Source organism: Bradyrhizobium sp. USDA 4486 (genome assembly GCF_054057995.1).
This window is the reverse complement of the sequence record NZ_JBSRZV010000001.1, coordinates 4970083-5200768: the sequence shown is the minus strand read 5'-3', so window position 1 is coordinate 5200768 and position 230686 is coordinate 4970083. Positions and strand designations below refer to the sequence as shown.

Below are 230686 nucleotides of genomic sequence, written 5' to 3'. Positions count from 1 at the left end.
GGCTCGTCGCAAGGAAAACCTTGACGGACTCCTCGATTTGGAGCGCGCCATCGTCGCTCTTGCACGAAGCATGGGCGTGCCGGTCGAGAAGCTCAGCCTCGAAAGGCCAATCCCGGAGGAGATTTTGCCTGCTGCAGATGATGTTCCGTTTTCTGTCGGTCACCATCGCACGATTGAGACTCTGGCGCGTCAAGGTCGGACGGTTCGCGAAATCATTAGCAGCGTTCAAGCGTTTGGCCACCGCTTACTCGTGGGTGCACCCGAGCAGATCGCGGACTCGATTGAGGCATGGTTTCGCGCCGGCGCGGTTGATGGATTCAATATCATTCCGGACGTGCTGAAAGATGGCACCTCAGCGTTTGTCGACAATGTGGTGCCCATCCTGCAGAAGCGCGGGCTCTTTCGCAAAGAATATCGAGGGCAGACGCTGCGAGAGCATTTCGGGCTTTCCATTCCTTTCGGGCCGGCATGAGGCAAAGCTAGCTCAGCGCTATGACGCTTCCTCAACATCAAATCATTTGGAGACTGGGTATGCACTTATCGAATGCGCGGTCAACGAGGCGATTCACTGGAAAGTCGAACTATCCAGCAAGAACCGTGAAGGCGATCCTTCTCGTGCTCTTGGGCCTGTCGCAACTGCCGTCAAGTATTCATGCTCAAGAAGGAGTAGCCGGCAGCGTAAAGCGAGGAGGCGTTGTTCGTTACGGGCACTTTCAAGAGCCGGCGTGCCTCTTTGGAGGATGGGTGCAGCAATGGTATCTGCAACGCCAGTACAGCGATAATCTGGTCGCCCGCAGCGAGGATGGCAAGATTGTGCCATGGCTGGCCGAGTCATGGACAATTTCCGATGACAAGAAGATATACACATTCGAGATAAAGCCGAATGTGAAGTTCACGGATGGCACTTCTCTGGATGCGCAGGCCATCGCGGACAATATCAACGGATGGCTCAGCAACGACCCTGATCTGCGTAATCCGACTGCCGCTCCGTATCTTAGCGATAGCTTCGAATCGGCAAGTGCAATCGCTCCTCTGAGGTTACAGGTAACCTTGAAGGTGCCATTTCAACCCTTGCTGAACGTGTTTGCTCAATCCTCACAAGGCATTCTCTCACCATCCGCGCTCAAACGCGGACTTGCGGTGAACTGCGAGAACCCAATCGGCTCAGGTCCATTCATTGTCGACAAATGGCGTCATGGACGGGAGGTCACCTTCCGTCGCAATCCCGACTACAACTCGGCGCCGGCCACCGCAAAACATCAAGGGCCGGCTTACATTGACGGAATCAGCTGGAAGTTCCTGCCAGATCAGACCGTCCGGTACGGCTCGTTCATCGCGGGCGAGACCGATGCCATATACGATATCCCAGCTATCGCATGGAAGGAGGCCAATTCCCGTTTTCCAGTATTGCGGCACATTACCGGCGGTACCCCTCTGCGCCTTGCGTTGTATACGGCGCGGCCCCCATTTGACGATGTGCTCGTCCGCAAGGCGTTTGCCTATTCTACGGACCGGAAGGCTGCAGTCGACACATCATTCCTTGGCTCTTTGCCATTTGAAGGCAACGGTGCGCTGAGTCAGAGCTCGCCGGAATACCTGCGCGAGCTCGGGCAGTCGTATACGTACGATATTCGGAAAGCCAATCAATTGCTTGATCAGGCGGGTTGGACCGAGCGTAATCCTAGCGGCGTTCGTGTTAAGAATGGCAACCCGCTCATCGTGCGCGTGTCCTATTCGAACGCTTTTCTGAAGCCAGATGGCGAGCAAGCCTTGCAAGTTATCCAGCAGCAGGCAAGAGCGGCAGGTTTTGACGTACGTCTTCAGCCTACCAATCCAGCTGATTTCTTCGCAGGAAAAAACCTCGGACCCGACGATTATGAGATTGTTCTCCTCTATTGGGTTGCCCCCGGCGCGGAGATATTCCGGATCTCGTGGAAGCCCGATCAGAAGGGCGAGACTAATCGCTTCAATCCCTCACGCTATCAAGATCTGACGCTTTGGGACGTCATTCAAAGGGCAGAGCAGGAACTCAATGGGGCGCAACGTACCGCCCTCTATCAGCAGGCGGAACGGAAGATCGTGGATGAGGCTCCTGTGATTGGCCTCACGGTGCTGGACGTAACGTTGGCGACCAAGGCGAACCTCAAAGACGTGTGGCTGGACCGCGGCTCGGTTGGCGAACCCGTTTTCTATGACGCTCATTTCGATGATGGGAAGTGACGCCGTGAAGATAGTAGCCCATCATCCCATTGTTTGGTTCGCGCGCCGGATATTCTCCGGTGTGGTCGTGGTGTGGGCTGCCGCAACCTTCGCGTTCTTGATTCAATGTGTGCTCCCTGGGGACCGCGCCCAGATCATCATCAATGCGACAAGCGGCAACGTCGGACTGGCGTCGTCGGCAGAACTTGCGGCGATCAATGCGAAATACGGATTTGATCAACCGCTCGCGATTCAGTACGGAAAATACATACTGCGAATTCTGCATGGAGACCTTGGCGAGTCATACCAGCAGCATCGGCCTGTCGTAGGGATCATCGCCGAACAGATTGGCCCAACCATCATTCTGGCGGTCACCGCGCTGCTGTTCGCATGGATTATCGCAATCCTGACGACCTTGTTCATCGCAGGCAGAGACAACATTTGGGCGACGTTGCTCAATGACACGCAGGTCTTTTTTGCAACCGCGCCGCCCTATTGGCTGGCCACAATTCTGCTGGTTGTTTTTGCGGTAAAGCTGCGCATTTTTCCGGTCATCGGTGGAAATTCTCCGGCCGGGCTCATTCTGCCGACACTTGCGTTGGCTCTTGAACTATCGGGCTTTTTCGGACAAGTCGTTCAGAACGAGTTCACGCGCGTGCTCGAGCAGCCGTTCGTTGCATCCGCGCGGGCCCGAGGCATGAGTGATTTCGGCGTCAGGCTTCGCCATGTCCTCCGCCATGCCGCATTGCCTGGCATTACTTTATCAGGTTGGGCGCTCGGAAAACTGCTTTCGGGCGCGATTTTGATCGAGGTGGTTTTCGCCCGTCAAGGCCTAGGTGGAGTCCTTGTTGCTGCAACGTCCTCGCGAGACGTTCCGATTGTCTCGGGAGCTGTTTTGATCTCTGCGGGGCTGTTCGTTCTTGTTAGTTTGATTGTCGATCTGACTTACCAGGTGGTCGATCCGAGGATCAAGTTGACATGAGCATGTTCGCCGAAGCCACCGCGTCTCGGTCGTTCAAAGAGGTCGTGGCAATCGTCCGCCATGTTCCGTTCCGAGTTGCCGCCTGTCTTATCATCATTGGCCTCTTTGCCCTCGCGGCTGTGGCGCCAAAGGTGCTGCAGACGCATGATCCGCTGGCTATTGATTTGAAATCGTCATTGCAGTCTCCGTCGATCGCCCATTGGTTGGGAACTGATCAATTGGGTCGAGATCTTTACTCTCGAGTAGTCGAGGGGGCAGGCCAATCCCTGGCTATTGGACTAGGCGCGACGGCGCTGAGCATGTCCATTGCGATCGTTTTCGGCGTCGCCGCCGCACTTTCTGGTGGCGTATGCGACAGCATCCTGAGCCGGATTGTCGACGTGCTCTTCGCAATTCCCACGCTCCTGCTCGCCCTTGTGTTCGTGACCGTTTTTGGGCCGTCGGTATTGACTGAGGTCATAGCTGTCGGAATCGGCACAGCGCCAGGGTATGCGCGCATGATCAGGGGCCAGATGCTTGCCATCAAGGGGACAGCGTATGTGGAGGCCGCTAAGGTGCTGGGCCATCCATTTCCCCGTATTGTCTGGAGGCATATTCTTCCCAACGCCATGAACCCGCTGACGGCGATGATGACGATCGGTGTAGGTCAGGCGATTATATGGGCTTCCGGTCTTGCTTTTCTGGGACTCGGCGTCGCTCCCCCGGCGCCTGAATGGGGCGCGCTGCTCAACGCCGGGCGCAACTATGTAATCTACGCCTGGTGGCTGGAGATCATACCCGGTCTGGCAGTTACGGCGTTTGCCCTCAGCCTCACCATCATTGGGCGTCATCTACAGGACCGTCTGGAAGGAAAAACGTGAATGTCGCAGGGCCGCCCCCAGCCTGTCCCGCAGCAGTCAGACCTCCTCACGGTCGATTCGCTGCGTGTTTCCTTCGGTTGCGCCATCGACGAGAAGGCGGTTGTGCGCAGTATATCCTTCTCCCTCCGACCGGGACGGTGTCTTGCGATTGTCGGTGAATCCGGCTCGGGCAAGAGCGTGACTGCTCGGACTCTGATAGGCCTCGCTGGTCGCTACGCCAATGTTCATGCACGCCAGCTAAGCTTCGACGGGACGGACCTGATGGGTCTTAGCGATCGTGCCTGGCGGCGCATCCGCGGCAACGAGATTGGCTTTGTATTACAGGATGCACTCGTCTCGCTTGACCCGCTTCGCCGGATCGGCAAAGAGATTGGTGAGGGCTTGCTCCTCCACGGTGCGGTATCATCGCGCGAGGAGCTCGCGCAGCGCGTCATTGCTCTCCTTAAGCTCGTCGGTGTCCCTGACCCCGAGATCAAGGCCGAGCAGCTGCCGCATCAATTATCCGGCGGCCAGCGTCAACGAGCTCTTATCGCTTCGGCACTTGCGCTCGATCCCCGCATCCTGATCGCCGACGAGCCGACGACCGCTCTCGATGTGACGGCGCAAGCCCATGTGCTGTCACTCCTTGAGGAGACCAAAACGAGGGGCAAGGCTCTGATCCTGATCAGTCACGATCTGGCAGTGGTCTCCCGCGTGGCGGATGAGATCCTCGTCATGCGAGAAGGCGAGGTCGTTGAACGCGGTAACGCCGGCCAAATATTCAAAGACCCGGAGCACCCCTATACTAAGCAGCTGCTGGACGCCGTGCCATCAGGCCGGCCGCGCGGCTCACGCCTCTCACCATCGGCTATTGTGCGTTCGCCTGCCTGGCAAACGCAGCTAGCCGTGCAATCGCCACCGAAATCTCGTCCTATCCTGCTCGAAGCGACAAGTCTGGTGAAGCGCTTCAAGGGTCCGGATGGCACTTCACGGACGGCTGTGGACGGCGTCTCCTTCGAACTGCGATCCGGCGAGACTTTGGGCATCGTAGGTGAGTCCGGATCAGGAAAGTCAACGATGGCGCGCATGGTCCTGGCGCTCGAGGAGCCTGACGAGGGAGCCGTTCAGTTTGCAGGCCGGCCTTGGACCGCGCTCGCCGAGCGCGAACGGCGGGCTCGGCGACGGTCACTATCGATCATTTACCAGGATCCTCTTGGCTCGTTTGATCCACGTTGGACGGTCGGACGCATCATATCCGACAGCCTTTCGAGCGACGTTGAGACACGGGGCAAGCGGCAGGAGCGCGTTATCGAGCTGCTCGATCTGGTCGGGCTATCCCAGGCCTTGCTGGACCGACGACCGCTCGAGCTCTCGGGCGGTCAGCGCCAGCGCGTCGCGATCGCCCGCGCAATCGCACCAAATCCTGCCGTCATCGTCTGCGATGAGCCGGTTTCGGCGCTCGACGTCTCGATCCAGGCCCAGGTCTTGGACCTGCTCGGCTATCTGAAGGACCACGTCGGCGTAAGTTATCTCTTCATCTCGCATGATCTCAGTGTTGTTCGTCACATCAGCGATCGCGTCATAGTTATGCGCCGGGGGAGAATCGTCGATAGTGGCGCCACTGAAGAGATATTTCGCAATCCACAGTCTGAATATACCAAGAGCCTTATCGCCGCCATGCCGCGTCTTGCGCGCGACCACCAGATAGATCATCCAGCTACGATCCTCGAAGAAGGCATCGCATGAACGCCTTCGAATCCAATCCTTTATGGTCTATCTCCGATCGCGGAGCATTCGCCTTTGCGCGCCGAGTTGGTCACGATTACGCGCTCGTTCACCGCTCGAACAGGATAGTCTGTGGCACGGGTTCCCGCTAGATGGACCGGTCGGCGCGGATTGCGTGCTCGCAAAGGACGGGCGGCTCTTGCGCTCCTGCAGACGAGCTCGCAATCTTCGCTTTCACGATAGCCTTGGCCATCATGGTGCGGTCCCTGACAACGAGAGAGTGTTTGTCAGGTTCAAAACATTTGGCGTCAATATTGATTTCATGACGCCTGTTCAGCCGTTAATTGCGACTGATGCGGCTGGCACGGTCATTGCTATCGGAAATGAGGTAACGCCGAATAGGAGCCTACCTCAGCCCTGTGAACGATCACGTTTCCGCCCGGAACCCGTGGGTCCATTCTGAAAAAAACAAGCAGGGCCCTGAAGTTTTCGCATTCGGTTTGATGGAGAGCGAATTGGATTTGCCTAGAAGAGCCGACGAGACAAATCGCAACGTCTGGCCATATCGGCAATGTCAAAAGACGGTTGCGTCGTCAACGTTGCCGGACTCGGTGAACAATCTGAGCGCGCGGCAGTGGGGGCGCATGACTAGAATTCGGCTGACGTGCTCAAGCGTACCGGCTGCGGAGGTCACAGACACAATAGGCGCCTCATCGAGGCATCGTGTCGTCATTTCGCCGACGAGTTCGCCACAGGTCGCATAGCTCCAAGGCGGAGCAAAAGAGGTCGATAACAGGCCCCCCGTAATCCGGGCAATACGGAATCGTCATGTCGCAAACGATCGGCCCTGATAGCGAGTGCACCGCGAATGAAGGAGCAGAGCACTGGTCAGATCCGAAACACAATCTTTCATCAGATGGCGACTTTGTTCGGTACTGGAGCCGAGCTGCCGATCGGCTGCGCGCGGTGGCTGCGGTTGGGAGGCGAACCGAAGAGGCGATCAGAAGGACCGGGATTGGCTTGCAGCTATCGTCCGAGAACTTTAACGGTCACGACTTGTCAGATTTCCCGTTGCGACGCTGTACCCTCAATCGTGCGCAGCTCTACGGAGCAAAGTTGGATCGGGCAGATCTTTCTTGTGCTAATCTTATCTGTCCGGGGCTAGAGAGGGCAAGTTTCCGCGGGGCCAAGCTCGATTTTGCGTATATGCATGCGATTGCAGCGCAGGTCTGCGACTTCGACGATGCCAGTCTGCGCAATGTAATTGATGCAACAGGCAGCCTGTTTCACGGTTGCAGCATGAAAAGGACACGCTTTGATAACGCCATGCTCAGCGGGCTTCTCGCTTACCAATGCGACGCGAGTGATGCTGTATTCGATGGCGCGGAGCTACAGGGTTCGACCATTAATGAATGTTTCCTTCCTTCCGCTTCCTTCCGCTTTGCCAAGCTGAGCCAACTCACAATCACGAAATCACATCTGGCGTCTTGCTCGTTCTTCCAGTCAAAGGGGAACTGTTTATCGATTGTGCGTCCCACCTCGATCGATGGTCTTGTCCTGGAAGGCGCTCATCTTCCGTATCTGAGACTCTCAAAAGTAAGCGGCCGCATCGCAGCGAGAGGCATGTGCGCACCATCTGCTGATATTCACTTGTCAAATCTTCCAAATGCGGAGCTTGAGCAGGCGGACCTGACCGAGGCGCGGCTTTTGTCCGTAAGCTTGTCCAACGCAAACCTCGTCGGTGCCGTGCTCAACGGTGCATCCATTCATTCCTGCGATCTCGACGGAGCGGACCTGTCTCTGGTATCAGGCGAATGCATTTCTATAACAGAGAGCACAATGCGAGCCGCCAAATTATCGGGCTTTCGTGGCCGCTCTACCTTTGTGCGCGACTGCGATCTCGAACGCGCAGACCTATCCAATGCTTACCTTTACAGGTCGATGATCACCGGTGATCCCCCGCAATCAATGGCACTGGATGAGGCAAATCTCGAAGGATCGAATCTCGTTCAGGCATATCTCGCCGCAGGAATGACGAGAACCAATCTGGAGGCATCGCGGGCCGCGTACGTTCGCATGAACCAATCGTCCCTGCGCGAGGCGAACCTGAGTGGGATGTCGCCGTTCCAGGCCAGCTTCGTAAAGGTGGACTTTTCGGGCGCTAAGATAACCACATTCGAGCCACCGTTCTTTGCAGACCGATGTCCGGGCCTACAGGCCGCTCTGAAGGAGGATCAGCCACGCGAGCCATTAAGCTATCTGACTGAATTCTCATCGTTGATCAGACGGGGTCGAGAAGGGTCTACCTGACGGCTTCGGAGACTGCAAAATCGAAGGGAATGCAGTGTCGGCGAGCTTAGGACAGCTCTGGGCGATCGTTCGAGCTGTGAGCGAGCGCTTAAGCGCTATGGGGCTTCGTGGCATCGCCGGCGGATACGAGAGGCGGGGCAGACCTTCTGTGCGATCCGACCGATGATCTCTTGGCGTTCAAAGAGACTGGAGTAGAAAATGCATTTGGCATGTCTTTCCGCAGGTAAAGCGTTCATCCGGGAGGTGGCGAGAACAGGGCAGACCATCGGGACGGTACATACTCTCGGAGCCCTGCATCTTGGGCATGCAGAATTGATCAGACGGGCGGCATCGGAAAATGACGTCGCGATCGTCACAGTCTACCCGAACAAGATCCAGCTTAGACCGGGTGGGAGCTACGACTTCAATTTGGACGAGGATATTGGACTTGCATTGCGTTCGGGAGCAACTGCCGTAATTTCCTCCAACGACACCGAAATGTTCCCGCCCGGCTATCGAACCTTTGTATCGCAAGGCGACTGTCATTTGCGTCTAGGGGGGCCCGAGGCCTATTTAAAGGAAGCCGTTACTGGGGCAATCCGCTGGATCTGCTATGCAAAGCCGACTCGCAGCTACTTCGGCCTGAAAGATATCGGTCAGGCGATCCTGGTGAAGCGCGCCGTCGCAGATCTCCTTCTGGATTGCGAGATAAGGTTTGTGCCGACCGTGAGATACAAGAACGGAGTGCCCATTTCGTCGCGTTTGAGGCGATTTAGCCGTTCCGAGCTTGATGAGCTGTCTTGCCTTTTCACGGCACTCGACCATTCGAGGAAAGAGATCGCGCAAGGGGCATCTAGTGTGAAGGATCTGGTCGCGTCCGCCACATCTAAGCTCAAGTTCCGGCACTTTAAACTCGATTTTGTTCGAATCGTCGGCGCTGACAACTTCGAAGACCTGGAGCAAGTCGAGCTCCCTTTCATAATTTTTGGGGCGGCAACGGCTCATGGTCTCAGGATCTTCGATAATATCTACGTTCCAGATCAAGATACTCTCGTGAAGGGTCCTTCGGATATCTGGATCGATCTGCCTGAACAGTCCTAGCCGGACGATTATTCATCCATGACCTTGAGAAAGCTATCCGTTCCGGCCGTATCCCAAGGCCAGCGTCACCTTATGAAGGTGTACTCGGCTTGATGTTGCCTCCAGCGCATAGCCATCTTTAACCAGCGCTGAGAGCTCTCATTGGTCCATTGAGTACATCGACTTGGAAAGTCAATGCGATCCTTACTGCCCGACATGGTAGGGCGAGGCTAGCTGCACTGTGAGGTAGCCTGGTCGAGCCTCCTGTCGCAGCCAAGCGCTGCGGCAGCTCGAAGGCGACGAATCGCACCACGCCGTAAACTCTCGAGAGCAGAATCTGCAGAGATGATCATGACAAGGCGATCGGAAGATTATAGAGCTGAGGATCCGTGTGTCATCCCGCTGAGCAAGCTGGATGTAAGCGAGGGCAAGCGCTTTCAAGACGACAGCATGTGGGCTTGCTTTGAGCGGTTGCGAAAGGAAGATCCCGTTCACTACTGTCAAGACAGCGCTCATGGTCCATATTGGTCCGTGACGAAATACCGGGATATCGTAGCGGTAGACACAAACCACAAAGCGTTCTCGTCCGAACAAGGTGTCACTATTGTCGACGTGCCTGGCGAGCACTGGACTCCGAGCTTCATCAAGATGGGGCCTCCCAAGCACGCCGAGCAGCGCAATACCGTTGACCCGATCGTCGGACCGGAAAGCTTGACGAAGCTCGAAAGCTTGATTCGGTCTCGGGTCAGAGCGATTCTCGCAGGCTTGCCGCGGAATGAGGCCTTCAACTGGGTGGACATGGTATCCATAGAGTTGACGACGCAAATGCTCGCCACGCTGTTCGACTTTCCATTTGAGGATCGGCGACTGCTGACCTATTGGTCAGACGTCGCTGTTACGGCTCCGAAAGCAGACCATGCAATCGACAGCTGGAACAAGCGAAGCACCATCTTGTCCGAGTGCCTGGAGTATTTCACCCGGCTTTGGAACGAGCGCATCAATGCCGAGCCGCGCCTCGACCTAATTTCCCTGATGGCGCATTCGCCAGCCACGCGCCAGATGGAGCCGAGCGAGTTTCTCGGAAATCTGATTCTGCTGATCGTTGGGGGAAACGACACCACGCGCAACTCAATTACCGGGGGTCTCCTGTTCATGAGTCAATACCCCTCCGAGCTGCGAAAGCTAATTGACAATCCCAAGCTGATCTCAAGCGCCGTGTCCGAGATTATCCGGTACCAGACGCCAATCGCACATATGCGCCGTACCGCCGCGATCGACAGCATCGTAGGCGGAAAACAGATCAGGAAAGGCGACAAGGTCGTCATGTGGTACATCTCCGGTAACAGGGACGAAGAGATCATTGAGAACGCCGACAACTTCATGATCGACCGCAAAAATGTGAGGCAGCATCTCTCGTTCGGATTCGGCATCCATCGCTGTCTTGGTCGACATCTTGCGGAACTGCAGTTGAGAGTCCTCTGGGAAGAGATTTTGTCTGCGCAATTGGGGTTCGAGGTTGTCGGCGAACCCGAGCGGATTGCGTCTAACTTCGTGCACGGCTATTCCGCTCTCCCCGTGCGGATTGCGGCCTAGGCCCAAATTGTTCTGCTCACGCAGGCGGCGGAGCGGGCTTGCCCTGAACCATCGTTGGTTTCTGCAAGCAGCGCAGCTGGGGTGATCGACGGAAACAAGATGCTGCATGTCGGAAGCCAATTGCCGGCCCTGCAAACGCTTGGAAGGACCTGCGAGAAGCGATAGGTGAGGCGCGCGTCTCCGCAAGCGCTTTGGCATGCCGAAAATTGAACCTCAACGGCTACTCCGATGCAGGTCTCCGGGCCACCCTCGAATAGCCGAAACCATAGAGGGCAATGACCTTGATGTTCAAAATTGTAGCTGTGGCAGCAATTTTCATTGGAGAAGCTCTTTCGATATTCGCCGAGTTAATTGCCTCAAGGCAATTCGGAAAGGCCGGTGGCGATCTGGCGATGCTTTGGCCGATGTTTCTCCTGGTATGCTTGGGTGGCATCCTCCTCGTTCTCGGATACGCGCTGGGCTACATGCATCTGAAGAATATCTGGATCATTGTCGCGATATCGGTGGGAGCGATCCTGGTCGTGGAACCGATGCTCACGGTTCTGCTCTTCAGAGACGTGCCGACCGCCGGTTCGCTGATTGGGCTGGTTCTCGGTGCGTTTGGTGTGCTCGCTGCGATGTTTCTATGAAGCTGATCTCACCGGACCCGGATGGGCGCCGCACTTTTGTGAAATGCAGCTTGAGGATCTGCGGAAGGTCGAGTCAGCCGTTAGGACGAGGAAAAGATCCATTCTGAACGACCTTCAGCATCTCGTCATCGGTGTACGGCCGCTAGATTGTTAAGCTCTTATGTCAAAGTCCTCTTACCGTTAGCAGGACGTGTGTGGTGAGCGAAGGTCTGCCAATCTATGAGCTGGCCATTTCTGCTTGACCAAAATTCGCCGATTAGGCCTCGACTTTTCTCCCGGCTACCAACGTTTGGGGACGATTTGACTCAGTCGGTGTGGACGGAGCTAACGGCAGAGGGGCGACGCGCGTAGTGGAGCGCGTCGAGGCCAGGGCACCTCAGCCGCGATTACGTCGCGGCTGCTTACACGGACGCACTTACCCGCATCCCGCTCTTCAGCGACATTGGAGGTCCGATGGAATGGAACTTCAGGTGACATTGGCTTTCTTGTGCATTCGAAAGAACGCGTTTTGGTCAGCTAGCCGTCAGTCACACGGTCTATCCAGACGGGCTGCACATTCGCGACTTTTATCGGAGACGAAGCATGACAGGCATTGGCCGAGCCAGCGCATCGGAAGTTGGGGCCGCAGGAGCTGGCAATACCGGAGATGTGAGCGGTTCGAGCGTGGAGCCCAGCCTATTCCCGGGAGGACACAGTCAATCTTTCGATGTCATCATCGAGCGGATGCGCTCTGGGCCTCCAGACAGGACCGACAACTCAAGTTCGGAGGTGGTAGCGCCCACCCGAGACGAGATAAAGGCAGCAAGGCGAAAAATGGGCGGCCTGTTTGAGGAGCTTGAAGCTAGCCGTCGAGCGGCCCCGCACGGCCAAACCTTCCAAGAGGCGCAAGAGCTGATCGATCAAGTCGTCAAAGCAGGCTCAACAGTTCTGGAGTACTACGCAGATTTGCCTGCCAATTTGGCGCGCCGCATTCTGCCCGACGATCGGGCTCGCCGGCTCCGCGATGACACGCTGAACGCGGCCGAAGAATGTAACGCAGTGGCCACCCGGATTATTTACGAGCTGGAGGACAAAAGAAAGGAAGCATTAAGCTGGCTCCCGAAGATCCAAGACACCGGTACGCCCGCCCAGGTGGCCGGCGCGTTTAAAAGCGTGGCGAAACGCTATGCAGCCTGCATGGAATGGTGGGGGAAGAAGGTGTTGCGCTCGGAGCGGATGCAGTCTGTCTGCGCGGCTACTGCCAACTTGCCAAGCAGCACGCCCGATATGCGCAAGGCCGAAGAGGCCGCACTAAGACTGCATACCGGCTGGGCTCTCAATACGAAGTGCATGTATCTGCAAGCGCGGATCGCTCTCGCGGAGCTCTTGATTGACTCGCGAGCGAGCACGCTCGACCCAGACGTGCGCGATGCCTTGATGGAGGAGAGCGGGCGGGCGCGTCTGCTCGGGACCTTCGTCGAGGATGTTTTTCCGGCATTCGTCTCCACGTGCGAGGCCGTTCTGTATCGCGATGGAGCAGTGCTTGACGCGGAGCATCGCGCCGTTCTGGAAGGAGTCATGGAGCGGCTTTCGGAATTTGCATCCGGGCTGAGCGGCATCGTTGCCAGCCTGAGGCAGATCGGAACGGGAGCTGAAGTTCCCCTGCAGTTGCTAGACGAGATCGTGGAAGGGGCGTGGGTGACCGCGAACGAGGTTATGCGGCTGCTGGCATTGCAGCCAACTACGCCAGCCACGATTGAACCCCCGGCTTTGGCTGCGCTGCCGGAAAATACTGCCGCGGTAAGCCAAGGCAATTCAGGTCGCAAAAAAGGAAAACAAAAAGGAAAAGGCAGGCGCGCAGCGGCTGCAGGCGAGGGGAGCTCAACGACCAGCTCATCCGAGCCGCACCTCGCCAGGCCCCATGCCGCTACGGCTCCGACGCGCAAGGTTATCGTGCGCTCAGATCTCGGTACCAAGAAGCTCGCCACCACCGAGGAAGCACGTGCCTCATCCGCTGCAACCGATCACCTGCAGATGTGGCAGGCGCCGCCGTCCAAGGAAGCACTGGCGGGATTACTTGAGCGATTGGACAAGCTGCTGCAGTTCGATCTGCCGGTTCAGCAGAGGGCGGTCTCGCAGGCGCGCCAGATGAAGCCCGAGGACGCCGAACACGTCTTGGACCGCGTTATCACGCACTTCCAGATGCAGGCCGCCGAGATTGAAGTCTGTGTGGCCGCGCTGCAGGAGCCCCGCCGACGTGGCTTGCTCACGCCTTCGCAAGTTCCCGAAGTGCACGATAAAATAGTCCGGCTCAATGGGATGTGGTCCGAGCTGCAGGGGCAGGCGAAATCATTGAAAGAGCGAAAGGCAGCAATCACGAGCGATTGCAGGAAGAACTACCCGTTTCCATCGCAAGAGTATCTCGAGCAGATGCGCGCGGCGGGGGAACTGGACTCGGTAGGTCCGCCGCAAGCGTTGAAGGCAGAGCCAGGTAAGCTATTCGAGATCAAGCTGCAGGCTAAGGCGCTTAGCAGCGGCGCAATGCCAAGGCCGATGTGGGTGCACATCCACACCGAGCGGCCGGTTTATGCCTGGCAATTGGCAACGCTGGGCGATCGCGCATTCGCCGCATGCCACGTGAAGTCCGACGAACAGCGCGGATACAATCAGCATTGGCAGAACGCTCGAGCCGCCGAGGGCCACGAGAACGTCGTGATCCACCGCGGCAAGCTGACGCCTGCGTTCTGCAGGTCCTTGTTGAGCACCGCCCCTGGCCAGCCGTGGCAGCCCCTTCCCGATCCCGTGCACGTTTCAACGCAGATCGCTCGAGTGGGAATCTAGTGAGCTGGTTCCCTTGCGGCGGTGAGCCGTTCGTGGCAGCGTTCATGCCTCCCGGACCGGCGCGGCGGATTGCCTGAGCAGCGCCGAGCCCATCTTACAAAAGGATGAAGCTCGGGAGAGAACTCACCTCACGGCAAGGTATCAGCCGGCGGTCCGGAGGATTGTCGGTTGTTCCACAAGCAAGCTGCCAGTCCGGGCTGTGGCGAACATCGGCGCCCATGCGAGAAGTTAGGCGCTGAATATTGCAGATGGAAAACATGTACCTGATGCCGGCGGCGATCGGCCCGGATGTAACAGGGCTTTCACCTGCCTGCCCGGGGCAAACTGGCGCGCAAACCCTCGGCAGAGCTTCAACAGATCGGGGATGCTCCGGGTGCAAGGGGGCTGAGCATTCCAGCCGCTTTGACGAATCAAACCAGGCGGTGCACAACAACGCTGCCTGTTTGCTACTCTTGCATAAGGCTATGACGGCCCCAGCATCACGCCTCCTTGGCCCCCAAAAGATGCTGGGGCTCGTCGTTCTTCCTCGAGCGCCTCAAGCCGAGTGACGGTCAGCCATGTCGCTGCTGTTCAGTCGCCGTCATGAGCGACCGACCCAACGCGCCCCGAGGGGAGAGCCGGGTTCTGAGGTTTCGCTTCGGAGTCGGAAATCGCGAAAAAAACATCTCACGACGATCCATCGAAAAGACGAAGCGGACGACCATGAAGCGCGGCTCAAGCTGGAGGGCGCCGAACGCGCTCGCTGATCCGGCGCAGCAATGATGGCGCCCAGACATTCGCACGATTCCGGTTCTCAAACGGCTATGTTGAGGGCGGCCGACTCATTCTCCTCCCTCGGATCGAGCTGATCAGGCGAGCCTCTTGTCTGGATCGAGATCCTCCTGCTCGGACCCTGAGCTGTCGATAAGCTGGCTAGTCTCATCGCTTGCGAAATTCCGAGCCCTTGCAGCTGTGCTGGCGCCTTGTTCTCACTGGCGGAGATGAATCTAGCCAAGATGCCGTCATCGTCACTGTCGCGTCTTTGGCGAGCGCAGTCCCGCCAGGTCGCTAGCATGCCGCCGCGGCCCGCCTCCGTCGAAGCCTTCTCTTGTGGCCTGCAGCGCAGCCGAAAAAAAAGTCGGTAAGCGATTTTCGCGGTCCTCTCGCTCGGTGATGAACAATCGCGCGTCCAAGCGTAACGCACGTGCGTTCGGGCAGCGCATCTTCGGCACCATGCAAGCCGCCTGTGGCCTTGCTCGCACAATAGAGCTCCGAGACATGCATCGGCCACTCCGAGCCCCGTCGAGCGTTCGATCATGAAGAGCCATACGGTGAAGTCCGAACTTATCCATTCCTTAGATAGATCTGATCAAGAAAATCAATTTTACCGTCTACAGCGTCGTCATATAGACCCGTCGAGGACGGTTGGGGCTAACCTAGGGAAGCGATTTCTCGGATGAAAAAGTCTGTGTTAGTGACGGCGAGCGCCCTCGCGCTTGCAACGGCCGCGGTGCCTCCTTTTGCTGCAAAAGTTGCCGCGCAACCAATTCCCGGCAGGGTGGAGGTAGCCGATACATCATATCCTCAGTGCGCGGACGACCCGTTGGATGGTATCTGCGACCTGTTCTTTTGTTTGACCGATCCGTCGTGCGTGCGGCACTGAGGACCGAAAATAAGTCAAACAGTGAACGAGGGTGAGCCTCGTGCGGCCGCTAGCTCCGACAGCGGCCGCCTCCTCATCGCGTACCGTTAAACTGGCAGGGCAAGCTGCGCCACCTTAATTCTCATAAGATCATCAAAGCGATTAGTCACTTTCAGCCAGTCGGTGAATACCGCCAATGGCGCAGCCGCCGCATCGGCGTAGGTTGGGTAAAACGGGAAAGTCGTTTTAATTCGCGGCGCTGTGTTCCGATGCGAGCCGCAGCTCGATCTAAAACTGGTCGAATTTTTATTGCTTTTCCATGCCACTCCCATAGCGCTCTTCGGTTCGATGGTTCGCATTTCGGACGTCATGGATGTCCATTGTTCCCGCTATACCTAGCAGGGCCGTTTTGGCGAAGGTTCGTTTGTGGTTGGGTGTGATTGAGTGGCGCCGTCTCCGGCATCATGAGCATGGCAAAGAGCCCGGCCGCGCTCGCGAAAAGCATGTACCATGCGGGCACGAGTGCGCTCCCGGTAAGGTGGATCAGCCAGGTGACGATTGGTTGAGCTGTGCCTCCGAAAATCGCTATCGCAAAAGCGTAGATCGTCGCGAAGGCGCCACCACGAATGTTCCTGGGCAACCCTTCGGCCATGCTCACGTAGAAGGCGCTATACGGAATCGTTCCGATCAGGGTGAGGGCGCCAAGACCTCCTAGAAGTGCGAAGGCACTACGGCTCTCCGCAATCCAGAAGAATACCGGATAGGTCATCAGCAATGCAGTGACCTGCGGCCATATCATGATGCGATGACGGCCTGCGCGGTCGGCGAGCAGGCCGCCCAGCAGTGCTGCAGCAATTCCGACCGCATTGCTGATGAGCGTGGTACCAAAGGCGACCGGCGCGGAAACGTGGAGAGTGTTCATCGCGTAGGTGGTCATATATCCCGTAACATAAGTAGTGATCGTGCAACTGGCCAAGATGACAAATCCCAAGCACATGATGCGGCGATCGGCACGCGATTGCTCTCCAGGCTCGGTGACTAGAACAGGCGCCTCGGGCCGGTGCAACGTTTCGGGCAGGACGCTCCGCAACCAAAGTCCAAACGGCAACGTAGCGGCACCGAGCAGCAGCGCGATCCGCCATCCGTACGCATTGAGAGCTTCGCTTGTCATGGTGAGCGACAGTATTTCTCCAACCAACGCTCCGGCGGTCGCAGCTATCTGTTGGCTCGCGGGCTGAAAGGAGACAGCAAGACCGCGGGCCTCAGCGGGGGCCGCTTCCAACAGGTAGGCGGTCGTCGGACCCACTTCACCTCCGAGGGCAAAGCCTTGCAGCAAGCGTGCGAAGACGACCAGTGACGGGGCGGCAAGTCCTATCGTCTCATACGATGGCGTGATAGCTAATAATAGGACCGCGGCACTCATCATGGCAAAGCTGGCGGTCATCGCGGGCCGTCGGCCGGCCCGATCCGAATACGAGCCGAGCACGATGGCCCCGATCGGTCTGGTTACAAAACCTGCGCCGAAGGTTGCGAGTGACAGCATGAGGCTAGCGAACGAGTCGGTTGCCGGAAAGAACGCTTGGCCTATCTGTATCGCGAAAAAGCTGTAGGTCCCGAAGTCGTAGAATTCGAGAATATTGCCGATGGTTGCGCCCAACACGGCACGGCTCGTCAAGCGTTCCTCTGCGGGATCGAGGACTGGCTCCAGCCTGTCTCGAGTAGATTGCCTCGACATCCTCGACCTAATTTGAAGCGCGATCCCGACCCAAAATTGTGGCGAGGCAGGTCGCACTGTTACATTGCACTGCTCGCTCCCGTCCCTCACGGCATTTCGCTGAAGCGTGTCACGACGAAGCTCATCGTAACGTCTGCAATAAAAATGCCTGCCTCTCCGCCACCATTTAGATCTGATCGCTGGCCCGGCCGGCAAAGACAAATATGGGCTGCATCCGTCAGGGTGGCTGCAGACCTTTGCGCTGCTGTGGCGAGTGTGCGACAAAATTGACAGGCGTCGCACACGACTGGCGACGACTCGAGCCATTCCGCCTCGGGCCAGAGGCCCTTCATCGCCTAGGCGCTTGCCGCCGCTCAGCGCGGCTGCGGCGGTTTCTCGCGGCGTGCAAGATCACCGCTTATCGGTGTCTAGTCAGGGGCCGCTCGCATCTGGCCACAATCAATGCCCAGACCGTCCGTCATCCTTGCGTTCGGCGCTGCTCGCCGTGCATCTCGGCTATCTCCGCGAGAGGGTCCCCGGAACGGGGACAAGGCGCGGCGTATTCGGGCCCGAGGCCGACGATGTCGATCTCACGTTGTTCGGTGAGCGCTGCCAAAGTTTCGAGGTCGTACATTTTGGTCAACCACTTTAGGAACTACCGCTCGTGTGCCGGGTCGCCCGCCCGCTGGCGACGCGGCCGTAGGTGGAGCACCGGGACGGCCGAGCACGCATGCGACTTACATCTCTTCGTCAACGGACCGTTGGAAGGGAATTCACTCGTGTCCCGAATAAGGTAAATCGTCGTAATTCGTGCGCGTGATGTCGAAGTGGCCGCTGAAATATCCGCTTCCTCTAAGTGCGCCCTGACACGAGCGCCATCTGCATGACGCAGAGCGTCAATAGCAGCCAAGACAAAGTTGCCTGTTCGTATCGGCTCACCTGAGAATGTAGCGTTCCGCCCGACCGATGTAGCTCCGCCTGGCAGTCCGAGGTTGCATCATGACGCGCAGGATCAGAGGCAGTGGGGACGCCGCCCAGGCTCATTACACGCAGTGCCATCCGCGTCCCGGGATCACCGGCGGCGCCGAGCCTGAATGATCGTCCCGGCTGCTTTGCGTCTGAGTGATTTCGTTCTTCATCCAATCAGGTGAGCAGTTCGCTCCGCGGTCGCCGGATCTTCATCAGGCCGCGCTCTCGTCTGTTTTCGCGCTGGCGCGCCTACGGTTAGCGGCCAGTGCATAGGCTAGCAGTGTAAGCCAGAACGACTGATCGCGAGCAGAGATCGAAATGTACGCGTTCGGTGGAAGGCTAGATCTGGCCGCGGTCCGCATCCCTCCTAACCAGCTTTACCGCCAGGTGAATGCGATACATGACGCAGACCTGCGCGCCGACTGGGAGGTCAGGCCGGAACGAGATGTGGCTGGAAGATGATCGCATCAAACGTGGCAGATGCGGCCGCGAGTTTGTCTCCCTCCTTCGACGTTTGTCAGCTTCTCGAAAGCTAGCCTCTTTAACACTCAAAGTTGGCCTCTCGTTGACGAAGCCGCCATGTCTGACACGAACTTCAGCTCACTCGCTGGGGAGATCTTCAAGAGGCCTTTGTTCTCATAGTAGAAAGGAGAGCTCTATGGATCCGAACCCGATCAACAATGCCCGTTCACCAGAATCACCAACGGCGCACGTCTGGACACAAGAAGATCATGAGTTGTTCAGTCAGATCATGAATGAAGCGGGACCATCATCATCTGCCGCACCTGAGGAAGCGGTAGATGTCTCATTCGCCGCTCCCCAGAGATTCTCACACGGTTCGCAAATCGCGCCTGACTTCATGGTCGAGAGGCTGTTCCACCAGGGTCTCTTGCCTGACTCGGACCAGCCGACAATGACCTATGAAATCCGAGGTCACCGCTACACGGCCGGTTTGGATGGGTCCAATCGCGTTCTTCTTTTTCATAACCCTGCGGACGACCAAGTGGTTGGGGTCGGCCGGGCGGGGCTACCGGAATTCGGAGCTTTCTGGACGGAGCACCGGCGCTTCGGAACGCCGCTGCCACAGCAATGGGCCACCCCTGCCCTGATGGACAAGCTGCGTGAAGAAGGTTTCATGCCGACCGAAAATAACCCGACAACAATCCAGCTTAACGGACGGGCCTACAAAGCCGAATTAGCCGAAGGAGGGTTCGTTAAGCTTACGCGGGTATGAGACGCGACCCAACGGTGAAGCAATCGCGCCGGACTGGAGCCCTGCGGTCACTTCGGTTGTCCTTACCCGGATAGATAATTGACCCTCAGCAGTGGGTTGCTCGCGCCGCCAGTGGGTTCGCATCATCGGGCCCACTGGCAGCCCACGAGATTCACGGCCATCCTGGCCATTTCGTCTGGATGGTGCCGACGTATCATCCGGGCTGCAATATTACCCCGTATTGCCTCAGCTGAGGATGTTGCTTTCCCTTGAGTGATGTAGCTACGGCTGTCGACCAGTCCGAGGTTGCAGCATGGCACGCAGGCGCGGAGGACAGGGGCCTATTACACGGCCAGCGCCATACCTTTAGCCGTGCGCGGGATGATCGTCTCGGCTGCTTTGCATCTGAGCGATCCCAACAAGCGCTGCACAATGGCGTGCTTGCGGCAGGCCGAGCTGTACGGTGTTGCTCAGCGAGGCGGAGACTTGCCAGCGCGCTCAGGCAGGGCTACTCGGCCGCCGACCAGCGCTCGATGTCGGCAGGGTTCGCGCAAATTGGATAGCGAAACCGGCGACCGTTGAGGATACTCGGAAGCGGCGTAGGCGCTGCCGGCGCGAGCCTACATAGTCTTGGTGGGCGCGGAGTATTTCTCAAGGAGGTAGAAGCAAAGTCACGCATCTGCAACGATCGTCGCAAGTGGCGGAGTCGCTTTGCGTAGTAGTGGGACTGTGCGAGCTAATCGGATCGAAATCCTGTCAATTGGCACTACCAGATCTGGGCGTTTTGTAAGCACTGCCTTCTCCGTAGGATCACAGCAAAATCGCATGCACATAGCCGTGTGCGAACAGCCTCGAACCGCGGAAAAGAACGCCATGACGAACATCAATCTCACCTCCGCATCTATTGCAGGTGCACGCGACGGACAGCCAGCCATCGCCGACAAAAAAGCCTTCAAATGGAGAGCGCTGGCCCCGAGACGTCGGGGCTTCCAGATGATACGAGGAATGAAGCCGATGGCGCGGATGGCTGTAGCAATCAGGCGCGCGCTCGCCATGTACGAACTCGACCGGTGCCGCGCGATCTGGTGGCTCTATCGTCTCCATTTCGGCGTCGCCGGCGACGTGATGTTGGGGCTCGCCCCGGTTACGGTTGCTCAGAAGAGATCCCGCGGCGGAATTTAGGAATCGTGGCGTCGAGCGCCTTCCACTCGTGCGCGGCTGCCGAACGCAGGTTACGCGTTTGGCTGGCGAACAAAGGCGTTGCCAAACGCCAATCGCCTCAAGTCTCTGCCAGCCAACAAGGCGGCAAATCACATCGAGTACCGGCGGCCTGCGCCCGGCACTGATAGTGCCGGCAAGCGCGACCAGCAGGCCGCGCAGATCGCACCTGTGCTTGCACTTCACACCACAACTTGAAACTGGTCGACCCATGATGCTGCCCATAACCGTGTTGTGAGTGACCGAGCTGCGGCGCAAGCGATTGTCGAGAATTCACGTACTGCGACGATGAGCAAGGCGGCCGCTGGCCAACATGCCGCCCCTACTAAGAACCGATTGTCAGGTTTGAGACGGACGTCCAAAAGTCGACACTTACATGGGTTGGAAACGCCTGGAGAACTCCAATTTTCAAGCGGCATGCTGTTTGCTCTGTCGAAAGCCAGCGGATGCAATTCCCGGATGCCCGCGCTTTGAAGCCGAGTGTGCATCATCCGAATGCTTCCACTCTCCTAGCAAGACGCCCACGTCCGGCTGGCTAACTTCAGGACAACTCCCATGAAAAATTCGCTTTTTCTCGCCGCGTCGCTATCCATGAGCTGTTTGATGGCTGCGGGACTGTCCCAGACGCGAGCGCCTGCGACCGGCGCCGACGATCCTTTGCTTTGGCTTGAGGAGATCGAAGGGCCGCGCGCATTGGCTTGGGCTCAGACCGAGAACGACAAGACACTCAGTGCGCTCCAATCCGATCCACGTTATCCACGCTTTTACGGGGAGGCGCTCCACGTTCTTCAGGCCAAGGACCGGATTCCGTACGTCTCATTGGGACGGCACGGTCTCGATAATTTCTGGCAGGACGAGAACCAGGTGCGCGGCGTCTTGCGGCGTACGACGCTTGAAAGCTATCGTACCCACAGCCCTAGATGGGAGACCATCCTCGACGTGGATGCTCTCGCTGACGCAGACAAGAAGAACTGGGTCCTTAAAGGGGTGAGCTGCCTTCCGCCCGAGGAGCGCCTATGCTTGCTCAACCTGTCCGAGGGCGGAAAGGACGCTGTGTTCGTTCGGGAGTTCGACGCAGTCGCCAAAACCTTCGTCACGAACGGCTTCGCACTTCCCGAGGGAAAACAGGAAGTCACTTGGGTAAATAGCGACACGGTCCTGATTACACGAGAGTGGGGCGAAGGGACCATGACTCAAGCCGGTTACCCTTTCGTTGTGAAGGAGCTCAAGCGCGCTCAGTCGCTCGCGGAAGCGCGCGAGGTCTTCCGTGGCGAGCCGACCGACGTCGGGGCCACGCCGTTCGTGCTGCGCGACAGTGAAGGCACGATCCATGCGACCGGCGCCCTGCGCGGCATCAGTTCGTTCGAGCATGAGTATGTGCTCTTTGGGCCCGAGCCCATTAAGCTCAATTTGCCAAAGAAGGCAGTCATCGGCGGCATCGCCAGTGGTCGCCTCCTGGTGACGCTCAACGAAGACTGGATGCCGCCGTCCGGAGACGCCCCTTTCTCAGCCGGCTCGGTCATCTCGTATGACCTGGCCGAATGGAAGCAGGATCCGCTGCGCGCCATACCCACGCTCGTTTTCAAGCCTGGGCCTCGACAAGCGCTCAGCAGATTCACTGCCACAAGAAACGTGTTAATCCTAACGATTCTCGACAATGTTCAGAGTAAGGCGTTCGTCTACAAGTACCATCAGGGCGCCTGGCGGGTCACGCCGATCCCGCTTCCAGAGAATGCAAGTGTCGGTCTGGCTGCAGCATCGCATGAAACGGACGAGGCGATGTTCACCGTCTCCAGCTTTCTTAGCCCGACGACGCTCTGGTACTTCGACGCTGCAACCGAACGCCTTGAGACACTGAAGGCGACACCTCCTAGGTTCGACGCCTCGAGACTTGTCGTCGAACAGTTCGAGGCAATCTCGCGCGATGGCACCCGCATTCCTTACTTTCTGCTACGACCCAAGAGCGCAAGGTTTGACGGATCAACTCCAACGCTTCTCTATGGTTATGGTGGCTTTCAGACTCCGCTCATCCCGTCTTACGTCGGCCTCACCGGACGACTCTGGCTCGAGCAGGGCAACGCGTATGTTGTCGCGAACCTGCGCGGCGGGGGCGAGTTCGGGCCCCAATGGCACCAGACTGCCCAAGGAGCAACGAAACAGCGCACATGGGATGATTATATCGCCGTCGCCGAGGACTTGATCCGGCGCAAAATCACTTCTCCCCGCCGGCTGGGCGTAGTCGGCGGTAGTCAAGGAGGCCTCCTGGTAGGGGCAGCAATCACGCAACGACCCGAGCTCTTCAATGCGGCCATCTTACAAGTTCCGCTGTTCGACATGATTCGGTTCACTAAGCTGGGCGCCGGAGCCTCGTGGATCGGCGAGTATGGCGATCCCGCCATTCCCGAACAGCGCAAGTGGCTCGAGGCCTACTCGCCCTATCAGAGGTTGGTGCCAGGCAAGACCTACCCGTCCCCCTTCATTCTCACGTCCACTAAGGACGACCGCGTGCATCCAGGGCATGGCCGCAAGGCAGCGGCGAGGCTCGCTGCGTTGGGCCAACCGTACCTCTACTATGAGAACATCGACGGGGGGCATAGCGCCGCCGCCAACCTCATTGAACAGGCACGCCGGATCTCTTTGGAATATACTTATGCATCCCGGCGGCTTGTCGATGAGTGATGTCGAGGACTAAGATCTGCTTCAATGATGACGCTTGGCGGATGACGTTATCGGCAGCGGTGTCAGCAAGCCCGTCTTTGCTCACTCTCTTCACACTGTGGTATTTCCCTAGAGATGAATCCGAGCGATCAGCAACGCCCTCGGTCTCGCCTATCAGCCGGGTAGGTCCATTCAAGGGCGATTTCTCTTGTTAATGCCCGCAAGGCATTTCGTGTGAACAGCCCCTCAGGGCAAACCGGTGAGTTAGCCTCTCGATCCCGTGATAACTTCATGGCAGTGCGGATGCGGATGGGGATAACGCCTTTCTCATCAGTTCCGCCCGATAGGCGCCAAGTCGCATCCGCGCTGCTTTCCATCTATTGCTGATCGGCCGTATGTCGCTCAATCGTGCGATGCTGTATTTCTGTTGCATCACACAGCCTACAATTTAAGTGTGCAGATCATCATCTGGTCCGCTTTTTCCTCAATCCTCAGGATCCCCCGGTTGAAGGCATACTTGAATTCCACAAATGCACTCCGACAGTCGACCGATACGCGGAGTGCGAAGAACGTGGCAGTACAATATGCACGGCGGAAGTATGGGCGGGCGCAAAGCACCGAGTTCGCAATTTGACCCCACAGCGAGACCTGCCCTCTAGCGCGTGCAGCATCTACGATGGTACGGTCCGCAACCGACAATGTGTCACTGATTGGCCGCCTGAACCTTCCGGGTGATCCTGAAGTCGTAACGGCCGACTACATGGAGAGCATGTCTGAGTGGTTGCAGGAATTTCCGTGGCAGATTGAGCGGTATTGATAGCCCACACCTACCATTGACCGACTGAGCAAAGGCCTGTCAGCTTGCGGTAAGCTATCACAGATACAGAGCCCTTTGGGGTTAACGGGATGTGGCAGGGACAGCGCTATTGCTCCAGATCGATCAGCGCCGAGTCATCTTTCCGCTAGTCTCAACGGCAGTGCGGATGTGGTAGGGACTAGTTGGCCTGGTTTCAGCCCCCGGGTCCGGTTAGCACCGCGCCGCGCCCGCACTGTTTTACATCTCGCTTCGACCGATCGCGGTGGCTAACTCGACAAGCTCCGGAGGTACTCTGGCGAAGGTCGGTACACCACCTGGGCCACGTATTCCATTTCTGTCGCGACGCGCGTGATGAGTGGCGTCGGACACTACATACCGCGACGAGAGCCGCCTGAATCGCGAGTTCGGCCGCAAGCGCGTCGGCGATGAAAGGCTGTGCCATGGAAGAGTTGGTCGCGTGGAGGCTCTGATGCTCACGCCAAGAACTAATCATTGCTTCTGGCCAGTGCAGCCCGTTTGTCCAAGAACAGGCTATATACGCTGAACTGGTTCTTGAATCAGCCCGCCGGGACTGAGCTGCGTGAGCAGGCCGTGAGCTGCAACAGAATCGATGTGAGCCTCCGTTCAGCTTGCGTAATCAAGCCCGCGGCAGAGAATCGGCGGCAAATAGCCGGACGACGCTCTACAGCTGCGCGAGAATGCATTGTTTAGGACAAATACGCCCATAAGAATGTATGGGTTGAGGATTACGCCTTGACTTCACTGGATCGGGCGAGGGCAGACTAGGTCGGGGAGTTCTGCTCGACCTATGGAGTTGCTGCGCACCTACACCGCCTCGCCCGCCGGCACGCTGGGATGTCCAAATGTTGAACGCGGCTACAACTTCGCTGTTACGGTCGGCCCTCGATGAGGTCTGCGTGAGCGTCTCCCGGTACGAGGTCACCTCGAAAATTCTAGACGCTGCTAAGTCTAGCACGAGTGAGACGAGGCTTGATCGGCTGAAACAAATCGGCCGCGAGGCGCTTTCCAATACCTCGACAGCGGCGCGCCCTCAGTATCACCGAGGCCTCCCAGAACGTCCATGATGTTGGTTGCGCGCGGTGTTCGTCACGAGGAGCTGAGCGAATGTAACGGGTTTACATTTTGCCTGCCAGCGATTCCGCACAAACATGCCGAAGCGCGCCCATAAGAGTCTTTGTGCCGGGGAAATTAGCAGAAAAGCTGCGCCAAGGTTTGACGGGACGATCGAGGACCCCTGACCGCAGGGCCGTGCCGTTCGGCCGTTCTATTGCTTGCGCCTTCGTGTACCCACGGTCGCCGTCAACTTCGCTCGCCCGCAGGCACCAGTTACGCTGAATCCTCCTTCCGTGCGAGCCGCGGAGTGACCCCGCAATCTGCCATTGACTAAGATCACAGGGTGCAATTGAGATACTATATCTTCGGGTGAACTTAACGGAGGAAAGAGGTCTCATGCGCTACCTTCTCCTTATCGGAGTGCTCGCACTTCCCATCCTCGTCGGCTCAGGATCGCGTTCGATGGCTGGTTCGCGGGCTCATTGGTACACGCCACCGGTACGCCAGGACGTCTATTGTCTGCAGGGACGCAGTTGGGGATATCCGGGCAATTGCCAGTTCTCGACCTATGACCAGTGCATGGCTACTGCATCAGGTACATACGCCTATTGCGGCATCAATCCGAGCTACGCTTTCGGGCGGCAAGGAAGACAATCGCGCTGATGTGAATCAGAATTGCTGGTACACCAAGCGGCGGATTTGAAACATTTGCCCGGGGCGGGCTCCTGTTGCCATTCGTTCGCCTCACCTTTTCTGCGCTCGTCTTTTCTCAGATGCCGGCCAAGCCCGGCGGATATCCAAAGCCCTGTGCTTCTCTGCTACAGACAAATGAGGAGAGGCGGTTGCTGAGCGGAGATTCATCAACACAGCCCTCCAAGAAGCCGAAAATTATCAGGCGATATGTCTTAACATAAGGGGCCGGCTGCGGCTGTCGATTTGGGCGGGTGGCCGTAGCAGATTGTGACGGGCCGCCCTGTGCGCTGAGCCAGGCGGCCCCGCTGCTCTGATTGGCTGCCCAGTATGGATGCACTCAGCCATTCGGCGCCAATTCCGAGCAGAAATACGGCGCCTAAGACTTTGCAATCGCCGCTATCCTGCTTGTTGCGGTGCTACATCGCCAAATATCCCTAAGGAAAACCGGCCATAGATTGGATCGCTGTATTTTGCTGTCGCGGCGGTGCTCTTTTGGGGCGCTCTCGGGTGTCTTTTCTTTTCTACTCTCTTTGGAAGTTGCCGTTCTAATCGTCGCGGGGTCTCACGCAATTTCATTCCGAATCGGTGCTCTCGCAACATTTGCGGGTATTTTCAGTCTTGCGCCGGCCCGAAGTCGCTTGCCAGGAATTGCTCGTGGGTCCATTGCTTCAGCGCATCGTCGTTGAGTACCGAGTTGACCAAGGCATTCCAATTCTCACCTGCCTCTCTCCACCTCGTTTTTCGGTCCGGAAGGTTACGCAGCAACCGAAATGCCCTCGTTGCGAACTTGCTTGCCTCTTTCCCTTCAGCAGCCTCGCGGATCATGTCTTTGAACAATTGTTCGGGAAAGGTCCACCCGGCGGCTGTGAAGCGGTCGGCAAACATGTATTCGAACGAGGCGCGAAACACGACCGCGGCTAGCGCATCCTCATATTCTGTGCCTGTGCTGCGCAGATCGAACCATTGCAGCAGTCTTCGAACGGCTGCAGCAGGCGAAAACTGGTAGTCCCCGAGCGTCAGAGATACGAACATATAGGCGATGTCTGATTGAAGTTCGTCGTCCAGAGACACGTACCAATATTTGATTGCTTCAATAGGAGTCATGTGACAATTGCTATGGAAACGCGAGAATACAGGATGCGCCCCCGATCAGGCGCGCTTGATCACGTAGCGCCACGGCTCTCAACCAGCCGACTGCCCGCAGGGGCAGTTGTCCATGAACCCCTGCTTCTCTGCTGTAAGACATCGACGATGGTGCTCGCCGCAATTCGATGGCACGTCGTGGTTGGCTGCAAAATAATGCGTTCTTAACAGAAGAGAAGTATCAAGAGTGTAGAGTGCTGTCTCGTGCAAAATGAAGGTATCTCGCTCAGTTGTCCTCACATTAGACGGTGGAATCATTCTTCAACCGAGAATGACGCGACGAGCTGTCGAGGATAGCCATGGCGCTCTGGGGCGGCGCTTGTAGAATACCGCGCCTCCGAGAAGGATTGACCAAATGCCGCAGAGTTATCGCTAATCACCGTCTCACGGAACAAGGTGCAGAAACGATTGCTAGAGTCGACGCAAAATCGCTGCGTTGGAGTTTCTGTCGGCGCATGGCTCCTTCAGCATGCGCACAGCCGTAGCTTGGAGCACCAAATTTGGTTACTCGGCTCCGAATCGAGCTGTTCAGAGTGGCAGAGGAAATCCAAGCTCCTTGTCCAGGATTGGATTTGCGCTCGCTGTGATCGCCAGGCGAGTAGGTTCGTGGTCTTAAGTTGTTGACCGCTAGACGTCCCGCAGCTGCTGCTCTCTTGAAGGTTCTTGCATCTTTAGGGCGGCGTGCAGGCGAGCCTTTTCCAGCCGTTGCCTGACTCCGCTAAGGCAACTAGCCAGCTTTGCGAAGTCCGTAGTATCGAGATAGCCGGAAACAAACTCATCGAGTTCTTCATGCTGTGCCGCGATGCTCGCAAGTTGTATGCGAGCGCTGTCGGTTAGCGACAGGTTGACGATTCGTGCATCGTTCGCGCAGCGCTTACGCAGCACAAATCGCTTATCCTCAAGCTGTTTCGAATGCCTCGTAATGAAGGCCGACTCAACCTTCATCAACTTTGCAACGACGTTTACCGGAACGCCGTCGCCCTGTTCCAAGTCGATTAACGCCATCAAGATCATCATTTGTGGTGAAGCAAGACCGAGCGCATGCGCCTGGAAAGAGCGAAGGTCGTCCAGACATACATTAATGGCTCTGATCTCCCACGTGAATCGCCTGAATACATCCTGACTCGCGGCAGGGCTCTTCCCGAGCCGTCTTTTCAATCCTGGCAGCTTGGACGGCATCAGATTTCAAGGAGCCTCCATCCTAAAACTATTCCCGAACGACAGAGCGCAGTTTGGCCGGGACTAAATATGCGCCTACTTCGAAGCGTCGAATCTCGGGTCAATAAGCAATCCAACTTGCAGACACGTCCGTGCCGAAGCTGTTTAGGTGCAAAGCAGCTTTACACACTTTCTCATGGGAAATCGCTCAAAACCACCTTTCGTGCGCAGAATTCCGGCGTCACAAACCACTTTTTCACGCGATCACAGCGTACAACGCGCTGACAAAGCAAAGTCGCCAGACTGCGGCGATAGCTCCTTATTCCACGATAAGTCACCCCCTGGATCGAAAGATAAGTAATCGCAAGTCAGTTCCTCACCAGGTTGTACGTCACGGGCTGTGAAAATTCGGCAATGATCGTCTTGATATGTGTTTGGGTGACTGCTGTGATTCATGAACCGAGCGTTGTCCGCATTGTACTCTATAACACCGTCGTTAGCCTTGTAGTCTCTCGGATAGGCGTGCTTATCAAGCAGAGCTTGAAATGTTGGGGCTAGTTTTTGGTATTGTTCGGGCGTCACCGCAATGTCAACGAGGGGGTTGTGAATCCAAACTAACGTACCTTTAGTCAAAGGAGTAGCGGAGAAAAGTCCAATGCCGCCAAACTGGTCTGGCTTCAAAATAGTTTCAACGATCAACATCGAAGTAATCTCCCAGAGCACTAACGCCCAGCAAGCTAACTGACGTGAGCTGCGGGATCTCCTGCACGAATTGGTAGGGTCGTCTATCGAGCCTCCATCACAATTTGGAGTTCCTCAACGTTCGTGTCGGCTGCCTACTGCGGATCACCATCCGCGGCACGCCATCGCGGTGATGCTGGAAGGAAGCTGCAGGTCAGTGGGATGCCGCGCGAAGATCGGCGTCGACGAAGGTAGCGAGTTCGTGTCGCGCGATCGTGACCTGTGGACTTTCATCGCGGGGGAAGCTGGACTTTGTCGCGGCCCTGCAAGCCGCCGGCAAGGGCTTCATTAAGGCCTTCAGAGCAGGTTTCGGGCCCGAATGCGTCCATGCCCACTCGTTCCTGTGCGTTGCGGATGCCCAGAAGGAAACTGGAGACATGGGCAGACATTATAGCGAGGAGCGCCGAGCGGTCGGCAGTCACCTCCCGGGTTTTCTGCACTATTACCTCGCCGCGACCAGCCCGCCAACGTGATCACGCTCTTGACAAACAAAAGGGCCATGGCTGTTCGGCTCACCAAGCAGCCGCTAAGCGATGGCGCCCGCAAGTTCATCGGGGCCGGCTGCGCTTATCCGCACCGCTCAGAACCTCACTGAGCTCGCAAGAGTCGCTGAAGCTAGCTATCGTCCATCAACAAATCCGCTATCTGAGCTATCTGGACTGGCCCCTCACGTAGGGACTGTCCCTGGTGTCTACATCTGTGGATGGTGGATGAGCCGAACGTCGTTCGGTCCTCCCGGCCCCAAGAGCGCCGTGTAACGCTCGCCGCGAATGTCGTATTGCTTCATCGGCTCCTCTGCGTCCGGCAAGAGGCCCCAGCGGCCGAGCTTTGAGATCATCGTGATTGGGGCGGGTTGTGTGCCGTGCGAAAAGCCCTCAGGAACGGCGAATGATGCGGCGTAAATCTCGCGGGCCGTCGGCCGCGTCGTCTCAGCTCTGGCGGACGCCGGAGTGGCTTGCTCCATCGTCTGTGCTAGCAGTGCTGGCGAGGGCCGATTCGCCGGCTGTACGCTCGGCTGCGAAACGCTTTCCGGTCGAGATCCGTAATGAATGGGTGCGCCAGACAGATTGAGCGGAGAGCTGCTCCTCATCGCCGCCGCGGGCACGAACAGCGCCGTGAAGCGGTCGTTATGAACTATGAAAGGAGCGGGTGGGGTGTCCTGGCTCGGCGGGACGCTGCTACCCTCATGCGCGCCTGACGTGCGCTGGTCGTCCTGCCGCGAGTTGAAGGAACGAACGGCCGCTCCTGAATCCATGGCGTGGTCATGACGCCCGGTGGTCTCGAGAGACGACGATGAGCCGGCGTTTTCCAGCATCGCCCAGAGCAGATCCTGAGCGTAGTCTTCCGCAGGAAGGATCAACGGACCGCTCGCCCGAAACGGTGTGCCAGCCTCTTCAATCAGCTCGCGAGCGGCTGAATTGCTAGGCTCGCTCGGCTGGTGCTCAATGGCATCGGCTTGCGCCTGGCTTAGTGTCCTCTGCCTCTTCGCAGGCCTCAATTGGCCGGTGTAGTCCTCACCCATCAGGGCAGCGGCGTCCTCGCGTCCGGTGACTGCGTGTTCGGGATGAGAGCCGTCGGCCCTCTGGTGCTCAAGTCCCAACATCTCGGCGAGTCTGAGGCCTTCTTCAGACAGATGAGGATAGTAGGGATCAGCAGAAACAGGATCCTCTCTGACCGCAGAGGTGCCAACTTGCGGCACTTCATCCAAGTACGGTTCAAACTCCGCTTGCTGCTGTTGTGCTTGCGGGGCCACGGCGTTGTAAGCAGCGAACTCTGGGTCGAATGGCTTGATGCTGTTAAATGGGTCCATGTTCCCCCCCTCGGCTCAAGTGTGTCACTCTCGCTCTATTAGGATCAGCTGTCGACAAGCTGACGCACTCGGAGAATTCCGTGAGCCAAATGGGCCTGCCCGACCGCCACACTTCGCTCGAAAAAAGCGCAAGATGCCGGATTGCGCTTCAAATGGCACGGTGTCCGAATGGATCGAGGCCGACCTGAACTAAAAGCAGTTGAGACCTTTGCCGGCCATAGCAGTCTTTAGGTCAAGGACCGCTACGGTTATCTGTTCAAATCGGGCGACCACAACACTCGCTGGATATGATCGCGAACAGTCTCTTTGAATCAACTTCGGACATGCCCGAAAGACGGCATCGAGGTGCTGGCCTAAGACTACGTTGAGGCCTTCGCGGAAACGTCAGGGCCTTGGCCCAGCGTACGCGCCCGCGCAATCTTTACGATGTCGTGAATCTTTGTCGAAACGCCGGCCGAGCGGACAGAGTGTTGTCTCGATCGAGCGGCGTCCCCTTAACGGGGCCATAAATAGTTGCAGGCCGACCGCCTGCCTCTTCGGGCTCATGCCTATTGTGAGGCAGAGACTTGTGGTGGCCGCCTCGCGACGTCACGACAAGAATCGAATTAGAGGCTTTCACCCGTTCTGTCGACGTAAGATAATCTGGACTTGGGCCCGCGTTTTCCCAACTGCAAGCGCGTCGAGATCAGATATATTCACTCGACCTCGTGGTATTCGGCCGGGTCGAAATCCGAGCCGAACAGCGCTGCTGCGGCGTCGTAGAGCGCGATGGTATTGACGGTTGATTGCATGGCGTACCAGGCGCGCAATGCCTCGATCGCCGATGCATGGGCTAGCAACTGTCGCGACTGGGTTTGGCAATCGAGCACCTCCAGCTTGGGCGCCTGCCGGTTCGTGCCGCTCTCGAGGATATTCCGATCGATTGTCATCTCTCTGCCTTCGCTGTGCTACTTGGTCCGCCAGATTCTATGCGCTCGCTACCAGCCTGCCAGTCAGCGCCATGTTGACGGATCATTTCGCGATGGGACCGTTTGATGAAGGCGCGCTCGACGCAAAAGCCGGCGGCGACTGAAGCGGCTAACGCTAGGCCGCAGGCGACGTAGTCATCCAGCAAACTCCAAATTATGTTACTGCCGGCGACGACGACAAAAGTGAGTCCCATGACGGTATCGCGAAATGCCTTAACCATGCTTGTTCCCCCAGCCGATCGGCGAGGGACGTTAACATTGCAACCAGGACGTTCTGCGGCGTTAGAGGGGCATGATCAGTCGTAATTCCGCTAGATCAGCTTGTGCTCGCGCGCGATGTCGCGCGCGGTTCAGCGGTGCGCCAGTTCGCGCACGGGGATCCTTCGCCGGCTTTAACTGCAGGATGGTCCCATGTAGCCGCAGGCCAGACGAACGACTTGGAAAGAACTGGTGGCCAACACGGGATGTGATCACCGGCACGAGGTCTATCGGGCCGAAGCAGCATCAGCAGCTCAGAGCAATCCACTGCAGTTGCTGTTGTTGGGGCAGTGGTTCAGCGGCTGCGACGTTGGCCGTGTCTTGGAAGACTCGTGGGAGGACCGGCTGCTCCGACGACATGTTAGGAGAGCCGCATGGTAGGGAGAAGCTTCATCAATGACAAAGCCTCCGGAACGGGGCGGCGGAATTGAACAAAACGACAGGCTAATCTGCTGAAATCCTGCAATGTGAGGCTGCTGACCAAACGATCATAGCGCGCGAATCGCGCTAATATCGTGAGAGCGATGATGTTTTCGTCCGACGCTTAGCAGTGATATCGAGGCGCGAACGAGGCGCGGGTTCCAAAGTTCCCTTGAATCATCAAGGCCGGTGATGATGCGCGAGCAACGAATCCCATTCCGAATTTTATATGACAGCGAGTGCTTCATCTGCTCTCGAACTGTGACTGGAGTCAGAAAGTTGCGTCAGACGGTTGCTGTCCCTGGGTTTGGCGTCGAGGTGGACTTGGCCGTTTATAGTGAAAACAATGCTCATCCAATCTCGAGCATGGAGAGCGCGGCGATCGTTATCGCCATGCAGATGGTTGCGCGCGGCAGCCGTGCTCGGGTTGCGCGGGGCCGCGCCGCCCCAGGCGCATAGTTGTCTTTGGCCATGCTCGGAAAGTTCGATGAGTTGCCCCTGCGCTCCCAGCCGATGGACGCATTTGACAACATGATCGCGCTGAAACGAATCGACGATCCGCTAGCGGACGTCCTATCAGGTGCACTTGAAAAGCTCAGCCTGGAATTCGCCGGTCGATCAGGAGGCGCTCCTCGATGCGTTGTATGCAGCGACTACGCCGGTGTACAAAGGACGTGCTGTGTGCGAGGTTGATAACGCGCTACCACCTGGGGGACGATAGTGGCCAACAATGACATTGCCTTTGAGATTGATAACAAGAATACCGTTCGACGCAAGGGGGCTTGGAGGGCGGCTCGGACGACCAATCCGGTTGCTTGGAATTCATTCTGTACGAAACGTCAAACTGGAGGAGGTCATCTCGAGGGTCGGCATTCCCGTGCCTATCGGCATTGTCTTCAATGACGACAAGCACATGGCAAAAAACCTTATAGACGCCATCAAGGCAGCCGTCGTCGTTCATGACGCGGCCGGGCGCCTGGTCCTGGAGCCTGCCCCAGCTCGCCGGCCTCGGCACTTCCGTGGCGACGATCGTTAGCAACTACCTCTCGCATTGGTCTACAGAGCAGACCCACGCGTTCACGGCACTATCACTAAAAGGGGTAATGCAGGCGATCGAGAATTTCGCGGGTTGCTTTCGATTCGAGCATCCAGCAGGCTCGGGTCAAAATCGCTACTATAAATCTCTTAGCCAAAGGCTTTGAGCGTGGTGTAACGCTTCGAGCTCTGCCCATCATCAAGATTGAAGGGCTTGTGTCCTCATCCGGAAGAGGAGCTGCCTGCTATGGATATAGGAGCTTCAAGTCGCGCCGACGCAGATCCTCCAAAACTTCATCCCGGAGGTCGCCGACTTCATGCTGACGCAGCTGAAGAAGAAAGCGCCCCGCCTGCTGCGCAAACACAAGGAATCCGGTGCCGGGATCCAGCGGCGGAACTACGGGCGATGGAAGAAACCGCTTGATCTTCTTGAGTTTGCTATGGGTCATCTCGGGAGAGGTCGGAGGAAAGTTCAACCGGTTCGAGCGCCCCGCAGCGGTGATGGCAAAGGGACTATCAGTTCGAAGCCTTCGTATCCCTGCACGCGCGGTCGCTGCTTATCGCCCGTGAAATCCTCTGCTTGTTGTACGGCGGGTCCGGAGCTTTCAGCCGCCGGCGCTCTTTGCATGAGCTAACGGTCACGGCCCTATTCCTGAACGAAATTTCTCACCGCTATCTAGCCAGGTTTCCGTTCGCATGTTTGCGTGCTGCCAAGCAGCTGAATGACCATGCCGTGCGCGCGAACATGACACCGTTTACCGCCCGGCACGGTGCGATGCGCTCGAAGGGCGCCTCGGAAAAGAAATGTACAACGAATATGGCCGGGCCTCGCTGGGTCGATGTGTCGTTATTCTGCAGCGAGTTTTCGTCTGTCTTGGCAGCCACTCGAGAACAAGATCGCCGCGTCTGTGACGGGCGGCGGCATCAATAGAGCATTTGAACCAGCTACTGATGCAAAAGCGCGAGCAGTTGGCCAGGATCGGCCCTTCTTTGCGCGGTGGCTTCGCGGGGCCTGAACATGCGCCATTGATCATCTCCCAGTACGGCGCTCCTGTGAAGCTGCTTGCTTAGCTTACCCAATGTTACCCAACTTCGATCTGAATGGGTGCATATGGGCGGAAAATGACGGTTTAGCGTTCCCAACACTCGCGGCCCTGGAAGAGCAGGGCACGTGAATTTGCGGGCCAATGAGCCCAGAGGAGGGACTAATGCCAAGGACGCTAGCCGCTTTGCGCGGCCATTCGGCTCATTTTGTCAAAACCGCTCTGGTTTGCTCAACTCTCTTGGCCGCTGCGGCCGCATCTTTCGCCCAGGCCAAAGCGCAGGATATCAACTGGCGCCAGTTCGAGGGCTCTTCGATTGTGTGGGCTTACGACATCCATCCGTATGCTGACGCCGTTGCAGCACAGCTGCCTGAGTTCGAGAAGCTGACAGGCATCAAGGTGACACCCGAGCTTTATCCGGACGACGCCTACTGGAATAAGCTGACCATCCAGCTGAGCACAAAGTCGCCCTCGTGGGACGTCGTCGGCACGGGGATTCAGCCGGCTTGGGATCTCGCGCCCGGTCAACTGCTCGAGCCGCTCGACCGCTATCTAAATGACCCCAAGCTCACCTCGGCAAGCTATGACTACCAGGACTTCTTCCCCGCATTGCGCGACGCGCTGACTTGGCAAGTCAAAGGCGGGCAAATCGAAGCAGGCCGGGGTCAAGTGTGGGCTATCCCGCACGGGTTCGAAAACATCCAATTATTCTACCGCAAAGACATTCTGGACAAGCACGGTATCAAGGTTCCGGAAACCCCGCCGGAAATGTCCGCGGCTTGCGAGAAGCTGAAATCTGCGGATCCGGCGATCACACCTCTGGGCGTGCGGGGAGTCCGCTTTTGGAGCAGCATCCACACGGCCGCAATCTCGATTGCCAAGTCTTACGGTGTGCACGACTTCGTCGCCAAGGACGGCAAATTAGAAACTGGCCTCGATTCGGCTGAGTCGGTCGCCTTCCACAAGGATTATGTGGAGATGATCAAGAAGTGCGCTGCTCCATCCTTTGCCAACGACAACTGGTATCAGGTGGTCGATGGCATCAATTCGGGTCGGACAGCGATGGCGATCGATTCCAACATGTTTGGGTTCTGGAACGATGTCGCCGGCAAGCCCGCTTCTGGCAAGATTGCATTCGCTCCCCCTCTGCGCGCTCCGAATAGCAAGAATTTCGAATCGAACATCTGGATCTGGTCCCTGGCCATGAATGCGGCCTCTCAGAAAAAGGGCGCAGCTTGGCTGTTCATCCAGTGGGCGACGTCAAAGCAGGTCGAGCTCAACGGTGCCGTCGCCGGGAAGCTCGTCAACTCTCCGCGCGCCTCGACCTGGAGCGACAAAGTTTGGCTCGACTACGCGGCGCAACCGGAATTCACGAACTTCGTGGATACCTTCAAAATCGTGCAGGACAGGGCTGCATTGGCCTTTACGCCGCGCGCAGGATTTGCCGAGGCAATGAACGCCTGGGCAGTCGCCATGCAGAAAATGGTCAACGGCGCGGACGTGAAGGCGACTTTGACCGACCTCGCCTCCGAGATCCGCTCCTCCATGTGACGCGGTTTGGGGGGCGGCATAAGGGTTTGCCGCCCCCAGCAGGCCCGACTATCTTTTGAGAAGTGAGCGATGGACCTTCAAGGCATCGACGCAATCGTGACGCTACAATCATCGGCAGACCAGCTGGCCTCGTCCAAAAACGAGCAGGTGCAAAAGGCCGAGCAGAATGCTCTTGACTGGTGGAGCCTTGCTGCGATTGCCCCCGCAATCATCATCCTGCTTGGTTTTCTTTTTCTGTTTTTCTATGGGGTGTTTCAATCACTCACCGATCTTAAGTTTGGCCGTCCCGTGGTTCGCTTCATTGGAGTGACCAACTATGAAGTGGCAATCAAGAGCCAAGATTTCTGGAATAGCGTGCGGGCGACTATGGCGTATGCCTGCTCCGCCGTGCTCGCCGAAGCGTTCTTTGGGCTTGCGCTCGCCAAATTGTTCGCAAGTGGGGTGTTCCTTGCCCGGCTGATGCGGCCCGTCATTCTCCTTCCTCTGGTTCTGCCGCCAATGAGCGTCGCCTTGATGTGGACCACAATGATGGATCCGCAGAATGGGATCCTGAACTATTTGCTTTCGCTCGTTGGGATCGGACGGTTCGCATGGATTTCGGACGCCAGCACGGCGATGTTCTCACTGGTTCTCATGGACATATGGACTTACACACCATTTTTTGCGCTCATCATCTTCGCCGGCTTGCAGGGCATCAACGATGAGGTCAGAGAAGCCGCACGGGTCAATGGAGCGGGGCGTTGGGCAACGTTCCTCCATATCGAACTTCCCCTCATCGCACCGTACATCCTGATCGCCGCGGTATTTCGGCTGATCGAATCCCTCAATCAGTTCGATATCATCTTCGGAACAACACAGGGCGGCCCGGGCGACAGTACCTCGGTGCTTTCGGTTCGCGCCTACATCACGGCCTTTCAAAATCTCGCCTTCGGGCGTGGTGCCGCGCTCATGGTTGTCAATTGGATGATCGTGCTTCTCGCGACCTTTGCCATAGTGAGATTGTGGCGGTTGCTCCATCAGCGCGTAAGCTAGAGGAGGCTCACATGCGTTTTAATCGCTCAACGCCTGCAAGCTTGTTCCTTAACCTGCTGATTGTCGCTTGTACACTGATCCTGACATTTCCGTTGGTCTGGATCGTGATGATGTCGCTGAAGCAGCAGGCCGAGGTCATGACCTGGCCGCCGCGCTTTATCTTCACTCCGACATTTGAAAACTTCCGCGTTTTGTTCGATGCCGCCCACGCCGGGGCAACAAGCTACGGTACCATCAAGGTTGATTTCTTGACCCCGGTCACCAATAGCGTCGTCATCTCGCTTGGTGCGGTGCTCGTATCGCTCGTTGCCGGGGTACCGGCAGGCTACGTCTTGGCGAGGCGTGATATCCCAATGAAGGAGGACATCGCATTCTTCATTCTGGGCTTCCGCTTCGCGCCGGCTCTCCTTGTCGTCATACCGCTGTTCAGCGTGTTTCAGACAGTCGGCCTTTATGACACCTATTTTGGTATGATCTGGGTCTATCAAGCGGTCACGCTGCCAATGATCATTTGGCTGAGCCGTTCATATATCGAGGACATCCCAAAAGACATTGAGGAGGCGGCCGCCATGGATGGCGCAAAGCCATTCCGGGTTGTCTGGCACATCGTTCTTCCGCTTCTAAAGCCCGGCTTGATAGGCGCCTCTTTGCTTATCTTTCTGCTCGCGTGGCACAACTTCGCGCTCGGCCTGATCCTCAGTTCGACGAAAGCGCCAGTCACGGTCGCCCTCCTCAAGCTGCTCAATCCGGGCGTTCAGTTCTATCCGGTGATGGCTGCGGGTCTGGTGGTGACCATGATTGTGCCGATCGTCCTGATTATCCTTGGCCAGCGTCATCTCGAACGTGGTCTTACCTTCGGGGCCGTGAAATGAGCCCCAGACCATTGATGTTCTTCGGAACGACCAATCTCGACCTCTGCTTCAACGTCGAGCGGCTTCCAACGCCGGGTGAAAGCCTGATGGGAAGCTTAAAGCGGAATGCGGGAGGCAAGGGCGCCAATCAGGCGGTCGCCGCCGCTCGATTGGGCCTTCGGCCGAGCTTCTACACCCGGCTTGGCGATGATGACGCCGGTCGATCGTTGCTGCAAGCGCTGCGTGAGGCAGGTGTCCGTCTCGATGCCATTGCGGTATGCCCAGGGGAGATATCGGGTTCTGCCCTCGTCCTGGTCGGCGACGACGGCTCCAACATCATTGTCATAGACCCGGGAGCCAATGCAAATGTCACACCAAGCATGGTCGAAAAGGCAGCCGAATTCATTGAGCGGGACGCAATCGTCGTTGCCGAGATGGGCATGCCCGTCCCCGCGCTCCATCACCTCTTTGCAATGAAGAGCAGCAAAGGATTCGAGCTCATTTTTAATCCGGCCCCCGTGAGGGCAGGCCTGTCCGCGGCGGCGTGGAGGAGTGTCGATTTCCTCACTCCAAACCAGACGGAAGCTTTCGAGCTCACCGGTGTCGAGGTGCACGACTTCGACAGCGCGGCTCATGCGGCCGGAAAGCTTCTCGATCTCGGGCCGAGAGCTGCCCTGATCACGCTTGGTGCGCAGGGGGCCTACTACGCCGATGCCAGCGCGTCTTTTGCGCTCAGGGCATTTCCTGTGAAGGTCGTTGATACGACCGCCGCTGGCGATGCCTTTAATGGAGCCTTCGCAGCCTCTCTTGCCCACCGGTTGCCGATACGAGAAGCGATCAAAAGGGCGCTCGCGGTTGCCGCCTTATGTGTGACGCGACGCGGCGCCCAAAGCTCGATGCCCAGCAGTGGGGCCGTCGACGAATTCTTAAATTCTCAAACGATCTTGGAGTTGGAATGACCGAACAGTTCTCAGTTGCAGACAGGACCGTGCTCGTGACCGGTGCGGGTGGGGGCATTGGCTCAGCCATCGCCAATGCTTTCCGTCAAGGCGGTGCAAACGTCCTGGCAACCGACGTAAATGTGGAAAACCTTCGGGACATTCTGACGCGCTTGCCGCACGGCAACGGCATCCTGCCGATGAGCATGGATGTGTCACAAGAAGATGATGTCGGCAGGGTGCTTGATGAGATCGCCCAGCGCTTCGGCAGGCTCGACGTCTTGATCAACAACGCCGGAATAAAATCGGCTCAGCCTCTTCTGACCGGCAATTCCGATAGAATCGAAAAGACCATACAGATCAATTCCGTCGCGGTGCTTCGCTGTGCGAAGCTAGCGATCGAGCGCTTCATGAAGAGCAAGGGCGGCCGCATCGTCAATGTCGGGTCCTCGTTGTCATCTCAAGGCGCGGTTTTCAACTACCAGGCTGGCGGCGCTGATTATTGCTTGTCAAAGGCCATTGTGCACGACGTGACAAAGCTGCTCGCCTATGAATGCGCTCCGCTCAAGATCAACGTCAACGCGATTGCACCCGGGATCATCGATACCCCCATGCACGGGCGTCCGCGGGAGGAGACCGAAGCGCGCCACAGTGGCCGAATTCCGCTGGGCCGGGTCGGATTGCCCGAGGATATCGCAGGCCTCGCCGTGTTCCTGGCCAGCCCCGCGGCCTCCTACATGACCGGGCAGATCGTCCATGTGAATGGCGGGATGCTGATGAATGGTTAGCACCGGCTCAAACGTGAACTGGCCGCCAATAGAAGGGATCATCTCGGACCTGGATGGCGTGATCTATCGCGGCAGCACCGCAATCGCGGATGCGATAGAAGCATTTACGCGATGGCAGGAAGCCGGCGTGCCGTTCTGTTTCGTGACGAACAATTCCACGCATACCCCCGAGGACGTCGTCCGCAAGCTGAGAGAATTTGGTCTTTCCATCGCACCGTCAGAGGTCGTTACAAGCGCCATCACCGCCGCAGAGCTCATTCGAGCGAATTATCCGCAGCTGACGCGAATCTATGTCATCGGCGCTCCCTCGCTTGTCACGGCCATGCGCGATGTTGGGCTGGAGGTCACTGACCGAACGCCTGAAGCCGTTGTGATGGGGCTTGACCGGGATATCACGCACGAGAAGATGCGAATTGCCGTTGAGGCGATCCTCAATGGCGCTCTCTTCATCGGAACCAATCCCGATCTTCTGCTGCCGACGGCCAGCGGCTTCGAGCCTGGGGCTGGTGCGACGATTGCAGCTGTGGCTGCCGCTACGCAAGTGCAGCCTACGATCGTCGGAAAGCCGCAAGGGCCGATGATAGAGACCGCGCTCTCACGCGTTGGTACGAACCGCGGTTCGACCATTATGATCGGCGACCAAGTTGCTACGGATATTCAAGCCGGACAGAGGGCGGGTCTTGTCACGGTGCTTGTTACAACCGGCGTGCCGACGCGTCAGGATCCGTCCTTGATGGCCCCCGACTTCATCGTATCGAGCTTGCGCGAAATTGAAGTAAGTGCTGCTCGCGCGGCCGAGGTGCGACAGAGGAGGGCATAATGGCCAATGTTCGCCTGGACGGCCTGAAGAAGGCCTATGGGACCATCGAGATCCTGCGTAATATCGACCTGACCATCGCTCACGGCGAATTTGTCGTCTTCGTTGGTCCGTCCGGGTCAGGCAAATCCACGCTTCTGCGCATGATTGGCGGGCTCGAGCCCATCAGCGGTGGGCGGCTCCTCATCGACAATGAGCTCGTCAACGACGTCGATGCGGCCGATCGCAACCTCGGCATGGTCTTTCAGAGTTACGCTCTCTATCCGCATATGACGGTGAGAGAGAACCTGGCCTTTCCCCTGCGCATGGCCAAAGCCTCGAAAGCGGAGATCGCCGCCAAGATAGCCACAACAGCGGCGCTATTGCAGATCGACCATCTATTGGATCGCAAGCCTCGACAACTTTCAGGCGGGCAACGCCAGCGCGTCGCAATCGGGCGGGCCATCATGCGAGAACCAAAAGTGTTTCTGTTCGATGAGCCCCTGTCCAACCTCGACACCGAGTTGCGCGTGCAAATGCGGGTTCAGATCGCCAAGCTGCACAAGCAGCTCGGAAATACCATGATCTATGTGACGCATGACCAGGTCGAGGCGATGACCATGGCTGACAAGATCGTCGTCCTCAAGGACGGCAACATCGAACAGGTCGGCAGCCCCCACGATCTATATCACAATCCGGCCTCGCGCTTTGTGGCAGGATTCATCGGCTCGCCGAAGATGAATTTCCTGGGCGGCAAGGTCGAGGCAGCTCACGAGCATGGCCTGGACGTCCGACTGGAGGCCGGTTCTACAATCTCCGTTCCGGTCCAGCCGGACCAAATGCTAATTGGCAAGCCGGTCACTGTCGGAATTCGCCCGGATGACTTCTCCTCACCGGCACCCGAGCAGCAGGAGATTTCTATTGGCCTCGAGGTGGATTTCGTTGAGCATCTCGGAAGTGTCACGTACATCTACGGTAACGTTGGAGACGAAACGGTCGTCGCCAGGGCACCAAAATCCGGCTCGCGCAAAGGCGCCGGAAAGCTTACCCTCACCGCCGCTCCAGCCGATTGCCACTTGTTCATGAGCAATGGAAAGGCGGTTCGGCGGTTGCAAGCGCCTGCGACTTGGAGCTAGTCTCGACGTCGAGCCGTGCGATGATGCCGGCTCCGGATGGACACGCGGACCACTGAGGTGAAGGCAGCCGGCATCAGGCAGTTCTTCCGGAATTCCCGTTCGTTTGTCCTTGGTGCGGGGATCGGATCGGGCATGACGGCCAGGGCCGCGGAGCGGGCGGGCGCCGATTTCGTGCTCGCACTCAATGCTGGCCGTTTTCGTGCCATGGGCGGGGCCTCGCCCGCCTCGATTCTTCCAATCCGCAATAGTAACGAGTTCGTAGCGGGGTTCGGACGGACCGAGATCCTGCCAAATACGAAACTGCCGGTCTTCTTCGGCACCTGTACATTCGACCCCGAGCTTGATCTGGATCGATGGCTCGACCGGATCATCAAGTGGGGATTTGCTGGCGTGACCAACTTCCCTTCGGTCATACACATCGATGATGACCGCAGGTCGTTGCTCGAGAAGTCCGGCCTTGGCTATTCCCGGGAGATCGAGCTCCTTGTGAAGGCTGCAAAACGCGGCCTGATGACGATTGCCTATACTCGCACTCAATCTGAAGCGCGTCGAATGGTCGAAGCCGGCGCCGAGGCCATTTGCATCAACTTCAATCTAAACCGCGCGGTTGAAAGCGGGTCCGATCCATCGATCAGCCTGTCTGAACTTGCAGCGCGTACGAATGCCGTTGCGCGCGTTGCTCAATCCGTCAATAAGAGCACTATCTGCTTGCTTGGGGGCGGCCCGATCACAAAGCCGGACGAGCTCCTGGACATCTGCCGCGAAACCGGAATCCAAGGGTTCATCGGAGGCTCTTCGCTGGACCGCGTGCCTCTGGAGATGTCGGTCCTCGAGGTGACGTCGGGCTTCAAGACCATCCACCTGTTGCGCGAGAAGGTGGATCTGCTCGAAAGGAAGCTGCAGTTGAGTGGCTTTAGGCACGGCGTCATCGCGCAGTCCTCGGCAATGAAGCGCGTCCTCGAGATGGCCAAACGCGTTGCGGCAACCCCCAGCCCAGTCCTCATCTGGGGCGAGACCGGCTCCGGCAAGCGTAGAATAGCAAGCCTGGTTCACGCGTTCAGCGAGCGCAGGCACGCCAAGGCGACGCTGTTTCATTGCCGACCCGGTCCGGCGATGGATACACTCGGCCCCTTTTTCGGCGCCGAGCGGCTTGAGAGTGGCAGACGCCAATTGTCGCTGCTGGAGGCATCGAGCGACGGCGCCGTCTTGCTGCTGCATGTTGACCAGCTTTCGCGCGAAGGCCAGGAGCGCCTTGCCGATTACCTGGAGACAGGCGGGTTTACCCCTCTGAACGGGGTAACTGTCATGCGCTCCCACGCCCGGATCATTGCGACCGCGACGGTGGCCCGAGGCGCTGGCCTTGAAACGGTTCTGTGCGCGCGGCTTCTCGACCTTTTTACCGGGTTGGATGTCCAGTTACCTTCGCTACCCGACAGGCTTGAAGATCTGCCGCAACTCGTTCAACACTTCACCGTCGAAGCCAAAGGAGATTCCAGCGCCCAGACGCTCACGATCGAAAACTCTGCATTCCTTGCGCTCGCCGGGCACGACTGGCCAGGCAATTTGCGCGAGTTGCGGCAGATCGTGAACCAGCTCGTGACCCTGCCATCAAGTCACATCACCGGTGAGGTGCTAAAGCCGTTGTTGCAGCCCCCTTCAGGCGCACGGCCCGCGGCCTCGCTGTCCGAGCGGGACTGGATTATCGAGGGCCTTAAGAGAAACCGGCTTCACCGCGGCAAGACTGCTCGCTCTCTCGGGCTTTCGCGCAAAACCCTCTACAACAAAATCAAGAAACTACGGATCCTCGAATAAGGCCTCATGCCCGTCGAAGCGGCTGCTTGGCCGTGGAGGCCTGCTCCAGAGAGAACTTCGGTACCGACGACGATCCATGAGAGCCAAGGCTTATGAGCCTGATGTCCGATCCAATCGGCAGTGCAAGCGCCTCGGGTCGCAGATAGACGGACCCATCCAGTTGCGAACCTAGCCGTTGCTCCGCGGCTGTTATCTTTGCCTCGTCCGCCGCGACAAACAGGACTTTGAACCCTCGGCTTGCAAACCACTCCATACGGCGAAGCTCGAGCTCGTGACCGCGATCGAGCGGCACTCCTGCCGGTGTCCGTTCAATCATGGAGGCAGGCGGAAAGTTCGTCACTCCGGTCATCCTTGCACCTTCCAACAAATCACCAAGATCTTCCCAGCATGCAAACGGGTCGATCATGACGATCGCCGCATAGCAGGAAGGGGGCACTTTGGGCCCCGCTTGCAAGTCCCGCAGGAGACAGTCGTTCCAGTCGATGACGGGAAGCGTGGCCATGACCAGCATGGCGTTCTGTGGAAGGGTCCGCAGTGACGGCGCATAGATCGTCATCTGATCACCGCGAGACGAGGAGAGACTTGCGGCAAGGCGACCTACTCTCACGGTTTCTACCCAACCCTACCCAATTGATGCTTCCGCCGATCTTACACGCCGCTTCATCCAGGTCTAGACCACGACGTTACCGGAGCAACGTCCTGTCCTTCTTTGGCGTAGGAGCCAGGTTCGGCTGGGAAGGGGTGGTCGTCGGCGCCGTTTCCTCCTGGCTGCATGACGGGGCTCTTCGCGCCCGTCCTGAGTGCCGGATGCGATTTGCTGCAGGGTACTGAGCGAGCTCCGCTCGCGGTGAAAGAGGGCCCGTGAAGCGCGTCTCGGGTAAAGAAATTTTGCGCGAACTATCTGCGCGCTACGGATCCGCTAGCAGACCGGCTCGTCTGCTTCCTCCCTGACTGGCGCCGCTGCTGGAAAACTCCAGCAGCGGCATCTTTTTGACTCGGAGCGCGCCTCGCCGCGCGCTCGGCTACTGGTGTCGCGGAATTAGACGTCCTTGCGATCATGCGGGCGGCTTAATCCATCAAAGATCCGCCAGCTACGCTTGCCCCGGTCGGTTCATGGGAGGCGGCTTCCAATCCACACGGTGGCGCTCAATCACCTCGCTTCGGAACTACTGTACCTCATCGGGCGCCTTCATCGAAACGCAGAGGGCCCCGTCAGGTCGCTCCATCGCGAGGGGTCCTTTCGATGATGCGGCAGGCCCCGGCACGCTCTTGGCTGGCTAACGACCTCGGACGCTAATATCCCCCAATGAGCCTACCATGTGTGTTAGTTCAATGGGTTATCCTAGCCATAGCCTGGGGGTGTTCGCCTAAGATCCGCACCTGGAGGTCGGTGCCAGCGGCCCAGTTTGGGCTGAAGCGGTTCGGGATGCTCGGATTGGATCCGGCGGCTCTGAAGAGACGTTCCAAGAGATGTTTCCGAATCTCGCCGAACGCAAAGAGGCACCCCTCGCCAGTCTGAAGTGGATCATTCTCTCGATTTCGGAGGCCTGGACCGGCGGCTATGCCGTACGTAGATTTCTGCTCACGGTCGAATTCGTTTCAACACCACGCCCGCGCCGATCGGCCTCTGAGGCCGAAAAGCAAATCCGAATAGCCGCTTCATTTCAAGCTGGATCGGCTGATTATGCCCTGTATCGTGTTCGCATGAGAGAAACTTATTCCCATATCCAGCGCAAGCTTGAAAAATTGTTCGACGGCTTCGTGCTTGGGAATGCGGTGCCGTCGGCAAATTGCGATCGCCTTCTTCGCAAGATCGATCCCATCGCTCCCGCTGACCCACTCGGGGTTGTCGACTTCCCGTTCGAATTCGGAAATTACCCCGGTCGGTAATTCGCATCCCTGCAGAAAATATCTAAGATACGGCTTGAAGTGAGGGTGCTCGAAGATCTCTTCACCTCTGGTGCCGTTTCTTTCGAAAAGGCTTTGCCGAGACCCCTTCAGGCGGCCTGGCTTGTACTTGGGATCCGTGAAAAAACTGACGCGATGCTGAGGTATCGCCCCACGATCGATGAGAGATTTCATCAGCGCCAAAATCGGTGCGCGATTGCTTTGGTAGACTGCGTGTGGATCGATCGCAACGGGCAAGTCATCCCGAAGATCAATCTTACTCAGAAGCTCTTGTTCTTCGGGTGTTAAAGCAATGTGGTACCTGTTCATGCGGTTGTTTTGGGGCACGCCCAACTCTCCGTTCGACTAAGGCGAATGGCTGGGATCGATATGCGCTTATCCTACTTTCCAGTCAGGTTGGCCTGCGGCTTCCAACATGGGAACCTCTAGACTGGGAATCTCCGGCATCGCCTTGCCGGCAATCGCTTGCAGGTCACCAACCATGCCGACGGTCGATTCGATCACGGCCAATATTTGCGTTTCGCGCTTGGCCCACTGCCTTCCCAAGAATTTGCGCTCCTTATCCAAATCCTCGCGCATTTCGTTAAACTTTTCGACCACGGCATCCACCCGTTGGCGGAATTTTGTGCCGGTCAGGTATTGGTAGACCTGCTCCATCTTGGTCTGCTGTCCCTGTTGAACCATGCGCGAACTGTTGACGTCGATAAGTCCCTGGCGGAGAGCCACTGCAACCGGGAGCGCACATCGCGGATGAGCAACCCAGATGCCGCCGATGAGATCGAAATGCTCTACATGCTTTGGTAGAGCCAGTGAGACGATAAGCGCCACGTCCGCGCCACAGCGGCGTTGATCATCGCGAAGTTTTGCAAGCCAGCCGTCGCTCCAGGCCTTAGTCCGCTTCGACTCCCATAGGATGATGCCGGCGGGCTGACCGATCGAGCCGTTCACCTGCTGCATCACGTCGGCACCGAGCTCACCCTTGCCGACAGGCTCAATCAGATCTGTGGGAAACCTTCCCCGGAGCAACTCCTCCAGCTCAAGTTCGAGAACCTCACCTTGCGACTGTTGCGAACCTTGCTCGGCCTTGCGCTTCAACTCTTCGATCGTGCGGGCCATGGACTCGATTGTTTGGTCCTTTTCCGCAACGCGCAAGCGCGCGGCTTCGTCGGCATCCTGCCTTGCCTTAGTCTGGATTTCCCCGAGGGATGCGTGCACGCGTTTTTCTATGGTTAAGTCGAGCTCCCGCTTTTCCTCTTCGAGCGCTCGTTGTTGTCGCATCAACTCGGCTTGTTGCTTCTGGGCCTCGGCCAGCTTGAGGTTGTTGTTAGCCAAGCTGGCCCTTAGCTCTGCAGCCTCCGCTTCCTTCGCTTGTAGCTCAGCGGCAGCCGCCTCGCGCGCCTTCCTTCCCTCGCTAGAGGCAAGTTGCGCCCTCTCTATCGCCAATCGTTGTGCGACCCGGTCTTCAAGTTGCTCGCGTTCCCTCGTAAGTTGCTCGCGTTCCAGCCGCAGCGCCTCGACTTTTCGAGCCAACTCGGCGTCCTTGCTCGCCAGCTGTTCCTGAAAGCGCTGACGCGTTTCCGCGAGCAGCGGAGCAGCCAATGATTCCGTCAGGTGGATCTCGTGATTGCAGTTGGGGCATTGCAAGGTCGGTTCAGTTGAAGCGCCGGCTGCGATTGCTTTAAAGTTCATGAACTTCCCCATTCCGACCGGTCTCGATTGAAAATCATCCAAGTGCGATTGGGCCGTCTGCGGCGGCGATGTCTACATGCTGTTTTGCCGGTCGCCGCGCTTTTCCACGCAATCCGCACTTTTGAGCCGGGCAGAAATCGCCCGCTCTTTGGCAAAGAACTGGCTTTGCCGCATTGAGCGAGGTTGAAAGGGCAGTCTTCGATGTTCCTGTTATGTACTCACGAGGCCGCCGTCAATTGGTTTCCCATCTGATGCATGTCGGGATCGGATGAGCGGGCCCATGTTGAGGCGCAAGGTGCACACGGGTAATTCTCAGCCTTCTTAGGGAAGTTTTGGCGTGTTAAGGCGCCAATATGAGACTTTGCGGTAGCTTAAGGCGCCGAGTAGTTGACATAGCCGAGGAAAGTGTTATGTTTCTCGGTGCCGTAAGGCGCCAATAAGCCTTTTAAGGGAGCCTTAAGACGCCATGCCTCCTCGCAGTCAGTTTATCAGCGCACCACCCTCTGCCGTTCAGGAAGCGATCAAGCGCTTGGGCAACAATCTCCGGACCGCGCGCCTGCGCCGCAACCTGAGCCATACAGAGCTGGCAACTAAGCTGGGCGTAGATCGGCACGTCATCGCCGATGCTGAGAACGGAAAACTGAGCACCAGTGCCGGCGTGTATCTCGGCATGCTGTGGGCAATGAATCTTCTCCCGTCTCTTGCCGACGTTGCCAACCCGAAGAACGATGAGGAGGGGCTCGCTCTAAGCGGCCTCGATGAGCGCGAGCGTGCGCGACAGGGGGGGGGACCAAGCAATGCCTTCTGAGGAATGTTTCGTCTATATCACGCTGCCAGGCCAGACAGAACCGGTTACGGCCGGGCGGTATCAGCTCGACACGACACGCCAAGGTGCCGCCGTTGGACAATTCGTCTATGGCCGCAGCTACCTCGAGCGAAAGGATCGCGTCGAGTTCGATCCGGTCGAGCTCAAGATTCAAGTTCCGCCATTCCGGACAACGAAGCTGCGGGGCAATTTTGGCGCGTTGCGCGACAGCTCTCCGGACGCCTGGGGACGCAAGCTGATCGAAACTCGTCTGGGCAATCCGTCGCCGAGCGAAATTCAATATCTGCTCAATTCACCCGACGATCGCGCCGGCGCTTTGGGTTTTGGTCTCAACGTGCAACCGCCGGCACCTGTTCGTACGTTCAACAAGACGGTGGACTTGGCGCGTTTAATCGAAGTAGCCGACCAGATCGTTGCCGCCGAGAAGGATCCAGCAGCAGCAGCACCAGCAGGTGCTGACGCTGAACAGGCAGAGGCGTTGATGCGCGCGGGCACTTCGATGGGGGGCGCGCGGCCGAAGGCTACTGTCGAGGACGAGGGTGCGCTTTGGCTCGCGAAATTCCCCCACCGCGACGATCGATGGAATAACCCTCGGGTCGAGCACGCCATGCTGACCCTTGCTCGCGGGTGCGGGATCTCGTGCGCAGAGAGCCAGATGACCACGATCGGCGATAAAGATGTCGTCCTGATTAAACGGTTCGATCGGAATAAGGCGGAGAAGGGTTACCACCGCAGCAGGATGGTGAGCGCCTTGACGCTGCTCGATGCCGATGACACGCCTGATACTGTCGATAAGCGTCGAAGATGGTCATATCTCCTGCTGGCTGACGAAATTCGGCGAGCCGCATCCGGAACTCAGTCGAAAGATCTGCCAGAGCTGTTTCGGCGGGTGTGCTTTAACGCTCTCATCTCCAATACCGACGATCATCCACGTAACCACGCCATGTTGGCAAAGGACCAAGCGTGGTCTCTATCACCGGCATACGACCTCACCCCGAACCCGATGATTGCCTTGGAGCGCCGGGACCTGGCGATGGCGTTTGGCAACTGGGGGCGTTACGCCAACCGGCTCAATTTGCTCTCGCAGAGCGAACGTTTCCTCTTATCAAAAGAAGAGGCAACGGCAATCGTAGACGGCATGAAAGCGACCATTGGGGAGTCCTGGTATAGGGTCTGCCGACAGGTTGGCGTCAGCGAGCGTGACTGCGAATTGATCCGTAGCGCGTTCGTTTACGAAGGCTTCGGTTACGATTTGGCTGATCCGACGATCGCAACCGACGACGCCGAAGAGCTGCCAACGACCCGTCCGCGTTAAAACGAACGGGAAATCTGCCGAAGCGCGATGATCGCGCGCTCACAGGCGGCCGCCACAAGGCGCCAACCGACGGTGGACAAGACATCTAGGTCGCTAGTCGTGAGCGTGGCCGGAGGAACGCCGCAGATGCCCGATAATATCTGAATAGCGGCCAGCTTTTTCGACGCGTCGGACCAACTGCGCCAGGATCGGTAGCTTGCTTCTGGCTGTTCGAAACGCCTCATAGTCGTCCGTTCTTTAATCGCGGGCACCATGTCAACCCCGATAGACACAAATGATCCGCTGCCGGGGTTCATGGTTCTTTCCGCGGTCATCTCTATGCAGGAGCGCCGCATGATGGCGTTCAAGAGGTGTGGCATCCCGATGTTAAGAGCGCGGTGCGTAAAGCCCGCAGGGACGACTTCGAGATTGCCCACACCATCGTCCCGGCAGGGACGCTTGTTCCGCCGAAGGCGGATCCGGGTTGGTTTAAGACCGGTTCATGCGGTGCGCATCTCTGCCTGGAATTCAGTGCCATCAGTCCAGATGGCATGGAGGATGACAGCCATTTTGCGAGCGACGGCAACCTTGGCCTTCTTGGTACCGATGCGTTTGGCCAGTTTGCTGCCCCAGCGCTTGAGCGCAGAACCTCGCCTGACAACGGTCAGCAGGACGTTCGCGGCCTCGAACAAATAAGTTCGCATCTGGTGGTTGCCGCGCTTGGAGATGCGGCCAGTGCGATCCATCTCACCGGATTGATAACGTCTTGGTGTCAGGCCGAGATAGGCGCCCACGTCGGCGGAATGTCTGAAGCGATTGGGGTCGTCGATGGTAACGACGAAGGACAGGGCAGTCAGGGGACCGACGCCGGGAACGGTCATCATTCGCCGAACAATTTGGTCGCCTTTTGCCACTGCCAAGAGTTGTCGATCGAACTTCTCGATTTGTTCAGTCAAACAGGACTGGGCAAGCAGCAGCGGTACGAAAATATCTTGCAAATCCGGCGCTTCAGCAAGCACGGCGTCCGCTTTGCGAGCCAGGGTGGTCGAGCCGGGCTTGCCGAGCACTATTCCTAACCCCTTGCACAGACCGCGCATTTGGTTGTCAATATCTCGCCGTAGATTCACCAGCTTGGTTCGAGCCGCCAGCATCGAACGAGTTTTCCAGCTCTCCACCCCCTTCACGGCAGCTTCCCGGTACCATCCCATGCGGGCCATTTCAGCCAACCCCTTGGCATCGTTCTGATCCGACTTGTTGATGCGCATTGATAACGCCGCGTTAGCGTGACGCGCATCAAGGCAAATCACCGGAAAGCCCAGTACCCTGAGTTGATGCCAAAGCCAATTGGATAGCGAGCCCGTTTCAAAAACGATTCGCTCAGCATTGCCTGCGTGACGCCGCAGGAGCTTAGCGATCGCCTCCGGATTGGTCGGCGCACAACCTTCGAATGTCACGCCGCCGGCCTGATCCAAAACGCAAATGCTGGTTTCTTCCATAGAGATGTCCAGACCAACGTACTGCTTCATAGCGCGGCTCCTTTTCGATTTGCTGACGCCGATCGTACCGATCCTCGTGTTCTCAAGAAGACGTCAGCCGCGATTACGCCATGTTAAGAATCTGGTTTGAGCGCGGGTATGAGAGGGAGCAGCTGCATCAAAGCGTTCAGTATTAGGTGCAGCAGAAGCTTCAGCCAGGCGAGGACGAGGCGAAGATTGTGGCCGACGGCGGTCAGGACGACATTGGCCGCATCGCCGTCGCGGCCCTTGAGATGGCAGCGGCCGAGGTGTCCGTCGGTCTTCATATGACCGGTCACGGGCTCGATGGCGGAGCGGCGTCTGAGTTCGCATTTGATCACCCCGAAGACGCCACGCTTTTGGCCGGAGATGAAGACGCGGCGCGGGTTTTCTGTTTCGTGACCGCGATAGCCCTTGTCGACATAGGCGCGCTCGATTCCGCAGCCAGTGAGCGCCTCGGTGCTGTTGATGACCTCGCCGAGCGTGTGCCCGTCATAGGGGTTACCCGGCAGCGCCTTGGCGTGCAGCACGAACTGGCCGCCCGGGGCGCGGGCATTGCTGGCGACGATCGAAGCCTTGACGCCGATCTCATAAGGCGCTGAGGCCTTGCCCTTACCGATGCATTCGACCTCGGGTGCGTGGAAGGAGTAAAGCTTGTATCCGCGCTGCCGCTGCTCCTGGGAGCGGATCTGGCCTGCGCGCGAAAGCGGTTGCTCGAACGCAGCTTCGAGTTCTGGCTGGCCGGCGATCTTGCGGCGGATGTCTCGGATCAGGCGGCCGAGCCGCGACCGCAGCAGGCGCAATTGCCGACGATGGCGCTTGAACTGTTTGGCATGCATAACGACCCGCCATCATCGCCGCCTGCTTGGCGATGCGCCGATAGGATTGCCGCAGCTCAAGGCCATGCGCGCGGGCCAGCCGGTTGACCCCCCTGATCGCCGCATGGACCAGCTTGGCATCGGTCGGGAAGGTGATGGCCTTGGGCTGCACGGTAGTGTCCACCGTCACCCGCTTGAGATCGCGCGCCCGCAACGCGCCGGTTGGCACCTACCCAATTTTACCCAGTCGCGCTCGTATCCGGCCTTATGAGCCATTTTACTTCGATCTAGACCTCCAAATGTCCAGAAACGTCTAGGAGGAAGATCGTGTCTCACCATTGCGCGGGCGACCAGAGGTCGGTCCGGGATGGTCACGCCTCCGATCTTGCGGGCAAGGTCGCGATTATCGCAACCTTGGACACAAAGGGCCGCGAAAGCACTTATCTCGCGCGCGTCATCGAACAGTGGGGCCGCAAGACTCTCACGATCGATGTAGGCACATCAAACAGAAGGTGCAGAAGCGAGGCGGATAGCAGCGATGCACGGGTGGCTGCACCCCCCGAGCTCTTACGGGAAATAGCCGCAAGCGCGCGTGAAGAAGTCAAGGAGCTCCTGCGATCTGGTGCGATCGACGCAGTCGTCGGAGTGGCGGGCGGCAAAGGCAGCGCAGTCTTCGGTGAAGTTGTATCGGATTTGCCATATGGATTCCCAAAGCTGCTGGTGAGCAGCGCGAGGCCAGCCCTCCTGGCCGAACTCGCCCTCCACAATGACATCATCCTCTATCCGACCCTGGTCGATCTCTTCGGAATCAACGCGTTCACCGAGCGCGTTCTCGACAACGCAGGGCGGGCCATTGCGGCGATGCGCTATGTGCCTGCTCGAGAGCGGCGGAAGACAAAGACTGTAGCGATCACGGCCTTTGGCGTGACGACCCCGGCGGCAAATCGCTGTGTAGCGCGGCTGGCAGAGGCAGGCGTCGACGCGATTGTCTTTCCGGCCAATGGCGCCGGGGGCCGGCAAGATGGAGCAGCTCGTGTCCGCCGGTGAGTTCGATGCGGTGATCGATTTGACCACAACCGAGCTCGCTGACGAGCTCGTCGGCGGCACCGCCAGTGCAGGTCCCGATCGGCTCAAAGCAGCTTCTCACCGGTTGATACCTCAGCTTATCGCGCCGGGAGCTGTCGACATGGTGAATTTTGGCCCTCCCTCGAGCGTGCCTGCCGAGTTCAAGGGGCGCCAATTCTATTCGCATACTCCCTTCACGACGCTCATGCGCACGACCGTCTCGGAGAACGAGCGCATAGGCAGGCTCACAGCAGAGCGTCTTTCGCAAGCAAAGGCGCCTGCCATCGTGTTGTGGCCGGCCAAGGGGGTGTCTGACTATGACCGAGACGGTGGAATCTTTCGAAACCCTGAAGCCGATAGAGCCTGGTTCGACGCTGTCAGGCAAAACCTACCGCCCTCGATTATCGCCCGCGAGCTGGATTGTCACATCAACGATCCGGAATTTGCAGACGCGGCCGCATCGTGGATCGTCGAACGATTGACACCAGGAGGGTCCTCGCGTGCGGATGTTTGATCGGGCCGAAATACTCGCAAAGATCACGGTTCAAGTTGCGGCGGGAAAGGCAGTGCTTGCCGCGGCGAGCAGTTGCGGGCTCGTCGCAAAATGCGCAGCTCTCGGCGGGGCTGATATGCTCGTGGTCTACAGTACTGGGTTATCGCGGTTGATGGGGCTGCCGACGAGCCGGATCGGCGATTCCAATGCGCGGACGCTTGAGCTAGCGGCGGAGATCCGCAATGTCGTCTCCTCCGTTCCTGTTATCGGCGGTGTCGAGGCCTGGGATCCCCTCCGGCTCGACCTCGATGACCTTCTGGACAAGTTCTGGGCTGCCGGCTTCTCCGGCGTGATCAACTACCCGACCATTTCAACAATGGGTGAGAAATGGCGTGAGCGTCGAGACCGCGTCGGGCTCGGCTTTGAGCGTGAAGTTGAGATGATCGCGGCGGCCCGCAAGAAGAACATCTTCTCGCTCGCCTATGTCGCAAGCCCGCACGACGCCAAAGCGATGGTAACGGCGGGAGCCGACTGCATCGTCCCACATGTCGGCGCAACCCGCGGCGGGCTTGTGGGGCATGAGGAGGGACAGTCGATTGAAGAGGCCATCAGGCGCATCAACGACATCAATGCTGCAGCTCAGGCCGTCCGCCCGGACGTCACCCTCCTCTGCCACGGCGGCGCAATCGCTGAGCCCCACGATACCTCGGAAGTCTACCGATCGACCGGATGTGTCGGCTTCGTTGGCGCCTCCTCCATCGAACGGATCCCGATCGAGCGGGCGGTGAAGGCTGCAGCCGAAGAATTCAAAGCCGTTCCGCTCCCGCGAGAGCGTCAGCATTCACTGCAGACTCCACACCGAGGCACGAATGAATAGCCCGATCACCGAATTGAACAATGCAGCTTCCTTCTCCAAAGCGAGCAAGCCAACGCACGATTCGCACACGGACGTGCTCGTGATCGGCAGCGGCGCCGCCGGACTGTCCGCAGCGCTCTATGCGGCAAAGGCCGGACTTCGCGTCACGGTCTGCGAGAAGTCTAACCGGCTTGGCGGCACGACCGCGCTCTCGAACGGCATGATCTGGGTTCCATGCTCAATGCAGGCCCGAGCCGCGAAAATCGATGATTCGATTACGAAAGCGAAGACCTATCTGCAACACGAACTTGGCAACTACTATCGCCCGGAGTTCGTGAACGCCTATCTTGAAGACGGCCCAACGGCGCTCGCCAGCTTGGAGAATGGGAGTGAAGTTAAGTTCACACTGGCCTCCGCTCCGGATTATCATTCGAGCCAAATCGGCGGGGTCGACAAGGGCCGGGCGCTGAGCCCAGTACCTTACGACGGACGGCTCCTTGGCAAGGATTTCGACCTGATAGGTGATCCGATTCGCGTCGTGCTCGGCGGTATGATGATTTCGTCCGGCGAGGTCAGAAGCTTCCTCAACCCCTTCCAGTCAGTTGCCTCGTTCAAACACGTCCTCGGCCGGGTCAGCCGCTACGCAGGCGACCGGCTGCGCTACAGGAGGGGGACTGAACTCAGTGGCGGCAATGCGCTGATCGCGCGGTTATTGGTAAGCCTTCGTAGATATGGCGTTGAAATCTGGCCACGTTGCCCGGCGATCGAACTCACGAGGGAAGGCGGGAGAGTTACTGGCGCAATCGTCAAGCGAGATGGCGCCGATCTCCGGGTCCGCGCCTCGCACGGAGTGATCCTGGCAACCGGCGGCTTTGCGCGCAACGGAAAATTGCGAGCTCAGCTCAGCGGAGCCCACCAGCACAATGATACGCTCGCCCACAGCGATGTCACTGGCGATGGCATTGCGCTCGCAGGCAAGCTCGGAGCTGCGATCGATAATGACGTGGCATCGAGCGGCTTCTGGACGCCCGTCTCGATCCTCAGGAACGGCCGCTCCTTGCAAGTGGTCCCGTACGGCTGGCTTGATCGTGGCCGTCCAGGCGTCATCGCGGTGGGGCCAAATGCCAAGCGCTTCGTCAATGAATCCAATTCGTATCATGATATCTGCCTTGCCATGTTCAACAACGGTTATCCGGTGGACAAGCGGTTCTATTTCATCTGCGACAAGGAATTCGTCCGCCTCAGGGGCATGGGATACCTGCTCCCCTGGCCATGGACATTGAGCATCAAGAAGTATGCGCGGTTGGGCTACATTGAGATTGGCCGGACTATTGCGGAGCTTGCGGCGGAATTGGGCCTCGACCCGACAGAGCTCGAGAAGACCGTTGAAGAACACAATGCCCACGCAGCTGAAGGACGCGATCCGCTCTTCAACCGCGGTGAATCGGCTTTCAACCGTGCGCTGGGAGATCCGGCGGTCGGAAAGAAAAACCCGAACCTTGGGGCTATCAAAAGCGGCCCATTCATTGCACTCCCAATTGTCCCGGCAACCCTTGGAACGGCTACCGGCCTCTCAACCGATGCCGAGGGACAGGTCCTGAATGGAAATGGCGCGCCGATCGCAGGTCTTTATGCCTGCGGCAATGACATGACCTCGCCGATGCGTGGAATCTACCCAGGGGCAGGCATTACGATCGGCCCGGCGATTGTGTTCGCCTACCGCGCAGTCGACAGCATCGTGCGGTCGGCGCGACAGGAGCAGCTCGCGGCGGCATCGGGAGCGTAAGCCGAATGTTCTCTCCTGTTCCCCTGCGACGACGGACCGGGGGTAAAGTCAAGGGTGTGGATGGTCCAACCAGCACCGCTTTGAACATCTTATGAACAGCCCTGCCGGGTTTCATGCAACTATGATCTCATGATTTGGAGGGCACGATGCGCCGCTCACGCAACGCCAAGATCGTCGCAACCGTTGGCCCGCATCAAAGCTCACCGGGAGGCAGTTGCGAGCCCCCCGTGATGCTGAACTGGTCGGTGAAGGAGTTCGCCGACCGAAGCGGGTTGTCATGCGCCGTCATCAGGCGGCTAGAAGAGTATAATGACACGCCTCCGGCGTCCGACGAGTTGCTTCAAACCTTGTAAAACACGTGTGCAAGGGAATTGAATCTACATTTCCGCTGATTGGCAAGGCAGGTGTTCGGCCGCGGGTGCAATGTCGGTTGCCCAGCGAACATTACTCAACATTACTCAGATCTCCCCTACGTTTCTCTAGGAAATCTCGCGCTGGGTGTCGTGAATGAAGTGTCGACAGGCGAGCCGCCCAAGTAGCTCACGTTCGCCTGCAACTCCCATTGCCGGGATGACCTTCTAGGAGCGCTCTCGTGGCAGAAGCCCTTCGCATTCCAACGAGTAGCCCACGCCGTCAAGCGGTCGGCGTGAAGAGGATGTGCTCGCAATCGCCGGGAATGTAACGCAGCAGCATGGACACGCTACCTATCGCCATCTTCGAGATCTTGAGCTTCGGCGCGATCGTTGTGCTGGTCGTGCTCGGCCTCGGGATCATTGCCAGCATGATGGGTATCTTCAACTTCGCCCAGGGCGAGTTCGTCCTGCTTGGCGCCTACGTCACTTATCTCGTGCACAGCGTCGGTTTGCCGGTCCCGCTCGGGATGCTTGCCGCGCCCGTCGTCGTCGGCGCGCTTGGTTTCATCCTGGAAAAGCTCGTGGTGCGACGGTTCTATGCCGCTCCAATCGTCGCGATGCTTGGCACCTATGCGCTCGGCCTGATCATTCGCGAAGTCGTGCGCGGCCTGATCGGCGGACTCTATCTCTCGGTGCCGGAACCAATCGGTGGCTCCATCACGATCGGAAGTCTGCACTTCGCCACCTGGCGCGGCGTCATCGTCATCGTCACTTTGCTGGTGATGGCCGCGAGCCATGTACTGCTTGCCTACACCTCGTTCGGGCTGCGAGTCCGCGCCTCGCTGGAGAACCCGTCGCTGGCGCGTGCCTCGGGCATCTCCACGGGCATGATCTACAGCCTCACCTTTGCGTTTGGTGCGGCGCTCGCGGGCCTCGCGGGCGCGCTGATCGTGCCAGTCTTTTCACTGTTCGCCGATCTCGGCATCCGCTTTCTTATCCAGGGTTTTGTTGCCGTGATGGTCGGCGGCGTCGGGTCCTTTGCGGGCCCGGTCGCTGGCGCCAGCGTCATCGGCACGTTCAGTGCCTCGCTGCCTTGGCTGATGTCACCGGTCATCGCCGACGTTCTGGTGTTCGTGCTCGCCATCATTTTTATCAAGTTCCGGCCGGAAGGCCTAGTTTCGGGAAGAGGGGTCAACCGATGATCAACGCCAGCCGTCAACCAAGCCGCCGCCGCTTTCTTGGTAGTTTTGCCCTCGCTTCGGCAGCAATCGCGGCGGGCCCGGGCAGCTGGCTGATCCGCCCGGACTGGGCAAATGCTGCAGAAGGCCCGATCAGGCTCGGCATTGCTACTGATCTTACGGGGTCGCTCGGCTTCGCCGGCAACACCGACGCCAATGTCGCTCGCATGCTGGTCAAGGAAATCAACGATTCCGGCGGCCTGTTGGGACGCCCCATCGAACTCCTGATTGAGGATACTGCCTCAGACGAATCCGTCGCCGTGGGAAATGTGCGCAAGCTGATTCAGCGAGACAAGGTCGACTTGGTGCTCGGCGGTATCTCGAGCTCGATGCGCAATGCGATCAAGGACGTCATCATCTCTCGCGGCAAGACGCTCTATATCTATCCGGAAGGTTACGAAGGTAAAGAGTGCACTCCTTATCTGTTCTGCACCGGGCCGGTACCGGCTCAGAATTGCGATCAGTTCATTCCCTGGTTGATCAAAAATGGTGGCAAACGCTTCGCGCTGCCTGGCTCCAATTATGTGTGGCCGCAAACAATCAACGCCTATGCGCGCAAGGTGATCGAGAGCAGCGGTGGTGAGGTCATATTTGAAGAATACTACCCGCTCGATCAGATCGACTTTTCCTCTACGGTAAACCGCATCATATCCAACAAAGTAGACGTGGTTTTCAACGCCATTGTCCCGCCCGGCGTTAGCCCGTTCTTCAAGCAGCTCTACCAAGCCGGCTTCTCCAAAAACGGCGGGCGGCTAGGCTGCGTCTATTACGACGAAAACTTCCTGGAAATGAACGAGGCTCACGAGATTGAAGGGCTTGCGAGCAGCCTCGACTACTACAAGGTGCTCGCGGCGGAGGATCCAGTGAGCGCCAGGATTCAATCGGCTTACGACAAACAATTCCCTGCCAAGTTCCGGTTCTCGGCAGGCAGCGCCGCGACCGGCACCTATCGTGGACTGAGACTGTGGGAGGCTGCAGTAAAGGAGGCCGGTACAATTGACCGCGACGCGGTAGCCGCCGCCCTCGACCACGCGAAGATTGCGGAAGGGCCGGGCGGGCCTGCCGAGATGGCGCCCGGCAAGCGCCACTGCAGGATGAACATGTATATTGGAGTGGCGAAAGGCGGCCAGTACGAGATTGTCTCGCGTAGCGCCGGCCTGGTCGATCCGAAGGAGTGCTGATGTCATCGACCGGCACTGGCATACAGCCCCCGCCACGGGTCATTGAAGCTGCTCATTCGCCCGTCCTGGCATCTGCCTTCGCACGGCGAAAGAAGGTGCTTCCGATTCTCGAACTGGCATTGCTGATTGCCGCTTCCATCGCACCTCTCGTGCTGCGGGATTACATCACCGTCTATGCGACACGGGTGCTCATTCTGTGCCTCTTCGCGTTGTCGTTCGACCTGGTGTGGGGCTATGCGGGCATCTTGAGCTTGGGGCAGTCGTTGTTCTTCGGCATGGCTGGCTACGGTGTGGCGCTGCTTTCACGCGATTTCGGTGTCGGATCGATTTTTGCCGTTCTTCCGGCCGGAACGCTGATAGGCTTTGTGGCGGCATTGTTGCTGGCAGGCTTCCTGCTGCTCGGCCGTCATCCCTCCAGTGTGGTCTTCGTTTCGCTTGGTACTATGACCGGAGCGTACGCAGCTGACCGGCTGGCGAGAGGTTCACAATATCTTGGCGGTCAGAACGGTATCCCTTCGATCCAACCGATGTCCATCGGCTCGCACGAAGTGAGCGAGGGACCAGGTTTTTACTACCTGGTGCTCGCCATTCTAGTTCTGATCTACCTTCTGTCGCGCTTTCTGTTGCGCTCCCAGTTCGGCCTAGCGCTGGCGGGATTGCGAGAGAACGAACAGCGGATCGCCTTCTTCGGGTACAAAGTGCAACATTTGAAGGCGATCATATTCGCCATCAGCGGCGCGATCGCTGGGACTGCCGGTAGCCTCTATGCGTTTCACGAGGGGTTTGTCTGGACCAACATGCTGGGCGTGGTCATGTCGACTCAGGTCGTGCTCTACGTGTTGTTCGGCGGCTCTGGGACATTGATCGGTGCGGTCATCGGCACCGCGATTGTCGAGGGCCTCAGCTTCTGGCTCTCCGATAATTATCGCGATATCTGGCCGATCATTCTCGGCGTTCTGCTGTTGCTCGTCATTCTGTTCCGCCCCCTCGGCTTGATCAGCCTCGTGCTGGGCGAGCGAGAACGTGTAGGTCATTTCGGCCCGAGCCTCAAGGAGAAGCGCAATGCCGCTCCTTGAAGCTGCCGGCATCTCCAAGGTCTTTGGCAAGCTCACCGCGCTGGATGGAGCGGCGCTCACGGTCGGCGAGAGAGAGTTTCATGGTCTGATCGGGCCGAACGGCTCGGGCAAGAGCACGCTGATGAAGTGTCTTGCAGGTGCGCTCGTGCCGACTCGAGGCAAAGTGACGTTCATCAATACTGACGTCACCTCGTTTACGCCGCCAGAGCGTGCGCGAGTCGGCATGAGCCTGAAATTCCAAATCACCGCCGTGCTACCGACCCTCACGCTTTACGACAACATCCTGCTCGCGCTGCAGGCACGGTCCTCACTGCTGGATCTGGCGTTCTCGCGCACCCGAGGACGACTGCACGAGGAGGTCATGACGATGCTGCTCCAGTTCCGGCTCGCCGACCGCGCCTTTGATGCTGCGGCGACCCTATCTCACGGGCAGCAGCAATGGTTGGAGATCGCGATGGCGCTCGCATGCCGACCGCGCCTGCTGCTGTTGGACGAGCCCACCGGCGGCATGAGCCTGGAAGAGCGCCGCGTCACCGGCGAATTGCTGCAGCCGATCAAACAGCACTGCTCGCTCGTCATCGTGGAGCACGACCTGGATTTCATTCGGGACATCTGCGACCGCCTGACCGTGCTCGATCAGGGCAAGGTGCTGGCGTCAGGAACGGTTGCCGAGATCCAGGCCAACAGAAACGTCCAGGAGATTTATCTGCGCCGTGCCTGAGTTCCTCAATATCAAGCATCTCGATGCCGGCTATGGACGCAGTCAGGTCCTGTTCGGCGTCAATATGGCCGTCCCGCCGCGTGGCGGTGTCGCCGTCCTCGGCCGCAACGGCGCCGGAAAGAGCACGCTCATGAAAGCGATTGTCGGCGAACTGCCGGCATGGAAGGGCGGCGTGCAGTTCAACGGCGAAGACATCGATCGCCGGCGGACCGAAGTGCGGGTGCGGGCCGGCATTGGATATGTGCCGCAAGAGCATTCAGTGTTCGCACGCCTCTCCGTGCGTGACAATCTCGCCGTCGGATCGCTTTTGCACCGCGATGGATCGGCAGTGGAGCGGGTGATGAAGATGTTTCCGAAACTCGGCCAGCGCCTCGATCAGCCGGCCGGAACGCTCTCCGGCGGCGAGCGCAAGATGCTCGCAATCGGGCGCGCGATCCTCGGAAACCCGAAACTCCTCCTGCTGGATGAGCCGACCGAGGGTGTCTGGGTCGGCGTCATCGAGGAGATCACCGAGCGCTTGGTCGAGCTAGCCAGAGAGATCGCCATCATCATCGTCGAGCAACATCTCGACCTCGCAATGCGCGTAGCGGAGCAAGCCTATGTGCTCGATCGCGGCCGTGTCGCGCTTTCGGGCCCGTCGCAGCAGCTGCGTAACGACCCGCGGCTGTTGACGTATTTAGCGCCGTAGAGGCGTTCGCCGGCGGCTATCTCCTGGCCGAAGGTGGCGCATTTGAGTTCCTTGCGATGGCTGAACGGAGAGGGGCGATGTCCGAAACCATGAGCGATTTTGTCAATGCGTGCCAAGTCGTCGATGTCCATGAACATCACATGCCCGAGGTCGCACATAGCGCGGACGTAAATCTGTTGAAACTGTTCCAACAGAGCTATGCGGCTTGGACAAGCCACGTGCTGCCATCCGAGCCTAAGGCAACGATCGAAATGATATCTATCCCTCCCGAGCCGACCACCTGGGAGGCGCTTGCGCCGTTCCTCGAGAGGAGCGGATCGAACGCATTCGTCCGTAACCTTGTCCGCGGAGTTGCCGAGCTTTACGGTGTCGCTGGCACAGGAATCACCCGCGACAACTGGGAGGCGGTAGATGTTTCAGTGCGCTCGCGCCACAAGGAGGCGACATGGCCAAGTGAGGTGATCGGGCGGGCCGCCATCGGAAGGATCGTAACGGACCCTTTTCTCGATCCCTTGATGGATCCGCGGCCGGTCCTAGGGCAAAGTTACGATGCGGTCCTGCGGATTAACGCATTCGCCCTCGGCTGGCACCCCGAATCTCGCGATCATAATGGAAATTGCGGGCATACGTTGCTGCGGCGCCTCGGCCTGGAGGTGAAAACCTTTGAAGATTATTGCGATGCAATCCGCGAGCTCGTTGCCGGCTGCTCACGGCGCAATCACATCGCGCTCAAGAACGCACTCGCCTATGACCGGGATATTAGCTTTGACGAACCGAACGAGGAATTGGCTAGGCAGGCCTGGGGACAAAGATCTCCATCGCCTGCGGCGCGCAAGGCGTTCTGCGACTTTGTCGTCGACTTGTTTTGCCAACTCGCAGGCGAGGCCGACCTGCCAGTCCAAACTCATGTTGGAACGGCAATCATAAGCGGCTCCCACCCCCTACGCATGACCGCCTTGATTGAGCGTCATCCTCGGACCCGCTTTCTGCTGATGCATTTGGCCTATCCGTGGAGCCGGGATTTGTTGGGAATGGCCTTTGTGTATCGAAATGTCTGGCTTGATTTGTGCTGGTCCTTTCTGTTGAGCCCGTCCCATTTCAAGCTCGCCCTTCATGAAGCTATTGAAGTCCTGCCGGATGAATCGCGACTGATGATCGGAGGAGATTGTCTTCACGTTGAGGAGACGTTTGCCGCGATACAGGGCGCGCGCCAGCTTATCGGCGAGGTCCTGAATGAAAAAGTCGCGAACGGTTACTTTCGGTCGAGAGATGCAGAGCGCTTGGCGATCAGGATCCTTGGTGAGAACGCGAAGGAGTTTTTCAGACTGTCCTGAACGCTGCCCTTTGTTACGCGATTTTACCCAAACGCGAGCAGAAGAGGCTGCTTGAAACCTAAAATGACGGATAGCTTTCAGGCTGCCGGGCCCCTGGAAAGAGCAGGGCAGGTGGATTTTAGGCTGTGAGCCAAGGGGGAGGTCAGTTCGATGTTGAATGATCGCCGACAACTCAGCCGCCGCCGCTTTCTCTGCAATTTCGCCTTTGCGTCGGCGGCCATTGCGGCCGGCCCGGGCAGCTGGGTGATCCGTCCTGACTGGGCCAACGCCGCCGAAGGCCCGATCAGGATAGGTATTGCCACCGACCTTACGGGGGCACTCGGCTTTGCCGGGAATACCGACGCCAATGTCGCTCGCATGGTGGTCAACGAGATCAACCAGACTGGTGGTCTACTGGGGCGCCCCATCGAGCTCCTGATCGAGGACACCGCGTCCAACGAATCTGTCGCTGTTGGCAATGTCCGCAAGCTGATTCAGCGAGACAAGGTCGCTCTGGTGCTCGGTGGCATTGCGAGCTCGATGCGCAACGCCATCAAGGACACCATCATCTTTCGTGGCAAGACGCTCTACATCTATCCGCAGGCCTACGAAGGCAAGGAGTGCACGTCCTATCTGTTCTGCACCGGCCCGGTTCCGGCGCAGAATTGCGATCGGTTCATCCCCTGGTTGATCAAGAACGGGGGCAGACGCTTCGCGCTGCCTGGCTCCAACTACGTCTGGCCGCAAACAATTAACGCCTATGCGCGCAAGGTGATCGAGAGCAGCGGCGGGGAAGTGGTGTTCGAGGAGTACTACCCCCTCGACCAAATCGATTTTTCATCGACCGTGAGCCGCATCACGTCCAACAAAGTAGACGTGGTCTTCAACAGCGTCATTCCCCCGGGTGTCGGCTCCTTTTTCAAACAGCTTTATGAAGCAGGGTTTTCCAGGAATGGGGGACAGCTGGGCTGCGTCTACTATGACGAGAACACGCTCGAAATGAATCAGGCTCACGAGATCGAGGGCCTCGCCAGCAGCCTCGACTATTACAAGGCACTGGCGGTCGAAGATCCGGCGAGCGCCACAATCCAGTCAGCCTACGAAAAGCGGTTTCCTGGCAAGTTCCGGTTCTCAGCAGGCAGCGCCGCGACCGGCACTTATCGAGGATTGAAGCTGTGGGAAGCCGCAGTCAAGGAAGCCGGTACGCTTGACCGCGAGGCGGTCGCCGCCGCGCTCGACCACGCAAAGCTTGCGGAAGGGCCTGGCGGGCCGGCGGAGATGGTGCCGGGCAAGCGCCACTGCAGGATGAACATGTATGTTGGTGTGGCAAGGGCCGGCCAATACGAAATCGTCGCCCGTAGCGCCGGCCTGGTCGACCCGAAGGAGTGTTGAAACCCCCATGTTACGCGGTCCAGCTTCGCTGGCGCCGCATGCGAGCAGATCGCGGTAGCTAGTTTCCGCGATAGTTCGGCGGCCTCTTCTCAAAGAAGGCGTTCATGCCTTCCTGCTGGTCAGCTGTGCTGAACGCAAACCGGATCGCCTGGCGTTCAAACTCGAGCCCAGCGTCCAGCGTGGTCTGAAACGCGGCGAGAACCGCAGCTTTGGCAAGTTCAGCCGAACGGGGAGGCTTTTGCGCAATCAGCTCGGCGAGTTCGACCGCACGAATCTGCGCCCTGCCGCTTTCGACAACTTCCGCCACAAGGCCGGCCTGCATCGCGATCTGCGCCGTGATGGATTGGCCGCTCAGGATCATCAGCATGGCCAGCGATTTGCCAGCCACGCGTGTCAGCCTTTGCGTCGCGCCGTCGCCGGGCAATATCCCGATGTTAATCTCAGGCTGTCCAAATACAGCCCCTTCGCCTGCTATCACGATGTCCGCGAGCAGTGCCAATTCGTGGCCGCCGCCGAAGCAAATGCCCTCGACTGCGGCAATGAGAGGCTTGGGGAAATTGGCGACATCCCGCCAGGCAGAACGTCGCGCGGAATTGTCGATTGCCTCAAAGCCGCGCTCTCGCATCTCCTTGATGTCGGCGCCGGCAGAGAAGAACGCATCGCTGCCACAAATCACGACACAACGGACATCTTCGTCAATTGCGGCATCGCGCAAGGTCGCGCCTAGATCCACAATCAGTTCGTTGCTCAAGGCGTTTCGTTTCGATGTCCTATTCAGCGTCAAAAGGCGCACGTGGGGCGCGACAGATGTCGACAGGATGAGATCGGACGTCTTGGTCATGGAGCGGTTCTCCTGAAGGAATACGAGAACCAGCGCATAAACTGAAATCGATTTCTTGGCAACGACGCTTCTAGAGGGCTGTTTTGCGGCCGAATCAGCCCCGCGCCGCTGGCGCCACTCGCTCAAGGCGGGGCTGACGGCGCCCGTGAGGCGCGCCTTAGCCTTGAAAAGCGGCTTGACTCCGCAGTTTCTTATTCTTATTGATCGTGAAATCGATTTCAATTATCGGCGTCGAAATGGCCGATAGATGCGGGAAACCGGAAGTGTGCGGCCGCCGAGAGTGGGGCGCATCTGAAGGATCTCATTGACGCTGCGGCGGTCTTTGACGCCGCGCTGTCCAACAAGAACATCAGCTTCTTCAGAAGCGCGCTTAGAGCAACAGGAGGAGGGTTAGCCATGGGAATGGCACGGAATGTCGCGCGCGCTTTATGCGAGCCGCCGCGCAAGTCGGAGGCAACGATGGACGCGTCCTGCGCCGTTGGGGGCGTGCAATGGCCGCTCCTGAGGCGAGGCCCGCAAATACGTGAAGCGAGGCGGGCTTTCCGCCGGCATCCTGGGCACCTTTTGCGCCTGCACTTGCGCGGTCCGGCCTGCTCAAGGCCGCCGCTCTCGTAGACCCCTCCGCTGCGGGGGCAGTTGAGCCGCCGACGAGCGGCTGCTCGTTCTCGCGCGACCCGCAACATTACTAACGCATCAATAGAGCCCGAGGACCCATGAACATCATTGCTCAGCCCAGCGCTGTACCCATCCAGCTTGACAAGCAAACTGCCAACAAGCGGATGACCGCCGGCCTTGGAGGAGGGGTGGCGCTGGAGTGGTACGACTGGAATGTCTACGGCGTAATGGCAGCGTTTCTCTCGCCGCATTTCTTCCCTTCCGATGATCCCACCACCTCGCTGCTAGCGGGACTGGCCGTGTACGGGGCGGGTTTTTGCGCTCGCCCGCTGGGTGCGGCTTTGCTGGGGCCGGTCGCAGATCGCATCAGCCACAAGCGCGTGATGTTGATCTCGGTTACGGCCATGGCGGTTTGCTCGCTTTTGATATCCTTGCTGCCCACCTACAAGGACCTCGGCGTCACGGCGGCCATAGCGCTGCTGATCATGCGGCTCATTCAGGGGCTTGCCACTGGCGCTGAGGCTGGTGTCGCCAACGCCATTGCAATCGAATTGGCGCCACCTGGAAAGGAGGGGCACTACCTCGGTCTGATTGGTGGCACATTCATCCAGTTGGGAAACCTTGGATCGAGCCTGGTTGCCTTCCTGGTGAGCGCCTCGGTGGCACCTGAAGCCATGCGCGAGTGGGCCTGGCGCATACCCTTTGCGGTCGGTGGCCTGCTGGGCCTTTTGATCATCTATCTGCGCACGACGGTGCCGGAAACCTTGATCAATCGAGCCATGCATCGGCAAGACGATTCTTCGCGCATTCAGGAAACGACTGGCGGTGTGTGGAAGACGCTATGGAGCGTCCGCCTTTCGCTGCTCGCCGTCATCCTGGTGATCGGCTCGGTGCAGATCGCCAACTATGCGTGGAACACCGGTCTGCCGAACATGGCCAACACGGTCTTCAAGGAGAACAGCACGTATGTGTACGGGATCATGACGCTGATGGTCGTGATCTGGATGTCAACGGCGCCCCTTGTCGGCGCTTTCGCGGATAAGGTGCGACCCTCGCGCGCGTTCACGCTGCTGCGCCTCTTCCTCATCCCATGCTTCTTCCTGACGCTGCTCTATTCGGAAAAAGGCATCGTCACGTTCTTCTTTGTCACGGTGTTCGGCGGCGCGATCGTGGGCTTCAACATGGCCCTCTATAACTTCATCGCGACAACGCTGATGCCGCGCGCCGTGCGGACCACCGGAGTGGCTCTCGGCTATGCGCTCGGCGTCTCTCTGTTTGGCGGGACGTCACCCTATCTGCTGGTCTGGTTGCAACGCGAGCACATCGCCTGGATGTTTCCCGTTTACGGATCGTTGATCGCGCTCCTGAGCGTGCTGGTCTACCAAATCGCCAGGAAGCGCGGCCGCCTCTACATCGGTGAATGAACACTCTGCCCCTGCGCTTCGCCGTGCCCGCGACAGGCGCAAAGGGTCCAAGTCAGGTGCAAAACATAACGGTTCGCGCGTATTCCTTCATGCTGGGCATGAGCATGGGATTGGCGCAAGCCTCCTTGCGCGAGCAGTCATTCACAAGACAAAGACTGCTTGCGCGGCACCAGAGTTCCTGAAGCTGGAGTTCGAAGCATGAAAACACCTTCATCGCCGCACTTCACGCCTGTGGACTTGAAACGATATTTCAACGCCAGGCGTGCAAATACCGGTGAGGGTTTCGCCAGCCGCCCGGGTGACACCGGCTGGATCGATTCGCTTCGCGGGCTCCAGACCCATCGCGGCATGCCCTTTTTGTTCGGCAGCGAAACTGGGCCGGATGTGCTGGAGCTGCGCCCCGGGGCCCCTCCTGCCGTAATTGCGTTGCCGGGGGCAATGGCGAGCTATGTGATTTTCGTGCAAGTGGCGGCAGACCGCCCCAGTGCAAGCCCCGATGGTTTCGGAGAGATCGGCCCGGCTACGCTACCTGTAGAAGGCAATCCACTCGGCGAGCGCGTGGCGACATACGGGCTCCGCTTTGCCGACGGCAGCGAGACCGACGTGCCGGTGCTGCGCCGCTTCGCGATCCAGCAGAACCACATCTCCTGGAGTGCGAGTGCGTTCGCCGCCCTGCCGCTGCGCGGCCCCATCGTGCATGCAAGCACGGGCGAGGACTTTATACTCGGCAGAGCGCCGGGGGCGAGCTTCTTCCAGGGCGAGGCCCGCACCCAATCGGGACGCATGGATCGACAAGGTGAGAACCTGTGGCTTTACGCGCTCCCGAACCCCTATCCGGACAAGGAGCTTTCGGCGCTAAGCCTGCGCGCGGAACAGGAAATCTCGCTTGTCTTTGCGGTGACCACGACAACGCTCACCCAGCACCCGCTGCGCCTCCAGGGCCGTCGCAAGCTGAAGGTGAGGCTGCCGCCCGAGGTTCATCTCAATAAGCTTGGCGAGCTCGATGTCGATGATCGAGGCGAGCAGATCGGCATGGACCTCGGCACGGTCATCTCGGCCCGCGCAGTGCTCGAGTACTCCAGAGCGGATTGGCTGGGTGCCAAAGTTGATGTGCAACCCGTGCGCTCCGCCCACGAAGTCATCGTCGAGTACTCCGCGCATCCGGACGCAAGGCTCTATCTGCGCTCCGACGATGGCCGCTTGCACATGTTCGATCTTCGATCGTTGGAAGGTTGCGGTAACGCAGGCAGCGCCTCGCTCACCGTGGCAAGAGTCGAACCGGCCACAAGGCCGGTCAAGATCCGCATCGTGGAGAAGGGCACCGGCGTGCGTGTTGCCGCGCGGCTGCATGTCCATGGTGCGCACGGAGAGTATCTGCCACCCAAGGGCCATCACCGCAAGGTCAATACCGGCAGGTTCGAGGACTTCTCGGGCGAATTTGCCAATGGGCTGAACCAGTACGTCTACGTAGACGGCAGCTGCGACGCTGACCTGCCGCTCGGGTCCGTGTTCGTAGAGATCAGCAGGGGTTTCGAGGTGCGCCCGCTGCGCACCATCGTTGAAATCACCGCAACGACGGACAATCTCACCTTTGAGCTCGAGCATGTGCTGCGCTGGCGCGAACAGGGATGGGTCAGCTCTGATACGCACGTCCATTTCCTGAGCCCGCAGACAGCGCTGCTTGAGGGCAAGGCGGAGGGTGTCAACGTCGTCAACCTGCTCGCCGCACAGTGGGGCGAGCTATTCACCAACGTCGCCGATTTCGACGGACGCACGACGATCGGGGCAAAGGATTTCGGCGGGGACGGAGAATTCCTGGTTCGGGTCGGCACGGAGAACCGGATGCAGGTTCTGGGGCACATATCGCTACTCGGCTACGAAGGTGAGATGATCAATCCGCTCTCTTGCGGCGGGTCCAACGAAGCTGCGATCGGTCATGTTCTGGAAGCGACCATGGCCGACTGGGCGGAGCGCTGCCGTCAGCAAGGGGGCCTGGTCGTGATGCCGCATGCGCCGAACCCACAGGCGGAGCGGGCGGCCGATATTGTGCTCGGCCTCGTTGACGCCATCGAAATGATGTCGTTCAACCCGCGGACCGCGCAGATCAGCGCATTTGGACTCGCCGACTGGTATCGTTATCTCAACATCGGGTACCATCTGCCGCTGGTCGCGGGCTCTGACAAGATGGACGCGGCCGCACTCCTCGGGGGCTCGCGGACCTATGTGCGGCTTGGCGAACACGACTTCACGTATCGCAACTGGATGGATGCCGTACGTAGGGGGGACACGTTCATCACTGTCGGGCCTCTGGTTGAGATGACCGTTGAAGGACGGCGCCCTGGACGAACGGTGGCGCTTCCCCATTCAGGCGGCACCCTCACGATCGACTGGCGGATCGAATCGGTCAGCGTTCCGCCAGCGCGGGTGGAGCTGATCCGCAACGGCCGCGTCGTCGAGGAGATTCGATGTGGCGGCTTGTCGTGCAAGGGACAGCTTTCGCTGCCGATCAGCGAGTCATGCTGGATCGCGCTGCGCGTTCGGGGCAGTGTCGCCGGACGCGAGGCCGACATTGCGGCGCACACCAGTGCGGTATATGTCAAAGTAGGCGAGATGCCCATCTTTGCCACCGCGGATGCAGTCTCGGTCCTTGCACAAATCGAGGGATCGATCGCCTATATGGACACGCTCGCTCCCAAGTCCGACGAAGCGCGACACTCGCGGCTGCGAGCTGCCCTGGAACTTGCGCACCATCGCCTGCATCATAGACTGCACGAACTGGGCGCCAGCCACCACCATGCGCCCGTTCACACCGTTCACGTTGAACGCGAGCATTGAGGAGCCTCTTGTGCCATTGACGATCGCGCAGGCGGCGCGTCGCATGCTCAGCCACCTCTACTTACGGCCGAATAATGTTATGGGGCGAGCAGCTTCCGTCACCGGGACTTGGGACGCGAAGGCCAGCTACGGTTCTGAATAGTTTTCAGAAACCGTGGCCCGATCAATGATTTCGACTGCGCCCGCGCCGGGCGGCACGGACGCTGGACCGCGGCGGGGCACTCGATGAGCGCACGACCAGCCGATAAGGCAACACGACACTTCTCGGGACAGGACTTCCAGCGATGGCATTGATGAGATAATCGGCGGCTCCCCGGCCGATTTCTGCTGCCGGAACACTGACCGTTGTGAGCGGCGGGTCCATTTGCGCCGCCAGCTCCACATCGTCAAATCCTGTGATGGAAAGCGTGGCAGGTACGGCCAGACCCATCTTACGAGCCTCTGCCATTGCACCGATGGCAAGCGTGTCGGTGGTGCAGATGACTGCTGTCGTGTCCGGGTGATCGGTGAGGAGTTGACGAAGGGCACTACGGCCTTGGACAAGCGAATAATCGGCCTTGACGATCTGGGTTGGCTTGAGCGGGAGGCCGGCGTCCGAGAGCGCGCGCTGAATTCCCTCAAGCCTGGCGCGGGATCTGTCGTTTGACGCAGCAACAACGTTGGCAATTGCGCCGAAACGGACGTGTCCAAGTCTTAGCAGGTACTCCGTCATCTCGCGGGTGGCGCTTTCGTTGTCGATTCCGATCGCGGGGATGCCGCCGCCGGCCTTGGCAACATAGGTGGTGATGACGGGTACGCTTGCCTGTTCGATCAGGCTCCTCAGCTCCCGTCCGTGGGAAGCTCCGACCAGCACGATTCCATCGATGCCACGTTCAATGAGACTTTGCAGTTCCTGAAGTTCACGCCGCTGGTCATATTGCGAATTCGCAATGAACAGGGTGTAGCCGCTTTCGCTGAGGCGGTTCTGAAGCGCTTCGACCCCTTCTGCAAAGATACCGAGCGCCAGCGTCGGAACGATGACGCCGACGGTCCGCATGCGTCCCGATTTTAATGCTCTGGCTGCGCTATCGCGCGTGTAGGCGAGGTCATTGATATGCCGCATGACCCTATCGCGAAGCTCCGGCCGTACGATATCGGGATGATTGAGCACCCGCGACACCGTTGCCGGCGACACATTCGCCTTCCGGGCAACGTCCTCGATCTTCACGCGTGACTGCTGGCGGCCTTTTGGCGCGATTACAGGTTTCTTATCCATTTGCGTTGGTCAACCAGGAGAAGGAGAGGGTCACCCCGTCAAAAGGGTTAAACCATCACGAGCGCCACCTTCTCAAGCCCTGTATGCGGGCCATTGGCGCTATTTCTGGCCCTCTCATGCGCACATCGAGCGGGAGGAAGCAAATCTCACTCGAAAGTTGGTTGATTCCCTTGACTCCGGTACTTGCACGACCTAATTCTGAAATCGATTTCAGGAATGCGAACCCAAGCAGCTCGAGTTCAGGCAAAACCGAAAGCAATGACGTATGGTCGATCTCTTGAAGGGCATTCGTGTCCTCAGCCTCAATCACTTTCTGATAGGTCCGGTCGGCGTGCAGTTTCTCGCCGACCTCGGTGCGGACGTGATCGCCGTGGAGCCGCCCGGAGGGGCCTTTCAGAGGAAGTGGGGCGGGGCGGACAAGCGGGTTGATGGCCAGTCAATGTTGCTTCTCACGGGCAACCGCAACAAGCGCAGCCTCACGCTCGATCTGAAAAAACCCGAAGCCGTCGTCATCGCCAGGCAACTGATCGCGAAATCGGATGTGATCGCAGAGAACTTCCGCCCGGGTGTGCTCGACAAGCTTGGTCTCGGCTACGAGGATGCAAAGAAGATCAATCCGCAGATCATCTATGCGGCTGCCTCCGGCTACGGTCCAGACGGGCCCTACGTCAACCGCCCAGGCCAGGATCTCTTGATCCAGGCCCTATCAGGACTTGCGATGATCACCGGAAGTCGCGAGCAGGGGCCGCGGGCTGTGGGCGTTTCGGCCATCGATCATCACGGCGCCGCCTTGTTTGCGGCGGGCATCCTAGCTGCCCTGGTGAGGAAAGCGCGCACGGGGCAGGGCTGCCGCGTCGATGTTAGCCTACTGTCGGCTGCGCTCGACCTGCAGATGGAATCTTTTACCTGCTACTTGAACGGCCAAAGGCCTGACGACGTCCGTCAGCCGGGTCCGGTGGCGGGCTGGTACTACGGCGCGCCCTACGGCATCTATGCGACACGCGATGGGCACATTGCGATCTCTTTGGGATCGCTGGAGGCGCTCTCAGACGCGCTTGGCCTTCCGGTCGACCAGCGAATTCCTGACGAGGAGGCGTATCGCCGGCGGGACGAGGCCTCAGCCATGATTGCGCCCAGTGTCGCCAAGCGCACAACCACCGAATGCATCGCCTTGTTCGAGGCGCGTGGAATTTGGCACGCTGCGGTGAACGATTATGCCGACGTCGTTGCGGATCCGCAGATTGCGCACAACAGAAATTTTCAGGTCGTGACCGGCGCGACCGGAACTCCCATCACCCTCGTCAGCCATCCCGTGCGCTACGATGGCGAGCAGCCGGACGTGCGTTTGCCGCCGCAAAAGCTCGGTGCGCAAACGGAAGAGATTCTGAAAGAGCTGGGCTATGACGCCGGGAAATTGAAGCATCTTTACGATACGGGCGCCATCGGGCCCGCGGACTCGCATCACTAAACGACCAAAGTGACTTCTCGAAAGTAGCGCGCTTACGTCAGGAGGGCATGGTGATCGGCATAAACTTGCGCGCGGCTTTCGCTGCGGTGTTGCTGACGAGGCGTGCTCCTCGGCAGCGATGCAACCGAGCGCACGCTTGGAAGTCTGGTGAACATTAGCCGTTCACCCCAGTCCAGGCCCTGTTGGTAAAGAGCTTTAAGTTGCCGCCAGGCCAAAGCCGCGCGGCGAGTTGTATGTTGGACCAGAAGCCATGTCGGAAAGCCAATATCTGTCCGCGCGCGAGCGTATGTTGAAGCGCATTGCCGAGACCAGGGACACTGCACGCACGGGCTTGCCGCACTGGGCGAGTGCCGCCGACGGAACATGGACGTTTACGCCCGATGGTGATTGGACCGGCGGGGCCTTTGTCGGCGAGCTTTGGCTCGCGCATCTCGCTAATCCCAGGCAGTTCCCAATCGAAGACGCGCGTGCTGCGCTAAGCCGAATGTTGCCGCGTGCCGAGCGGCTTACGGCCTTCAAGGGTTTCGGCTTCTATCATGCTGGCGCCCTCGGCAGCATCCTGTTCGAGGACGAAAACGCGCGCGAGGTGGCTCTGACAGCTGCAAGGTCGCTTCGTGATATGTTCGATCCACACCTCGGACTGATACCGTTGGGCAGGGATGCCGAGGAGGCGAGCGCAGTCGGAGCCTCCGAGAGCAGCATCGACTCGCTCCAGGCGACAGGCCTGCTCTATTGGGCCGCGGACGAGCTTTCCGATGCCCGGATGGAGGAGGTTGCCAATGCACATATGCGGCGTGTCCTGGACATCCATGTGCGGCAGGACAATTCAGTTATCCAGTCTTCCACCCTTGATCCACACACCGGCAAGGTGCTCAGAACGCACACGCACAAGGGCTATAGCGATATCAGCACCTGGGCCCGGGCGCAGGGATGGGCGATGCTCTACACCGCTCACGGCGCCATGGTCCGCCCGGACGAACCACTATGGCGCGACTACGCCGTGCGCCTTCTTGACTGGTGGATCGACCATGTCCCTGCGGATCTCATTGCCTTCTGGGATTTCGACGATCCGGCGATCCCGAACACCAGCAGGGATACTGCGGCCACTGCTATCGCTGCTGCCGCGGCGCTGCGCCTCGCATCCGCGCTTGGTCCTGAGCGGGGCGCCAAATATCGATCATTTGCGGAGCGCACAGTTACTCAGCTGAGCTCGAAATACCTGACGCCGACTGCTCCCGATGACGCGCGCCCGCCTGGAATGCTCACCGGCGGCTGCTTCACCCGAAAGGCGATTGTGCGCGATATCGATGCGGCCCAGAACGTCGAGCTGATCTTCGGAAGCTACTTCCTGTTTGAATGCCTTGCCGTCCTCACGGACCTGGTGCCGCCTGGCTGGATTTAATGAGGAGGCACGAAAGGCGTCCAACGCGAGCAAAGCCTCAAACCAATCTTGTTTGTGACGCCACGCTAGTCAATCTGTCAAAAAAGTGCGCCGGTATCGGCGCCACTCCTTAGATGTTTGCGATGGCTGCCCCGTCGACAGCAACTGACCGCCTCCTGTCTGGAATCCTCTACATGAGAAATGCGAAAACTCCCATCTATCGCGGCTTGTTTCCGGTCGCTCCGACGCCGTTTACGGAGGCTGGAGATCTTGATCTTGAAGGGCAGCGGCGCGTTATCGATTGCATGATTGATCAAGGCGTGGACGGGATCTGCATTCTAGCCAACTACTCCGAGCAGTTCCTGCTGTCGGATCAAGAACGCGACACTCTGGTCGAACTCTGTCTTTCGCATGTCGCGGGCCGCAAGCCAGTCATGGTGACCTGCAGCCATTTCAGCACCCAGATTGCGGTGCAACGCGCCCGCTATGCGGCCGAACGTGGCGCAAGCCTCCTCATGATGATGCCGCCTTATCATGGTGCAAGCCTCAAGGCGGATGACGGGGCCATGATCGGGCATTTCGGCCGGGTCGCAGACGCGGCAGGGATTCCAATCATGGTCCAGGACGCGCCGCTCTCCGGCGTTACATTGACGGTCCCGTTTCTCGTCCGCCTCGCTTGCGAGGTGCCGCTCGCCAGATATTTCAAGATCGAGGTCCCGTTTGCTGCTGCCAAGTTGCGCAGTCTGATCGAGCTCGGCGGTGAGGCCATCATTGGTCCTTTTGACGGGGAGGAGGCCGTCACCATGATGGCAGACCTCGACGCCGGTGCGACCGGAACGATGTCGAGTGCGCTGCTGCCCGATCTGCTTCGCCCGGTGCTCGATCACCACAAAGCGGGACGCAGGCAAGAAGCCGCTCTTGCCTATGCAAAGGTGCTGCCGCTCATCAATTTCGAGAACCGCCAGTGCGGCCTGCGCGCTGCCAAGAGCGTGATGGCTGAAGGTGGTGTGATCAAATGCGAAGCGGTGCGGCATCCGCTCGATGGCCTCCATCCGGCGACGAGAGCTGGATTGATCGAGCTTGCGCACGAGCTCAAGCCGCTGGCTCTTCGCTGGGGACATTGAGGCATGAACAATCCGGAACAAAGCGATGCAGACACAACCTGTGTACCCCCAGATCAAGATGTTCATTGCCGGGGAATGGACGGAAGGGGAGGCAGAGCGCTCGGAAGAGATCCTCAACCCCGCGCCCGGACAGCCCATTGGCGAAACGCCTTATGCCACCCGCGGTGATCTTGATCGTGCCCTCGCGGCCGCCGCGGACGGCTTCGAGATCTGGCGAAAGGTTTCGGCCTTCGACCGGTACAAGACCATGCGCAAGGCCGCCGAGCTCATACGCTCGCGCGCAGCCGACATCGCTGCAATCATGACCCTCGAACAGGGTAAGCCGCTGAGCGAGTCGAGTGCTGAAACGCTCCTCGCTGCCGATATCATCGACTGGCTCGCCGAAGAAGGGCGGCGCGCTTATGGGCGGATCGTGCCGGCGCGCTTTGGCAATGTTGCCCAGCTCGTGACCAAGGAGCCTGTCGGGCCGGTTGCGGCATTTACGCCCTGGAATTTTCCGATCAACCAAGCCGTGCGGAAGATCTCGGCGAGCCTTGCAGCCGGCTGCTCCATCATCGTCAAGGGACCTGAAGAGACGCCAGCGAGCTGCATGGAGTTGGTGCGTAGTTTCGCGGATGCGGGCTTGCCGGCGGGCGTGATCAATCTCGTCTTCGGGCTGCCATCCGAAGTTTCAGATCATCTCATACGCCATCCTATCGTCCGTAAAGTCTCCTTCACCGGTTCGACCGTAGTAGGAAAGCATCTCGCAGCCCTTGCCGGCGCCCATATGAAGCGCGCCACCATGGAGCTCGGCGGGCACGCGCCTGCCATCGTTTTCCCAGATGCCGATGTCGAGAAAGCCGCAAGAATCTTGTCGGCGAACAAGTTCCGCAATGCCGGCCAAGTCTGCGTCTCGCCGACGCGGTTTCTGGTGCATGAGAGTGTCTATGAAGATTTCGTCAAGAGGTTTGTTGCCGAGGCCAGCGCCATCAAGGTTGGCAATGGCCTAGAGAGAGATAGCCGCATGGGACCGCTCGCCAATTCGCGGCGGGTCGACGCAATGGAGAGCTTTGTCGCGGACGCTCTCGATTGCGGCGCCCAGTTGCGCACCGGCGGCAAGCGTATCGGCAATGGGGGGTACTTCTTCGAGCCGACGGTCCTGACCGATGTTCCACCTCAAGCGCGCATCATGAATGAAGAGCCGTTCGGCCCTGTCGCCCCGATTGCGCGGTTTAAAACCTATGACGACGTTGTCACGGAGGCCAATCGACTGCCTTACGGGCTCGCCGCCTATGCCTACACGCGATCCGCCGCAACCATGGCCGCGATCGGGGCCGATCTCCAATGCGGGATGGTATCGATCAATCATCATGGGCTTGGGCTTCCCGAAGTGCCCTTCGGAGGAACGAAGGAGTCCGGCTTCGGCTCGGAAGGTGGCCTCGAGGCAATCGAGGGCTATCTCAACACCAAATTTGTGAGCCAGGCGAGCTAGAACCGGAATACCAGGTGCCAAACCGGAGCAGAACGATTGTTCGACAGTGCCGCCGGATCGCCTCAAGCGCTTTTTCCCTTCTCCGCTGGCAGACCGGTACGTCTGCCTTCTCCCCAGACTTGAGCCGCTGTCGGAGAAATCCGGCAGCGGTTCTTTTTCTTTGCTGGACTGACACCTTATTGTTCATTCAGGCGGAAGCAGAAGTAAGATACTTTGTCCGGCAGATCGGCGCGCACGGATAACAGCTGCGTGTGCCAAAGCCCTCAAACCTCCGCGCCAATGATCGCCCGCGAGCACCACGAATATTGGCGCGGCCCAGCATGACCATCGCGTGGAATTTCTCGGCGATGACCATCTCACGCGGATAAGCGCGCAGATGCGGAGCAGGAACATCGCGGAGATCTGACAAGTCCATTTCCAGTAGACCCGGTTCGACGGCATCATCAAAGGCCATATCGCGGGCCTTGGCGAAACAATGCGTGGGCGGTGACACGCAGTCCGCCATACTCGGTTTCCTCGCGAATGCGATTGACCTTGAGGCTGTTTGGATCGAACTCCGCCCATCCTTATATGATAACGCCGCTGACTTCTTTGAAGATGCGGACCGTCTCGTCCTAATCATCGTTCTCGATGACGAGGGAGTCGAGGGGCCCCACGGACTCGTGGAAAAATGACCCGCTTGGAGCCATACCAAGCGTTTACGATAGGGCCAAATGTGGTAGGGTCAGTTCACCTTTGCCTGCGACAACTGAGAGATTGAGTTCCTGCGCGGCAGCATCCAGGACCGGCACGGAAACGGCACTCTCGCGCGCTAGGCGCACAGCACACTCGATGTCCTTTGCAGCATTTGCAATCGAGATTGCCAGTGCATCCGGTTTCTCTCCCAACAAAAAGGCGGCGAAGGCTTGGAATATTCCACTGTTCGTAGCGCCCCGACTGACCAAAGACCGTAGTGTTACAAGATCTATCTGAAGACTATCCGCGAATTGGCAGACCTCAGCGGCGACCGCAGCTATGCCCATAGTCATGCTGTTGTAAACAAGCTTGAGCTTGTGGCCGTGTCCGACATCTCCAACATGCATCACGGTCTCGCAAAACGCAGCAAGAATGCGCTCAGCGACGGGAAAGAGTGTTTTATCCGATCCAACCATCGCATTGAGAAGGCCGAGCTCGGCTTGCTCGGGGCTTCGTGTTACGGGAGCATCAATAAAGCTTAGACCTCGTCTTTGCGCCGTTTTCGCCAATGCAATAGTCGAGGCAGGATACGAGGTTGTGCAATCAATTATCAAGCCTCCTCGGCACATGTGGGCAAATAGTCCATCGTCATCAAGGCACACCGTCTCAACTTCGCGGCTGGACGGTAAGGACAACACCACCACACTTACATGATGCGCCAACTCAGCGATCGACGTATGTTCGCGGGCCCCTGCACTTATCAGGCGATCAGCACCGAACCGCTTCTTGTTGACTTTGATGTGGAGTTCGCGTTGCTGACGCAGCAGGCTGATGCCTATACCTGTTCCCATGCGCCCCGCTCCGATAAGCCCTACGCTCTGCTTGATCAGCCTGGGAGCCGCGCTCGCTGATGATCCCTTGCTCATGACTTAGCATTCCGAAAAGTAGCCACGGCTTTGCAGGATAGGCAGCAGCTCGTGATGGTTGTTGATCGTGTAATCTGGACGCGCGGCTTGCAGGCGCGAGGTCGAAACAAATCCTCCGGTAATGGATATGCTCGTCAGACCGAGATTACGCGCAATATCAGTCTCCACGGGCATATCGCCGATGATGAAGGTTGAGGCGGGCTTCAGGTCGTACCTTTGCATATAAAGCCGAAGCCGCTCTCCTTTGCTCATCGATTTGTATTGCGTGGCGCGGCTTTCAAAAGCGAGCACATCGGTGATGTAGTGATCTACTCCAAGCCTCCTCAGCTGGGACTGTAAAGGCGCGACTATGTGGTTGCTGAGGATGATGAGTGGAGCGGATTGTCGTCGCGCCATCTCGAGCACTCTGCGCGCCCCCTCACGTAGATCGGCCTTGTCCGCAAGAGGCTCGTATAAGTCGTGAAACAGTGCGCCATCGTCACGCTCAACTGCCTCAATCTCTTCGCGCGACATTCCAAGGCTAAAGTAGAGACGAGAGAGGGGAACATCACAACGATCCCGAAAGGTCTTTATATCGATGCTCGGACGACCAAAGCGGTCCAAAATGACATTGGTCGTTTCGAGCAGCGCATATGTGTCATCGAGCAGTGTTCCGTTCCAGTCAAATACGAGAGCGGGTTTCATGATCCTGACCTCAGACGGGTATTAACGGGAAGAGCGGCCAGCAACGCTTCCAAGTGTCTACGCGCGCGCTGCCGTCCAGCCGGGGTCGGCATGTCGAACGTGAACGGTGACAGATCGATACCCTCTAGCCTGTTGGCCAAAACAGATGCGAGGGCGCGGAAAGGCAAATAAGTTATCGATGCTGCTTGGATCGCCGTCGCAATGTTGCTCTCAACGATTCTGAGCGCTGGCGGCTCCATCCTGTGGAACCGAAGGCATTGGGCGCGCAATTCGGACGGCAGCCGCTTCAATGCCTGCCAGAATGCGAGCTCATCTAGCGTATCAATACCCATGCCGTAGTAGTTTGGCGCAACTATAGGGGGAGAACCTATCGCCCAATGTACGTCTTTGGCTCCAGCGGCAAGGAGCATCGTTGTGACGGCTTGGCTGGTATCGCCTCGAATGAGGGCTTCGTCGACAACTATTACGGTCCGTTCAGCTACGGCGGGTTCCGACACTCGATACTTCCGGGCAATGCGAGATTGCCGGGCGCTGGTTCTGCCGAGGAGCGTTCGCTCATGAAATTGCGTTGCCACTACGTCACTACGCTCGGCAAGCACACCCTGTTCGGCGAGAGAGTCAAATAGACCATCGGCGTACGGGCCCCCAGTATTTGGCATTGAGGACACGATTGGCGGCATCAAGAGTGGCTCTGCTTGAAGTCGCTCCGCAACAATTTTTCCCAAAGAGAGCCCGATGTTGTAACGTGTTTGGCGATGTGAATGGCCCTCGACCGACGTATTTGGACTCCCCAGATAGAGAACTTCGTACGCGCAGAGCTTGGCCTTATGTCCTCGGCAGTTCAGGGCATGGTCAACGATGGCGCCGGTCTTAGCATCCACGCGCTGTATGCTCCCAGGCAAGAGCTGGCTGATCTCACCTTCAAAGCCTGCGAAGGCACAATTTTCAGAAGCAAAGAGCAACAAGCCATTACTTGCTCGCATAGTCTCCAATGGTCGCAAACCGCTTCGACTGCGGTATGCAACAAGATCTCCGTCCTTATCTAGCAAAAGCGCACTGAGGGCACCATCGATACGATTATCAAGCTCGCGAAAGATAGCTCCGTAGTTTGCGGGCCGGCCGTGACGCCAATATTCTCGTTCGCAAGAGTGTTCAATCCACCTCAGCAAGAGCTCGGCGTCTGTGTTCGTATCTATCAGTTGGCCTCGAGCGAGTAATTCGCTCCTGAGTTCATGAGAGTTCACCAAGGCGCCGTCCAAAGCGATGGCAAAATGGCGGCCAGGAATTGACTGCACGTCGTCGCCACCCCCAGCTTCACAGGATCTGCTACGGATCTGCGCGATTGCAACATGAGGCAGAAAGCACGGATCCTGTTCGATGAAGTCAATGCGCACCGAGCCATCGTTTGATTGAAAGGCCCTTCCATGTCGGAGTCCACGCTCTTGCATAAAAGCAGAGACGACGAGACCCGCTTGCCCACGGAGTGCAAGTGTCGGGATCATTTTGGTCAGCTGATCAACGACACGCGGCGATGGTGCGCTTGAGGCGCAGAAAAACGCACCGGCGACACCGGACATATAGTCACCCACTTGTTAAGGAGTCGCTCTGGCGGGGCGCCTCGATGGCACTTCGCTTCATCCTTAAGCAAGCGTCGTACCAGCCCTTTGCATATGCTAGCTGGCATTTCCGGAGCGAGGAGGGTTGAAGACAAGCCTTTCTAGCGATCGAGGGGATATTGTGCGTCGTTTAAGCACCCACGCGGATGTTCAGGATGCTACGACCATGTGCGAAACGCGCCACACCGGAGCGAGCAGGAACGGGGCTTAAAGTCGACGAAAGCCTTCTGATCTTTCACTCTTGTCTTTTATTGTTTGCGTCCAGCCACAAAAGCGGGTCTCCAAAGACGACCAGCCTAAGAAAGGGAGCGCTAAGCAGCCAGAGAGTGCCGTTCGACGCTCGTCTGATCAACCACTAACACTGGTGATTGATCAGGACCATGAATCTTGGCCAGAACGAATCGAATCGTCTCGCTTGCGCGGAGAAACGCATGACGATGCGCCTTCAAACAGTGTGGTCAGAAACTGCAATATGTCACCTTCAACGGCTCTATCGCGGCGCGCGCGGCCAAATTATCTTGTGTGCGAAATCCTTCGAGCCCGAGGTGACTCAGGTGACGGCAAAACGCGGCTCGATCGGCGACGCTGAGATAAAAGGTGGGTAGGCGGATATACCAAGCCGCCATGATCCCGGATCCTGTACTGCCGAGCCTTAGCCGTCGATGGCATCCTCGTCGCTGTGTCTTCACGCAACACAGACGACGGTGCAACGATCAGGGGCTGTTCGCGACGTTGAGCGAGACACCACTTAAAAAGGAGCATCTGTTTGTTTTCTCAAAGTGCCGTCACTCCCAAAGCGGTGCAGACTAGCGCATAGGTGTTGCCGACACTCCCGGAACCTCGGCACATCGCACCTATGATATGCGCAGTCGCCAGGATTCATTAATGTCGTGGTAGCGCGAATGCCTAGGCGCTAACTGAATTACGAAGCGCGTTCGTTTCACGGTAAGCCATTTCGTGGCAGCGCGGCCATGATCTCGTTTAGCCGGCAGAGAGTTTAGCTGCACTCGTTCGCTCGACCTCGCAGAGGCATACGGGAGGCCTCCGGGTCGCGCGCATGGAAATTGTTGCTGTAGGCCCGAGTGCTTGGTCCGAAACCGAACACGTTCGGTGTCACGAATCGGTCAAGCAGCCTCCAATCTCGACTTTAATCAGACAATTGCCGGCGATTCCTCTGATTGGAACTGGCCCAGAGCGTGCATTGTGAAAGATGGGAGCCCATCTGAGTCTCGCGACATGAGCAGCAGTTGGGGAGAGCGTTCAAATCGAGTGTATCTGACATTAGGTTCGGAGACTGTATGCGAATTTGCGGTATCAAACTGACTCATGACGGAGCAGTCGCCCTTGTCGAGGACGGAAGGCTGGTCTTTTGTGTGGAGCAGGAGAAGCGGGACAATAATCCGCGATACCAAAAACTCCACAATCTCGATGCGGTTGTTGTCGCTTTGGCAGAACACGGTTTGGATCCGCGGGACGTTGACCGGTTCGTCATCGATGGATGGTGGGGCGAGAGTGAGTCACAATTTCAGGTTCTCAGCGGGACTGCACCCATTACCCTTAAAGGGGCACCGTATGTTGAGGGCGATGCCGACGGCCTCCTCATAGCGCACGACGGCGCTGGGCTGATGCTCAAGGGGAGCGCCTTCCCTTATAAAAGCTATCCGCATGTCACAGGTCACGTAGCTTCCGCTTTTTGTACCAGTCCTTTCGCCAAGGCCGGGCAACCCGCGTTCTGTCTGGTTTGGGACGGCGCCTCCTTTCCACGGCTCTACTATGTAGAACGCCACGCAGCCAGGTTCGTCGAGTGCCTCTTTCCGCTGATCGGGCATGCTTATGCTGCCGCAGGCTATCACTTCGGACCATACAAGCAGGCTAACCGCATCAAGTGGGACCTCGGTGTTGCGGGCAAGTTGATGGCCTACATCGCGCTCGGTTCGGCCGATGAAAGCATGGTCGAGGTGTTTCAGGAGCTCTATGAAAAGCACTTTAGTATGTTCACGGAGCCAGTCGGTCGTTGCAGCGAGGACGCCGCGCTTGAGCCTGTCCATGCGTTCTTCGATGCCTGTGTGCTACGGTTAAAGGCCAAAGCTCCCGCAGATGTGCTTGCATCCTTTCATTGCTTCCAAGAGCGTCTGCTCGTTAGCAAGCTGGCGAGTGCTATACAGAGACATTCGAGGTTTCCCGCGCGCAATCTGTGCATAGTCGGTGGCTGCGGTCTCAACATAAAATGGAATAGTGCACTACGAGCTGCCGGCTTGTTCGATGCTATCTGGGTGCCACCCTTTCCGAATGACAGTGGCTCGGCAATAGGTGCTGCTTGCTCCGCGTTGGCGGCGGACCAAGGTTTTGTACCATTGGAATGGTCCGTCTATAGTGGTCCAGCCGTGGAACGAGGCGACATGCCGCCCGGATGGGGCGGCTCACCATGCAGCATGCGTGAACTTGCAACCATTCTCGCCAGCAACAAACCCGTCATTTTTCTTGCCGGCCGCGCGGAGCTTGGACCTCGGGCTCTCGGTAGCAGAAGCATACTGGCCGCGGCGACATCGCCGCAAATGAAGGACCGTCTCAACGACATCAAACTTCGCGAGCACTTCAGGCCTGTAGCGCCAATATGCCTGGAGGATCGGGCGCCGGATATTTTTAGTCCCGGAACGCCAGACCCTTACATGCTTTTCGAGCACCTAACACGAGCAGAATGGCGGGATAAGATCCCCGCTGTTGTGCATCTCGACGGATCTGCGCGATTGCAGACCATTTGCAGGACCTCTCGGCACAAGATCGCCGAACTTCTCGTCGAATACGAAGGCCTCACAGGCATTCCACTACTATGCAACACCAGCGCCAATCACAATGGACGCGGCTTTTTCCCGAATGCGGCATCTGCCTGCCAGTGGAATCGCGTTGACCACGTGTGGTGCGACGGCATGCTGTGGACGAGACGCGAGGGCGGCGACTGAGCGCTGGTCAACGGCATCTTTCTCTCTAAGCGCGGGGCAGTGGGACCGTACGCCGAGTCATATACCTCCGCGAAAGGCCACCTAGTTTGACGAACGCGATAGCAGGCCCCCGCGGTAATCCTACGAGAAGCGGCGGCGCGGTGATCGCTAGATGAGAAGGAGCGGCTTGTTGCAGCATCGCTGCAGCTCGGTGCCAGTGTTTCCGAGGCAGCTCGCATGGCCGGCCTTCGTCTCAGCCAGCTATTCAGGTGTCGCAAGGAGCATTGCAGGCACGCTGAAGCGAGGTCGAGATTGGGTCGTCTGTGCCACTGCGGGAAGTGGCCGAAGCGCCATTGACGACGATGGCAGCGCGTCGAGGAGATTGCTGCTCAAAATGAGCAATTTGAGCAGTCCTTGAGATCAAGCATCTCAACCTTGATCCGTTGGGCACTCCGGACAAGTATCACCGATCGAGGCGTAGTATGTCGTCGATGGCAGCTATGGCCTCGTCAGGCGAGAGGCCGAAGGCCGGTTCTTCGCGCGCGATCCGACGGGCGCGATCACGCGCATGCGGATCGGCACGATCTTTCATCCAGTCATGGTCTTCGCACTCGCGAATAGCGCCCGCGTCCTGGAGGACACTACGCGCCCAACCTTCGACCCTCCGGCTCGCCTCCTCATCATCTGCATGTCGATCACTCCCGCCAGGCCGGACGAACCCGGATCGGTCGTGTCCCGTCCCGGCCGGCTAGCACAAGGCAGGGATTCGCAACCTATTCCCACCGTCTGTGGTCGGTGCGGCTACTTTTCCAGGCCGGCCTCTTCACGAAGTTGGTCAATTAGCTCGGACGCTTCGGCCTTGGTGAGCGTTTTGCCCGTCGGGTCGGGCTTATGCGCCTGCTCGCTGAGGGTCCTCAGATAGGACTGCTGGGCGCCGGTCATTGGATCATCGCCGGAAACCCAGTCCTCGGGGTCTTTTTGGGTATTGTCCGCCATTTGAACCTCCTAAGAGTTTGCCTCCCTCAACGTTTAAGTTGATTGTGTGTTCCGTTTTTGTTCTAGTGGCCTCATTCGAGGTTGAGAGGCGAGAAATGCCGAACATTGACTTCATCCGGAGTGAAATCGAGCTCATGCACGCGCAGGTGGGCCGGCAGCGCAGGGAGATCCTTCTGCTCCAGCGCGCGGCATTGCCACCTCATCAGCCAAAGCCCTGCTCAGCGCATGCACTCCAAGATCGAAAGTCTCTCCGCCCAGCGCGACGCTTTGAAGAAGCTTCAGCGGGGCCGGTCAAGGGCAAGGTGCTTGGTGGTCGGAGATGGTGATGAGTGAGCTGAAGGCCTTCACCGACAGCACCGACGGCGCGCCATTTCTCAAACCATTGGGGAAGTCAGGCGCGTCGGCGTGCTATGAGGCCGGTGCTGCATCATGCAGGGAGGCTTCGCGCGCAGTCAGAGAGTTGCCGTGCTACGGTTTTCGAAGTGCCTGATTCAGGATCATGGCGAGGCGTACCCCCGCCTTGCTCAGCTGTAGGGCGGCATCATTTGTCGCCGTTGTGACGTAATCGTCGGTCAGGCGAAAGCTTCCGCGCGGGTTCGGGGAGGGGAAGGGCGCCATAAGCGTCGTCTTTCGAAATCGCAAAAGCTTCCTTCGCCCAGTCGGCGGGCCCTCCGGTCTGCCACTGCGTCTGCTGCTGCTTGGTGATATGGCCAATCAGGTCAGAGGCGATCGTTCGCGCATCCGGACCAAGTTGGATCACGAATTCGGTGTCCCAAAAGTGATGCAGATTGCCGGCGCTCAGGCCGGCGGCCGAGACGCGCTTGTCGTTGCCGCCACGATCGTGATCGTCGGAGCTGTGAAGCGGTTGGTGCACATCGCCCACAAAGTGAAGCAGGAATTTCAGGGCCACCACGCGCTCCTCGGCATCGGTCGAGGGGTGGGCAAGTTCCGCCGAAAATTGCTCAATCTTGTCGACAACGCAGTCATCCTTGTCGCCATCTGATGCGGGCTTGCCGCTGGGCAGCGCGGGATGATTGAAGCATGCCTGATCGAGGTTCGGCGCCGAGACCTCAATGTCGACAAAATGCCATTGCCGCGTGCGCTCGCGGGAATTGTCAATATTGGCATCGCGGTACTTGTCAGCCCATGTCGCGGCCGAGGCAATGTCATGGCCGGTCAACGAGTCGGTATCCGCGGCCAACAATGCGTTCACGCGCTTTCGCACGTCAGGCTCCAGGAAAGACTGGGCAACCAGAGCGACCACTTGATGACCCTCGTCACCCCAGGCGCGGGCACTGTCGGTCTGAATGCAGTTCAGGAGCGCGCCACAGGCGAAAGCGGTAAGGCTCAGGGCAACTCGCATGGATCGAATCCTTTCGAGAAAAACAGACAGCAGTGAAAAACCGATAACGACGCATCTATTGCGCCGGAAAATCACGTCAGAAAGTACTGGGTAATGTCGCCCTTGGAACCGTCGACGTACCGCTTAAGCCAGTCATCATTCAAATCAATATGCCCCTGGAAGACCGGCTTTCCCTCGAGCTTGTTCTTCGCCTGCCAGGCGCGATACCGGTAGTGATCGTACACATCAAGAATGTGCACCGCATAGGCCTGCGCCAGTTTCTTGTCGCCCCTAATGATGAGCATGTTTTCATCATTTTCGTAGGAGGCCTTGTAGCCAAGGTTATGACTTCCCGTGACAATGGTGCAGTTGTCCGAGAGCGGGTCGATGACGACGACCTTGTCGTGGACGATGGCAGTGCCGAGCTTGAGGATCTCGGCCTCAAAATCTCCGAGTGCCGTTCCGGCGCCGAGATTGCTCGCGCGCACGATATGCGTGTGGCGCTCGTCATAGACATAAGGCTTCCGCGCCGCGGCTTCCTCCGGGGTTTCGTCCTCCTCCTCGCCGTCCTCCTCCTTCTTTGCCTGATAGCCGGGCATGGCGGTGGGATCGCTGATGGCTCCGACGACCAGAAGATTGGGATTGGTCTCGCCGGCGCGCCGTGCGGTCTCAATGATGCTGTAGAGGCCACCGCGCGAGGGCAGAAAGGCAAGAAAGAAGATGGCCTGCTCAGCATGCGTCATCAGATTGAACAGCTCATCGAGGTCTGGCGGCGCCCTCTTGATGTTCCGCGTTTTCGCTTTTGTATTCGGAGATAACCAGAGACGCGCCTGCGACGAAGTCAGGTTGGCGGCGACCGGCTTCTGATCTTCGGTGCGCAGCTCTTCACCCTGAACATTGCTCCCACCGGACGCGGAGGGTGGATCGGGGTCATCGATCTCATCATCGTGTAATCGTTGCCAATAGGCGCGGTATCCCTCCGCGATGTCGGCATTCTCGATGATAATGGAGTTGTTTGTCTGGCCGCAGAGGCCGAGCGATGTCCAGTTGGTACTGCCGGTCATAACCGCCTGAGCGTCACCATGACTGTCGAGATAGATCGCGAACTTGTTGTGGCCAATATGCCGATTGTTGAAGAGGCGGTTCTGCACTTCCACCTTGTTGGCCTTGAGCTTGGCACGCGCAGGAGCGTTCCGCTTATCCCATTCCCCGGTATCCCGATCTGCACTCGAGTTCGAGAGGATTATCCGCACGATCGCCTTATTGCGGATCAGAAGGTCGATCAGCTCGGGATCGTCCAGTTCATAGAGCGCGAGCAATACCTTGCCGCCGCTCTCAAGAGCCCGGTCGATCATGCTCTTGAGAAACGAGATCAGATCGCCGGACAGATATTCCCGTATTGCACTATGCTGATCCTCCACCTCGGCGGTCAGGACATCCTTGTTGAAGTCCTTGTTCTCTTCCTCAATGGCGTGCCTCAGCCACTGTCCGGCAATAATGCCATTGTTGAAGGCTGCCTTCACATCCCCGTAGTCGGAGGTGATGAGGATAGTGTTGGTCTCCACAGCGTCGCCGAGATAGCCTAGCGGGATGACCGGACCGTCATAGGTCTTCTTCTGTCGAGCCGGCACCGGCTCCAGCCCGTCGGCCATGCGGCCGACCGGCCGGATCTCATATTTGACCCTAACGTTGTCCGGGCGGCGCTCGGCCCGATCCCGGCGGCGGCGCAAGGTCAGATCGCGCCAGTTGGTCTTCTGAACGGGCCAGACGCCCGTATCCTGCTCTTTCCAGCCATGGTTGTGCTGCCCCTCAAAGGGCACCCAGGCAGACAGGGCCCGCCGCTCGCCCGTGTCGGGATAGACCCGGACGATGTCGAAGCCGAGACAGCCGGGGATCATTTCTTCCACGTCCCAGGCGATGAAGGCGACCTCATTATTGCAGTACGCGACTGCACGCGTGATCCTACCCACCAGCCCCTCCCGTTGCTTTGCCGAGCCAATTGTTGCTGCAGTATGTGACAATCGCAAGATGTGTCACAAAAATTATTCGCTCGCGGCGACGGGACTTCCCTCTCCAGCAGGCAAGCCCAACGTACGGCAACCAGGCTGACGCTATTGTCTTGGGCAGGCTGTCCTTCGAGGTCGCCATCACAATGGCTTGTGATACGACATCCAGCACCTGAAGCGATCGGGCTTGCTCGACCGTGCCCAGCTGTGGTCTTGGTATATAGAATCCCTCGCCATTCAACTTGACCTGAACAGCGGCGCCGGCGGACACGCCTCGCTGCACGACAAAAAGTCGACGAGGCGTGCTTACCCTCGCTCACAATGAAGAGCTGTGGCCGGTATGGCTGGACCGAGTAGTTTTGCGCTGCGATCAGCTCGCCAAGAGAATAAAGATGCCTTCGGGGCCGAAGCGGGATAATTCTTTTCCTTCAGGAGACGCAGCATTCGCAGCGTATATTGAAACTTGTTCATAGTGCAGAACACACGCGCCGAGTTGAGGGTAGTGGCGTCGTCGAAGGTCAGCCGTCGCCCCCTGCAATCCCGTCTCGCCTGCGTCCAGCTGTGTCGCTGCTGCATTTGGCTTTCGTGGTGCGGATCAACCGTTCACGCTCGGTCGGCGGCATCTGGAAGCAGGTGCACCATCTCAATCGGCCAATTGAGCTCGTGAAAATATTCGACAAGCTTCGGAATCGACCAGCTTTCGCATCGCTGTCGTGAATTTCTCATGATTGAGGTTATTGATCGTGCATTGCGAGAAGCCGCCCGCGTAGGAGACGGTTGGATTGAGCGCATAGTTGCTCGGGCCCGACGGGGAGAAATTGAATGTACCCCCGGCATTTCAGAAAAATGTGGGCTGGCGAGCACGTCGCCATAGCCGACAAACGACATCGGTGCCCATTGGCTCGCGCGCACCGCATTGAGTAGGATTTGCTTGTTGCTGGAGTCCCAGATTGCTTGGTCATAAGCGTCGGCCTTGTCCACGAGCTCGGCCCGTGTGCACGCGTTGCACGTCAGCGTCGCGAGAAAGAGCCCAGCCAGAACTGAGATAGACATGGATGCGATGACGTTCATCCCCATAGTTGGCCGCCCTGTACTTAAGATATGGAACGCGCTTAAATTGCAGCCTGAAAGTATTCATCTCGTTTCGGCGCAGTCCAACCCTTGGCGAGTTCGCTTCTCCCCGGACGCGCTCCTCTCTTCCGCGCCCACATCTATGAGCTCGATCCCAGGGCCCTGAAGCCGAGCGAGACGACGGCCTCGCGATCCCGTCCAGCGCAGCCTGCAATCGCACAGATGAAGGGGGCCTATGCCCTGAAGAGAGCCCCTCTCGAGGAATTGCAGGTCGTAAAGGCTGCCAAAAAAGCGAAAGCGACAAAAAAACAAAATCCACCGGCTTGGCCGGAGTTGCTATAAGGGCCAATCCCGACTTATGGTAGCCGTAGTCCAAGGGTGTGGAGAAAAGGCTGTGAGAGCACTCTGGCTCGCGTGGCTGATAATCGTTGCGTCCGTTTCGCAGGCTTGGCCCTGGGGACAAGAAGTGCATGCTATTGTAGCCGAAATCGCGCAGCGACGGCTCGACGTTGGTACGATCGCCAGGATCAAGACCTTGCTCGCGCTGGAAGTCCCGGCTCTTGACCCGCCGAGCATATCCCTCGCTTCCATTGCTAGTTGGGCAGACGACTACCGCGCCGATCACAAGGACACGGCTGACTGGCATTTCGTCGATATACCTGATAATCGATCGACCTATGATCCGGCCGCTGACTGCAAGGACGGAAAGTGCGTCGTCGAGCTTGTCGTTCGCTTTCGCACGATCCTCGCTGACTGCTCGAAGCTCCCAGCCGAGCGGCTTCAGACGCTGAAATTCATCGTTCATTTTGTGGGCGACGTGCATCAGCCCCTGCACGCTACGGATCGTTGGGATGCCTACAACGACAAGGATGATCAGGGCGGAAATTTCGTGCTGCCCGTCGAATGCGACAAGAGCTAACGAGGATTGCGAGGCAACATTTCCGGGACAACCAAGCACGGTGCCGCAATACGATATGAACCGAAGCCTGAAACGGCCGGGCCAGTGGCCCGGGCGGGCACAGCCCAGTCCAGGCGCTCATTTTTGATTTGGAGGGTAGGATGCTGCTCAACGTTACTGACTATCACGGCAACCTGATTGCGATCGACCCAAAAAGGGTCATCAAGTTGCGGGCTGCGTCGCTGTCCGACGAACCCACCGACACGGTTTTCATCGACTACGCATCGAACGGGACCTTCGCGCGTGGGACCCTGCCTACGATCGCCCGCCTGTTCGGCACCTACATCAAGCTGGCGGCCTTCCATGCCCCGGACGGCCAGGACATCTACGTGAACAAGGATGGCGTTGCCTCGGTCGGAGTCGATGACCGTTACGCCGGCAGCGCCGTCCTCGTCGTTGCTGTCGAATTTGAAAACATCCGCGTGCCCGCCAGAAACAAGATTGCCGTGCGCGAGAGTGTCGGGGAAGCTGAGGCTATTCTCGGCGCGGCGACCCTCGTCTGATCTAGACAACAATAGCCTCCGATTTCTACTTACTGAAAGTGCGGAGAACGTATCCCATCCGGTGTTCTACCCAAAGTTGACTGCTTACTTGTCCGCGATAAGTTGCCCCGAAATAAAGCTAGGACCTCGCCCCTCCCAATACGCTGTTCACGGCCATTGGAAATGTCCCACATCGTGTCCGGCTGGGGCAGGTGGTTCTCGCACGTTGCGGGCCACCAGCTCTTAATAGCCCCGGCGATCCATAAGGATTGCTGCCCTTCGTGACACCGACCAATGTATGTGGACCCTCGACGATGGGTTTTGGGCGCGACCTTACGCGACGAATTTCAATCGGAAAACTGGTCTACTCGAACCGCCGAATACGATCGTTAAGCTCTGATACGTCGGTACTGATCGACCTTCTGCTCAAGCTCTTCTTCGAAATGAGAGTAAACCGAAGTTTGACGTGTCGGCGCGGACACTGGCGCCCACGCGTCCGAGTGAGCCCGACGCGCTGCTTCGGAGCGCGAACCTTCTGAGGGAAGCTCAGCTCTCGGTCCGCTTGCGTTGCTTAAAGGTGGGAAACTACCATACGCGCGTGAATATGTCCGCACCCTTCAGCTTGCTAGGTTTCCCTTTGGTGTCAACGTAGAACAGCGTCCAAGATGTTGGCATCTGAGATCCTTTGATTGTACCCACCCAGCGAGTGAAGGAATTGCACTGGGCAAAAGTGACAACAAAATACAAGCCGGTTGGACTAACCGATCCCGATGCAGGATACGGTATGCCTTGGCAGGCAAATCCTTGGGCATGGTTTGTGAAGGTCCCTTGTAGTGCCCCGCCATTGGCAGACCAAACAAACAGTTCAGAGCCGCGTTCATTTTTCCAGTAAGAGGGGGCAGGAAGCCCCTGCGCCATGGCCTCGGCGGAAAGCAACACGGATTGAACGAGCAGCAAAAGTCCTAGAAGTCTCTTCATATTGAAGCTCCAAAACTGACCTGCAACACCAGATAGTCTCGTACAACCTGAAATGACGTTCGCTGCTCATATCGTGCATTCGGCAACAGAATGCGGCGCGCATGCCCCAACTTACGCTGGATGGCGGCGCACAGTTGGGCTCAGTTGAGTCTTACACGCTCTTACTTCCCACATGTTTTATGGCGATGGCTTAGCCCGCTACTCGGCTCTTTGACGTTTGCGCCGAATAATCTTTGTGATCGGGAGTTGGAGAGCGACTTTGGCCTGGACTCCTCCTCAAGGCATCGATCGCGTGTCTCTACTGCGGCTGAGTTAGGCCGAGCACTCGTCGAGGGCGAGAAGATTGTCATTCCAGACCCCATCGGCATGAGTCTGAATGAATTTCCGTCCCGAGGGGCTTTTTCGCACGGCAACCCAGGCCGTCGAATTGGCGTTTTGCGTATAGAACCGATGGTACTTGTTCTCGATAGAGTGGACGACGTTCTCCACCTTGTCCCGCCATCGTCCTCCTTCGGGCTTGGGTCCACCCACCTCAGTGATGTGTTCATGCGGGCTCATGCGGTTCGGCTTGTGAACACAATCAATACGGTAAGTGGCCATGATCTTACCTCCTTCCAAGTGTTGGACCGCGAGAATATCATCCATCGGCGCGATCAAGCCCTATGTCGCTAAGTGAGGGGCTTAGCGTGCGGGAGCTCCTGCGACTGCGTCGCGCACGTCCTTGATCGTCAATTCAGGTGACAGCGGCAATACCGAGAACGATGGCAGCTGGTGTGCCACGCAATGTTTTCAGGACTGCGTGATCCAATTTTCATTGCTAACACGACGTGATGCAGATATTCGGCGAAAATCTCTTCTGGTCGCAGCGAATCGTTATCGAACTGGCATTACGCAGCATCGCCCTAATTGCTTGCTGCGATCAGCAATGTGCGGCGGCTTGCGCGGCTTCCACGATCACCGGTATATGACGATGTTTTGCTTACAGGTGAAAACAAATGGCTGAATCTCGCATCTTTGCTGTTTGCGTCGCGGCCCTAACGGTTCTGTTTCTCTCTGCGCCCGCGCGAGGGCAGCAGGCTCAGCCGGCACAGAGTGACGGACAGAGCCCTGCGCCGTCTGGCGCTGGCGCCCCTCAGATCACGCCGAGCGATCCGCAGAAGCAATGTGTCAAGCCCGGAGAGTTCGCCGTAGAACTTCGATCTGGTCGCAATCCGGTAGGCGCCCCAATCGTGCTGGCGACGAACTTCTTGCCCAACCAGCGGGTCGATGTCGGCGTGCGCGCGCCGTTTATCGATGGTGTGCGCTATTTTCGCGGGTATCGACTACGGCGACAAACCTATCTCTTCAAGAGGCAAGACATTGTCACGCCGCCAAGCAGGGGCAGGTGATAAGCCTGGCAGAGGCGATCCCGCTCGTCGGCCAAAGCACCTACGACGCATACCGTCAAAAAGCCAGAGATGTAGCCGCCATCTTCACCGGAGCGACCGGCATCATCGTCGCTGATGCATCCCTAGAACCTCTCGTCACCTAAAGGCAGACCGACATGGCTAAGAACATCCTGGTTTTCGCGGACGGCACAGGCAACGAAGGCGGTCTCCTGCCTGACGAGAGCCGCACGAACGTCTATAAGCTCTACCGCGCAACGCGTACCGGGCCGGATTCCATCATCGACCCGAAGAGGCAATTGGCACTCTACATTCCCGGTATTGGGACGCCGGTGCCTGGACACACCAACGCCTGGAGCAGGTTCAAAGAGACTGTCCAGCAGATGTTCGGGTTCGGCATCACGAAGAAGATCATAGATTGCTACGTCGCAATCATTGGCGTCTGGGAGCCTGAAGACCGTACCTACTTGTTCGGCTTCAGCCGCGGCGCCTACACCGTGAGATGCCTCGCGCACGTGCTTGAGCTCTGCGGTATTCCGACGAAGGAGCGAAACGGCCTGCCGATCAGTCTTGATCCGGCTTCGTTGAGGAAAGTCGCCAAGGAGGCGGTATCCTCGATCTATTGGTTTGGAATGCCAAGGGCAGCCGCGGAAGCCGACAGGCGAGCGGCGCAGTTTCGCAATGCCTACGGCTCACAGGTCGGACGTGGTGCAGGGGCTTCCGCCTACTTTATCGGAATTTGGGACGCTGTCGCCGCGATCGGTTGGCAGCGTTTCTTTCCAGACTGGGCCTACGATCGACATTTTCCATCCGACATCCAGTATGCCCGGCATCTGCAATCAATCGATGAAGGCCGGAAGGACTTCAAGCGGGTTCCCTGGGGTGGAAGCGGTACCGTGAAGTGGCCGGACCGACAGGGTGAGCCCGAGCAGTTCGACCAGATCTGGTTTGCCGGCAATCACGCCGACATCGGTGGAAGCTATCCCGAGAACGAATCTCGCCTGTCAGATGTCACGCTTGCCTGGATGGTGGAATTCATCACCGAGAAGATCCCGGAGGCCGGTCGCGTCTCGGTCGATAAGGACTTGTTAAGATTATATCCGTCCGCGGACGGCATGATGCACGATGAATGCATGGTGGGTATGGGTGGCACCGCGCTCAAATGGTCAAAGGCGGTGCGACAGGTGCCCGACACGGCGCAACTTCATCCTACCGTCTATGAGCGGCTAGCGATGAAGGCGGTGCGCAATTTTACGAGCTTCGCACCGTACAGGCCCGTCGCTTTGCAGAACCATCTTCAGGCCAAGGCATACTACCAGGTCGATAGTAGCGGAGGCGGCGAAACGGCCGCAACCAGCCTCGACGAGAAACAGGGGGCTACCGCGAGTGGTACTTCGCCCACTTGATTCCTGCGCGGCTGCTACCTGCATTTCCTGATGGCGATCGAATGCAGACGCCTTAGGGATCGTCCCTGGCCAAGTGAAAGATAAAGGAAAATTGCTGTCACAGCGCAGCCGGGGTCCGATAGTCCAGCCCCACAAAGCATTCGTTCGGCGGGGACGACTTAGCTCGCCACTCGATCTCTGTGTGAGGCGACATAGTCGATCTCACCGGGGTTGACGGCGGAATCCATCAATTCCCGATCGCTCAAGCCTGACAAAGAGGCGCGCAATGTCTGGCGCTCGCGATGCGCGCGATATACGGCGCATCGGTCAATCGCGTCTTCTATCCTTGACCATAGCGGTGCTGTTTCTCGGGGCAATTTGTGGAGTGGTCGAGCGCATGAACCGCACGATCAAGGAAGCGACCGTCCAACGCTACCATTACGATCGACACGATCAGCTCGAAGCTCACCTTGCCGACTTCATCGACGCCTACAACTACGCGCGGGGCTGAAGACCCTGAAGGGCCTCACGCCTTACGAATACATCTGCAAATCTGGGAACTCCCAGCCAGAACGATTGAAACTCAATCTGCTCCAGAAAATGCTGGGACTAAACAACGTCGTCGTGTTGCTCATTATGCCCCAGCTTCCTCGTGTCTTTGGGACACAACGGCCTCATTAGTGATTCATTCGTCGCGGAGCCGATCTTTCGCCTCACGCGAATCAAATATTCCCGCATACCGCACGCCCCCGAGGTCTGCTCGAGCAATAGCCATTTGTAGGTGCTCGGGATGCTGTTTTTCGGAACAGTCGACATGACGACATAGGCCAGCGTCGCCAGAGCAAAGCCCAGCAGCTCGCAGGCAAGGAGCGATTACCCTGCTTCGACGGCCGCACTGGCTGAGCAGGCTCAAAGACGCCGCCTAAGCTCTATCGATGCTCCAGTAACGCGGAGCCCTGAACACGCGGAGCTAGGCCTTCTCAATGCAATCGTCGGATCGAGTGCCGCGCGGCAATCAGGGTGACAGTGCGCATTGCCTCGCCCTAATTGTTACCAGATGCTGAGCCGTTGCCTCACGTAAATTGCTCCCTTGGATCGGGAGCGAGGGGGGGCGAAGATGGGGTGGCTAAGCATGGCAACGCGGAAGGAACTGACGGCGGCAGCAGGCGCGCGCTATATGCGTTCGGATCGCGCGAAGAAGACGCGGATATTGGACGAGTTCGTCGACATCACCGGATTCCATCGCAAGCATGCGATGCGACTACTTCGAGGTCAGGAAGACGCGCGCCCAAGCCGAAGGGCGCGACGTCGAATGTATAATGAGGTAGAACACAACGCGCTCGTGCTCCTTTGGGAGGCGTCAGACCGGATCTGCGGGAAGCGGCTGAAGGCGTTAATGCCTGCGTTGATTGAGGCGATGGAACGGCATGGCCATCTCGACCTTACCCCCGAGATCCGCGACCAACTTTTGGCAATGAGCGCTGCGACGATCGACCGCGCATTGGTGGGGGTCCGAGAAGGATTAGGTCGCAAGCGTCGGCGGCACGCGACGCACTCGTTGCGTCGCAGTGTTCCAATAAGGACGTCGGCGGATTGGAATGATCCGGCGCCCGGATTCGTCGAGGCCGACCTTGTCGCGCATAGCGGTCCATCTGCGCGCGGCAGCTTCATCCAGACCCTCGTGCTCACCGACATTGCTACCGGCTGGACGGAGTGCGCTCCTCTGATCGTGCGCGAACAAACGCTGTTGAGCACGGTGCTGACGGAATTGCGCAAACAATTGCCGTTTGCGCTGCTCGGCTTCGATACTGACAATGATACGGTGTTCATAAACGAGACGCTGAAAGCCTACTGCGAGGCGGCCAACATCGTCTTCACGCGTTGCCGGCCCTACCGAAAAAATGACCAGGCGTTCGTCGAGCAGAAGAACGGCGCCGTCGTGCGCAGGATAGTCGGCTATCGTCGGTTCGAGGGCCTGGAAGCGGCCAAGCTGCTGGCTGAACTCTATCGATCGGCGCGGCTGTTCGTGAACTTCTTCCAACCCTCGTTCAAATTGATAGCCAAGCAGCGCGACGGTGCCCGTGTACGCAAGACATACAGCGCGCCGGCTACACCACACCAGCGCCTGGCAGCGGACGCCCGCACGCCTGACGCTGTCCGCCATCATCTCCAAGAAATCTATGCCGCTCTCGATCCAGTCGCGTTGTTGCGCGACATCCGCGACGTGCAGGAGCGCCTCGCGGCCCTCGCTGATACCCAACCAATCGGCCATCCTGCTGTGGCATCGCAACCGATCGATCGCTTCCTGGCAAGCTTGCGCACGGCCTGGAAGGACGGAGCCATGCGACCGACGGATCGGCCACTCGTGAAGGCGAAAAGAGGCCGACGTCGTCCCGACCCGCTCATCCGAGCAACGCCAGATTTGCGAAAATGGTTTGAAGCTGAGCCTTGGCGGACTGGCAGCGAACTGCTCTCGCGCTTGCAGATGGAATATCCTGGAGCCTATCCGAACAAGCTTCTTCGAAGCCTTCAACGTCGGCTGAAATCCTGGCGCAGCGAGCAAGCGAATGCGCTGCTGTTCGCTCCTAGCGAGAAAATGCCGCCAGGGTACGAGGTCACAACACCCCAATGACGTGCGAGGTACCAGCGGAGGAGGCCGGGCGCTCCGAAACCCCGGCCATCTCCGCACCCGGCCTCCTCCTCAACTCAAGCCAGGAGCAAAATATGAGGCAACCGATCGCACCCGGGAGTCATCAGTACATGAGGCAATACGGTTTCCCACCCAGATTGTCGCGCTATAGATCGAGCGAAAAGCTTTTCCCTGCGGGTGAGGGCATTCTTGCCACATTTTGCGAGACCGTTCTTCACGTCGGGGATGTCGGACAAGATCACAAGCTCAAGCTTGTTTACAACAGCATGACTATGGGGATAGCGGCGGTAGCCGCGGAGGTCTGCCAATTTTCATCCGGTGTTGACGTCGATCTCGTAACGCTCCGCTCTCTGTTAGTCGGGGTTCCACGAACAGCGGAATATTTCAAGCGTCCGTGGCCTTCTTGTTGAAGGAGAGGCCTGATGTTCTGGCAATCTCAATCGCGAATTCCGCAAAGGATATTGAGTGCACTGTGCGTCTCGCAGGCGAGAGCTTAGTGCCAGTGCCCGTCTTGGCTGCGGCCGCCCACAAATTGAATGTCTCAGTTGCTGCAGGGGAAGGTGAGCTCACATTACCTCATCTGTCCCCCTTCAGGATGATTTCCGAAGTTGGCCTTGGAGCGCCGGCTCAAACAACGACCCGGTGGGTGGCTAATCTTCTCGCGATCGCGGTAAGAGACCTGTTCCGCGCTATCGAACGCGTTGTCACTGGCGCGGTACTGCGTCACATCCTCGCCGAGCTTGCAAAGACGGCTGTCGCCGCAGCACTGGCGCAGTAGGCGACCGCTCGCTCAAATAGACCCAAGATCGAGGGCGAGACAGCTGTTTCGGCTTAGAATTCGGTTGATATCGGTTGCCTCAAAATAAGTGACACCCGCCAGGCATGAGCTGTGGCTCAGCTTTAAGTCGGCCCATAAAATGGCCAGTGACCTGGCTAAATAAGTAACATGAGTAAATGAGGTCGCGGCACGGTTCTATGGACGGCTGTTCAGCCACAAGAGCTTTTTGATAAAGGCAGCCGGCTCCGTCAAGAGTCGTCACCTACCAGCATCGTCAGTTGCCCCCGGGATGACCACCATGCGAGAGCTATGTTTAACGGCTTACATGTGGAGGGCAAGTTCATGTTTTCCGAGCTTGAGAACGAGTGCATAAACCGGGAAGTCGAAAGGCTCAATCTTCCCAACTCTCGGATCAAGCACTTCGCCCCAGTTAGCTACGCACAAGCCGGAGAAGACGTTATTTTAGAAGGAATGTTGGCTGCAAGACTCTCCAAGAGCCAAAGATCTTGGGAGAGCGTGTTCTATGTCGAGATCGGCGCTAATCACCCCATCTCCACCTCGAATACGTATCTTATGTATCAAAGAGGAGCGCAAGGTGTTCTAGTCGAACCCAATCCTGAATTGGGAGCGCTGATCCGGATAGTGCGTCCGTGCCGTCCGTTGTCCTGCCAACTTCACGAGCGTCTGCCACCCTCTTCATCGGAAACGCTCATGAGTTGTCTTCTTTGAATGAAGCGCATATCAAGAGCTTCGGAGACTTCGACGGCCTAGGAGGTGTGCGAGAGCATATCGAGGTGAGCGCTATAGCCATCAACGAGCTATTGACGCCGTATGCAAACAAGATCGATTTCTTGTCGATCGATTGCGAAGGATTAGATTACGATCTCGTCCAGGCCATTGACCACGAGCGCATCAAGCCTGCCATAATCCAGTGCGAGCCAAGTGAGCATTTTCTCGGTGGCAACACGGCTCGCATCATAGATCTGATGGAGAGCAGAGCGTACCGTCTTGCTGCCGTCACCGATCTAAACGTCATCTTCGAGAGATTGAACTGATGCAGCCACTAAAGGTAGCCCGGTGCTAGTTCTCTCCGGCGAATCCCACTGATTGATGCAGGCGCACGATCTCCTCGGCGCATTAACCGGCCCGCATGATGAGCTGCACAGCTCGAGGAGTGGGAGGGATGAACCGGAGTACCGGACCATTCCAGACGACGACAGAGTTGCACGAACTCTTCGTCGCTAAGGGTAATGTCGGAAACAGGTTGCGCCAGTCGCACCTCCCAAGCCAGGAGGCCACTCGAGCCGGCGTCAGCCAGGACTGGCTCCCCAAGCGCCACATTGTGCGAGGCACCGAGCATGGATTAGCTCTCATCTTGCTGATGAGCAGACACCAAATTTCCCGGGGCGGCCGTGCTTTAAAGCAAAGGTGTTCGTGCGTCGGCTTGTCCCAATGAACGGGATTGCGGGCAGTTACCGCGAATGGTTCTTGGGAAGGGCGGGCTGACCTTGGACGTGGTTCTGCTGCGCCAGCGATGTCAATGGCCGAATTGCCGAGGTCGGAGATCAGATGGCCCCTTTCTCCGTTTGCCGACATGAGTGTCGACGTGGGAGGAGATGGTGCTTGTATTGAGGAAGGGTAGGCGAGAGATTGCCGGCCGAGAGGGAGGTTTGGATCCCGACCGCCGCTCTCACCGGGGAGGGGGAGCGGCCAATGCTTCCCTATCACCCACGAAGCGCAAGGCGGCATCGAAGAGATCTGACCTCGGATGGTCCGTCGCGTGCCGCTGTTATGCTCTCGAACAGCTTACTTCCAAGCGTGTGTTCAACATTCACAGGCGGCGGCGACCGAGCATCGACAGCTTTTAGCAAACGGCATGGAACCGCCCTCCGCGGCATTGCCCCACCCCACTTCCCTGTCGAGTCTCGGCAAGGCTGCCAAATCAGTTCGATGGCGGCTACGGCAGGGAAGATGAGCATGTAAAAAAAGTGAGATACAGATGAAGCCCGCGACGAGGGCTCAAGCGTTGGTCCGCGTATCTTGCATCCGGGAATTCGCCTCGTAATGTCCGATCGTCAATTCTTCAAATGCCAGGCTCCGGGACAGGGGGCCTCAATCGCCGATCGCCATATTTTAGCTTCTTTGCGGCCCTGATGACTCTTTCGGGAGTTCGGTCCTAACGCCACCGCTGTCATTGAGAACTCGCTCCACGGTTGCGGTTCCGACATTCGCCTCACGCGCGATGTCTCTGATGGTCGGACCACTCAAAGGCGTGCTCCTCCGGCGTGACTTTGATCAACAAGGACGAGCGACTGTGGCTACTTACACCCTCGATTTAGCCTGTACATTCAAGGAACATTGCCGTCGAAAGGGTAGGACGTCTTCACCGTCCTATAAAACTCTTGTGCGTAGCGGCCCTGCTCGCGCGGACATGGCTGGAGCCTCTGCGGCCCCCGAACGGCACGTGGTAGTCCACGCCGGCCGTCGGCAGATTCACGATCACCATGCCGGCCTCTGCATTGCGCTTGAAGTGACTGGCGTATTTTAGACTGCTGGTGCAGATCCCCGAAGACAGGCCGAACGGGGTGTCGTTGAGCAGTTCAAGCGCCTCGTCGTGGTCTTTCGCCCGGATCACGTTAGCAAGTGGCCCGAACATCTCCTCGCGCGCGACACGCGTCTCATTGCTCACGCTGGTGAGCAGTGCGGGCGCGAGATAGAATCCGGGCAACTCCCGCTTCAGGAGCTCGCCCCCGGCAACCAGCTTTGCGCCTTCCGCCTGGCCTATGCCGATGTACTTCAGGTCCTGGTCGAGTTGGCTCTGGTCGACGACCGGGCCGATATGCGTCCCTGCTTTCAAAGCATCATCAATGACAAGCCCCTGCATCCGCTCCTGCATGGCGGCTACAAATCGATCGTGAATGCCATCTGTCACAATAAGCCGCGACGAGGACGTGCAGCGCTGACGGTGGAGAAGAAGGCGCTGTTCACGGCGCACTCCACTGCCAGCGTCAGATCGGCATCATCAAGGACGACCATGGCTTTTTTGCACCCATCTCGAGTTGAAGCTTCTTCATCGCCTCAGTGGTATGCACGTCCGGGCGATCTTGCGCCCTGTCGGCACTGAGCCTGTAAAGGAAATGGCAGAAACTTTCGAGCTGTTTAGCATCGCCTCGCCAACCACCGAGCCTCGGCCCATCACTAGGTTGAATACACCTGCCGGCACTCCGGCGCGGACGATGATCTTGGCGAGCGCATGAGGCGAACCCGGGACGAGCTCGGCAGGCTTGAACACAACGGTGTTGCCGTAAGGCGAGTGCTGGTGCGATCTTCCAGGCTGGAATCGCAATCGGGAAGTTCCAGGGCGCGATGAGCCCGATGACGCCGAGCGGCTCGCGGGTGATCTCCACACCGACTAAGGGCCGTACTGATGGCAAGCTCTCGCCCGTCATGCGGAGACACTCGCCAGCGAAAAATTGAAAGATTTGCCCCGCACGCGCGACCTCGCCGATCCCTTCTGCAAAGGTCTTGCCCTCCTCGCGCGAACTTGAGAATGTCATGCCGCCGGATGCCGGAACGCGACCAGGTCGGAAATGCGTGGTGAGCCGCGGCAATCGCGCGCTCAGTCTCTGCAACCGAGGCGTGGGCATACTCGCCCACGACATCATTGGTATTGGACGGGTTGATGTTTGGGCTGGCCTCCGAAGCCGCAAGCTATTCGCCAGCAATATAGTTATTTGTCATCGATAAGCTCTGGACTTGATTGAATGTTGGAGGTGCATGAGCTTTCGGCCTCGCACGTCAGCTCGTCAAGTAAACCACTTCAGGCAGAACCATTCAGTGGCCCCAGCGGAGGGCCAACGGGTTGACCTCGCGCGCCAGCTCAATCAGGTCGGCTTTCGTGTGGGGATGAATTTGCTCCAGCGGATGCCGCACCGCGTCAGATCTGATGACGTTGCCCTCTCTCATCACGGTCTTGGCTGCACGTAGGCCACATTGACGGTTCTCGTAATTAATCAAGGGCAGCACCTTTGCATAGGCAGCGGCCGCTTCCGTGCTGCGACCCGCCATATGATGATCGAAAACGGGCCGCAACAAATCCGGACATAACGCGCTCGACATCGTCCCCGTCGCTCCAGCTCGCAGATCTGCTATCATGGTGATGGCTTCCTCTCCGTCAAACGGACCGGCTATGGCAGCATTGCCCGCCTCGATCAGATTGCGCAGCTTCGCTGCGGCAAACGGGACTTCGATCTTGAAATAATTAACAAGCGGCACCTCCTGTGCGAGCCGAACGAGAAAGGGCACCGACAGCGTTACGCCGCTGAGCGGGGCGTCCTGAACCATGATCGGAGTTTCCGCCGCGTCGGCGACACGAGCGAAATGCTCGATCATATGCTCTTCGTCCGCCTTGAGACCTGCACCGTGATAGGGCGGCATCAGCATCAGGAGGGTTGCGCCTCGTTCGGCGGCATAGCGTGCGCGTTCCGCCGCAATCCGAGTGCTGAAATGGCTGCAAGTCACCATGACCGGCTTGCGGCCTGCGACGTGTGACAGACAGAGGTCAACCAGCAATCTGCGCTCCTCGTCTGATAACAGGAACTGCTCGGAATAGTTGGCAAGTATACAAATTCCGTCGACCTTCTGATCGATCATGCAATCCAAAACGCGGCGTTGTCCCTCGAGATCGAGATCTCCAGACTCCGTGAATGGTGTCGGCGCGACGGGAAACAGACCACGATAGGGACGGCTTTTCGGGACTTGCATGCGCTAGGATCTCTTTGCGAGGAATGAGGAGCTTAGGAAGTGCAACGGTGTGGGGATTAGTCGGGATCGCGAATGTTGCTCGCCGTGATGATGTGCCGAGGATCCACCCTGACCTCCGCCGCCAAGTACCTTGCGAACCCGGATTGTTGGCTCGGGACGCGCGGCTAACCGCTGTCGTTCGTCCTGTAAGGTTGGCTGACACTTGCGTTGCGACCAAAAAGGAGAGACGAACCTGACAACATTGCGAACTGCCATGTATTATTGGCGGTCCTTCGCGGGTGCAGTTGAGTCTCGCACGATCAAACGCGTCTCAAGCTCTACCCTTGCGTGGATGTCCAGGGAATGTTGATCTGCCAAAAAATAGTTGGCAGCCTGTTCGCCCATCAGGCGAGCCGGGACATCAACTGTCGTCAGACCTGGAGTGAGATACTCGGCGATATCGAGATTATCGAAGCCTATCATCGATATGTCTTGAGGCACGCTCAATCCAGCATCCTTGCATGCGCGCATTGCTCCGACAGCAAGTACATCGCTCCCGCAGAACATTGCTGTGACATTTTTATATTGGCTCAAAATGATTTTAGCAGCTGCTCGGCCTCGACTGAACTCGTAGGGGGATTCCACAACGACGATGCTGGAGCGGCTTATTCCTCGACGCTCAGCCATGGCGAGGAAGCCCTCAAGGCGACCAGATGCACGGTCGTTATCGCGCGTTACCCCAGCGATGACTGCAAGGTGCCTATGTCCGAGGTCTGCAAGGTAGTTTGCCGCCAAAGCCCCGCCACTCCGGTTGTCGAAACCCATGCTGGCAATCGAAACGTCGTCCGAGAGGGCGTAGGTTACAGCATATCTTACCTTGTGCTCGCGCAGCAGTTTGAGTGTTTCCTTCCTATGGCAAGAACCCACAAGAACAATGCCGTCAACGCCCTTTTCGATAAGGTTGCGCACGACGCGTGTTTCCCGGTCCAGATCGTAGCCCGTTGCAGAGTAGACCAGCGAAGCGCCGGCCGGCGCTAGCCGACTCTCCAGGCCTTCAAGCATTCGAGTGAAGATCGCGGCGTCCAGTGTCGGAACTATCAAGCCAATCAGGCGAGAACGCGAAGATCGTAGCGCGCGCGCAGATCCGTTGGGAACGTAGCCGAGTTCATCGACGATCCGGAGAATGCGTTCTCTCAGGTCGATCGCGACGGTTTCGGGCCGATTCAACACACGCGAAACTGTGGCGATAGAGCATCCGGCCCGTTTCGCTACCTCCACGACCGTGGGTGATTGCCTGCCTTGCTCAATCCGGGCCGTTTTCTCTAGCGCCATGAGCCTGCTTCTTTCCCGCGAGTTAGCCTGGAAGGCTATGAACAATCTGAAATCGTTATCATAACCCGTGTGCCGCCGCAATTGCTCAATCTACCGGTAATGACGCCAGAATGGGCAGATTACGAAACTTTTTTGCCCATGATGATCTTTTCTCTTGCGGAAGCAGTTGCGTGAATGTAAACCTTTTCATCAGCATCAGCCGAAGCTGCGCACGGTGCGGGCACCGAGCCGCAAGGCGGGTCGGCTGTGGTCAAGAGTATCGAGCCAGCATTCGGCCAGTGGAGAGCGCATGCAATCGAAAAAGAATAAGCGAACCGGCGAAGTGCCCATCATTACGGCTCGGCAAGCCGTTGCGCTGATCTCCGATGGCGATTGCGTCTATTTCGGTGGCTCGGCCGGAGTTGCGATCCCTGAGCTAATAATCGACGCGCTTCGTGATGTTCATTCCGAAGAGGGGTCCCCCAAGAACTTGAAGCTGGTGGGGACGGTAGCTATCGGCGATTGGGCTACGACAGGATTCAACAAGCTGGCAGCCCCAGGCCTGGTGCGTCGAGTGGTAGCGAGCGGCTTGAACAATTGTCCGGCGCTTGGGCGCCGTGCGCTGGATAATGAAATTGAAGCTTACACCCTCCCTCAGGGGGTCTTGGCGCAGCTCACCCGCGAAAACGCCGCGGGGCGCCCCGGGGTGATCACGAAAGTGGGCCTCCGAACTTTCGCCGACCCTCGTATTGGCGGCTGCAAGCAGAGCGAGTGCAGCAAAGAGGATATGGTTGCTGTTGTCGACATCGAGGGCGACGAGCACCTGCTCTACAAGACCTTCCCAATCCAGGTCGCGATCCTGCGAGGCAGTATCGCGGACGAGAAGGGAAATATCTCGCTCGAAGATGAGGCATATGTCGGCGAAAGCATGTCGATTGCCGCTGCCGCGCGCCGCTCTGGCGGAATAGTCATTGTCCAGGTCAAGCGGGTCGCTGCATCCAATACGCTAAACCAGCGAGAAGTGAGAATACCTGGCGTTTTGGTCGACTATCTTGTGGTTGATCCCAATCAGCGACAGACCTATGCGACGGAGTATAGCCCAGCATATGCCGGAAAAATGCGCGTGCCGGATGGGAAGATCGCGTCGCTGCCGTTCGATGTGAGAAAGGTGATCGCGCGACGCGCGGCCCTTGAGCTGACCCCGGGAGCTACCGTCAACATCGGCTATGGCATCTCCAACGGAATTGCCGTTGTGGCGGCAGAAGAGGGGATATACCGCTCAGTCACATTGACAGCTGAGCAGGGCGTCATTGGCGGCATTCCTGCCCCCGGACAGGACGCCGGCGCCGGAACGAACTACGACATGATTGCGCCGCAGCCGGATCAGTTCGATTTTTACGACGGAGGCGGGTTGGACATCGCATTCTTGTCTTCTGCTGAAGTCGATCGACACGGCAACGTCAACGTGAGCCGCTTCGGCGACAAGATCATAGGGCCTGGCGGCTTCATCAACATCAGCCAGGGTGCTCGAAAAGTCGTTTTCTCCGGCACCCTCACGGCATCGGGATTGAATGCGATCCCGGACCGCGGGACTCTCGTCCTCGTTAATGAGGGGACGGTCAAAAAGTGGGTGAAGGACGTCTACCAAATCACCTTCAGTGGCGCTTTTGCAAAGGAGCGCCAGCAAGAGGTCGTTTTCATCACTGAACGTGCCGTGTTCAAACTCACGCCCAACGGGATCATGTTGACCGAAGTCGCACCTGGCATCTCTGTCGAAAAGCACGTGCTGGCGAACATTGAATTCGACGTAATCGTCTCGCCCAACTTGAAGCTGATGGATCCAAGGATATTCAAGAATGAGCCAATGAATTTGGCTGCGCAGTTTCATGAAAACGCGGGGCGGGCGTAAGGAGCAGCTGACGTGAGGTTCGTCTCGGTCGAATGCGAAGACAAAGTCCAGGTCCTGGCGATGAATAGGCCAGAGCGACGCAACGCTCTCGGCGAAGAGATGCTGAAGGATCTGCTTGAGTCGGTGGACAAGTCAGCCGGCGACACCGCTGTGAACGTCATCCTGATCGCGGGAAACGGTCCCGGTTTCTCAGCCGGCGCAGACCTGAAGGATTTTTCGGCGGGCAATCTGAACGACACTTTTGACCTGAATCGCCGGCTGGGTGCATTTGTGCGCTCTCTTGCTCTTATCAGAAAACCTGTCGTCTGCGCGGTTGATGGGTTTGCCTTGGGCGGCGGCCTTATGTTGGCGGCGTCGTGCGATGTTGTTGTAACGGCTCGGGAAGCGCGCTGGCATCTGCCGGAAGTGTCTTTAGGCTGGCTGCCGGGGTTCGGGCTGGACACTTTGGCCGGGCGCGTCGGCCCGTTTGCGGCTCGGTCCTTGAGCTGGAGCCCGACTGCGATCGACGGCTTAGAGGCATATCGGTTGGGTCTGGCTGATATTCTGTCGTCTCCGACGGAGACTGCTCGCGAGGCGGCGCTCCGCTATGCCAAGGGCCTGGCGGCAATGCCGCCCCATGCCGTGCTGACCACGAAACAGTTTTTTTCCACTTCAGTAACCGCGAGAGCGGAAGTCATGGATGACTTGGCAAACCGCCACTTTGTTCAGGACATCCAGCATGAGACGGCGCAAGCGAATATGCAACGCTTCCTTCCGAAGAAAGCCGCCGGCGTCTAGCCTGCGCTTACATAAAAGCGCCCTTCACCGGGTTCGACTTCGAGGAATGATATGGATCAAGCCGTTCCCCCTCTGATCGTCGTCGAGCGACCTGACCCATGCGTAGTCCTGCTGCGGCTCAATCGCCCAAAGCAAAGGAATGCTCTAAGTGCGGCGCTCTTGGGGCAGCTTGCGGATGCGCTTCGTGCTGCTCGCTCGGATGAGGCCGTGCGATGCGTAGTTTTAACCGGTGACGAGCGTAGCTTCTCCGCTGGAGCCGATATCAAGGAGATGCAGCAGCACGGTTTTGAGGCGCTGAGCGATCCCGCACGGCAGCATACATGGGATTCCATCGCCGCCTTCCCCAAGCCGCTCATTGCAGCCGTTCGAGGCGTCTGCCTCGGCGGCGGCCTACAGCTCGCGATGCTGGCTGACATCCTCCTGGTCGCGGAAGACAGGGTGCTTGCGCAGCCGGAAATCACGATCGGGATCATGCCTGGAGATGGCGCTACCCAGCAGTTGACGCGGAGCATTGGCAAATCCCTCGCCATGCAGATGGTGCTGACAGGTGAGCCAATCTGCGCGGAAAGGGCGGTAGCTGCTGGGCTCGCATCCGAAATGCTCCCGGCGTCTGAGTTAGTCGAACGCGCGCTCGCAATAGCACGCGTCATCTCGAAGCGCGCGCCGATTGCTGCTCAGTTGGCGAAGGAGTCGATTCAGGCAGCTTACGAAACCCCGCTGTCGGCTGGCTTGGCGATTGAGCGACGCGCTATCCGGTACGCATTCACCACCAATGACCAAAAGGAGAGCATGGCTGCCTTCGTGGAAAAGCGGCAGCCAATATTCTCCGGACGTTGAGGGAAGACACTCAAATCGTCTCATGATCTCGCAAGTCGTAGCCGATGGGACAACCCAACGGGCGCTCCTGTCGCGAGGAAATGTAAACGTTTTCATTACAACAAGCGGAGGAAACAACATGACCACCATCGATGAGCGCATCACTTTAGCCAACCCGCAAAGCACGGCTCCGGAAGTGCCGCAACACAAACAAGTCGCAACGAAGAGCATGACCATTGCTTTGGGCGGTGGTGTAGCCTTGGAGTGGTATGACTGGACCGTCTACGGAATGATGGCTTCATTTCTGTCGCCGCTTTTCTTTCCATCTAGTGATCCGACAACATCGCTGCTCGCCGCACTCGCCGTTTACGGCGCAGGCTTCTTCGCGCGGCCGGTAGGAGCTGCGATACTCGGTCCGATCGCCGATCGCATCAGCCACAAGCGGGTAATGATGATCTCGGTCACGGCAATGGCCTTGTGCTCGCTGCTCATTTTCGTCTTGCCGGGTTATAAGGAGCTCGGGGTCGCAGCCGCTGTCATGTTGCTGGTCGTTCGGCTTATCCAAGGATTAGCTACCGGCGCTGAGGCCGGAGTGGCAAATGCCATTGCGATTGAACTTGCTCCGCCAGGCCAGGAGGGGCGGTACCTTGGCCTGATCAGCGGCACGTTCATCCAACTCGGTGTTTTCGGATCCAGTTTGGTCGCCTTTCTCGTGAGCGCCTCGGTGAGGCCGGAGATCATGCACGATTGGGCTTGGCGGTTACCTTTTGCCGTCGGCGGAGTGCTCGGCCTGCTAATCATCTATCTGCGCAGCAAGCTGCCAGAGACCTTGATCAAAGACGTCATGCATCGGGACGAATTGTCGCGTACTCAGGAGACCACCGGTGGCGTCTGGAGGACCCTCTGGAGCGTCCGCCTTTCGTTGCTTGCAGTCATCCTGGTCGTCGGGGCGGTGCAGATCGCGAATTACGCGTGGAATGCTGGTTTGCCTAATCTGGCGAACGGCGTCTTCAGGGAGAATAGCACCTGGGTGTACGGGATCACGACGCTGATGGGCGTGATCTGGATCGTTACGGCGCCATTTGTGGGGGCCTTCGCAGATAAGGTTCGAGCTTCGCGCGCGTTCACGCTGCTACGGCTCTTGCTCGTGGCGTGCTTCTTCCTGACGTTGCTCTATTCCGAGAAGAGCATTTCCACATTCTTCTTTGTAATGGTGGTCGGCGGCGCGGTCGTCGGCTTCAACATGGCTCTCTACAATTTCATCGCAACCACGCTGATGCCACGCGCGGTGCGCACAACGGGCATCGCTGTCGGCTATGCGCTTGGAGTATCACTTTTTGGCGGAACGTCACCCTATTTGTTGGTCTGGTTGCAGCACGCGAATATGGCTTGGATGTTCCCGGTTTATGCCTCTGTGGTCGCGGTGCTGAGCGTCATCGTCTATCACGCCGCCAAAAGGCGGGGGCTCGTCTACATCGGCGACTGAACCTAACGGTTCTGCTTTCCAACCAGGGCTCGGCTGGAGCCGACGTTTTCCCAGGAGAAAACATGTCGAGAAGCAACTACTTGTCCGCACGCGAACGCATGCTGGCGCGCATTGCGCAAACGAGGGAGACTGCCAAAACGGGCCTGCCGCACTGGGCTCGTACGACTGACGGCAAATGGACGTTCACGCCCGATGGTGATTGGACCGGGGGCGCCTTCGTCGGCCAGCTTTGGCTCGCGCATTTGGCCGATCCACTGCGCTTCCCGATCTCTGACGCGCGTGCCGTCCTGAGCAGAATGCTACCGCGCGCCCAACTCCGAACAGCCTTCAAAGGATTTGGCTTCTACCACGGTGCGGCGCTTGGAAGCATCCTCTTCGGAGATGAAGTGGCACGAGATGCCGCGCTCAAGGCAGCCAGATCGCTGGAGCAGATGTTCGATCCCAAGCTGGGGTTGATCCCGCTCGGCCAGGATGCCGAGGAAGCCAACGCTGTTGGTACTGCTGAAAGCAGCATCGACTCCCTTCAAACCACGGGTCTGCTTTATTGGGCGTCGGACCAGTTGGGGGAACAGCGCATGGAAGAGATCGCCAATGCCCACATGCGGAGAGTATTGGGGATCCATGTGCGATCCGATAATTCGGTGATCCAATCATCCACACTCGACCCGCAAACCGGTAAGGTGCTCAGGACACACACGCATAAGGGATACAGCGATGTGAGCACTTGGGCACGTGCGCAGGGGTGGGCGATTCTTTATACCGCTCATGCGGCAATGGTTCGTCCAAAGGAGCCGCTGTGGCGCGAGTATGCGGTGCGCGTGCTGGACTGGTGGATCGACCACGTGCCCACGGATGTGGTCGCGTATTGGGACTTTGATGATCCAGCAATTCCAAATACGAGCCGGGATACCGCCGCCACCGCTATCGCCGCGGCAGCATCCTTGAGACTTGTGTCCGCACTGGGCGCCACTGCGGGCGCCAAGTACCGAGACTTCGCGGAGCGGACAGTCGACAAACTGGTTTCGGCATATTTGACGCCCGTCGCCCCTTCCGACGAGCGGCCACCTGGAATGCTCACGGGGGGGTGTTTCACCCGAAAAGCGTCGGCGCGGGACATCGACACCGCGCACGACGCAGAACTGATATTTGGCAGTTACTTCCTATTTGAAGCTCTTGCGATCCTCACTGGTCTCGTGACCATGGGGCGGATCTGATCCTGTGTTTGCACCTGTGGTAATGAAGTTCCGTTCGCTGGTTCGCCTCTGCAAAACGGCGATTCCGGGGGACGCCTAACATCGCTTTATCCGATCGGACCCCATCAGAAATTCGAACAGCGGATTTGATTGCACGCGCCACGCGAAGAAATGGAGGCTCCAGCCTATGCGACAAGAGGCGCCGAATGCGCAACAGCTTCGATGGTTCTCACCACGGTTCAGCAAAGTGCTGCGCGATGTGCGGCGGAAAGTTCGGGCTGATCCGCTACTATTGCTGGCGGACGTCCCTTTGCTCCAAGAAATGCGTCGACCGGTTCAAAGCGCGCCGAGAGGCGTACCAGAAGTGGGCTTCGCGCGTTGCAGAGGGCTAACAAAGGGCGGTGTGAGATTGATAGTGCTCTACGACGGTGAGACGGCAACGTACTGTAATTCACTGTCGCCCGCCCCGACGACTTTCCCTTTGCGGGGGGCTCTGGCTCATCGTCCTACTTCACCGACGTCGGCAGATATTCAACGTTCTGCACCAGTGCGTTGAGTTCTTTGCAGAGACTCCAAACAGAAGCTTAGTCCTCCGGCGAAGTTGGACTGTTTTCGCACAGACAAGGCGGCGTTGCCCGCTCTCTCCTCTGCCGTGCAATCGAGGTGCGTAAATGTGCTGCCTTTGTGTCCGAGCGGTTCCTGGCCCGACAGCGGCACTGCTGTGGAACGATTTCCTGCGCCGGGAGCATGGAATCCGGCGGTGAATTTCACCTCAAGGCGGGAGTGGATTATGCGATACGATCGGGTAGACGCGCGTATCCTCGAGATAGTGCAAAAAAACAACCGCCTAACGTCCGAGGTAATCGGTGAACTGGCGGGGCTTTCGGCCACGGCATGCCAACGACGACTAAAGAGGCTCCGTTCGGAAGGCATCATCGAGTCCGATGTCTCAATCGTTTCGCCGAAGGCAGTTGGAAGACCAATCCAAATGGTTGTGTTGGTTACACTGGAGCGGGAGCGTTCGGATATAATTGATAGGCTTAAGAAGGCCATCAAATCATCAGCTGAAGTCGTCAACGGCTTCTACGTTACTGGCGATGCTGTCTTTATCTTATACGTTACCGCACGCAGCATGGAGGATTATGAGGACTTCACTAGACGCTTCTTCCATAAGAACCCGGACATCAAAGGCTTCAAGACGATGGTCGTACTGGATCGGGTAAAAGCGGGCTTTGCTGTTCCAGTTGAGACGCCTCCCTGCAATAGACTAAGCAATCGGTGACGGGTGTCTCAATCCGGCAATTCCGCTGGTGACCTTGCCCCACCGGTTAATCCAGCTTGCAGTTCGCTCTGGCCCAGACGAGGACCAGAGCATGAAGCATAGTGAGGGCAGATTATCGGAATCTTAAAGGAGCATGAGGCCGGCGTTTCGGTCGCCGATCTGGCCAAGCAGCGCGAGAGGTCAAAGAGCGCGACTACCTTAGACAAGCCGACTTGGATTATCGACCTAGTCCGGCCGCAGATCGGTCATCTTCAGATCGGCGCCATCACGTCATCAGACGTGCTGGCGGCGCAAGGAAAACTCCCTGGAGTCGATAGCGTACTCGCGGACGTCGAGCCAGACGGCAAGCAATCCAGACATCTTGGCCGGACTGGTCCACGGCATGAAGTCGATGGGGCATGGTAGACGAAAGGGGACGCATTGAAATGCTGATGTCACGATCCCTCGAAGGGACGTTCGGAACGCTCTTCGTCCTGCTGCTCTTCGCCTGCTTCATGTTCGGCTCTACATTGCTCGCGTAGGTCAGGAAGAACGGCTTAGGGCCCCGATGACCCTGAACGGACCGCGACGCCGCCGATCGTGCTGAATGCGCTGCGTGCATGGAAGCTCCAGTGCCAAGACCGAGCTCGGGCTGGTATTTCCGAGCCCGATGGTGGATGTAGAAATCATCGGCCGCGACTACATCGTCAAACGGGGCCTGTGGCCGGCGCAGATTGCCGCCGGGATCACCAGACGGCGAGCTCGAATTGCCGCCGAAGGTGGTTCAGGAGCGCCTTGCTCATTCGACCATCGCGATGACCCTGGACATCCGACAGACACCTATTTCTGCGTCATGATGACAGCGAGGAATTGGCTGCAGCGGAGCGGGCGTGGTTAATGCGGGGTTAAACCTGCTGTAGGCCCTTGAAAATGTTGGGTATCTGGAGTCAAGAATGTCGTCGATCGACGACATTTGGCGATGTCGACTAACGGCGACATTTTTGGTTGTCAGCGAATGGCGACATCTGATTATGTAAGCGAACGCCGACATTTGGATTTCCCATGCTTACACGTACCGCAGCCGATCTTGGCGCCGTCATCCGCGACCGGCGCAAACGCCTCAAGCTCGATCAGTCGACGCTGGCCAAGCAGGTTGGTGTCAGTCGCCAATGGCTCATTGAAGTAGAGCATGGACATCCGCGCGCAGAACTCGGGCTAATCCTCCGCGTCCTCGATGCTCTCGGCATTAAGCTCGATGCAGACAGCAATCCCTCCGCGGGCCGCAGCGCCCCGAAAACCGCCGTCGATCTGGACGCCATCGTGGCGAAAGCCAAAAAAGGCAAGCCTTAATGGCTGAGCTCATTGCACTCTTGGATGGCAACGAAGTCGGTCGTGTCCGAAGTGACGCACGCGGCCGCCTGACCTTTGTCTATGACAATGCATGGCGCAACCCTGAGGGAGCCTATCCTCTCTCGCTTTCGATGCCGCTTGCCGCTGAGGAGCATGGTCCAGCCGCCATTCAGGCCTTCCTGTGGGGGCTGCTTCCCGACAATGAGCAGGTGCTCGAGTGTTGGGCCAAGAAATTTCAGGTATCAGCGCGCAACGTGTTTGCTCTCATCTCGAACGTCGGTGAGGATTGCGCAGGCGCCGTTCAGTTCGTCACGCCCGATCGGCTGGAGGCTCTGATAACGGGCCGAGATGACAAGATCGAATGGCTTGACGAGCCGGAAATAGCCAACCGGCTTCAAACCTTACGGGAGGATCATGCTGCCTGGCGTCTGCCCCGCGATACGGGTCAATTCAGTCTTGCAGGCGCCCAGCCTAAAACTGCTCTTGTCCTCAAAGACAGCAAATGGGGCATTCCGTCCGGCCGCATGGCGATATGGATCGGGTGAAGGTGCGCGCTGCGCGACGCGGCGTGTATCGCGCTGAGCCTAATCGTGCACACCCGGGTCGCCGGGCTTCAGCCCCAGCAGGCGCGCGCGCGGATTTCGTTAACGTGGTCGGGGATCTGCCCAGCGATGGAGATAAGGGTGGCAGTGACCACATCCGCATCAGCCCGCGTTTCGCGCGAGAACTTCTGCCATTGACGCAAGCCAATTTGATCGAGCTTGTATTCGCCCCCGACTTTCATGGCGAGCTTGACCTTCCGCGGATCGACGCCCGAATCTTCCACCGCACTTTTCACGATCCCGACCGCGCGAAGGCTGACCGTAACCCGCGAGGGGCAGAGCAGCGCGCGGGGAACAACCGGGTCTGCTTCCTGGGCAATCGGGCTATCGTTGTTCATGCATGCAATAGTCACCGACGATATCGAACTCGCCGAGGCACGAAGCTGTGTCTACCGAGGCACGTTCACGAGCCTTGGTCCGAACACCGCTCGCGTCTAGGCTCGGCATGTATGGAAGGCATAATAATTCACATCGGTTGGGAGTATTTCCTCGGCATCTTGAGCGCGCTCATCGCGATGGCCTGGTACTCGAACGGCAGATTTACTGCTCTGGAAACGTCGATGGATTGGGTCAAGAATATGCTGGTTGATTTGAAGAGGTCGATTGATGATGCAAACGCCGGACAAGTCGAGACAAAAGATCGCGTAGCGCAAGCCGCTCAAGCAACAAATTCTTTGGTAAAGCGACCCAACTGGATCAGAGCCGGGCGCGAATTCGGCACTCCCTGGGAGAGCCAATGAGTCTTTTTCGTTGCGCTATGGCGGTATCTAGGTCGGTAAATGTAGGCCCGGGACATGGGTTGGATTCGTCGCATGCGCCCTAAACGAAACATTTGCCGCGCACCGCCATTTCGGCGATGCAAGTCTGTCCCGCCGGAGGGCTCATTTAGAGGTGAGCGCCCGCTTGGACCGCACTACTCGCGAAATTGGGGAGGGCTCCAGCTCCTAGGTTGAAATGAAGAGATCGTGGCCTCGAATTTATGTCTCAGAACAGACTCTACGGGCCGGAACTCCTTCGCGTTAAACTTATTCTGAATGGCTTGGGGCCAGGGCAGCCCTTTCGGTAAGCCGTCCCTGGTGGAGACAAGCGTATTCTCAAAGGACAACCCATTGATTACGGCGCCGACAAAGGAAGCATCTGTGAAGTTGCCACCCTTTATCTCCGTATCATTAAACCATGCGCCATCGAGATTAGCAGATTTGAAGTCAGACCCAGTGATCATTGTGCTTTCGAAATGCGCTTCAGCGAAATTAGCACCGGACGCTTTGACGTTGTCGACAACAGCATCGGTCAGGTTAGTGCCTTTCAATGTCGCTTTCTCGAGTACCGAACCGGAAAGATCACTGTTCGATAAATTTATCCTAGATAGATCAGCTTCAGTCAGATCGAACCGACGCAAATCCGCGTTTTCAAATCGTGCACCTGCTGCTGCTAGAAGCGAGAGGTTCACCTTCAGACGCGTTAGCGCCACGATAATCTGGCCGCGTTCTGGACTCAGGGGCAGCGGTATGCGCCTTGGCGCACCTGGATCTCCCAGGAAATCCAGATAGAGATACGGCACCGCGCTCGAAGTCAGCACAGCTATCCGCGTCGTGAGCGGTTTGTCGATTTTACCTTCAGTATGATCTGCCCGGGCAACCTCCTGCAAGATCGTAAACATCTCACTTACAAACGCGCCGCGCTTTTGTGAATCGGCGACCATGGTCTGTTGGTCGATCTTCTCATTTTGCTGGACCAACAAATCCAGCTGCTTATCGATCTTTTCGTTCTGCGATTTAATCATCATGTTTTGGTCGCGCAGCAACGAGTTCTGGCTAAGCAGCAATACAGCTCCGAGAACGCCTCCGAACGAGATCAAAAGGCCAAGCGCCGCTTGCGCGACAAACCGGCGAGTTGCCCCGATGGAATACCAGGCCACGCCCTCCCCTACTGCGCGTCCAAAATGCTCGACAGCTTTGGTAGAGTCACCCGCAGTGTACGCACGGCTCGACTTAGTGAGATCATCTACCATCGCGGCAAGCGTCCCCCGAGCGCTTGAAAAAATGCGCGGCACAATCAGGAGCGCCGAAACACCTGCGATAGCGAGGCAGACACCGAACGCAGCAAAGACACCAACGACGAAGGAGAACAGCAGGTCTCCAGAAAGCTCGAGATATTTCACTGCCAGAAAAAGCGCCGGACCAAGGCTGGCGCCAAGCAGCAGACCAATGATCAGCGTGTTAAGGAAAAGCGCGGACCTGCCTCGCTGCTCCTCTGACTTAACACCTTTTTCCAATTGCGCCGACATCCGTTTTCGGATCCCTCGGGCAAGTTGAACCCATGCTTGCGGTAGAAATGTATTTTAACTCCTGCTTCCTGAACAGGGCCAATGTGCCGTTCGAAATCGTTGGCTGTACGTCAGCTACGACCTATGAAGTCGCGGCTGAAACCGAGAGGCCACGCCCAGCGCGCCCCCTGTTTCGAGCTAGGAAAGTCTTGGCGACCAGACGCTGTAGCCGAGCGTATCCTGGCACATTGACGAGAAGCTTCCGGCACCGAAACTCTCACTGTAGCTAATCCAAACCGGGGGCGTCGCCGACCCTATAACTTGTCTCCCAACCACAGTTGCAATTGCTGGTGGATCGCTCCAGCCCCGGCAATCCTCAGGCTCTCGTCGGTGTGCCCGCTTCCGAGCCGCATCTTAGGCAGCGGCGACAACAATCGGTATCTCGCGGTGTTGCGGCGTAGCTTGCCATGGATCTCCCCTGATCACCTCGACACGGGCCTGTCCGGATTGAAGCGCGCGAAACAATACGTTGGTTGGCGGTCCGAACGGGCTCAGCACACGGCCGTCATCCGAGAGTACTCCGGCTGAATAAACTCCCAGCAGTTCGATGATCGCCTCGCCTTCCAGAAGATGACCGCCGCTTGCTCCAAACATCAGTACGTCTCCCACCCGCACGTGGAGCACGGGTGGGAGCTCCTGGCACGCCTGGATCTCGACGAGGCGCGGCAAAGCGTTACGGTACCAGTTCCTCGTCCACCTCCACATCTTCCGATGGCGACCATTCGTCGGCAAGACCCATTTGAGCTTGGATCGACGGTGCACCCTCGGACGAAACCTTCGGGTAGATCTGGCCCGCAAAGGCATAGTCGGTGGCGTTGATGTCCGAGCCTCCCCGGATCGGCTGACCGTCTTTAGTAATCGATCCTGGAAGTTGATAGCACATGATCGAATCTTGGTCCGGTGGGGTGGCCATGATCGAGTCCTGGCTGAGCGGTGTCAGCACCTGCTGGTCCACCATCTCACGAGACCACCCCTGTGTACGCAGGAAGAAGTCATAGGCCTTCTGCGGGTCTATGAGGTCAACGAGTTCCTCGCGCATGTGTTCATGCGGGAAGCCGAGCGTGTGCCCGGCTTCATGACGCACGACACGATGGAATTCGCTGTCCTCCGTATTCATGGTGAAACCCTGAAGGTTCAGCGTCGGCCGATTACTGGGAATGTGCAGGATGTCGGTCCCGAGATAAGACCAGTATCCGGCCTGATTCCGCGAGATGCGGACCTTCCCCACACCACGGGTCTCCACGAACGAGATCCCTGCGGTTTGGTTCCAGGCATTCATGTGCTGAATGATCCGGCGACGAAGATCGCTTGGTCCACCATCCAGGAAGCTGACCGTGAGGCGGCGCTGTTGCGGGCCCCAATACTTGCCAACCAGGACTGCAATTGCTGCCGGCGAGAGTACCAGGCCGCGTGCCACGGAGCCGATGGCACCGAAGCTAACTCGGTTCATGGGATTGATGGTCGTTGCAGTCTTCGCCGCCTTTTCGGCCAGACGGCCGGGCAGCTGCTTAATTGAACAATGCGCGTTTTTTCCACCCGCGTGATTATGTGGGCGCCGCGCCGTTTCGCCCTGTGGCTTATCGTCCTCGTCCATATACCGTCCGGTATCCGCGGCTGCCTGAGCCACCTCAGCGATTCTCATCAAAGCTTGGCGGAGTTTCTGTTCGCTGTCGCTCATGTCATTCTCCTCCCTGTGCTGGTTGCTGGGTATCGACTGCCCCACCAAAGAGGTGGCATATGCTCGATCGCGGCAGTTGTTGTCTGCTGCCGCGTTTCGTCCATCTCTTCGAACCGCCTTTACCGTCAAGGTGGTCTGCTTGCGTTTCTATTCGGTGTTGATCAGTCACGCTCTTGCGGATTACGTAGCGAACGCTGCCGTCTGGGCCGAGGATAACCGTTGAGCCGCCGAAGGCCTCACTGAACGTTCCCGAGTTCCGCTTGCACCAACGCCGCTGGGTGATCTCGGCCACAGTATCGAACGTGACTTGCCGGTCCGGGCCGACGCGCCGAAGGGATCGAATAGACCCAACAACAGCAGGATCGACGTGGTCGCCGTTCAATTGCACGTCGCCTGGTAAAGCGCAGCCGAACGCGCGTGCGTATCCTGGCCGCATGGCGTAGGACCCGAGCGCTTCCGCTTGACGGCGCAGTTCGCTCTCGTCGGCTGCTCGCCCGGGGTCGCCCGCAAAACGCAATCTTTTGAAGTGAAGCTCTTCGATCGGCTTCATATTCTCGTCAGGCGGTCGCCAGAGCAGAGAATCCTCCGCGAGATCCGGCACGCCATCGGCGTAGATGCGCCGACGGGCAAAGGAATCGATGATGGCCTCACGATACCCGAACGGGTCGTCCTGAACGAGATCGAAGTCCGCAGTGATAACCGCTCGCAGATATTCGCCAAAACGCAGGTCGAATGGCGGGCAGTAGTCGATGGCACGTATGCAAATGGAAAGGAATTGTGATGCCAATGTGCTTGCCTGGTCGGCGAGAATTTCGCAAAGCTCCGAGTCTGGAGCCTCAGCGGGAGCCAGACGAGCCAGGCGAATGAATCGCTTTGTCTTCCGCCGAAGTATCGTCGCGAATGCTTCGAAGATCGCCGTTACCAAAAGCGAACCGCGCTCGTGCGGCTCGTCCCCGGCTTGGTCATATCGTCTGACGTTGCGCTCCTTGTCTTGTCCAAGCCCCGCAGGATCGATGGCCGATCGCAATGGTCTGCACGAGCCTGTGGTATGTCCGAATTGGGTCGCGAGTGACAGAAGTACCTCATCGGGCGCGACCCCCGACCGCTCAATCGCGGCACGAACAACATCCGAATACGAGAAGTGCATCAGTATTGCCACAAGGTCGGCAAAACCCTCGTGAAAGGCTGGGACATCGGGGTGGGTCGGCAGCCGAAAGCGCGGCCGAAGACCGTCCAGCAACGCATGGGTCATCTCGTGCACAATGATGTCGTGTGAGAGACTCGTGAACACCCGGCCGCCGGGACGATTTCTTCCCTGAACACTATCATCCGCTGCGTAGTAGCCGAATTTCAGTTCCCCTGCTGATGAGTCGTAATAGGCATTGCGATCACAGAACGCCTGTGGCCGGATTCTGAGCTTCGCATCAGCTTGGCCGGGCTTCGATTGAAAGCCCCAGCACGGATCGCGTCCGAGCGCGCGTCTGAAGACATCGTACGTAGATGCGCAGACCGCGTAGACCATCTGCTGCCGGAACAGCGGGTCGGACGGCGAGGGGGCCCGCCCATTTTCTATCAAGATCCGAGGATCATCTAAGTTTACGGGCTTGTTAAGTTGCTCCGTCGTCTCGTTCCAATCGACCACCTCCAGGACGCTGCCCACGAAGCCAGAGCGCCCCGAACGCAATGGCTCAAATGGGACATTCAACACCGCCACGGCGCCATCCAGCCGACTTGCAGCTGGATCGAGCGTGTATATTCTGAGCGGTCGATAGATCGGATCCTGATGCGTCCGTTGATACGGCTGCATAGAGGCAGTCGCTAAGAAAACCGGATCCACCACGAAATAGTTGGTCGATGCCGTCAGTTCACGCTGTACCTTGCCGATTTTCGGACGAGGTACACTCGATGCGCTATCAGGCGTCATGGATTGAAGCGGCGTTTGCGCCTGAATATTCATAACCGACTCCCCAGCACAACTTAGCTAGTAGAGCGCGATCCTTTTGGCGTAGATTTGACCCGGGTGTTACCGAACATATTTTGTTCGAATGGCCACCCAAGTGTATCGACATCGCACGTCAAAAACGGCACGCAGCTATTGCAACGTCATCGATCGCCGGTGTGAGAGCTTGCTCACTCTACAAGCTTGAATAAGCCAACCGGCGTATTTCAGCAGCCTGACTCAGCTCGTTTCTTTACCAAAAATGGCGCGTCCGCCAATGTGTCCGCGAACATATTGCTAAAGGTAAAGTAGCTTGCGCAGTCAATGCACTATTATATCTGCAGCCGTGCGCCACGGTTGTCGCGTTATCTAATGGGCCGAAGGTCACTGATGCTGCCCTACGAAGGGCTTCGTAGTTTACTCCAAATCTCAACCGCCGGGTAGTTCTTGTCTCTAGGACAACTTGTCGCGCAGCGGTTGTTGCCCATGAGACGCTCGCGGCTTTGTGCCCAGAACAGTCGATGCTGAGAGCTTTCTGTCTTTCTGTCCCACGGCTGCGTAGACTGGAACTCAGAATCAAGAGGCCGTTTCGAGACCGGGCGTTGGCTTTCGGGAATTCGCATCGCACGGATGATGGTTCGAACATTAGCCGACCCTTTCAAGCACACCGCGATCTTCTTGGATCTTATTAGACATTTCGTCGTTCGGTGATGATGCGGCAGTCGGACGATCGATGGACTCGGGCACCAGGCGACCTGCGCTTAATCGGCCCTGGCGCTCTAAAACTATGTCCCGCATCTCTCGTATTACGAGCAGCATGCAGGCATCGGAAACCCGTTTGTGCCGTTGGTTTCCAGTTTTCCCAATGATCCTTTTGAACGCTCCGAAGCGATTTACGGTGGCGTTCGCGTCACGCATGATCTTAATATCAGCCTCAATCTCTTCAGATCTCTGACTTTCGCCGAAAAAATCCATTAATGTCTTGCACCACGATGAAATGCGACAATACGCATCACACCAAGTCACCTTCCTTGTCTCAAATTCGTGCACCACTTGGTGGAGTCAGAATATTCAATTTCTTCAAGAATTCGTTTCCTTCGCGTTTCATCGAAGAGATCGCGTCGGGTCCGGATGGCATTGCGGATCTGTTCGAGCTTTAGCTGGGTGTTACTCAGCTCTTCCATCCGCGCAACGAAGAACTTGGCGACGATTTGATATCAGTCGTCACGTTGCTCGAGGCGCGAGCGGATCATTCGTTTTGTCTGCTTGGTGGCGCGATACAGGTCGTCAACTTGCATAATCAGATCGCGCAACGAGGCAAGGTTAGATTCAGTTCGCACTTTGGAAGCACGCAAAGTAGACAAAACGAATGTGAAGAAGCCGCCGAAAAGAACTACAAGAATGAATTGCAGGCCGATCTCTTCGATCTTGGCTTTGGACAAATCAGGCGCCTCGATCGGCGTTGTCTGACCGACCGATATCGAGGCTGTCGCAGCAGAATCAAGCGGCTGAGAAAAACAGGTCGTCGGCGTCGCCATCAGACTGAAGCCTGATCCCGCGAGAAGCGCCAAAGACAGAACGCTCTTCCGTAGACCTAATAGAATCCAATGTAGACGAAGCATGTTGTGCATATCCGCGCCCCTCTAGGATCCGGATTGGAACACACCTGCCGAAGTTACTTACCAGGATTTATTGGTCGACAATGTAATCTGCTTCACAAAGAGAAAGGCTCCAAACCAAATGAGGTCTGAACAGGCCGGCGGTGGGTGGAGTAAGGAGCCCAGTGCATCGCCGTGAACGCACGATGCATCTACATCATCTCAACGTCGGTCGTTGTTTCGACCGCGAGATGCGCAGCGCATCACGCTGCTGCCTGAAAACCGGGGACGGAGGTCCCGATCATTTGGCCTTTCTTATTGCGACGTGTGATTAGCCGCGTTTGCGGGTGAGCGCGGACGCACGATCTATATCGGATATATATCGAGTGAACAGACTCCCTTCATCGTTACCCGAATAGTTCCAAAAGAACTAACCTTTAGGTTGCTGCACAAGGAGCAACGATTGCAGAAGGCGACGATTCTCCTTGTAAGGAAGTTAGTAGGAAGACCGCTTCGAGGGCGGTCTTTGGTTATCGCTGACCCGGTGGTGAAAAAGTTTCGAGGGTCGAAACAATCATGTCATCATTGAAGGCCGGATCGTTACACGGCCTCTGCAAGAAGTGGTCATCGATTGATTGATGCAATTGTTTTTGCGTTCGCCTTGAGTCTCGTGATTGTGTCGCTCCCTCCGTTCTGGAGAGAGTCACCGCTCCGGTCGCGCTGACCAAAAGTCCTGGCTCTGGAATGTTCCGAGAAATTGTTCGGCTACTCGTGATCAGCCGAGCGGTAAGGCAGCATCTGAACCGCTCCAAATGTACGCGGAACGCTTGAGCCGCACGCGCCGAGGCTCAAAATACCGAAAGGTATTTGTCCGCGGGGCCGTCCCAAAGCTGGATTTCAAGAAATCGTCCCCTGACATCTTTGCTAATCTGAGCAGTAGGCAGGCGTGGAGATTCGATGGCTCCAGCGCTGTAAAGGGCTAAATGCGTGACAGTTTGCTTTAGCAGTATGGCGATTTCGACCCGGGTGGCGAAATACTGCTTTTGAGCACTCAGGCAATTCGCGACTCTCTCCGCCAGCTCAAGCAACTTGCTCCTTTGCTCGCCTCGAAATCGCTGAGACAGGGCAGGATGTATCAAGAATGCGAAGACCGTCGCCTCAAAGTCCCGATATGTCCACGCTGTTCGAGTGCATCCATCGCCATCAAGGTCTTGTGTACATGCGAGAACTTGCACATTCGCGACGCGGTGGAGAACTATTTCGTTGCCGCAATAAGCGCAGGTAGTGAGGCCTGCGAAGATGTTTGCAAGATCGTTCCCTTTACGGCCGCGGTTTGCAAGATTTTGTTGGCGAGCAATCTGCGCGCGCTCGAACGTTTCTTGATCTATGACGGCTGGATAGTAACCACTCACAGGGGGGCCATTGGGGATGCCTTTCTTGTGACCGCTTGCGAAGCTTTTGGGCTGGTACTCTCCGTAGGTAGCGCGATTCCGTAACATATAGTCGATGGTGGTGTGATCCCACTTTGTAGATTGCGTGAAGGTCGGCACCTTTCTTTCATCCAGGTAATTTGCGATCGCGTAACTGCCCATTCCGCCGATAGCCAATTCGAAAATCCGCCTCACGACGTGGGCGCGCTCCGGTATAAACAAGAAGCTCAGTCGGTCTTTGCTCAGCCCTAGCCAGCTTGGTGCCGCTGAAATCTTCTTTTTCTCAGACATTTGGAATCCATCGGCTTCATAGCTTCTAAGTGATCTTCTAGTCGGCTCGATTCGGCTTTTCCACCGTCGAGCGGGCCTAGAACGAAGTGGCTGCGGGTCCCGCGCGCTTCCCCAGTTCCAGATCTCGCCTGTCCATGCGCACGCCCAGAGAGCGTGGATTGGTTATGAAAATCAGTTGGTTATAGTCGTGTGGTCGCTCTCACGGTTGCGTGATTTTTGTGCAACAGTTGCCCAGATTCGATTTGATGGAGACCATTCACCCTGTTTCGGTGGTTGCGTGTGCAAGGGTCCTCGATCATGGTGATCACGCGACGGAGGGGGGCATCCCGAGGTCGTCCCGTTTAGGTCTTTCGCTTAAGTCCCTCGCGTTCATGCGGGTGTGTCCGAAGACGCGAAGAGGTTTAGGCGTGGGTTTCAGAGGGGGTTGGGGAATTGACCGCTTGGTCAAAAAACCTTCCCTGTAGAGCAAACTTGGAGGTTTAACATGAAGTTGGTTAAGAGCCTTTTGCTCGGTTCAGCGGCGGGTTTGATCGCCGTTGGCGGAGCGCAGGCAGCCGATCTCCCCGTGAAGGCCAAGGCGGTCGAGTACGTGAAGATCTGCTCCCTGTATGGTGCCGGATTCTACTACATCCCGGGCACCGACACCTGCATCAAGCTGGGTGGTTATCTGCGCGCTGAAGTCGCGCTGAACACCAACAGCGTCTTTGACAGCCAGCGTACCTCGCCTGCTGCTGGGCGCAATCGCCTGAGCAACTACTACACCATGCGCGCTCGTGAAGACCTCAACATCGACACGCGCACCGCCACCGAGTACGGCGTGGTCCGCACCTTCTTCGACGGCGTGTTCTCCTGGACCACCGGCGGTTATCAGGGCACCGGCTCTGCGTTCGGTGGCACCGCCTATACCAGCACGCTGGCCCTCAACACCGCTGGTGCGACCCCGGCGCTGGTCGGTTCGTCGATCAATCCGACGGACGGCGGCACCTCGGGCGGTTCGCTCGGCGTGTATTATGCCTTCATCCAGTTCGCCGGCTTCACCATGGGTAAGGCCGTGTCGCAGTTCGACGCGCCCTGGACCAACTACCCGGGCAACAACTTCGACGGTCTCGTCGGCGGCTCGGGCACGGTCACCGGTGTCAACCAGTTCAGCTACACCGCCGACTTCGGTCAGGGCGTGACGGCGGCGTTCTCGGCTGAAGATAGGGCGGCCTATTACGATGCTGGCAACCTCAACCTTAGCTCCGTGGCTGCTTCTGGTGCTGCTGCTATCGCCGGTCTGACCACTGGTGCGGTTGGCGCCAACGCCATCGGCGGCACACGTTCGCCGAACCTCGTCGGTATGGTCCGCGTCGACCAGGCTTGGGGTCTGTTCCAGGCGTCGGTCGCTGCGCATGACAACCACGTTGCCTACTACGGCCCGACCGAAATCACCGGCCACCCCGACGACAAGTGGGGTTGGGCGGTTCAGCTCGCTCTGTCGATCAAGAACATCCCGACCGGTGCGGGTGACGTGATCAACATCCAGGGCGTCTACACCGACGGTGCGACCCGCTACAACTTCCAGAACCTGGCGGGCGGCTCGTACCTCATGTACGGCACGTCGAGCGTTGCCTACGGTAGCGTCGGTGCAGCTATTGCTCCCGACACTGTGTTTGTGAACGGCAGCAATCAGGAAACCGTCAAGACCTGGGGTTTCCGTGGTGCCTACACGCACAACTGGGATGCCTACTGGAACACCGCGATTTACGGTGCTTACGCTCAGGCTCAGTTCGGCAGCGGCGCGAAGACCTTCCTCTGCGGTCCCACTGGCGTCTTCTCGACGGTTGCGGGCGTGACCTCGTGCAATCCTGACTTCAACATCGCTCAGGTCGGCTTGATCACCCGCTGGACCCCGGTCAAGAACCTGACGTTCTCGGCCGACTTTACCTGGACCCATCTCGACCAGAAGTATGCTGGCGTCGTTACCACCGGCGCCAACTTCCCGGTCGCCAAGCCGCCCGCCACCTTCGAGCTGAAGGATCAGGACAGCCTGGTTCTGCTGCTCCGCGCTCAGCGCAACTGGTAAGTTTGGTTTTAACGACCTAACCTCCAAGGCCCTCGGCGGGAAACTGCCGGGGGTTTCATTTTGCGCGCATTGCGTTGCGGCTGGGCACGCCCGACGACTAGGCGCGTCCCAAGTTATCAAGAAGGCCTGCTCTCAAGGACGTGCGGGGCGCCCCGCGATCAGGACACGTCGATTGCAAGCAGGCGTGCAGCCAGCCGCGCATTCTTGGCAATAATCGCAAGCGCCGCGTTCAGATCCGCCATCGTTTTCTCGTCGAGCCCGTTCGACATGGTCGAGTTCAGTGCGAGCTTTCGCTTCGACAGTTTGTCAAGCGCCTTTGTTGCCTTCGTGGTTAGCGACATCAGAACGAAGCGTGCGTCGTCGGCTCCCGGCCGCCGTGACAGGAAACCACGTTTTTCGAGAGCTTTGGTCTGATTGGTCACAAAAGCCGGATGGACCCGTAACTTGTTGGCGACGTCTATCCCAGCAACGCCTCGTCCATCGTCAAGTTCGGTGATAGCCATCAAAATCAGCCACTGGGGTTTGGAAATACCCAGTAGCCCAGCCCAACTGGTGTGAATATTCTCCAGTTGAGAGTGAACCTCGACCACGTTCCAAATGAATTCCGTAATCGCTCTGTCGAGTTTCTTCTCGATCATGCTCGCTCCCGACGTGTTCTAGAGGTGACCGAGAGGCCCCTTTACCGGAGTTTGCGAGGCATCTCGAACGGCCCGCACCGATGTGCTATGAGACCGTCGCCGAACCACTCCTCGATGCCCGCAGCGTCGGCCAGCTCCGTAACCGCGCCCCGCATAGGTCGTGTTTGCACGTGAAGTAAACATTACTTGATGAATTACGACAATTACTTTGCGAAAGCGACAGGGCGATTGAGCTACCAGCTCCGTGAGCGAATCCCAGACTTGCGCTTACGACAAATACGAACAACTTCGTAGGTGGGAATAGCCGAAATGCCCGACAGATCTCCCATCCAGCACGGTCTTAGCCCCATCCGGAGCTGCGTGCTCCTGATCGCGATTTTGTATTTGGCAATGGTGCCAGGCTTCAATTTCGCCTCAGCTTCCTCGGCAATGGCACGCGCGCTGACGAGGCGCGCGCGACGTGGGCGGAAGGTCGAAGGTGGCGGCGCCGACACACAGGTCGATGGGAAACCATCGCTCATAAGGTCTTAAGATACTCAACAAGCGCTCGGCGCTCGGCTTCGGTCAATTCTGGTCCGATGACGCCAGGCGGCAGCTTCGTTAAATCGGTTTCCTTCCTCGAACGAATGTCCGCGATTGCTGTTGCCAAGCAGCGACACATCAAAGTTCGTAATGCCGGCCGCACAGCTCTCGATCGCCTTTGCTTTTGTAACAAGCCCGACCTTGACCGGGTCGAACGCACGACTGCCGACGCAAAACGACGTCGGCCGTTCGGCTTGCGGCACCAACATGTCTCTCAGTGTCGGAACGGACCCATTGTGAAGATAAGGAGCCGTTGCCCAAACACCGTCCAATGGGCGAGCCCGGTACTGAGGCTCAAGGGCGAGTACTGTCTCGTCCTTGCCGTTGTGGCTCGCGCGCGCCCCGACATAGACCCGCTGGTTTTGGCAGTTCTTCCGAGGCCCCCACATTTGCCGCTTGGTCTCTTCAGAAGTGCCGTTCGCAATGACCCATTGATCGATCGTTTTGCCGACCACGTCCATGAGCGCGAGTACAAACAGAGGATCTACGCCTTTATCTGCCAGAAGGCCACAACCTCCGGCTTTGTTGAGGTCATCTGCAGGATTTAATGCGAGTGCCTCGGGTAGGTGAACGCGCCGCGTCGTAAGGACGTTAGATTGTTGGCGGTCGGTGCCGATCGCCGAGACCGGCATCTGGACGACGTTAAAATAATGCCGTCCGCCGATCTCTACCCAATTCTTCTCGCTCTTGGCTGAGCGATCGGGGTTCTCTGCGCGCCAGAACGAGTCTTCCGGCCACTTTTTGTCGAAGGCAGCATCGTTCACCGGGCCTCGGTGGCATTCAAAGCAGTGAGCACGATAAAGATCGCGACCCTGTTCAACGAGCTTTTCATCGATCGCCCAGGCCGGGTCACTGCGGAATTTCTCCTGCGCGTCCTTCCATCGGGGGGCTACGAGCCCGGTGAATTTTCTGCCTCCTGCATCTTCAGACGAAAAGGGATCGGTGCCGCGCAGAAGCTCTTCGAACCGCGCGATGTCGGAGAGACGTATGGATGAGGCAAAGAGCGGCCTTCCGGGCGCGGCAGCGGTCATATTAATTTTTGCGCTGACACCGAGCGCTTCGCCCGCATTTCGAACGAGTTCGTTGAGAACAGATGCGTCATACTGTGCCCAAAGGAAATACGGCGTGTCCCAGATCGGTGGAAAGCTCACGGGGGCATCGTGGCGCGCGAAGTTGCCCTTGAGGAGTGGCTCGGACAGTTCGCCGGTCAAGGGATCGAGTAGATTGCTATAGAAAACCTGGTTCCCGATCCGATTCAGCGCATCAAGTCGACCGAACCCTTCATCGAGATCCGCTACTCCCTGTCCCATCAAAAGTCTGTCGGTCTCTGCCTTTTGGTTCTTGATCTTTTGGAGTGCTAGCTCAAGATCGCTTCGAAGCTTATTTCGATCGACGCTCTGCCCTTTGATCTGCTCCAGCTTGCTGGCGAAACGCTCGAAACGCCATGGCAAGATCAGCGTGTAGCCGATAGACAGCCCGACGGCTCTTTCAACCTCGCCAAGATTGACCATCGCCGGCCCACCGTCGAACCGTATGCTGACATTCTTGTATTCGAGATGACCCGTATGACAGGCGGCGCAGGTTAGCCCGATCTGATCTTCATACGGGACGCCAGTCGCCGGATCGACACCGCCCTTGAGTATGGCAAAGCCGACCGGCAAAGCATTTGGGTTGGCGGGCGCGCTTGGAGTCCAACCGGGGTTGGCTATGTCCCCATTCGGCGCATCGTCGTGATAACCGTATGCGGGCGCAATACCGGCGAAGTCCTTTGAGCCAGGACTGGGAATGAAGCCGAGGCGGCGCAGGTAGTTCTCGTCCGTTAAGCTCGTGTAAGAGAAGGACAGCTCCGGGCGTTCCAGGGCCAAAAACCACTGATAAGGGACAGGGATGGTCGCCGTCCCCTGCGATGTGTGGTGAAACCAGTAACGCTGGCGGGCGCTCCAATTTTGCGGGAGCCAATAAGCGCTTTCTATTTTTGATGGCTCGGGCAGGGTCGCAGGCAGTAATTGAGCGACGAGATTGGCATCGTTCTTGATCTTAAGGGCTGCGTCGCGAACCTTCTCCGGGGCGAAATACACCAGGCCGGCCGCCATGATCACGACAACGACGGTTGCTAATAACAGGCTGGTGATATGAGGCCAGCGCATCCACCAGGAATAAAGACGAGAGCCAAAAGAAGGTCTGCCCATAGCAAGGACTCCATCCATCTTTTTCGTCCGTCCAGCCGGCCCGGCAGGCTACCGGAAACGGCGACGGCGTCTGTTACTTGTTCAGCAATTGGCTATTGATGAAGGCGACCACGTCGGACGTCTCGGCTGCCGCGCGCCTGGTTATCGTCGCCGCTGCCGGGCCGCCGCGCAAAAAGGATGGGAACCAACCGAAGTTGCGAACATTCCAGTTTTCTTTCGGCCACACCGCGCGGTTGACGCCCAGCGCTACGAAATTTGGAATTTTCCTGGCGAGTGGCTGTGCCGTCTCGGTGTGACAGCTCACGCAATCGGTATTGAAAAAGTGGCTCTTCTTCGTATCAGCAATGGTATTGACGATCTCGATGATGCGGCTGTTGGGCACGTTACCATCGATGAACTCGGAGGTCGAAACACCCTTACGATTACCTTGGGGCAAGGGCGGATTTTGCAATGCCGCGTGTCGACAGGTGACCGGGTTTTGATTGTTCGTGCCCGGTTGTGGGACCACGTGCTTTCCGCCCACGGCGCTGAACATCTGTGCCACGTGCATCCCATCAAGCGTAGGGCCGGGGACTGGGATTAGGCCTGCTTGCGGGACCCTTAACATCGACACAAAAATCCAGGGTTCGGGCGGGGCGATGCCCATCACGGCCATGCTGTTGAGGCGGTGCGGCGAGAGGTGCTTCTCAATCAAAGCCTTGAGTGCATCGCGGAACGCCTTTGCCGATGCTCCTACAAGACCCGGATGCACATTCAGATCACCCGCAGTCGAGACTTTGACATTGCCAAACTGTCCGGCCCCAAGCTGATCGCGCAAGGTTGCGACATCACGAAGGATCGCCTTGAATGCTTCGTCGTCCGGATGGGATCGCGGGAACGGCGCGCAACCTTCCAGAGGCGGGTCCGGGGCGAGAGTGAAGCTGAAGATAAGGTGGCCTGCAGTGTCATGAACCTTCAAGCCGTCCGGCCCATTGGTCACCGGCTGAATGATGAGCCGGATCTGTGGTTGTCGGCCAAACTGCGCGATGATCTCCGGCGACAATCCCGGCGCGCCCGGATCGATCCGGATGCCGGCCACAAACCAGGCGCCAATCTTTTTCACGGCATCGGGAAACTGAATGTGCCGTGCACCCGAATCCGGCACGCCCGGATGCTCCGGATTTTCGGCGTTGGCGATAAAATGCGCGAAATCCGTGTCGGAAAATAGCCGTTGCGGCGATCCCGAAGGGCCCGCAAGATCGGACACGGCGATTAGATTGGCAAGGTCGGCCGCCGACTTCGGCGCAGGAAAGAGAATAGATACATCATTGGGCGCAAGCGGCCTCGACGCGGCTTGCGCCGGAGCCGTTCCTACCTCCAAAGCTGCGACGAACGTCAACCCCGCCGCTAACAAGCTTGCGAGCCGTCGCGGAAACAGAGATCCGTTGATTTGACCCCTCGCGATCATTGGAAAATCCCCCTGTAAGAGCAAAAATTTAAACATCAGCTGTCGAACAACTACATCTCGCCGCCACGCGCCTCGCCAAGGCAATGCGGGCGACCGGATCAAACCCTTCATTCCTCACCGTAGAATTGGCTTTGCAAGGTCTTGAGTTTCGTCGGATGCAACGCCTCCTCGATACAGCCGAGGAACATCTCACTGCGTGCATTGACCCGCGCGTGATCGGCTGGATGCGTCATATCCGTTTGCAACGCGCGCACCGTTGTCCAGTCGTTCGCACGATCCTTGAGCAATTCGAACAGCGTTCGGCGGTTGTCCGGCGGAGATAACCGGCCGTCCTTATACCGGTGCAGTCGGAAGTGAGCGAAGGTAACCTTAGCCGAGATCTTCGCATCAAATAGCGCGTCGGGTAGCGTTAGCAGATCAAGTCCTTGCAGCTCGCGTAGCTGCACCATCTGATCCTGCGCTTCCTGATACTGCTCACGGCCGACCAATTGATACATTCCTCTCGGGCGAAACAGCCAGCCGTCGTCCGTTCCGGGCTGGTTGCCAAAGTCGTTGTCATCGTAAGCGAGCACGAAATTGGCCAGTTCCTTGGGATGATTAAGCAAAGAGTTCACGTCGACGGCTGGCTTGTTTGCGGCCAGGAGCCTTGAGTTGTTCTTGTCAATGCGGTCGCGCCATTTCTGCGGAAGTTGAGAAACCGCGCTGTAAGAAAAGTTCTCGCTGCTGCGGGTAAAATCGGCGCTGTCGTAAGAGACGGATCCTAGAATATAGGCAAGGATACGGGGATCCGTTTCCTCGACGCGATCCCATTCCTGCAACAAGGCTTTGACCTGCTCGGCCTGATAGTAGGCCATATAGCTCTTGCGAGATGGCGGAACGGGTGGAGGGGCCGGCGAATGATCTTTGCGCGATTGACTCAGCTGGTGCTCGTAGGCGGCGACTTTTTCCTGATATTCCTCATAACCGCGCTGTTGCAACCAATTGCTCTCATAACAAGCAAGTAATGGCTGCGGCTTGATCTTTGGAGTTGGTTGATATTCCTTCGCTAGCTCGTCGGCGTAGGCAGCGCGTGCAAGTTTGGCATCCTTCAGGGTTTCAAATGCGGTCGCGACCGATCCATTCAGAAGATGGAACAACTTCACCTGCAGGCAATCTGCATTGCTCTGCCTTTCGCGGGACTGATCGAAGTCGTCCTTCGGCACGCAGTCCCAAAAACGGCCGCTGCTCAAAGAGATGATATCCTCGGTCTTCTGGGACAACGTCCAGCCGAGTGGAAGGCTATAGAACAAACCTGTTATGTCCGTCCGGCCGAATGTTGGAAAGCGCTGAACACTTGGCGTCACTTCGGCGTCGGGGCGACGGTCGATGCTGGCTGCATGATTGAGGGCCACATAGGTTCGGGAGGTTCGTGTGCTTAGAAGCGCGCGTACCGGCTCCATGAGCTCACCGAACATAAATGAACCATGATCACCGAACTGCCCGCTGACGAGGGACAGCAGGTAAATCCTGAATTTCGGCGCATCGGAGGTGCCCTTGATGGCGTTAAGCTTCTCAATCAAGTCGAGCGCTGTCTCAATCCCAGAGTTCTCCACATATCCGCCGTCCACCAGGCGCGCCTGCGGATGAGAGGTTATGCAGTCATTTTTGACTGAGACGGTCGCCGCTGGCGTCACCCACGGAAAACGCGCGCTCGTGAAAGCGGCCGTGCTGAGCGGAATACGCAGCGAGTGGCTCTTGACCGTTTGTTCCGTCCCAGTGCCCGCACGTTCAAGCGCTGCAAGAACACACAGGTCTGTGTCTTTGGGGTGCAGCGGATCGAAATCAAAGGGAGAGATGACGGCCCGTTTGCCGCTGCCGGCGTCCGTCGTGTTGAACAACAGGGCCGGCATGTTGTTGTCGGGCGTCCAATGGGACTGGAAGTCAGCCCTTAGCAAATTGGATTGATTGCCGCTGCCGTTGTTGCTGCGGAGGACTCTGTCACCGGCGTTCTCCAACGTGTATTCGAGGAAGCGCGCGCGATCGAAGGCCGGGATCGCGAACGGTGAAAACATCTGAGTGAAGTCAGTAAACAGAAAGCCAGCAACCAAAGGCGACAGAAAATCGGTTGCCAAGACGCTTGCAACCCGCTGCTCGACCGGCCCAGGAGCATCAATATCTTGGACCCGTCCAACCCCTGCCAGGAAATCCGCGATTTTGGGGCATGTTTTGGCGTCGACGGCATTCGGATCAAGGGACGCATTTTCGGCGTGGAGCGCAGCGGCGAAGATTGCCGAACCGACGCTGCCCCCGGACACGCCGCTTATCGCAAACAGATGTTGGCGAAATGCCGGACAGAGATCCTGCATCCGCGCAAGAAACCGCGCCGCATTATTGGCGGCATAGATTCCTCCGCCTTGAGCCGCCACAATGAAGACGGGATATTCGCCGAGCCTCTTGGCTTCCTCTACCCGCGGTTTTTGTAAAAGCCACTCGCGGAATGCGGCGGCTGCGGACGTGCGCGCCTTTTCCTGCGTGCTACTTGCTTCAGAGACGTTACGCAGTTCGTGGTCGTCACCTCCCAATAAGGAGGCAAGCAGAAACAACCCACCGAACACAAGCGGAATAAACGGAAACGCAAATCTGATGGTCAGGAGAGCAAAATGGACCGTGAGACCAAGGACGCAAACGGCAAAGAGAGCGATCACGCCGAACGATCCGACAAATTGTGCGAGCCTATCAGGCAGCATAAGGAATGCTGCTGTCAGCAGCACGATGCCGCCGATCGAGAGCGCGAGAAACCTGTAACGGATGAAGTAAGCGTTATTAGCGCGGCTCGCGAGATCAATCGATCGATCTCTTGATCCTATTCGCCAACTAAATGCCACGAAACAGACGAGCATGATTAGCATGGCAATCGCGAGGATGAACAGCACGTTCCTCTCAAATGCGAGCGCCTGGTCTTGAATGCGGAAGATACTTCCGACTTCCTCGACCTCGCCAACCTTTCGCGCCGGTCGCGAGGCGAATTGACCTGCTGTGGCGGCGATGATCGGCAGTGCTCCAAGTAGCACGGGAGCAAGTCTGATATAGAAAGCCAGGCGCCCGGGAGGCTGGGGGATTTGCGGCAGGGATGCAGTCGTGAGCTGAAACGCGCTTGCCCAAATCGCTATCGCAATCACGCCCAAGGCAGCGAACTCCTTGAACGTCACCCAACCAAGGTCGTCGGCGGCTATCCGGTAGAGCTCCTGAATCTGATCTGGCAGGTAGAGCAACACCGAGATAGCTACCGACAGAACAATTATCCATCGAAGGTTGCGCAACAAAGTAAACAGCTGCTCGCGCACAGTCATCGCGTTATCTCCTCACATATTTATGGAGGCAGCTGGCAAGCCACAGAAATGGGCTCGGGTACCAGGCATTCGCGCCAGCTCACATTGAAAGCATTGAGCCCAAGCATACGGGCAACTTGAAACAGATTGAATTACTGTCACGCTCGCAGGTAGCGCGTTTAACATTGTGCACTTCCCTACAGGAGTGTTCCGGGAATGTCGATATCTTCTACGCGGCGACCGCAGAGTTTTCCTCCGAATGGCCGCGACTTCCGTGTCGTCGCGCAAATCGGTTGCCGACGTATGACTCTCCTTGAGGTGACTGGCAAAGCCTGCGCCTGTCGGAAGAATACGCGTTGGCCAGGCAGAGGGTGCGAGATGGCCAGCGACAAGCTGCGATCGGATGTCTTTGGAGCGACGCCTTGCGGCTTGAAAACAGGGCCTCGCGCTTTTGTTCGGCGTTACTTGGGGCGGAAACGCAAAAAAGAGCGGCCGATGCGCGATTTCGGGCCTCGGCGATCGTGTCTCGACCCCCTATCGGGGTTCGAGACTTTTTCCGCGTCGTTCGAGCAAGCCCTTGAAGAGAATCTGTCTCACGCTGTCTTACACCGGACGTGCGACTAGCTCCGAGGGTGTGGGTGTGTCTTACACCGGCAGGTCACTGCGCAAGTTCTGCGAGATTTGAATCTTTTTGAAAATTTTTCGGGGCGAATTGGTCTTGCTACATAGGGGGAGGGGGTCTGCGCGTCATCACGGTTTCGCTGCTGGCAGGTCGCACTTCGCTATCAGGGGTGATTGTCGAATCGCTCGCAGGGTTCACAAGCTGGTTAAGCCGGGCGCACGTGCTGCTTGGTCCGCGGCCAATCGCGATGGGCATACATCTGTCAGCCAGCCCGAGAACTCGACTCTCGTCTAAGTAGATTCTCGCGTTCCGTCGCTCTATAATAGTTGGGATTCGAGGATTAAGAGAATCTTTGGCGGGGGAAATCGGATAATGGCTGCCAACGGCTTGGACGCGTGCGCCATCACGGTAAGGCAGGCACGCGACAAAACTGCAAACTTGCTCGGCTCGTTTGACGGAAAGAAGTGTCTCGTAGACGGCGTCCCGTTTCCGCATGGGTGGGCGTGGCTTGCAGCAAAGAAATAAGATTTCAAGCAAGCGCTAAGTTACGATCGGGGAGAAATGGGACCTGTCCTGGCAGCGATAAGCCGCATTCTGCGATTCTTCGGTACGCACGTGTCAGTTATTGTTTCGATAAGTTCGATGGCAATTGCGTTGGTGTCTCTCATGTACACGATCAACGCCCAGAATGCTGATTTGCAGTACAAGGAGATCGCAATTCAACCTCGGGCGGAGATTTCCCCCTTGTGGGAGGACATAAGCCTCAGCATCCAAAATTTGGGGCTAGGTCCAGCCGTAGTGGAGGAGATCGTATTCGAGGAGAAGGGCAAATGCATCTCCTCCTCCGGGAGAAATCTCGCGCAGTGGAGTCAAGAATATGGTGATTTCCTCAAAGATGCAGGGGGCAGGGTATTCTCCAACTCGTTGCCAACCATGCCATGGAGCAAGAACGGCAAAAAGGCATACGACTTCGAGGTAGACCTTTTGCAACAGAACGATACGGTGCGAGCGAACGAAAATCGCTATCTGTTCAGATTGGACGAAGGCACGCGGAAAGAGCTTCAGTCGCTCGACACAAGCCTGCAAGCTGCGGTGAAGCACAAATTTGCCGAGAATGCCATTGCCGTTCCGCTCATGATAATCGTCTGCTCCGCGACCAAGCGGACCTGCATGTCTGTCGGGCGGGCTGGAAAATGCGAAGCGCAAACCGTCCAATAGCATGCCAACTTGGCCGCGGATTACGATGGAGAGCGGGGAGGTGGCGGGACCGATAGAACACGCCTCACTTCGGTTGCGCGCCATATTTCCCCGCGAAGTGCGGTTATTCCTCGCCTGCTAAAACGCCGTGGCAATTATGCTGGCAGACGCGGCGCCGTCACCTCGGATGGCTTCGATCAGTGGATCGCAAGCCCGGGCGGTTCGCCTCGGCCGTCCGGTCGGCTCGCGCTTTTGAGAGTCGTTGCAGGTACCTGCACGACAGCGGAAGTCACCGAGTTGAATTCCTCGCCCGTGGCCGGTTGTTGCAAAGGACGAACTTGTTCCGCAGCGAACGCACGCTATGATCGATGACTATTACAATCAGTGAGCTTGATCTTGACTGGCTATCCGAGTGGCGCTGAGTCACAGTTCCTGTGTCGTGGTGGGCGGTCGGCAGCGTGCAAAACCCTCCTCGTCTTCGCAAATGATCCAGAGGTACGAAATGGGTTCTTTGTGAAGGCAGACATTGATGCGTATTTCGACTCGATAGCGCATGAATATCTGGAGGAGGTACTACCTGCCCCTAAAGCGATCATCCGGAAGACGGTACTACTGGATGGATGGCGGTTTATCGGGGGCGCTATGGGCCAGCGCGGAATTCCACAGGGCTCGTGCGTATCCACGTCGTATCGTTATGGCCTCTAAAAATTACATTCTCCGATTCCGAGAATGTCACCAAAGTCTGAATTGCTTCCGCAGCTGTCTTCACCTCGATAGTTTTGATGCCCACGCTCCAGCCGATCATCAAAGGATGGCAATGCGAATCTTGCCTGATCGGTATGTTGCAACTTGCGGGAGAAGATGTGAAGGGGTGTTTAGGCGGCGGCCCGATCAGGAACGTGCAGGCAAATCCCTTGGAAGTTCCGATCCCAATGATCTGCGGCGGAGCGCATTTCCGGCGCCTCCTTCCGGCGACGGGCTGCATGTCGAATTAGAGCAACGGCAATTCCTGGCTCAATTCGGACGGCCGGCCGCAGGATCACCGCATCTCGCGGAGCGGTTCGCGAAACGGGCCGAGAACTTGAGGCTTTTCTAAGAAGGTGACGACTGTGCGAGCCACGTAGCGGCACTATATGTTCAGAGAACCCAAGCTCCCTGGCTCCCAAGGTAGCTCGCAATTCAAGAACTCGAGGCATACAGAGGATTTCGATCTTCAAGGTGATCAGGTTGGTTCGGATCTTTGCGAACTATGTACGGGAAATAACTGCCCGCATCCTACCGCGAAGCGTCTTCCACGCGTAGGACATTCACGAGAGATCCTCCATCTCGCACAAGCGAAACGGGGCAGGAGTGCCGATGTAATTTTGAGTTCTCTTAGCCGTTGCAACTTGACGGCGAGGCGATTGGCTACTTGACTACGCTATCCTAGGTGGGGGCGGTGCCGAGCGAAATTAATGTATCGATTGAGGGCCTGCGCTAGCCAGCGCACTTAGTCTCAAGCGCGGTGATTTCGGGCGGCAGCACTGCATGGTGGGGGAGCAGAGCATATGCGAGAACCGTTCGATGTACTTATCGTCGGCTCCGGAGCCGCGGGGGGAATGGCTGCTTACGACCTGTGCAGGTCGGGTCTCAAAGTGGCCGTGCTCGAAGCAGGTCGCGACTATGAGCCTGGGACCGAAACCGCGATGTTCGTCTCTCAGCAGAAGGCGCCTTTGCGTGGCGCCGCGACTCCAGACAAGGAAAATGGCTATTACGACGCGACGATCGATGGAGGCACGGCTGTTCCAGGAGAGCCCTACACCACGGCCGGCGACTCTGAGGAGTTTAGCTGGTGGCGACCGCGAATGCTTGGAGGGCGGACCAACCACTGGGGGAGAGTTGCTCTCCGTTTCGGGCCATATGACTTTAAGCCGAGGAGGCGCGATGGTCTAGGATTTGATTGGCCGATGACATATGACGATCTGGCCCCCTGGTACGATCGTGTTGAGAAGCTCATTGGCGTCACCGGCAGGCGCGAGGGAATTGAGAACACTCCGGACCCACCAGATGGGGTCATGCTTCCACCTCCACCGCCGCGGGCCTACGAAGTCGTGCTCACGCGCGCATTTGAAAAGCTCGGAATGCGAGTGGCCGCTATCCGAGCGGCAATCCTGACTAAGCCTCTGAATGGTCGAGCCGCCTGTCTGTACGCCACGGCATGCACGCAGGGATGCTCTAGCAGGTCCAACTTTCAGAGCACGACGGTACTTCTGCCGGAAGCGCAGCAGACGGGAAACCTCACTATAGTTTGCAACGCAGTGGTTTACGAAGTGAACCTCGATCAGACCGGCAAAGCCACAGGGGTTAGCTTTGTCGACCGGCACACCGGCACTCAGAGCACCCTCCATGCGAGATGTGTGATCCTCGCAGCGGGAGCTTTCTCCTCAGCGCGCATCCTGCTGAACTCGAAGAGCAATTTGTTTCCGAATGGGATCGGAAACGCCCAAGGTCTGGTCGGGAAATACATCATGGACACGGTCGAATTCACAGTTCGTGGCCGCATCCCGCTCCTAGAGAAATTGCCGGTGCGCAACGATGATGGGATTTTTACGCCGCACATTTATGTGCCATGGTGGCTCTATCAGGAGCAGGCACGAGGAGAACTCGATTTCCCGAGGGGATACCATATAGAGCCCCGCGGGGGGCGCAGGATGCCGACGATGGGAATAGGCGGCTACATCGATGAGAAGGACCCGACCTATGGCGACGCCTTGCGCGAGCAGGTGCTGCAGAAATATGGAAGCTACATCAGCCTTAGCGGCGAAGGGGAAATGATCCCGAACGACCAAACGTTCTGTGAGTTGGACCCCGACGCCAAGGATAAGTGGGAGATCCCAGTTCTGCGGTTTCATTGGAAGTGGGGGCAATCTGAGGTCAATCAATGGAAGCACCAGCAGCAGATTTTTGGACAAGTAATCAGCTCGCTCGGCGGCACGGTTACGAGCGGACCGGCCGAGATGCCCATAGGAGGAGCGGCAGTCCACGAAGTTGGTGGCGCACGAATGGGTTTCTCCGAAGCTGATTCAGTGGTCGATCAGTTTGGACAATGCTGGGCAGTCCGAAATCTCTTCGTCTTGGATGGTGCAACCTTCGTCTCCAGTCCGGACAAAAACCCGACGCTCACCATCCTTGCTATAGCGTCGCGTGGTGCCGCCCGCATCGCCCAGTTGGCCAGAAACGGAGATCTGTGAGGCCGCTATGGATGACCGAATACCAGAAGAGCTCAATGCGACCGGGCAGCGCATTCCGTTTAAAGCGCAGAAGATCCGGGAGGAGGTCAGTGGAGCATACGGGACCGACCCGAACCTCATAACTCCACGCGTGACGTGGGATCTTATCTTATCTCGTCACCACGTGAGATTGATAGCTGCTCTCTCAGACGTTGTTCTCCCTGGGACTGCTGAATTTGCGGCACCCAGCCGGATGGGCATAACGCACTTCTTTAATGAATGGCTCAGTGCACCCTACGCAAAGCAGCGGTCGGACAAGGACCAAATTCTCGGTGGGCTCGATTTGCTCGACCAGGAGTCTCGTCGGCAGTATTGGCTTGGATTTCTTTGGCTAACCAAGACACGCAAGATCAGGGTACTCGACGCGGTAATCGCCATGGGGAATGATCAGCGAAAATTTTTTGCTCGTTTCCGCTATCTTCTCGTAGGCGGATATTTCACCTCAGATATGGGCTTCAGGGCGATCGGCTACAAAGGTAATACACCACTACAATCCTTTGCTCCGATCCCGGCAGATGTTCAGTCGATTATCGATAGCGAATTGCGCCAACTGGGGCTTTAGCGATCATGAAAACGATTGCCGAATTCGTTTCGAGTGGCATCCAGAATGTCTCTGAATTGCAGAACGCTCTGCAGCTCGCAATGCGCGTAGAATTCAGTACAATTCCTCCTTACCTCTGCGCCCAATGGTCGATTAAGAACGACCCGGATCGGGTCGAAGGTATTCTGCACAGGATCGTTAGCCAGGAGATGATCCACTTTGCACTCGTCGGCAATCTCCTCTGCGCAATTGGCGGTACACCAAAGATCGCCAATAGGCACTTTCCGCCAAAGTATCCGCTTGACCATCTGCCCGGCAACATTCCGCAAAAGCTCCCGATCGGGTTGCGTCCCTTGACGAAAGAGCAGCTGGCCGTATTCATGCAGATTGAGTACCCCGAATTTCCGCCGGTTGCCGTATTGGCGCACACTCGGCCCGCAACGATCGGAGCGTTTTACACTACCGTCGAAGACGCATTTAAACGGCTCCAGCCATCGATCGATCCTAGCGCACCATGGGTGCAGGTCCCGTTCGGCAAACAGGTTTTGACTATCGCCGATGCCCTTACAAGCATCGAGCGCATCAAGAGCGAAGGCGAGGGTCTAGAGGATTCTCCAGAGGAGCCAAGTCCAGCTCACAATCTAGCGCACTACTATCTGTTCAAAGAGGTGTACGTCGGTCGGCGACTTATCAGAGTAGATGGAGCATGGAAGTTTGAAGGTGAACCTATATCAATGCCTGAAGTGATTAGCTTTCGTCGTGTCTTATGGCATCGCAAAGAACGAGCCCATTTCAAGAGAGTATTTTCGCAGCTACTGAAGAACCTTGAGCATTCTTGGTCTCGTCAAAGGGACGTTGACGTTCCCTCCATGTTCGAGCTGAAGCTCGCGGGCCGCTCACTAATAGAGAAAGGTGTGCGTCCGCAGTTCGATTGGGTAGAAGGCTCATAGAGGACGGCTATCGCTCAGCCCGTGTGCGGGCGGAGCCAATGCGGAACGCGCCAGTGTTGACTTGCTACAGGGTCAGCTAACATCTCGTGGAACATGAGCTCTAGCTGCCCTCGCGCAGCATAGTAAGTTTCTCCGATCTCTGGGGCGCGCGTCGTGACGACAGCAACAAACAAAAACCTCAGAACCCAGCCCTCTCGCACACGATACTGACAGGAAGGAACATCGGCGTTTCAGTTACAATCCAAACGATAAACGCGAGGGGTCATTCACCGGCCCGTCGGGCTGCTCCTCATTCAGAATGCGCCCAGTAAAGTCGTTTAGTGCAGCGGTACGCTACCGAACAACTCCACCATAACGGCAGACACGACTAATACCCTGTTTGTCGAAATACGTCGGGCGGCGGCGTGCGCAGAGCACTGTCGCGTCATCGAAAGTCGTGAAGAATAGGCGGCCAGCGAGCAGCGAGGCCACTCTGCGACCAGATCGGCAGCCGAGACCAATCGTACCTTTTTGCGCTAACGGGCTTGCGCGTCAAAAATCCGAGGAAAGTATTGCGCAATTCGTGGGTTCAAGCGTACTCTACCTCTGGATGTTGGGTTTGTTCGAGAAGGTAGCCCGCTCCGCTCGCATATTTGAAGCCAACGCGACTGGTCGCAGCTTCTCGCAGGTATACAAGGTGATCAGTAACCGGAACGATCAGGCGAGTGGCCATGTTGCTATCCGATCTGCTTCCAGCACTCTTTGATCTCGTTGTGCTGCATACCACTGGGCGAGCGCTTCTTTCGGTCGAGCGCGAAGGTCTTCTCGATGGCTTGGTGAATTGCGTTGCTGAGTCCGTTATGCGACAGATCCGTACCAGCAATGAAAACATACAAGTTACAAAGATAACCACTGATGATCACTTTAGCGATGAAAGGATGTCGCGCACCGAAATCGTCGATATGATGGGGCAATCGAGCGGACTTTCCCGAGAGCTATCTGAGTTTGCATTGGTCTTAATTGAGTCGCGTTTGGACGTTCGCATCGGAGAAAATGGCGTCGACGTTGGCGAGCTAGGGGCCATCAACTGGGGAGTCGGTTTGTCAGCGACCGCTCCGAACTTTGTTGAGGTTACGCGCAGTTGGTGGTTAGCAGGCGAGCCCGCGATAGACACTCAGATTGCGTTGCGACAGGACACACTAATTCCTTTGTGGCTGTTCCGGGGTTGGCGGAGAGGCGGCACGTCTCATCTGCTGGAAAGAGCGCTCTTATATTCAAGTTTCCGCCGAACGGTCCCGTACAACATCACGCTATCAAAAGCACTCGTCTATCCGCGGCCACCTCTTTCATTTTCAGATGTCGCGATCGTAGGATCTACCAGGGAAGGCGGATTGAGATAGCTGCATTCAAGTAATGCGACCGCGGGGGGGCGCTCATGGCGCGTATAGCAAAACTTATTCAAGTCTCTGATTTTCATTTTGTACCGCAAATTGCTCATCAGAAGCGTGCCTTTTATCAGCGCGGTCTGCGCGCAGGATGCCACTCATTCAGCAAGTTAGTCGGCTTGGCGAGAGAGATAGACGCGCTGCAGGTTCAGGATGGCAAGTACGATGCGCTGCTCGTGACAGGCGACTTGTCCACCGACGGGGCGCCGCAGTCCTTCGCGACGGGTCTGTCATACATTCAAAGTAGCGTGCTCGCGGCAGGAAGTCCGGCTCTAGCTCTCACGCTTGGTCTCAACGCGACGCCCGATCGACGGCTCTTGCTTCCTGGCAATCACGACCGATGGGATCGAACCTGGTTTGGCTTTCAACGTCAGGGGGCCGTATTTGAGAACGCTCTAAATTTGAATCTTCCCCATCCCAACTACCCTTATGTCAGGGGCCTCCGAAGAACTGCCAACGCTTCGGACCCGGCAGTCCTCTTTTTCGTATTCGATTCGACCCCGGGAGTATTTGCGCGAATGTGGCCATGGGACCGATTGGCTCGCGGCCGGATAGATCAGGGCGCGATGGATTATTGCTACACGCTAGCAAGAAATATTAGCCAAGCCGCAGCTGGCGGAGTAGTAGATGACTTTCAGGGAAATTCGATGCCCGTGCGATACTCCAATTGCGTCCGAATCGCGCTCTTGCATCATCACCCGTTTGATGGCCAATCAACTACATTGATGGAGAACAATAAGGAGTTTGTGCGCTTCTGCGTGCGAGCAGGGATGCATCTTGTTCTGTTCGGGCACGATCATAAGGAGTTTTGGGTCCCCCAGTTCGGCCGATGTGATCTAACGGGCAACGACAATCATCAAACACTATTCTTCTGCTGCCCGAGCGCCTCGGAATACCGATCTGAGCAAGGGTTCTATTCCTTCGATCTCGATCCTACAGGATTTAACTTCACATTCTACAAGTGGAGAGGTCGGCAGTTCGTTGCAGGCGGCTTAGACGAAAACAGCCGGTTCTTAGCCGGCGGCCCTCAACGTTTTTACTTTTAGTGACGGTTTCGCTGAGGCGGGGAGATTCAAGAGGGGGAAAATGTTCGACAGAAACTCAGATCGCTGGGAACAGAGCCTCGATCAGGAATTGCTCGATTGCATTCGTGCGGCTCTCAGAACAGGTCAAAGCAAGATGCGCGATCTGCTCGCCCTAGACGACGATACGCGGCGTCGCAGTGCTAGCGAGGCTCTCTCATTCGAGAATTTATCATAGCAAGCGGAAGCCTTGCTATGCGAAAGCTGCTTGCAGCTGTGGCAAGCAGTACGGATCAGCGTGAAGACGATTCCGTGTGACGGCCTGGGATTCGACCTCTAGGCATTCAAGTAGAGATAATTCCACGGTCAAGCGCAGAGCGCGAGCCTGCAAAATGGCTCTCGCAACTAGATGATAGGTCTTCGCCAGTTAACCCAGCGCAGTCAGTAAACAAACTTGATCAAGTCGCTGCTTGGCATCGTTCGTGCGCTAAATGGTCAGCTCGTCGAGAAGTGCGGCAGTTGCACAAGGTCTATGTTGTCGAATTCCTCTTGAAATTCCTTCACAAGGTATGACGCATCCTCCGGCCAACTCGGAAGGAAATAAATGTGCCGACATTACTGAGCACCGAGTGTCTGATTTCGGGCGTCACCTGATGCAGAAATTGATGGGCGATCGAAAATCGCACACGGTACTTGCGCAGCTATGAAAGCATGTTGGCGAGCGCGAGCGTGGTGAAGCTCTGGAATTCATCTATATAGATGTAGAAGTCACGGCGCTTCTCAGGCGGTGTGTTCACCCGGGTGCAAGCCGCGAGCCCTAGTGTGGTTACGAGAAGGCCGCCCAAGAGGGAAGAGCTGTCTTCGCCGATCCGTCCCTTTGCCAAATTCTCGATGAGCACTTTGCCTTCATCCATTACCCGACGGATGCGAATTTCTTGTCTTGGTGCTGTCAGCATTCGGGCCAGCGCGGGGTCCGCCAAGAATGCGCCGACCTTTGTTTTGTATCGGTGCGCTAGCGTCGGCGCGGTAGCGGGATGAAAACTCTTCGAATTCTAGCTCGAAAAGGCGGCGCACTGGCTGGTTCTGGATAGTTTGGACGATTTTCTTTCTGTAGTTTTCGTCAGTCAGAAGTCGCAGAATGTCGTGCATCGTCGCATGAGGCCGTTCCAAAAGAGCCATCAATACATTTCTCAGGACGTGCTCCATGCGCACACCCCACGCGTCCGGCCACATCTTCTTGAATACTTCCATGAAGCCGGATGCAGCGAGGGCGATGTACTGCGGCGCAACGTGACGAGGGGGTTGTAGCCCCACGGCTGGTTCACGTTGCCGACGTTCAGATAGATGAGGTCTTTCCGACGCCAAATGGGGAACGTGCGAGACGACGTGCTCGGCCAGATCGCCCAAGGGATCGATGAGGGCGATGCCATTGCCGTTGGCGAGGTCCTGCTCGTAGGTGGGCTCCAGAACCCCATAAGGAAGCGAAACCGCCTGCGCCCTATCCGTTCAGGCAATAAACATGGCCCACTGGGAGCGTGAGCCTGGGCCAGTGAAGGGCTTCAATGCTCGTATCTCGTTAACAGGCATGAAAATCTGTCGACCAATAATAGTCGCATCGTTGTGCTGAACTGCGCCTGCCCTCTTGATGGCCGTGTTGCCAAGAACGGCAGGTTTCACCTCTGCGCCCAATGTTGGGTCAGTCCGATAAAGGCGCAGCCGTAACCTCGTAGCTCCGCAAGGATGTCGGCGATTATAGTTGATTGGAATGCGTAGCTCGCTTCATCGACCAAGCACATGGCGAGGTGGTCTTCTCTTCGTCGTTTCGCAGCGGCCCAATATTGACCTATTGAGAAGAGCACAAATATCCGCATTCTCTCTTTGCCGAGCGCTTGCTCGCCACCGTTTATCACTGCTACTTTGCGCTCGCGCAAAAATGCATCCATGTTGATGCCGTTGCGGGTAGCACTGAACATCTTTTTGAAGGCAGGGCGGCCAAGCGTAGCGAGTAGTTTCCATTGCAAGGAATTTCTCGTCTCGTCATACGTACCCGTAAACTAGAGGTTCTTGAAGAAATCCCGGTGCACGTCCTCGAGCTGCTCGATGACAGAAGCATATTTCGATCTGTCGCCTCTACTGGGGCGTTCAGTAATGAGTTCGTGAAGTATTACAAAGTTGGCCTCGGGGATACGAGAGAGCAATTCAAATAAGCTAGGTATGGAAACTGTTGCTTTGGAGAAAGGCCTGCGATGTCGCCAATTGTTGGGCTCGTCCTTGGGGCGTGGGTGCGGCGCGACGGTGCGCTCTTTTATCTCCGCGAGAGCAGATCGCCGGCTTCCCGACAGCACGTTGATCGCGGTGCAACGAGATCTTTCGACATGCGCCCCAAAGATGGCGATCGGCTTCACGCGCCGGAGGATCGTCATGGGACTGGAGCCCCATCAGCGCATGCTGAAGACATTGGACGTCGGACCCAGTTCTTGACGATCATCTTGCCGGGGCGTGGTCGCTGAGTTCTGCAACAGGGATGTTTGTCCGCGATTCGAATCCTTGAGCCAGCGCACTCACGGTCCGGCGAAAGATCGGAGGCTAAGCCAAAAAATGTTTGTGGCGTTGCTGTGGCTGGTGCAATACACGTATTGATTGCGATCATTTCATAGCGCTGATGTCTCAATGATTAGATCAATGACCGACGACGAATGGGGAGCGGCGGTTCTCGAAATTTCGTCCACGCTGGCGGCGATTGACCGCAATGTCCGCTTTGGCGGGCTCCGCGAAAGCCTGCTCGAGGTTTGGAGGCTTATTGCATTGGCTCCCACGCCGATCAGGCAGACCTACGCGCAGGTTCGGGAATCGGAGATCCTCGCAGTTGCGGCTGAGTTCGAGCCGAATAAGCCGGATTGCGGCCTTTCTTTCGATAGCGTCGAGGACGTCAGGTCCGTCGTTATGCGGTTGGGCGGCTTCTTGCGCGCGCTTGAGACCGAGTTCATGAGCCTGGTCTTGGCAGCCGGCCTCGATCGACGAAAGAGTGGCTGGTCGGCGTCGCTCCAGAAGATGCCTATCTTGTGCCGATGAGCCGATTGACGTGGGGAAGCCCGAAGTCGCCCGATAAGGATATTCGTCCGTTCGATCAGCGCGGATTGACGAAGGTTCGCCTCATACCATCAACCGTAGACGGTGCATCGGTTAATCTCATTCGACGCGACCACGTGGATGAGCCCTCATCGGTCAGCACGAAAGTCTTTGGGGCGACAGTCTTCGCCGATCCCAAATTCAGCTGTACGGAAACGGAGACGACCTTTGTAGTCGATGCCGTGGAGCTTTCGAATCGTGATGCTGTGATCGCTAACGCATGTGCAGCCGCTCACGTCGATGGCTCTCTCGCATGTGTCTTCCCCGAGCTGATGATCGATCCCACCGCAAGGGCAATGATCGGCGACCTGCTGGCAAAGAAGCCCTGGGTGAAGGGCGATGTCCCGACATCTCCCAAATTCGTCGTTGCCGGCTCATGGCACGAGATGGAGGCTGGGAAGCTTTTCAATATAGCCACGGTCTTTAATGGCCACGGTAAGGTGCTTCTGCGCCACAAGAAGCGATATCCGTACACCGATCCAGATGGGCGGGCGGAGAAGATCCACTTCGGAAAAGAGTTCGCAATTCTGGTTCTGGACGACGCGCTTGTCGCTTTCGGCATTTGCCTCGATTTCTGCAATAGGTGCTTTAGTACCGTTTACGGTGAGCTGGACGTCGATTTCGTGATCGTCCCGTCTTGCGGCAATGCCGCGACCATGGAGGGGCATATTATTACTGCGAAAGACCTCCATCGTGCCCGGAAAGCCCGCTCTTTCGTGGTCCAGCAGGCCTATCCGCCTGTCGAGAATGGATCCGGTTTTGTTCTCAATCCGGACGGGAAACCCAAAGGTTGGGAGCCAGATTTGCTTCTTGTTGCCGCACCGGGAAGCACTTTCACGTGTTAGACGGTTTACGACGATTGACTTGCTGTTAGGAACCGCCATTGTAAAATGATGTAAATTGACCGTCTTGGATGTGCGAAATGACAGCGGAAGTCAGGGAGTTGGAGAATGCCCTGGACCGGGTCAGCAGGGGCGATGCAACGCCTGCTGAGGCGACGGCGACCATCCGCGGCGCCTTGCTAAATCAAACAGGACTTGAGGACCGCGTTTACGACGCTCTTCGGGATGTCATTTGGAACACGCTAACGGCGCGATCGTTTAGCGGCGAGCTTCCTCAATGGTTCGAGGTTTTTCAGCACGCGGCCGCCCTCATCCGTAACGGCTCTGCAGAGTTGGCTGAGCGAATTGAGGGGTACGCGGAGCTTCTTTCGCAGTCGTCGCGTTTTGCTCAATTCCAACCCGCTGACGAGTTGCCTAGTCGGAGGCACTCGAAAGCGGTCCTGAAAGCCATCGCGCAGGCCGGCAAGTCCATCAAGCGAAGCGTCCTGCTCAAGCTTGTGGGCCTAGCAGAGGCTAATCTATCTCGGGTGACTGGCGCGCTAGTCGCTCAAGGCTTTATCACGCGTTCGTCTTCGGGAAAGGAGGCGAATTTTGCGCTTACGCAGCTAGGCCTCCGCGCGGTCGAGCAACTTGATCTGCTCATCCAAAGCGCTGATCAGTCTAACGATTGGTGGTCCAACTCTCCATTCGCTCTCGCAGTATGGAGCGGCGAGGACAAACCAGTTGGCACCAATGCTGCCTTCCAACAACTAACAGGCAGTGAGCCGCAGCTGCCGCCATTTCCCGAGTGGAGTTTGGCCGTATCCAAGGCGGCTCGCGCCGAGCGACGGCTCACGCCTTCCACCTGGCACGTCAATACTGAAGAGAAGAAGTGGATCCAGTTCGTCGACCAGCGATCGCCGGACGGGACTTTAATCATTTTTGCCCAGGATGTTTCGGCTCGAATGGAAGCCGTTTTGGATCTTGAGAACCGGCTGGAGATAGCGGCGAAGGCGGAAGCAACCCTGCAGCGACAGCTAGCGGAGTCGGAGGAGCGACTGCGGGCCTACAGGATTGCGAACGCGCAGCTTCGCGATCAGGTCGCTAACGCCGCGGTTCGCTCGAACAATCGTCTGCGCCACTCAATTCAGGTTCTTGAGAATTCTGAAGCTTCGAGCGGCGTTCCCGAGGAGCTCCATCAGCTCGAGAGCGATCTTGGCGGCATCCAGCTTGCGATCAGGCATCTTCTCGATCCAGCTGACCTTGTTGAACCTGAGGACGCTCGACGCGAATGGCTCGATCCCAGGCAAGTCGTAAATGAGACAGTGCAGGCAGTTAGCGCTCTCAATCAAAAAGTTGAGGTGACGCTTGTTTTCGGTCGGACGGATAAGGTTCGCGCGCCTTCTTCTTCGATAAGGACTGCGCTCGGACAAATGTTGATCGGCGCTGCTGAGAGCGGTCAATCCAATCACTATACTTTGCATACCCGAGTGAGTGGATCGAAGTTTCTCGCCACCGTGAAGGGGCAGGCGACCCGCGCGCACGGGACAATCGATAAAGACGTCGTGGTCTACGGAGTTGGTAATTCAACAGGCGTCAGTTGCAGCCGCGTCGTTGCAGAGCGCCATGGAGGAGCTCTCATCATTGGGGGGGCTGGAGTCGATGATCTTTGCACTTTGTCCTTTCCTGTCGAGACAGGTCCTCTGCGAGGGATAATGAGACGGGGAAAGACAAAGCCGAAGGTTGGATTTCACAAAGTGTTTGAGGATCGATAGGCAATTTGATTGGCCTATAGAGAAGATCGTTCGAGCGAGCATGCTGTACTTGAATAACCCGCCGAGGCCATTCGTCTTCTCGACCTTTTCTTTGAGGTATTTGGCAAGCCGTTCCACGTACTCACCTTTGCCCTCGTCGCTCCGCAGTCCGGCCGTCATTCCAGGAGGTGCTTTGTAGGTCATATCCAGCGCTCGCACCGAGTCCAGACGCATTGGCAAGTTCACGCATGCCTGCATCGCCTTCGCTTGCGCTACAGGATCGTCGCGGTGCGTAGCGAGCTAAGCCGATAAAATGTCCCAGAAAAGGGTAACCTCCTGACTGGCTTATTCTAAGGGGTTTGCGCCGCTTTCGAGCCGGCCCAAATCACTAGAGCAAAGGAGCAAAAAGAGCGCGCGATCGGCTTTGTAACGAGCTCCCGCTCGCGTACGCTCCCAGCCTGACATAAGAATTTGTCCGGTTGCTGCGTTGACGGCCCATTTCCAACTGCTCCGTCCACGCTTTTTCAGCACGATCGCAAAATGTGCGAACCCGTCAAGACCTCGGCTACTCTGCGGAAATTCCGGCATGCCGGCGCCCCGAGGACTTTTGTTCAGGAGAGTAGTTTGCTGATTCCGCTCGATGTCGCCCACCATTCCGGAATGATCTCGCCCACCGTTCCGATTTGATCTCGCCCACCATTCCGAGATGATCTCGCCCACCATTCCGGGATGATGTCGCCCGGGGTATCGCAAGAGCGAACCCGGGGTGACGAGGCCTCTTCTGGCTCCGCTACGGTCCCGCCTTTCGGCTTTGCGAAGGGGGACCTGGATGCCGACGGAGAGGTTTGCGATGCGCCATGTGCGCGATGTGATCAGATTGAAGTCGGCCGGGATGCCGACCCGCGAGATTGCGCGGCGGGTGGGGACAGCGCCTTCGACGGTGCGGTTGACGATCCGCCGGTTCGAGGCGGCTGGGCTGACCTGGCCATTGCCCGACGACATCACCGACGCTGTGCTGGAAGCCCGGTTGTTCGCCAGCACGGGAGCCGGTCTCGGCACCCGGCGTGGCCATCGCCGGCAGGCGGAGCCGGACTGGGCGGCGGTGCACCGCGAGCTCCGGCGCAAGCACGTGACGCTGGCGATCCTGTGGGAGGAGTACATCGCCGGCGAACCCGGCGGGTATCGCTATTCGCGGTTCTGCGAGCTCTACCGGGCCTGGGAAGGCCGGCTGTCGGTGACGATGCGCCAGTCGCATGCAGCCGGCGACAAGCTGTTCGTCGATTATGCGGGCGACGGCGTGCCGGTGGTGATCCACCGGTTCACCGGCGAGCGGCGAGTTGCGCAGATCTTCGTCGCGGTGCTCGGCGCATCGAGCTTCACCTACGCGCAGGCGACCTGGACGCAGGGGCTCGCCGACTGGATCGATGGCCATGTCGGCGCCTTCGAGGCGATCGGCGGCGTGCCGGCACTGCTGGTGCCGGACAACACCAAGGTCGCCGTGATCAAGGCCTGCCTGTACGATCCGCAGATCAACCGCAGCTACGCCGACATGGCGGCGCATTACGGCACCGCCATTCTGCCGGCCAGGCCACGGCGGCCCCGGGACAAGGCGAAGGTCGAGCAGGCGGTCCTCATGGTCGAGCGCTGGCTGCTCGGACGGCTGCGCCATCGGACCTTCCACAGCCTCGCCGAGGTCAACGCGGCGATCGCCGAGTTAATGACCCGGCTCAACGAGGAGCGACCGATCCGGCGGCTCGGCGTGACCCGCCGCAAGCTGCTGGAGGAGATCGACCGGCCGGCACTCAGGGTCTTGCCGGAGAGCCCTTACGTGTTCGCCGAGTGGCGGATCTGCCGGGTCAGCATCGATTATCACGTCGAGGTCGAGGCGCATTATTACAGCGTTCCGCATCGCTTCGTCCGCGCCGAGGTCGAGGTGCGCTTCACGGCTCGCACCGTCGAGATATTCCACAAGGGTGAGCGGATCGCCGCGCATCAGCGCATGAGCGGCAACCACAAGCACACCACCCTGCCGGAACACATGGCGTCCAGTCATCGGCGCTACGCCGGCTGGACCATCGAGCGCATCCGCAAGGATGCCGCCTCGATCGGATCGGCCACCGCGGCGCTGTGCAACCTGATCCTCGATGAACGCACGCACCCCGAGCAGGGCTTCCGCGCCTGCCTCGGCATCATCCGGCTCGCCAGATCCTACGGGCAAGAGCGGCTCGATGCCGCCGCCCTGCGGGCGATCGATATTGGCGCACGCACCTACGGCTCGGTCAAATCGATCCTTGCCAACAATCTCGATCGGCGTCCTTCCCCCAAGCGCTCCGCGGACGACGCGCCGATCCTTCATCCCAACATCCGCGGGCCGCGCTACTACAATTAGGAGATCACATTGCTCACGCATCCGACCCTCGATCAACTCTACGCGCTCGGCCTGCATGGCATGGCCAAGGCCTTCGCCGACATCGAAGCCGGCGGCGAGGCCGCAAGCCTCGGCCACGCCGAATGGCTTGCGCTGCTGCTCGAACGCGAAGCGTCATTACGACGCGACAAGCGGCTCTCGAAGCGGCTGCAATACGCCAAGCTGCGTCAGCAGGCCTGCGTCGAGGACATCGACTATCGCACCCCGCGTGGCCTCGACCGCAGCCTGCTGACGATGCTGGTTGAAGGGCAATGGATCGACGACCACGCCAACCTTTTGATCTGCGGACCCTCCGGCGTTGGCAAGAGCTGGCTCGCCTCGGCGCTCGGCAACAAGGCCTGCCGCGACAATCGCTCCGTGCTTTATCAGCGCGTCCCGCGGCTGTTTAGCGATCTCGCTTTGGCGCGCGGCGACGGCCGCCATCCCCGGTTTGCTGCGCGCGCTCGGCCGTGTCGATCTCCTCATCCTCGACGACTGGGGCCTCGAGCCACTCGACGCCGCAGCCCGCCACGACCTGCTGGAGATCCTCGAGGACCGCTACGGCCACCGCTCCACCATCGTCACCAGTCAGCTCCCCGTCGGCCAATGGCACGCGCTGATCGGCGATCCCACCTACGCCGACGCCGTCCTCGACCGCCTGGTCCACAATGCTCACCGGATCGATCTCAACGGCGAGAGCCTGCGGCGAACCCGTAAGCCCGGCCGAAAGACCTGAGCCCGTGGCACTGTGGACATGCCGCTGCGCTTGGACAACGCGAAGGGCGTTGCCCACATGCCCACAGCAAGAGCAGCAAAAAACAAGTCCTTCGAGCCGCGATTCAAGATTGACCACGCGGCTTCGTCGATGCCAGAAACCAGACAGCCAGAACGCCTCGCGCCCCGGGCGACATCAAATCGGAATGGTGGGCGAGATCATCTCGGAATCCTGGGCGAGATCAAATCGGTACACCCGGGCGAGATCATCGGAATCCGCAAGTAGTTTATGAGACGATCTGTTCGGGCAAGGTCGACCTTTGCAGACGATCCGGCGTCGCTGCAGCACGCTCCGATCCGCTGCTGCACCGCACTCGTGAATCTTGGCCACTTCACTCAATGACATCACGCACTTCTTCGGCTAATCATTGTTACAGTTCGGCTTTTTGGCTGTTCGAGCCGACCATGGTGGAGGATAGTCTCGCCGCAAATGCAGAGCGGGACGCACCGTCGCCCTTGCGCTGCGCCCTGAGCTCCAGCTAGGCGTTCAGGGCCGCGGCCTTCGCTCAACGTGACTCAACAAGGAGGGCGCTCAAACAACATCCGAATTTGCCGGGTTTAACCGCAACCGGACAGTTCAAAAGCCCCGGCACTGAGCCGCATCTAAGATGGATTAAGGACTTGCCGCTTATTCCCGCTCTGCTGTAGAATCTTCTTCGTGTGAGGATTTCGAGGGAATAGTTTCCGTCCAACTCCAGATTTGCAAATTCATTGAAAAATCAGTGGGGGACATTGCGATGGCTAAGTCTTCCGTTTCCCGTGATGCCTTTCGTGGCCTGTTCGCCTTTTATGCGGCCAAGGCCCACCATGATCATAACGGTGCCGCCGAAGGCCGGCTCCTGAAACTGTTTGGATCAAGCGACGACATTCCCGATGGGCTGCTGGAGTTGTGGTCATCACGGGCCGAGCTGATTGGCTCTGAGGCCGTGGGCAACCTAATGTCACCACTGGCTCATCAGATCCTGGACGGCCGCGCACAATATAATCACGCCAGCGACTTCTGCATCGATTGTTGCGAGAGTTGGACCGAGACGTCCATTAACCGCCTAGCGAGAATGTCGCCTCTCGGATCGTTGGGGTATCCGGGCTAGCTCGGCGGCGAGACGGTCCTTTATTCAAGATAGATGGTCGCTTCGATTCTTACTCGACGTTGCACCTCGAAGACAGCAACGAGCTGATCTTTCTCCCAAAGCTCAACGTCGTGCTTCGCCATACCTTTGCTCGGCTCGACATTTCGCAGACTGCTCATCGATGCAGTCGAGCTTCGCGGCGCAGATCACTCGCCGGCTGCAGTCCATCACGAACACTCTGTGCCGCATGATGAACCACCCAAAGGAGACGCCATCGTACTCGAATGTTCGTTGAAGGCTGCGTCAAAGTAAGCGCAGGCGTGCGGAACATTTGTACTTGTGGTAATTCGGCTCTACCAGCGCTGGAACTCACGCTGCTCGCGCTTCAGGAGCGGAATCTCACCGCGTGTCGCAGCGAGCGGCTCGAGCTCAATATCGAGAGCATGCCTAGCACGATTAGCAGTACGGCGACCAAAGTTGCCGTCCGGCTCGCCGCCTCGTTACTAGCCTCCGCGAGGCGCACGCCCGTCGTAATGTTCGGCGGTCCTGACGAAGTTGCCACATCGTTTGGCGGCGCCGCCGCGAGAAGTTGCTCAACATCGATTTGGCTGGGCGGGGGCCGGCGACTGTTCTGAGCGATGAGAGCTGCCGATGTCAGAGCAGTGCTTGTACCGAGATCAGGGTCAGCATCAGCTGTCTTGAGCTCTGGCCGAGGCGGCTGAGAAGGCAAGCCCGGTGTGGAGCGCAGCAACTCCGCGCGCGCATCGAGTATTCCGCTCTGCCTGGGCCGCGCGGTCCCGCTCTCGTCCAAACTGGCAGTGGTAGCTTTGGGCGCGCGACGAGCGATCTTCTTGACCTTTGCGGCAGCCTCGGTCAGGAACCAGCATTTGCGGTGCCCCTCCAGTCGATAGACCCAATGTTGGCCGTCGGGAGCCGAGTTGCCAGGGCGTCCCACGCATTCTGCTTGCGGCGGAGAGCTCACCGAAGGTTGGGCTGCAGCAGTATTGAGGAGATCGGTGAGAGGATTGGAGGACGCAGGCGCCGTCGAAAGAATTTCAATAAGAACGAGACTGACGAAGCACAATCGCAAATAGCCGGACATCGAAAACTCCCGGTGTTGCGCCCACCCGGGATGACCCTTCGCGCCGACCTAGGCAGCCATGGGGCCCAAATCCGGCGGCGCGATGGATTCATTGTGCTCGTGCCACCAGATCCGGGTGCGGATGCTAGGCCGGACCAGCCCCTCAAGGTTGCAAAATACAGTCCCGCCGTCATTTGGCCGAGCTTCCGGCGTGAGCGCCAGACGCCATGCGTTCGGGAGAGCCGATCTACCTCTTCAATGGTAAAAGCGCATGGCCGGTCGGTTTCGGCGGTCTCGTTTGAGGTCAAGCAACGTCGCGCCCGTTGTGCGTCGCTAACGCCCTGACTACGAGCGTACATCTCGGCATAGCTGTCGACTATTTAGTATCTGACCTCGCTGCATGATATGCGTTGTGTGCCTGTGGTGACGCGAAGCGAACGCTTCCGAGACCCCAGCGGGTTCAGCAGCAACGCAACAATGGCCTCCGCGCGTACGATCATTTCCCCGCCCGTTGCATTCCATCTGCTTCGTACAGAGAGCAGGTCTGAGTCGCGCACACGACGCAAATTAAGAATTGCGCGCTGGTCAAAGTGCCGAGAAACTGTTGCTCAAAGGTGAACTGTGGCTGCAGCACCGGCGAGAAGCGGGAGAAAAATATCGACGATCGTGAGCACGCGGCTTGATAGTATCTGACATTTACGTGCTTCACATTGTTGAGGTGAGTAAGAGAGAGCGATCGAGAGAAAGATAAATCCCGGCTTATGTCCTGAAATCCGACGTGCCCTTCAGTGTCGTGTCGCTCATCGTCAGGCAAAATCGCCAGCCGGAATTTGCCGCTTTCAGTCCGAGAGCGCAAAGACGCCTTGTTGTCTCAGAGGAGCGATATGTCGGCGCTCTGTTTCTATTATCCACTCAACTGCCACAAAGCCAAATGGCACGCTTTCCGTAGGAAAAGTCTACGTCTCCATGCAGAACCAAAGGCAGGTTACCCCGGGACACCTGCATTCGTGCCAAGTGCAAATTTGGAAAATCGAGGGATTAAGTCCGTTGTTAAACTGCATCGGAAGTTGCAACATCCGCGTTTTGCCCTTCCGCCGCTAGTCGAAGGCTGAGAGCAGTGATCAGCTGATGAAACAAAGTCGCTGACTGAACAAGTCGCAAAAATATGATTGCGAACCCGTTGAAGTGGCTGTCTCTGTGATATACATCTATAGGTAGATTTCGCTTTCGGGGCGGCAGGTACTATCCGCTTGCGAGTGCATGCCGCGAACCAGTTCCAACCTTCGTCGTGCGCATGATGCCGTGCAGGATGGAGGCAGGAGGCAGTCGTTGTTCGAGGATTTTCCAAGCATGAGTTCTGAGACGACGCGAACGTCGCGCGAGCTCAAAAAGAAAGCTGGTTTCGTTTCATCGACTGGACATGGATTGCGTCTATGATCGGCACTGTTGATCAGGCTGCAAATCGATCTGCTGGCCTCATATGCGAGTGTCCTTCGATGAGAACGGCACGAGGCGTGTCGATACGCAAACGGAGTCGGATTCTTAGATGCTGGTGGTGTGTATCGGAATTGCGGCGCGGTGACCCACGCTCACATAATTCGAGTGTGCAGCATCAAGATGGTTTTGCCAGGTTTGTCGCCAGACGCGACCACCACTGAACCTGTTTAGACATCTACAGAAAGAGGCGTCGTCATGAGTGGAACAATGGCTGTTGAAGATGTCATTCCGCGAGCAGACATCGTCAAGCACGCGGAGCGGCTTGGTGCCGAAATCAAGAACATTGCGCTGTCGGACGATTTACCTGACGATGTCATCGTAGCGCTCAGGCGGCTTCTGCTAGAGTATAAGGTCATCTTCTTCCGTGACCAGGGACATCTCGACGATGCACAGCAGCAGCGTTTTGTGCTCCGGCTCGGCTCGCTGATACTGAATCCCACAATCGCGGACACAATGGGCGGTTTAACGATCCGGCAGGAGCTGTCTGATCCCGCCTGCAGTCATCTCAACCAGATGAACGATGAGCGGGTCCGCACAGCCATTTCGGTGCTTCGGCTCGCAGCGGTCCCGCCTTTTGGCGGCGACATTGCTTGGTCGAGCAGGGCGGCCGCTTATCTTGATCTTCCCCATCCCTTGCGGATGCTCGCCGATAACCTCTGGGCTGTGAGCTTCGTCGCATCTGATCTCACTGCGACAGAGAGGGCCGCCGAAGCCAACAAGCGGCCTTGGTGGGGCGTATCCACTGCAACGATCTACGAAACGACACATCCGATTGTTCGTGTTCATCCCGAGACCGGCGAACGCATGCTATCGCTCGGTCGTTCTGTGAACAACTTCGTCGGCCTGCAGCGCTATCCCAGCCAAAAACTGTTTGAACGGCTGCAATCCTATCTCATTGCGCCCCGGAACACCCTGTGCTGGAACTGGAAATCAGGCGACGTCGTAATCTGGGACAATCGCGCCACGGAGCCGTATCCTGTCGGCAAATCCAGCAGCCCTCATTGGATGATGGATCAGCTTGCGATGGACGCCCGCGTACCGCACGTGAAGAGGCCAAAATCAAGGGCGGCAAAGGCTGCCTGACATCATCGGCACCTCCCGGATCACGTCAACGCCTGGAGACCCAAGACTAAGTTGCGGCCCTGTAATGTCGAGCAGAGCGGCCCGTCTTATGCGCGAGGACCGGCTAACGGGCGCAACTGCCACCTGCTAGGATTCTTCCAGGCGCAACAGCATCAATCTTCAGGCATCGTCTCTGCTCGGCGGTCAAACCGATGACGCTGTATTTTTGATGATCTGATGCATCCGTTGGCTCTCGCTCGTCGAGCTGCATCCCCTTGATCGTATCGGGATAGTCAGGTCCGGCGTAGCTCACACCCAATTCAGAGCATATTCGCCACCATCTCGCGACGCGTCGGATGGCCTTGATCCACAGCGCCCGCGTCGGCTGAAACTATCCCGCTCGAGATGTGCCTGCGTCTTAGTTGTCCCATAAACAAACCGTCGGTCGAGCCTTTCCAGTAGCCCCTGAATTGCGGCACTGCATGGGAGCCACACCCTTCCGATCTTCGTCCAGCGCAAAGGTCCCACCCTCGAGGCGAACACCAGCTTGATCCTCCAACCGAAAGCTCTGGAGGACGCATATGCGCCCATGCTCGTGCGCAGCAGGATAGCAAAGTCCCTCCATACCTCGCGGACTCCCGGTTGGGGCGCTGCCATCACCCGAACCGTACCGTCGACCCAAACAGGCTCTTCGAAAACGTCGGGTTCAAGCGGTCGTCGGTAGGTTTACGCGAGCGGCGCGACCTCATTTCGAAGAATGCTCGGCCTTATAACAGGCCGCTCCGATGGAGCGCTAAGAGGAAGCTTGCTGGGGCCACATCGGTTGGAGCAGGAGATCGGAACCGTCCGCTGTAGATCGATGAAGCACGTGGGCCGCTCCGGCTCGATTCCGCCCAAGCGTTCGCCGAAATATTGCTCGCTCAATATTTACGTCTTGTTTCGGCGAAGCCGTGCCGGCTTGCGCCCTCTGGACATCGGCTTGGGAGGCATTGCACCTTTAGCCGGCTGTGTGAATAATTCAGACAAGTGAATACCCAAAGTCGAGGCGATGCGCTCCAGGAGATCAATAGTCGGGTTCTCTTTCTTCTGCTCGATGCGCCCCATGTATGAGCGGTCGATCCCGGCATCATAGGCCAATTGGTCTTGCGGAATGCCGCGCTCTACGCGGATCCGGCGCACGTTCCAGGCCACAAGCGCACGAGCGTTCATGCGCAGAGGCAGCCATTCCGATGATTATGAAACCACTGGTTATAGCCAGACTATTACGATAAGCTCGCACCAGTAGTGGCTGTCCTCTTCAATTGCTTCGAGGAATCAGCCAACGGTGAGATGCAGACGCAGCTGGCGCGTACCCGTCTTCTCATTGACCATCACAAGCGTTCTGGCGGGGCAATAGCTTGCGATAAGCAGCAAAGAAATAGCGCTCAGAGTACCGGCGGCGTTTTCCCGAGTGGCGCGACTATATAGGAAGAATGTTCAACTGTGGGTCGAAACAGAAACGAATATTCTCCAGTTGGCCGGTTCTGGTGATTGCCTTTCACGAGTACGACCGGGCCGGTCACCACGGAGCACCATGCCTTCCCCTAGGAACAGAACAGCAAGGGCGAGCAGTTACAGGGCACATCTGCAATCGCTTGCAGTATGGACTGCGATGAAAATGGGAAAGCGCAGGACGGAGCCATCAGCCAGTGTGAGCCGATATGCGATTGCCATCTCAGCGCGAAAAGGAGGGTCGGCGTGCGACCATTGGACGGGTACCAAAACGAGGTCAGATTAGTTATCGTTGCTCTGATTTCGGTAGATTTTTCAGCTGGGTAGGAGTTTCAGGCAGTGCCAGCCGAGCCGAAGGTCGCAGAATTGGCGCCCAGCGTCGACGAGCTCACGTCATATGACAGGGAGCACGCTGTCGCCTACATGCGACTACTTGATGCGGACGCTGACAAGGCAGATTGGCGCGAGATCGCGCGAATTGTGCTTGGGCTTGACCCCGCCGTTGAACCGGATCGTGCGCGACGCACGTTCGAAAGTCATCTCACTCGGGCCAAGTGGCTAGCGGGCCACGGCTATCGCGATCTGCTACGTAGCGGTTGGCCAAAATAATGATCAGCCCGGATGTCAGGGGCGCCGAGATGCCTCGCGATCGCAAAAGTTGATTGTTCCATCGATTAAGTACGTGCGCGACGCGCACACGGTAAGCAGGCAGCTGGAAACGGCCACAATCATCGGCTGCATTCCGCCGCGCCGGAAGATTGAGCGGGAAAGGTGCGATGCCGAATACTGACTGGAGATCTGAGGAAGCGTACAGCGGCCTGAAGAAGGCGGATGCTGCCGACCTGGCCTGGGAGTGGCTGCGCCGGGATCGCGACTACCAAGAGGATTATAAGCGGCTATCTCGCCGCGGACGTTCAGGCGCAGCGGCGGGCGAGTTCCGACGCAAGTGGGGGCTCTCGTTTTCCTGCTGATCCGCAAAAGACCTTCGACAAGCAAGCAGTCTTCTGGGCACCCGAGGTGCTGCCGACCGTACTGGCTGTGCGGGCGGCCAACTGCCTTGCGCCCAAAACCTATCAGCTCGATTTCGACAATCTGCCGGGCAGCGAGCTTCACCGTGCGGCGGATGGTTGGCATGCGATCGTGCCGCTCGGGGGCACGAAGCATCGCCTCTGGCTAAGAGAGCTTCCGGCGAGCGGATATGCTGTCGTCGTTGATCTGCCGCTCGATGCCGATTTCGAGCTTCGCCTGGCGGCCGCACGTCGATTTTGGCTCGCCCTTGAGCGTCGGGCGCTCGGAATGCCTCCTCTTGCTTTACCTGCTTTGAAGCAGCGTCGGCTAATCCTTGCGCTGCGCGCGGTGGATGGATGGCAGGAAGGAAATAGCTACCGCCAAATCGCGCAGGGCCTGTTTGGAAGCCCTCGTATTGCCGAGCGCGGCTGGAAAACAGACGATTTGCGCAGCCGAACGATCCGACTTGTTAAGCTGGGGCGGCGCCTCATGCGCCGTCGCTGGCGAGCATTACTCACCAAACGCAGGGGCAGGGATGACAAGTAAAGGGTTGCGGCGCGATAAACGGCCTACCTCCGTTTGCCTGCCAATTCTTCTGCCATGGCACGATGGCGGCCAGGATAGAACCTTTGCGCTACGATCTCTCATTTTGGCGTGTTGATTGCTGCACCAGAGCGCGCCATCTGCGCAAGACTTTGAGGACTGTGCTCGAATAGTCTTCTTAAGTTGAGCGCCCTAGAGTTGAGCGTTGATCTCCTGCTGAGCCGAATTGAGGGACACCGCTAGACCTCAGGCAGCCTGCGCAGGTGCGACCTTTTTGCAGAGACGAGCCAGCCATCGGCAAAAAGAACGTGCGATCTCGGGGTGCGCGCTGCGATCTACGGCATAGGCGCGATATTGCATGCCACTTGGAGCGCGGGTGCCAGGGATGATTTGCAAAGCGCCCCCTCGCACGAGGTCACTGACGATGATTTCCGGCGCGACAAGAAGGCATTTTCCTGTCATGACCGCCGGCAAAGCAAGATAGTTGTGATCATACCGCGCGCCCGCTCGTATGTCGCTTGAAGACAGGTTCATCGCCCTCAGCCATGTCGGCAGGATGTCGGGGCGGGATGTGATGTTCAATATAGGGGTTGAGCGGACAATCGAGAGCTCTTTACCCCCGACGAGGTTTGGCGGGCCGACGCACACCAGCTCCTCTTTGTAGATCTCCCAACTGTCGGCGGGTTCTATGACGGAAAGATCGCGTGTAATCAAAATATCGAAATCATCCGAAGATGTCGGCGGCGCCAGCGAGCTGACGATGTCCACGATAACGCCACCCGCTTCAGAAGTGAAAGCCTGCAGATTTGGAATAAGAAGAGAGAAAGCAAAGGTTGATAATGACGTGCGGACCACAATCCGATTCGTTCCTGCGCCTGCACGGCGTCGCATTCTCTTCGCGGTGAAGCTGACAGTTTCGAGCGGTTCAGACACTGCGTTTGCGAATAGCCTGCCGAACTCGGTCAAATCGCTGCGCCGTCCACGCCGCTCGATGAGGTCAGCACCCAGATAGTCCCGCAGCACAGCCAAATACCGGCTGACCGAACTTTGCGTTGTTCCCAAAGCGGTGGCCGCGCGCGTGACGCTGCCTTCGCGGGCGACGGTCACAAATGCGCGGATGGCATTTAAAGGGACTTCATCGTCTTGAGCCGCCATTGCCCCCTCCGGCGCCAAATGAAGATCCATCACATTATTCGATGCCAACGCCGCATCGCTGCGAATCATGGCCCGGCAACGCATGAAATCCTCGTGGAAGCGTGATCCTGCGCCGGTACCGCGACAAGATCTGCGTCTCAGCTGGTGTTTGTCTGGGGCTTAAGTCCTTTTGCCGCGTGCCGGCTTCGGCTTGCGACCTTTAGGCAAGGTTGCAGGTGGCGGCGCGCCCTTGGATGGCCGAACAAACAGCTCGGAGACAGCTACGCCGAGGGTCTCGGCAAGGCGATCGAGAAGATCGATTGTCGGGTTCGCTTGTTGGCGCTCAAGGCCGCTCATGTAGGAGCGATCAATTCCCGCATCGTAAGCCAATTGCTCTTGCGGAATACCGCGCTGGACGCGGATCCGGCGCACATTGTAAGCCACAAGCGCACGAGCTCTCATGCGCGAAAGCAGCCATTTCGATGGTCATCAAACCACTGGCTATAACCTACCTAAAAATATCACCAAATTGGAAGGTTTTTAGGATCGAATTATCCCATGCCTGCCAACGTATCGGCTTTCCCGGACGCTACTGGGTCGGCCCGCACAAGCGCTGGTATGTCGACGGTCTATCAATTTCGCGGCGGCGCAGGTTTTGCAGGGGATGACCGGCGCTCACCCGAACTGCTGCCGCGGGGTTCGATTCCGCTGTCCAACTCGCACGAACGGCCTCGAGGCGAGCAAAGATGCTGACTGAGGCGATGGTCCTCCATCCAATGAACTGGAGTTGCAGCTCCGATGACATGAGCCGACGCAAACTATCGCGACCGCAGCGACAGCTGTTCAGCCAAAGTTACAGCGGCCTTTAGGCCTGGATCAGCGCAGACAGCGCGTTTCAGCGACCCTAATCTCGTTCATTCCACGGACTCTGAGAATTTCGTCTACCGGTACAACATCTTTGTTGACGTTACGCAGGCCGCCATCAGCCATGATACGGAGTTTTAGGTTCTCTCGCCCGCTCAAGAGGCACGACCGCGAACTCCCTTAGCTGAGGCTCAAGGGATGCGCGCCGGTCGGGTTATCAAGTACAACGACCGGTTCAAATCAAACGCGGTACGGCAAGTCGTAAGCTACTTTGGCAGCAGCCATTGACTGCACAAGAGTGGCGTCCAGAGAGCAAAGTCTCGTAGTGTCGAATTGGAACGCGCGGGCGATACCGCGAGGGAAAGCGGCGAGATGTCGCGAATTGGATTCGCTACGATCAAGTCGAACAGATGGCCACGCGTATCGTTATCCACGATGTATGAGCCCGAAGGAATTGCGATTGGGCGCGCGGTTGAGGCAAGCTGAGAGGTTTCGGCTTGGGCATGGTCCGGACCATTCAAACGCCGCGGGCCGGCATACGACAAGGTCACTCAGCTGAGACTTCGATAGCGGTGCCAAGAGCGACGAGGGTGTCAGGAAAGAGTTGTTGCAGAACACGGCAGAGCAGCGCAGACGTGACTGGCGCCATGGAAAGAATCCGATACTGCTCCTGCTAGCCGGCATGCTGGCGCAACGAGCCGGTGGCTCGGCGATCGGGTAGTGAAACGGTGAAAGGGCTGTGCCTGGCAGATGCCGCGAGCCCCTGTGGTCAGCGAAAGCTGGCCACCTTTGCTCCCGTGAGGGGCAAGCTCGTCACGGCGCTACCAAGTCGCATTTTTGAGAAGTACCGCAGGGCACCTGGCTGGACTGGTGGGCAAGCCTTCAAAGACGCCGTCCCTAGTGTGCCAGGGGCGAAAAAGGTTAACGGCGACGTGACTCGGCGCTCAATCCCTGGAAAGCGCTGTCCCTGCCACGCGCCGCTAACTTTAGTGCCGGCCTTGCCCGATTTCGGTATCCGGCCTGACACTTTGCCCCCCTGTAGGGTGCTGCCAAGTTGTAGACTCAGAACGACTGCCAATCACCTACCTGAATTGGTCAGATCGCTTGGTATTTCTAAGCTGGTCCGGTGCGTTGCGAAAACTTGGAGAGGCCCGGCACGCCAAAGTCGCGCGACAAAGGCTTACACGCTTCGGCTCATGACAGAGCCCAAGAATGTTGGCGGAGTAAGACGGGAGGCATGGAAGCGATGGCTTGAAAGACCACGCGCGCCGCTAAATTTAACGTCGTCAATCTCCCTCGGCACGAGCGGAGCGGGTGTCCGTGCCTGGAAAAGCATGACAGTGCGGCTCGTTTCTCCCACACCGGTAGCAGCGCGGGCGCGACTCGGCGCCGATCGGTTGGAACTTGATCGGGGGCTGTCCCTGCCGCGCCTGCGCTGCAGATTGAGGTTAGCAGGAACGTGACTCGGCGCTGTCCCATTCTGGTAATGGCGCTGTCTCTACCACGCCTCGCTAACCCTAGCGGCTCTGTACTCACGCTAGCTTTCCAAAAGCTGACGAAACCTGCGCGGCAATTCACAAAGGAACAGCAGCTGTTGTGGCCGATTACGGAACATGCTCACTGACCGCCGCTGACCGCCCGATCAGCGCGCACACCCAAAAATGAAACCGATCGTTCCCGAGCCTGGCACAAAGGATCTTCTCTGCGGTCTAGGCAGGGCAAGTACAGACTTCAACGAACCCGGTCATCGCGACCAGGAAACTGGTCTTAGAGCATGCGTGTGCGCACAGCATGATAATGCATTGTTAGTCTGCTCAGTTGAAGGATGGTCCCAAGAGACTGGGTGGTGCGCGCCAAATTCGTATTCGCTTGGCCTTAATCTTCGCGAAGGCCGCAACAGACTGCGTAACGCGCTGTCGACCGTACCGGACCCGTGTTGTGGGCGGGCCGCTTTGCTGCCCTGGCTATATCGCGTGTCCAATTGGTTAGGTGGTCGGCCGGCGAGTTGAAATGACGAATACACATTCGTTGACCGCATGCCCACAGCGGCAGGAAGTCGCAGTGGATCACCTTTCCCAATTAACGGCCAGTCGCGAGGAGCGGGTTCATCAGGCGCGAATAAAGCTCAGGATGGTCCACCGGCCATCGACAAGACGAGGCGATATCACATGGCTCCGGACCCGCGCTGCCCCGTTTTCCGAGGTGCAGCCAACGCCATCGACTCCGATCGGTTCGAGGCACCAGCATCGGTCTGCGACCTAACGCGCGCCACCGCGTAACTATCGCATAAGAGTGCTGTCAATCGGCACTACCAGATCTGGGTGTTTGGGGAAGCAGTACTTGCATCGTAAGGTTACGGACAGGTCGGACACATATGTGTTCCCATCAAGATTCGAAATGCGCAATTCCATGGCAAACATGAACCTCAGCTCCCAATCCTTTGCCGACGCATGCGCGCGACAGCGGACCGTCACCGATCAAGAACTCACCAAATTTAGAGCACTGGCCCCGAGACGTTCGGGTTTCCAGATGAGACGTGTCATGAACCCAATAGCGCGCGCCGCAGCCGCAATAAAGCGCGCTCGGGCACTCTCCGATTGTGACCGGTGCTGCGCAATCTGGTGGCTCTATCGCCTCCATTTCGGCATCAACCGCGACGTGATGTTGGGCCTAGACGCGGTCACGATCGCCCAGGAGAGATCCCGCTGCGGCATTTAAGCCTCGTGACATCGGCCACCTTTCATGCGAGCAGCTGGCACTGCCCCGCCAAACATGCCACTGGGTTGCGCGTTGGCTGGTGGACAAAAAATCTCAGCCTAACGCCAAACGTCTCAAGTCTCCCCCAGCCCACTAAGGTCGCAATCACATCTAGTACCGGCAGGACTGCCTGAGGGCACCTCGATGGCGCCTGGAAATACGTGAGCAGACCGCACAAGCCGAACTAGGGCGCGCGTTCATAACGCGCGGCGGATAGATGCGAGTTGGACGAAGGCAAGGTAGTTTCCTGCAAGCTGTCGTAGCGCGTCGCCACCCGACGGGATTGCTTGATCCCGTTGAACACCGTTCGACGTGGTTGCGAGCGCGGTAGAGGTGCGGGCTAAAGCAGATCGGATCGCTGCGCTTGCCTTTCTGCGGGATGTTGGCTCACGCTCCCTTCCTCATGGCAAGCTCCTTGATCCTGTCGGCGTCATAGCCCCGGTCGGCAAGCAGCATTGACCCCGGGCTTCAAGCGAGAGAGCAGTCGTCCGGCAAGTCGTACGTCGTGCGCCTCGCCGGGACTCAACGCCAGTCGCACGACCTTCCCGGCAGGGACCTCAGACTCTCGTCTTATCAACGGTGTGCGGACAAGTGGGTAACTTGCTCGTTCAAGGATTTCAGCGGATTTCGCGGCGCTGTTGCCCACTCTTTGAGCCGCAATTCCGGATTAGCTGTACCAAAAGGAAAGGCCGCTTTGCCGCTCGTCGTGTAGACCCAGTTGTCCTGCGTCCAATATTTCCCGGCGCCGCCGTCAATCTCGTACCACCAGCCGTCGCTCACAAAATACTTGGCTTCTCCGGTCATGGTATGGATGTAGTCACGCTCCCATAGATCGCGATCTTGCCTTTGGGAGCGTAGATCCAGCTGGTACCTGATATCACGGCCTCTCGAGGAAACGGCGCCGATTGGCTAACTGGCGAGGGCAACTAGCACTAACAGTGACGATAAGCAGCGTTGATGGCTCCTCGCGCGCCGTCTTTCTGCTCGATGAAGAAAAATACGACGACGCGTACGGGCAGCTGCGCGATAAAGTGCGCGAAGCCGATTTGCGGTCTGATGACCTTCGAGGAAATCGCTACTATGGCGAAAGAAATCAAACACTTACCATCAAAAACTGGTCCAAAGAAAATCAACCCAGCACAGGGTATTTTGGATGTTTACGTCGATAAGCAGACGGAGATTCAAGGCATCGAAATGGGAGTTTTGAGCGACGGAACTTCCTTTCTCACTCAGCGGGGACTCGCCCGTCTATGCGGCGTGCAGAACGCTCACATCGGCACAATCGGCGCTGAATGGGACGAGGAAATTCAAAAACCTCGGATCACGACGATTAAGAATCTCTTGTCCGCACGAGGACAAACGCCGACGGCTCCCTACTTCGACGTGTCTGATGAAAAGCGGCAGGTGTACGCTTATCCGGACTATGTTTGCCTCGCCATCCTCGAATACTACGCTTTCGAAGCTGGCGCGAACGTCAAGCCAGAAGCAGTGCAGAATTTCCGTCAGTTGGCCGGCATGGCGCTTCGGGAGTTCATATACACGCAACTAGGCTACAGCCCCGCAGCGAGGGTACCAGATAGCTGGAGCCTGTTTCACGACCGAGTGTCGCTAGTTTTCCACACCGTGCCCCATGGCTACTTTAGTGTGTTCAAGGAAATGTCGGACATCATTGTCACGTTGATCCGACAAGGGGCGCAGGTAGACGATAAATTCATCCCGGATATCAGTGTCGGTCAACATTGGGCAAATCACTGGCGCGATACCGGGCTAGAGGCGGCTCACGGTGAACGTATTCAATACGAGCATAACTACCCGAGCTATTTCCCGCAGGCCGCTTCAAACCCCCAGCCGGCGTACTGCTACCCGGACAGCTGCTTGGGAGAGTTTCGGCGTTGGATGCGTGACGTTTACTTGAAGGACAAAATGCCGACCTATCTTAGCACTAAGGCAAAGCAAGGAGCTCTTCCGCCTTCATTTGTGAAACTGGCCCTTGAAGCGCTGGCTCCAGCGACCAGGCCAAAGGCACTCTCGTAAAAAATTTGCCGCGAGTGTCGCCGGCGATGGTCAAACTCCCGTTGGAGCGCACAAGAGCCTCGGTGCAGCATTTGCTCCTGTGGATGTCACCCAACGGCAGGTTGCTCTGCCGACCGACCTCTCGCACTATATAGTCCGTTTCAAAACCTGAGCATTTTCGATGGTCGACTTCTCAGCCGAACGTCCCTGCCGCGTTCTGAGTTTGGACGGTGGAGGCGCAAAAGGCTTCTACACGTTGGGTGTTCTCCGCGAGATCGAGGGAATGCTCGGCTGCCGCCTCCATGAAAAATTCGACCTCATTTTCGGCACGAGCACAGGCGCAATCATCGCTGCGCTCCTCGCGCTCGGAAAGAGTGTGGCGGAGATCAGCAATCTCTACGAAGAGCACGTCCCGACAGTGATGAAAAGGAAGTCCCGTAGCGACAAATCGGCCGCACTTGCGAAGCTAGGTGACGAGGTGTTCAAGGACGCGTCCTTCAAGGACATGAAGACCGCAGTTGGGATTGTTACGACACGCTGGGTGATCGAACGTCCAATGATATTCAAGACGAGTATTGAACAGGCTCACGGCCGGATGGGTACCTTCTCACCGGGCTTTGGCGTCAGGGTTTCAGATGCGGTGCAGGCGTCGTGCTCGGCCTTTCCCTTTTTCGATCGAAAGGTTGTGAAGACGGACAGAGGAGATCAGATCGAATTGATAGACGGTGGCTACTGCGCCAACAACCCCACTCTGTATGCGATCGCCGACGCGATCATGGCCCTTAAATTGCCGCCCGAGCATCTGCGTGTGGTCAGCGTTGGTGTCGGTGTTTATCCCGCTCCAAAGCAGTCCTGGTTTAGCACCACGAAATGGGCGCAAATGCTTTTGAGTGTTCAACTTCTTCAGAAAACGCTGGAGATCAACACTCAATCGATGGATCAGCTACGACACATCCTCTACCGACATATCCCGACCGTCCGGATCAGCGACACATTTGAGCAACCTGAGATGGCCACTGATCTCTTCGAGCATGATCTAAACAAACTGAACATACTGCGTCAGCGCGGCAGCGAGTCGTTCGCGAAGGCTGAAGGCGACCTGCAGAAGCTACTTATTTAGGAATTCAACTATGCCGATTTCTGAGGACCAACTCAAAACGTGGGCGAAGCAAGGCCCGACCCAACAGTTCACCGCAACATACGAGACGTTGAAGAATTGCTTAAATGACAGCAACTCGCCCTACTGTTCCAAAGACTTTAGCATCTTCCTTCAGGGGTCATACAAGAACGACACGAACGTTTACGGCGACAGCGACGTCGATGTGGTAATTCGCCTCAATCAGACATTTTACACCGACCTGTCGAACCTCTCCGAAGAAGACAAGCAATTGTGGAACGCCGCACGCTCAGATGCGGCGTACACGCTTGATCAGTTCAAGAAGGACGTCACAGGCTGGCTCGTAAAAAAATACGGCAGCGACGTACAGCCAGGCACAAAGGCAATCTACATCAAAGGGAATGGGAGCCGCCGAAACGCTGACGTGCTCGTGTGCTGCAAACACCGGCGCTACACACGGTTCAAGAGCTGGAATGATGAACTCTATTATGAGGGCATCTCTTTCTTCCATTCTAGCGGCATCCGGATCGACAACTTCCCGGCCCAACATAGCGACAACTGCACGAAGAAACATCAGGATACGAAGAATTGGTTCAAGCACACCGCTCGCATTTATAAGAATTTGCGCAACACGATGATCGAAAAGAAGATCATCGAGGACGGGCTTGCACCTTCATACTTCCTTGAGGGCCTTCTATGGAACGTTCCGCTTGACCGTTTCGGCGGCACAGAACAACAGAACGTCCAGGACACGCTCGAATGGCTTTTGAAGGCCGATCGGTCCAAGTTCGTCTGCGCCAACGACCTCTACTACTTGTTCCATCCCACCTCGCTGGTCACGTGGCGAGCGGACAAGTGCACTACATTCCTAAGTAAAGCGATTGATTACTGGAATGCCTGATAGCGACGCTTAGCCGAGTCGGTGGTGCCTGGAGATGGATTTGAAATCGCGTCCCGCGGCTTCAACGCGGAGCTCTACCGAACCGAGCTATCTAGGCGAATTGGTGCGGGCGCCGGGGTCCGAACCCACGCTGCGAGAGCGGCACTCTCGCCGACTACCGTAATCTTTCGCCCGGGAAAAACGATGATGCGCCGAGACAGAGTTGAACTGCCACAGGTTTAACAGGCCCGTTTACAACGGGTTGGGCTCGCCACGCGCCACAGTGTCTGCGCAAAAATCTCAGCCGTCGATGTTCGCAGCCGAATCCTTGGAGAGAACGGCGCGAACCGCGCAGCCCTGGGCCTCGAGCAATTTGCGCATGCCGTGGTGCTCTCCGATGCGCGGGAGCTCGGCGCACAACTTCTGCGCCATGTTACCGAACGGCTTGCTCACCGCCTTTAGATGCGGCGGGAGGTGCTCGTAGGCGAAGAACTGAAGCTCCGCATCCATGGCGTTCTCCTCAAGAGGTGGATGCAGGGTCGGAATCGAACCGACTGTGCCTTTCAGCATCAGGTTATGAGCCTGATCAGCGCCCGGTGCTCGTGCGTGCGATAGGTTCGCTGGAGCCTGCCGTCTCCAGCGTGGCCCGAACACATCCGTCGGTGACAGAAACATAATTCGGCGACAACGCTTCCCATGCGCGCATGATGTTGGGGGTCGTCAAGGTATCGCCGATCGGCAAGATCGCTTCGGCTCCGCCATCGAGCCAATGACGCCAAGTCTGCAACGCACCAAACGAGCCGTTAAGATAGAGCTCGCCGCCTGCGAACACCCGACCGGCCTTGGCCGCGTAGCTGGTCTGGCGTGGTTACGGTAAAAAGTCTTTCGTCGTACAAGCTGTGTCGCGGGGGGGGGGGAGGGGGGCAGCCCGCCCTCGATCGGTTGGTGGTGGCGGCTCGAGGGCCGGGAAATCGGACAATTACGATAATCACAAGCCGTAACGAGCCTGTGGGCGCGTTGGTTGCGGGTGCCATGCACACGCTGGCAGGTCCACCACAAGAGTAGGTAGGTGCTAAAGTGGACGCGGGGTCCTAGCGTCCTCCTGTTTCTCTGCCGATCATCGAGCCAGAAGCGAACACCGAGAAGGTCATACGGACAAAACCGTGCGACGTGCGGAATCAGGTGGCTGCGCATGCACACCTCGATGACGAGCTCCGGCGTTCCGATTTGGGCGCCGAAGAAGGCGACGAATGGTGGGGCGCGTGCCTACGGAAAATCAATCAGGCAAGAAGCTGTCTGCGGAAGGTCAACCGGTTGACGTGATCACGGCGATCAATCGGCTTGCAGGTTCGGATCCGAAGAGAGTTGCGCTGAGGCACGGCGCAGACGAACTCACATATGAGGCCCTACGATCAAAATCGGATGCCCTTGCAAAGGTCTTAGGAGAGCAGGGTGCTCGCGGCGCGGTTGTCGGCTATTGGGGAGGGCGGGACCTCAGCTGGGCGACGACGGTCGTCGCAATTTTGAAAGCTGGATCAACGTACCTACCGCTCGATCCTTCGCTGCCGACTTCCCGTACATCATTCATGATCGAGCAGAGCCGCTGCGCTTTGTTGATGGGCCGAGACCGGCCGGATTCGCTCAGCCTATTCCAGGAGAGCAGCAAAGCAGCTCCTCAATTCGTAGCTATAGAGGCGGCACTGCGCCGGGGGCGGACCTCGTCTGTTGTGCCATCGCCGAACGTCGATGGACTTGCCTATATTCTGTTTACGTCTGGTTCGACGGGCCAGCCTAAGGGTGCAATGATCGAGCGCGTCGGCCTAAACAATCATTTGGCGGCAAAGATCGATGCTCTAAGTCTCACTCGGACGGATTGCGTCGCGCAAACGGCATCGCACTGCTTTGATATCTCGCTTTGGCAGCTTCTCTCTGGACTTTGCGTCGGAGCCTCTACATCAATCATCGATGATGCGACACTGAGATCGCCGTCATCGCTCCTTCAAGCAATTCAACGATGCGGCGCTACGGTCGTCCAATTCGTCCCGTCGATGCTGGCAGTGTTTGTTGAATATCTGCAGTCGCTTGCCGCGGCAGAGCGAACCATGGACGGCTTGCGGATTATTTCTACGGTCGGAGAACCTCTAACGCCCGGATTGGCGCGTGCGTGGCTTGCCTTGTATCCCCGCGTTTCCATTCTCAATCATTACGGGCCGACCGAGTGCGCCGACGGCGTGACGCATCAGCTGGTTTCGGTGCCGCCTGCGCTGGCTGAGCCTTATGTGCCGATCGGCAGGCCAATTCAAAACGTTGAGGTTTATGTCGCGGACGGACCACGGCTCTGCAATGTAGGAGAAGTCGGCGAACTCTGTGTTAGCGGCGTCGGTCTCGCTGCTGGTTACGTCAATGACCATATCCGCACCAAGAACGCGTTTGGGCCAAACCCGTTCTCAAACGACCCGTCCTTCCGGCGCCTATATCGGACAGGTGATCTTGGGCGCCTCCGTTCCGACGGTCTTTTGGAATGTCTCGGTCGACGGGATCGTCAGGTCAAGATTCGCGGGCACAGAATCGAGCTGGGAGAAATCGAAGCTCGTTTGTCCGCTCATCCCTTGGTGCATGGCGCGGTCGCAGTCGCCTCTGTCTGCGCAGGTGTAAAGCTTACGGCGCGAGATATAGCTGGGGCGGAGACGCAAGCCGAATCGCCGCGGCTGGTTGCGTATGTGTCGGCTTTGGCTGAACTGGCGGAAAGCGACCTTCAGAATTTTCTTGCTGAGGCACTCCCCAGCTACATGCTTCCGGAAAGAATCATCCGCGTCAGCAGTATTCCACTGACCAGGAACGGAAAGGTCGACTTTGCAGCATTGCCTGACCCGGGGAGTGTTCGGCCGGTATTGTCAACGCCCTTCGAGGAGCCGCAATCAGACCTCGAAGTCCGGCTACGTCAAATCTGGTCCGGCATTTTGCGTATCGAGAACATAGGTGTGAATGACCAATTCATTAGCCTCGGCGGAGACTCGCTCCGCGCAATGCTTATATTGGGGCAGTTGCAGACCTTGCTCGGAGTGAAAGCGGATTTCAGACTGGTCCTCAATGGCACAATTCGATCGCTTGCCGCTTCGATCGAGGCTCGCACTGAGTCCAATTCATGCACAGCCTTGACATACAGAAAGCTAAACCGATCGCCTCTGACGCACCTCCAGGAGCACCTTTGGTTTCTGGCACAGCTCGATCCATCTGCGCGGAACTACATCATCCAAGGTGGGCTGCGGATTAAGGGAAACATCGATTTAGCTCGGTTCAATCGCGCCTGGACCGAGGTCATTCATTCCCACCAGGCACTTTCGGCGCGCTTTATCGACGAAGACGGCCCTGTTCAGTGCTTTGATGCTCCGCCATGCACAAATCTTGAATTGGTCGATGCATCTCATCTCACCACCTCCGAGGCTGAGGAGCTCATTGCACAGTTTCGGCGAACGGAGCTGAAAGACAATTTCGATCTCGGACAGGGGCACTTGTTTCGCGCGCGCATGGTCCAGTTTGGTCCCGACAATCATCTCATATTGATCACCGCTCACGAAATCATCCTCGATGCCTGGTCGATTTCTGTTCTGCTCAGAGATCTTCAGCAGAGGTATTTAGATGCTGCGGCGCCTTGGCCAGAGAACCGTGCGTCACTCTCAGGCTACGCGGCGTGGGAAAAACAACATGTTTCTCCACAGGCGCTGGAGAGCCAACGTCATTATTGGCGTCGTCAGATTGGTGATGATCCGCCGGTGCTTTCGCTTGGAAGAGCGCGCCCTCAAACAAATTCATACCGCGGCAGCTCGCATCCAGTGCTGCTTGGGGGCGATCTATCCAGCCGGGTAAGAGAATTCGCGCGCCAAAATAGCTGCACCACGTCGACAACACTGCTGGCTTGCTTCCAGCTGCTGCTACGAATGTATAGCGGTCAGGACGATATTGTCGTGGGCATGCCACACGCTGTACGGGATCAACCTGGCAGTGCTGACATCATTGGCTTTTTCCTGAATATGCTGCCGATCCGAGCCGCGATCGATGCCGGTCAGTCCTTTGCTGCTCATGCCAGGCGCATCCAGAGCCTGGTCAGCGATGCCATCGCAAATTCGGCCTATCCATTCGGATGGATGGTCAGGGATAGTAGGTTATGTCGCGAACCGGGTCGATCACCGATCTTCCAGGTCATGTTCAACATGTACTCCGAAGCCGCTGAGCCAATTGGTCAAGACGAGTTGGCTCTGACATTTCGCGAGTACGACACCGGCTATGTCAAGTTCGACTTAACACTGTACGCGCAAGATCACGGCGATGAGATTGCGCTCCAGCTGGCGTATGCGGAAGACATAATATCGAGTGATTTGGCTGTTCGAATGGCCAACAATCTGCGCTGTCTGATTGCTGCCTGCGTTGATAAGCCGCTTGTGCCTATTGAGGAACTAAGCTGCCTCAGCGCCTCAGACCTCACTATTCTGGATTCGCTGGATGGGTCGATCCAGCGATATGAATCTGAATGTCCGCTTGTTGAAGCCTTCGGGCAGATCAGCGTCTCTAATCACGGCAAAGTAGCATATTTTGGCGAGTTCGGGAAGGTCACGTTTGGCCAGCTGCGTGAGCGCGTAGCGGCTATCCGATCGTTACTGCAGGATATGAAGGTGGGGGCTGGCGATTTGGTCGCCATGCTGGTTGACCGGTCGCCGGACGTTGCCGCTGTCATGCTTGCGGCGCGAGGCTTGCATGCTGTTGTCGTGCCGATAGCGCCGGATTATCCGCGTGATCGGATCCAACATATCCTGCGAGATAGTCTGGCAAAGCTCTTGGTTCACGCGAATATCACGGAGCCGGGCTTTGAGATACCTTCGATTTGTCTGTTGGCCGTACAAACGTGCAGAGTGTCGGGGGATGATTTCGCGCCTAGCGACACACCGTCAGATCGCCGAATTGCGAACCTCATATATACGTCCTCCTCCACAGGCCGGGCGAAGGGGGTTCTTATACCGGAAGCGGCCATTCTTAACCGGCTGAACTGGATGTGGCGGCGCTTTCCCTTCGATGGCACCGACGTCATGGTTGTCCAGAAGTCCGCCTGCCTTGTTGCCTCCGCTTGGGAGTATTTTGGTGGACTTCTGAGAGGTGTGCCCACGCTGATCCTCAACCAAGGGCAGGTGCTAGATCCGGATCTGCTGTTGTGCAGCTTGGCAAAACATCGCGTGACACGCTTTTTTGCCTCTCCGCCAGTCCTCTCCGGTCTCATTGGGTCCCAGGAACGGCAACCGCAAAGGACCGCCTTGAGGTTGGTCACAAGCAGCGCCGAACCGATGCCTTCCTCGCTGCCCGCTCGCTGGCGTGCGTCCTTTCCGGGCGTGCCGCTGTGGAACTTCTATGGTGCGACGGAATGCGCCTCCAATGCGGCCGTGCACGAAACATCGGATACCGATGACAACTCGGCGCTTGTCCCGGTGGGGAGGCCAATCGACAACGTCAAACTCTACGTGCTCGATTCACGATTGAGGAGAGTGCCTGTTGGAGCGGCCGGCGAACTGTGCATCGCGGGCCGCTGTCTCAGCGCTGGGTACTGGCGCGATCAAGATCGGACTGACCGCTGTTTCGTGCCGAATCCGTATGATGGCGGACAATACAACGTGCTTTATCGAACTGGGGACATCGCACGCATCTCAACCAGCGGCCTTCTCGAGATTTGCGGCCGATCGGACAACCAGATCAAGGTGAGGGGCTTTCGGATCGAGCCGGAGGAGGTCGAAGTTGCCCTCGAGTCTCATCCGGCAATCGCAAAGGCCGCGGTCTTCGCGGAAGACATCGATGACGACCGCCGCTTGACCGCGAGCGTGGTGCCCGCTCGCGAGAATCTAAGCTCTGGAGAGCTTCTCGTCCACCTGCGCGACAGATTGCCATCTTCTATGATTCCGGCAACCTTCAGGTTGATTGACAGTATTCCACTGACGACGAGCGGAAAGATAGACCGTGCTCGCCTATCCTGCGTTCCTTACCGCGAAATAGAAACTAGTTCATCAGCTGAGCCCCGCACCAGGAACGAGCGGATTCTTGCTCGGATCTGGGAGGATCTATTAGGCGCCAAGGGGGTGGGTATCGACAGCAGTTTCTTTGATATCGGCGGCGATTCTCTTCTGAGCGTACGTTGCATCACGCTGGCGCGCAAAGCCGGGCTGAATCTCACTGTCAACCAACTTTATCGAACACCGACCATCAGGGACTTGGCGGCCGGGGAAGCAGAGGCGGCCGCCCACAACATCACTTTCGCGGACGGCTTACTGCCTGTGCCCCCTTTAATATCGTTTTGGAATTCTCTTCTCGGCTTTGACGAGCATTTCAACATCGGCGATCTGTTCTTCTTGCGCGGCGGCATCCTGAACATCAAGATCCTGGACCGCGCTCTTGCCCATGTCATCGAGAGGCACGAAGGCCTCAGGCTCCGCGTTGCCCGAACCCAAGATCGACTACGGCTGGGGATTGGGCCTTGTCCGGCCGAGCGCATTGTGGAGGAGATCGATCTCGTCCGGATGACCGGCCCAGACCAGCGCAGGACAATCGAGAGCGTCTCGGCAAGACGTCAGCACATGTTTCGGTTTGACGGCCACACGCCTCTTGTTCACGTCGTGGCCTTCCGCACTTCAGAAAGCGGCGATTACTACCTGCTGGTGCTGATGCATCATTTCGTAGCGGATGGGATGGGCTATCGGCTGTTCCTGGAAGCATTGGAGGACGCATACAGCGCTCTTGCTGCAGGCCATGATGTGAGGGGCCCCGAGACCGTACAAAGGCTCTCTCCCTGGTTAAAGCGCCTCGAGCACTACGCGAACAGCGAAGCACCAGACGAACTCAAGCAGTGGGAGGGCATTGACTACGATCAATTCAACTTACGTGTCAGTGGCGCCTCATCGCGAGGCACGAGTGTTGCCGATGGAAGCGCGAGAGAGCTTCACGATGCAAGTGTCGGAGGTCGCCAGGAGGATGCGAACGACCGCTCGCTTTCGGTAGATCAGGCCAAGTACCATCTTGAGATCGACGGGGAAGCGACAGCGGGTCTCCTCAGTAACGGGGCCAGATCAGCGCATTGTCAGGACTTTGATGTGTTTCTTGCTGCCCTGTCCGGTGCGTGTGGAGCCCTGTTCGGCAACTATTCGCTCTGGATTGATAGCCTGATCTCGACACGAGGTCGGCTGTTTGATGATTTCGATTCATCTCAGATCATTGGCCTTATCAGCGAGCTCGTTCCGCTTCCATTGAAAGTCACCGCAAGGGAGTCGCGTTCCGACCGCGCTCGCTCAATATACCGGCAGCGCACTGCGCTGCCGCGTGGGGGAATTGGCTTTCGGGCCCTGAAATTCCTAAACCGAGATCCAGCCGCGCGGGGTCGGCTCGATCGCCTGCCACTACCCAGAATTGGGGTGAATTATCGCGCCGGTTTGCAGCGCCATTTCCCACGCCGTTTTCTAGACACAGATCCTTGTCCGCTTTCGATCGGCGAACACATGCATCAAGCAGCGGCGATCCACCTCTTCTGGTTCGAGGTCGGATATCAATCCGGTCGTCTACAGATCGACACCACTTATGATCCGAGCATGGTCGATTATGAGGCGACCCGCCATCTTTGCACGATCTTGCAACAGGAGCTGATGCAGACGATCAGCGAGATTCGGAAGCTCTCGGGACACCTTCATCCATGAATGAGCCCGATGCGGAATTCGCCGCCGAGGCCGATCACGATGTGATGCCGAACAAGAACGCGCGCGTCGATCTATCAGACCCCAGTCTGTTCAGACTTATCCTACGGCTCGCCATTCCGTCTGTTGTTGGCTTGTCGATCAACGCGTTGCAGCAGGTCGTCAACGCAATCTTTGTTGGCACACTCGGCGCGCCGGCGATCGCAGCTGTCAGCATGACCTTGCCGATCGTGGTCCTGCTCGCGGCGGCCGGACAGGGGATAGGAGTTGGAGCAGCGTCGTTCATATCTCGTCATCTTGGTGCTGGTGAGTACCTAGAGGCGAGTCGAGCCGCCAGTACCGCTCTCGCGCTCGCCGCGCCAGTCGGCATCGCGGTCACAGTCGCTCTGTTTCTAAACATGCGAGAGATCTTCCTAGCTCTCGGTGCAACTCCAACCATCATGCCCCTGGCGCTCGACTATGCGACGCCGCTTTTGTTCGGATGCACCCTGATGCTTCTGAACATCGTCAACGGCTTCATCGTCCGAGCCGACGGCAACACACGATTCAGCATGTGGACGATGATGACCGCCTTCATCCTGAACGCTGGCCTTGATCCAGTGCTCATAACCGTGCTGGACCTCGGTGTGCGAGGTGCCGCTCTCGCAACGCTTGTGTCTCAGACTGCGGCTATTAGCCTCTATATCGCGTATTTTATCAAGCGGCGCGGAATGGTCGTCGTCAGGATGTCTCACATCTTGTTGCGAGCAGATCGCATCAGACAGATCGCGCTCGTGGGGGCGCCAGCGACCGTGACCAGCATCTTATCTGCTATAACTGTTGCGCTCTTGTACGGAGCAGCTGCGCCCTTCGGCGAAGAGTCCATCGCGGCCGTGGGAATAGCCGTGCGACTCTTAACGATTGGCGCACTGCTTATCAGCGGTTTCTGTACGGGTTCTCAAGCTATCCTGGGTTTTGGCTGGGGCGCACGCGATTTTTCTCGCGTACTGAGGGCTGCAAAGGTCATGCTCTCTATCACGGTTGCGCTTTCCTTTGCATATTCCGCGACCATTATGGTTTTTGTCCGTCCTTTGGTCAGGCTGTTCAGCGATAGCGATAGCGTTAGGGAAATTGCCGTTTCTGCCTGCACCGTCTTCCATCTTTTTTTTGGACTGTATGGTATTGAGACTGTCGTCACGGCGATGCTTCAATCGCTCGGGAGAGCGCGTCTCAGCGCGGCTGTGTGTTTCGCGAGGCATTATCTCTTCATTCCGGCTGTACTCTTATTCCCTGCCATCTCTGGCTTCAGCGGAGTGTTGGCCAGTCAAGCCATCGCGGAGCTAGGCGCCGGAATGATTGCACTGTTTATCATGCGCCGTCAGTTCGTTGAGCTCAGGCGATGCGGCCGACACATTCGGCCAGGAGGGATGGAGCATGCTTCTTGGCCTGATTAGACATGTTCGGAGCCAACATTAGGCCGCTGAGTATTGGCTCCAGGGTGATGTGCGAGATTGAGGCGCCATATGACATTCATTGTCGCCGGCCATCGTGATGAAAGAAAAAGCGAGTGTCGCGCGGGCCGGGAGCGAACGCTGGCCAAGAGTTTCGGGCCCGTCAAGACCGAGGCGCGCTTGACTGGGCGAGACGAACGTCGAGACTGACCGAGTCGTGCAAGTAGCCGCAGCAGGCTTCCGCATCGCTGCGCGGTGGAGCTACTTGGTGCTCCGTTAAGATGGCTGATGAGCGTGGTGGGAGGGCGGAGCGTGCGCGATCGCTTGACCAGAATGAGGGACAAGAGTTCTCTGACCCAGATGAGGATGCGAGGAGCTGAACCGCGCCGGCCGGATCAATCTGGTCCAGCCTGGCCAGGAACAGGCCGCGGGGTTCCGTCGTCCTGCTTGCTCCGTCGCATCGCAACCTCCTGTGCGACGATCGAATCACGATTGCCGATTGGACGGAATCATGTGGGTTTCGTGAGGTCGCCGAGCCAAGACCAGCTGCGTGCTGCGTCTGGCGACCTCACAGAAGCCCATTGGAACGCGACAGTTGGAGTTTTGCGAGCGGCCCAGATCCGCTCGTCCTCACATGAACCACAGCGTGGACCTTTGGAGTTGGGTTGCGTATCCGACAATGTGGGGAAGACGTATTGCTGTTGAGAATGAGTGGCAGAGGAGGCTGTGCGCGATCACCGCTTGGATCCCTCCTCGAAAAGATCGTCCGGACGTCGGCGAAACATGTCCGGCCGCTAGGCCTGACTTTCGCGCCGACAAGGTACGGTGCGGCTCACCATTGCGGTCTCGGACCTTGTCAAGAGGGAGAGCTCGATGCTTGTGCGGCTGAACACAGCAGCCTTCTCGAACCCATCGAAACCGCAGCATTGATACGCACATACTCCAAGCCTTTGTCCGCACTGATCATCGAACCCGGTTTGAACGGGTGCGAACTGGCCAACGTCAAGCGGATCTGACCGGCGACAACACTTGCAACGTTCCGAAAGTGCAAGTCGAAGCTTTCCGACTTGTGGCTCCTGTTCGCGGACGAGTAGGCCATCCTCTGAGACCCTGCGCGGATTTATCTCGACCAATCTTGAGACGACCGAGATTACGCGCGGCTTCGCGATGCGGGGACTCGTTAGACTCTCCTTCGCTATTGAACATTACAGCAGCGACGACGCTTTACCTGCCGCGGTTCGCCCATTAGTATAGTGAGCGGATGTGTCCGCCGACGTTCTCATCCGAAGCCAGCATCGGCCGCATTATTGCCTGCAAGAATGCGAAGCTGATCGTTACTGGAACAACCGAAAGGGCTGGTGATTGGCGTCAGGTCAACTCGTCGGACGAGACCTGTGACGCGCCGAAAAGCGTGCGGAAGTGATCCCGCCACAGCTCAGAAACGCACCGCTGCTGTCGATAGCAGCTACGTGCCGACCTCGCTTCATCGGCATATAATTCCAAGTGTCTTCACCAAGTTAGGTAGGTTTCGATCCATTGTTCCCCGTGTACCATCGTAAGCAAATGACCTGCGGGTCAGGATGCAGTTCATCACGATAGGACAAGATGTAGCAATGACGAGCGCAGCTAATTCCCCGCCCGTTAGAGGGCATGTCATGAAATTCATCGAAGGGGCGCGGGTCGTCACTGAGAGTGAATTGCAAGCCAACAACATCACCCGTCATCAGGTCACGAAATACTACCGCAATCAGATTACAAACGGTGGCTACTACGATCAGCTCAAAAACATTGTGGAGCCCTCAGTTCAGGAGTTCGAGAGTCGTGGCAGTTTAGATACGAGCGGCGAGCACGATAACACGGTCGTGCTCGGCCTCCAGCATAAGTATCCCCAGACCGGTTTGTTGCTTGTAACGGACCGATGCGCTTCATATTGCCGCTATTGCTTTCGCAAGCGCCTAGTCGGCAAGGAGTCCGATGAAGTCGCACCCGATTTCGCAAGGGTCGCCGAATATATTCGCGACCACCCTGAAATGACGAACGTGCTGCTATCTGGAGGCGACCCATTCGTGCTCAGCACCGCCAAGCTCAATGAGATTCTTGATCATTTGCTCCCCATCAGACATTTGGAATCAATTCGATTTGGCACGAAAATGGTGGCCTATGAGCCCAAGCGTTTTGACGATTCCGCTCTAGCGGCCTTGTTCCAACGACTCCAAAAAACGGGTAAGACTGCAGTAATCGTCACACACTTCGATCACATCGGCGAAATTTCGGACTATGCGGTGCGCCAAATTCAGTCCTTGCGCGCACGGGGTGTACAATTCCTCAATCAATCCGTTCTTCTCGCGAAGGTCAATGATGATCCCGAGGTGTTGGCGGCGACCTTTGCCAAATGTCATCAAATCGGAGTGCGTCCCTACTATCTTTTTCAGGGCAGGCCGGTCAAGGGCGCTTCGCACTTTCAGGTTTCATTGCGTCGCGGACTAGAGATTACGCGCGGCATCAACCAACGTCTGAGCGGCATCCAGAAGACATTCAAATACATTATGTCCCACTACACGGGAAAGATCGAGATCCTCGACCTGGGAGAGGATGGCCGGGTGTATATGCGATATCATCAAAATAAGATGCCCGAAAAGATCGGGAGGATCTTTTCCCGGCCGCACGTGGAGGATGCCTGCTGGTTGGACGACTTGCCCGAGGGATGAGATCAGTGGGCGCGCAATGATGATTACTGCTGCAGAGCGCGGGGACTAGCAAAGTCCGGCCGGTATACGGTCAGCGCGAGTGGTCTGCTAGCCGCGCTCTCCAGAGGAATGGCCATGTCGCAGTGACGTGGGTAGGATATTTGCATCATGTGCGAGCCGAGAGTGCGAGCTCGACTGGCGGGCAAATGGTGTTGCTGCTTTCATTTCGTGAATGATCGAATGCAGTCATCAGTGGAGGCGCAGGCAGTCCAGCATCACCGGCAAGCGTAGTGGCTCCCGTGAGCAGGCGCGCAGAAATTACCATGCCGCTCGGCGTAGCGCTGGCCAGGCGACCCTTGCTGCCGCCCTACATCTTGCCGATAGGGGTGCGCAGGTCGCTGTGCCAGAAGCATCCAAATAGGAGTTGGAGGTTTGGGGGCGGGCTGGTTAACGCAGGCATGTGGAGCATTCGCAATATCCTAGTAGAAGTGCTGGGCTGACCATTGGGTGAACGGCTGATCAAACTAGGAATACGAAGGTGAGCGCGCCGGTACTCTGCATTGCGCCGTTGGACGCACGGGTTTGCAGGAAATCGAGAGCCAATGGACAAGCGCGTTGCTGCAGTAGTGCGGACGAGACGCGCAAGACAATCGGCGACGAAGATAACAATGGTGCGCTGCTCAACAAGCCCCCGGGGCACGATAGAGCCGTTGGCTTACGTGCGCGGCCTGTGTTGACTCGCTCTCGCGGCTGGAGTTAGGGGCTTCACTGAGAGCGAAGGCATCGCCGTCAGCGGTACCGGTTCGCGCTGGATGGAATGGCGCGGCAACGGGATCTGAGAATGCGGAGTGGGCGATCATCGCTACCGATGCTTATGGCATGGGACCCTGGTCACAGATTCGATAGGCGCAGATCCACTGCCTTATTTTAATCTTCCCACGCGGCGCCTAACAGACAATTTTCAGGCCTGAATCTTGCCCGAGCGTCAAATGGCGTGGAACACCCATAAGATTGTCTCCTCCTTTCGCTTCGACCGCTCTGGTCGTGTTCGGCGGCGTCGCTGACTCAAGCATTGGCGCGTGCGTTCACCGGGCCTGGGCTATAACGGCGGGGCATTGCACCCGGCACAGTCTTTGGCCTTTCGCCCCCCCTTGTGGCGCGTGATCCCTCGGCCCGTCCGGAATCAGCGTGTTGACTTGCTGTCAAGAAGTGCAGAGCTCGCGACCTCGGCTGGCGTGAGCGCGCTTCTGCTCGAAAGGGTGATGTATAGAACTCAACAAGCTGTTTCGGCCGCGACATTGTGCCCAAAGGCCGTCACGGCCTCCTGCTGGCATAAATCCTGCTCCGCCCTCAGAAAAGTTGGAAGGTCTGCATGCCGTCTCGCAACTTGCCTCCGCCCGTTTTTGGTCAAGTCAAAATAAGTGTATCCTCCTACTGCAATCTTCATTGCAAACACTGCTATGTTCCCGAACAATATAGAAATCAATCCAGGAGACGCCGGGATCCATCACAGTTGACTATCAAGGAAATTACTAATTTCGTGGACCTCCTCGTTGAACGACATAGGTTGGAAAAAGTCATCGTAACCGGTGGTGAGCCGCTTCTCAAAATCGTGTTTCCGCGCTCTGCAGCCCTGATGGCACACGCTGCAAACAGACGAGGCATTCATGTCCAGCTGAACACTGGTGGACTTGGTCAGGTTCCAGTTCGTGATGTCGCATCAATCTTCGACGATCGCGACAAGCTTGCCTTTCAATTCAGTTTTGATGCTGCAAACGCGCAGGCGCTTGACCGCGTTCAGACAAAGCGGGGAGTTCACAAAACGGCACTCCGGCAGATGGCAGAGGCAGTTAATTGCGGGGCCTCGGTGCAGGCTAGGATGATTGTTAATCGGCACAACATCGATGGGGCGTTAGACGCCTATCGCGCATTGTCATCGATCGGCGTCGACACTTTCAGAATCATGCCGATGTTCGCTGTAGGTGACGCTCTCAACTACGAAGACGAACGTTTGGTCTCGGCTGAGGAAGTTAGAGACCTTCAGACGGCGCTAATCGCAATGGCTGCACAGGGATCGACGCGCCTTGAGCTGCTAACGCCGATTCTCGTCGAAGTGACGAAGCAGCCGCCGAACGTTCGGTTCACCGAATGCAACTGTTATTTCGCTTCGGGCTATCTCTCTACAAACGGCGACCTCTATCCCTGTTCCTGCGCGATCGGTGATCCCGACAACCATAAACTTGTTGTCGGAAACGTCCGGTACCCGGGGTTTGACTTAGAAACTGCTTGGGGAGCCGCCCTTAAGAAATACCAGACGAGCAGCTGCGCCAAATGTCCCACAGCCCTTCTCAATCATATTGAGAGCCGTGCGCGTGCTTGCGCTTAACCAACAGAACGGCCTACGCCACATGCCTTGACTTCGGCGGTAGTTGACGGTGCCTCGGGGCTTTTCGATTTTCAGCTAAAAGTGGGTTTTCCGGCAACGATCCGCGTCGGTCAAGGCAGCGAGTTCGTTTCGCGCGATCTTTGGGCCATCAGCGCGGCGCCACGCTGGTCTTCTCCCCTCTCGCGGCTCGGAAAGCCGACCGACAACGTCTTTATCCAGCCTTCAACTGCCGCTTCCTGGCCCGAATGCCTCAACGCCCAATGGTTCATGCCCCTTGTGGAGGCCCAGGAAATGTGGAGACTTGGCGCAATTGTCAAACCTGCATCGGAGTACCCGTCTGGCTATGCGATTGATGAGAAGAGGTTTCGCTGGTTGGGAGGCGATCCTGCGGGGGCTTTGGGTTTAGCGCGCCCGTTGGTGATCGATTGAACGGCGGACGCTCTGAGGCGGCGCGGGCGAAGACCCAATGACCATCCAACAGAGGATGACGAGATTGGATCTCTCCGCTTCAGGCGCAAGCCGGAGCGTCTTGGACGCAATCTTCAGGATGAGCCAAGGCTTGATCCCGTCCTCCGCGGGCTTGAACACCGGGACGCGGTACTTCGAGCTCATTGACTGACGCGCACGCGGCTCCGGCGCTTGCCGTTGCCCGTCTAGCGGCCGTTGCAATTGAGGAAGCCGCAATCAGTTCGTCGCTACCGATCAGCACCAGCTGACGCACGGCTTGGATGATTGTCGGCAGAGGTGTTGCCGCGCTGTCCGCGTCGGCGAGCGCAGCTAGCTGTGACGTCACCCTCGTAGTGGACGATGAGAATGATCTCCGAGGCTACATCGGCCACGCTTCGTCGATCGGGATGCCCACGATGCACTTCTTCAGCGGTGCATCGGTTGGAGGCGCCGTTCAGACAGTCTTTAGATCGGTGGCCAGCGACGCAAGCCGTCGCTGGATCAGCGGCAGCCATCGGCCCTACAGTGTCTTAGGTGGCTCTTGCGTTCTTCCTCCGCGCCATGGGAGTTAATTGTTCCAGCGCGCTTCACGCTCGCTCGCCACCAACCGGCTAGCAGGGGCAGCCGCGTCGAATTGCTGCAAGGCCCGGTCGGCGCCATAGCACGCTGCTTCGACGTCGCGGCTGAGAGCATCGCGCATCTTATCCCGCCGTTCGCAGACTTCCTTGGCGGCCGCGGTTGCAGCGGCGTAGCGCCCGGACGGAAAAAGCAGGCAGTATCGACTGCATCATCGACACGCAATCTGCGGAAGCCATGAGGGCCGTCGTTATCCATCCAGGCGCAGTTGTGGTGCGGGATATGGCGCCGCCACAACCAACTCGCCCCAGCGCGCCTTCTCGTAGCGGGCCGAGAGCGAGCGCTGGCGCAACAGATCCAGCTCGTACTCATTGAGGCTGCCTTTGAGCCCGAGCAGCGGGAGGCGGTGCCGTGCCTCGGCGCATATATCGTCTCCTGATCGACTAGAGGTATCGCCCACGCGTCTGCTGCCAATCGCGGCTATTGCTGGCGAAGCGCGATATTGCGGGAGCAAACCGCACCAGCCTTGCCGAGCCAAACTCCGCTACCATTCGCTCAAATCCGGCAGGTCGCCGCCGGTGGCTGAACGACCCAGATCATCACGGATCACTTCAACCTGCGACCACCCGAGCGCCATCAGCCGGTCCAGAAAGCAGGGCGACTGATGGGGTTCGATCTTTCAACGCGCCATCGACAAACGGCAGAGGACGCTCAGGTGCGACCCTGGCTGAAGGCGCTGTTCGCTAGACCGTCTTTCAAGGTTGTCGCGGTTGCGCAAGCCAACAAGACTGCGCGGATCATTTGCGCCCTTCTGAAGAAAGGCGGGACCTACCGGCATCCCAACCCGCTGTCGACTACTGCGGCCGCCGTCCGATGGACGCAGTCGCCAAGCGATCTGACCGGCGCAGGCCGGCAGAAGGCAAGGTGCAACAACAGCCGATGAACCATGGGACGAAATCCCGAGGCGAGTGAAGCTACTGCCCCCATGAGCTAAAACGCGTGAACCTGATTTAGCTCCTCGGCGCGGATCTCATCGAGCCCAGCGGCCACGTGCCGCGCGCAAAGGCCGCGGATGTGACGGCGCGGTCCCAATGTGTGAAAGCGGCTGAAGAAGCTCTTGCACGCCGGCCGTTCCACATATTGCGGGGCAGGGTCAGTGCCTCTGCAACAAAGACTACCGGCCTTAGTAGGTTCGTTGTTCGCAGAGTCTTAGATAAAAGACTCGCCAGGAGCTGAATCGAAACAACGGTCTGGAATGCAACGTGATGAACCAGTCGCTGCAGTCTGGACATTTGTCGCAAACTGAACGTGTTCAGTCCATTTCGCTCAATGAGATGCATGCACACGGATCCGCAAGATGAATGTCGACGTTTTCTCTGCTCATGAATCTAATGTTCGTCGCTATAGCCGGTCGTTTCCGACTGTCTTTACGAGGGCGCTTGGGGCGACGATTTGGGACGAGGGCGGCAAGAGCTATATTGATTTCCTTGTGGGGTCCGGCGCACTCAACTACGGGCACAACAATCCCAATATCCTTGCACCGGCAATTGATTATCTCGCGGGCGGGAACATTCTTTTGTCGCTTGATATGCACACAACGGCCAAACGTGAATTTATCGAAGTGTTTGTTGATACGATCCTGAAGCCGAGGGGTCTTTCGTACAAATTGCAATTTCCTGGACCGACTGGAACAAGCGCTAACGAAGCGGCGCTTGCGCTGGCCCGAAAATATACCGGCCGTTCCAGCGTCATGGCCTTTACAAATGCGTTCCACGGGATGTCACTTGGCTCCCTGGCTGTGTCAGGTTCAGCCTCTACCAGGGAGCTCGGCGGCGTGGCTCGCCACGATGTGATCCGCGTCCCCTATGACGGCTATGCAAACGGAGCTTTCGATTCAGCGAGTTACATCGACTACGTCCTGGGCGACCTCGGGAGTGGCATAGAAAAACCCGCCGCAATCATTCTGGAAACGATCCAGGCAGAGGGCGGCATGAACACTGCATCGGCACGTTGGCTCACGGATATTCAGCGCATTTGCCGTGACCACGGCATCGTTTTCATCGTCGACGACATTCAAGCAGGAGCAGGCCGAACAGGTGATTTCTTCTCCTTCGAATTCGCAAAGATCGAACCAGACATCGTCTGTCTTTCAAAGTCGCTAAGCGGTTCGGGAAATCCGCTGTCGGTGGTTTTGATTCGCCCCGACCTAGACGTTTGGAAACCCGGAGAACATAGCGGCACTTTCAGAGGCAACAATCTTGCTTTCGTGACTGCAGGCGCCATGTGCAAAATGTGGTCAGACACCAAATTCAATCATGGCGTCGAGCGGACAGCTGCCAAACTGCAACGACACCTTGATGATCTCGTCGCGAAATTCCCGAATTGCATTAAAGAAAAGCGAGGCCGCGGCCTGATGGCGGGACTCAAGTGTCGCTCACACGCGATTGTCGACCGCGCACACGATATCGCGTTCGCAAACGGACTGCTGATTGAATCTTCGGGACCAAACCGAGACGTCATCAAAGTCCTGCCGCCGATAACAATCTCGGATGCCGAGCTCGACCGTGGCATCGCGATCCTCGAGCAGGCAATACAGGAGTAAGGCAATGGCAACTGCCCAGCTGTCTCAAGTACCAGCGATCTCGCTTCTCACGACCAAGGAACGAACCGGCTCCATCAAACTTGGGGAGATCATCTCAGTCCTAAAGGGTGAGATCACCGGCCTGCACATCAAACAGGCATTCAGTCCCGAGCTGGCCGAGGACATCACGACGAACTTTAATCGAAATCCCGGTCTCGAGGAGCGCAAAGATGGCGTTCCCGGCCGATATGTTGGCGCATCGCACTACAGGAGAAATGCAGCCACCTATTTTGCCGAGGCGGAAAGTGCGCGTCCTTTCGTGGAAGCCCTTTTTGCGGATCTGGTAGATCCGGTCCGCGCGTTATTCGACGCGCTGAAAGGCGAGCTTCACAAACAGGGAGTTGAGTTGCGGCTGGCTCGTTCGGAGCACGGTCAAGCTAATCTTTGTCGTGCCATCTGCTGGTCTGGCGCAGGGATGTATTGCTTAGAGCCCCACGACGACGTCGCCCAAGTTCTATGTGCCGATAGCGAGATTCGGCAGGTGGCGAACAAAACGGTTGTAGCGCTAAACTTCTACCCCAGCATGCCCGATGAAGGTGGCAATCTGCGCATCTGGAGCCACAAACCGACAGAAAGTGACCGAAAATCGCAAGGCCTGGAGACTACAGGCTATCCCTTTTCGACAGCTTATCTTGAGGACCTTCCTTATCACGATTTTCAGCTCAAAGCAGGAGATATCGCGCTCATCGACGGCGGCTACGTTCATGGGGTGACCCGACAATCAGGCAATGGGAAGCCTCGCCTTCTGCTGAACTGTTTTTTTGGGTTTGCGAGCCCAGATGTGGTTCTCTGGTGGACCTGAAGTCGGGCTTGCACAGTCATGCTGACTAACATTGTGGCGACGAGGAGGTCTATCTATCGAACGTCCGGCGTCAATTGGATAGCGGCGCCGCACGGACCCTTCGCGTGTTGGAATGCCGGCGCAGCGTGGTAGACGACCCGTCACAGTTCGTACGAAGTGAAATGGGCTTTAAGAAGCGCAAGTTGGTCGCGCCTACGGCTGAACGTCGACTTTTGAAGCTTATTACGCCGTGCGAGGCTGTGCGCGACGTTTTCTGTCTAAGGTGGTCTGCTTGCAAGCGCAGTCCGCCTTCGCAAAGCTGTACGGCTGCCCTTGCACCTGGTGAGCAAGGCCGCTCCCCAAACCCACGTCGCAGCAGTCTCCTGATGTGCCGCAGCGCGCAGACACATTGAAACGCGTGGCTCCGAGCATATGCTGGCCTGATGATCACGACGATCCACCAACAGGCGCATAGAACGGCGATCTGAGCCGCATCCTGGTTCAGAAACTCTGGGACCGGGGTTGCTTTCAGCCTTCAACTTAACGCGTGCGTCAATAGCTTCGTCGGAGCGAGTCTACCGTTGCTTCTTTCGATCAAAGCTGTATTAAGAGCGAACTTGGTCGACTTGGGGCGGTGTGCCGATCGATCCACATGCTGGAGCATGGCATTGGCACTCGCTGGGCTGACCGGGTGCTCCGGCAACCGCAATAATCGGCAAGACCTCAACATCAGCCGTACGGGATACGGCGCGATGATCCTCGACGAAACCAAAGGCTCGTGTCCGGAATCCGGCAAAGATCGCGATCAACTATCTCAGAAACGACCGAGATACTAGCAGCCGGATAGGCGTTCTTCACGAACGGACTGCCATACGAAGCAGGGCCTTGTGTGCCGCTGCAGATTCGCGGGAAGTGATCACGATGATAGTGATCGGCTCCTGGATCCGTACAGCTATGCGGTGTGCCGCTCGCACGTGAGGATAGTCGGCGATAGAATGCTCCGAGACTGCCATCCCTGTGCCAGCTGTTGTTGCTGTCAAAACTGTGCGGTTGTCCGACTGGAGAACCCGCTCTCCGCGAAGACAATACCCTGAAACCAGAGAATTTGTGGCCGGGAAAGTGCTTGGGGCTTGACCACGCCTTCATCTGAGCTGCATTCGTCGACCAGCTTCAGTGCGAGCGACGGTCATAATCTGTTCATCCCGTAAGATCGATGCCGAGCATTCCATAGAGTGCTGTCCTAACAGCAAAAGTGGAGCTGTTGACGGTTGGTCTTTTGGTAAGTGGCTTGATTAGCCTTCCGACCGGATTAGCCACTATATTGCTCAATACCGCGGCATCGACCGTTAGATCGCCGAAAGACCAGGTTCTATTGAACGTGTCGAAGAAGCGCACTGAGTTGTGGGACGCCGCATTGCGCGACACCGGCTCCAGCCTGGGCCGTTCCAAGCACTGGCAAGCACTGAATCCGGCAGCACAGTTCGTTGACGACGCATGTAACCGAGCCGCTACCTTGCCCCACGGGCTTAATCCAGTTTTAAGTTCATTCTGGCCCACGACAAGGACCAGAGCAAGCGCAGCCACTTTTCGGAAGAGCAGATCATCGGGATTTTGAAGGAGCACGGGGCCGGCGTTTCGGTTGCCGACCTGTGCCGCAAGCGCGGCGTCAGCGACGCCTGCATCTACAAATCAAAGGCGAAGTTCGGTGGTATGGAAGTGTCGGCGGTTAAGCGGCTGAAGGCGCTGGAGGATGAGAACACGCGGCTGAAGCGGCTGCTGGCCGATGCCATACTCGACAATGTCGCGCTGAAGGACTTGCTGGGAAAGAAATGGTGACGCCCGAGGGAAGCGGAATGTCGCCCATCTCATGGATGGCCACGGGATGAGCGAACGGCGGGCGTGTAAAACCATCGGCAGCTACCGTATGACTATGAGATACAAGACGATCCGGACGGACGATGGCGGCCTTCGCCAGCGCATGAAGGCGATCGCGGACGAGCGACGCCGCTTCGGCTATCGGCGCGTGCATGTCCTCCTCAAGCGGGAGGGGTATAGCGTCAACCACAAGAAGCGTGTTCCGGCTTTACCGGAAAGAGAAGCTTGCGGTGCGCCGCCGTGGCGGCCGCAAGCGCGCCATCGGGACTCGGGCGCCAATGACGGTGCCGATGGCGTCGAACGAGCGCTGGTCGCTCGACTGCGTGTCGGGTCAACTCACCTGCGGCCGCCGCTTCCGCGTCCTCACCGTGGTCGATGACTGCACCCGCGAGTGCCTGGCGCTGGTGACCGATACCTCGCTCTCCGGCATCCGCGTGGCGCGGGAACTGGACCGGCTGATTATCGAGCGCGGCAAGCCGAAGACGCGCCGGGCATGCCCATGCAGAATGCCTTCATCGAGAGCTTCATGTATAGACGTATATGGACCCCGCCCGATTGCAACGACCGGCTTGATCAGGATCGACGGTCACAACTGCAGACGTATATCCGGCTTCTTGATGCGGCTGGACAACGTCTCCGCCGCGAGCCTCGATGGTTTTCGCCGGCTTCCACCTCAACGGCCCCGAGACATCGGCGCAAGCCGTGCCGGTCCACACATCAGGTTCGGGAAGCGACGGGGTGACCGTTTTCGCCATCTCCTGCCATTTGTTGCAATTGCCGGGTGAGACCTCCTTTCCTTGATTGCCGCTTCGTTTCAGGCCGCCTTCACCGACAGCGCCGGCGCATAAGCTGCGTCGCCTGTGAGCATAGCCCACACGATCCGCGCGTTCTTGTTGGCAAGAGCCACGGCCGCGACATTGGGATGGCGCCGTTGCCGGATTTTGCCGAGCCAGCGGCTTCGCGGATCCTGCTTGCCAGTGGCCCGACTTAAAGCGGCGCGAGCTCCGTGAATCATCAGCGTCCGCAGGTATCGATCGCCGCGTTTGCTGATGCCGAACAAGCGGGACCGCCCTCCACTGGATCGCTGCTTCGGCACCAGGCCAAGCCAAGCCGCGAACTGGCGGCCGTTCTTGAAACAGCTTCTATCGCCCACGGCGGCGATCAAGGCTGTCGCCGTCACAGGTCCGACGCCTTCGATTTTGCCGAGCCGCTGGCACTGCTCATTCGTACGGAAGATTTCCCTTATCCGGCGGTCATAGGCTGCAACGCGGCTATCAAGCTCGGACAACTCCTCTTGCAATTCCCTCATGAGCGCTCGGAGCATCTCGCTGAGGCCGTCATTGATGTTTCCTACGATGACAGCGAGGCCGCGCCGCAGCTGCGCGATGTCACGGGCAATGACAATGCCATGCTCGGACAGAAGACCGCGAATCTGGTTGGCGAGCCTGACCCGGTCGGCGACCAGGCGTCGGCGAATGCGGTGGACAGCCTGTACCGCCAGCTGATCGGTTGATTTCGGTGGCACGAAGCGCATGGACGGACGGCCGACCGCTTCGCAGATGGCTTCCGCATCGTTCTGGTCGTTCTTGTTTGACTTGACGTATGGCGTCACGAACTGAGGGCTGATCAGTCGGACCTGATGGCCAAGCGCGGTGAGCACGCGAGCCCAATAATGTGCCCCGTTGGAAGCCTCCATGCCGACCAGGCAGGCCGGTAAATTGGCGAAAAAGCCGGCCACCGCATCGCGACGCAACCTCTTTCGCACAACGACTTTCCCGTGGTTGTCGACGCCGTGAACTTCGAAGACATACTTCGCCAGATCTAGACCTATACGAACGACCTGCATGATATCCTCCTTCACTGCAGTTGACGCTCGAGATTCCACCGCGGCGAGGGCGGGGTCCATACCATTGGCCCCGCGGATGCAAGGGATTTCAGCAGCACTTTGGGTACCGGTCGGGTGCGTTCATGTATACGGCCTGTTTGTGCGACCGATGCCATGGCCGCTGGCCCTGATGGAGATCGCGGATCGAGGCCTCATCAACGGGTCGCGCTTGTTGCGCTTAAAGCTCTTCGGGCTTGCTCGATCCCCAGCTCCGCCGGTCATGCTGTCATTTGCCCTCACACCATAACGTGGCCAACACACGCGACATTCAGGTCGCGAGCTTAGGCCGATAGAATTCCCCGGTCGTCATCATCGCCCAGACGATCCGGGCCAACTTGTTGGCAACGGCGATGGCGACGACCATCGGCCGACGCCGTTCAAGCAAGGCTTCGATCCAGCCGCCTCCAACCCGGGAGCGTGCCTTTGGGTACCGAACGACGTTGCGTGCTCCGATGACAAGCAAGTGCCTGAGATAGGAATCGCCCTGCTTTGTTATGCGGCCGAGCCGGTGCTTCCCGCCGGTGGAATTCTGCTTAGGCGTCAGGCCAACCCAGGCCGCGAACTCCCGCCCGGAGCGGAACATGGTCGCGTCCGGTACGGTCGCGACGAGAGCCGTGGCCGTAATGGGACCGATCCCGGGAATCGAGGACAGCAACTTCGCCATCGGATTTACTTGCTGGATCTCAGCCAGTTCGCGCTCGATGGCCGCGACCCGCCGGTGCAATTCCTTCAGTTGGCTCACAAGGACGGCCAGTGCGATGCGGGCGTGGGCCGGTACCGTCAGTTCTTCGTCATCCAACAAGTCCACCAAACCATCCACCCGTTGCCGGCCTTGCCTGACGATGATTCCGAACTCAGCAAAGTGAGCCCGAATGGCGCAAGCTGTCATGGTGCGTTGGCGGACCAGCAAGCCTCTTGCACGATGAAGCATCAAGAAGCCCTGGTTATCAGCGCTCTTGATTGGGCGAACCGCATATTAGGACGACTGACCGCTTCGCAGATCGCGGCCGCGTCAGCGGCGTCATTCTTGGCTGCTCTTCGTAGGTAGGGTTTAACATAGGCTGGCGGAATCAATCTGACATCGTGTCCAAACTGCCGAATCTCCCGCGCCCAGTGGTGAGCAGTCGCGCAGGCTTCGATGCCGACCAGGCAAGGTGCGAGCGAGGAGAAGAACGACACGATCTCGCCTCGCCGGAGACGTTGGCGACCGGCCACTTGGCCTTGGTCATCAACTGCATGGATGTGAAATACGTGCTTCGAAATGTCTAACCCAATTGTGGCGGCTTCCATTGGTCAATTGCTCCTGTTAGCGGGTTCGTCCATCGCCAGTATATCGCCGGCGCCGAGGAGCAGGGCCGTCTTCCCCATCAACGGCCGGCTGCGGGATGAATTGCTGAACGAGACGCTGTTCACGTCACTGGCCCAGGCTAGCGTCGCACTCGGATGCTGGCGGGCCGATTACAACGATGCACGACCCCACTCGCAGCTCGGATGGAAGACGCCCTCCGAGTTCGCCTTCACCTGTCACCCGCGCCGGAATCTGGCGCTGCGCTATGCCGAAGGCTCCGCGCCAGCTCCCGTCGCTCCCACCGCCCAACCGGGCAAATCCAACGACCGGGCGAACTTAGGATTAGATAAAAAGAGTCTGGGCTGATAGAGAGTCCGGCACATGAGTGAGCAGTGTGGCGATACAGGACATTGCCGTTGATGAGGAAATAACGCATCGCTATATCAATGTGTCCGCTTATCCTCATAGCGCCAAAATTCATCGACTAAACGGGAACGTTAGAGCGATTTGCAATGACTTAGCCGCAACGCTATGTTGCCGCAGTCTGATCGAGAGAGACTCCGCGGGGCTTTGGCCTGCACGATGGCTGGCCGGTCAAATCCGCTGCCTGTTAGCCCGATGCCTCCTTCGAGAACCAATGATGCCTAGTATAAGAGGCGTGTTGCCCATCATGTCGATATATAGTCGCGCGCAAAGGCCGAGACTCCAGTCGTAGGCGGGTGTTTACGGTGACCGGAAAGCGCGATTGTACGAGAGTACTTGTGGGCCGGGTGATGACGAGCATGAGAGAGAGGCGAATCGAGGCGGCGCGCGACAAAGGAGAGCGATACACACACGGTGCCTGGCCAGTTTAGCGAGCGCGCAACATCGTCAGGGAATCGGCGCAACGGACGATACGAGTCGGGCCGATCTGGCGCAGCGCTAACAGGGGCACCCGAACCAGATTTCCGTTTGGAAGAAGCGGCTTCTGGATCAGGCGGCACGCGCGTTCGAGAGGGGCATCGGCGACGGCGCAACCGGGCGCGAGCGCGACATTGAGAAGCTGCACGCCAAGATCGGCCAGTTGATCGTCGAGCGGAATTTTTTACCGAAGAGGTCCTAAAGATGAGCGCCCGGATCGCCGCGTGCTCGCCGACCGCAGCCATGGAGAGATGTCGGCGCAGCGGCAGTGCCAGCTGCTCGGACCGGCCGAGAATCTGAGTAACAAACCGCGCCAGCACTCACAAATGAAAGGCAAAATACGGCGCGATGGAGGTATCGGAGACCAAACGCTGAAGTGGCTGAGGCGGCTCTTGGCCGACGCCCTGCTGGACAACGTTGCGTTGAAGCCCTTTCTTGGAAAGAAATGGTGACGCCCGCTGCGGCGGAAAGCTGTCGCCCATCTCCGGGGAGCCTTGATGAGCGAACGGCGGGCGTGTAAAGGCATGGGGCTGCTGCTTTATGACAATGAGCTACAAGGCGACCGGGGCGGATGATGCCGGCCAAGGCCAAGCGCATGAGGGTGATGGCCGAGGTGGGTCGCCGTTTCGGCTACCGACGCCCGCGCGTGCTGCTCGAGCGGGAGGGCTATCTGGTCAACCACAAGGCTACGCCGCCATGGCGGCCGTAAGCGGGCAATTGGGACTATGGCGCCGATGATCTCCAACGATTTGGAGGCTCCACTTTCTATCGGACCAGCTGACCGACGTCCGTCCCTTCCGTATTCTGAGCGTGGTCGACGATTGCACCCGCGAGTGTCTGGCACTGGTGGCCGATCCCTTGCTCCCGGCACCCGGGTGGCGCGGGATCTAGACCGGCTGATCACCGAACGCGGGAAGCCCAAGACACTGGTCAGCGACAACGACACCGAACTCACAGCAACGCAATTCGGACGTAAGCCGATACAGAGCCGCGCTACCTAGCACTAGATCGCGGGGCAAGCCCATGCAGAACGCGTTCATCAGGGGCTTTAACACAGGTGCGCCGGGAGACCGGCAAGGAGTAGGTGGTGCAAGTCCACTACGATGAAGGAATAGCGAACCGCATCGACCCCGAGCCGTGCGCAGGCATCCGCGAGGATGTCGGCGAAGCGTCGGCAGGGGGACGTGCAGGCCAACCATTGAGCCGCGATAGAAAACTGATCCCGGGTGCCGACGCTGTCTGTGTAGCGGAAGGCAACATACTCAAGAGCGTCATCGCAAGCACTTGGGTAACCCGGCGTGGTCGAAGAACTTGGCATGCACGCACGCTCCCTGCACGGGAACCGGGAGGTCTCCGGGTTGGCCGAAAGCCCCTCTGGGTAGACGGTCCGCGACGGGAAGGCGAGGAGCCGTAGCCGCCGATGCACGATCCGGAGAAGTCTGACTCTGCCGTAGTAGCTGGGAAGTCGCCGAACAAAGCCGGGCCACCGGTGGCGGAGGCGGTGGAGCAAAGGGCAGGGACCAAGGGGAATGCGGATCAGCAAAGCACGCACCGGACGCAGACCCGGGCGCGCGTGACCCAGGCGCTGAGCCGCGTACGGCAAGCCGCAAGGCAAAGGAAGAAGGAGCGGTTCACCGCGCTTCTCCACCAGGTGAACGTCGACACGCTCCAGGTGGCATTCTACGCGCTCAAACGCAAAGCTGCCGCTGGAGTCGATGGGGTGACCTGGCAGGACTACGAAGTGAACCTCGAGCGCAATCTCGAGGATCTCCACGGAAGAGTCCACCGAGGAGCGTATCGGCCTCATCCATCACGTCGGACATACATACCGAAGGCGGATGGACGGCAACGACCGCTGGCGATCGCGGCCCTGGAGGACAAGATCGTCCAGGGCGCTTGCGTCATGGTGCTCAACGCCATCTACGAGGAGGATTTCCTCGGGTTCTCGTACGGGTTCCGACCTGGACGAGGGCCGCACGATGCGCTGGACGCCTTGGCGGTGGCGGTCACCAGTCGGAAGGTGAACCACATACTTGACGCCGACATCCGGGACTTCTTTGGCAGCGTCAACCATGACTGGTTGATCCGCTTCCTGGAGCACCGCATCGGCGATAAGCGCATCGTCCGTCTGATCCGTAAATGGCTCAAGGCGGGCATCCTCGAAGACGGGATCGTATCCGTAGCTGACAGTGGAACTGGCCAAGGTTCGGTGATCTCACCGCTCCTTGCCAACATCTACTTGCACTACGTGTTCGACCTGTGGGCCGAACGCTGGCGACGGCAAGAGGCCCGCGGCGACATGGTCATCGTGCGTTACGCGGATGATCTGGTAGCAGGCTTCGAGCATGAGGACGACTCTGGTCGATTCCTCGATGCACTGCGTGAGCGGTTCGGGGCATTCTCGCTGTCGCTCCATCCGGGCAAGACTCGCTTGATTGAGTTCGGACGCCATGCGGCAACCGAGCGCAAGAAGCGCGGCATTGGTAGACCGGAGACCTTCGCGTTCTTGGGCTTTACCTTCATCTGCGGGAAATCTCGACGGGGGGCCTTCCAATTACAGCGGAAGACCCGGCGCGACCGCATGCGGGCGAAGCTGCAGGAAATCAAGGCGGAGCTGCGGCAAAGAATGCATCAACCTATCCCGTCACAGGGACACTGGTTGAGGCAAGTCGTTACAGGCCACTTCGCCTACTATGCCGTGCCCACAAACAGTCGAGCGCTCTCAGCGTTCTGGCATTACGTGGCCAGCCTCTGGCGTCGCACGCTGCGGCGGCGTAGCCAGAAAGACGGCTTCACGTGGGAGCGGATGACGAAGCTGGTCGCCGATTGGTTACCCGCACCCCGCATCCTTCATCCATGGCCCGACCGGCGCTTCGCCGTTAGACACCCGAGGTAAGAGCCGGATGCTCGAATTGGGCTTGTCCGGATCTGTGCGGGGGGTGTTCAGCAATGGGCATCCCTACCGCGAACGACATTCGCCGAATTAAGGAGGCTCCCAACTGTGACAGGCCTATGAGTACTGTGGGCAGACCACTGGCAACGGTGCCGCGCCGGGCTTTCGGTGAGGATAACCGGTGCAGAAATTCTTGATGCAGTACGGGTTCTTGCCGCTTCCGCACTTTTGGCAGCGGGTGACGCAATCCTCGTAGGTCACTCCGGGCCGTATCTGCTCAATCAGCATAGGTTCTCGCTGACTTTTCTGAGCCAGCGCTGGACCGAGGAGTAACACGGCAAGGAGTAGTCCCATCGGGTATTTCATGTGCTCCTCCTCCTGTCGTAAAGGGACATTCGATGCGGACGGTGATGTCTGCCGAACTCCTGGTCAAGGCAAGCTCACAGCCAAAGTCCCAGCGAGACCGCTCGCTCCCTGGGCATGATTCAAGCAGCTCAGAACGACACGTCAATATTCTCGCCCGCTCGCGGAGTATTTTGGCCGCGTCCCGTCATCCCGACAGGCCGAGCGCAAAAACGGTCTCACAGATCAATGGCGATCGCAGCTATGCGCAGCCGCCGCCAGATGAGTCGAATTTCGTTGATTGATCCGAATTAGACGCAGGATTACAGCGACAAAGGGCGAATCGCGCATCAACTAGGATTGCAGCATTGGTATAGTTAACCTCAAAATTTGGCTGGCGAGGCACGGGATACGGCGTGCCGCTTCGCCAAGCAGGCGCACGTCAGAGTCAACTGTTGCTGTCAGTTGATGCAGTGGCACTTGAAATGCCGACGCCGCACGTGACGTGCGGGCGAGGTGCGGCGCCACGACGATGCGTGGCGACTATCCGCATGGCATCAGCAGGAGGCGAGAATGCGCAACAGCTCTCATAATACCCTCCATGGTACAGTAAAGCGCTGTGGCGTCTGCGGCGGACAGTTCGGGCTGATCCGCCACTACTCTTGGCGAACAGTTCTTTGCTCCAGGAAATGCGTGGACCGTTTCACGGCTCGCCGGGAGGCCGACCAGAAATGGTTCGCGGGTCGCACTGGCTTAATGCGTCCCACGGCGTACAAAGCAGACTTCGACGGAGAGCTTAGGAAGCTCCGCACCCAGTTGTTTCATTGAGCGCTGTGCTTGAAGCAACGCGAGCCTGGTAATTGAAGCTAAAGAACGACGCGCTATGCGCCGCCGCAAGTGGAGCGCGCGGGGAACTTCGGCCGGTCGCCGTCTGCACCATGGTGGCGCTCGGGACCATTAGCTAAGCTCACGCCGGCCGACCCCGCCACTTATGTGGTCGGCGTTCAGGCGATCGGAGGGCATAGACATGGGCGACGCCCGGCGGATCGGCGCCTGCCCCATGGCCGGTCGTCCGCCGTATAGGCCCAGAGCTGACCCGTCTTGGTGCGCGATCGAGCACTGGCATCGTCGTCTCGTCGGCGAACAGCTTTGGCCGTTGCTTGAGCTTGCCAAGGAGGCGCTCATGTAACGGACGCAGATGGAAGGCTGCTGCCGCACTCAGTCCGCCACGGCCGACCGATCGAGCTCAATACCCTGACGGGCGTAAATCTGCACCTGCCGATAGAGCGGCAGGTGATCGGCATATTTGGACACCAGAACCTGGGCGACGGTGGGTTCGGTCGGCAGTCCGCCCTCGACCAACCGTGTCGGAGCCGGTGCCTGCATGACACCGTCTTAGCGAGCACGGCAGGCGTATTTGGGACGCCGCGTCACGAGGATCCGGAACTGCGCCCGGACCAGGTCCAGCCGCTCGCTTCTATCCTCGCCAATCCAATGCAACTCGCCCTGGCAGCAGGGACAGGTCTTGCTCTCGATGTCGACGGCGACCTCGATCCGCGCCAGGTGCGTCGGCAACGTGTCACGGTTGCCGCGGCGCCTACGGGCTCGCACCTCACGGCCTTCAGCTGCGCTGACGTCCTGCGCCATCTCGCTGTACGCTGTCACCCGCTCGACGTGCTCCAGGCCCAGCAGCATCTGATCTTCAGGCAGCGTCTCTGCTGGCCGGCCAAACCGATGCCGCTGCAATTCCTTGATGATCTGACGCAGTCGTTCGCTCTCGCACCGCTCGGCAAGCAGCATCGCTTTGCACGTCTCGGGATCGTCAGGCAGGGCCTCGCTAACAGCTAATTCAAAGCATATTCGCCGCCATCAGGGCGACGCGTCTGGCGCTCCGATTCACTTCGCCGCAGCGCCGCCAACAACTATCCAGCTGCGTCGGCGCCGGCGTCTCTCGTCGCGCGTGGACACGCCGCCAGTCGAAGCCTTCGAGCGAGGGGATTGAGGAATGTCCCCGATAGTGAGTCTGACGAATCATCTCCTGAGGTAGTCGAGGTTAAGGATCCCCACCATCCTTTGTGGGGTCGCTCATATCGAGTGATCAGGAAGATCGGCCAGCGAGGTCGAGGCATTCCTGCTTCGTATGAAGTTGAGTATCGCGCAGGAAGCAGCCTTCTGATTCAAGCAACCGCAATCGAATATTATGGAGAAGAAGCAAATCAGATAAGCTGAGTATGGAGGCTCTACTCGAGCTTTTATGCAGCGGATTGTCCCCACGCACATGAGCATGGATCCAGCCGATCTTTGGTCGACGCTGACGCCCGCGCTCCGACGCCAGATCGTCGAAGACGTCGCCGCGATTTTGGCGGAGATCTCTCATGAAGTCCGAGTTGATCACACCAAGCCACTTGGCGCGCAAAGCCGTGGTCTACATCCGGCAGTCGACGCCTCACCAGGTCGTAAGCAATCAGGAGAGCCTGCGCCTTCAATACGCGCTTCGCCAGCGCGCCCGCGAACTCGGATGGCGTGAGGCGGCCATCGACGCGATTGATGCCGATCTCGGGTTGAGCGCCGCGTCTATAGCACAGCGTAACGGCTTCAAGGAACTCGTTGGCCGTGTTGGCCTGAGTGAAGTGGGACTCATCCTGTCGATCGATGTGACCCGCTTGGCGCGTAATTGTACCGACTGGTATCCGCTCCTGGATGTCTGTGGTCTACGTGGCTGCCTGATCGCCGACCGCGATGGTGTCTATGATCCGGGCACTCCGAACGGACGGTTGCTTCTCGGGCTGAAGGGTTCGATCTCCGAGCTTGAACTACATACGATCCGCAGCCGGCTGACCGCTGGCCTCCTGGCAAAGCCGAGCGCGGCGAACTTGCGGTTATGCTGCCAATCGGGCTGATGCGGGATCCGAGCGGCGTGGTCGTTAAGGATCCCGACATGGCCGTGCAAGGGCGGCTCGGTCTCGTCTTCCAGTTGTTCCTGCAGCTGCGCAGTGTTGCCAAGGTCATGCGAGCGTTGAACGAGCGTGACCTGGAACTGCCGCGTCGTGATCGGTATGGCGATTTGTGCTGGACGCGCGCGACGTTGGCTGCTGTCGCGGCGATCTTGAAGAACCCGGCATACGCGGGCGCCTTTATCTATGGACGAACCCGCTTCCAGCCGTCGAAGCGGGAGGGTGCCCTCCCACAGAAGGCTCCGCGGCCGATGGAGGAGTGGCGGATCGTCGTTAAAGATCGATATCCAGCCTATATCGACCAATCTATGAAAAAATCCGAACCGTTATCAGAGATAACCGAGCCGAATACATGCGCATCAAAACCCGCGGCGCGCCTCGCGACGGCGAGCTCCTGCTCCACGGCATTGTCTGGTACGCACGATGTGGTCATAAAATGTACGTCCGCTACAAGGGCGGTGGCGAGTATGTATGCAATCACCTGCGTACCCAGGAAGGTCAGCCAACCTGCCAACACATTCGCGCCGCCCATATCGATGCAGCCGTTGGCGATGCATTCCTAACCGCACTAGCGCCAGCCGAACTGGATGCCTTGTCGCGCTCACGGCGGGTGCAGCAGCAGATGAACAATGCGTTACGCTCCAGTGCAGAACGAGAGTTCGAGCGCAAGCGGTACACGGCAGCGCTCGCCGAACGGCAGTTCAACCGAGCTGATCCAGATAATCGGTTGGTCGCCTCGGAACTCGAGCGCCGATGGGAAGCGGCACTTAACGACGTGCGCGCCGCCGAAGAGGCGCTTGCCCGACAACCGCCCAAAGCCATCACACAAGTGGCCTTAAGCAAGGAGCTCAACGACAAGGTCATCAGCCTCACTGGCCGCCTCACGCAGATATGGCGTGACGAGACGATCTCGGATGCGCATCGCAAGGCGTTGTTGCGATGTCTCATCGAAAAGGTCGTTCTCGACCGCGGTGAGCACGACTTGGCCCTGGCTAGGATCGTCTGGCGTGGAGGCGCCGTGACGGAGCTCGAGGTGAAGATGAGCGTCAACTCCGTCACCAGATTGACGCGAGGCGCCGAGATGCGGGAACGCCTTCTAACGCTCGCTCGCGACGGCGTCCCCGACGACGAGATCGCCGCAATCCTTACCCAAGAAGGTCACCGCTCTCCCTATTGCGCCGATAAGGTGCTGCCTATCACCGTTGGTCGGCTCCGTCGTGCCGCGGCCATCAAGGTAACTGCCCAGCGTACTCGATGGGACCATGACGGCTCACTCCTCAGCCACCCGAACTGGCCCAAAGGCTCGAGCTTCCGGTGAACTGGCTCTATGTACAGATCCGAACTAAGCGTTTGCTGATTGATCGCCACCCCAGCGGCGCCTATCTCTTCCCCAATACACTCCGTTCTTGACGCTATTGGAGACCTTCGAAACCACGTCATTGCGCAACTTGATCTAAGAATCTGTCAGCCTAACAAAGAGGGGCATCAACATGGGTGATCGAGCAATGCCGACAATTGCGCCGCCGACAAGCACTACGCCATACTCGAACTTCGGCCGGCGGAAGATCCCATCCTCGAGCCGCTTGACGAACAAACACGGGCCCGTTCCGGCCCAGAACACCAGCTTGATCCGATCCGCCCGCTTGGCCCGGAACACATAGACACCTCCCGAGAACGGATTTGCCCCCATGCTCTCGCACACCGGGGTAACAAGCCCCTCCATTCCCTTGCGGAAGTCTACCGGTTTGGTCGCCACCATCGCCCGGACCGCACCCGACGGCCCGCTCACCACCTCACCTTCAGCGCCTGGATGATGGACGCAATCATCGTCGGGTCCGCACCACGGCCGGCCCGGATCGTGATGCCGTCAACGTCGATCTCGATGACTCCGCCCTTGGCCTTGCGGCGCACCGCTTTGCGCTCGCGCCCAAGAGCGGCCGCCGGCACCACGGCATCCACCACCGCCAGCGCAAACTGTACTTTTTCTGTTTCGAAATGACCGCGCGCTGCCTCTCGCAACTGACGGCGCCAGCAAAACAACTGCTGCGGCACTGTCGCGTTACCCGGCCGAGTCGCCACTCGTAACGATCTCCGCAAGGACCCGGGCCTTGTCCTCGTCGTTCCACTTTCGCCCACGGCCGGCTCGGTTGAAGAACTCGAGCCGCCGCACCGACTCCGTGATAGTAGTATGCACTGTGTCCATTCTAAGCCTAACGGTCAAACCAAACCGCAGCCTCGCAGATCACCCCGTCACCCCACCGAACAGCGCTTACCGTTAAACCGGCTCGCGGCGTAAGTCCTCTCTTGGCGTGCTCAATCCCGAGATGATTCTGACGATCACAACTTCAACGGGACGAGACGGGCTTCCTTGGGATGGCCCGCAATGACTTCTCATGGGTCCGGGAAGCAGGCGACGTGTCGAAAACCGTTGCATTTCTTGTTTATTCGGTCGATTTTCTGCATACCGGTGGCATTTATCAATGAAGTTCATCTCCGTGGCAGCAAGTATGCGATACGATCGAATAGACGCCCGCATCCTCGAGATCGTGCAAAAGAACAACCGACTGACCTCCGATGTCATCGGCGAAATGGTCGGGCTTTCCGCTACCGCGTGTCAGCGACGACTGAAGCGACTCCGCTCGGAAGGCATCATCGAGGCCGACATCTCGATCGTTTCGCCGAAGGCAGTTGGCAGACCCATTCAAATGCTACTGCTGGTAAGTCTGGAGCGGGAAAGTTCGGAAATAGTCGATAAGTTCAAAAAGGCCATCAAATCATCCGCTGAAGTCGTGAATGGATTCTACGTTACTGGGGACGCGGACTTCCTTTTATACATTACTGCGCCCACCATGGAGGACTATGAGCAGTTCACCAGGCGGTTCTTCTATACGAACCCAAACATCAAAGCGGTCAAGACAATGGTCGTAGTAGACCGCGTAAAGGTAGGTTTCGCTGTGCCAGTTGAAGCCTCGTCGGAGGATTGACGAAACTCCGATGTCCGCGCCTGCATCCAGGGCAAGTGTTGCAAACAGGAATGTAAGAGCTCGCTGAAGTGCGCGACACTGCGGCGAATGACTGACCATAGTGGGGTCGATGCGGATCGCCAGAGTCGTGGTCGAGGCAGCGACCATAGGCATCGCCTCAATGTCCAAGGCGCCGATCGAATTCGTCGCGAAGTCGATGTAGCTCTTTTCCACGTTCTGCCCCGCCGTTCGCAAGTAGAAAATGGTGAGCAGAAGCTGGCGCCTAGCCCCGACTGACCTAAGTCGGCGTGATCTTTCACCCCGACTATCTAGCCTGCTAGGTTCACGACCCCCCGTCGTCCGCGCGACAGGGGGCGAGTCGTTCAGGTTAAGGGGGTATCTCAGCGTTCGTCACGGTCGGGGCAGCCGGCACCAGATGTACTATCCGATATTCGTTTTCATGCAGGTAGCGCAAGAACGCTGGCATCATGGCGGCCGTTCGGGCCTGGGTGTCGTGCAGCAGAATGACACCCTTTCTCGCGGTCGTTAGCCGCTCGATCAGATTCCGTAGTTCTTGATCTGGGGTTATATTCTCCCAATCGCTCGCCCAAAGGTCAGCACCGAACACTGCAATCCCGCGTGACTTCAAATGGTCGAGCACCGCAGGGGGCGAGTCGAAATAGGGAAACCGAAAGAAATGTGTTGACGGAGTTGTGATCGAGACGCCGTTGAGCGCCAGTTCATCAGCCGCAATGCCTCGATCGATATCTTCCGTAGCCTGTTCGAGCGGAATCTTCGACATCATAGGATGCGACCAGCTATGGTGCCCAACGGTGTGCCCCTCGGTGGCAATGCGGCGGACGAGCTCGGGGAATGCTGCGGAGGACCTGCCGACCAGGAAGAACGTGGCCCGCACGCATTCCTGCGCGAGCGCCCTCAGCACCTTTTCTGTATTCGGGGGCTGTGGCCCATCATCGAAGGTGAGGACGACCTCATGGTCCGCCAGAGGAAGGGTTTCTGGAAAGCTTCCCAGCCCCACGCGCGGATAGGTCTCCGCATCGACAGCGAGCACGCGCGATGTGCCGAGCGCATACTGCCGCGGGCAGTTGGCGGAATTTGTCACCGCGCTGCCGGCAAGCAACGCTGTCACAGCGCCGGCGAGCCGTGAAGCCAATCTGTGCAGGCACATCCTTCTCATTGCGCTCGGCGCGACCTTGAAGCCCAGTGTCGTGCCCGCAGGCTATTCGATGCACGTCGCCGGATTGCTGCGCATTGAGGTATACGGCGCGTAAAAACGTCGTCAGGCCTAAGCTGATGCGACGAAAGCGACGTCCATAACAATTGAACTCACTTTGGCTGCGTTCCTCCTAGGTGGATCCTCAGCACTCCGTATCAAGTGCAATGGTACCAAAGGATCTTGATCAGCTTGCCGCTTTTGCCACGGAACACATAGAGGTCGCCGCCGTGCGGGTCGCACGTGAACGCTTCCTGCACCAACAAGGCCAGCGAGTTCATGCCGCGACGCATATCGGTGTGACCCGTCGCAATCCATACCTTCGGCTCGAAGGCTTCTCTGTGGACTCCCTAGAGGCTCTGGGTGCGCAACGCGAAAGCCACCCGAAAACTGAGGCTCTTTCCGGGCCCCCAACGGTCCCATTCGGTTCACCGCAGTCCCGAGCCTGAAAGCCGCTGGCGGCCTTAACCGCCAAATCTTGAAGTCGGGGGGTGGGGTCGAGTTCAAATTAGGGTCCGGTGTGAAAATGGGGCCCCTTTTTCTCCCGAGAAATTCCCGGCCGGCCCGTGTCAACGCTCCGCTTGGGACACCCGCTCCAGGAGTCGCACGACGGCCGTGGGTGCCACTGGCCTCCACGAGGGGCCGCGATGCCTTGCTGGTTGAGTTCATCAGCTATAGCGCGAACGCTTGTGACGCCGGCTCGCTTGATGTCCGCAATGATCCCGTGGAGGTCCATGGCGCGCCGTTTAGCCTTCTGTTTGATGCGGGCGACCGCTTCAGCGTTACCGGTCTGCTTGCCCCGGAGCACACGGGCACCATTGGGATTGCCGAGCTTCACACCGCGTGCCTTGGCAGCAGCGAGGGCCTTCTTGGTGCGCTCTCCGATCAGACCTGCTTCCAACTCCGCGACAGCCGCCGTCTGTGTCAGCAGAAACTTGCCCATCGGGCAGGGAGGCACGTTCGGCAAATCGCAGAACACCAAGTCAACCTTGGTGGCCACGAGCGAGCGCGGTAGGTCTACGTTGCGTGTCAATCTGTCCAGCTTGGCGAACACCAGCTTGGTGCCAATGGCCTTGGCGTGTGAGAGCGCGGCAGCGAGCTTCGGGCGATCAGAGCGCTTGCCGCTTTCCGTCTCGACGTACTCAGCCACGAGTGTCCAGCGGCCACCGTTGAGGTAGCTCGTAACGGCTTCGCGCTGCGCCTCAATGCCAAGACCAGAACGGCCCTGCTTGTCCGTCGAAACCCGCTTGCCATGTCCAAACACCCTATACACATTTCGCTCTAACGACCGTTAGATCAATTTCTAACAGGCGCCAGCGGTTCTCTCTATGAACGTTTTGGAATCCAGCGATTCCGTTTTGCATTGCTCCAGCCTGCACGCTTTCTGACCCAACTACAAACGGAGGGAATCAGATACCATCGCGCTATGATCGAAGAATTTGGAAAGCATCCCACAGCGTCGCCGCCGAGCTTTAACATCCAGTTCAATCGATCATGGACCGTCTTGAGACCGCGCCTGTACCGCTTCTTGGAGGCTCAGTATGTTGAGGCGTTTTTCAAGGATGGATCGCTACGGCTTTCCTCGTTCAGCCAGTTCGCGAAGCATCCTGATGAGCAGCGGCAAGATGCTCAAGAAGGGACTGGAATACGCTTTGGACTTGGCAAGAACCTTACGATGGTAACGGTTCAGGGCAGAGGCAGCGATTGTTATGTCTTGTGTGGCACGCTAAACAACACGGCAGAAATGCGAAAGCTCTTTCCGCAGTACGATGCTTGCTTAGTCATTGACGACATCACTGCGTTCGCGAACACCGTGTCCACCAAGATACCCTTTGTTGGCGGCCTTGAAGGTATCGCCATCTATCAAGACGAACCCACGATCACCAAGTCTGTAGGCCTTACGGCAGAGGCACTATTGGACAAGTACAGAGTGCCAGATGGCAACATTAGCATGGACATGCTCCGCGACACGATGAACACGGTTGGAGGACCGGAGGAGTACTTCATCAAGCACAGTCGATACTCCGCACAATGTGAGTATAAACTGCTGTGGGCGACCGGACAGCCTGTGTCACCGTTCATAGATATCAAGGTACCCGAAGCAATTCAGTTCTGTCGGCGCCTCTCGCTGAATGTAACGACTAAGACCGAGGCAAGGCCGTCAGGTGGGTGCCTTGGCATCTGAGATGCCCTCTAGCTGCCGCTCTCTGCGTAGAGGTCTCGAATTCGGCGAGCACACCGAGCATGTCTAGGAAGCACTTTCCCGCCGCCGTGCTGGTGTCGATGGGTTGCTCCGTGGCCCTCAGGGATGCACCGCGCGCCTTCACGGCCCTCACAATGTCCTGCAGGTCACCGATGCTGCGTGCAAGACGGTCGATGCGTGTCACCATCAGCACGTCACCGGAGCGCAGAAAGTCGAGCACAGTGCGCAACTCCTCGCGGCCGGTGGTGGTGGTGCCGGTGCGCTTCTCAGAGCGGATCAGATCGCAGCCTGCCGCTTTCAGCGCAGTCTCTTGGATAGTCAGGTCTTGGTCGATGGTGGAGACGCGTGCGTGACCAATGACCGTCATGTTTGTCCCTTTTGTCTCGTTAGGCGCTAGACCGTGAGACAATGCCGTCTCAAAATTCCGAAGCCAACCCTATTGAGACGGTTTTTGGGTCTCAGGTGAATGTCTCCTGAGGGTGGACCCATGTGAGACCTTGGGGAAAAGGCGGGAAGAGTAGGGAACAACAAGGGGAGGGAACTCGCGCATGGTACGATGGCTGCAACCGAGGCGAGGCGCTGGAAATGTCGAGCCAATTCGGAGGGGGCTCCCAATGACGAAGACGGCCATCACTCCTGCTGACCTGCAGGTGCACTTTGAAGAGCAGCTTGGATTTCTGGAGCGGTCGGCCGCTGCGTTCGATCAAGGTTACGAAGACGAAGCCAAAAGGTTGGCCGTCACCCTGCGCGTCCTTCTTCACGAGACGGCCCAATCGCACTCGCTGTTGGGACAACTCGGACGTCGGCATGGTGCGTTCGTTGATACCGCCCTGCCTGCCGATGCGGCGAACCTCATGACACACGGTGGTCTCGTATTCATCGCTATGGGCCCTCCTGAGACGCGGTATGTGGCCATGCTCGATGATGTGCCTATCGCGTCCTCGGCGCCCTTCGATCAATGGTGGGCTGCTCCTGTGTTCATAGACCGAGATGGGAACAGCCTCACCCGCAAGCAACTCATCCTCATCGCCGCCAACCAAGATGGGGGCGCGCACATCGACCCTGCCTTAGATGACACCTACGCGGAGCTATCGAAGCAGAACTCAATGAATTGGACAGTGGTGGAGAACGGCCAGCAACGGCCGATGGGCGGACCTGAGCGCGCCGCCATCAGGCAGATCACGCATGAGGTTCTCAAGACATTGAAGCCCGCCTACGTGAAGATGCCGGCGCACGCGGGGTCAATCTTCGTCGGCGGCATGTCCCTGCGGCAGGGCGCGCACCCACCACAAGGATCGCCACCCGCGGCTTCAACCGGTAGGAAAATCGGACGAAACGAACCTTGTCCATGTGGCAGCGGGAAGAAGTACAAAAGGTGCCACGGTTCGTTCGCAGCCGCGTGAAACCGCGTTGTTTTTTGTCTCAGCAGAAAGGCAAACAAAAGTCAGCCATTGCCGGTGGTCCCAAAGGGTGGTACGAGCCACTTCGGCAGTTGGCGATTTTGTTCTGATTTTTAAACGGAAGGATGTGTGGCGGTCGCCTCGTTCCGGGCGCGCCACTTAGCTCGTTGAAATCAAACGACTTTGCCGTTCTTCTTTTCTTCCGGATCGGGCGTGGTTTGCAGTTGGTTTGCAAATTTTATTCGCGGTGAGTTCTCGAAATTGAAGATCGCTTGCTCAGCCAAGCCGCGGGTCCGCGCAAGATAGCGCTCCAATATTCGGTGCACCGTCTTCAACGAATGTCCGGTGATCGTTGCGATTTGCTGAGGAGTACAACCGGCGTCGGACAACAGCGTCACCGCGGTTCCCCGCAAATCATCGAAGTGCAGTTCCACGGGATGATCTAACCCGGGCAAAGTCACAGACTGCATCAAGTACGCACCAACCCGACACTCTCCCTCGCTAAAGCCGTCCGCGATGCCGTCGGCGCCGGTGTTCACAATCCATGTTAAGGACCGAGCAGCGGCGCCGGGCACGTTCACAGATGGCTAGCTTGTACCGGGATGTTGATTGAACATAACGGCGAACCGGGCGTACCCGGTGTCCGACGTCTGAGCGCACGCTCGTCGTCGCATCCGCTGCCGAGAGCCTTGCAACCGAGAGTTTCGCCTCGGTTGGACCGGAGATGTCCTGGCTCCAGCGGAGGGCTAACGCTATCTGCCGCCACGTTTGGGATTATCGAGCGGCATTTCGGACGCAGTGCGGTCGGGCACGTCTTCCTTCCATCGCACTGATCCGAATGGGCGCTCCAGCATGCGGCGGACGCGTACCGGGTCAGGACCAACATGGAAAGCCGAAGCGCGCCGATCCAGCGCGCGCTCCGACTGAGTCGAGCGATTGCGCTGGCGCAAATAGTCTAGCCAAGTCGGGCAGTGATAGCGCTCGGTCCATAGTTCTGGGTCGGCGATGTCACGCGCAATCGACCAACCATAGGCCCCGTTGCGTTGCCGCAATAGCTGCACATTCTGCATGACGTTGTGAAAGGCCCGCGCATTCTCTTGCGAGACGCGATATTCGATCTCGACTACCAGCGGGCCACTCCGCGGGGTGAGCGCTAGCCGTATTTCGGGATTGGCGAGCGACTCGGCATCCTGGTCACTTGCCCTGATGGGAGGCATTCGAAGCCAGAGTCCTAGGAGTGGAGAGAGTAGCATGAGCGTCGAGGAAGCCAGCAGCGCGACCTCAACACCAGCGCCATCCGTGAGGCGCCCCCAGCCCCAGCTGCCGATCGCAATCCCTCCCGAGATTGCAGCCTGATAGGCCGCAAGCGATCGGCCAGCCACCCAACGCGGGGCGGAGAGCTGTACGGCAATGTTGAACAGCGTCATCGTCGTCGTCCACACCGCGCCTGCCAACAGCAGAGCGGCCGCGGTGATGATCGGCTTATCGCTCAGCGCGACCGCAGTGATGGCGCTCCCCATCGATAGGGCGCAGGCACGCACCGCTGCCTCGCCGCTCATTCGTTTACGCACCTCGCCTATGAAGAGCGCTCCCACAACCGCTCCAAGGCCGAAGGCGCCAAGTATGAGGCCATAGGTCTGCGCACCTCCATGCAAGAGATCGCGCGCGATAAGCGGCATCAGCGCTGAAATTGAACCGCCTATCATACCGGTTAAGAACGTGCGCGTCAGCACGATCTTGATCGACGGCGAGTTGGTAATATAGCGTACGCCTGAGACAATGGCGCGGCTCAGTTGTTCGCGCGGCAGCCGCGACGGCTCGGCGACACGCTTCCAAATGAACAGTGCGACCAGCAGTGGCAGATAGAAGCATGCGTTCAGCGCGAAGGCGGCAACGGCGCCCGCAGTCGCAACCACAATTCCGCCGATTGCAGGCCCAAAGCTGCGCGCTATATTGTAACTGATCCCGTTGAGCGCAACCGCGGCTGGCAGGGTGGCGGGCGGCACCTGCTCGCTGACAGAGGATTGCCAGGCCGGCCCCCTCAATGCCATGCCACTGCCCATCACAAAGCAAAGCACCAGCAACACAAATGGCCTGGTGAAACCTGACCATTCGACTATGGTTAGCGCGACTGCGCCGAAAAGCTCAATCGAGAGCGCCACCAGAGCCACGATCCGTCGGTCGTGCATGTCAGCAATGGCGCCAGCCGGCATCGCAATTAGCATGATCGGCAGCAGGAGCGCCGTCTGCACCAGCGCGACCTGGTCCGCGGACGACGTCATCTGAGTCATTGACCAGGCCGCTCCGACACCTTGCATCAGGATGCCGAGATTGGCGAGCAGGCTCGCGAACCAGACGCGTCGATAAGTCGGAAAGCGTAATGGTGCTATAATCCCGTCGGAGCTGAATGTCTGTTTCCTGGATGGATCGATTATTCCCCTCGACATCGCCCGCTCCTGTCCGATTTTCGCGTCAGATCTGCTCGGTCGAGCTTGACCGCGACCAACGGCGCAAGTGCCGTCCAAACGCCGCTTACAGGCTTCGCGTTCGACAGCAGCGCCAAGTTGTCAAGCAAGTCTGGTGAGGTACCTATCTCATCGCGCGAGCGACATCGACCTCCCGCTCCAAGTATCGAGGGCACCGCGTATTTCAAGCTGCTTGAGCATAGTAGGGCCATCGTTCGCCAGAGGCGCCATAATGTCCCGCGATCAGAGCAGAATTGCTGCGGCCAAATATGCGTGGATCTGGAGCGTTGGGCGCCTGAGTTGAAAGAAGCTTGTGCCGATTGCATAACGTTGTGAACGTGACGTTGAGGTCACGGTGAGTCTATCTGAAATCGCAGTCCGTGTGTCGCATCGAACGGGATCCGGGGGGCGCTCGTTGAAGCTCACTGCTAGCCGCGAATCTGACCAACTTCTCAAAGCACCGACATCAGCGAAAACTACAGCAGCGAGATTGCTGGATTTTCGCGTTCTGCGCCAGGAAGCGGTGAAAAAGTGCACAAGCGCGCCACTTTGTGGGTAAGATGCGCGGACTATACTTGCTCAATCATCTGCAGACTCAATTGGAATTGCAAAGCCGACCTTGACACGGTCCACAATAACCATCGTTTTAAAACCCTTGATGTTTGGATTTTCATAGAAGAAGCGGCGGGTGAACTGCTCATAATCGTCCATGGTGCGCGCTGTGACGTACAAAACAAAATCAGCATCGCCGGTAACGTAAAATCCGTTTACGACCTCAGCTGACGATTTGATGGCCTTCTTGAATCTGTCGATTATGTCCGTGCGCTCCCGCTCGAGGCTCACTAGCACAAGCATCTGAAGAGGCCTTCCTACAGCTTTTGGCGAGACGATCGAAACGTCGGCTTCAATGATGCCTTCTGAACGAAGCCGCTTAAGGCGTCGTTGACACGCAGTGGCAGAAAGTCCCGCCATCTCGCCGATCACCTCGGATGTCAAACGGTTGTTTTTTTGCACGATCTCGAGGATGCGGGCGTCTGTTCGATCATATTGCATAACTTCTCCAACCTTCGGGTGAATCGCCGCGCGAACTGCCTGTACGATGCAGGAAATATTCTGAACGACAGGAGATACGACGCAAATATGTGCGTTACATCAGTATCCTGATTGCATAGGCATTTCAACAAAAGGGGGCGCACCGGATTTAATAGATGGTCTTTCAAACTATTCAGCAGCCGGTGCCCACGCCGCCTGAACGAGTAGCGCTGCGCGGACGAAGTGTTGTGGTGGCTGTCGTGCTTGTTGGAGAGAGTGAAGACTCGGTCGAAAGGAGAGGAGCGTTCGGCGGGCGAGATGCCAATCTTCTCCGCGGTGATCAGCGTAACTTCAGTGATCGGCGAAGAGTCGGTTGCTGGGCGCGTAGCCCTGGCTACGTGGGGCGACACCGGCCGGTCCACGCGGCCGAACTTACGTAAATGCAGGCGTGCAGGTGACCGTCGCCTGAAATCCATTTGATTTCATCTATCTAGGTAGATGAAAGCGGTTAGTCTCAACGTGTGGTCTCGTTGAGAGAAAATAGTCTGCTTTGCGAACCTCGCAGCTTGAACAGAGAGTGGTGCACAATGGCAATCAATATCAAACAAATCAGCGAAAAAGACAAAAGCAGCGTCTTGCATCCCTTCACGCATCTCAAGGAATTTGCGACCGGTAAGCTTGGCGAGCCGACGATCATCGAAACTGGTAAGGGTATCCGTATTCAGGACGCCAATGGCAATCAGCTCATCGACGGCTTTGCCGGCATGTACTGCGTCAATGTAGGTTATGGGCGAACCGAAGTAGCTGAAGCCATCTCGCGTCAGGCTTACCGCCTCGCGTATTACCATTGCTACGCAGCGCACACCACCGACGAGCTCGCGATCCTCTCCGATCGTCTCGTCAAGATGGCTCCAGGCAAGATGAGTAAGGTGTTCTACGGCATGTCCGGATCGGATGCCAATGAGACGCAGGCCAAGCTCGTCTGGTACTACAACAATCTTCGAGGTAAGCCCAACAAGAAGAAGATCATCGCGCGAGAGCGTGGCTATCACGGTTGTAGCGTGCTTTCCGGTTCGATGACCGGTATGAGCTTCTACCATGACTATATGGATCTCCCGCTGCCGCAGATCGTGCGCACCGGCGCTCCGCATTACTATTGGGGCTGCAATGCTGAGGAGACCGAGCGCGAGTTCTCGGCCCGGCGCGCCGGTGAGCTCGACCAACTCATCGAACGTCTTGGTCCGGACAATGTGGGCGCTTTTATCGCCGAGCCGGTGCTTGGTACGGGAGGTATTACTCCGCCCCCGGTGGGCTACTGGGAGGCGATCCAGGCCGTGCTCAAGAAACACGACATTCTTTTGATCGCCGACGAGGTGATTACCGGCTTCGGCCGCACTGGCTCGATGTTTGGCTCGGAACACTACGGAATCGAGCCGGATCTGATAACGATCGCGAAGGGGCTGACCTCGGGCTACTTCCCGCTCTCGGCCGCGATCGTTGGTGACAAAGTCTACAAAGTGTTGGAAGGCGGTGCTGACAAAGTTGGCGCATTTTCGCACGGCTACACCTATTCGGGTCACCCCATCGGTGCTGCAACCGCAAACGCCGTTCTTGACATCGTGGAGCGAGAGAACCTTCCTGCCAATGCGCGGGAAGTTGGCGCCTATTTCCAAGCCCAGCTCAAGGAGAAGTTCGCGCAGTTGCCCATCGTTGGTGAAGTGCGCGGGGTCGGGCTGATGGGAGCCATCGAGTTCGTTGCCGATCGCGATAAGAAGAGGCGGTTTGATGCGTCTCTCAAGGTTGGTGCTCGCGTTTCCAAGGCGGCCCGCGATCGGGGGCTTATTGCCCGCCCCATGCCTCATGGTGACATCCTTGGCTTTGCACCGCCGCTCGTCACCACCAAGGCGGAAGTTGATGACATTGTGTCGATTGCTGAAAGTGCTGTGCGCTCAGTGATGGATGAGCTCGTGCGAGGCGGTGAGAAAATCTAGGAGAGGCCGCATACCTCGGCCACGCTTTTCTTGGGTCGTGCACTGAAAGCCGATATGCGACCAGCATCCGCGTATCGGGCGCATGCACGCCCGAGTTCATGGGCCGCTCGGTCATTACAATCGGCTACCGAGCGTAACTTGAGCATCAAACCGGTAACGACACAAACCTTGAACGGCAGAGCGGCAACGACGTATGTCCGATAGCATAGACTACAAACTCTTTATCAACGGTGCGTGGCGCTTAGGCAGTAACGGCGCTGATCTGCCCGTTCTCAATCCTTCCAACGGGCATGAGTTCGGGCGTGTTGCTGTTGCCTCAGCGACGGATCTCGACGATGCGTTGACGTCCGCACACGCGGGTCTGCTGCAGTGGTCGAGTGCGCCGGCCGAAGAACGGGGGGCGCTTCTCATTCGCGCAGCCCGGATCCTAAAGGGAAGAATCGATGTTGCGGCAGCAGCACTTTCGACCGAACAAGGCAAGACCTTGGCCGAAGCGAAGGGGGAATATGCCCGCGCAGTCGAAATGCTCGAATGGAATGGTACGCACGCTGCGAAAACGTCAGCTCCATATTCGATAGACGAGAAAAGGATCATCGTACCAGAACCGATTGGTGTGGTTGCCGCATTTACGCCCTGGAACTACCCGGCAGTCCTTAACGCCCGAAAGCTTGGCGCGTCTATCGCGGCCGGCTGCTCGGTCATCCTGAAAGCGGCAGAGGAGACTCCAAGCGCCGGTGTCTATATGGTCGAAGCCTTACAGGAGGCGGGGATTCCGCCGGGTGTTGTGAGTCTGGTCTTCGGAAATCCACCTATGATCTCTGAACACCTTCTTGCTTCGCCTTCTGTTCGAGGCGTGTCGTTCACCGGCTCTACCCCCGTCGGCAAACAACTCGCGAAAATTGCCGCAGGAAATCTGCAGCGATGCGTTCTGGAGCTTGGCGGCCATTCGCCGGTCGTGGTTTTTGAAGACGCGGATCTTTCGAAGGCCGCTTGGTCGATATCGGAATACAAGTTTGAGTGCGCAGGCCAAAGCTGCAACGCGCCTAGTCGTATTCTAGTAGCGAGATCGATTTACAAGGAGTTTCTGGCGAGGCTTGTGCGCGCGGCAGAAAAGATCAGAGTTGGCGCTCCGGACGATCCTGAGACGGACATGGGGCCCATGGCAAATGCGAGACGCATTGAAGCCATGGAACGCCTGACGAAGGATGCTGTCGATCGCGGAGCGAAGATTGAAACCGGTGGTGCACGCATTGGTCGAGCGGGGTTTTATTGGGCTCCCACCATTCTAAGCAACGTGCACCCTGCGTCAAAGGTGCTTCGTGAAGAACCGTTTGGACCGATTCTTACTGTTGCCGCGTTTGACACAATTGAAGAAGCGATTGCAGAGGCGAATGATACCGAATATGGCCTTGCTTCGTATTTCTTCACCGAATCTCCGGAAATCCAGAAGCAAATGATCCGCAGACTTGTAGCTGGGGCTGTAAGCATAAACCACCTCAAGGGGGTGTCTGCCGATGCACCAAATGCCGGAGTCAAACAGAGCGGCTATGGGTACGAAGGTGGTGTGGAAGGCGTGAGGGCCTTCCAGAACCTGAAGCTCGTCAACGGTGTTAAAGCTGCTTCTCTCGCATGAAGGGACAAAATCCAGACGACACACGACCCAGCCGTGGACTTGGCCCTAGAGCAGCAATCAAAGTGTTCTTCAGGCAAGAGTGGCTCGCACGACTAAGATGTTTATCGGATTCGTCCATGCGCGGAAGCCAAGGCTGCTCGTAAATTCTACGGCCGATGTGGGATGGCTTGTGGAATGCCGTGGGCGACCATGAGGCCTGGGCTCTTCGGGATATGGCAGAACGCTTAGATTTGAGTGCGCAATGAAAAACTCTCTTACGATAAAAGACGTGATTCTGGCTCCCGGGAACGGAAGCTTCTTCTATGACGATCAAGCTGCAATACGCGCCGGCGTTTCTCAGGATGGGTTTCGCTATCTGGGCGCACCTCTGACGCAGGGTTTCACGACCATCCGTATGCCCTCGCGTTCGCTCAGCATCGGCCTCGTCATGTCGGACGATATGATCGTGTGGGGCGACATGATGAACGTACAATACTCAGGGGCAGGCGGTCGCGACCCAGTTTTTCAGGTCGACAAGATCGAAGCGCTCACGAGATCAGTGGTGATTCCGCGGCTCTTCGCTTGCGACGCCTCCAATTTCGTTGGTGCCTGTGATCGTGTTCTCGCATTCCATGAGAACAAGCGTCTGCCGCTCGCCATTGAATATGGAGCGAGCCAAGCGCTGCTTCGCGCCGCTGCGCATATTGCACGGACAACACTGGCGGAAGTGATCTGCTCCGAATATGACCTGCCATTGCCGGAGAAGCCGGTCCCGATTTACGCTCAGAGCGGGGATGCCAGAGAAATAAACGTAGATAAAATGATCCTCAAGTCGGTGGATGTGCTTCCGCACGGCTTGATCAATTCACGTGAGAAGTTCGGCCCTTCCGGCGAAAAGTTCCGCGATTTCGTTAAATGGGTCGTTCAGCGCACAAGGGAAATCGGCCAGCCGGGGTATCATCCTGTTCTGCATTTCGACGTGTACGGTTGGATCGGGCTCGAGATTGGTATGCAGGCGCAGAAGATTGCGGATTTCATCGCGCGCGTTGCCGATGACGTGCGGGGATACCGAATTAATATCGAATGCCCTGCGGACTATGGATCAACAGAAGCTCAGCTTGAGGAGTACGCCAAGATCGTGGCGCTCCTCGACAGGCTGGGCAGTGAAGCCCGGGTGGTTGTCGACGAGCAATGCAACACGCTTGACGACATCCGGCGCTTCGCCGAAGCAAAAGCAGCTCACCTAATTCAGATCAAGATGCCTGACGTGGGCTCGATCGCTGACTCTGCCAGTGCCGTGTTGGTCTGCAAGAAGAATGGCGTTGGGGCTTATGTTGGTGGGAGCTGCACGGAAACGGATTTGTCAGCAAGAGCCGCTGTCAATATTGCGGTGGGGACGCAGGCTGACATGATGCTCGCAAGGCCCGGGATGGGCGTTGACGAGGGCATTTCGATCGTCGGAAACGAACAGAGCAGACTGCTCTCCATTCTTGCCTACCGCCGGTCGCAGAGCTCCCGTCCGAATGTTGGGGGTACGTCCGTATGAGGAAGGCACTCGAAGGCATCACCGTCGTTGCCGTCGAGCAGGCTGTAGCGGCGCCTTATGCGTCTTCCCGCCTCGCCGACGCTGGTGCGCGTGTCATTAAAGTCGAACGTCCGGAGGGCGACTTTGCGCGAAATTACGACAAGCTCGTTCAGGGCGAAAGTGCATATTTTGTTTGGTTGAATCGCGGAAAAGAAAGCATTTGCCTCGACCTCACGGTCGAGCAAGACCGTTCGGTTCTCGAGGCTATGGTTGCTCAGGCTGATGTCTTCATTCAAAATCTGAAGCCCGGCAGCATCACAAAACTCGGATTCGGATCGGCGGATCTTCGGAAGCGCCATCCTCGTTTGATAACCTGTGACATCTCCGGATTCGGTGACGGCGGTGCTTTGTCGCATTTGAAAGCGTATGACTTGATCGTGCAAGCCGAGACCGGGCTCTGTGCGATTACCGGAACAGCACAGGGCCCGGCGCGCGTCGGGGTCTCTGTATGTGACATTTCAGCTGGCATGACCGCGCTCAACGCCATCTTGCAGGCGCTGCTTCTGAGAGAGCGAACCGGGGAACGGACGGCTATTCAGGTATCGCTGTTTGACGCCATCGCAGACTGGATGAATGTTCCAGTTCTTCAGTTTGATTACGGCGGCTATCATACTGCGCGTGCAGGTGTGATGCACCCATCTCTCGCGCCCTATGGGGCGTACCGCTGTGCGGATGGCAAGGAGGTGATCTTCTCCGTTCAAAACGACCGCGAATGGGTCAACTTCTGCACCAAACTTCTAAAGCGACCGGAACTGATCCGCCACCCCGATTTCCTTGACAACATGCACCGAATCCGCGCCAGGGCCAGTTTGGATGAAATAATAGTATATTGGTTTGCGCAAATCTCGAGCGAAGAAGCGATGAGTGAGCTGGAAGCCGCCGGACTTGCGTACGGACGGCTCAACCAGATTGAGGACGTGTCCAAGCATCCGCACCTGCGACGGCTGCCGGTGTCCACGCCGGCAGGCGACATTCACGTGATAGCGCCGGGCGCGATTTTTGACGGAGAAACAGCTCCGGTACTGCGACCTGTTCCCGCTCGGGGAGCCCATTCTAGGATGTTGCGCGAGGAGTTTGGGCACTCGCCGTAGGGGTGACGGTCTTCTGATTAGTCATCTGTCCGCGCAAGGAGCGAATGTGTCATCGATCGCACCGCCCGCAGTGCGCGCTCCAGCGGCGTCAGCAGCACCTGCGAAGCTACTTGAACGGATCGCAATGGCAAACGACGTCGATGTTGCCCATCGAATAGAGAGTCGTCCGTTAAGAAGGCGAATTGGGCGGGGCGGGACGGCCGAGTGTGCGCCATAGCTGTAGCAGGATGAGGCACAAGAGTTCTCTGAGCCAGGCGAGCATGCGGCGGAAGTTGTGGCCGACGGCTGAGAGGATGAGGTTAGCCGCATCGCCGGCGCAGCCTTTGAGGTAGCAGCGGCCGAGGTGACCATCGGCCTTCAGGTGTCCGATGATGGGTTCGATGGCGGAGCGGCGGCGCAGCTCGCGCTTGATGGCACCGAAGACGTCGCGCTTCTGGCCAGAGATGAAGATCCGTCGGGGATTTTGTGCGTCGTGGCCGCGGCCTTCGTGATCGATGCGACCCGCCGCTCGAGAAAGCGTCAGTCCTCGGTCAGGTCCTGAATGAGCCGAACTACTCGAGGCGACAGGTTATCCGAGAGCATCGAGAGAATCTGTGGAAGTGCCAATCGGAGTGCTGCCGCTCCCTGCCGAACTGCCAGCCCTCGCTCAAGCAAAAAACCTCGGATTTGATTGATGACCGCGGTTCTCTGCGTCACCAATCGACTGCGAACTCTGTGCCGCGCCTGCAAGTCAAGTTGCTCGGCCGATTCAAGGGGACGAAGGCGCATGGTCGGGCGTTGCGCCGCCTCTGCATGGCTTCGGCATCACGGAAGTCATTTTTTTTGGCCCTTGAGGTATGGCTTCACATACTGTGCTGGCAAGAGCCGTACTTGATGGCCTAATTTCTCGAGCTTGCGACCCAGGTGGTGTGCTCCTGCACAGGCTTCCATTCCGATCAGGCAGGTCGGAAAATCAGCCAGCCACTGCTCGAGCTGATTTCTCGATCGCTTCTTGCGTAGGATGATTGCACCCGTGGCATCGAACCCCACCACATGGAATGTGTTCTTGCCTAGATCGATACCGATCGTGACAATGTTCGTATGGGACATGGTTTGCGCTCCTTCTCTTGCGGGGGCTCTACCTTGCCGTTGAGAGCGGGCGTGGTCCATGCCATTAACTCGTAAGGCGCGGCTGCTTTGCCCTTGCCGAGGCACTCCACCACCGGGGCGTGGAAGGAATAAAGCTTGAAGCCGCGCTGGCGCTGCTGCTGCGAGCGGATCTGCGAGGCCCGGCTGAGCGGGAGGGCGAACGTGTTCTCCAGCACAGCCTAACCTTCGATCTTGCGGCGGATATCGCGGATGATCCGGCCCAGTCGGCTGCGCAGGATGCGCACACTGCCGCTGATGCCGCTTGAATTGCTTGGCATGGGCGTAGCGTCCCGCCATCATTGTCGCGGTTGTGGCAATGCGCAGATAGGACTGCCGCAGCTTGACCCCGTGCTTCCTCGCCAGACGGTTGAGCCCTTTGATCGCCGCGTGCAAGAGCTTGGGCATTGGTCGAGAAGGTGATCGCCTTCGGCTGCACGGTGGTATCGACTGTGACCCGCTTGAGGTCCTGGCTGCGTAACGCGCCGGCCTCGTGTGCCACCCGCAAGCTCTCGGCCAGCAACAGCTCCAGCTTGTCGCCGAGCCGCTTGCGCCAGTGGCTCAGGTCCGAGCGCTCGTGCGGGAATGCGTGCTGGAAGAACTCTTTGCCGGTGAAGTACTGGAAATATGGGTCGTGGACCCAGCGCTCGCACACGCCCTCATCGGACAGCCCGTAAATGTGCTTGAGCAGCAGCAGCCCGATCATGAAGCGGGTCGCGATCCCGGGCCGACCATTCTCGCTATAGAGCGGCGCGATCTCGCCGTCGATCCAGTCCCAATCGACCTTGCCGGCGAGCTGAACCAGCTCGTGCTTCATATTGATGATTTGGTCCAGCCTGGCCCGGAACAGATCGCCCGATCCCGTCGTCCTGTGCTTCTTCGGTCGCATCGCCACCTCCGATGCGATAACGGAATCATGGTTGGCGATTCGACGGAATCCTGAAAATGAAATTGCAAGGTTCCGACGCCCAAAGCATCAAACCCCTGCAAACGCAAAACAGTTCACAACGACAAATGCGATTCTAGCTCAATCGCTTAGCCACTCTTCACGGACGACTAGGGACGCTCATCGAGTCTATCCGTCAGACCAACCCGAAGCGTATTCAACCGGTCGTCGCAACACTTTGTGTATCGCTCCCTCGCAGCAATTCGTCGAGAGTTGTGTTTTCCAGCCCAGAGTTTTCCGGGGCCTGGCGTTGAGTGCAGGAGCCACGGCCTCAAGGTCATCCGCATTGTGCATGCTGAGGTCGGAGCCCTTTGGAAAGTACTGGCGCAGAAACCTATTCGGATGTCCCTAGTCAAGCACACAGCGCACGATTCCCGCCACGTTGATTCGTCCTTGAGAGCTGACCGAAAAAAGTGAGCGGTTTTGGCTGGCCTGTGATTCCTTTGGATTTGCAAAGATTCGAGGGAGGACACCTCGCCGTGGACCAAACAGCCTAGCTGATTCCGATGAAAATCTCCAAGCCCGAATAGCGGCCGGCAAAGCGCTCGGCTGCGTCGACGCTGGCGCCACATTCATTGGTCTAGTGCAACCGTTTCAACGGATCTGCTAGAGGCTTTGCTCTCCGTGACTGCGCTTTGGTCCAGATCGTCGTCGCAGTGTTGAAGCATTCCCAAAGGAGCGCGGTCCGCGATGTGTCCCGCCGCCGGCGGAGTCGACGCTCCGCGTGGCCAGTCTCGGATCAGTTGGTTCGGGAATCGCTCGCCACGACAAAAGCGCGAAATGACGATAATCGCCTTCAAACGTGAGCCTGATTGCGGCCGTGGCCCGGCTTGTGCCGGATCGCCTTCCTGAACGGTTGCATCGCCTTGACTTCGCTTTCATTGCCATTCCCCTCGCTCAGGTAACGACCAAGCTAGAGCACAATGCTTTTTTTCGGCAACGTAGCCTGACGTTTTGAAATAGTAGTTGACGCACTCTCGCGCACAAAGGAGATCGAAGAGTTCTCCGACGTTGCGCCAGGTTGCCTCGACATCGCGCGGGTCTGCGGCTTGTATCAGATATTTGAGTTTAGCGAAAGCGATCGGATTGAGGCGGTACGGTAGGCCAGCAGGAAGAGCAGATGCGATCTGCTGGAGCAGATGGCATTGCGCGGACTTGCCTTGTGATTGTCGAGAATAACGACCTCGCCTTTTGCCAGAGTTGGCGTCAACACCTTCTCGACATAGAGGTGAAGAGTTCACTATTGAGGACGACCCAAAGTGCGCTGATCTGGTCGTGCCGAAGCGCTGCGATGAAAGTCATTGCGGCGCGACAATCAGGATGAGAGCGTCTCACCTTGATCACCGCCGCCCAGTTGACCTTCCCCAACTTTTATCCAGCCTTGCGTTCGCTCCGGCTGGTGGATTTGCCCGATTGGGCGGCGGTGCGGCGGGAGCTGGTGCGGAGCCATCGGCGTAGCGCAGCGCCAGATCCCGATGCGGATTGCAGCTGAAGGCGAACTCCGATGGCACCTTCCATCCGAGCTGCGAGTGCCGTCGCGCATCATTGTAGTCGGCCCACCATCGTCCGAGTACGACCCGGGCTGAGCCTGTGAGGTAAACAGCGTCTCGTTTAGGAATTCGTCCCGCACCAGCCATTGAAGCTCTCGATGAGGGCATTCTGCGTTGGCTAGCCTGGCGCGATGTAGTGCCAGGCGGCGGGGCTCTGATCGGCCGATGTCAAGATGGCGGTTGCTGGCGGGTTCAATGCCGTTGTCACTCACCACCATTATAGGCTGCCGCGCTTGGTCATCAGCCGGTCCCGCGCCACCCGGGTGGCAGTTAGCGAGGTATCGGCATCTCAGCATGCAGCTCTCGACGTGAGTAGCAGGCGCTCGCGAACATGCGCGACGCAAAATCTACAACGCCAGATGAACGGATTTGTGCACGAAGCGTACATTCTTCTAGAATTTCGGTACCCAACGTACGCTTGTGACGCGATTAGAACACGCTAGCCGGAAGCGGCAGCGCATTCGTTCGTTTCGTACAAAGTTTTCACGCCGATATTGAACGCAATCTGTCAACGTACGTTTGCGAGCGGCGGAATGGTCCGCACCGCGACGCCGCTGGCGAAATCTAGCAGAAGGCGTTCGAGGAAGGCCCTTCAGGTCGAGAATGATTGTGGGGCGAAGATGGCTGGTCTTTGGGGGCGGCCACTCTTGGTTAAACGTTTGGAGGTCTCATATGAAGATGGCGACGCGCCTTTTTCTGGGTTCGGGCAGCGGGTTTGATCGCAGTGAGCGGGGCGCAAGCGGCCGATCTCCCTGTTAAGGCAAAAGCGATCGAGTACGTGAAAGTCTGCTCTCTTTATGGCGCTGGGTTCTACTACATCCCAGGCACTGACACGTGCATCAAATTGGGCGGCTATCTGCGCGCCGAAACGACATTTAATACGACCGGCCATTTTACTGCGCCCGATACTGGTTTGGCGGGCGCCCACAACCGGCTGACCGACTATTACAGCGCTCGGGCGCGCATGGACCTGACTGTCGATACGCGTACCGCGACCGAGTACGGCGTCGTCCGCACGTTCGCGGAGGTGGCTTGGACCAATACCGGCGGGACATATAGCGGTGCAGGTACTGGTGGAACGACCTATACGACATCGGTAGGTGCCCAAATCGCAGCCGGCTCTCCGGGTCTCTACTACGCTTTCCTGCAGTTCGCAGGCTTTACGTTCGGCAGGGCGACATCTCAGTTCAGTACCCCCTGGGGCGAGTATTCGGCGGGCGGCTTCGAGTCGCCCGGTGCCGCTGGTTGGGACCCTGTGCTCCAGGCCGCCTATACATTTGATTTCGGGCAAGGTGTCTCGGCCTCTATCTCGGCTGAGGATCCAGTAGCCCATAACCAACTCGCTATCTGGAACGTGAGCGCAGCGACCGCTGCAGGATTGGCTACCGGTGCGTACGGAGCCAACGACTTCGGCGGCTCGCGAGCACCGGATCTCATCGGATCAGTGACTGTTGACCAGGCTTGGGGTTACTTCAAAGCCTCGGCCGCTGCGCACAACAACCACGCAGCCTATTACGGCGCCACGGAGATTACCGGTGCTCCGAGCGATAAGTGGGGCTGGGCTGGTCAACTCGCGTTGTCAATCAAGAACATCCCAACTGGCCCCGGCGATACGATCAACATGTCGGCCGTGTATACGTATGGGGCCAGCCGTTACAACTTTCACGACTATATGAACGCGCCCAGCTTCGCGATGTACGGAGGCACGGGACTTGCGGGTGCTTACCAAAGCATCGGCCTCGCCGGTGTATCTGACTCGGTCTTTGTGACTGGCTCCGGCCAACAGTTGACGACGACCTTTGGCTTCAACGGCGGCTACACCCACAACTGGGATCCGCATTGGGCCACGAGTATCTTCGGTGCATGGTCTGCTGTGCGCTATAACGGTAGCGCCAAGGGCTATATCTGTGGCGCGTTCGTAGCGAGCCTCGCGCTCTCGACTGGTCTTGGAGGCTGCAACCCCAACTTCAATTACTCGGCTGTTGGCACACGCACGGCGTGGACTCCGGTCAAAAACCTGACTTTCTTGGCCGAACTCGCATACACCATGGTGGACCAGAAGTATGCAAGCGGAAGCACGGTCACGCTTCCCGCCCAGGCAGCAATCGCGAAGCCGGGTGCTACGTATGAGCTCAAGGACCAGAATGCCCTCACGCTCCTGATTCGCGCTCAGCGCAATTTCTAATTCTCGATCAACCAGCAGAAGGAGAAAGAAGCGGTTCTTTTCATCTGATTGTAACCTCCAAGAAGGCCCCCGGCATGCCCGCCGGGGGCCTTTTTCAAACTTAGACCTGGAGTGAGATGTTAACCTCGCGATTTCGTAGTAGGACGCGCCCGGATCTACATAGTCCATCCCGTGTTCCACCGCATTGTAGAACGGCACTGCGGTCTTGCGCGCTGTGGCGGTCACTGCCTTGGCCTTTGCTGATGCGCGTTGAGAGCCGTTTCTAGAAGGCGCCTAGCGCTGTATCGGTTCGTCCCGCGGTTGCCGCAGCAAGCCGCAGCTGCGTCGCGGCTCGATTCCCCGAGCGGCGTGTGGCCCCGAGAGCACTTTCGCCACCGGAGATCTTGTTGCTCGGCGCCAAGCAGAGCCAGGACATAACGTGTTTTGCGCTGGGCGAAGCGGAGAGGTCGTCGCCGCACTCAACTATGAGCTTAGGGAGCGGCCGGCGAGGCCGATATCCGGGTGTCAAACGCCATTCGGAAATTACACCTCATAATATTGCCTCAGATGACAATGTTACCGAAGCGCTCCCAGCTGTTGAACGAATTGGACCCCGCGGGTCCGAGCAAACCGCTCGCGAAGCGCCCTCCAGAGCGCCACAGCGAGCGAGCGCTTGCGGTGATTCGGCGAAGCAACACGTGGGATTTAGACAGCGAGGGAAGCTTGGACCGATAGTATGGTTTCTGTGCTGCTGATGAGCTGTCGAGCGGCCTTTGATCGCCAATTCTTAACCAACCGCTGCGCCGTACGTCGCTGATGGCCACTGAACTGACCCGGCGCGTGCGCTGCCAGCCGGGAGAGAAGATCAACGGCGGACAAGTGCGGAGCCGCGGCGAGCCATTCCTCGATCATGGGCATGTATGGGTCGAGCATCGATGGCCGACGTGGCACATGTTTGCGCCGCACATCGCGGCGCCGATGAATGCCGCGCTGCTCACCCTGCTTCCAACCATCGCCGAGCTCTCGGGCAAGGGCGGCCAAGTCGCTTTGCACCGGCGCAACGATCATCGCTGGCTTTCCAGCCCGCTGATCAACGCACTTGCCCAGCTCATTTTGAGCGTCCCTCATCTGTGCCAGCAATACCACCGGATCAAGCGTGCGGTAAATCTCACGCAGCCGACGTTTGAATGCCTCGTTGAGATGCGGGTGGACCAATGCTCTTTCGTACGGAGTGGCGGGAGGAAGATAACGCTTGATCACCTTGGCACCTTCGCGGTGCTTCTCCTTCAGCCTAAACGAGGGCTGGAAGAAATTGATGTGCAGCCGTGCCGCGGCAAACTGGCGAGCTAACGAGCGAGCGGCATCAATGCCTTCAAAGCGCACGTAACCCACCAGGCGTCGAACGATAGCTCCGTTCTACTGTTCAACGAACGCTTGATCGTTCTTCTTATAGGCCCTGGAACGAGTGACTTCGACATCGTGAGAACGGCACCACGACACGACCGTGTCGTTCATGAAGGCGCTGTACAAACGGGCCAGGGAAAAAGGTTCTGGGCGCGCTCGAGGGCCTCAACCACGAGCGCTGCTTCACGCACTACGAGCGGAAAGCATGCGGTCCACCCGTTGCGACATCCACCATTGTTAGCGTCTGCATGGAAGGCGCCGGATACGGATATGCCGCCCTGCGCAACCAGATCCGCTTCGCAGTACCCCGGCGGAGGTGATCCCCAGTCATTGAATGCACGCACCGGGACTTGCCGCCGTACGGCACTGGAAAAGCCCGCCCGCCGTTGGCGTCCACCGGCTGCTGCGATCCTTACGTCGCTCAGCAGGCGACGCCCGGCGGGCCGAGCAGCAGCACGTTCTCTTGGCTATCCAACGTGATGCGGCCAGATCCCGGATCTGCCCTGGATCGATTGCATGTTCCAGCCGATCGTGATCAGTGATTCCAGGCCATCGTGATCACCATTCCAGAGCATCGTGATCACCATTTCTAGCCGTCGTGATCGCTTTTTCCAGCGATCGCGATCAAGGGCAACCAGGAGGCGCGCACGGCGTTTGCAACCTGGTAGCTTGGTCTTTTGCCTAACCGCAGAGGATCGAGATGACGACGAAGAGACTGTCTATGCGTGATGACGACGCTCGAGAACCCCTATATCCGCCATCACGGCTCGGCCTAGCGACGAGCGTCCGCAGCCCGATTGGGCGCTCGTGCATCGCGAGCTGCGGCGCCCGAACGTCACGCTGATGCTGTTGTGGGAGGAGTGTCGCGACGCAAGCTCCGACAGCTTCAGCTATTCTTGGTTTGCGAACGCTACAAGGAATGGTCCGGCCGCCTCAAGCCCCTGCGTCAGGTTCATGTCGCCGGCGAGAAGTTAATCGTCGGCTATTCCGGCCACACGGTGGAGATGGTTGACGGGCTCACCAGCGAGCTGCGCAGCATGCAAATCTTCGTCGCCATGCTCGGCGCCTCGAACTACACCTATGCCGAAGCCAGCTTCAGCCAAAGTCCGCCGGACTGGATCGCCTCGCACGTTCGGGCATTCTCCTATTTCGGTGGCGTGGCCCGGCAGACGGTGAGCGACAATCTGAAGGCCGGCATCACCCGGGGCTGCTTTCAGGAACCGATGGTCAACCGGATCTATGCCGATCTCGCCCGCCATTACCGCACCGCCATCGTTCCGGCGCGGCCGTATCGGCCAAGGGACAAAGCCAAGGTCGAAGTCGGGTCCAAATCGTCTGTCGATGGCCTCTGGCGCGCTTGCGCAACCGTCGCTTCTTCTCGCTTGCCGCCCTCAATGAGGCGATCCTCGCCCTTCTTGTCGAGCTGAACGATCGACCGCAGCGGGGACGAAGTCGCCGCGAGCTGTTCGAAGAGCTCGATCGGCCGGCTGGCCTCCTTGCCGGATGAGCCGTACGAGTATGCCGAGTGGAAGCGCTGCCGGGGCAGCCTTGATTATCATGTCGAGATCGCTAAACATTACTACAGCGTCCCTCACAGCCTCGTGGATCAGGAAGTCGAGGCGCGGATACAAAGACCGTTGAGATCTTCCTCCGCAGCATTCGGGTAGCGTCGCATCTGCGCAGCACCTGCCGCATCGCCCTACGGCGATTCCCGAACATATGCCGACGCCCACGTCGCCGCTATCGCGCTGGACCCATGAGCGGATTCGTTCCGAAGTATGGGTCGCCCCAAGATCATTCGACCGCTCCCATTCGCAGAATTTCTTCTTCCCCGGCCGTTTTTTTGCAGGCTTTCGGCGGCAGCAAACCTTACACCACGTACCTGGTAGGATCATTGGGAAGAGATTGCTGGAGGAGCTGTGGCATTGTTTCGCTGATTCAACCATTCCGGAAAAATAACCGCTGCTTGATGCATCGCTGCGGTGCATCGTCAGTTAGTTTTGAGAGAGGCGACGATGAAACTAGGCGACGCGGTCGCGGAGATCCTCAAGCGCGAAGGTGTCGAAATTCTTTGCGGCTACCCGGTCAACCATTTGATCGAATATGCGGCTAAAGCCGACATCCGTCCCGTGATCGTTCGCCAGGAACGTGTCGGGGTGCACATGGCGGATGCGATCTCGCGTGTCACCTCGGGCCAGACCATCGGCGCGTTCTGTATGCAGCATGGTCCGGGCGCCGAGAACGCAATGGGGGGCGTGGCGCAATGTTTTGGTGAATCGGTTCCCGTCCTAGTGTTGCCGATGGGCTATGAGCGCCGCCTCAGCCATATTGAGCCGAACTTCAATTCCAGTGAGGCGATGAAGCCGTTCTGCAAATCTTCTGAGCCGGTCATCATGGCCTCCGAGATCTGCAACGTCTTCCGTCGCGCCTTCGCCAAACTGAGGAATGGTCGCGGCGGACCGGTGATCGTCGAAATTCCGGAGGACATGTGGAACGAGGAGGTGCCTGAGCCCTTGAACTACACGCCGGTGCTGCGCACTCGATACGGTGCGGATCCAGCTCATATCAAGGAAGCTGCCGCGCTCCTGATTGGCGCAAAGCGGCCTGTTATCTATGCCGGACAGGGTGTGCACTATGCGCGTGCATGGCCGCAGCTGAAACGGCTCGCCGAACGGCTCGCCATTCCGGTTACAACGAGTCTCGGAGGCAAATCCGCCTTCCCCGAGACGCATCCGCTCTCGCTCGGTTCAGGTGGTATAGGTGTGCCGCGGGCGGTCCCGAAATTCCTCGGCGAGGCAGACGTAATCTTCGGCATCGGCTGCTCATTCACGGAAACGTTCTTTGGTATCGCCATGCCCAAAGGCAAAGCGATCATCCATTCGACGCTCGACCCCAACCATATCAACAAGGATGTCGAGGTCCAGATCGGCTTGGTTGGTGATGCGGGGCTCGTACTCGATGCGCTGCTCGAGGAAATCGGCAGGACTGTCATCGTGGATCGCGATGCAAGAGGCGTCGCGGCCGAGATCGCCACCTGCCACGAGCAGTGGATTGCGAAATGGATACCAAAGCTAACCAGCAACGATGCGCCACTCAGTCCCTACCGTGTCCTTTGGGACCTGCTGCACACGGTCGACATTAAAAACACCATCATCACCCATGATGCCGGCAGTCCACGCGACCAGCTCACGCCGTTCTGGAAGGCAGTCGAGCCACTGTCCTATCTTGGATGGGGTAAGACCACGCAACTCGGCTATGGGCTTGGGCTTGCAATGGGCGCGAAGCTGGCGCAACCTGACAAGCTCTGCATCAATGTCTGGGGCGATTCCGCAATCGGCTTTACCGGAATGGACTTTGAGACCGCCGTGCGCGAGCGGATTCCGATTCTTTCGATTTTGCTCAACAACTTCTGTATGGCCCTCGAGCTCAAGGTGATGCCGATCTCGACGACAAAATATCGCTCGACGGACATCTCCGGCGATTATGCAGCGATGGCGCGCGCTTTTGGTGGCTATGGCGAACGCGTCAAAACGCCCGAAGAGATCGTGCCCGCAATCAAGCGAGGCATCGAAAAGACGCAAGCCGGCGTTCCGGCGCTGCTCGAATTCATCACCTGCAAAGAGACCGACGTCTCACGCGTGGGGACGTAATGCGGATGGCGTTACTCCGGCTGGGCCGTTCGGCACAGGCCCGGAATCTGGAGCCTTCGCGACATGAGGACCATTTCGATGAATTTGGGGCACGTGACGACAATGCACGGTACGCTGCGGAGTGACGAAGAAATGGCGTTCCGTTTGGATACGCTCTTGGGCGAACAGCGCATTATGCGGTTGAGTTGCGGTAAGGCGAATCCATGGCATGACTTTCAGTGGCGTGCGAACGCGTATCTCGAAGGGTCCCTCAAGCTCGACGAGTGCGTCACGACGTCAATTGCGCTTGCCGTCGTCAACCCAGGCCTCGCGCGACTCGCCGCCGGCGAAGATATCCGCGTCATGATCGAGCCTTGACGATGGTGCATCCGCCACTCGCGCCGGGCTGGATCGACGCGCCGCATTATGTCGCCTCGCTTGGGCGTATGCCGCTCGAATCAGGCGATGCCATTGACGATTTGCGAGTCTCGTATGTTGTGCACGGTTCCCTTCATCGCGCGAAGCCGGTAATCTTCGGTCTCTGCGCCATCGGTAGCACGCATCATCGGCTGGACTTTCTAATCGGCGCAGGGCGCGCGCTCGATCCGTCGCATCACACCATCGTCATGATCGATGCGCTTGGCAACGGCCTCTCAACCTCTCCGTCGAATTCGCGGACGCAGCCGCGCGAGCGCTTCCCGCGCTTTACGATCCGAGACATGATCATGAGTCAGCGCATGCTCGCTTGGCATCTGCGAATCGATTCGGTGTATGCGATTGTCGGCGCCTCGATGGGTGGCATGCAGGCGCTGCAATGGGGCGTTTCGTACCCAGAATTCGCCAGTCGCCTCGTCGCGCTCGTACCGATGGCGAAGACGGCGCCGTGGTCGCAAGCTATTAACCATGCGGGACGTCTCGCGCTCGCGAATGCGCGCGATCTGCCGACGGCCGAAGAGCGCTGGGAAGCTTGGGTCACGGTGATGTACGTGTTCGCGCAGCGCTCCCCGTCGCAACTCGCTGCCGATGTCGCAAGCGAAGATCCGACGAGCGATACCTTAGCGTGGCTTGCCAAGTGCACGCGCTCGATGGCCGCGCAGTGTTGCGATCCGCTCGATTGGATCTATCAGTCATATGCCTACGACTCGCACGATCTCGGCACATCGCCAGGCTTTGGTGGCGACACGCAAAAGGCGCTCACTTCGATTCGCGCGCTTACGCTCGTAGCCGTGCCATTACTCGATCTTTATAACCCCGTTGAAGCGGGCCTCTGGGCAGCGCAGCATATCCGCCGCGTCGAGCTGCTGCGCCTGCCCTTCGCCAGCGGGCATTTGGTTGCCTCTGAGGCGCAGCCACAGAGCGCTGAGATGCTGAACGACGCAATCGGCCGCTTTCTACGCGATAACGAGCCCCGGCACTAGGCTAAGGCGAGACAACCAAAGTATGAAGGGCCTAAGAGCCGTTCCTGGCGAGAAAACCGTTCATGGGCTCAGGCCGAGTTAGCGGACGGGAGCAGGCGTCGCTCGCGATATCTAGAGCGCAGCGGGCGACCGAGGGCGGGGGCGGATTGGCCCATTCTTTGAAGGGCGACCAGCATCGCTCAGGTGGCATGGCATAGCGCCTGCCACCTGCTTTCTATTCCCCCGTGGTCCGCTCCAGGCACGCTCATGGTGACCAACGGTCGCAACTGATGTTTCCTGCTGAGTTCCGATTTCGTCGGAGTCAAGTCGCGCGAGTTCGAGGGCAGTCGCCGCCGGAAGGACGACTGTTGACGGCTGGAGTTTCTTGTAAAACTCGCCCCGGAGGGACAAGTCGCTTTTTTGACGGTTCTCTCGAGTCAGGGAGAGCGGCAGCCCGAGATCTTCGTCGTCCTCGGCTTCCCCCCTACCGCGAGCGGACCTGAAATGCCCGGTTCACAACCAAGGGAAACGCCTGTCGACTAAGTTGTCGGTCTTGCGTCAGAAGGCTAGGCGCTTCATGCATGGGCCAGTGGCCGCGCAATACGAGCGGTTCGCCGCCGTGCTCCGCGGGTGCTAAGGCCACATGGCGAGCCGCAAAACTATCCAGCGCTCAACAGGTCCGACCTGCCTGCGTCGGAAGCTAAATTAGCTGCGCCGTCTAAGACGGCGTAGCAGAAAAGACGGCGCGTTGGCCGGAGTTCGAGACCCCCGACGTTCGCCTGCCAATTCCACGCACCGCTCTCACAGATCGCCGCCGGCGCGAATATGACGCTGATTCCTCTCGGGAAGAGCCGGTACAGGAAAGCCGCCTGCCCGGATCTGTGAGGCGAAGCGAATGGCTGAGCTACTCGACCGTGACGCTGGCAGCCTCGTAGGTCCAATTCTCAAATCGAAGTGCGCTCTCCCAGGCATATGAAAGAGATCGCGCTGCAAAGCAGACGCTGGCGCGTCCTTTCAATGGAATCCGTCCACGAACGCATTCGAACGCCGGAATTGATCGTCAGCGCGCGGACTTTTGCATTAATTCAGAGTGAATTCTCGTCATAATCTTGAACTGGTATGCAAAGCATCTGACGAGCGTCGCTGAGCAGCGCGCCTCGCGAGAATGCGCGCTCCCGCAAGACGATGGAGAGAGACTTGGACGACACGCTTTATGGAACACGTGACAAACGGGGAAACTGGACGCCGAATAGGCAGCTGAAGCGTGCTCCAGTCTTCGTCTGGCCGGTCCAGCCGAAGCATTTCCTGCGCTGGCTATTCGGGTATCTGTGGCCCTCGAATACGATCTACTTCGCGCTCTCGCTGGTCGCGTGGCTCTATTTGACACCTCCGCTAGAAGCGATGCGGGAGTTCGGCGCCGGCTGGATATCGCTGATCCTCATTCGCAATGCAGTGCTGGTGCTCCTGGTTTATGGCGGCTTCCACTTTCTCCTTTACATCCGGCGGCATCAGCAGGTTGTCTTTAAGTACAATCCGAAATGGCCAGATACGGACAATTCGACATTCCTATTCGGAAGCCAGACCGCTGAGAATGTGTTCTGGACGATGTGTAGTGGTGTGCCAGTGTTGACGGCGTACGAGGTATTCACTTGGTGGATGTTCGCGAACGGTTACATTCCCCATGTCGACTTGGCGACGCGACCGGTTTACTTCATCGCATTGATGTTACTCGTACCGGCGTGGCGTGAGCTGCACTTCTATTTGATCCATCGCTTGGTCCATGTCGGGCCGCTCTATGACTACGTCCACAAGGTGCACCATAACAACGTTAATCCGGGGCCATGGTCTGGCCTCTCTATGCACACGGTCGAACACATCCTCTTTTTCTCCGGAGTGCTGATCTACTTCCTCGTGCCGTCGCATCCTCTGCACGCAATGTATCATCTGATTCACTCGGCGGTGGGGCCGGCAAGGGGGCATCTCGGTTTCGACGGGATTGTGACGGGCGACGACAAGTATATGCTTAATGACAACTTCTATCATTACCTGCACCACAAGTACTTTGAAGTTAACTATGGTGAACGGCTGTTCCCGTTCGACGAGTTGTTCGGCACAGCGCATGATGGTTCGCCGGAAGCTGACGAGGCGATGCACGAGCGGATGAAGGCTAAGAAGAAGTTTGCGCGTAGCGTATCACGTTGATGGTTGATGGTTGGATATATGCTCCAAATTCTGCGCGCGTGCCTGCGTGCGGGCAGCTAGGTATCTGATGGGGAAGTGCCAGAATCGACGGCGGATGTCCTTCGCGGTCGGGCGGCGGGAGTTAAGAGGAAGTCACATTGCCTGCCCAAGAAGAGTGGGTGGCGGCCTGCGCCACAGATGCATTGGAGCCAGAAGAGATGCTCCGATTTGACCACCGTGGTCTCACGTTTGTAATTGTTCGCTCGCCGCATGGCGACTATTTCGCGATCGATGGCCACTGCTCCCACGAGAAAGTGCATCTCGCGGGAGGGATTGTCGACGGTCATATCATTGAATGCCCCAAACATTTCGGAGCCTTCGACTACCGCACTGGCGAGGCCCGCGCACTGCCCGCATGCATCGATTTGCGCAGCTATGAAGTCAAGGTCGAAGGCGGCACTGTGTTCATCAAGATCTAAGTAGGAGCAGCGCCGGGAGATACCATTTGTCGCGCAGCAGCCTCCGTGTAATGCGCTCGCTCTGGGCGACGGAGTAATGCCACACGAGTCTGGCATTCCAATCATTTCGACACGCACTGCAACAGGCAGTACTCCCTTTCACTCTCAATATCATGGACCAAATTCATGAATCTCACACGCTGGCGGTCCTTATGGTGCCCGACCTCTGACACGGACGCGGCCCTGGTGGGCCGGTGCTCCACCAGCCCCAGGCGCGTTTTGCGGCCGCACGGGATCCCTCGAGCAGATACAGCTCGAGGTCATGTTGGGCCCAGCCCGGATTCGGGCCGTGGCCCCATGGCATCAAAGATGGGAGGCCAACTACATCACCGACAACAAGAAGGAAGTTCTGTTGATTAACTCCCTACAACGCGACTTCGTCGAGCGTGAGGCCTCGATGCGCATTTCTCTCTCGAAGATGGTTCGGTAGCTTGAGCAACGAACCCGCTATTGTGGTCGTCGGCGCAGGCGAGGCCGGTACGGCTGCCGCGATCGCCGTGCGCAAGGGCGGCTGGCGGGGCAGGGTCGTCCTGATCGGCAACGAAAATATGCTGCCATATGAGAGGCCGCCACTATCCAAGGCGATCCTGATCGAGGAGGTGGACCCCGGACCCAAGCTGCTCGTCACGCCTGAACGCCTACTGGAGTTGTCAATTGATTATCTCGGTGGACGCAACGTTGAGTCGATAGATCGCCGGACGCACACAGTCATGCTCTCGGGTGAGATGCAATTGACCTACGAACGACTGTTGCTAGCCACCGGCGCCCGCCCCCGAAGATTGACCGTTCCGACCGCTGCAGGAGTCCGAATCGCGACGCTGCGCACCTATACCGACGCGTTGGCCATCCGTCGAATCATTCGGCGAGGGTGCCAGGTGGTCGTCGTCGGTGGCGGCTTCATCGGGCTAGAGGTTGCCG

159 protein-coding genes, 1 tRNA gene and 22 pseudogenes (2 of these 182 running past the window's edge) are annotated in these 230686 nt (G+C 57.9%); 111 read left to right on the top strand and 71 right to left on the bottom strand.

Annotation, left to right across the window (positions count from 1 at the left end):
- The 10 genes from ACVWY3_RS24680 to ACVWY3_RS24635 form a co-directional block, all read left to right on the top strand.
- A protein-coding gene (locus ACVWY3_RS24680) for an NtaA/DmoA family FMN-dependent monooxygenase (protein ID WP_456840783.1) crosses the window boundary here: on the top strand, positions 1 to 472 show its 3' portion. The gene continues 845 nt to the left of window position 1, outside the view; the window shows 472 of its 1317 coding nt (coding positions 846-1317); the start codon falls outside the window, past its left edge; the stop codon is at positions 470 to 472.
- Positions 473 to 597: 125 nt separating this feature from the next.
- On the top strand, positions 598 to 2220 hold the full coding sequence (locus ACVWY3_RS24675; protein WP_456840782.1) for an ABC transporter substrate-binding protein: 1623 nt from the start codon (positions 598 to 600) through the stop codon (positions 2218 to 2220).
- Positions 2192 to 3181, top strand: a complete 990-nt coding sequence (locus ACVWY3_RS24670) for an ABC transporter permease (protein ID WP_456840781.1) — start codon at positions 2192 to 2194, stop codon at positions 3179 to 3181. The genes ACVWY3_RS24675 and ACVWY3_RS24670 overlap by 29 nt, the downstream gene beginning before the upstream one ends.
- Entirely contained in the window at positions 3178 to 4041 is an 864-nt protein-coding gene (locus tag ACVWY3_RS24665; RefSeq protein ID WP_456840780.1) for an ABC transporter permease, read from the top strand. Before ACVWY3_RS24670 ends, ACVWY3_RS24665 begins: the two co-directional genes overlap by 4 nt.
- The gene (locus ACVWY3_RS24660) at positions 4042 to 5766 is read left to right on the top strand and encodes a dipeptide ABC transporter ATP-binding protein (RefSeq protein WP_456840779.1); all 1725 of its coding nucleotides are present in this window, start codon (positions 4042 to 4044) and stop codon (positions 5764 to 5766) included.
- 807 nt (positions 5767 to 6573) lie between these two features.
- Positions 6574 to 8055: a pentapeptide repeat-containing protein gene (locus tag ACVWY3_RS24655; RefSeq protein ID WP_456840778.1), complete on the top strand. Its 1482-nt coding sequence runs from the start codon at positions 6574 to 6576 to the stop codon at positions 8053 to 8055.
- A 198-nt stretch (positions 8056 to 8253) separates the two neighbouring features.
- Positions 8254 to 9135: a pantoate--beta-alanine ligase gene (locus ACVWY3_RS24650; protein ID WP_456840777.1), complete on the top strand. Its 882-nt coding sequence runs from the start codon at positions 8254 to 8256 to the stop codon at positions 9133 to 9135.
- Between the two features lie 330 nt (positions 9136 to 9465).
- Entirely contained in the window at positions 9466 to 10707 is a 1242-nt protein-coding gene (locus ACVWY3_RS24645; protein ID WP_456840776.1) for a cytochrome P450, read from the top strand.
- A 275-nt stretch (positions 10708 to 10982) separates the two neighbouring features.
- Positions 10983 to 11336: a hypothetical protein gene (locus ACVWY3_RS24640; RefSeq protein WP_456840775.1), complete on the top strand. Its 354-nt coding sequence runs from the start codon at positions 10983 to 10985 to the stop codon at positions 11334 to 11336.
- A gap of 582 nt (positions 11337 to 11918) precedes the next feature.
- Entirely contained in the window at positions 11919 to 14156 is a 2238-nt protein-coding gene (locus tag ACVWY3_RS24635; protein ID WP_456840774.1) for a hypothetical protein, read from the top strand.
- A 1728-nt stretch (positions 14157 to 15884) separates the two neighbouring features.
- Here ACVWY3_RS24635 and ACVWY3_RS24630 read toward each other — a convergent pair.
- Entirely contained in the window at positions 15885 to 16136 is a 252-nt protein-coding gene (locus ACVWY3_RS24630) for a hypothetical protein (protein WP_456840773.1), read from the bottom strand.
- 8 nt (positions 16137 to 16144) lie between these two features.
- Positions 16145 to 17512: a citrate-proton symporter gene (locus ACVWY3_RS24625; protein WP_456840772.1), complete on the bottom strand. Its 1368-nt coding sequence runs from the start codon at positions 17510 to 17512 to the stop codon at positions 16145 to 16147.
- A gap of 1606 nt (positions 17513 to 19118) precedes the next feature.
- On the opposite strand from ACVWY3_RS24625, the gene ACVWY3_RS24620 reads away from it, so the two are divergent.
- From ACVWY3_RS24620 to ACVWY3_RS24605, 4 genes are all read left to right on the top strand, one after another.
- Positions 19119 to 19694, top strand: a complete 576-nt coding sequence (locus tag ACVWY3_RS24620; protein WP_456840771.1) for a hypothetical protein — start codon at positions 19119 to 19121, stop codon at positions 19692 to 19694.
- Between the two features lie 852 nt (positions 19695 to 20546).
- On the top strand, positions 20547 to 20855 hold the full coding sequence (locus ACVWY3_RS24615; protein WP_456840770.1) for a hypothetical protein: 309 nt from the start codon (positions 20547 to 20549) through the stop codon (positions 20853 to 20855).
- Between the two features lie 591 nt (positions 20856 to 21446).
- Positions 21447 to 23570: a prolyl oligopeptidase family serine peptidase gene (locus ACVWY3_RS24610; protein ID WP_456840769.1), complete on the top strand. Its 2124-nt coding sequence runs from the start codon at positions 21447 to 21449 to the stop codon at positions 23568 to 23570.
- A gap of 2266 nt (positions 23571 to 25836) precedes the next feature.
- Positions 25837 to 26103 carry a DUF3551 domain-containing protein gene (locus ACVWY3_RS24605; protein ID WP_456840768.1) on the top strand — a complete coding sequence of 89 codons (267 nt, stop codon included), beginning with the start codon at positions 25837 to 25839 and terminating at the stop codon, positions 26101 to 26103.
- Between the two features lie 642 nt (positions 26104 to 26745).
- Here ACVWY3_RS24605 and ACVWY3_RS24600 read toward each other — a convergent pair.
- From ACVWY3_RS24600 to ACVWY3_RS24575, 6 genes are all read right to left on the bottom strand, one after another.
- Positions 26746 to 27237, bottom strand: a complete 492-nt coding sequence (locus ACVWY3_RS24600) for a hypothetical protein (RefSeq protein WP_456840767.1) — start codon at positions 27235 to 27237, stop codon at positions 26746 to 26748.
- A 666-nt stretch (positions 27238 to 27903) separates the two neighbouring features.
- Positions 27904 to 28455: a MarR family transcriptional regulator gene (locus ACVWY3_RS24595; RefSeq protein ID WP_456840766.1), complete on the bottom strand. Its 552-nt coding sequence runs from the start codon at positions 28453 to 28455 to the stop codon at positions 27904 to 27906.
- A 243-nt stretch (positions 28456 to 28698) separates the two neighbouring features.
- Positions 28699 to 29136, bottom strand: a complete 438-nt coding sequence (locus ACVWY3_RS24590) for an SET domain-containing protein (protein ID WP_456840765.1) — start codon at positions 29134 to 29136, stop codon at positions 28699 to 28701.
- 730 nt (positions 29137 to 29866) lie between these two features.
- Complete coding sequence (locus ACVWY3_RS24585; RefSeq protein ID WP_456840764.1) at positions 29867 to 30985, bottom strand: hypothetical protein; 1119 nt, start codon at positions 30983 to 30985, stop codon at positions 29867 to 29869.
- A 695-nt stretch (positions 30986 to 31680) separates the two neighbouring features.
- A complete protein-coding gene (locus ACVWY3_RS24580; RefSeq protein WP_456840763.1) occupies positions 31681 to 31914 on the bottom strand; it encodes a hypothetical protein in 234 nt (77 codons plus the stop codon).
- Positions 31915 to 33911: 1997 nt separating this feature from the next.
- Positions 33912 to 34115, bottom strand: a complete 204-nt coding sequence (locus ACVWY3_RS24575) for a hypothetical protein (RefSeq protein ID WP_456840762.1) — start codon at positions 34113 to 34115, stop codon at positions 33912 to 33914.
- Positions 34116 to 34874: 759 nt separating this feature from the next.
- Between ACVWY3_RS24575 and ACVWY3_RS24570 the strand changes: the two genes are divergently transcribed.
- The 8 genes from ACVWY3_RS24570 (at position 34875) to ACVWY3_RS24535 (ending at position 43613) form a co-directional block, all read left to right on the top strand.
- The gene (locus tag ACVWY3_RS24570; protein WP_456840761.1) at positions 34875 to 36260 is read left to right on the top strand and encodes an extracellular solute-binding protein; all 1386 of its coding nucleotides are present in this window, start codon (positions 34875 to 34877) and stop codon (positions 36258 to 36260) included.
- Positions 36261 to 36329: 69 nt separating this feature from the next.
- Complete coding sequence (locus ACVWY3_RS24565) at positions 36330 to 37292, top strand: carbohydrate ABC transporter permease (protein WP_456840760.1); 963 nt, start codon at positions 36330 to 36332, stop codon at positions 37290 to 37292.
- 11 nt (positions 37293 to 37303) lie between these two features.
- Positions 37304 to 38164, top strand: coding sequence for a carbohydrate ABC transporter permease (locus tag ACVWY3_RS24560; RefSeq protein WP_456840759.1), 861 nt, complete (start codon positions 37304 to 37306; stop codon positions 38162 to 38164).
- Positions 38165 to 38178: 14 nt separating this feature from the next.
- Complete coding sequence (locus tag ACVWY3_RS24555) at positions 38179 to 39102, top strand: ribokinase (RefSeq protein ID WP_456843449.1); 924 nt, start codon at positions 38179 to 38181, stop codon at positions 39100 to 39102.
- Entirely contained in the window at positions 39099 to 39869 is a 771-nt protein-coding gene (locus ACVWY3_RS24550; protein WP_456840758.1) for an SDR family NAD(P)-dependent oxidoreductase, read from the top strand. The genes ACVWY3_RS24555 and ACVWY3_RS24550 overlap by 4 nt, the downstream gene beginning before the upstream one ends.
- A complete protein-coding gene (locus ACVWY3_RS24545) occupies positions 39862 to 40689 on the top strand; it encodes an HAD-IIA family hydrolase (protein WP_456840757.1) in 828 nt (275 codons plus the stop codon). Before ACVWY3_RS24550 ends, ACVWY3_RS24545 begins: the two co-directional genes overlap by 8 nt.
- Positions 40689 to 41801 (top strand): ABC transporter ATP-binding protein, encoded by a 1113-nt coding sequence (locus ACVWY3_RS24540; protein WP_456840756.1) that lies wholly within the window; start codon positions 40689 to 40691, stop codon positions 41799 to 41801. The genes ACVWY3_RS24545 and ACVWY3_RS24540 overlap by 1 nt, the downstream gene beginning before the upstream one ends.
- A 36-nt stretch (positions 41802 to 41837) precedes the next feature.
- Entirely contained in the window at positions 41838 to 43613 is a 1776-nt protein-coding gene (locus ACVWY3_RS24535) for a phosphoenolpyruvate hydrolase family protein (RefSeq protein ID WP_194389661.1), read from the top strand.
- 4 nt (positions 43614 to 43617) lie between these two features.
- Here the strand turns inward: ACVWY3_RS24535 and ACVWY3_RS24530 are convergent, their stop codons facing one another.
- From ACVWY3_RS24530 to ACVWY3_RS24520, 3 genes are all read right to left on the bottom strand, one after another.
- Positions 43618 to 44169 carry a hypothetical protein gene (locus ACVWY3_RS24530; RefSeq protein ID WP_456840755.1) on the bottom strand — a complete coding sequence of 184 codons (552 nt, stop codon included), beginning with the start codon at positions 44167 to 44169 and terminating at the stop codon, positions 43618 to 43620.
- A 1103-nt stretch (positions 44170 to 45272) separates the two neighbouring features.
- On the bottom strand, positions 45273 to 45848 hold the full coding sequence (locus ACVWY3_RS24525) for a hypothetical protein (RefSeq protein WP_456840754.1): 576 nt from the start codon (positions 45846 to 45848) through the stop codon (positions 45273 to 45275).
- A gap of 48 nt (positions 45849 to 45896) precedes the next feature.
- Positions 45897 to 47210, bottom strand: a complete 1314-nt coding sequence (locus tag ACVWY3_RS24520) for a DUF2130 domain-containing protein (protein WP_456840753.1) — start codon at positions 47208 to 47210, stop codon at positions 45897 to 45899.
- Positions 47211 to 47676: 466 nt separating this feature from the next.
- Here ACVWY3_RS24520 and ACVWY3_RS24515 point away from each other — a divergent pair, with 466 nt between their 5' ends.
- Together ACVWY3_RS24515 and ACVWY3_RS24510 are read left to right on the top strand one after the other, a co-directional pair.
- Positions 47677 to 48018, top strand: coding sequence for a helix-turn-helix transcriptional regulator (locus ACVWY3_RS24515; RefSeq protein WP_091963993.1), 342 nt, complete (start codon positions 47677 to 47679; stop codon positions 48016 to 48018).
- On the top strand, positions 48008 to 49351 hold the full coding sequence (locus ACVWY3_RS24510; protein WP_456840752.1) for a type II toxin-antitoxin system HipA family toxin: 1344 nt from the start codon (positions 48008 to 48010) through the stop codon (positions 49349 to 49351). Before ACVWY3_RS24515 ends, ACVWY3_RS24510 begins: the two co-directional genes overlap by 11 nt.
- Here ACVWY3_RS24510 and ACVWY3_RS24505 read toward each other — a convergent pair.
- The 3 genes and pseudogenes from ACVWY3_RS24505 to ACVWY3_RS24495 form a co-directional block, all read right to left on the bottom strand.
- On the bottom strand, positions 49348 to 49767 hold the full coding sequence (locus ACVWY3_RS24505) for a hypothetical protein (protein WP_456840751.1): 420 nt from the start codon (positions 49765 to 49767) through the stop codon (positions 49348 to 49350). The genes ACVWY3_RS24510 and ACVWY3_RS24505 overlap by 4 nt on opposite strands.
- Positions 49768 to 49830: 63 nt before the next feature.
- On the bottom strand, positions 49831 to 50856 hold the full coding sequence (locus ACVWY3_RS24500; RefSeq protein ID WP_456840750.1) for an IS110 family RNA-guided transposase: 1026 nt from the start codon (positions 50854 to 50856) through the stop codon (positions 49831 to 49833).
- Positions 50857 to 50939: 83 nt separating this feature from the next.
- A pseudogene (locus ACVWY3_RS24495) lies at positions 50940 to 51885 on the bottom strand (IS5 family transposase); the annotation flags it as partial.
- A gap of 104 nt (positions 51886 to 51989) precedes the next feature.
- On the opposite strand from ACVWY3_RS24495, the gene ACVWY3_RS24490 reads away from it, so the two are divergent.
- The 11 genes from ACVWY3_RS24490 to ACVWY3_RS24440 all read left to right on the top strand — a co-directional run bounded on the left by ACVWY3_RS24490 (position 51990) and on the right by ACVWY3_RS24440 (position 63824).
- Positions 51990 to 52709, top strand: coding sequence for a Tm-1-like ATP-binding domain-containing protein (locus ACVWY3_RS24490; protein ID WP_456840749.1), 720 nt, complete (start codon positions 51990 to 51992; stop codon positions 52707 to 52709).
- Positions 52684 to 53241: a hypothetical protein gene (locus ACVWY3_RS24485; protein WP_456840748.1), complete on the top strand. Its 558-nt coding sequence runs from the start codon at positions 52684 to 52686 to the stop codon at positions 53239 to 53241. Before ACVWY3_RS24490 ends, ACVWY3_RS24485 begins: the two co-directional genes overlap by 26 nt.
- Positions 53234 to 54097, top strand: a complete 864-nt coding sequence (locus ACVWY3_RS24480) for a phosphoenolpyruvate hydrolase family protein (RefSeq protein ID WP_456843448.1) — start codon at positions 53234 to 53236, stop codon at positions 54095 to 54097. Before ACVWY3_RS24485 ends, ACVWY3_RS24480 begins: the two co-directional genes overlap by 8 nt.
- The gene (locus ACVWY3_RS24475) at positions 54090 to 55862 is read left to right on the top strand and encodes an FAD-dependent oxidoreductase (protein WP_456840747.1); all 1773 of its coding nucleotides are present in this window, start codon (positions 54090 to 54092) and stop codon (positions 55860 to 55862) included. Before ACVWY3_RS24480 ends, ACVWY3_RS24475 begins: the two co-directional genes overlap by 8 nt.
- Before the next feature lie 691 nt (positions 55863 to 56553).
- Positions 56554 to 57417: a branched-chain amino acid ABC transporter permease gene (locus ACVWY3_RS24470; protein WP_341510985.1), complete on the top strand. Its 864-nt coding sequence runs from the start codon at positions 56554 to 56556 to the stop codon at positions 57415 to 57417.
- Complete coding sequence (locus ACVWY3_RS24465) at positions 57414 to 58634, top strand: substrate-binding protein (protein WP_456840746.1); 1221 nt, start codon at positions 57414 to 57416, stop codon at positions 58632 to 58634. Before ACVWY3_RS24470 ends, ACVWY3_RS24465 begins: the two co-directional genes overlap by 4 nt.
- Positions 58635 to 58699: 65 nt before the next feature.
- Entirely contained in the window at positions 58700 to 59710 is a 1011-nt protein-coding gene (locus ACVWY3_RS24460; protein ID WP_456843447.1) for a branched-chain amino acid ABC transporter permease, read from the top strand.
- Complete coding sequence (locus ACVWY3_RS24455; protein ID WP_456840745.1) at positions 59697 to 60431, top strand: ABC transporter ATP-binding protein; 735 nt, start codon at positions 59697 to 59699, stop codon at positions 60429 to 60431. The genes ACVWY3_RS24460 and ACVWY3_RS24455 overlap by 14 nt, the downstream gene beginning before the upstream one ends.
- On the top strand, positions 60424 to 61119 hold the full coding sequence (locus tag ACVWY3_RS24450; RefSeq protein ID WP_456840744.1) for an ABC transporter ATP-binding protein: 696 nt from the start codon (positions 60424 to 60426) through the stop codon (positions 61117 to 61119). Before ACVWY3_RS24455 ends, ACVWY3_RS24450 begins: the two co-directional genes overlap by 8 nt.
- Before the next feature lie 77 nt (positions 61120 to 61196).
- Complete coding sequence (locus tag ACVWY3_RS24445) at positions 61197 to 62453, top strand: amidohydrolase family protein (protein ID WP_456840743.1); 1257 nt, start codon at positions 61197 to 61199, stop codon at positions 62451 to 62453.
- A gap of 153 nt (positions 62454 to 62606) precedes the next feature.
- Positions 62607 to 63824, top strand: coding sequence for a substrate-binding protein (locus ACVWY3_RS24440; RefSeq protein WP_456843446.1), 1218 nt, complete (start codon positions 62607 to 62609; stop codon positions 63822 to 63824).
- A gap of 58 nt (positions 63825 to 63882) precedes the next feature.
- Here the strand turns inward: ACVWY3_RS24440 and ACVWY3_RS24435 are convergent, their stop codons facing one another.
- The gene (locus ACVWY3_RS24435) at positions 63883 to 64665 is read right to left on the bottom strand and encodes an enoyl-CoA hydratase-related protein (RefSeq protein WP_456840742.1); all 783 of its coding nucleotides are present in this window, start codon (positions 64663 to 64665) and stop codon (positions 63883 to 63885) included.
- Between the two features lie 713 nt (positions 64666 to 65378).
- Between ACVWY3_RS24435 and ACVWY3_RS24430 the strand changes: the two genes are divergently transcribed.
- The gene (locus ACVWY3_RS24430) at positions 65379 to 66704 is read left to right on the top strand and encodes an MFS transporter (RefSeq protein ID WP_456840741.1); all 1326 of its coding nucleotides are present in this window, start codon (positions 65379 to 65381) and stop codon (positions 66702 to 66704) included.
- Between the two features lie 198 nt (positions 66705 to 66902).
- Positions 66903 to 69539 carry a CehA/McbA family metallohydrolase gene (locus ACVWY3_RS24425; protein ID WP_456840740.1) on the top strand — a complete coding sequence of 879 codons (2637 nt, stop codon included), beginning with the start codon at positions 66903 to 66905 and terminating at the stop codon, positions 69537 to 69539.
- 163 nt (positions 69540 to 69702) lie between these two features.
- Here ACVWY3_RS24425 and ACVWY3_RS24420 read toward each other — a convergent pair whose 3' ends face one another.
- Complete coding sequence (locus ACVWY3_RS24420) at positions 69703 to 70794, bottom strand: LacI family DNA-binding transcriptional regulator (protein WP_456840739.1); 1092 nt, start codon at positions 70792 to 70794, stop codon at positions 69703 to 69705.
- A 265-nt stretch (positions 70795 to 71059) separates the two neighbouring features.
- On the opposite strand from ACVWY3_RS24420, the gene ACVWY3_RS24415 reads away from it, so the two are divergent.
- The 4 genes from ACVWY3_RS24415 to ACVWY3_RS24400 all read left to right on the top strand — a co-directional run bounded on the left by ACVWY3_RS24415 (position 71060) and on the right by ACVWY3_RS24400 (position 76238).
- Entirely contained in the window at positions 71060 to 72262 is a 1203-nt protein-coding gene (locus ACVWY3_RS24415) for a CaiB/BaiF CoA transferase family protein (RefSeq protein ID WP_456840738.1), read from the top strand.
- Positions 72263 to 72512: 250 nt separating this feature from the next.
- Positions 72513 to 73664 (top strand): hypothetical protein, encoded by a 1152-nt coding sequence (locus tag ACVWY3_RS24410; RefSeq protein ID WP_456840737.1) that lies wholly within the window; start codon positions 72513 to 72515, stop codon positions 73662 to 73664.
- Positions 73665 to 73837: 173 nt separating this feature from the next.
- Positions 73838 to 74767 (top strand): dihydrodipicolinate synthase family protein, encoded by a 930-nt coding sequence (locus ACVWY3_RS24405; protein ID WP_456840736.1) that lies wholly within the window; start codon positions 73838 to 73840, stop codon positions 74765 to 74767.
- A gap of 25 nt (positions 74768 to 74792) precedes the next feature.
- Entirely contained in the window at positions 74793 to 76238 is a 1446-nt protein-coding gene (locus ACVWY3_RS24400; RefSeq protein WP_456840735.1) for an NAD-dependent succinate-semialdehyde dehydrogenase, read from the top strand.
- 187 nt (positions 76239 to 76425) lie between these two features.
- On the opposite strand, the gene ACVWY3_RS24395 is transcribed toward ACVWY3_RS24400, so the two are convergent.
- The 4 genes from ACVWY3_RS24395 to ACVWY3_RS24380 form a co-directional block, all read right to left on the bottom strand.
- A complete protein-coding gene (locus ACVWY3_RS24395; RefSeq protein WP_456840734.1) occupies positions 76426 to 76743 on the bottom strand; it encodes a nucleotidyl transferase AbiEii/AbiGii toxin family protein in 318 nt (105 codons plus the stop codon).
- Between the two features lie 193 nt (positions 76744 to 76936).
- A complete protein-coding gene (locus ACVWY3_RS24390) occupies positions 76937 to 77839 on the bottom strand; it encodes an NAD(P)-dependent oxidoreductase (protein WP_456840733.1) in 903 nt (300 codons plus the stop codon).
- Positions 77840 to 77842: 3 nt separating this feature from the next.
- Positions 77843 to 78523, bottom strand: a complete 681-nt coding sequence (locus ACVWY3_RS24385; RefSeq protein ID WP_456840732.1) for an HAD family hydrolase — start codon at positions 78521 to 78523, stop codon at positions 77843 to 77845.
- Positions 78520 to 80100, bottom strand: coding sequence for a hypothetical protein (locus tag ACVWY3_RS24380; RefSeq protein WP_456840731.1), 1581 nt, complete (start codon positions 80098 to 80100; stop codon positions 78520 to 78522). Before ACVWY3_RS24380 ends, ACVWY3_RS24385 begins: the two co-directional genes overlap by 4 nt.
- Before the next feature lie 470 nt (positions 80101 to 80570).
- Between ACVWY3_RS24380 and ACVWY3_RS24375 the strand changes: the two genes are divergently transcribed.
- Together ACVWY3_RS24375 and nodU are read left to right on the top strand one after the other, a co-directional pair.
- Positions 80571 to 80744 carry a hypothetical protein gene (locus ACVWY3_RS24375; RefSeq protein WP_456840730.1) on the top strand — a complete coding sequence of 58 codons (174 nt, stop codon included), beginning with the start codon at positions 80571 to 80573 and terminating at the stop codon, positions 80742 to 80744.
- A gap of 693 nt (positions 80745 to 81437) precedes the next feature.
- Positions 81438 to 83099: a nodulation protein NodU gene (nodU, locus tag ACVWY3_RS24370; protein WP_456840729.1), complete on the top strand. Its 1662-nt coding sequence runs from the start codon at positions 81438 to 81440 to the stop codon at positions 83097 to 83099.
- Between the two features lie 780 nt (positions 83100 to 83879).
- Here nodU and ACVWY3_RS24365 read toward each other — a convergent pair.
- From ACVWY3_RS24365 to ACVWY3_RS24355, 3 genes are all read right to left on the bottom strand, one after another.
- Positions 83880 to 84074, bottom strand: a complete 195-nt coding sequence (locus tag ACVWY3_RS24365) for a DUF3072 domain-containing protein (protein ID WP_456840728.1) — start codon at positions 84072 to 84074, stop codon at positions 83880 to 83882.
- Positions 84075 to 84615: 541 nt separating this feature from the next.
- Positions 84616 to 85437, bottom strand: a complete 822-nt coding sequence (locus ACVWY3_RS24360; protein WP_456840727.1) for a S1/P1 nuclease — start codon at positions 85435 to 85437, stop codon at positions 84616 to 84618.
- 71 nt (positions 85438 to 85508) lie between these two features.
- Positions 85509 to 87386: a phospholipase D-like domain-containing protein gene (locus tag ACVWY3_RS24355; protein ID WP_456840726.1), complete on the bottom strand. Its 1878-nt coding sequence runs from the start codon at positions 87384 to 87386 to the stop codon at positions 85509 to 85511.
- Between the two features lie 1501 nt (positions 87387 to 88887).
- Between ACVWY3_RS24355 and ACVWY3_RS24350 the strand changes: the two genes are divergently transcribed.
- On the top strand, positions 88888 to 89412 hold the full coding sequence (locus ACVWY3_RS24350) for a S1/P1 nuclease (protein ID WP_456840725.1): 525 nt from the start codon (positions 88888 to 88890) through the stop codon (positions 89410 to 89412).
- A gap of 140 nt (positions 89413 to 89552) precedes the next feature.
- Positions 89553 to 89954 (top strand): hypothetical protein, encoded by a 402-nt coding sequence (locus tag ACVWY3_RS24345; RefSeq protein WP_456840724.1) that lies wholly within the window; start codon positions 89553 to 89555, stop codon positions 89952 to 89954.
- Positions 89955 to 90518: 564 nt separating this feature from the next.
- Here ACVWY3_RS24345 and ACVWY3_RS24340 read toward each other — a convergent pair.
- Together ACVWY3_RS24340 and ACVWY3_RS24335 are read right to left on the bottom strand one after the other, a co-directional pair.
- The gene (locus tag ACVWY3_RS24340) at positions 90519 to 90911 is read right to left on the bottom strand and encodes an avidin/streptavidin family protein (RefSeq protein ID WP_456840723.1); all 393 of its coding nucleotides are present in this window, start codon (positions 90909 to 90911) and stop codon (positions 90519 to 90521) included.
- A 312-nt stretch (positions 90912 to 91223) separates the two neighbouring features.
- Positions 91224 to 91511 (bottom strand): DUF3892 domain-containing protein, encoded by a 288-nt coding sequence (locus tag ACVWY3_RS24335; RefSeq protein ID WP_456840722.1) that lies wholly within the window; start codon positions 91509 to 91511, stop codon positions 91224 to 91226.
- A 943-nt stretch (positions 91512 to 92454) separates the two neighbouring features.
- On the opposite strand from ACVWY3_RS24335, the gene ACVWY3_RS24330 reads away from it, so the two are divergent.
- The 5 genes and pseudogenes from ACVWY3_RS24330 to ACVWY3_RS24310 all read left to right on the top strand — a co-directional run bounded on the left by ACVWY3_RS24330 (position 92455) and on the right by ACVWY3_RS24310 (position 98164).
- A complete protein-coding gene (locus ACVWY3_RS24330; RefSeq protein ID WP_456840721.1) occupies positions 92455 to 93702 on the top strand; it encodes a phospholipase effector Tle1 domain-containing protein in 1248 nt (415 codons plus the stop codon).
- Positions 93703 to 94063: 361 nt separating this feature from the next.
- A pseudogene (locus ACVWY3_RS24325) lies at positions 94064 to 94362 on the top strand (integrase core domain-containing protein); the annotation flags it as partial.
- 205 nt (positions 94363 to 94567) lie between these two features.
- Positions 94568 to 94705: pseudogene (locus ACVWY3_RS24320) on the top strand (hypothetical protein); the annotation flags it as partial.
- Positions 94706 to 94798: 93 nt separating this feature from the next.
- The gene (locus tag ACVWY3_RS24315; protein ID WP_456840720.1) at positions 94799 to 96313 is read left to right on the top strand and encodes an ISNCY family transposase; all 1515 of its coding nucleotides are present in this window, start codon (positions 94799 to 94801) and stop codon (positions 96311 to 96313) included.
- A gap of 1446 nt (positions 96314 to 97759) precedes the next feature.
- Entirely contained in the window at positions 97760 to 98164 is a 405-nt protein-coding gene (locus tag ACVWY3_RS24310) for an FkbM family methyltransferase (protein ID WP_456840719.1), read from the top strand.
- Positions 98165 to 99237: 1073 nt separating this feature from the next.
- Here the strand turns inward: ACVWY3_RS24310 and ACVWY3_RS24305 are convergent.
- The 4 genes and pseudogenes from ACVWY3_RS24305 to ACVWY3_RS24290 form a co-directional block, all read right to left on the bottom strand.
- Positions 99238 to 99377, bottom strand: a pseudogene (locus ACVWY3_RS24305) (LacI family DNA-binding transcriptional regulator); the annotation flags it as partial.
- 80 nt (positions 99378 to 99457) lie between these two features.
- Positions 99458 to 100793, bottom strand: a pseudogene (locus ACVWY3_RS24300) (aldehyde dehydrogenase family protein).
- Positions 100794 to 100943: 150 nt separating this feature from the next.
- Positions 100944 to 101873 carry a dihydrodipicolinate synthase family protein gene (locus ACVWY3_RS24295; protein ID WP_456840718.1) on the bottom strand — a complete coding sequence of 310 codons (930 nt, stop codon included), beginning with the start codon at positions 101871 to 101873 and terminating at the stop codon, positions 100944 to 100946.
- Positions 101874 to 102131: 258 nt separating this feature from the next.
- On the bottom strand, positions 102132 to 103184 hold the full coding sequence (locus tag ACVWY3_RS24290) for a LacI family DNA-binding transcriptional regulator (RefSeq protein WP_456840717.1): 1053 nt from the start codon (positions 103182 to 103184) through the stop codon (positions 102132 to 102134).
- A gap of 289 nt (positions 103185 to 103473) precedes the next feature.
- Here ACVWY3_RS24290 and ACVWY3_RS24285 point away from each other — a divergent pair, with 289 nt between their 5' ends.
- The 8 genes from ACVWY3_RS24285 (at position 103474) to ACVWY3_RS24250 (ending at position 112500) form a co-directional block, all read left to right on the top strand.
- Positions 103474 to 105072: an acyl CoA:acetate/3-ketoacid CoA transferase gene (locus ACVWY3_RS24285; protein ID WP_456840716.1), complete on the top strand. Its 1599-nt coding sequence runs from the start codon at positions 103474 to 103476 to the stop codon at positions 105070 to 105072.
- Between the two features lie 12 nt (positions 105073 to 105084).
- Positions 105085 to 105849 (top strand): enoyl-CoA hydratase/isomerase family protein, encoded by a 765-nt coding sequence (locus tag ACVWY3_RS24280; RefSeq protein WP_456840715.1) that lies wholly within the window; start codon positions 105085 to 105087, stop codon positions 105847 to 105849.
- A gap of 51 nt (positions 105850 to 105900) precedes the next feature.
- The gene (locus ACVWY3_RS24275; protein ID WP_456840714.1) at positions 105901 to 106686 is read left to right on the top strand and encodes an enoyl-CoA hydratase-related protein; all 786 of its coding nucleotides are present in this window, start codon (positions 105901 to 105903) and stop codon (positions 106684 to 106686) included.
- A 118-nt stretch (positions 106687 to 106804) separates the two neighbouring features.
- Positions 106805 to 108151 (top strand): MFS transporter, encoded by a 1347-nt coding sequence (locus ACVWY3_RS24270; RefSeq protein WP_456840713.1) that lies wholly within the window; start codon positions 106805 to 106807, stop codon positions 108149 to 108151.
- 62 nt (positions 108152 to 108213) lie between these two features.
- Positions 108214 to 109365: a hypothetical protein gene (locus ACVWY3_RS24265; RefSeq protein ID WP_456840712.1), complete on the top strand. Its 1152-nt coding sequence runs from the start codon at positions 108214 to 108216 to the stop codon at positions 109363 to 109365.
- 769 nt (positions 109366 to 110134) lie between these two features.
- Positions 110135 to 110626 carry an Lrp/AsnC family transcriptional regulator gene (locus ACVWY3_RS24260; RefSeq protein WP_456843445.1) on the top strand — a complete coding sequence of 164 codons (492 nt, stop codon included), beginning with the start codon at positions 110135 to 110137 and terminating at the stop codon, positions 110624 to 110626.
- Positions 110627 to 111667: 1041 nt separating this feature from the next.
- Positions 111668 to 111955: a type II toxin-antitoxin system Y4mF family antitoxin gene (locus ACVWY3_RS24255; protein ID WP_265440735.1), complete on the top strand. Its 288-nt coding sequence runs from the start codon at positions 111668 to 111670 to the stop codon at positions 111953 to 111955.
- A complete protein-coding gene (locus ACVWY3_RS24250) occupies positions 111955 to 112500 on the top strand; it encodes a HipA N-terminal domain-containing protein (RefSeq protein WP_456840711.1) in 546 nt (181 codons plus the stop codon). Before ACVWY3_RS24255 ends, ACVWY3_RS24250 begins: the two co-directional genes overlap by 1 nt.
- 68 nt (positions 112501 to 112568) lie before the next feature.
- On the opposite strand, the gene ACVWY3_RS24245 is transcribed toward ACVWY3_RS24250, so the two are convergent.
- A complete protein-coding gene (locus ACVWY3_RS24245) occupies positions 112569 to 112895 on the bottom strand; it encodes a hypothetical protein (protein WP_456840710.1) in 327 nt (108 codons plus the stop codon).
- 159 nt (positions 112896 to 113054) lie between these two features.
- Here ACVWY3_RS24245 and ACVWY3_RS24240 point away from each other — a divergent pair, with 159 nt between their 5' ends.
- A complete protein-coding gene (locus ACVWY3_RS24240) occupies positions 113055 to 113297 on the top strand; it encodes a hypothetical protein (RefSeq protein WP_456840709.1) in 243 nt (80 codons plus the stop codon).
- Positions 113298 to 113470: 173 nt separating this feature from the next.
- On the opposite strand, the gene ACVWY3_RS24235 is transcribed toward ACVWY3_RS24240, so the two are convergent.
- The 7 genes from ACVWY3_RS24235 to ACVWY3_RS24205 form a co-directional block, all read right to left on the bottom strand.
- The gene (locus ACVWY3_RS24235) at positions 113471 to 114844 is read right to left on the bottom strand and encodes a pentapeptide repeat-containing protein (RefSeq protein WP_456840708.1); all 1374 of its coding nucleotides are present in this window, start codon (positions 114842 to 114844) and stop codon (positions 113471 to 113473) included.
- 393 nt (positions 114845 to 115237) lie between these two features.
- Positions 115238 to 115477 carry a hypothetical protein gene (locus ACVWY3_RS24230; RefSeq protein ID WP_456840707.1) on the bottom strand — a complete coding sequence of 80 codons (240 nt, stop codon included), beginning with the start codon at positions 115475 to 115477 and terminating at the stop codon, positions 115238 to 115240.
- Positions 115478 to 115556: 79 nt separating this feature from the next.
- Positions 115557 to 116561 (bottom strand): M12 family metallopeptidase, encoded by a 1005-nt coding sequence (locus ACVWY3_RS24225; RefSeq protein ID WP_456840706.1) that lies wholly within the window; start codon positions 116559 to 116561, stop codon positions 115557 to 115559.
- 1 nt (position 116562) lies between these two features.
- Positions 116563 to 118518, bottom strand: a complete 1956-nt coding sequence (locus ACVWY3_RS24220) for a hypothetical protein (RefSeq protein WP_456840705.1) — start codon at positions 118516 to 118518, stop codon at positions 116563 to 116565.
- A 627-nt stretch (positions 118519 to 119145) separates the two neighbouring features.
- Positions 119146 to 119475 carry a hypothetical protein gene (locus ACVWY3_RS24215; protein WP_456840704.1) on the bottom strand — a complete coding sequence of 110 codons (330 nt, stop codon included), beginning with the start codon at positions 119473 to 119475 and terminating at the stop codon, positions 119146 to 119148.
- Positions 119476 to 119717: 242 nt separating this feature from the next.
- Positions 119718 to 120038 (bottom strand): hypothetical protein, encoded by a 321-nt coding sequence (locus tag ACVWY3_RS24210; RefSeq protein WP_456840703.1) that lies wholly within the window; start codon positions 120036 to 120038, stop codon positions 119718 to 119720.
- A gap of 908 nt (positions 120039 to 120946) precedes the next feature.
- Positions 120947 to 121819, bottom strand: coding sequence for a recombinase family protein (locus ACVWY3_RS24205; RefSeq protein ID WP_456840702.1), 873 nt, complete (start codon positions 121817 to 121819; stop codon positions 120947 to 120949).
- 484 nt (positions 121820 to 122303) lie between these two features.
- Here ACVWY3_RS24205 and ACVWY3_RS24200 point away from each other — a divergent pair, with 484 nt between their 5' ends.
- On the top strand, positions 122304 to 123884 hold the full coding sequence (locus ACVWY3_RS24200) for a porin (protein WP_456840701.1): 1581 nt from the start codon (positions 122304 to 122306) through the stop codon (positions 123882 to 123884).
- 158 nt (positions 123885 to 124042) lie between these two features.
- Here ACVWY3_RS24200 and ACVWY3_RS24195 read toward each other — a convergent pair whose 3' ends face one another.
- The 4 genes from ACVWY3_RS24195 to ACVWY3_RS24180 form a co-directional block, all read right to left on the bottom strand.
- On the bottom strand, positions 124043 to 124522 hold the full coding sequence (locus ACVWY3_RS24195) for a MarR family winged helix-turn-helix transcriptional regulator (RefSeq protein ID WP_456840700.1): 480 nt from the start codon (positions 124520 to 124522) through the stop codon (positions 124043 to 124045).
- Between the two features lie 536 nt (positions 124523 to 125058).
- On the bottom strand, positions 125059 to 127293 hold the full coding sequence (locus ACVWY3_RS24190) for a di-heme-cytochrome C peroxidase (protein WP_456840699.1): 2235 nt from the start codon (positions 127291 to 127293) through the stop codon (positions 125059 to 125061).
- Between the two features lie 73 nt (positions 127294 to 127366).
- Complete coding sequence (locus ACVWY3_RS24185) at positions 127367 to 128776, bottom strand: hypothetical protein (protein ID WP_456840698.1); 1410 nt, start codon at positions 128774 to 128776, stop codon at positions 127367 to 127369.
- A 71-nt stretch (positions 128777 to 128847) separates the two neighbouring features.
- On the bottom strand, positions 128848 to 132069 hold the full coding sequence (locus tag ACVWY3_RS24180; protein WP_456840697.1) for a hypothetical protein: 3222 nt from the start codon (positions 132067 to 132069) through the stop codon (positions 128848 to 128850).
- A 1267-nt stretch (positions 132070 to 133336) separates the two neighbouring features.
- Here ACVWY3_RS24180 and ACVWY3_RS24175 point away from each other — a divergent pair.
- From ACVWY3_RS24175 to ACVWY3_RS24145, 7 genes are all read left to right on the top strand, one after another.
- Positions 133337 to 133888 carry a hypothetical protein gene (locus ACVWY3_RS24175; RefSeq protein ID WP_456840696.1) on the top strand — a complete coding sequence of 184 codons (552 nt, stop codon included), beginning with the start codon at positions 133337 to 133339 and terminating at the stop codon, positions 133886 to 133888.
- Positions 133889 to 135414: 1526 nt separating this feature from the next.
- Positions 135415 to 137097 (top strand): GMC oxidoreductase, encoded by a 1683-nt coding sequence (locus ACVWY3_RS24170; RefSeq protein ID WP_456840695.1) that lies wholly within the window; start codon positions 135415 to 135417, stop codon positions 137095 to 137097.
- Positions 137098 to 137104: 7 nt separating this feature from the next.
- Entirely contained in the window at positions 137105 to 137698 is a 594-nt protein-coding gene (locus tag ACVWY3_RS24165) for a gluconate 2-dehydrogenase subunit 3 family protein (RefSeq protein WP_456840694.1), read from the top strand.
- Positions 137699 to 137703: 5 nt separating this feature from the next.
- Positions 137704 to 138627, top strand: a complete 924-nt coding sequence (locus tag ACVWY3_RS24160; protein ID WP_456840693.1) for a ferritin-like domain-containing protein — start codon at positions 137704 to 137706, stop codon at positions 138625 to 138627.
- Positions 138628 to 139337: 710 nt separating this feature from the next.
- Positions 139338 to 140006: a hypothetical protein gene (locus ACVWY3_RS24155; protein WP_456840692.1), complete on the top strand. Its 669-nt coding sequence runs from the start codon at positions 139338 to 139340 to the stop codon at positions 140004 to 140006.
- Between the two features lie 35 nt (positions 140007 to 140041).
- Positions 140042 to 141097, top strand: a complete 1056-nt coding sequence (locus ACVWY3_RS24150) for a metallophosphoesterase family protein (RefSeq protein WP_456840691.1) — start codon at positions 140042 to 140044, stop codon at positions 141095 to 141097.
- A gap of 40 nt (positions 141098 to 141137) precedes the next feature.
- Positions 141138 to 141311, top strand: coding sequence for a hypothetical protein (locus ACVWY3_RS24145; RefSeq protein WP_456840690.1), 174 nt, complete (start codon positions 141138 to 141140; stop codon positions 141309 to 141311).
- A gap of 463 nt (positions 141312 to 141774) precedes the next feature.
- On the opposite strand, the gene ACVWY3_RS24140 is transcribed toward ACVWY3_RS24145, so the two are convergent.
- The 4 genes from ACVWY3_RS24140 to ACVWY3_RS24125 all read right to left on the bottom strand — a co-directional run bounded on the left by ACVWY3_RS24140 (position 141775) and on the right by ACVWY3_RS24125 (position 143496).
- Positions 141775 to 141972, bottom strand: a complete 198-nt coding sequence (locus ACVWY3_RS24140; RefSeq protein ID WP_456840689.1) for a hypothetical protein — start codon at positions 141970 to 141972, stop codon at positions 141775 to 141777.
- A gap of 7 nt (positions 141973 to 141979) precedes the next feature.
- Positions 141980 to 142480: a hypothetical protein gene (locus tag ACVWY3_RS24135; RefSeq protein ID WP_456840688.1), complete on the bottom strand. Its 501-nt coding sequence runs from the start codon at positions 142478 to 142480 to the stop codon at positions 141980 to 141982.
- Between the two features lie 266 nt (positions 142481 to 142746).
- On the bottom strand, positions 142747 to 143094 hold the full coding sequence (locus tag ACVWY3_RS24130) for a hypothetical protein (protein ID WP_456840687.1): 348 nt from the start codon (positions 143092 to 143094) through the stop codon (positions 142747 to 142749).
- Positions 143095 to 143127: 33 nt separating this feature from the next.
- The gene (locus ACVWY3_RS24125) at positions 143128 to 143496 is read right to left on the bottom strand and encodes a hypothetical protein (protein ID WP_456840686.1); all 369 of its coding nucleotides are present in this window, start codon (positions 143494 to 143496) and stop codon (positions 143128 to 143130) included.
- Between the two features lie 259 nt (positions 143497 to 143755).
- On the opposite strand from ACVWY3_RS24125, the gene ACVWY3_RS24120 reads away from it, so the two are divergent.
- From ACVWY3_RS24120 to ACVWY3_RS24090, 7 genes and pseudogenes are all read left to right on the top strand, one after another.
- Positions 143756 to 144145 carry a hypothetical protein gene (locus ACVWY3_RS24120; RefSeq protein ID WP_456840685.1) on the top strand — a complete coding sequence of 130 codons (390 nt, stop codon included), beginning with the start codon at positions 143756 to 143758 and terminating at the stop codon, positions 144143 to 144145.
- Positions 144142 to 145047, top strand: a complete 906-nt coding sequence (locus ACVWY3_RS24115; RefSeq protein ID WP_456840684.1) for a hypothetical protein — start codon at positions 144142 to 144144, stop codon at positions 145045 to 145047. The genes ACVWY3_RS24120 and ACVWY3_RS24115 overlap by 4 nt, the downstream gene beginning before the upstream one ends.
- A 77-nt stretch (positions 145048 to 145124) precedes the next feature.
- Positions 145125 to 146798: a hypothetical protein gene (locus ACVWY3_RS24110; RefSeq protein ID WP_456840683.1), complete on the top strand. Its 1674-nt coding sequence runs from the start codon at positions 145125 to 145127 to the stop codon at positions 146796 to 146798.
- Between the two features lie 829 nt (positions 146799 to 147627).
- Positions 147628 to 149166 carry an IS21 family transposase gene (istA, locus tag ACVWY3_RS24105; protein WP_456843444.1) on the top strand — a complete coding sequence of 513 codons (1539 nt, stop codon included), beginning with the start codon at positions 147628 to 147630 and terminating at the stop codon, positions 149164 to 149166.
- Positions 149167 to 149175: 9 nt separating this feature from the next.
- Positions 149176 to 149920 (top strand): annotated as a pseudogene (gene istB, locus ACVWY3_RS24100) (IS21-like element helper ATPase IstB).
- Positions 149921 to 150695: 775 nt separating this feature from the next.
- Positions 150696 to 151049 carry a hypothetical protein gene (locus ACVWY3_RS24095; protein WP_456840682.1) on the top strand — a complete coding sequence of 118 codons (354 nt, stop codon included), beginning with the start codon at positions 150696 to 150698 and terminating at the stop codon, positions 151047 to 151049.
- 2764 nt (positions 151050 to 153813) lie between these two features.
- Positions 153814 to 154689 carry a TauD/TfdA dioxygenase family protein gene (locus ACVWY3_RS24090; protein WP_456840681.1) on the top strand — a complete coding sequence of 292 codons (876 nt, stop codon included), beginning with the start codon at positions 153814 to 153816 and terminating at the stop codon, positions 154687 to 154689.
- Between the two features lie 906 nt (positions 154690 to 155595).
- Here the strand turns inward: ACVWY3_RS24090 and ACVWY3_RS24085 are convergent.
- The gene (locus ACVWY3_RS24085; protein WP_456840680.1) at positions 155596 to 155877 is read right to left on the bottom strand and encodes a helix-turn-helix domain-containing protein; all 282 of its coding nucleotides are present in this window, start codon (positions 155875 to 155877) and stop codon (positions 155596 to 155598) included.
- A gap of 621 nt (positions 155878 to 156498) precedes the next feature.
- On the opposite strand from ACVWY3_RS24085, the gene ACVWY3_RS24080 reads away from it, so the two are divergent.
- From ACVWY3_RS24080 to ACVWY3_RS24070, 3 genes are all read left to right on the top strand, one after another.
- Positions 156499 to 156768: a DNA -binding domain-containing protein gene (locus tag ACVWY3_RS24080; RefSeq protein ID WP_456840679.1), complete on the top strand. Its 270-nt coding sequence runs from the start codon at positions 156499 to 156501 to the stop codon at positions 156766 to 156768.
- 167 nt (positions 156769 to 156935) lie between these two features.
- Entirely contained in the window at positions 156936 to 157130 is a 195-nt protein-coding gene (locus ACVWY3_RS24075) for a transcriptional regulator domain-containing protein (protein WP_456840678.1), read from the top strand.
- A 46-nt stretch (positions 157131 to 157176) separates the two neighbouring features.
- Complete coding sequence (locus ACVWY3_RS24070; RefSeq protein WP_456840677.1) at positions 157177 to 157713, top strand: DUF2285 domain-containing protein; 537 nt, start codon at positions 157177 to 157179, stop codon at positions 157711 to 157713.
- A gap of 243 nt (positions 157714 to 157956) precedes the next feature.
- Here ACVWY3_RS24070 and ACVWY3_RS24065 read toward each other — a convergent pair whose 3' ends face one another.
- The 4 genes and pseudogenes from ACVWY3_RS24065 to ACVWY3_RS24050 form a co-directional block, all read right to left on the bottom strand.
- A complete protein-coding gene (locus ACVWY3_RS24065; RefSeq protein ID WP_456843443.1) occupies positions 157957 to 158865 on the bottom strand; it encodes a LysR family transcriptional regulator in 909 nt (302 codons plus the stop codon).
- 159 nt (positions 158866 to 159024) lie between these two features.
- A complete protein-coding gene (locus tag ACVWY3_RS24060; protein ID WP_035730210.1) occupies positions 159025 to 159306 on the bottom strand; it encodes a helix-turn-helix domain-containing protein in 282 nt (93 codons plus the stop codon).
- A 3356-nt stretch (positions 159307 to 162662) separates the two neighbouring features.
- Positions 162663 to 163012 (bottom strand): annotated as a pseudogene (locus ACVWY3_RS24055) (transposase); the annotation flags it as partial.
- Positions 163013 to 163038: 26 nt separating this feature from the next.
- On the bottom strand, positions 163039 to 163269 hold the full coding sequence (locus ACVWY3_RS24050; protein ID WP_456840676.1) for a hypothetical protein: 231 nt from the start codon (positions 163267 to 163269) through the stop codon (positions 163039 to 163041).
- 252 nt (positions 163270 to 163521) lie between these two features.
- Here ACVWY3_RS24050 and ACVWY3_RS24045 point away from each other — a divergent pair, with 252 nt between their 5' ends.
- The 3 genes from ACVWY3_RS24045 (at position 163522) to ACVWY3_RS24035 (ending at position 166496) form a co-directional block, all read left to right on the top strand.
- Positions 163522 to 164499, top strand: coding sequence for a hypothetical protein (locus ACVWY3_RS24045; RefSeq protein WP_456840675.1), 978 nt, complete (start codon positions 163522 to 163524; stop codon positions 164497 to 164499).
- Between the two features lie 160 nt (positions 164500 to 164659).
- The gene (locus tag ACVWY3_RS24040) at positions 164660 to 165598 is read left to right on the top strand and encodes a patatin-like phospholipase family protein (protein ID WP_456840674.1); all 939 of its coding nucleotides are present in this window, start codon (positions 164660 to 164662) and stop codon (positions 165596 to 165598) included.
- A gap of 10 nt (positions 165599 to 165608) precedes the next feature.
- Positions 165609 to 166496, top strand: a complete 888-nt coding sequence (locus ACVWY3_RS24035; RefSeq protein ID WP_456840673.1) for a nucleotidyltransferase domain-containing protein — start codon at positions 165609 to 165611, stop codon at positions 166494 to 166496.
- Positions 166497 to 166518: 22 nt separating this feature from the next.
- On the opposite strand, the gene ACVWY3_RS24030 is transcribed toward ACVWY3_RS24035, so the two are convergent.
- The 3 genes from ACVWY3_RS24030 to ACVWY3_RS24020 all read right to left on the bottom strand — a co-directional run bounded on the left by ACVWY3_RS24030 (position 166519) and on the right by ACVWY3_RS24020 (position 167307).
- A tRNA-Phe gene (locus tag ACVWY3_RS24030) sits at positions 166519 to 166593 on the bottom strand.
- A gap of 182 nt (positions 166594 to 166775) precedes the next feature.
- Entirely contained in the window at positions 166776 to 166985 is a 210-nt protein-coding gene (locus ACVWY3_RS24025) for a hypothetical protein (protein ID WP_456840672.1), read from the bottom strand.
- Positions 166986 to 167061: 76 nt separating this feature from the next.
- Positions 167062 to 167307, bottom strand: a complete 246-nt coding sequence (locus ACVWY3_RS24020) for a hypothetical protein (RefSeq protein ID WP_456840671.1) — start codon at positions 167305 to 167307, stop codon at positions 167062 to 167064.
- A 418-nt stretch (positions 167308 to 167725) separates the two neighbouring features.
- Here ACVWY3_RS24020 and ACVWY3_RS24015 point away from each other — a divergent pair, with 418 nt between their 5' ends.
- The 8 genes and pseudogenes from ACVWY3_RS24015 to ACVWY3_RS23980 form a co-directional block, all read left to right on the top strand.
- Positions 167726 to 174196 carry an amino acid adenylation domain-containing protein gene (locus tag ACVWY3_RS24015; protein WP_456840670.1) on the top strand — a complete coding sequence of 2157 codons (6471 nt, stop codon included), beginning with the start codon at positions 167726 to 167728 and terminating at the stop codon, positions 174194 to 174196.
- Positions 174193 to 175626 (top strand): MATE family efflux transporter, encoded by a 1434-nt coding sequence (locus ACVWY3_RS24010; RefSeq protein ID WP_456840669.1) that lies wholly within the window; start codon positions 174193 to 174195, stop codon positions 175624 to 175626. The genes ACVWY3_RS24015 and ACVWY3_RS24010 overlap by 4 nt, the downstream gene beginning before the upstream one ends.
- 1652 nt (positions 175627 to 177278) lie before the next feature.
- A complete protein-coding gene (locus tag ACVWY3_RS24005; protein ID WP_456840668.1) occupies positions 177279 to 178331 on the top strand; it encodes a KamA family radical SAM protein in 1053 nt (350 codons plus the stop codon).
- A gap of 1351 nt (positions 178332 to 179682) precedes the next feature.
- On the top strand, positions 179683 to 180696 hold the full coding sequence (locus tag ACVWY3_RS24000) for a radical SAM protein (protein WP_456840667.1): 1014 nt from the start codon (positions 179683 to 179685) through the stop codon (positions 180694 to 180696).
- A 27-nt stretch (positions 180697 to 180723) separates the two neighbouring features.
- Positions 180724 to 181125, top strand: coding sequence for a hypothetical protein (locus ACVWY3_RS23995; RefSeq protein WP_456840666.1), 402 nt, complete (start codon positions 180724 to 180726; stop codon positions 181123 to 181125).
- A gap of 1951 nt (positions 181126 to 183076) precedes the next feature.
- Positions 183077 to 184321 (top strand): diaminobutyrate--2-oxoglutarate transaminase, encoded by a 1245-nt coding sequence (gene ectB / locus ACVWY3_RS23990; protein WP_456840665.1) that lies wholly within the window; start codon positions 183077 to 183079, stop codon positions 184319 to 184321.
- 4 nt (positions 184322 to 184325) lie between these two features.
- Positions 184326 to 185162, top strand: a complete 837-nt coding sequence (locus tag ACVWY3_RS23985; RefSeq protein WP_456840664.1) for a 2OG-Fe(II)-dependent halogenase WelO5 family protein — start codon at positions 184326 to 184328, stop codon at positions 185160 to 185162.
- Between the two features lie 1527 nt (positions 185163 to 186689).
- Positions 186690 to 187542 (top strand): annotated as a pseudogene (locus ACVWY3_RS23980) (transposase); the annotation flags it as partial.
- A 288-nt stretch (positions 187543 to 187830) separates the two neighbouring features.
- On the opposite strand, the gene ACVWY3_RS23975 reads toward ACVWY3_RS23980, so the two are convergent.
- A complete protein-coding gene (locus ACVWY3_RS23975) occupies positions 187831 to 188862 on the bottom strand; it encodes an IS110 family RNA-guided transposase (RefSeq protein ID WP_456840663.1) in 1032 nt (343 codons plus the stop codon).
- 307 nt (positions 188863 to 189169) lie between these two features.
- Positions 189170 to 190191 (bottom strand): annotated as a pseudogene (locus tag ACVWY3_RS23970) (IS110 family RNA-guided transposase).
- 79 nt (positions 190192 to 190270) lie between these two features.
- Between ACVWY3_RS23970 and ACVWY3_RS23965 the strand changes: the two are divergent.
- From ACVWY3_RS23965 to ltrA, 3 genes and pseudogenes are all read left to right on the top strand, one after another.
- Positions 190271 to 190555 (top strand): annotated as a pseudogene (locus ACVWY3_RS23965) (integrase core domain-containing protein); the annotation flags it as partial.
- A gap of 864 nt (positions 190556 to 191419) precedes the next feature.
- Positions 191420 to 192142, top strand: a pseudogene (locus tag ACVWY3_RS23960) (IS3 family transposase); the annotation flags it as partial.
- A 367-nt stretch (positions 192143 to 192509) separates the two neighbouring features.
- Complete coding sequence (gene ltrA, locus ACVWY3_RS23955) at positions 192510 to 193985, top strand: group II intron reverse transcriptase/maturase (RefSeq protein ID WP_456840662.1); 1476 nt, start codon at positions 192510 to 192512, stop codon at positions 193983 to 193985.
- Positions 193986 to 195318: 1333 nt separating this feature from the next.
- Here the strand turns inward: ltrA and ACVWY3_RS23950 are convergent.
- Positions 195319 to 196124: pseudogene (locus ACVWY3_RS23950) on the bottom strand (IS66 family transposase); the annotation flags it as partial.
- Positions 196125 to 196699: 575 nt separating this feature from the next.
- Between ACVWY3_RS23950 and ACVWY3_RS23945 the strand changes: the two are divergent.
- The 3 genes and pseudogenes from ACVWY3_RS23945 to ACVWY3_RS23935 all read left to right on the top strand — a co-directional run bounded on the left by ACVWY3_RS23945 (position 196700) and on the right by ACVWY3_RS23935 (position 198596).
- Positions 196700 to 197224 carry a recombinase family protein gene (locus ACVWY3_RS23945; RefSeq protein ID WP_456840619.1) on the top strand — a complete coding sequence of 175 codons (525 nt, stop codon included), beginning with the start codon at positions 196700 to 196702 and terminating at the stop codon, positions 197222 to 197224.
- Positions 197206 to 197526, top strand: a pseudogene (locus ACVWY3_RS23940) (recombinase family protein); the annotation flags it as partial. The gene ACVWY3_RS23945 and the pseudogene ACVWY3_RS23940, both read left to right, overlap by 19 nt.
- 104 nt (positions 197527 to 197630) lie before the next feature.
- Positions 197631 to 198596 (top strand): zinc ribbon domain-containing protein, encoded by a 966-nt coding sequence (locus tag ACVWY3_RS23935; RefSeq protein ID WP_456840661.1) that lies wholly within the window; start codon positions 197631 to 197633, stop codon positions 198594 to 198596.
- A gap of 135 nt (positions 198597 to 198731) precedes the next feature.
- Here the strand turns inward: ACVWY3_RS23935 and tnpB (ACVWY3_RS23930) are convergent, their stop codons facing one another.
- Positions 198732 to 199037, bottom strand: coding sequence for an IS66 family insertion sequence element accessory protein TnpB (gene tnpB / locus ACVWY3_RS23930; RefSeq protein WP_456840660.1), 306 nt, complete (start codon positions 199035 to 199037; stop codon positions 198732 to 198734).
- A gap of 26 nt (positions 199038 to 199063) precedes the next feature.
- Positions 199064 to 199330: a hypothetical protein gene (locus tag ACVWY3_RS23925; protein WP_456840659.1), complete on the bottom strand. Its 267-nt coding sequence runs from the start codon at positions 199328 to 199330 to the stop codon at positions 199064 to 199066.
- Between the two features lie 455 nt (positions 199331 to 199785).
- On the opposite strand from ACVWY3_RS23925, the gene ACVWY3_RS23920 reads away from it, so the two are divergent.
- A complete protein-coding gene (locus ACVWY3_RS23920; protein WP_071917732.1) occupies positions 199786 to 200262 on the top strand; it encodes an Lrp/AsnC family transcriptional regulator in 477 nt (158 codons plus the stop codon).
- 367 nt (positions 200263 to 200629) lie between these two features.
- On the opposite strand, the gene ACVWY3_RS23915 is transcribed toward ACVWY3_RS23920, so the two are convergent.
- The 3 genes from ACVWY3_RS23915 to ACVWY3_RS23905 form a co-directional block, all read right to left on the bottom strand.
- Positions 200630 to 201439 (bottom strand): polysaccharide deacetylase family protein, encoded by an 810-nt coding sequence (locus ACVWY3_RS23915; RefSeq protein ID WP_456840658.1) that lies wholly within the window; start codon positions 201437 to 201439, stop codon positions 200630 to 200632.
- Between the two features lie 194 nt (positions 201440 to 201633).
- Positions 201634 to 201789 (bottom strand): IS66 family insertion sequence element accessory protein TnpB, encoded by a 156-nt coding sequence (tnpB, locus tag ACVWY3_RS23910; RefSeq protein WP_456843442.1) that lies wholly within the window; start codon positions 201787 to 201789, stop codon positions 201634 to 201636.
- 194 nt (positions 201790 to 201983) lie between these two features.
- Entirely contained in the window at positions 201984 to 202748 is a 765-nt protein-coding gene (locus tag ACVWY3_RS23905; protein ID WP_456840657.1) for a recombinase family protein, read from the bottom strand.
- A gap of 153 nt (positions 202749 to 202901) precedes the next feature.
- Here ACVWY3_RS23905 and ACVWY3_RS23900 point away from each other — a divergent pair, with 153 nt between their 5' ends.
- Positions 202902 to 203660: a hypothetical protein gene (locus tag ACVWY3_RS23900; protein WP_456840656.1), complete on the top strand. Its 759-nt coding sequence runs from the start codon at positions 202902 to 202904 to the stop codon at positions 203658 to 203660.
- Here the strand turns inward: ACVWY3_RS23900 and ACVWY3_RS23895 are convergent.
- Positions 203646 to 204045: pseudogene (locus ACVWY3_RS23895) on the bottom strand (recombinase family protein); the annotation flags it as partial. The gene ACVWY3_RS23900 and the pseudogene ACVWY3_RS23895 sit on opposite strands and share 15 nt — an antisense overlap.
- 952 nt (positions 204046 to 204997) lie before the next feature.
- Here ACVWY3_RS23895 and ACVWY3_RS23890 point away from each other — a divergent pair.
- Positions 204998 to 205081 (top strand): annotated as a pseudogene (locus tag ACVWY3_RS23890) (SEC-C metal-binding domain-containing protein); the annotation flags it as partial.
- 170 nt (positions 205082 to 205251) lie between these two features.
- Here the strand turns inward: ACVWY3_RS23890 and ACVWY3_RS23885 are convergent.
- From ACVWY3_RS23885 to ACVWY3_RS23875, 3 genes are all read right to left on the bottom strand, one after another.
- On the bottom strand, positions 205252 to 205617 hold the full coding sequence (locus tag ACVWY3_RS23885; RefSeq protein WP_456840655.1) for a hypothetical protein: 366 nt from the start codon (positions 205615 to 205617) through the stop codon (positions 205252 to 205254).
- A 213-nt stretch (positions 205618 to 205830) separates the two neighbouring features.
- Positions 205831 to 207525 carry an MFS transporter gene (locus ACVWY3_RS23880; RefSeq protein ID WP_456840654.1) on the bottom strand — a complete coding sequence of 565 codons (1695 nt, stop codon included), beginning with the start codon at positions 207523 to 207525 and terminating at the stop codon, positions 205831 to 205833.
- A gap of 597 nt (positions 207526 to 208122) precedes the next feature.
- Positions 208123 to 208596 (bottom strand): Lrp/AsnC family transcriptional regulator, encoded by a 474-nt coding sequence (locus ACVWY3_RS23875; RefSeq protein ID WP_456840653.1) that lies wholly within the window; start codon positions 208594 to 208596, stop codon positions 208123 to 208125.
- Positions 208597 to 209162: 566 nt separating this feature from the next.
- Here ACVWY3_RS23875 and ACVWY3_RS23870 point away from each other — a divergent pair.
- The 4 genes from ACVWY3_RS23870 to ACVWY3_RS23855 all read left to right on the top strand — a co-directional run bounded on the left by ACVWY3_RS23870 (position 209163) and on the right by ACVWY3_RS23855 (position 214854).
- Positions 209163 to 210566 (top strand): aminotransferase, encoded by a 1404-nt coding sequence (locus ACVWY3_RS23870; protein WP_456840652.1) that lies wholly within the window; start codon positions 209163 to 209165, stop codon positions 210564 to 210566.
- 193 nt (positions 210567 to 210759) lie between these two features.
- Complete coding sequence (locus tag ACVWY3_RS23865; RefSeq protein WP_456840651.1) at positions 210760 to 212199, top strand: NAD-dependent succinate-semialdehyde dehydrogenase; 1440 nt, start codon at positions 210760 to 210762, stop codon at positions 212197 to 212199.
- Between the two features lie 241 nt (positions 212200 to 212440).
- Positions 212441 to 213724 (top strand): methylaspartate ammonia-lyase, encoded by a 1284-nt coding sequence (locus ACVWY3_RS23860; RefSeq protein WP_456840650.1) that lies wholly within the window; start codon positions 212441 to 212443, stop codon positions 213722 to 213724.
- The gene (locus tag ACVWY3_RS23855) at positions 213721 to 214854 is read left to right on the top strand and encodes a CaiB/BaiF CoA transferase family protein (protein ID WP_456840649.1); all 1134 of its coding nucleotides are present in this window, start codon (positions 213721 to 213723) and stop codon (positions 214852 to 214854) included. Before ACVWY3_RS23860 ends, ACVWY3_RS23855 begins: the two co-directional genes overlap by 4 nt.
- Positions 214855 to 215023: 169 nt before the next feature.
- Here the strand turns inward: ACVWY3_RS23855 and ACVWY3_RS23850 are convergent.
- The 5 pseudogenes from ACVWY3_RS23850 to ACVWY3_RS23830 all read right to left on the bottom strand — a co-directional run.
- Positions 215024 to 215350, bottom strand: a pseudogene (locus tag ACVWY3_RS23850) (IS5/IS1182 family transposase); the annotation flags it as partial.
- Between the two features lie 26 nt (positions 215351 to 215376).
- Positions 215377 to 215943 (bottom strand): annotated as a pseudogene (locus ACVWY3_RS23845) (IS110 family RNA-guided transposase); the annotation flags it as partial.
- Positions 215944 to 215966: 23 nt separating this feature from the next.
- Positions 215967 to 216868: pseudogene (locus ACVWY3_RS23840) on the bottom strand (IS5 family transposase); the annotation flags it as partial.
- 214 nt (positions 216869 to 217082) lie between these two features.
- Positions 217083 to 217264, bottom strand: a pseudogene (locus ACVWY3_RS23835) (IS30 family transposase); the annotation flags it as partial.
- A gap of 1001 nt (positions 217265 to 218265) precedes the next feature.
- Positions 218266 to 218758, bottom strand: a pseudogene (locus ACVWY3_RS23830) (integrase core domain-containing protein); the annotation flags it as partial.
- Between the two features lie 389 nt (positions 218759 to 219147).
- On the opposite strand from ACVWY3_RS23830, the pseudogene ACVWY3_RS23825 reads away from it, so the two are divergent.
- A pseudogene (locus tag ACVWY3_RS23825) lies at positions 219148 to 220660 on the top strand (porin).
- Between the two features lie 132 nt (positions 220661 to 220792).
- On the opposite strand, the pseudogene ACVWY3_RS23820 reads toward ACVWY3_RS23825, so the two are convergent.
- Positions 220793 to 221132 (bottom strand): annotated as a pseudogene (locus ACVWY3_RS23820) (transposase); the annotation flags it as partial.
- A gap of 323 nt (positions 221133 to 221455) precedes the next feature.
- On the opposite strand from ACVWY3_RS23820, the gene ACVWY3_RS23815 reads away from it, so the two are divergent.
- The 9 genes from ACVWY3_RS23815 to ACVWY3_RS23775 all read left to right on the top strand — a co-directional run.
- Entirely contained in the window at positions 221456 to 221989 is a 534-nt protein-coding gene (locus tag ACVWY3_RS23815; protein WP_456840648.1) for a hypothetical protein, read from the top strand.
- Between the two features lie 950 nt (positions 221990 to 222939).
- On the top strand, positions 222940 to 223470 hold the full coding sequence (locus tag ACVWY3_RS23810) for a hypothetical protein (protein WP_456840647.1): 531 nt from the start codon (positions 222940 to 222942) through the stop codon (positions 223468 to 223470).
- Positions 223471 to 223539: 69 nt separating this feature from the next.
- Complete coding sequence (locus ACVWY3_RS23805) at positions 223540 to 223710, top strand: Mu transposase domain-containing protein (RefSeq protein WP_456840646.1); 171 nt, start codon at positions 223540 to 223542, stop codon at positions 223708 to 223710.
- A 348-nt stretch (positions 223711 to 224058) separates the two neighbouring features.
- Positions 224059 to 225693 carry a thiamine pyrophosphate-requiring protein gene (locus ACVWY3_RS23800; protein ID WP_456840645.1) on the top strand — a complete coding sequence of 545 codons (1635 nt, stop codon included), beginning with the start codon at positions 224059 to 224061 and terminating at the stop codon, positions 225691 to 225693.
- Between the two features lie 63 nt (positions 225694 to 225756).
- Complete coding sequence (locus tag ACVWY3_RS23795; protein ID WP_456840644.1) at positions 225757 to 226050, top strand: hypothetical protein; 294 nt, start codon at positions 225757 to 225759, stop codon at positions 226048 to 226050.
- Between the two features lie 2 nt (positions 226051 to 226052).
- Positions 226053 to 227090, top strand: coding sequence for an alpha/beta fold hydrolase (locus ACVWY3_RS23790; RefSeq protein WP_456843441.1), 1038 nt, complete (start codon positions 226053 to 226055; stop codon positions 227088 to 227090).
- Between the two features lie 1176 nt (positions 227091 to 228266).
- Positions 228267 to 229271, top strand: a complete 1005-nt coding sequence (locus tag ACVWY3_RS23785) for a sterol desaturase family protein (RefSeq protein WP_456840643.1) — start codon at positions 228267 to 228269, stop codon at positions 229269 to 229271.
- A gap of 137 nt (positions 229272 to 229408) precedes the next feature.
- Positions 229409 to 229729 (top strand): Rieske 2Fe-2S domain-containing protein, encoded by a 321-nt coding sequence (locus ACVWY3_RS23780; protein WP_456840642.1) that lies wholly within the window; start codon positions 229409 to 229411, stop codon positions 229727 to 229729.
- A gap of 470 nt (positions 229730 to 230199) precedes the next feature.
- Positions 230200 to 230686 carry the 5' portion of an NAD(P)/FAD-dependent oxidoreductase gene (locus ACVWY3_RS23775; RefSeq protein WP_456840641.1) on the top strand. It continues 749 nt past the right edge of the window, so only the first 487 of its 1236 coding nucleotides appear in the window; it begins with the start codon at positions 230200 to 230202; its stop codon lies beyond the right edge, outside the window.

Coding starts and splice junctions, on each gene's coding strand:
- ACVWY3_RS24155 (WP_456840692.1), top strand. CDS start 139,338: ATGTTGCTATCCGATCTGCTTCCAGCACTCTTTGATCTCGTTGTGCTG.
- ACVWY3_RS24480 (WP_456843448.1), top strand. CDS start 53,234: ATGTTTGATCGGGCCGAAATACTCGCAAAGATCACGGTTCAAGTTGCG.
- ACVWY3_RS24005 (WP_456840668.1), top strand. CDS start 177,279: ATGAAATTCATCGAAGGGGCGCGGGTCGTCACTGAGAGTGAATTGCAA.
- istA (WP_456843444.1), top strand. CDS start 147,628: ATGCGCCATGTGCGCGATGTGATCAGATTGAAGTCGGCCGGGATGCCG.
- ACVWY3_RS24475 (WP_456840747.1), top strand. CDS start 54,090: ATGAATAGCCCGATCACCGAATTGAACAATGCAGCTTCCTTCTCCAAA.
- ACVWY3_RS24085 (WP_456840680.1), bottom strand. CDS start 155,877: ATGAACGCTCGTGCGCTTGTGGCCTGGAACGTGCGCCGGATCCGCGTA.
- ACVWY3_RS24590 (WP_456840765.1), bottom strand. CDS start 29,136: ATGTTGATCGTTGAAACTATTTTGAAGCCAGACCAGTTTGGCGGCATT.
- ACVWY3_RS23860 (WP_456840650.1), top strand. CDS start 212,441: ATGAAAAACTCTCTTACGATAAAAGACGTGATTCTGGCTCCCGGGAAC.
- ACVWY3_RS24580 (WP_456840763.1), bottom strand. CDS start 31,914: ATGACAATCGATCGGAATATCCTCGAGAGCGGCACGAACCGGCAGGCG.
- ACVWY3_RS24545 (WP_456840757.1), top strand. CDS start 39,862: ATGGTTAGCACCGGCTCAAACGTGAACTGGCCGCCAATAGAAGGGATC.
- ACVWY3_RS24185 (WP_456840698.1), bottom strand. CDS start 128,776: ATGTTTAAATTTTTGCTCTTACAGGGGGATTTTCCAATGATCGCGAGG.
- ACVWY3_RS24025 (WP_456840672.1), bottom strand. CDS start 166,985: ATGGATGCGGAGCTTCAGTTCTTCGCCTACGAGCACCTCCCGCCGCAT.
- ACVWY3_RS24425 (WP_456840740.1), top strand. CDS start 66,903: ATGAAAACACCTTCATCGCCGCACTTCACGCCTGTGGACTTGAAACGA.
- ACVWY3_RS24195 (WP_456840700.1), bottom strand. CDS start 124,522: ATGATCGAGAAGAAACTCGACAGAGCGATTACGGAATTCATTTGGAAC.
- ACVWY3_RS24415 (WP_456840738.1), top strand. CDS start 71,060: ATGGTCGATCTCTTGAAGGGCATTCGTGTCCTCAGCCTCAATCACTTT.
- ACVWY3_RS24335 (WP_456840722.1), bottom strand. CDS start 91,511: ATGGCCACTTACCGTATTGATTGTGTTCACAAGCCGAACCGCATGAGC.
- ACVWY3_RS24180 (WP_456840697.1), bottom strand. CDS start 132,069: ATGACTGTGCGCGAGCAGCTGTTTACTTTGTTGCGCAACCTTCGATGG.
- ACVWY3_RS24600 (WP_456840767.1), bottom strand. CDS start 27,237: ATGACTCCTATTGAAGCAATCAAATATTGGTACGTGTCTCTGGACGAC.
- ACVWY3_RS24000 (WP_456840667.1), top strand. CDS start 179,683: ATGCCGTCTCGCAACTTGCCTCCGCCCGTTTTTGGTCAAGTCAAAATA.
- ACVWY3_RS24210 (WP_456840703.1), bottom strand. CDS start 120,038: ATGGCGACGCCGACGACCTGTTTTTCTCAGCCGCTTGATTCTGCTGCG.
- ACVWY3_RS24190 (WP_456840699.1), bottom strand. CDS start 127,293: ATGGGCAGACCTTCTTTTGGCTCTCGTCTTTATTCCTGGTGGATGCGC.
- ACVWY3_RS23815 (WP_456840648.1), top strand. CDS start 221,456: ATGGCCACTGAACTGACCCGGCGCGTGCGCTGCCAGCCGGGAGAGAAG.
- ACVWY3_RS24115 (WP_456840684.1), top strand. CDS start 144,142: ATGAGCCGATTGACGTGGGGAAGCCCGAAGTCGCCCGATAAGGATATT.
- ACVWY3_RS24245 (WP_456840710.1), bottom strand. CDS start 112,895: ATGAACAACGATAGCCCGATTGCCCAGGAAGCAGACCCGGTTGTTCCC.
- ACVWY3_RS24465 (WP_456840746.1), top strand. CDS start 57,414: ATGATCAACGCCAGCCGTCAACCAAGCCGCCGCCGCTTTCTTGGTAGT.
- ACVWY3_RS24565 (WP_456840760.1), top strand. CDS start 36,330: ATGGACCTTCAAGGCATCGACGCAATCGTGACGCTACAATCATCGGCA.
- ACVWY3_RS24345 (WP_456840724.1), top strand. CDS start 89,553: ATGCTGCTCAACGTTACTGACTATCACGGCAACCTGATTGCGATCGAC.
- ACVWY3_RS24660 (WP_456840779.1), top strand. CDS start 4,042: ATGTCGCAGGGCCGCCCCCAGCCTGTCCCGCAGCAGTCAGACCTCCTC.
- ACVWY3_RS23900 (WP_456840656.1), top strand. CDS start 202,902: ATGATCGAAGAATTTGGAAAGCATCCCACAGCGTCGCCGCCGAGCTTT.
- ACVWY3_RS23935 (WP_456840661.1), top strand. CDS start 197,631: ATGCGCATCAAAACCCGCGGCGCGCCTCGCGACGGCGAGCTCCTGCTC.
- ACVWY3_RS24045 (WP_456840675.1), top strand. CDS start 163,522: ATGACCTTCGAGGAAATCGCTACTATGGCGAAAGAAATCAAACACTTA.
- ACVWY3_RS24050 (WP_456840676.1), bottom strand. CDS start 163,269: ATGACCGGAGAAGCCAAGTATTTTGTGAGCGACGGCTGGTGGTACGAG.
- ACVWY3_RS24395 (WP_456840734.1), bottom strand. CDS start 76,743: ATGGCGGACTGCGTGTCACCGCCCACGCATTGTTTCGCCAAGGCCCGC.
- ACVWY3_RS23985 (WP_456840664.1), top strand. CDS start 184,326: ATGGCAACTGCCCAGCTGTCTCAAGTACCAGCGATCTCGCTTCTCACG.
- ACVWY3_RS24405 (WP_456840736.1), top strand. CDS start 73,838: ATGAGAAATGCGAAAACTCCCATCTATCGCGGCTTGTTTCCGGTCGCT.
- ACVWY3_RS24260 (WP_456843445.1), top strand. CDS start 110,135: ATGCGATACGATCGGGTAGACGCGCGTATCCTCGAGATAGTGCAAAAA.
- ACVWY3_RS24640 (WP_456840775.1), top strand. CDS start 10,983: ATGACCTTGATGTTCAAAATTGTAGCTGTGGCAGCAATTTTCATTGGA.
- ACVWY3_RS24585 (WP_456840764.1), bottom strand. CDS start 30,985: ATGGACCCATTTAACAGCATCAAGCCATTCGACCCAGAGTTCGCTGCT.
- ACVWY3_RS24650 (WP_456840777.1), top strand. CDS start 8,254: ATGCATTTGGCATGTCTTTCCGCAGGTAAAGCGTTCATCCGGGAGGTG.
- ACVWY3_RS24430 (WP_456840741.1), top strand. CDS start 65,379: ATGAACATCATTGCTCAGCCCAGCGCTGTACCCATCCAGCTTGACAAG.
- ACVWY3_RS24595 (WP_456840766.1), bottom strand. CDS start 28,455: ATGCCGTCCAAGCTGCCAGGATTGAAAAGACGGCTCGGGAAGAGCCCT.
- ACVWY3_RS23870 (WP_456840652.1), top strand. CDS start 209,163: ATGGCAATCAATATCAAACAAATCAGCGAAAAAGACAAAAGCAGCGTC.
- ACVWY3_RS24295 (WP_456840718.1), bottom strand. CDS start 101,873: ATGCAAGTCCCGAAAAGCCGTCCCTATCGTGGTCTGTTTCCCGTCGCG.
- ACVWY3_RS23800 (WP_456840645.1), top strand. CDS start 224,059: ATGAAACTAGGCGACGCGGTCGCGGAGATCCTCAAGCGCGAAGGTGTC.
- ltrA (WP_456840662.1), top strand. CDS start 192,510: ATGCACGATCCGGAGAAGTCTGACTCTGCCGTAGTAGCTGGGAAGTCG.
- nodU (WP_456840729.1), top strand. CDS start 81,438: ATGCGAATTTGCGGTATCAAACTGACTCATGACGGAGCAGTCGCCCTT.
- ACVWY3_RS24610 (WP_456840769.1), top strand. CDS start 21,447: ATGAAAAATTCGCTTTTTCTCGCCGCGTCGCTATCCATGAGCTGTTTG.
- ACVWY3_RS24170 (WP_456840695.1), top strand. CDS start 135,415: ATGCGAGAACCGTTCGATGTACTTATCGTCGGCTCCGGAGCCGCGGGG.
- ACVWY3_RS24330 (WP_456840721.1), top strand. CDS start 92,455: ATGGCTAAGAACATCCTGGTTTTCGCGGACGGCACAGGCAACGAAGGC.
- ACVWY3_RS24285 (WP_456840716.1), top strand. CDS start 103,474: ATGCAATCGAAAAAGAATAAGCGAACCGGCGAAGTGCCCATCATTACG.
- ACVWY3_RS24090 (WP_456840681.1), top strand. CDS start 153,814: ATGGCTGTTGAAGATGTCATTCCGCGAGCAGACATCGTCAAGCACGCG.
- ACVWY3_RS24230 (WP_456840707.1), bottom strand. CDS start 115,477: ATGTTTGGAGCAAGCGGCGGTCATCTTCTGGAAGGCGAGGCGATCATC.
- ACVWY3_RS24205 (WP_456840702.1), bottom strand. CDS start 121,819: ATGTCTGAGAAAAAGAAGATTTCAGCGGCACCAAGCTGGCTAGGGCTG.
- ACVWY3_RS24375 (WP_456840730.1), top strand. CDS start 80,571: ATGACGATGCGCCTTCAAACAGTGTGGTCAGAAACTGCAATATGTCAC.
- ACVWY3_RS24455 (WP_456840745.1), top strand. CDS start 59,697: ATGCCGCTCCTTGAAGCTGCCGGCATCTCCAAGGTCTTTGGCAAGCTC.
- ACVWY3_RS24160 (WP_456840693.1), top strand. CDS start 137,704: ATGAAAACGATTGCCGAATTCGTTTCGAGTGGCATCCAGAATGTCTCT.
- ACVWY3_RS23975 (WP_456840663.1), bottom strand. CDS start 188,862: ATGCAGGTCGTTCGTATAGGTCTAGATCTGGCGAAGTATGTCTTCGAA.
- ACVWY3_RS24500 (WP_456840750.1), bottom strand. CDS start 50,856: ATGAAGCAGTACGTTGGTCTGGACATCTCTATGGAAGAAACCAGCATT.
- ACVWY3_RS24560 (WP_456840759.1), top strand. CDS start 37,304: ATGCGTTTTAATCGCTCAACGCCTGCAAGCTTGTTCCTTAACCTGCTG.
- ACVWY3_RS24550 (WP_456840758.1), top strand. CDS start 39,099: ATGACCGAACAGTTCTCAGTTGCAGACAGGACCGTGCTCGTGACCGGT.
- ACVWY3_RS24605 (WP_456840768.1), top strand. CDS start 25,837: ATGCGCTACCTTCTCCTTATCGGAGTGCTCGCACTTCCCATCCTCGTC.
- ACVWY3_RS24620 (WP_456840771.1), top strand. CDS start 19,119: ATGGATCCGAACCCGATCAACAATGCCCGTTCACCAGAATCACCAACG.
- ACVWY3_RS24215 (WP_456840704.1), bottom strand. CDS start 119,475: ATGGATTTTTTCGGCGAAAGTCAGAGATCTGAAGAGATTGAGGCTGAT.
- ACVWY3_RS23880 (WP_456840654.1), bottom strand. CDS start 207,525: ATGTCGAGGGGAATAATCGATCCATCCAGGAAACAGACATTCAGCTCC.
- tnpB (WP_456840660.1), bottom strand. CDS start 199,037: ATGGTGGCGACCAAACCGGTAGACTTCCGCAAGGGAATGGAGGGGCTT.
- ACVWY3_RS24150 (WP_456840691.1), top strand. CDS start 140,042: ATGGCGCGTATAGCAAAACTTATTCAAGTCTCTGATTTTCATTTTGTA.
- ACVWY3_RS24270 (WP_456840713.1), top strand. CDS start 106,805: ATGACCACCATCGATGAGCGCATCACTTTAGCCAACCCGCAAAGCACG.
- ACVWY3_RS24010 (WP_456840669.1), top strand. CDS start 174,193: ATGAATGAGCCCGATGCGGAATTCGCCGCCGAGGCCGATCACGATGTG.
- ACVWY3_RS23865 (WP_456840651.1), top strand. CDS start 210,760: ATGTCCGATAGCATAGACTACAAACTCTTTATCAACGGTGCGTGGCGC.
- ACVWY3_RS24570 (WP_456840761.1), top strand. CDS start 34,875: ATGCCAAGGACGCTAGCCGCTTTGCGCGGCCATTCGGCTCATTTTGTC.
- ACVWY3_RS24165 (WP_456840694.1), top strand. CDS start 137,105: ATGGATGACCGAATACCAGAAGAGCTCAATGCGACCGGGCAGCGCATT.
- ACVWY3_RS24625 (WP_456840772.1), bottom strand. CDS start 17,512: ATGTCGAGGCAATCTACTCGAGACAGGCTGGAGCCAGTCCTCGATCCC.
- ACVWY3_RS24400 (WP_456840735.1), top strand. CDS start 74,793: ATGCAGACACAACCTGTGTACCCCCAGATCAAGATGTTCATTGCCGGG.
- ACVWY3_RS24645 (WP_456840776.1), top strand. CDS start 9,466: ATGACAAGGCGATCGGAAGATTATAGAGCTGAGGATCCGTGTGTCATC.
- ACVWY3_RS24015 (WP_456840670.1), top strand. CDS start 167,726: ATGGTGGGGCGCGTGCCTACGGAAAATCAATCAGGCAAGAAGCTGTCT.
- ACVWY3_RS24360 (WP_456840727.1), bottom strand. CDS start 85,437: ATGCGAGTTGCCCTGAGCCTTACCGCTTTCGCCTGTGGCGCGCTCCTG.
- ectB (WP_456840665.1), top strand. CDS start 183,077: ATGAATGTCGACGTTTTCTCTGCTCATGAATCTAATGTTCGTCGCTAT.
- ACVWY3_RS24530 (WP_456840755.1), bottom strand. CDS start 44,169: ATGACGATCTATGCGCCGTCACTGCGGACCCTTCCACAGAACGCCATG.
- ACVWY3_RS24095 (WP_456840682.1), top strand. CDS start 150,696: ATGGCTAAGTCTTCCGTTTCCCGTGATGCCTTTCGTGGCCTGTTCGCC.
- ACVWY3_RS24235 (WP_456840708.1), bottom strand. CDS start 114,844: ATGTCGGCGCAATTGGAAAAAGGTGTTAAGTCAGAGGAGCAGCGAGGC.
- ACVWY3_RS24470 (WP_341510985.1), top strand. CDS start 56,554: ATGGACACGCTACCTATCGCCATCTTCGAGATCTTGAGCTTCGGCGCG.
- ACVWY3_RS24315 (WP_456840720.1), top strand. CDS start 94,799: ATGGGGTGGCTAAGCATGGCAACGCGGAAGGAACTGACGGCGGCAGCA.
- ACVWY3_RS23875 (WP_456840653.1), bottom strand. CDS start 208,596: ATGCAATATGATCGAACAGACGCCCGCATCCTCGAGATCGTGCAAAAA.
- ACVWY3_RS24555 (WP_456843449.1), top strand. CDS start 38,179: ATGTTCTTCGGAACGACCAATCTCGACCTCTGCTTCAACGTCGAGCGG.
- ACVWY3_RS24110 (WP_456840683.1), top strand. CDS start 145,125: ATGACAGCGGAAGTCAGGGAGTTGGAGAATGCCCTGGACCGGGTCAGC.
- ACVWY3_RS23795 (WP_456840644.1), top strand. CDS start 225,757: ATGAGGACCATTTCGATGAATTTGGGGCACGTGACGACAATGCACGGT.
- ACVWY3_RS24515 (WP_091963993.1), top strand. CDS start 47,677: ATGCCTCCTCGCAGTCAGTTTATCAGCGCACCACCCTCTGCCGTTCAG.
- ACVWY3_RS24535 (WP_194389661.1), top strand. CDS start 41,838: ATGGACACGCGGACCACTGAGGTGAAGGCAGCCGGCATCAGGCAGTTC.
- ACVWY3_RS24410 (WP_456840737.1), top strand. CDS start 72,513: ATGTCGGAAAGCCAATATCTGTCCGCGCGCGAGCGTATGTTGAAGCGC.
- ACVWY3_RS24435 (WP_456840742.1), bottom strand. CDS start 64,665: ATGACCAAGACGTCCGATCTCATCCTGTCGACATCTGTCGCGCCCCAC.
- ACVWY3_RS24665 (WP_456840780.1), top strand. CDS start 3,178: ATGAGCATGTTCGCCGAAGCCACCGCGTCTCGGTCGTTCAAAGAGGTC.
- ACVWY3_RS24540 (WP_456840756.1), top strand. CDS start 40,689: ATGGCCAATGTTCGCCTGGACGGCCTGAAGAAGGCCTATGGGACCATC.
- ACVWY3_RS24120 (WP_456840685.1), top strand. CDS start 143,756: ATGACCGACGACGAATGGGGAGCGGCGGTTCTCGAAATTTCGTCCACG.
- ACVWY3_RS24485 (WP_456840748.1), top strand. CDS start 52,684: ATGGAGCAGCTCGTGTCCGCCGGTGAGTTCGATGCGGTGATCGATTTG.
- ACVWY3_RS24380 (WP_456840731.1), bottom strand. CDS start 80,100: ATGTCCGGTGTCGCCGGTGCGTTTTTCTGCGCCTCAAGCGCACCATCG.
- ACVWY3_RS23790 (WP_456843441.1), top strand. CDS start 226,053: ATGGTGCATCCGCCACTCGCGCCGGGCTGGATCGACGCGCCGCATTAT.
- ACVWY3_RS24225 (WP_456840706.1), bottom strand. CDS start 116,561: ATGAGCGACAGCGAACAGAAACTCCGCCAAGCTTTGATGAGAATCGCT.
- ACVWY3_RS24275 (WP_456840714.1), top strand. CDS start 105,901: ATGGATCAAGCCGTTCCCCCTCTGATCGTCGTCGAGCGACCTGACCCA.
- ACVWY3_RS24390 (WP_456840733.1), bottom strand. CDS start 77,839: ATGAGCAAGGGATCATCAGCGAGCGCGGCTCCCAGGCTGATCAAGCAG.
- ACVWY3_RS24615 (WP_456840770.1), top strand. CDS start 20,547: ATGACGAACATCAATCTCACCTCCGCATCTATTGCAGGTGCACGCGAC.
- ACVWY3_RS24520 (WP_456840753.1), bottom strand. CDS start 47,210: ATGAACTTTAAAGCAATCGCAGCCGGCGCTTCAACTGAACCGACCTTG.
- ACVWY3_RS24075 (WP_456840678.1), top strand. CDS start 156,936: ATGCCGAATACTGACTGGAGATCTGAGGAAGCGTACAGCGGCCTGAAG.
- ACVWY3_RS24060 (WP_035730210.1), bottom strand. CDS start 159,306: ATGAGAGCTCGTGCGCTTGTGGCTTACAATGTGCGCCGGATCCGCGTC.
- ACVWY3_RS24575 (WP_456840762.1), bottom strand. CDS start 34,115: ATGACCCATAGCAAACTCAAGAAGATCAAGCGGTTTCTTCCATCGCCC.
- ACVWY3_RS24065 (WP_456843443.1), bottom strand. CDS start 158,865: ATGGCGGCTCAAGACGATGAAGTCCCTTTAAATGCCATCCGCGCATTT.
- ACVWY3_RS24670 (WP_456840781.1), top strand. CDS start 2,192: ATGACGCTCATTTCGATGATGGGAAGTGACGCCGTGAAGATAGTAGCC.
- ACVWY3_RS24635 (WP_456840774.1), top strand. CDS start 11,919: ATGACAGGCATTGGCCGAGCCAGCGCATCGGAAGTTGGGGCCGCAGGA.
- ACVWY3_RS24250 (WP_456840711.1), top strand. CDS start 111,955: ATGGCTGAGCTCATTGCACTCTTGGATGGCAACGAAGTCGGTCGTGTC.
- ACVWY3_RS23915 (WP_456840658.1), bottom strand. CDS start 201,439: ATGAGAAGGATGTGCCTGCACAGATTGGCTTCACGGCTCGCCGGCGCT.
- ACVWY3_RS24200 (WP_456840701.1), top strand. CDS start 122,304: ATGAAGTTGGTTAAGAGCCTTTTGCTCGGTTCAGCGGCGGGTTTGATC.
- ACVWY3_RS24035 (WP_456840673.1), top strand. CDS start 165,609: ATGCCGATTTCTGAGGACCAACTCAAAACGTGGGCGAAGCAAGGCCCG.
- ACVWY3_RS24290 (WP_456840717.1), bottom strand. CDS start 103,184: ATGGCGCTAGAGAAAACGGCCCGGATTGAGCAAGGCAGGCAATCACCC.
- ACVWY3_RS24175 (WP_456840696.1), top strand. CDS start 133,337: ATGTACACGATCAACGCCCAGAATGCTGATTTGCAGTACAAGGAGATC.
- ACVWY3_RS24510 (WP_456840752.1), top strand. CDS start 48,008: ATGCCTTCTGAGGAATGTTTCGTCTATATCACGCTGCCAGGCCAGACA.
- ACVWY3_RS24265 (WP_456840712.1), top strand. CDS start 108,214: ATGTCGAGAAGCAACTACTTGTCCGCACGCGAACGCATGCTGGCGCGC.
- ACVWY3_RS23920 (WP_071917732.1), top strand. CDS start 199,786: ATGCGATACGATCGAATAGACGCCCGCATCCTCGAGATCGTGCAAAAG.
- ACVWY3_RS24420 (WP_456840739.1), bottom strand. CDS start 70,794: ATGGATAAGAAACCTGTAATCGCGCCAAAAGGCCGCCAGCAGTCACGC.
- ACVWY3_RS23945 (WP_456840619.1), top strand. CDS start 196,700: ATGAAGTCCGAGTTGATCACACCAAGCCACTTGGCGCGCAAAGCCGTG.
- ACVWY3_RS24255 (WP_265440735.1), top strand. CDS start 111,668: ATGCTTACACGTACCGCAGCCGATCTTGGCGCCGTCATCCGCGACCGG.
- ACVWY3_RS24340 (WP_456840723.1), bottom strand. CDS start 90,911: ATGAAGAGACTTCTAGGACTTTTGCTGCTCGTTCAATCCGTGTTGCTT.
- ACVWY3_RS24365 (WP_456840728.1), bottom strand. CDS start 84,074: ATGGCGGACAATACCCAAAAAGACCCCGAGGACTGGGTTTCCGGCGAT.
- ACVWY3_RS24445 (WP_456840743.1), top strand. CDS start 61,197: ATGTCCGAAACCATGAGCGATTTTGTCAATGCGTGCCAAGTCGTCGAT.
- ACVWY3_RS24220 (WP_456840705.1), bottom strand. CDS start 118,518: ATGAATATTCAGGCGCAAACGCCGCTTCAATCCATGACGCCTGATAGC.
- ACVWY3_RS24145 (WP_456840690.1), top strand. CDS start 141,138: ATGTTCGACAGAAACTCAGATCGCTGGGAACAGAGCCTCGATCAGGAA.
- ACVWY3_RS24655 (WP_456840778.1), top strand. CDS start 6,574: ATGTCGCAAACGATCGGCCCTGATAGCGAGTGCACCGCGAATGAAGGA.
- ACVWY3_RS24385 (WP_456840732.1), bottom strand. CDS start 78,523: ATGAAACCCGCTCTCGTATTTGACTGGAACGGAACACTGCTCGATGAC.
- ACVWY3_RS24040 (WP_456840674.1), top strand. CDS start 164,660: ATGGTCGACTTCTCAGCCGAACGTCCCTGCCGCGTTCTGAGTTTGGAC.
- ACVWY3_RS24125 (WP_456840686.1), bottom strand. CDS start 143,496: ATGACGATCCTCCGGCGCGTGAAGCCGATCGCCATCTTTGGGGCGCAT.
- ACVWY3_RS23855 (WP_456840649.1), top strand. CDS start 213,721: ATGAGGAAGGCACTCGAAGGCATCACCGTCGTTGCCGTCGAGCAGGCT.
- ACVWY3_RS24630 (WP_456840773.1), bottom strand. CDS start 16,136: ATGCGAACCATCGAACCGAAGAGCGCTATGGGAGTGGCATGGAAAAGC.